Source organism: Serratia sp. MYb239, assembly GCF_002966855.1.
Taxonomy (GTDB): domain Bacteria; phylum Pseudomonadota; class Gammaproteobacteria; order Enterobacterales; family Enterobacteriaceae; genus Serratia_B; species Serratia_B rhizosphaerae.
In genome coordinates, this window is sequence record NZ_CP023268.1 from 573,255 (window position 1) to 803,940 (window position 230,686).

Annotated in this window: 203 protein-coding genes, 3 tRNA genes, 2 pseudogenes, 1 riboswitch and 1 other annotated feature (2 of these 210 only partly in view); of the genes and pseudogenes, 145 read left to right on the top strand and 63 right to left on the bottom strand. The window is 59.4% G+C overall.

What is annotated here, in order from left to right; genetic code table 11:
* Together CLM71_RS02685 and CLM71_RS02690 are read left to right on the top strand one after the other, a co-directional pair.
* Positions 1-3, top strand: the end of a protein-coding gene (locus tag CLM71_RS02685; RefSeq protein ID WP_105229632.1) for a helix-turn-helix domain-containing protein. The gene continues 867 nt to the left of window position 1, outside the view; the window shows 3 of its 870 coding nt (coding positions 868-870); the start codon falls outside the window, past its left edge; its stop codon occupies positions 1-3.
* 178 nt (positions 4-181) lie between these two features.
* Positions 182-1,102 carry a L,D-transpeptidase family protein gene (locus CLM71_RS02690; RefSeq protein WP_172606353.1) on the top strand — a complete coding sequence of 307 codons (921 nt, stop codon included), beginning with the start codon at positions 182-184 and terminating at the stop codon, positions 1,100-1,102.
* A gap of 82 nt (positions 1,103-1,184) precedes the next feature.
* On the opposite strand, the gene CLM71_RS02695 is transcribed toward CLM71_RS02690, so the two are convergent.
* The gene (locus tag CLM71_RS02695; protein ID WP_105229633.1) at positions 1,185-2,441 is read right to left on the bottom strand and encodes an aminotransferase class I/II-fold pyridoxal phosphate-dependent enzyme; all 1,257 of its coding nucleotides are present in this window, start codon (positions 2,439-2,441) and stop codon (positions 1,185-1,187) included.
* 302 nt (positions 2,442-2,743) lie between these two features.
* Here CLM71_RS02695 and CLM71_RS02700 point away from each other — a divergent pair, with 302 nt between their 5' ends.
* Positions 2,744-3,910, top strand: coding sequence for a phospholipase D-like domain-containing protein (locus CLM71_RS02700; protein WP_105233202.1), 1,167 nt, complete (start codon positions 2,744-2,746; stop codon positions 3,908-3,910).
* A gap of 188 nt (positions 3,911-4,098) precedes the next feature.
* On the opposite strand, the gene CLM71_RS02705 is transcribed toward CLM71_RS02700, so the two are convergent.
* Positions 4,099-5,220 carry an iron-containing alcohol dehydrogenase gene (locus tag CLM71_RS02705; RefSeq protein WP_105229634.1) on the bottom strand — a complete coding sequence of 374 codons (1,122 nt, stop codon included), beginning with the start codon at positions 5,218-5,220 and terminating at the stop codon, positions 4,099-4,101.
* Between the two features lie 525 nt (positions 5,221-5,745).
* On the opposite strand from CLM71_RS02705, the gene CLM71_RS02710 reads away from it, so the two are divergent.
* The 3 genes from CLM71_RS02710 (at position 5,746) to CLM71_RS02720 (ending at position 8,293) form a co-directional block, all read left to right on the top strand.
* Positions 5,746-6,501: a LuxR family transcriptional regulator gene (locus CLM71_RS02710; RefSeq protein WP_105229635.1), complete on the top strand. Its 756-nt coding sequence runs from the start codon at positions 5,746-5,748 to the stop codon at positions 6,499-6,501.
* 97 nt (positions 6,502-6,598) lie between these two features.
* A complete protein-coding gene (locus tag CLM71_RS02715; RefSeq protein WP_105233203.1) occupies positions 6,599-7,900 on the top strand; it encodes an FAD-binding oxidoreductase in 1,302 nt (433 codons plus the stop codon).
* Positions 7,901-7,927: 27 nt separating this feature from the next.
* Positions 7,928-8,293 (top strand): cupin domain-containing protein, encoded by a 366-nt coding sequence (locus tag CLM71_RS02720; protein ID WP_105229636.1) that lies wholly within the window; start codon positions 7,928-7,930, stop codon positions 8,291-8,293.
* 30 nt (positions 8,294-8,323) lie between these two features.
* Here the strand turns inward: CLM71_RS02720 and CLM71_RS02725 are convergent, their stop codons facing one another.
* The 4 genes from CLM71_RS02725 to CLM71_RS02740 form a co-directional block, all read right to left on the bottom strand.
* Complete coding sequence (locus CLM71_RS02725; RefSeq protein WP_105229637.1) at positions 8,324-9,130, bottom strand: alpha/beta hydrolase; 807 nt, start codon at positions 9,128-9,130, stop codon at positions 8,324-8,326.
* A 29-nt stretch (positions 9,131-9,159) separates the two neighbouring features.
* Positions 9,160-10,272 carry a class II histone deacetylase gene (locus CLM71_RS02730; protein WP_105229638.1) on the bottom strand — a complete coding sequence of 371 codons (1,113 nt, stop codon included), beginning with the start codon at positions 10,270-10,272 and terminating at the stop codon, positions 9,160-9,162.
* Entirely contained in the window at positions 10,269-11,462 is a 1,194-nt protein-coding gene (locus CLM71_RS02735) for an MFS transporter (protein ID WP_105229639.1), read from the bottom strand. Before CLM71_RS02735 ends, CLM71_RS02730 begins: the two co-directional genes overlap by 4 nt.
* Before the next feature lie 86 nt (positions 11,463-11,548).
* Positions 11,549-12,208: a LuxR family transcriptional regulator gene (locus CLM71_RS02740; RefSeq protein ID WP_105229640.1), complete on the bottom strand. Its 660-nt coding sequence runs from the start codon at positions 12,206-12,208 to the stop codon at positions 11,549-11,551.
* A gap of 495 nt (positions 12,209-12,703) precedes the next feature.
* Here CLM71_RS02740 and CLM71_RS02745 point away from each other — a divergent pair, with 495 nt between their 5' ends.
* From CLM71_RS02745 to CLM71_RS02775, 7 genes are all read left to right on the top strand, one after another.
* A complete protein-coding gene (locus CLM71_RS02745) occupies positions 12,704-14,410 on the top strand; it encodes an arylsulfatase (RefSeq protein ID WP_105233204.1) in 1,707 nt (568 codons plus the stop codon).
* Entirely contained in the window at positions 14,407-15,591 is a 1,185-nt protein-coding gene (locus CLM71_RS02750) for an anaerobic sulfatase maturase (RefSeq protein ID WP_105229641.1), read from the top strand. The genes CLM71_RS02745 and CLM71_RS02750 overlap by 4 nt, the downstream gene beginning before the upstream one ends.
* A 66-nt stretch (positions 15,592-15,657) precedes the next feature.
* Complete coding sequence (locus tag CLM71_RS02755) at positions 15,658-17,151, top strand: APC family permease (protein WP_105229642.1); 1,494 nt, start codon at positions 15,658-15,660, stop codon at positions 17,149-17,151.
* Positions 17,126-17,713, top strand: a complete 588-nt coding sequence (locus CLM71_RS02760) for a DUF3156 family protein (protein WP_105229643.1) — start codon at positions 17,126-17,128, stop codon at positions 17,711-17,713. Before CLM71_RS02755 ends, CLM71_RS02760 begins: the two co-directional genes overlap by 26 nt.
* On the top strand, positions 17,706-18,488 hold the full coding sequence (locus tag CLM71_RS02765) for an SDR family NAD(P)-dependent oxidoreductase (protein ID WP_105229644.1): 783 nt from the start codon (positions 17,706-17,708) through the stop codon (positions 18,486-18,488). Before CLM71_RS02760 ends, CLM71_RS02765 begins: the two co-directional genes overlap by 8 nt.
* A 10-nt stretch (positions 18,489-18,498) precedes the next feature.
* Positions 18,499-19,314, top strand: coding sequence for a molybdenum cofactor biosynthesis F family protein (locus tag CLM71_RS02770; protein ID WP_105229645.1), 816 nt, complete (start codon positions 18,499-18,501; stop codon positions 19,312-19,314).
* The gene (locus CLM71_RS02775; RefSeq protein ID WP_234008610.1) at positions 19,253-19,966 is read left to right on the top strand and encodes an SDR family oxidoreductase; all 714 of its coding nucleotides are present in this window, start codon (positions 19,253-19,255) and stop codon (positions 19,964-19,966) included. Before CLM71_RS02770 ends, CLM71_RS02775 begins: the two co-directional genes overlap by 62 nt.
* 6 nt (positions 19,967-19,972) lie before the next feature.
* Here the strand turns inward: CLM71_RS02775 and hpaR are convergent, their stop codons facing one another.
* The gene (hpaR, locus tag CLM71_RS02780; RefSeq protein ID WP_105229646.1) at positions 19,973-20,425 is read right to left on the bottom strand and encodes a homoprotocatechuate degradation operon regulator HpaR; all 453 of its coding nucleotides are present in this window, start codon (positions 20,423-20,425) and stop codon (positions 19,973-19,975) included.
* Between the two features lie 314 nt (positions 20,426-20,739).
* Between hpaR and CLM71_RS02785 the strand changes: the two genes are divergently transcribed.
* The 13 genes from CLM71_RS02785 (at position 20,740) to CLM71_RS02845 (ending at position 32,129) form a co-directional block, all read left to right on the top strand.
* On the top strand, positions 20,740-21,372 hold the full coding sequence (locus CLM71_RS02785; RefSeq protein ID WP_105229647.1) for a fumarylacetoacetate hydrolase family protein: 633 nt from the start codon (positions 20,740-20,742) through the stop codon (positions 21,370-21,372).
* Positions 21,369-22,133 (top strand): fumarylacetoacetate hydrolase family protein, encoded by a 765-nt coding sequence (locus CLM71_RS02790; RefSeq protein WP_105229648.1) that lies wholly within the window; start codon positions 21,369-21,371, stop codon positions 22,131-22,133. Before CLM71_RS02785 ends, CLM71_RS02790 begins: the two co-directional genes overlap by 4 nt.
* The gene (gene hpaE, locus CLM71_RS02795) at positions 22,130-23,584 is read left to right on the top strand and encodes a 5-carboxymethyl-2-hydroxymuconate semialdehyde dehydrogenase (protein ID WP_105229649.1); all 1,455 of its coding nucleotides are present in this window, start codon (positions 22,130-22,132) and stop codon (positions 23,582-23,584) included. The genes CLM71_RS02790 and hpaE overlap by 4 nt, the downstream gene beginning before the upstream one ends.
* Before the next feature lie 138 nt (positions 23,585-23,722).
* A complete protein-coding gene (gene hpaD / locus CLM71_RS02800; protein WP_105229650.1) occupies positions 23,723-24,580 on the top strand; it encodes a 3,4-dihydroxyphenylacetate 2,3-dioxygenase in 858 nt (285 codons plus the stop codon).
* Positions 24,581-24,589: 9 nt separating this feature from the next.
* Positions 24,590-24,976 carry a 5-carboxymethyl-2-hydroxymuconate Delta-isomerase gene (locus CLM71_RS02805; protein ID WP_105229651.1) on the top strand — a complete coding sequence of 129 codons (387 nt, stop codon included), beginning with the start codon at positions 24,590-24,592 and terminating at the stop codon, positions 24,974-24,976.
* Positions 24,977-24,986: 10 nt separating this feature from the next.
* Positions 24,987-25,790 carry a 2-oxo-hept-4-ene-1,7-dioate hydratase gene (gene hpaH, locus CLM71_RS02810; protein ID WP_105229652.1) on the top strand — a complete coding sequence of 268 codons (804 nt, stop codon included), beginning with the start codon at positions 24,987-24,989 and terminating at the stop codon, positions 25,788-25,790.
* A gap of 21 nt (positions 25,791-25,811) precedes the next feature.
* Positions 25,812-26,606 carry a 4-hydroxy-2-oxoheptanedioate aldolase gene (hpaI, locus tag CLM71_RS02815; protein ID WP_105229653.1) on the top strand — a complete coding sequence of 265 codons (795 nt, stop codon included), beginning with the start codon at positions 25,812-25,814 and terminating at the stop codon, positions 26,604-26,606.
* An 11-nt stretch (positions 26,607-26,617) separates the two neighbouring features.
* The gene (gene hpaX / locus CLM71_RS02820; protein WP_105229654.1) at positions 26,618-27,994 is read left to right on the top strand and encodes a 4-hydroxyphenylacetate permease; all 1,377 of its coding nucleotides are present in this window, start codon (positions 26,618-26,620) and stop codon (positions 27,992-27,994) included.
* Between the two features lie 17 nt (positions 27,995-28,011).
* Positions 28,012-28,908, top strand: a complete 897-nt coding sequence (gene hpaA, locus CLM71_RS02825) for a 4-hydroxyphenylacetate catabolism regulatory protein HpaA (protein WP_105229655.1) — start codon at positions 28,012-28,014, stop codon at positions 28,906-28,908.
* A 190-nt stretch (positions 28,909-29,098) separates the two neighbouring features.
* On the top strand, positions 29,099-30,661 hold the full coding sequence (gene hpaB, locus CLM71_RS02830; protein WP_105233205.1) for a 4-hydroxyphenylacetate 3-monooxygenase, oxygenase component: 1,563 nt from the start codon (positions 29,099-29,101) through the stop codon (positions 30,659-30,661).
* Between the two features lie 18 nt (positions 30,662-30,679).
* Complete coding sequence (gene hpaC / locus CLM71_RS02835; RefSeq protein ID WP_105229656.1) at positions 30,680-31,195, top strand: 4-hydroxyphenylacetate 3-monooxygenase, reductase component; 516 nt, start codon at positions 30,680-30,682, stop codon at positions 31,193-31,195.
* A 138-nt stretch (positions 31,196-31,333) separates the two neighbouring features.
* Entirely contained in the window at positions 31,334-31,675 is a 342-nt protein-coding gene (locus tag CLM71_RS02840) for a DUF4258 domain-containing protein (protein ID WP_105229657.1), read from the top strand.
* Between the two features lie 13 nt (positions 31,676-31,688).
* Positions 31,689-32,129: a helix-turn-helix domain-containing protein gene (locus CLM71_RS02845; protein WP_105229658.1), complete on the top strand. Its 441-nt coding sequence runs from the start codon at positions 31,689-31,691 to the stop codon at positions 32,127-32,129.
* 29 nt (positions 32,130-32,158) lie between these two features.
* Here CLM71_RS02845 and ampH read toward each other — a convergent pair whose 3' ends face one another.
* Together ampH and CLM71_RS02855 are read right to left on the bottom strand one after the other, a co-directional pair.
* Entirely contained in the window at positions 32,159-33,298 is a 1,140-nt protein-coding gene (ampH, locus tag CLM71_RS02850) for a D-alanyl-D-alanine-carboxypeptidase/endopeptidase AmpH (RefSeq protein ID WP_105229659.1), read from the bottom strand.
* Positions 33,299-33,448: 150 nt separating this feature from the next.
* Entirely contained in the window at positions 33,449-34,207 is a 759-nt protein-coding gene (locus CLM71_RS02855) for a FadR/GntR family transcriptional regulator (RefSeq protein ID WP_105229660.1), read from the bottom strand.
* A 361-nt stretch (positions 34,208-34,568) separates the two neighbouring features.
* On the opposite strand from CLM71_RS02855, the gene CLM71_RS02860 reads away from it, so the two are divergent.
* From CLM71_RS02860 to CLM71_RS02890, 7 genes are read left to right on the top strand one after another with little or no spacing between them, the layout of a single operon-like run.
* Positions 34,569-35,309, top strand: a complete 741-nt coding sequence (locus CLM71_RS02860; RefSeq protein ID WP_105229661.1) for an SDR family oxidoreductase — start codon at positions 34,569-34,571, stop codon at positions 35,307-35,309.
* A 51-nt stretch (positions 35,310-35,360) separates the two neighbouring features.
* Positions 35,361-36,206: a fumarylacetoacetate hydrolase family protein gene (locus CLM71_RS02865; RefSeq protein ID WP_105229662.1), complete on the top strand. Its 846-nt coding sequence runs from the start codon at positions 35,361-35,363 to the stop codon at positions 36,204-36,206.
* 12 nt (positions 36,207-36,218) lie between these two features.
* The gene (locus CLM71_RS02870; RefSeq protein WP_105229663.1) at positions 36,219-37,496 is read left to right on the top strand and encodes an L-fuconate dehydratase; all 1,278 of its coding nucleotides are present in this window, start codon (positions 36,219-36,221) and stop codon (positions 37,494-37,496) included.
* Between the two features lie 11 nt (positions 37,497-37,507).
* Complete coding sequence (locus tag CLM71_RS02875; RefSeq protein WP_105229664.1) at positions 37,508-38,359, top strand: amidohydrolase; 852 nt, start codon at positions 37,508-37,510, stop codon at positions 38,357-38,359.
* Positions 38,343-39,119: an SDR family oxidoreductase gene (locus CLM71_RS02880; RefSeq protein ID WP_105229665.1), complete on the top strand. Its 777-nt coding sequence runs from the start codon at positions 38,343-38,345 to the stop codon at positions 39,117-39,119. The genes CLM71_RS02875 and CLM71_RS02880 overlap by 17 nt, the downstream gene beginning before the upstream one ends.
* Positions 39,116-39,472: an L-rhamnose mutarotase gene (locus tag CLM71_RS02885; protein WP_105229666.1), complete on the top strand. Its 357-nt coding sequence runs from the start codon at positions 39,116-39,118 to the stop codon at positions 39,470-39,472. Before CLM71_RS02880 ends, CLM71_RS02885 begins: the two co-directional genes overlap by 4 nt.
* Before the next feature lie 59 nt (positions 39,473-39,531).
* Entirely contained in the window at positions 39,532-40,761 is a 1,230-nt protein-coding gene (locus tag CLM71_RS02890) for a sugar MFS transporter (RefSeq protein ID WP_105229667.1), read from the top strand.
* A 1-nt stretch (position 40,762) separates the two neighbouring features.
* Here the strand turns inward: CLM71_RS02890 and CLM71_RS02895 are convergent, their stop codons facing one another.
* Positions 40,763-41,824, bottom strand: a complete 1,062-nt coding sequence (locus CLM71_RS02895) for a diguanylate cyclase (protein WP_105229668.1) — start codon at positions 41,822-41,824, stop codon at positions 40,763-40,765.
* Between the two features lie 371 nt (positions 41,825-42,195).
* Here CLM71_RS02895 and CLM71_RS02900 point away from each other — a divergent pair, with 371 nt between their 5' ends.
* Entirely contained in the window at positions 42,196-42,483 is a 288-nt protein-coding gene (locus CLM71_RS02900; RefSeq protein ID WP_105229669.1) for a DUF1435 family protein, read from the top strand.
* A 102-nt stretch (positions 42,484-42,585) separates the two neighbouring features.
* On the opposite strand, the gene CLM71_RS02905 is transcribed toward CLM71_RS02900, so the two are convergent.
* From CLM71_RS02905 to CLM71_RS02920, 4 genes are all read right to left on the bottom strand, one after another.
* A tRNA-Leu gene (locus CLM71_RS02905) sits at positions 42,586-42,672 on the bottom strand.
* Between the two features lie 42 nt (positions 42,673-42,714).
* Positions 42,715-42,801: transfer RNA gene (locus CLM71_RS02910), tRNA-Leu, on the bottom strand.
* A gap of 34 nt (positions 42,802-42,835) precedes the next feature.
* Positions 42,836-42,922, bottom strand: a tRNA-Leu gene (locus CLM71_RS02915).
* A gap of 140 nt (positions 42,923-43,062) precedes the next feature.
* The gene (locus CLM71_RS02920; RefSeq protein ID WP_105229670.1) at positions 43,063-43,971 is read right to left on the bottom strand and encodes a LysR family transcriptional regulator; all 909 of its coding nucleotides are present in this window, start codon (positions 43,969-43,971) and stop codon (positions 43,063-43,065) included.
* A 121-nt stretch (positions 43,972-44,092) separates the two neighbouring features.
* On the opposite strand from CLM71_RS02920, the gene CLM71_RS02925 reads away from it, so the two are divergent.
* Positions 44,093-45,088, top strand: coding sequence for an aldo/keto reductase (locus CLM71_RS02925; protein WP_105229671.1), 996 nt, complete (start codon positions 44,093-44,095; stop codon positions 45,086-45,088).
* A gap of 47 nt (positions 45,089-45,135) precedes the next feature.
* On the opposite strand, the gene rsmC is transcribed toward CLM71_RS02925, so the two are convergent.
* Entirely contained in the window at positions 45,136-46,176 is a 1,041-nt protein-coding gene (gene rsmC, locus CLM71_RS02930; RefSeq protein ID WP_105229672.1) for a 16S rRNA (guanine(1207)-N(2))-methyltransferase RsmC, read from the bottom strand.
* A 650-nt stretch (positions 46,177-46,826) separates the two neighbouring features.
* Between rsmC and CLM71_RS02940 the strand changes: the two genes are divergently transcribed.
* The 15 genes from CLM71_RS02940 (at position 46,827) to deoD (ending at position 60,768) form a co-directional block, all read left to right on the top strand.
* Positions 46,827-47,264 carry a DNA polymerase III subunit psi gene (locus tag CLM71_RS02940; protein ID WP_105229674.1) on the top strand — a complete coding sequence of 146 codons (438 nt, stop codon included), beginning with the start codon at positions 46,827-46,829 and terminating at the stop codon, positions 47,262-47,264.
* On the top strand, positions 47,209-47,652 hold the full coding sequence (gene rimI / locus CLM71_RS02945) for a ribosomal protein S18-alanine N-acetyltransferase (RefSeq protein WP_105229675.1): 444 nt from the start codon (positions 47,209-47,211) through the stop codon (positions 47,650-47,652). The genes CLM71_RS02940 and rimI overlap by 56 nt, the downstream gene beginning before the upstream one ends.
* A 157-nt stretch (positions 47,653-47,809) precedes the next feature.
* The gene (locus tag CLM71_RS02950; RefSeq protein ID WP_105229676.1) at positions 47,810-48,115 is read left to right on the top strand and encodes a helix-turn-helix domain-containing protein; all 306 of its coding nucleotides are present in this window, start codon (positions 47,810-47,812) and stop codon (positions 48,113-48,115) included.
* A 3-nt stretch (positions 48,116-48,118) separates the two neighbouring features.
* Positions 48,119-49,381: a type II toxin-antitoxin system HipA family toxin gene (locus tag CLM71_RS02955; protein ID WP_105229677.1), complete on the top strand. Its 1,263-nt coding sequence runs from the start codon at positions 48,119-48,121 to the stop codon at positions 49,379-49,381.
* A 160-nt stretch (positions 49,382-49,541) separates the two neighbouring features.
* Entirely contained in the window at positions 49,542-51,131 is a 1,590-nt protein-coding gene (gene prfC, locus CLM71_RS02960; protein ID WP_105229678.1) for a peptide chain release factor 3, read from the top strand.
* Between the two features lie 500 nt (positions 51,132-51,631).
* Positions 51,632-52,270: a molecular chaperone OsmY gene (gene osmY, locus CLM71_RS02965; protein ID WP_105229679.1), complete on the top strand. Its 639-nt coding sequence runs from the start codon at positions 51,632-51,634 to the stop codon at positions 52,268-52,270.
* A 105-nt stretch (positions 52,271-52,375) separates the two neighbouring features.
* Positions 52,376-52,537, top strand: a complete 162-nt coding sequence (locus tag CLM71_RS02970; protein ID WP_015670813.1) for a DUF1328 domain-containing protein — start codon at positions 52,376-52,378, stop codon at positions 52,535-52,537.
* A 57-nt stretch (positions 52,538-52,594) separates the two neighbouring features.
* Positions 52,595-52,780 carry a stress-response protein gene (locus CLM71_RS02975; RefSeq protein ID WP_105229680.1) on the top strand — a complete coding sequence of 62 codons (186 nt, stop codon included), beginning with the start codon at positions 52,595-52,597 and terminating at the stop codon, positions 52,778-52,780.
* 10 nt (positions 52,781-52,790) lie between these two features.
* Positions 52,791-53,891 carry a patatin family protein gene (locus tag CLM71_RS02980; protein ID WP_105229681.1) on the top strand — a complete coding sequence of 367 codons (1,101 nt, stop codon included), beginning with the start codon at positions 52,791-52,793 and terminating at the stop codon, positions 53,889-53,891.
* Complete coding sequence (locus tag CLM71_RS02985; RefSeq protein WP_105229682.1) at positions 53,888-54,664, top strand: TatD family hydrolase; 777 nt, start codon at positions 53,888-53,890, stop codon at positions 54,662-54,664. The genes CLM71_RS02980 and CLM71_RS02985 overlap by 4 nt, the downstream gene beginning before the upstream one ends.
* Before the next feature lie 204 nt (positions 54,665-54,868).
* Complete coding sequence (locus tag CLM71_RS02990; protein WP_172606352.1) at positions 54,869-56,134, top strand: NupC/NupG family nucleoside CNT transporter; 1,266 nt, start codon at positions 54,869-54,871, stop codon at positions 56,132-56,134.
* A 369-nt stretch (positions 56,135-56,503) separates the two neighbouring features.
* Positions 56,504-57,283: a deoxyribose-phosphate aldolase gene (deoC, locus tag CLM71_RS02995; RefSeq protein WP_105229684.1), complete on the top strand. Its 780-nt coding sequence runs from the start codon at positions 56,504-56,506 to the stop codon at positions 57,281-57,283.
* Between the two features lie 71 nt (positions 57,284-57,354).
* On the top strand, positions 57,355-58,677 hold the full coding sequence (gene deoA / locus CLM71_RS03000; RefSeq protein WP_105229685.1) for a thymidine phosphorylase: 1,323 nt from the start codon (positions 57,355-57,357) through the stop codon (positions 58,675-58,677).
* 66 nt (positions 58,678-58,743) lie between these two features.
* Positions 58,744-59,967, top strand: coding sequence for a phosphopentomutase (deoB, locus tag CLM71_RS03005; RefSeq protein ID WP_105229686.1), 1,224 nt, complete (start codon positions 58,744-58,746; stop codon positions 59,965-59,967).
* 69 nt (positions 59,968-60,036) lie between these two features.
* A complete protein-coding gene (gene deoD, locus CLM71_RS03010) occupies positions 60,037-60,768 on the top strand; it encodes a purine-nucleoside phosphorylase (protein ID WP_105229687.1) in 732 nt (243 codons plus the stop codon).
* An 89-nt stretch (positions 60,769-60,857) separates the two neighbouring features.
* On the opposite strand, the gene CLM71_RS03015 is transcribed toward deoD, so the two are convergent.
* A complete protein-coding gene (locus CLM71_RS03015) occupies positions 60,858-61,544 on the bottom strand; it encodes a YtjB family periplasmic protein (protein ID WP_105229688.1) in 687 nt (228 codons plus the stop codon).
* A 306-nt stretch (positions 61,545-61,850) separates the two neighbouring features.
* Between CLM71_RS03015 and serB the strand changes: the two genes are divergently transcribed.
* From serB to CLM71_RS03035, 4 genes are all read left to right on the top strand, one after another.
* Entirely contained in the window at positions 61,851-62,828 is a 978-nt protein-coding gene (gene serB / locus CLM71_RS03020; RefSeq protein WP_105229689.1) for a phosphoserine phosphatase, read from the top strand.
* 60 nt (positions 62,829-62,888) lie between these two features.
* Positions 62,889-64,268 carry a DNA repair protein RadA gene (gene radA, locus CLM71_RS03025; protein WP_105229690.1) on the top strand — a complete coding sequence of 460 codons (1,380 nt, stop codon included), beginning with the start codon at positions 62,889-62,891 and terminating at the stop codon, positions 64,266-64,268.
* 58 nt (positions 64,269-64,326) lie between these two features.
* A complete protein-coding gene (gene nadR / locus CLM71_RS03030) occupies positions 64,327-65,589 on the top strand; it encodes a multifunctional transcriptional regulator/nicotinamide-nucleotide adenylyltransferase/ribosylnicotinamide kinase NadR (RefSeq protein WP_105229691.1) in 1,263 nt (420 codons plus the stop codon).
* 116 nt (positions 65,590-65,705) lie between these two features.
* Positions 65,706-67,142, top strand: a complete 1,437-nt coding sequence (locus CLM71_RS03035; protein ID WP_105229692.1) for a glycosyltransferase family 39 protein — start codon at positions 65,706-65,708, stop codon at positions 67,140-67,142.
* 56 nt (positions 67,143-67,198) lie between these two features.
* On the opposite strand, the gene ettA is transcribed toward CLM71_RS03035, so the two are convergent.
* From ettA to CLM71_RS03055, 4 genes are all read right to left on the bottom strand, one after another.
* Entirely contained in the window at positions 67,199-68,866 is a 1,668-nt protein-coding gene (ettA, locus tag CLM71_RS03040) for an energy-dependent translational throttle protein EttA (protein ID WP_105229693.1), read from the bottom strand.
* A 322-nt stretch (positions 68,867-69,188) separates the two neighbouring features.
* On the bottom strand, positions 69,189-69,683 hold the full coding sequence (locus CLM71_RS03045) for an OmpA family protein (RefSeq protein ID WP_105229694.1): 495 nt from the start codon (positions 69,681-69,683) through the stop codon (positions 69,189-69,191).
* Positions 69,684-69,720: 37 nt separating this feature from the next.
* Positions 69,721-70,971 carry a diguanylate cyclase domain-containing protein gene (locus CLM71_RS03050; RefSeq protein ID WP_105229695.1) on the bottom strand — a complete coding sequence of 417 codons (1,251 nt, stop codon included), beginning with the start codon at positions 70,969-70,971 and terminating at the stop codon, positions 69,721-69,723.
* On the bottom strand, positions 70,968-71,564 hold the full coding sequence (locus CLM71_RS03055; RefSeq protein ID WP_105229696.1) for a YfiR family protein: 597 nt from the start codon (positions 71,562-71,564) through the stop codon (positions 70,968-70,970). The genes CLM71_RS03050 and CLM71_RS03055 overlap by 4 nt, the downstream gene beginning before the upstream one ends.
* A gap of 476 nt (positions 71,565-72,040) precedes the next feature.
* Between CLM71_RS03055 and sltY the strand changes: the two genes are divergently transcribed.
* Both sltY and trpR read left to right on the top strand, forming a co-directional pair.
* Entirely contained in the window at positions 72,041-73,960 is a 1,920-nt protein-coding gene (gene sltY / locus CLM71_RS03060; protein WP_105233206.1) for a murein transglycosylase, read from the top strand.
* A 54-nt stretch (positions 73,961-74,014) separates the two neighbouring features.
* Positions 74,015-74,344: a trp operon repressor gene (gene trpR, locus CLM71_RS03065; protein ID WP_105233207.1), complete on the top strand. Its 330-nt coding sequence runs from the start codon at positions 74,015-74,017 to the stop codon at positions 74,342-74,344.
* Between the two features lie 17 nt (positions 74,345-74,361).
* Here trpR and yjjX read toward each other — a convergent pair whose 3' ends face one another.
* Positions 74,362-74,892, bottom strand: a complete 531-nt coding sequence (gene yjjX, locus CLM71_RS03070; protein WP_105229697.1) for an inosine/xanthosine triphosphatase — start codon at positions 74,890-74,892, stop codon at positions 74,362-74,364.
* Positions 74,893-74,995: 103 nt separating this feature from the next.
* Here yjjX and gpmB point away from each other — a divergent pair, with 103 nt between their 5' ends.
* Positions 74,996-75,643 carry a 2,3-diphosphoglycerate-dependent phosphoglycerate mutase GpmB gene (gene gpmB, locus CLM71_RS03075; protein WP_105229698.1) on the top strand — a complete coding sequence of 216 codons (648 nt, stop codon included), beginning with the start codon at positions 74,996-74,998 and terminating at the stop codon, positions 75,641-75,643.
* Here gpmB and robA read toward each other — a convergent pair.
* Positions 75,640-76,509 carry an MDR efflux pump AcrAB transcriptional activator RobA gene (gene robA / locus CLM71_RS03080; RefSeq protein ID WP_105229699.1) on the bottom strand — a complete coding sequence of 290 codons (870 nt, stop codon included), beginning with the start codon at positions 76,507-76,509 and terminating at the stop codon, positions 75,640-75,642. The genes gpmB and robA overlap by 4 nt on opposite strands.
* A 458-nt stretch (positions 76,510-76,967) precedes the next feature.
* Between robA and creA the strand changes: the two genes are divergently transcribed.
* Positions 76,968-77,447 (top strand): protein CreA, encoded by a 480-nt coding sequence (creA, locus tag CLM71_RS03085; RefSeq protein ID WP_105229700.1) that lies wholly within the window; start codon positions 76,968-76,970, stop codon positions 77,445-77,447.
* Between the two features lie 54 nt (positions 77,448-77,501).
* On the opposite strand, the gene arcA is transcribed toward creA, so the two are convergent.
* Entirely contained in the window at positions 77,502-78,218 is a 717-nt protein-coding gene (arcA, locus tag CLM71_RS03090) for a two-component system response regulator ArcA (protein ID WP_105229701.1), read from the bottom strand.
* Between the two features lie 629 nt (positions 78,219-78,847).
* Here arcA and CLM71_RS03095 point away from each other — a divergent pair.
* The 5 genes from CLM71_RS03095 (at position 78,848) to thrC (ending at position 84,585) form a co-directional block, all read left to right on the top strand.
* The gene (locus CLM71_RS03095; RefSeq protein WP_105229702.1) at positions 78,848-79,537 is read left to right on the top strand and encodes a tRNA/rRNA methyltransferase; all 690 of its coding nucleotides are present in this window, start codon (positions 78,848-78,850) and stop codon (positions 79,535-79,537) included.
* Between the two features lie 213 nt (positions 79,538-79,750).
* Positions 79,751-79,819: a thr operon leader peptide gene (thrL, locus tag CLM71_RS03100; RefSeq protein WP_101815025.1), complete on the top strand. Its 69-nt coding sequence runs from the start codon at positions 79,751-79,753 to the stop codon at positions 79,817-79,819.
* Positions 79,758-79,877 (top strand) — a sequence feature (Thr leader region). Its footprint overlaps the gene before it by 62 nt.
* Before the next feature lie 24 nt (positions 79,878-79,901).
* Positions 79,902-82,361, top strand: a complete 2,460-nt coding sequence (gene thrA / locus CLM71_RS03105) for a bifunctional aspartate kinase/homoserine dehydrogenase I (RefSeq protein WP_105229703.1) — start codon at positions 79,902-79,904, stop codon at positions 82,359-82,361.
* A 1-nt stretch (position 82,362) separates the two neighbouring features.
* Complete coding sequence (gene thrB, locus CLM71_RS03110) at positions 82,363-83,292, top strand: homoserine kinase (RefSeq protein ID WP_105229704.1); 930 nt, start codon at positions 82,363-82,365, stop codon at positions 83,290-83,292.
* Positions 83,293-83,295: 3 nt separating this feature from the next.
* A complete protein-coding gene (thrC, locus tag CLM71_RS03115; RefSeq protein ID WP_105229705.1) occupies positions 83,296-84,585 on the top strand; it encodes a threonine synthase in 1,290 nt (429 codons plus the stop codon).
* Between the two features lie 48 nt (positions 84,586-84,633).
* Here thrC and yaaA read toward each other — a convergent pair whose 3' ends face one another.
* A complete protein-coding gene (yaaA, locus tag CLM71_RS03120; protein WP_105229706.1) occupies positions 84,634-85,407 on the bottom strand; it encodes a peroxide stress protein YaaA in 774 nt (257 codons plus the stop codon).
* Between the two features lie 129 nt (positions 85,408-85,536).
* Positions 85,537-86,973, bottom strand: a complete 1,437-nt coding sequence (locus CLM71_RS03125; protein WP_105229707.1) for a sodium:alanine symporter family protein — start codon at positions 86,971-86,973, stop codon at positions 85,537-85,539.
* Between the two features lie 381 nt (positions 86,974-87,354).
* Here CLM71_RS03125 and tal point away from each other — a divergent pair, with 381 nt between their 5' ends.
* The 7 genes from tal to nhaR all read left to right on the top strand — a co-directional run bounded on the left by tal (position 87,355) and on the right by nhaR (position 96,504).
* Positions 87,355-88,308, top strand: a complete 954-nt coding sequence (tal, locus tag CLM71_RS03130) for a transaldolase (RefSeq protein ID WP_105229708.1) — start codon at positions 87,355-87,357, stop codon at positions 88,306-88,308.
* Between the two features lie 153 nt (positions 88,309-88,461).
* Positions 88,462-89,049, top strand: a complete 588-nt coding sequence (gene mog, locus CLM71_RS03135) for a molybdopterin adenylyltransferase (protein ID WP_105229709.1) — start codon at positions 88,462-88,464, stop codon at positions 89,047-89,049.
* Between the two features lie 241 nt (positions 89,050-89,290).
* The gene (locus CLM71_RS03140) at positions 89,291-90,604 is read left to right on the top strand and encodes an MFS transporter (protein WP_105229710.1); all 1,314 of its coding nucleotides are present in this window, start codon (positions 89,291-89,293) and stop codon (positions 90,602-90,604) included.
* A gap of 281 nt (positions 90,605-90,885) precedes the next feature.
* Entirely contained in the window at positions 90,886-92,802 is a 1,917-nt protein-coding gene (gene dnaK, locus CLM71_RS03145) for a molecular chaperone DnaK (RefSeq protein WP_105229711.1), read from the top strand.
* A gap of 106 nt (positions 92,803-92,908) precedes the next feature.
* Positions 92,909-94,036: a molecular chaperone DnaJ gene (dnaJ, locus tag CLM71_RS03150; RefSeq protein WP_105229712.1), complete on the top strand. Its 1,128-nt coding sequence runs from the start codon at positions 92,909-92,911 to the stop codon at positions 94,034-94,036.
* Between the two features lie 232 nt (positions 94,037-94,268).
* Entirely contained in the window at positions 94,269-95,438 is a 1,170-nt protein-coding gene (gene nhaA / locus CLM71_RS03155; RefSeq protein ID WP_105229713.1) for a Na+/H+ antiporter NhaA, read from the top strand.
* 169 nt (positions 95,439-95,607) lie between these two features.
* A complete protein-coding gene (gene nhaR / locus CLM71_RS03160) occupies positions 95,608-96,504 on the top strand; it encodes a transcriptional activator NhaR (protein WP_105229714.1) in 897 nt (298 codons plus the stop codon).
* Positions 96,505-96,569: 65 nt separating this feature from the next.
* Here nhaR and rpsT read toward each other — a convergent pair whose 3' ends face one another.
* A complete protein-coding gene (rpsT, locus tag CLM71_RS03165; RefSeq protein WP_015670851.1) occupies positions 96,570-96,833 on the bottom strand; it encodes a 30S ribosomal protein S20 in 264 nt (87 codons plus the stop codon).
* A 392-nt stretch (positions 96,834-97,225) separates the two neighbouring features.
* On the opposite strand from rpsT, the gene ribF reads away from it, so the two are divergent.
* The 5 genes from ribF to ispH are packed head-to-tail and all read left to right on the top strand — an operon-like array spanning position 97,226 to position 102,933.
* Positions 97,226-98,164, top strand: coding sequence for a bifunctional riboflavin kinase/FAD synthetase (gene ribF / locus CLM71_RS03170; protein WP_105229715.1), 939 nt, complete (start codon positions 97,226-97,228; stop codon positions 98,162-98,164).
* Positions 98,165-98,204: 40 nt separating this feature from the next.
* Positions 98,205-101,021: an isoleucine--tRNA ligase gene (ileS, locus tag CLM71_RS03175; RefSeq protein WP_105229716.1), complete on the top strand. Its 2,817-nt coding sequence runs from the start codon at positions 98,205-98,207 to the stop codon at positions 101,019-101,021.
* Positions 101,021-101,527 (top strand): signal peptidase II, encoded by a 507-nt coding sequence (gene lspA / locus CLM71_RS03180; protein WP_054305905.1) that lies wholly within the window; start codon positions 101,021-101,023, stop codon positions 101,525-101,527. Before ileS ends, lspA begins: the two co-directional genes overlap by 1 nt.
* 1 nt (position 101,528) lies before the next feature.
* Complete coding sequence (gene fkpB, locus CLM71_RS03185) at positions 101,529-101,999, top strand: FKBP-type peptidyl-prolyl cis-trans isomerase (protein WP_105229717.1); 471 nt, start codon at positions 101,529-101,531, stop codon at positions 101,997-101,999.
* Positions 101,980-102,933, top strand: a complete 954-nt coding sequence (ispH, locus tag CLM71_RS03190) for a 4-hydroxy-3-methylbut-2-enyl diphosphate reductase (RefSeq protein ID WP_105229718.1) — start codon at positions 101,980-101,982, stop codon at positions 102,931-102,933. Before fkpB ends, ispH begins: the two co-directional genes overlap by 20 nt.
* Before the next feature lie 48 nt (positions 102,934-102,981).
* Here ispH and CLM71_RS03195 read toward each other — a convergent pair whose 3' ends face one another.
* Positions 102,982-103,878, bottom strand: coding sequence for an AraC family transcriptional regulator (locus tag CLM71_RS03195; RefSeq protein ID WP_105229719.1), 897 nt, complete (start codon positions 103,876-103,878; stop codon positions 102,982-102,984).
* A 222-nt stretch (positions 103,879-104,100) separates the two neighbouring features.
* On the opposite strand from CLM71_RS03195, the gene CLM71_RS03200 reads away from it, so the two are divergent.
* The 16 genes and pseudogenes from CLM71_RS03200 (at position 104,101) to CLM71_RS03270 (ending at position 123,429) form a co-directional block, all read left to right on the top strand.
* Entirely contained in the window at positions 104,101-105,408 is a 1,308-nt protein-coding gene (locus tag CLM71_RS03200) for an alpha-glucosidase/alpha-galactosidase (protein WP_105229720.1), read from the top strand.
* Between the two features lie 76 nt (positions 105,409-105,484).
* A complete protein-coding gene (locus CLM71_RS03205) occupies positions 105,485-106,747 on the top strand; it encodes an MFS transporter (protein WP_105229721.1) in 1,263 nt (420 codons plus the stop codon).
* Positions 106,748-106,900: 153 nt separating this feature from the next.
* Positions 106,901-107,722, top strand: coding sequence for a 4-hydroxy-tetrahydrodipicolinate reductase (dapB, locus tag CLM71_RS03210; protein ID WP_105229722.1), 822 nt, complete (start codon positions 106,901-106,903; stop codon positions 107,720-107,722).
* 469 nt (positions 107,723-108,191) lie between these two features.
* Complete coding sequence (gene carA / locus CLM71_RS03215) at positions 108,192-109,340, top strand: glutamine-hydrolyzing carbamoyl-phosphate synthase small subunit (RefSeq protein ID WP_105229723.1); 1,149 nt, start codon at positions 108,192-108,194, stop codon at positions 109,338-109,340.
* An 18-nt stretch (positions 109,341-109,358) separates the two neighbouring features.
* Positions 109,359-112,583, top strand: a complete 3,225-nt coding sequence (gene carB / locus CLM71_RS03220) for a carbamoyl-phosphate synthase large subunit (RefSeq protein WP_105229724.1) — start codon at positions 109,359-109,361, stop codon at positions 112,581-112,583.
* A 188-nt stretch (positions 112,584-112,771) separates the two neighbouring features.
* Entirely contained in the window at positions 112,772-113,326 is a 555-nt protein-coding gene (kefF, locus tag CLM71_RS03225; RefSeq protein WP_105229725.1) for a glutathione-regulated potassium-efflux system oxidoreductase KefF, read from the top strand.
* On the top strand, positions 113,319-115,172 hold the full coding sequence (gene kefC / locus CLM71_RS03230) for a glutathione-regulated potassium-efflux system protein KefC (protein ID WP_105229726.1): 1,854 nt from the start codon (positions 113,319-113,321) through the stop codon (positions 115,170-115,172). Before kefF ends, kefC begins: the two co-directional genes overlap by 8 nt.
* A gap of 404 nt (positions 115,173-115,576) precedes the next feature.
* Entirely contained in the window at positions 115,577-117,001 is a 1,425-nt protein-coding gene (locus CLM71_RS03235; protein WP_105229727.1) for a lipase, read from the top strand.
* 71 nt (positions 117,002-117,072) lie between these two features.
* The gene (locus CLM71_RS03240; RefSeq protein ID WP_105233208.1) at positions 117,073-117,762 is read left to right on the top strand and encodes an ankyrin repeat domain-containing protein; all 690 of its coding nucleotides are present in this window, start codon (positions 117,073-117,075) and stop codon (positions 117,760-117,762) included.
* A 110-nt stretch (positions 117,763-117,872) separates the two neighbouring features.
* Positions 117,873-118,556 (top strand): ankyrin repeat domain-containing protein, encoded by a 684-nt coding sequence (locus CLM71_RS03245; RefSeq protein ID WP_232251625.1) that lies wholly within the window; start codon positions 117,873-117,875, stop codon positions 118,554-118,556.
* Between the two features lie 110 nt (positions 118,557-118,666).
* Complete coding sequence (locus CLM71_RS03250; protein ID WP_105233210.1) at positions 118,667-119,356, top strand: ankyrin repeat domain-containing protein; 690 nt, start codon at positions 118,667-118,669, stop codon at positions 119,354-119,356.
* Between the two features lie 43 nt (positions 119,357-119,399).
* Positions 119,400-119,489, top strand: a pseudogene (locus tag CLM71_RS23850) (threonine/serine exporter); the annotation flags it as partial.
* A 273-nt stretch (positions 119,490-119,762) separates the two neighbouring features.
* The gene (locus CLM71_RS03255; protein WP_234008611.1) at positions 119,763-121,070 is read left to right on the top strand and encodes a lipase; all 1,308 of its coding nucleotides are present in this window, start codon (positions 119,763-119,765) and stop codon (positions 121,068-121,070) included.
* A gap of 77 nt (positions 121,071-121,147) precedes the next feature.
* Positions 121,148-121,828, top strand: a complete 681-nt coding sequence (locus tag CLM71_RS03260; protein ID WP_232251627.1) for an ankyrin repeat domain-containing protein — start codon at positions 121,148-121,150, stop codon at positions 121,826-121,828.
* Positions 121,829-121,943: 115 nt separating this feature from the next.
* Complete coding sequence (locus CLM71_RS03265; protein ID WP_234008612.1) at positions 121,944-122,624, top strand: ankyrin repeat domain-containing protein; 681 nt, start codon at positions 121,944-121,946, stop codon at positions 122,622-122,624.
* A 115-nt stretch (positions 122,625-122,739) separates the two neighbouring features.
* Positions 122,740-123,429 carry an ankyrin repeat domain-containing protein gene (locus CLM71_RS03270; RefSeq protein ID WP_105229730.1) on the top strand — a complete coding sequence of 230 codons (690 nt, stop codon included), beginning with the start codon at positions 122,740-122,742 and terminating at the stop codon, positions 123,427-123,429.
* Between the two features lie 56 nt (positions 123,430-123,485).
* On the opposite strand, the gene CLM71_RS03275 is transcribed toward CLM71_RS03270, so the two are convergent.
* Positions 123,486-124,100 (bottom strand): LysE family translocator, encoded by a 615-nt coding sequence (locus tag CLM71_RS03275; protein ID WP_105233212.1) that lies wholly within the window; start codon positions 124,098-124,100, stop codon positions 123,486-123,488.
* Positions 124,101-124,246: 146 nt separating this feature from the next.
* On the opposite strand from CLM71_RS03275, the gene CLM71_RS03280 reads away from it, so the two are divergent.
* From CLM71_RS03280 to CLM71_RS03295, 4 genes are all read left to right on the top strand, one after another.
* Positions 124,247-125,017 (top strand): threonine/serine exporter ThrE family protein, encoded by a 771-nt coding sequence (locus CLM71_RS03280; RefSeq protein ID WP_232251629.1) that lies wholly within the window; start codon positions 124,247-124,249, stop codon positions 125,015-125,017.
* Positions 125,008-125,478, top strand: coding sequence for a threonine/serine exporter (locus tag CLM71_RS03285; RefSeq protein WP_105229732.1), 471 nt, complete (start codon positions 125,008-125,010; stop codon positions 125,476-125,478). The genes CLM71_RS03280 and CLM71_RS03285 overlap by 10 nt, the downstream gene beginning before the upstream one ends.
* A 232-nt stretch (positions 125,479-125,710) precedes the next feature.
* Positions 125,711-126,190, top strand: a complete 480-nt coding sequence (gene folA, locus CLM71_RS03290; RefSeq protein WP_172606351.1) for a type 3 dihydrofolate reductase — start codon at positions 125,711-125,713, stop codon at positions 126,188-126,190.
* Positions 126,191-126,386: 196 nt separating this feature from the next.
* Positions 126,387-128,276 carry a PhoX family phosphatase gene (locus CLM71_RS03295; RefSeq protein WP_105229734.1) on the top strand — a complete coding sequence of 630 codons (1,890 nt, stop codon included), beginning with the start codon at positions 126,387-126,389 and terminating at the stop codon, positions 128,274-128,276.
* A gap of 93 nt (positions 128,277-128,369) precedes the next feature.
* Here the strand turns inward: CLM71_RS03295 and apaH are convergent.
* The 6 genes and pseudogenes from apaH to lptD form a co-directional block, all read right to left on the bottom strand.
* Positions 128,370-129,167 (bottom strand): annotated as a pseudogene (gene apaH, locus CLM71_RS03300) (bis(5'-nucleosyl)-tetraphosphatase (symmetrical) ApaH); the annotation flags it as partial.
* Position 129,168: 1 nt separating this feature from the next.
* Positions 129,169-129,546 carry a Co2+/Mg2+ efflux protein ApaG gene (gene apaG / locus CLM71_RS03305; protein WP_105229736.1) on the bottom strand — a complete coding sequence of 126 codons (378 nt, stop codon included), beginning with the start codon at positions 129,544-129,546 and terminating at the stop codon, positions 129,169-129,171.
* A 13-nt stretch (positions 129,547-129,559) separates the two neighbouring features.
* A complete protein-coding gene (gene rsmA / locus CLM71_RS03310; RefSeq protein WP_105229737.1) occupies positions 129,560-130,378 on the bottom strand; it encodes a 16S rRNA (adenine(1518)-N(6)/adenine(1519)-N(6))-dimethyltransferase RsmA in 819 nt (272 codons plus the stop codon).
* The gene (pdxA, locus tag CLM71_RS03315) at positions 130,368-131,360 is read right to left on the bottom strand and encodes a 4-hydroxythreonine-4-phosphate dehydrogenase PdxA (RefSeq protein ID WP_105229738.1); all 993 of its coding nucleotides are present in this window, start codon (positions 131,358-131,360) and stop codon (positions 130,368-130,370) included. Before pdxA ends, rsmA begins: the two co-directional genes overlap by 11 nt.
* Complete coding sequence (gene surA / locus CLM71_RS03320) at positions 131,350-132,648, bottom strand: peptidylprolyl isomerase SurA (protein WP_105229739.1); 1,299 nt, start codon at positions 132,646-132,648, stop codon at positions 131,350-131,352. The genes pdxA and surA overlap by 11 nt, the downstream gene beginning before the upstream one ends.
* Before the next feature lie 66 nt (positions 132,649-132,714).
* Positions 132,715-135,078 carry an LPS assembly protein LptD gene (gene lptD, locus CLM71_RS03325; RefSeq protein WP_105229740.1) on the bottom strand — a complete coding sequence of 788 codons (2,364 nt, stop codon included), beginning with the start codon at positions 135,076-135,078 and terminating at the stop codon, positions 132,715-132,717.
* Between the two features lie 228 nt (positions 135,079-135,306).
* On the opposite strand from lptD, the gene djlA reads away from it, so the two are divergent.
* Positions 135,307-136,134 carry a co-chaperone DjlA gene (djlA, locus tag CLM71_RS03330; RefSeq protein ID WP_105229741.1) on the top strand — a complete coding sequence of 276 codons (828 nt, stop codon included), beginning with the start codon at positions 135,307-135,309 and terminating at the stop codon, positions 136,132-136,134.
* A 63-nt stretch (positions 136,135-136,197) separates the two neighbouring features.
* Here djlA and rluA read toward each other — a convergent pair whose 3' ends face one another.
* The 3 genes from rluA to CLM71_RS03350 form a co-directional block, all read right to left on the bottom strand.
* Positions 136,198-136,848, bottom strand: a complete 651-nt coding sequence (gene rluA / locus CLM71_RS03335; protein WP_105229742.1) for a bifunctional tRNA pseudouridine(32) synthase/23S rRNA pseudouridine(746) synthase RluA — start codon at positions 136,846-136,848, stop codon at positions 136,198-136,200.
* Positions 136,849-136,904: 56 nt separating this feature from the next.
* Positions 136,905-139,811: an RNA polymerase-associated protein RapA gene (gene rapA, locus CLM71_RS03340; protein WP_105229743.1), complete on the bottom strand. Its 2,907-nt coding sequence runs from the start codon at positions 139,809-139,811 to the stop codon at positions 136,905-136,907.
* A 265-nt stretch (positions 139,812-140,076) separates the two neighbouring features.
* Positions 140,077-142,431 (bottom strand): DNA polymerase II, encoded by a 2,355-nt coding sequence (locus CLM71_RS03350; RefSeq protein WP_105233213.1) that lies wholly within the window; start codon positions 142,429-142,431, stop codon positions 140,077-140,079.
* A gap of 234 nt (positions 142,432-142,665) precedes the next feature.
* Here CLM71_RS03350 and CLM71_RS03355 point away from each other — a divergent pair, with 234 nt between their 5' ends.
* Positions 142,666-143,433: a DedA family protein gene (locus CLM71_RS03355; protein WP_105229744.1), complete on the top strand. Its 768-nt coding sequence runs from the start codon at positions 142,666-142,668 to the stop codon at positions 143,431-143,433.
* 31 nt (positions 143,434-143,464) lie between these two features.
* Here the strand turns inward: CLM71_RS03355 and ilvN (CLM71_RS03360) are convergent, their stop codons facing one another.
* The 7 genes from ilvN (CLM71_RS03360) to sgrR all read right to left on the bottom strand — a co-directional run bounded on the left by ilvN (CLM71_RS03360) (position 143,465) and on the right by sgrR (position 150,882).
* Positions 143,465-143,758 carry an acetolactate synthase small subunit gene (ilvN, locus tag CLM71_RS03360; RefSeq protein ID WP_105229745.1) on the bottom strand — a complete coding sequence of 98 codons (294 nt, stop codon included), beginning with the start codon at positions 143,756-143,758 and terminating at the stop codon, positions 143,465-143,467.
* A 3-nt stretch (positions 143,759-143,761) separates the two neighbouring features.
* Complete coding sequence (ilvB, locus tag CLM71_RS03365) at positions 143,762-145,456, bottom strand: acetolactate synthase large subunit (RefSeq protein WP_105229746.1); 1,695 nt, start codon at positions 145,454-145,456, stop codon at positions 143,762-143,764.
* Positions 145,457-145,567: 111 nt separating this feature from the next.
* Positions 145,568-145,681: an ilvB operon leader peptide IvbL gene (gene ivbL, locus CLM71_RS03370; protein ID WP_154747116.1), complete on the bottom strand. Its 114-nt coding sequence runs from the start codon at positions 145,679-145,681 to the stop codon at positions 145,568-145,570.
* An 87-nt stretch (positions 145,682-145,768) separates the two neighbouring features.
* Positions 145,769-146,473 carry a thiamine ABC transporter ATP-binding protein ThiQ gene (gene thiQ, locus CLM71_RS03375; protein WP_105229747.1) on the bottom strand — a complete coding sequence of 235 codons (705 nt, stop codon included), beginning with the start codon at positions 146,471-146,473 and terminating at the stop codon, positions 145,769-145,771.
* Positions 146,460-148,067 carry a thiamine/thiamine pyrophosphate ABC transporter permease ThiP gene (gene thiP / locus CLM71_RS03380; protein WP_105229748.1) on the bottom strand — a complete coding sequence of 536 codons (1,608 nt, stop codon included), beginning with the start codon at positions 148,065-148,067 and terminating at the stop codon, positions 146,460-146,462. Before thiP ends, thiQ begins: the two co-directional genes overlap by 14 nt.
* A complete protein-coding gene (gene thiB / locus CLM71_RS03385; protein ID WP_105229749.1) occupies positions 148,043-149,029 on the bottom strand; it encodes a thiamine ABC transporter substrate binding subunit in 987 nt (328 codons plus the stop codon). The genes thiP and thiB overlap by 25 nt, the downstream gene beginning before the upstream one ends.
* Before the next feature lie 55 nt (positions 149,030-149,084).
* Positions 149,085-149,183, bottom strand: a riboswitch (TPP riboswitch).
* Positions 149,184-149,220: 37 nt separating this feature from the next.
* Positions 149,221-150,882, bottom strand: coding sequence for an HTH-type transcriptional regulator SgrR (gene sgrR, locus CLM71_RS03390; RefSeq protein WP_105229750.1), 1,662 nt, complete (start codon positions 150,880-150,882; stop codon positions 149,221-149,223).
* A 92-nt stretch (positions 150,883-150,974) separates the two neighbouring features.
* Here sgrR and sgrT point away from each other — a divergent pair, with 92 nt between their 5' ends.
* The 3 genes from sgrT to CLM71_RS03405 all read left to right on the top strand — a co-directional run bounded on the left by sgrT (position 150,975) and on the right by CLM71_RS03405 (position 154,170).
* Positions 150,975-151,151, top strand: a complete 177-nt coding sequence (sgrT, locus tag CLM71_RS03395; RefSeq protein ID WP_105229751.1) for a glucose uptake inhibitor SgrT — start codon at positions 150,975-150,977, stop codon at positions 151,149-151,151.
* A gap of 221 nt (positions 151,152-151,372) precedes the next feature.
* Entirely contained in the window at positions 151,373-152,557 is a 1,185-nt protein-coding gene (locus CLM71_RS03400; RefSeq protein ID WP_105229752.1) for a sugar efflux transporter, read from the top strand.
* Positions 152,558-152,697: 140 nt separating this feature from the next.
* Positions 152,698-154,170 carry a DASS family sodium-coupled anion symporter gene (locus tag CLM71_RS03405; RefSeq protein ID WP_105229753.1) on the top strand — a complete coding sequence of 491 codons (1,473 nt, stop codon included), beginning with the start codon at positions 152,698-152,700 and terminating at the stop codon, positions 154,168-154,170.
* 69 nt (positions 154,171-154,239) lie between these two features.
* Here the strand turns inward: CLM71_RS03405 and leuD are convergent, their stop codons facing one another.
* From leuD to leuL, 5 genes are all read right to left on the bottom strand, one after another.
* A complete protein-coding gene (gene leuD / locus CLM71_RS03410) occupies positions 154,240-154,842 on the bottom strand; it encodes a 3-isopropylmalate dehydratase small subunit (protein ID WP_105229754.1) in 603 nt (200 codons plus the stop codon).
* A gap of 11 nt (positions 154,843-154,853) precedes the next feature.
* Positions 154,854-156,254, bottom strand: a complete 1,401-nt coding sequence (leuC, locus tag CLM71_RS03415; RefSeq protein WP_105229755.1) for a 3-isopropylmalate dehydratase large subunit — start codon at positions 156,252-156,254, stop codon at positions 154,854-154,856.
* Between the two features lies 1 nt (position 156,255).
* Positions 156,256-157,347: a 3-isopropylmalate dehydrogenase gene (gene leuB / locus CLM71_RS03420; protein WP_105229756.1), complete on the bottom strand. Its 1,092-nt coding sequence runs from the start codon at positions 157,345-157,347 to the stop codon at positions 156,256-156,258.
* Positions 157,348-157,349: 2 nt separating this feature from the next.
* Positions 157,350-158,924, bottom strand: coding sequence for a 2-isopropylmalate synthase (gene leuA / locus CLM71_RS03425; protein ID WP_105229757.1), 1,575 nt, complete (start codon positions 158,922-158,924; stop codon positions 157,350-157,352).
* An 88-nt stretch (positions 158,925-159,012) separates the two neighbouring features.
* Positions 159,013-159,096, bottom strand: a complete 84-nt coding sequence (leuL, locus tag CLM71_RS24425) for a leu operon leader peptide (protein ID WP_111737729.1) — start codon at positions 159,094-159,096, stop codon at positions 159,013-159,015.
* A gap of 698 nt (positions 159,097-159,794) precedes the next feature.
* Between leuL and leuO the strand changes: the two genes are divergently transcribed.
* From leuO to lpxC, 21 genes are all read left to right on the top strand, one after another.
* Positions 159,795-160,742, top strand: a complete 948-nt coding sequence (gene leuO, locus CLM71_RS03430) for a transcriptional regulator LeuO (RefSeq protein ID WP_105229758.1) — start codon at positions 159,795-159,797, stop codon at positions 160,740-160,742.
* Between the two features lie 442 nt (positions 160,743-161,184).
* Positions 161,185-162,984 carry a long-chain fatty acid--CoA ligase gene (locus CLM71_RS03435; RefSeq protein WP_105229759.1) on the top strand — a complete coding sequence of 600 codons (1,800 nt, stop codon included), beginning with the start codon at positions 161,185-161,187 and terminating at the stop codon, positions 162,982-162,984.
* 402 nt (positions 162,985-163,386) lie between these two features.
* Entirely contained in the window at positions 163,387-165,105 is a 1,719-nt protein-coding gene (gene ilvI / locus CLM71_RS03440; protein WP_105229760.1) for an acetolactate synthase 3 large subunit, read from the top strand.
* Between the two features lie 2 nt (positions 165,106-165,107).
* On the top strand, positions 165,108-165,599 hold the full coding sequence (gene ilvN / locus CLM71_RS03445; RefSeq protein ID WP_015670906.1) for an acetolactate synthase small subunit: 492 nt from the start codon (positions 165,108-165,110) through the stop codon (positions 165,597-165,599).
* 206 nt (positions 165,600-165,805) lie between these two features.
* Positions 165,806-166,810, top strand: a complete 1,005-nt coding sequence (gene cra / locus CLM71_RS03450) for a catabolite repressor/activator (protein ID WP_105229761.1) — start codon at positions 165,806-165,808, stop codon at positions 166,808-166,810.
* A gap of 719 nt (positions 166,811-167,529) precedes the next feature.
* Positions 167,530-167,988, top strand: coding sequence for a division/cell wall cluster transcriptional repressor MraZ (mraZ, locus tag CLM71_RS03455; RefSeq protein ID WP_105229762.1), 459 nt, complete (start codon positions 167,530-167,532; stop codon positions 167,986-167,988).
* A 2-nt stretch (positions 167,989-167,990) separates the two neighbouring features.
* The gene (rsmH, locus tag CLM71_RS03460) at positions 167,991-168,932 is read left to right on the top strand and encodes a 16S rRNA (cytosine(1402)-N(4))-methyltransferase RsmH (RefSeq protein ID WP_105229763.1); all 942 of its coding nucleotides are present in this window, start codon (positions 167,991-167,993) and stop codon (positions 168,930-168,932) included.
* Positions 168,929-169,249, top strand: coding sequence for a cell division protein FtsL (gene ftsL, locus CLM71_RS03465; RefSeq protein WP_105229764.1), 321 nt, complete (start codon positions 168,929-168,931; stop codon positions 169,247-169,249). Before rsmH ends, ftsL begins: the two co-directional genes overlap by 4 nt.
* Positions 169,250-169,291: 42 nt before the next feature.
* Positions 169,292-171,055, top strand: a complete 1,764-nt coding sequence (locus CLM71_RS03470) for a peptidoglycan glycosyltransferase FtsI (RefSeq protein ID WP_105229765.1) — start codon at positions 169,292-169,294, stop codon at positions 171,053-171,055.
* On the top strand, positions 171,042-172,529 hold the full coding sequence (murE, locus tag CLM71_RS03475; protein WP_105229766.1) for a UDP-N-acetylmuramoyl-L-alanyl-D-glutamate--2,6-diaminopimelate ligase: 1,488 nt from the start codon (positions 171,042-171,044) through the stop codon (positions 172,527-172,529). Before CLM71_RS03470 ends, murE begins: the two co-directional genes overlap by 14 nt.
* Positions 172,526-173,887, top strand: coding sequence for a UDP-N-acetylmuramoyl-tripeptide--D-alanyl-D-alanine ligase (murF, locus tag CLM71_RS03480; RefSeq protein WP_105229767.1), 1,362 nt, complete (start codon positions 172,526-172,528; stop codon positions 173,885-173,887). Before murE ends, murF begins: the two co-directional genes overlap by 4 nt.
* The gene (gene mraY / locus CLM71_RS03485; RefSeq protein ID WP_015670914.1) at positions 173,881-174,963 is read left to right on the top strand and encodes a phospho-N-acetylmuramoyl-pentapeptide-transferase; all 1,083 of its coding nucleotides are present in this window, start codon (positions 173,881-173,883) and stop codon (positions 174,961-174,963) included. Before murF ends, mraY begins: the two co-directional genes overlap by 7 nt.
* A gap of 2 nt (positions 174,964-174,965) precedes the next feature.
* Entirely contained in the window at positions 174,966-176,285 is a 1,320-nt protein-coding gene (murD, locus tag CLM71_RS03490) for a UDP-N-acetylmuramoyl-L-alanine--D-glutamate ligase (RefSeq protein ID WP_105229768.1), read from the top strand.
* Positions 176,282-177,484 (top strand): cell division protein FtsW, encoded by a 1,203-nt coding sequence (gene ftsW, locus CLM71_RS03495; protein WP_105229769.1) that lies wholly within the window; start codon positions 176,282-176,284, stop codon positions 177,482-177,484. Before murD ends, ftsW begins: the two co-directional genes overlap by 4 nt.
* A gap of 3 nt (positions 177,485-177,487) precedes the next feature.
* A complete protein-coding gene (murG, locus tag CLM71_RS03500; protein ID WP_105229770.1) occupies positions 177,488-178,552 on the top strand; it encodes an undecaprenyldiphospho-muramoylpentapeptide beta-N-acetylglucosaminyltransferase in 1,065 nt (354 codons plus the stop codon).
* Between the two features lie 85 nt (positions 178,553-178,637).
* Positions 178,638-180,113, top strand: a complete 1,476-nt coding sequence (murC, locus tag CLM71_RS03505) for a UDP-N-acetylmuramate--L-alanine ligase (protein ID WP_105229771.1) — start codon at positions 178,638-178,640, stop codon at positions 180,111-180,113.
* A complete protein-coding gene (locus CLM71_RS03510) occupies positions 180,106-181,026 on the top strand; it encodes a D-alanine--D-alanine ligase (protein WP_105229772.1) in 921 nt (306 codons plus the stop codon). The genes murC and CLM71_RS03510 overlap by 8 nt, the downstream gene beginning before the upstream one ends.
* Position 181,027: 1 nt before the next feature.
* Complete coding sequence (gene ftsQ / locus CLM71_RS03515; RefSeq protein WP_105229773.1) at positions 181,028-181,882, top strand: cell division protein FtsQ; 855 nt, start codon at positions 181,028-181,030, stop codon at positions 181,880-181,882.
* On the top strand, positions 181,879-183,135 hold the full coding sequence (gene ftsA, locus CLM71_RS03520; RefSeq protein WP_015670921.1) for a cell division protein FtsA: 1,257 nt from the start codon (positions 181,879-181,881) through the stop codon (positions 183,133-183,135). The genes ftsQ and ftsA overlap by 4 nt, the downstream gene beginning before the upstream one ends.
* Positions 183,136-183,208: 73 nt before the next feature.
* Entirely contained in the window at positions 183,209-184,369 is a 1,161-nt protein-coding gene (gene ftsZ / locus CLM71_RS03525; protein WP_015670922.1) for a cell division protein FtsZ, read from the top strand.
* A gap of 103 nt (positions 184,370-184,472) precedes the next feature.
* Positions 184,473-185,390: a UDP-3-O-acyl-N-acetylglucosamine deacetylase gene (gene lpxC / locus CLM71_RS03530; RefSeq protein ID WP_105229774.1), complete on the top strand. Its 918-nt coding sequence runs from the start codon at positions 184,473-184,475 to the stop codon at positions 185,388-185,390.
* Between the two features lie 21 nt (positions 185,391-185,411).
* On the opposite strand, the gene CLM71_RS03535 is transcribed toward lpxC, so the two are convergent.
* Positions 185,412-185,936, bottom strand: coding sequence for a DUF721 domain-containing protein (locus CLM71_RS03535; RefSeq protein WP_105229775.1), 525 nt, complete (start codon positions 185,934-185,936; stop codon positions 185,412-185,414).
* 26 nt (positions 185,937-185,962) lie between these two features.
* Between CLM71_RS03535 and secM the strand changes: the two genes are divergently transcribed.
* The 3 genes from secM to mutT all read left to right on the top strand — a co-directional run bounded on the left by secM (position 185,963) and on the right by mutT (position 189,809).
* A complete protein-coding gene (gene secM, locus CLM71_RS03540; RefSeq protein ID WP_105229776.1) occupies positions 185,963-186,496 on the top strand; it encodes a secA translation cis-regulator SecM in 534 nt (177 codons plus the stop codon).
* An 82-nt stretch (positions 186,497-186,578) separates the two neighbouring features.
* The gene (gene secA, locus CLM71_RS03545; RefSeq protein WP_105229777.1) at positions 186,579-189,290 is read left to right on the top strand and encodes a preprotein translocase subunit SecA; all 2,712 of its coding nucleotides are present in this window, start codon (positions 186,579-186,581) and stop codon (positions 189,288-189,290) included.
* A 114-nt stretch (positions 189,291-189,404) separates the two neighbouring features.
* On the top strand, positions 189,405-189,809 hold the full coding sequence (gene mutT, locus CLM71_RS03550; protein ID WP_105229778.1) for an 8-oxo-dGTP diphosphatase MutT: 405 nt from the start codon (positions 189,405-189,407) through the stop codon (positions 189,807-189,809).
* Positions 189,810-189,853: 44 nt separating this feature from the next.
* Here the strand turns inward: mutT and yacG are convergent, their stop codons facing one another.
* The 3 genes from yacG to coaE are packed head-to-tail and all read right to left on the bottom strand — an operon-like array spanning position 189,854 to position 191,462.
* Complete coding sequence (gene yacG, locus CLM71_RS03555) at positions 189,854-190,045, bottom strand: DNA gyrase inhibitor YacG (protein WP_105229779.1); 192 nt, start codon at positions 190,043-190,045, stop codon at positions 189,854-189,856.
* Between the two features lie 44 nt (positions 190,046-190,089).
* Entirely contained in the window at positions 190,090-190,842 is a 753-nt protein-coding gene (zapD, locus tag CLM71_RS03560) for a cell division protein ZapD (RefSeq protein ID WP_105229780.1), read from the bottom strand.
* A 5-nt stretch (positions 190,843-190,847) separates the two neighbouring features.
* Positions 190,848-191,462, bottom strand: coding sequence for a dephospho-CoA kinase (gene coaE / locus CLM71_RS03565; protein ID WP_105229781.1), 615 nt, complete (start codon positions 191,460-191,462; stop codon positions 190,848-190,850).
* 340 nt (positions 191,463-191,802) lie between these two features.
* On the opposite strand from coaE, the gene CLM71_RS03570 reads away from it, so the two are divergent.
* On the top strand, positions 191,803-192,846 hold the full coding sequence (locus tag CLM71_RS03570; RefSeq protein ID WP_105229782.1) for a GMP reductase: 1,044 nt from the start codon (positions 191,803-191,805) through the stop codon (positions 192,844-192,846).
* 44 nt (positions 192,847-192,890) lie between these two features.
* On the opposite strand, the gene hofC is transcribed toward CLM71_RS03570, so the two are convergent.
* The 4 genes from hofC to nadC all read right to left on the bottom strand — a co-directional run bounded on the left by hofC (position 192,891) and on the right by nadC (position 197,052).
* Positions 192,891-194,090: a protein transport protein HofC gene (gene hofC / locus CLM71_RS03575; RefSeq protein WP_105229783.1), complete on the bottom strand. Its 1,200-nt coding sequence runs from the start codon at positions 194,088-194,090 to the stop codon at positions 192,891-192,893.
* On the bottom strand, positions 194,087-195,517 hold the full coding sequence (gene gspE / locus CLM71_RS03580) for a type II secretion system protein GspE (RefSeq protein WP_105229784.1): 1,431 nt from the start codon (positions 195,515-195,517) through the stop codon (positions 194,087-194,089). The genes hofC and gspE overlap by 4 nt, the downstream gene beginning before the upstream one ends.
* Positions 195,517-195,963, bottom strand: a complete 447-nt coding sequence (gene ppdD, locus CLM71_RS03585; RefSeq protein ID WP_105229785.1) for a prepilin peptidase-dependent pilin — start codon at positions 195,961-195,963, stop codon at positions 195,517-195,519. The genes gspE and ppdD overlap by 1 nt, the downstream gene beginning before the upstream one ends.
* Positions 195,964-196,161: 198 nt before the next feature.
* Complete coding sequence (gene nadC, locus CLM71_RS03590; RefSeq protein WP_105229786.1) at positions 196,162-197,052, bottom strand: carboxylating nicotinate-nucleotide diphosphorylase; 891 nt, start codon at positions 197,050-197,052, stop codon at positions 196,162-196,164.
* Between the two features lie 215 nt (positions 197,053-197,267).
* Between nadC and ampE the strand changes: the two genes are divergently transcribed.
* Positions 197,268-198,122 (top strand): beta-lactamase regulator AmpE, encoded by an 855-nt coding sequence (ampE, locus tag CLM71_RS03595; protein ID WP_105229787.1) that lies wholly within the window; start codon positions 197,268-197,270, stop codon positions 198,120-198,122.
* Positions 198,123-198,191: 69 nt separating this feature from the next.
* Here the strand turns inward: ampE and hemL are convergent, their stop codons facing one another.
* Positions 198,192-199,481: a glutamate-1-semialdehyde 2,1-aminomutase gene (hemL, locus tag CLM71_RS03600; RefSeq protein WP_105229788.1), complete on the bottom strand. Its 1,290-nt coding sequence runs from the start codon at positions 199,479-199,481 to the stop codon at positions 198,192-198,194.
* A 210-nt stretch (positions 199,482-199,691) separates the two neighbouring features.
* On the opposite strand from hemL, the gene clcA reads away from it, so the two are divergent.
* Positions 199,692-201,113 carry a H(+)/Cl(-) exchange transporter ClcA gene (clcA, locus tag CLM71_RS03605; protein ID WP_105229789.1) on the top strand — a complete coding sequence of 474 codons (1,422 nt, stop codon included), beginning with the start codon at positions 199,692-199,694 and terminating at the stop codon, positions 201,111-201,113.
* A 103-nt stretch (positions 201,114-201,216) separates the two neighbouring features.
* Positions 201,217-201,561, top strand: a complete 345-nt coding sequence (gene erpA / locus CLM71_RS03610) for an iron-sulfur cluster insertion protein ErpA (RefSeq protein WP_015670939.1) — start codon at positions 201,217-201,219, stop codon at positions 201,559-201,561.
* Positions 201,562-201,604: 43 nt separating this feature from the next.
* Here erpA and CLM71_RS03615 read toward each other — a convergent pair whose 3' ends face one another.
* Genes CLM71_RS03615 through mtnN form a run of 3 tightly spaced genes read right to left on the bottom strand, consistent with a single transcriptional unit; the run spans position 201,605 to position 203,728 of the window.
* Positions 201,605-202,219 carry a TRIC cation channel family protein gene (locus tag CLM71_RS03615; protein ID WP_105229790.1) on the bottom strand — a complete coding sequence of 205 codons (615 nt, stop codon included), beginning with the start codon at positions 202,217-202,219 and terminating at the stop codon, positions 201,605-201,607.
* Positions 202,219-203,025 (bottom strand): vitamin B12 ABC transporter substrate-binding protein BtuF, encoded by an 807-nt coding sequence (gene btuF, locus CLM71_RS03620; RefSeq protein WP_105229791.1) that lies wholly within the window; start codon positions 203,023-203,025, stop codon positions 202,219-202,221. Before btuF ends, CLM71_RS03615 begins: the two co-directional genes overlap by 1 nt.
* Before the next feature lies 1 nt (position 203,026).
* Entirely contained in the window at positions 203,027-203,728 is a 702-nt protein-coding gene (gene mtnN, locus CLM71_RS03625; protein ID WP_105229792.1) for a 5'-methylthioadenosine/S-adenosylhomocysteine nucleosidase, read from the bottom strand.
* Between the two features lie 138 nt (positions 203,729-203,866).
* Between mtnN and dgt the strand changes: the two genes are divergently transcribed.
* The 3 genes from dgt (at position 203,867) to CLM71_RS03640 (ending at position 208,365) form a co-directional block, all read left to right on the top strand.
* The gene (gene dgt / locus CLM71_RS03630) at positions 203,867-205,384 is read left to right on the top strand and encodes a dGTPase (RefSeq protein ID WP_105229793.1); all 1,518 of its coding nucleotides are present in this window, start codon (positions 203,867-203,869) and stop codon (positions 205,382-205,384) included.
* 222 nt (positions 205,385-205,606) lie between these two features.
* On the top strand, positions 205,607-207,034 hold the full coding sequence (degP, locus tag CLM71_RS03635) for a serine endoprotease DegP (protein WP_105229794.1): 1,428 nt from the start codon (positions 205,607-205,609) through the stop codon (positions 207,032-207,034).
* A 179-nt stretch (positions 207,035-207,213) separates the two neighbouring features.
* A complete protein-coding gene (locus CLM71_RS03640) occupies positions 207,214-208,365 on the top strand; it encodes a CdaR family transcriptional regulator (protein WP_054305125.1) in 1,152 nt (383 codons plus the stop codon).
* 1 nt (position 208,366) lies between these two features.
* On the opposite strand, the gene garD is transcribed toward CLM71_RS03640, so the two are convergent.
* Positions 208,367-209,932: a galactarate dehydratase gene (gene garD / locus CLM71_RS03645; RefSeq protein ID WP_105229795.1), complete on the bottom strand. Its 1,566-nt coding sequence runs from the start codon at positions 209,930-209,932 to the stop codon at positions 208,367-208,369.
* 451 nt (positions 209,933-210,383) lie between these two features.
* Between garD and CLM71_RS03650 the strand changes: the two genes are divergently transcribed.
* From CLM71_RS03650 to CLM71_RS03675, 6 genes are read left to right on the top strand one after another with little or no spacing between them, the layout of a single operon-like run.
* Positions 210,384-211,736 (top strand): MFS transporter, encoded by a 1,353-nt coding sequence (locus tag CLM71_RS03650; RefSeq protein WP_105229796.1) that lies wholly within the window; start codon positions 210,384-210,386, stop codon positions 211,734-211,736.
* Complete coding sequence (locus CLM71_RS03655) at positions 211,736-213,073, top strand: enolase C-terminal domain-like protein (protein WP_105229797.1); 1,338 nt, start codon at positions 211,736-211,738, stop codon at positions 213,071-213,073. Before CLM71_RS03650 ends, CLM71_RS03655 begins: the two co-directional genes overlap by 1 nt.
* 24 nt (positions 213,074-213,097) lie before the next feature.
* Positions 213,098-214,438, top strand: coding sequence for a glucarate dehydratase (gene gudD / locus CLM71_RS03660; protein ID WP_105229798.1), 1,341 nt, complete (start codon positions 213,098-213,100; stop codon positions 214,436-214,438).
* A gap of 44 nt (positions 214,439-214,482) precedes the next feature.
* Positions 214,483-215,256 carry a 2-dehydro-3-deoxyglucarate aldolase gene (gene garL / locus CLM71_RS03665; RefSeq protein ID WP_105229799.1) on the top strand — a complete coding sequence of 258 codons (774 nt, stop codon included), beginning with the start codon at positions 214,483-214,485 and terminating at the stop codon, positions 215,254-215,256.
* 10 nt (positions 215,257-215,266) lie between these two features.
* On the top strand, positions 215,267-216,151 hold the full coding sequence (gene garR, locus CLM71_RS03670) for a 2-hydroxy-3-oxopropionate reductase (RefSeq protein WP_105229800.1): 885 nt from the start codon (positions 215,267-215,269) through the stop codon (positions 216,149-216,151).
* 18 nt (positions 216,152-216,169) lie between these two features.
* Entirely contained in the window at positions 216,170-217,309 is a 1,140-nt protein-coding gene (locus tag CLM71_RS03675) for a glycerate kinase (RefSeq protein WP_105229801.1), read from the top strand.
* A gap of 42 nt (positions 217,310-217,351) precedes the next feature.
* Here the strand turns inward: CLM71_RS03675 and barA are convergent, their stop codons facing one another.
* A complete protein-coding gene (barA, locus tag CLM71_RS03680) occupies positions 217,352-220,081 on the bottom strand; it encodes a two-component sensor histidine kinase BarA (RefSeq protein WP_105229802.1) in 2,730 nt (909 codons plus the stop codon).
* Between the two features lie 62 nt (positions 220,082-220,143).
* On the opposite strand from barA, the gene rlmD reads away from it, so the two are divergent.
* The 8 genes from rlmD to CLM71_RS03720 form a co-directional block, all read left to right on the top strand.
* Complete coding sequence (gene rlmD / locus CLM71_RS03685; RefSeq protein WP_105229803.1) at positions 220,144-221,472, top strand: 23S rRNA (uracil(1939)-C(5))-methyltransferase RlmD; 1,329 nt, start codon at positions 220,144-220,146, stop codon at positions 221,470-221,472.
* Positions 221,473-221,508: 36 nt separating this feature from the next.
* Positions 221,509-223,740, top strand: coding sequence for a GTP diphosphokinase (gene relA / locus CLM71_RS03690; protein ID WP_105229804.1), 2,232 nt, complete (start codon positions 221,509-221,511; stop codon positions 223,738-223,740).
* A gap of 181 nt (positions 223,741-223,921) precedes the next feature.
* A complete protein-coding gene (mazG, locus tag CLM71_RS03695) occupies positions 223,922-224,716 on the top strand; it encodes a nucleoside triphosphate pyrophosphohydrolase (protein ID WP_105229805.1) in 795 nt (264 codons plus the stop codon).
* Positions 224,717-225,096: 380 nt separating this feature from the next.
* Positions 225,097-226,734, top strand: a complete 1,638-nt coding sequence (gene pyrG / locus CLM71_RS03700) for a glutamine hydrolyzing CTP synthase (RefSeq protein ID WP_105229806.1) — start codon at positions 225,097-225,099, stop codon at positions 226,732-226,734.
* A gap of 82 nt (positions 226,735-226,816) precedes the next feature.
* Positions 226,817-228,112 carry a phosphopyruvate hydratase gene (gene eno, locus CLM71_RS03705; RefSeq protein ID WP_105229807.1) on the top strand — a complete coding sequence of 432 codons (1,296 nt, stop codon included), beginning with the start codon at positions 226,817-226,819 and terminating at the stop codon, positions 228,110-228,112.
* 261 nt (positions 228,113-228,373) lie between these two features.
* The gene (locus CLM71_RS03710) at positions 228,374-229,564 is read left to right on the top strand and encodes an NAD(P)/FAD-dependent oxidoreductase (RefSeq protein WP_105229808.1); all 1,191 of its coding nucleotides are present in this window, start codon (positions 228,374-228,376) and stop codon (positions 229,562-229,564) included.
* Positions 229,565-229,575: 11 nt separating this feature from the next.
* Positions 229,576-229,956 (top strand): hypothetical protein, encoded by a 381-nt coding sequence (locus CLM71_RS03715; RefSeq protein WP_105229809.1) that lies wholly within the window; start codon positions 229,576-229,578, stop codon positions 229,954-229,956.
* Positions 229,957-229,984: 28 nt separating this feature from the next.
* Positions 229,985-230,686, top strand: the 5' portion of a protein-coding gene (locus CLM71_RS03720) for a methionine gamma-lyase (RefSeq protein WP_105229810.1). 489 nt of this gene lie beyond the right edge of the window; the window shows 702 of its 1,191 coding nt (coding positions 1-702); its start codon is at positions 229,985-229,987; the stop codon falls past the right edge of the window.

Sequence of the window (230,686 nt, forward strand, 5' to 3'; positions counted from 1 at the left end):
TAGGCATCTTTCCACTAAAATTTATCGTCTTCCGGCCGTCTGCGGTAAAAAAAACTCCATCCAGAGGTCGGGAAAATTTCACACTTTTGCTTAAGTGAACATATAATGCGCATCCGGCCGTTACAGGCCGGAGAGAATTTTGACCGATATTGCCAGTGCGGCCCACCAAACCAACACGAAGATAAACATGAGCATTCGCGCGTTATTAACCCTGTTTACGGCCCTGGTGGCGTTCAGCCAGACCGCCCTCGCCGTTGTTTACCCTCTGCCGGCCAAAGACAGCCGTCTGGTGGGGGAGAATATCCAGATCCAGGTCCCTGAGGACAGCAAGCTGCCGCTGGAAAGTTTTGCCGCGCAGTACCAGATGGGGCTGAGCAATATGCTGGAAGCCAACCCGGGCGTCGATCCCTTCCTGCCGAAGGCCGGCAGCACGCTGACCATCCCGCAGCAGCTGATTCTGCCGGATACGCCGCGTCAGGGCATTATTATCAACAGCGCAGAAATGCGTCTGTACTACTACCCGAAGGGCACCAACACCGTAGTGGTGCTGCCGATCGGCATCGGTCAGTTGGGTAAAGACACGCCGATGAACTGGGTCACCAGCGTGCATCGCAAGAAAGACGGCCCGACCTGGACGCCAACCGCCAAGATGCGTGAAGAGTATGCGGCGCAAGGGGAAATCCTGCCGGCGGTGTTCCCGGCCGGCCCGGATAACCCGATGGGGCTGTATGCGCTGTATATCGGCCGCCTGTACGCCATTCACGGCACTAATGCCAACTTTGGCATCGGCCTGCGCGTCAGCCACGGCTGCGTGCGTCTGCGCGCCGACGATATCAAATACCTGTTCGATAACGTGCCGGTCGGCACGCGCGTACAGTTTATCAATGAGCCGGTGAAAGCCTCGGTCGAGCCGGACGGCAGCCGCTATCTGGAAGTGCACAACCCGCTTTCCGCCAACGAAGAGCAGCTGAAGTCGAAAGATCCGGTGCCGGTGATGCTGTCGCCGGCGGTTGGCAAGGTGCTGATGGACAGCGGCGTCAACCAGAGCGAAGTCGACGCGGCGATCAAAGCGCGTTCCGGCATGCCGGTGAAAGTGAACTGAGCCACGTTCGCTGAGTCATAAACGATAGAATGCCGGTCGGTGCGAACTGACCGGCATTTTTTTGCGGGCAAGACGCCTGGCTTTACGGCGCCACCGCCTCTCTTGCCGCGCACAGCACCTGCAGCGCCAGGTCGAGATCGTCTTTGCTGTGGTGGTATGTGACGTTCATCCGTAAGCGTTCAAGGCCTTTGGACACTGCCGGATACCCCACCGGCATCACGTAAATATCCCGCTGGTGGCAGTATTGCGCCATCGCAAAGGCCTGGCTTTCGCTGTAGATCATAATCGGTACGATCGCCGCCTGCTCCGCCCTGACTTCAAACCCTTCTCTGCGCAACGCTGCGACAAAATAGGTGATGTTTTCCATCAGCTTTTTCCGCCGCTGCGGGCCTTCCTGCTCCAGCACGTCAAACGCCGCCAGCATGGCTGCGGTGGTGATTGGCGAGAGCGCGGCGCTGAAGATAAAGCCGCGGGCGGTCATGCGCAGGTAGTGGATAACCGCCTGCGTGGCGGCGATAAAACCGCCTTGGCCGGGCAGCGTTTTGCTCAGCGTACCCATCAGAATGTCGATCTGGCCGCGGCAGGCGAAGTGCTCTTCAATACCTTTGCCGTTGGCACCCAGCACGCCGAGGCTGTGCGCTTCGTCAACCATCAGCAGGGTATTCGGATGCCGGTCGCGCAGGGCGATCAGTGTATCCAGCGGTGCCAGATCGCCCTCCATGCTGTAGACGGCATCGATAATAATCAGCTTGCGCGCCTGCGGCGGCGCGGCCGCCAGCTGTTGGTCGAGGGTCTGCATGTCGTTATGGGGAAACCTCACGACCTGCGCGTTACCGATTCTGCAGCCGTCGATAATGCTGGCGTGGTTAAGTTCGTCGCAAAAAATCACGTCGCCCTTACCGAGCAGGCTGTCGATCACCGTCAGGTTGGTCATAAATCCGGAGCTGAAGGTTAATGCGGCTTCACGGCCAAAGAAGCCGGCGATGCGCTGTTCCAGCCGCTCGTGAATATCCAGGTTGCCGCCGAGCAGGCGTACGCCGTGGGTGCCGGTGCCGTATTGTTTGAGTGCGCTCAGCGCCGCTGCTTCGATAGCGGGATGTTTTAACAGACCCAGATAGGAGTAAGTGCAGAAATTAAGTTTGCGCTTGCCTTCACTGTAGATCCAGGCTTTGTTGTTATCGTCATAGCCGCTTATTTTGCTGAAGAAGAATGAATAGTCACTATTGAGCTTATGGTAGCGGGCAGCGCCTCTGGCTATTTTCTTGTCAAACGCAGACGGTTTATTTATTTGCCGATCGCTGCGGGTATCTGGCGTAGCGTCAGGGTTATGTTCTTTCATCCTTTATCCTTATTTCTCATCGTTTCTTTATTGATGTTCTATTTTTGTCCGGCGGATACGTTCCAGAATGTATCAAAATGACTAATCAATTACTCTAGGATGAAATATTGGAATGCCTCAGTATTTCATTAATTTCCTGGGGGCGATGTTAATAATCCGCATGTTTATTAATAATTATGATTGTTTGATAGTTAATAAAGAAAATATTTGCTCCATAAATATTCAGCCCGACTTGACAGAATAAGATGAGGTTATGCCTAATGGCCGTCAGTTTTACGCCGCTATGGAGTTACCCGTTGATTATGAGTCACGATGCCGCCAATGCGCGTTTTGACGTGCCCGGCTATGAGCTGGTGTACAGCGCACCGGTAGAAACCTGCCTGCAGAATGATGACCTGCGCGACAGCGCCGAAGTCTGGCGGCAGATGTTCGCCCAGGCGCGGCAGCGCATCGATATCGCCCAGTTTTATGTGATGAACCAGCCCGGCAGCCGGCTGGATGCGGTGCTGGCGGAGCTGCGCCGCGCCGGCGAGCGCGGGGTGAAAATCCGCCTGCTGCTGGAGCGCAAGGGGCTGCGTAATTCGGCGGCGGATACGCTGGAACAGTTGGCGGCGATCCCGCAGCTGGCGCTGCGCGTGCTGGACTATCAGCCGCTGAGCGGCGGCATTATGCACGCCAAATACCTGCTGGTGGACGGCGAACAGGCGTTTGTCGGCAGCCAGAATTTTGACTGGCGGGCGCTGGAGCATATTCATGAGGTCGGGCTGCGCGTCAGCGATGCCGGCGTGGTGCGCCAGATACAGGCGGTGTTTGAGCAGGACTGGCAGGCGCAGGCATTGCAGGCGCAGCAGCAGCCGGTGCCGCCGTTGACCTATCAGCCGGCGCCGCCGGCGGACAGTTATTTGCTCGCCAGCCCGCGCGCGTATGTGCCGCCGGGGGTGACCGATACGCAGAGCGAGCTGCCGCGGCTGCTGGCGGCGGCGCAGCGGCGGGTGCGGGTACAGGTGATGGAGTATGCGCCGCTCTCCTTCGGGCCGGGGCGCAGCCGCCCCTATTATGCGGTTATCGACAACGCCCTGCGCGGCGCGGCGGCGCGTGGCGTCCAGGTGGAGCTGATGGTGGCGGACTGGAACACCAAAAAGCCGGAGATCGCTTATCTGAAGAGTCTGGCGCTGCTGCCGAACGTACAGCTGAAAGTGGTGACCATTCCCGCCGCCAGCAGCGGGTTTATTCCCTATGCCCGGGTGATCCACAGCAAAATCATGACCATTGATGAGCAGCTTGCCTGGGTCGGCACCAGCAACTGGAGCGGCGGTTATCTGGATAATTCGCGAAATCTGGAGCTGGTGCTGCATAACGATGCGCTGACCACGCGGCTGGACCAGCTGTATCAGCAACTGTGGGACAGCCCGTATGCGGCGGCGCTGCGTATTGAGGAAGACTACCCGACGCCTCGGCCGGGCGGCTGAGGCATCTGCGGGGAAACAAAGGCCGATGTATCAAGCCGTTGCTCCCCCGCTTTAAGGTTTACCGATCTTTCTTCTTGCCGAAGAGTTTGATCAGCGCGCCGACAATCAGGCCTACGGCGATGCCGGTCAAAATCCAGTCGATAATGCTCATGTTACTTCTCCGCTATTTCCTTGATCGAATTATATATTCATTCGATATGGAATGCCGCCTCTATCATCTGTTGCCGCTGCCGGGCGGAGTAGTCGATCAGCGAGTTTTTACTGTTGGACTTCTCCACGCTGATGCGCAGCTCGTCCGCCGTCAGAGCCAGCGGTTCCTGCCAGAACGGCGCGATGGCGTGTTCGGTGATGAAGTCGCTCAGGTAATGCTCGGGGCTGCCCGGATGTTGCGGGAACAGCCGCCCGGCCAGTTCTTGCATCAGCCGGCGCTGCTGCGGCTGCTGGCTCTCTGCCAGCAACTGCAGGAACGGCAGCAGCAGGCGGCCGCACACCTGGCCGTGATGGTAGTCGCGCAGTGCGCCTACCTCGCCGGCGATGCCGTGGATCACGCCCAAACCGGCGCTGCTCAGCGTCAGGCCGCCGAGATAGGATGCCTGCATAATGGCTTCGCGCGCATCGTCGCTGCGGTTCAGCGCCGGCCAGGCGTCGAGGAACAGGCGTATGCCGCTCAGCGACTGCTCGCGCGTCAGGCTGCTGGCGGTTTTTGACAGGTAGGCCTCGAACAGATGGGTGAAAGCGTCAATCGCGCAGTAGGCCAGCACGTGGTCGGGCGCGCCCCGCAGCAGCTGCGGATCGAGGATCGCCGTCTGCGGCACAAAATTGGCGTGGCGCAGCGAGGCTTTAACCTGTTTGACGCGGGTATCGGTGATTACCGCGTTTTGGGTGACTTCGCTGCCGGTGCCGGCGGTGGTGGGAATGGCGATCAGCGGCAGGGTGGCGCCGCTGATGGGCGTGTCGCCCACCTTTTCCATATAGCGCAGCGTCGGCAGCGGGTGTTCCACCAGCGCTGAGAATGCCTTGGCGGCGTCGATCACGCTGCCGCCGCCGATGGCCACCACCCGCGCCGCCTGGCCGCGCCAGCGTGCGACCCAATGGTCCAGCTCCTGCGGCGAGGCCTCATGGCTGACGATCTCCCGGCCGATCAGCAGCGGATCGAGCTGCGGCGCCAGCGAGGCGTATATCGGGCCATTGAGAAACGAGCGGCAGCTGAACAGCAGCGTGGGCTGCGGATCCTGCTCCAGCTGCGGGATCAACTGTCCGATGGCGCCCTGGCCGAACCAGGTGTGGCGGTTGGCAATGGTGAGGGTCATGCATGGCTCCTTGGCGAACGGCAAAACGCCAGCATAATTCAGCCCGGCGGCGTGAACCACGATTTCTTGCCATGCAACAGCTTTATAGATTTAGTTTTTTAACGTCAAAGCTCATAGTTAATTGGCCCGGTACCTGCGAAGCAGGCTGAACGTGCCTAAGCGCGGGCGCGGGCGCGGGTGCGGGTGCAGGGGGCGCGCCTACGGCCCCTGCAATTGCCGTTTATCTCAGTGACAGAGAAATACTGTACGTTTACGGCAATTCTGATTACACATTGCTGACATAGGCCACGTATAAAAATACCTATCCGGCATACATAACTATTTCTGCCTTCAATCGTCATAGCATTAATATATTAATGAATGCGCCTTTCAGCCGGGCGGGCAAGTTGTGACTGATTTAACACGCCTGCTTTTACCGGCTTGCATTTCAAGCAGTGAGATGCTTTTTATTACTTTCCGGCCGCCCGCTGATTTTCGGGCCGCGCCAGGCGCAGATTGTTAACCTGTTAATACTCGGAGGCGCGGATGGATATTCAGCTTGCCAGACTGACGACGGTGATTGACGCCGTGGCGACCCGCCATTTCTATCCGCACCTGCTGGCCTACCTGGAACGCTTCTTCGCGTTCGATAATGCGCTGGTGTACGCCTTTGAGCAGGATCGGCCGCCGTGCTGCCTGCTGAAGGCGGAAAAAGAGAACAGCGACCGGGTGAACGCGCTCTATCAGCAGGGCGCCTATCTGCAGGATCCGTTTTATCACGCACTGAACGACGGGCGGCAGGGGGATATCTTCACGCTGCGCCAGTTGGCTCCGCGCGGTTTCTACCACAGCGATTACTACCGCAATTTTTACCGTAAAACCGGCTGGCGCGACGAAGCGGGCATTGTGCTGCAGCTGACGCCGCAGCGCCGGCTGGGGGTGTTTTTCGGTTCTTCACGGCGCACGGTGGCGCTGCGTCAGCCACGGCAGCAAGAGCTGCGCGAAGCGCTGATGTTGGTGCGCAGTGTGGCGCGTCTGCACGGCGATGTGGCGCCGGATGCCGCGCCGGCCACGCCGTGCGATCGCGGCGCGACGGCGCGCGCAACGCTGACCCCGCGCGAGCGTGAAATCGTTGATTTAATTCTGGCCGGGCAAGGCTCGCCGCAGATTGCCGAGCGGCTGTTTATCAGCCTGGGCACGGTGAAAAATCACCGTAAAAACATCTACGGTAAACTGGGCATCGGTTCGCAGGCCGAACTGTTCAGCCTGCTGCTCGGCCCCACGCTGCCGCACAGCGCATGATGTTACGAAATAGTTAAAATATCCCTAAAGGGACATGGCCGCGCCGCCGCCGCCCGCTGATAATCGCCGTCAGGGTCTGGATCAGGGGAGTGCGGCAGTGAACAACAATATCGAATCGTTAACCTACTACGCGGCGACCAAAAAATACGATCTGCGTTTTCCGGTGCTGGAAGAGGATCTGGACGTTGACGTGGTGATCGTCGGCGGCGGTTTTTCCGGCATCAATACCGCGCTGGAGCTGGCGGAAAAAGGCATTACCAATATCGCCATTCTGGAAGGACGCCACCTCGGCTACGGCGGCACCGGTCGTAACGGCGGGCAGGTGATGGCCGGCATCGGCCACGATCTGGAGAAGATCAAACGTCACGTCGGCCCGCAGGGGCTGGAAACCATTTTCCGCATCAGCAATCTGGGCGCCGGCATTATCCGCGATCGCATCAGTAAATACGCCATCGACGCCGACTTCTGCTTTGGCTACGGCTACCTGGGCAGCAATGCGCGCCAGGAGAAAACGCTACGCGCCTGGCTGAAGGAGTTTCAGGCGGTGGCGCCGGACGAAGAGATTGAACTGTACACCGGCGCGGAGGTGAAGCAGGTGGTCGGCTCCGACAGCTACACCTGCGCGCTGAAACATATGGGTGGCGGCCATGTGCACTCGCTGAACCTGCTGCTGGGGGAAGCCAAAGCGCTGGGCGACTACGGCGTAAAGATCTTTGAAAACAGCAGCGTGCTGGCGGTAGAGTACGGCCCGCGCATTCGGGTGCGTACCGCGATGGGCTCGGTACGCGCCAATAAAATGCTGTGGGCCTGCAACGGCTTTCTCAACGGCCTGGAGCCGGCCATCCACCGCAAAACCATTAATACCTACGCGTTTCAGCTGGCGACCGAGCCGCTGCCGGAGGCGCTGATCCGCCGGATCAGCCCGATCCGCGGTGCCTACAGCGATATTCGTCCGGTGATCGACTACTACCGGGTGACCAATGAGAACCGTCTGCTGTTCGGCAGCGCCACGCGGCTGCTGGAGTATATTCCCGCCGATCTGAAAGCCTGGAACCGCAACCTGATGCTGAAGGTGTTCCCGTACCTGCATGACGTGAAGATTGATATGGCCTGGGGCGGGCCGCTGTGCTGCAGCGCCAATCTGTTCCCGCAAATCGGCACGCTGCCGGCGCACGACAATGTGTTTTACGTGCAGGGCTATTCCGGCTTCGGCGTCACCCCCAGCCATATCGTCTGCAAGGTGCTGGCAGAGGGCATGGCGGAAGGCTCCGAGCGCTACGCACTGATGAGTTCAATCCCGCATGTGGATATCTTCGGCAAGGACCAGCTGCGCCGGGTGATAACCTCCGCCGGCAAAATGTGGCACCAGACGTCCGGTTACTGGAAGGGACGCCGTTAACCGTTATTACAACCAGAGGAAACCAAAATGAAACCACTTCTGCTTAAACAACCCTTGCCGGCGCTGACGGAGATCGGCAGCGTCAGCAACCTGGGGGCGACGGTGATTGCCGGCGAACCGACGGTCAGCGTGGCGATGATCGACGGCGCGCCCGACGACAACCTGAGCTGCGGCGTGTTCAGCTGCACCCGCGGCAGCTTTGTGATGGAGTATCCGTTTGCCGAGCATGCGACGGTGTGGGAAGGCACGGTGACGCTGACCGATGAAGCCAGCGGTGAAGCGGTGCAGTATCAGGCCGGCGACGCCTGGTTTGCGCCCAAGGGCGCCAGAGTGCGCTGGGACATCACCTCCGATCGCTTTGTAAAGCACTACCTGGCGGTAGTGAACGGCTGACAGACCGGCCCCGCGGGGCCGGCTTTTCCTCTAGCGCAGCGTGCGTTGGATAAACGCGCTGACAAGCTGCAGCGTCCGATCTTTGTCGATCTCATGGAAAATTTCATGGCGGGCGCCGGGCAGGATCTCGGCGTGGAAATCGCTGCCGCGCAGCCGTTCGAGGGTGGTGCGGCTCTCCTCGCTTAACACCAGACGATCGTCGCCGCCGTGCAGCCACAGCGTAGGCAGCGCGCCGAAGCCCGGCCCGGCGTCGATGGTCGCCAGAAACCGCCGTATCGCCTGCAGCGTCGGGCGTTTGAACGGCCCGTGCCACACCAGCGGATCGGCCTGATAGGCGACGCCGACCGCCGGATCGCGCGACAGGGTGCTGACGTCCAGCGGCGTATCGGGGATGGTCTCCATGTCCTGCAGATCGCCGATGGCGGTATGTTCGCCCAGCAGCGGGCCGGACAGCACCAGCGCCCGGACGTCGTCGCCGAAGCGTTGTACGTAGCGCGTGGCGATCATGCCGCCCATCGAGTGGCCGATGACCACCAGCGGCAGATCGGGATGCTGACGGCGAATCTGCCCGACGGCCTGCCGCACATCGTCGACCACCGCCTCATAATCCTCAATCAGCACCCGCTCGCCCTGCGACAGCCCGTGGCCGAGATGGTCCGGGCCGAAGACGCGTGCGCCCAGATCCTGCAGCGTGCGCGCCACATAGTGGTAACGGCCCAGATGCTCGCCGTAGCCGTGTACCAGCAGCGCCAGAAAACGCGGCGCGTCATGCTGCCAGTCATGCAGCGCGATATCACCGCGCTGCCCCTTGATAAAGCTGACCTGTTGTTGCGACATACCGTCCCCTTGTGAGTGTTCCTCTTTGATTATAGGTCGAATTGTCGCGCCAGTTGGTCGAGGGCTTCACGCTGGAAGCGGTTGAAGTCCGCGCGCGGCTGCTGCTGCTGAATAAAGGCCAGCAGCGGGTCCTGCACCTCGGTGCGGACGCCGCTCAACTGCTCCATTACCGCCAGCCCGCAAAACGGCACGTAGGACTCGGCATAGCCGCCCTCATGCACCAGCAGCAGTTTGCCGTCGCACAGCTGGTCGGCGGCCTCCTGCACCAGTGCGGTCATGGCGCGGAAGCTGTCGCTGTGCAGCTGCATGCGCGCCAGCGGATCCATCGCGTTGGCGTCGTAGCCGCAGGCGATAATTATCGCCTGCGGACGGAACTGCGCCAGCGCCGGCAGCACGATGCGCTGCATGGCGTACAGGTAGCTGTCGTCGCCGGCGCCGGCCAGCAGCGGAATATTGAGGTTATAACCCAGGCCGGCGTCGGCGCCGCGATCCTGCTCGCCGGCATAGCCGGCCGGGAAGCAGCCGTCCTGATGCAGCGAAATGGTCAGCACGTCGTCGCGCCGCCAGTAGATGTGCTGGGTGCCGTTACCGTGGTGCACGTCCCAGTCAATCACCGCCACCCGGTCAAGGCCGCAGCTCTGTTTGGCGCGTTCGATGGCGATGGGAATATTGGCCAGAAAGCAGAAGCCCATCGACTGTTCCGGCAGGCAGTGGTGGCCCGGCGGCCGCGACAGCGAATAGGCGTTGTCGAGCTCACCGCGCAGCACCGCCTCCAGCGCGCTGCAGGCCAGCCCGGCGGACAGCCTGGCGATTTCGTAGCTGCCGGGGCCGAGCGGCGCTTCCTCACCCAGCAGGCCGCCGCCGTTGTCGCTCAGCTGCTTGAAGCGTTGCAGATAGTGGGGCGGGTGAATACGCTGCAGGTCCTGTTCGTCCGCCAGTTCGGCGCTGCGCAGCTGCAGCTGACGCGACAGGCCGGAGACGTCCATCAGGTTTTTCATCCGCCGTTTGGTTTCCGGCGATTCGGCATGGCTGGCGCCGGCGGGGGGCTGCACCCAGCCGCCGACCGGCAGCGTGGTGGCGTGCAGCCCGGTGCTGTGCCAGAAGCAGCGTTCATCGAAGAAAAAGCCGGTGTTTCTTTTCACGTTGCAGACTCCTTGTTAAAGGGCGCGCGCGGCGCGCGGGATGCCAGCGAGATCAGCAGCAGCGACAGCAGGGCGCAGCTCAGTGCGCCGCCGAGCAGCGCGCCGAAGCCGCCGAAAAATTGCAGCAGATAGCCGGCCAGCAGCGGACCGATGGCCATGCCGCCGCCGATGACCAGGTTGATGCCGTTCATCAGTTTGCCGTTGTTATCCAGCCCGGCGACGGCCGCCAGCATAAACGGCAGTACGAAGGTCCAGGTGAATTTGAACAGCACCGCCGCGGCGGCAAAGCGCGCCAGCTGCGGGGTGGCGAACAGCAGCATGATACTGGTCAGCAGCAGCAGGTAGCCGAAGACCATCAGCCGCTGTCGCTGACGATGGTCACCGGTCAGCGCGGCTATGCCGGCGCCGGCTATGCCGAACAGCGTGGCGATGGCCAGCACCTGGCCGCCGTGCACCGCCGACAGCCCGGCGGCGGCGCCGATATTGCCGATAAACGTCCAGACCGCGCTCAGGCTGATATAAAAGCACAGCACTGCCGCCACCGCGCACAGCTTGCGCGCGACCGGGGCGGGGCGGCGGGACGTTGTCGTCTGCGGCGCCGGTCGGTAGCCGTCGGGAAAGGCGGCGATCAGCGGCAGGCAGCACAGCATCAGCGCCGCCAGTAGCAGGTAGACCGCCATCAGGCCGAACTGGGCAAACAGCGGCGGCAGCGCCAGCAGGCCGATCGCCCCCAGCGCCAGCTGGCCCAGCACCCAGCAGGCATAAACCCGGCTGGCGTTGCTGACGCCGGCGGCGCAGGTAATACAAAGAATCATCAGCGTGCCGCCCGCCAGCGAGGCGATAAAGCGCAGCGCCAGCAGCGGGCCGAAGCCGCTGACCAGCGCCGAGGCCAGATTGCCGAGCAGAAAGACGCCGGCCGCCAGCCAGGCGACCCGACGCCAGTTGATGCGGCTCATCCACCACCAGGCCGGCAGCGTGGCGAGGCTCATCGCCCCCAGCTCGCAGGCGAACAGCCGGCCGATCTGCGTAGGCGTCAGACGCCATTCAGCGGCCAGCTGCGCGGCGATCGCCGGCGCGGTCATCAGCACGCCGGGTGCGATGGCGGCGAAGGCGATAATGGCGATCAGCAGCTTTGGCGGGCAGGGCAGCGCCGCCCGCTGGGCAGGCGCGGAAAAGGCATCGCTGGACATAAATATATCCTTATGGCTGGCTATGATTTTATTGCGGCTGACGATAATAACGGCAATGTATTTCGCCAGGCTGGCGGCGGAACCTATTATCCCTGGGCGATAAATCCGCTGGACACCAATTCGGTGCGGTTTACCACTGCGGTTTTAGAAAATATATTGCGCATATGAGTTTTCACCGTGGAGAGCGAAATACCCAGCTTTAAGGCAATGCGTTTATTGCTGGCGCCTTCGCGCACCAGGTTGACAATTTCCTGCTCTTTGGCGGTCAGCAGCTGCGCTTCGCCCTCGGGCAGCAGGTCGCGCGTCGCCAGCTCAATCAGCGGCAGCACCGCGTGCAGCCGGCCGCGTTCCAGCGCGGTAAACGGCGTATCACGGATTAATGACACCCCGGCGACAATGCGCTTGCGTTGGCGAATAAAGATTTCGGTCATATCGCGCATATTATTCGGCAACATAAAATCATGGTAATACTGGCGGTTATTGGCGATGGCCGCCGGCGTCATATTTACCATGGTAATATCGTGCCGATGAAAGTTGGCCGGTTTCATCGGATCAATATGCTGGAAATCTGCCAAATATTGCCGATGCGTATTGGCGGAAATGCCCTGCAAAATATAATGCTCGGGTTTTAACTGGCTGTTGACCAAATAAAACACGCCGGCGGAAACGGGAATAAGATGCGCGATGGTGTTCAGGCAACTGGCAATAAAGGCATCGTTCGCCGCGGGCGCTGATGGTGTCTGCATAATGTCCTGCCCTCCCTTTATCGCCCTTAGCTCGCCGGCGCGACCGCCGGGATCCGGGCACTATTGTGCGTAGTGGGAATCGGTTAATATGTGAACGATAACAGCATAGTTGTCGCAATTATGCAACACAATAAAAACATATTAACAACGTGAGGTGGCTTGCAATAAACTACATAAATAACAATGAGCCAGAGCGGTAATTGTCACGTTTCTAATGCGTGAATCCTGCCTTTTTATTAAAACATTAATAAAGTTTTTCGCCGCTTGTTCTCTGAATTTTCACCCGATTTTCTGCCCTGCGGGCGATCGCATGCGGCGCTGCGCGTGACGCTACCGCCGCTGACGATGCCATTTTTCCCTCGTCCTTAAGAACGATAGTCAAAAATTTCTTTTGCTTTCTACACTCGAAAATTACGGCTGATGAAAAAGTATACCGGCAATTTTCCGCAGGCCGTTAAGAAGAAAAAATGATGATGCTTCAGGAGCGAAATGGCGATGAAAAGAAAAGTGGTGGCAGTGGCGTTGAGCAGCGTGGTGTCAGGCCTGGCGCATAGCGCGCCGGGCGAACGGCCCAACGTATTGATTATTGTGGCGGACGATATGGGCTATTCCGACATCACGCCGTTTGGCGGCGAAATCCCGACGCCCAATCTGCAGGCGCTGGCAGAGCAGGGCGTACGCATGAGCCAGTTTTATACCTCGCCGATGTCGGCGCCGGCGCGGTCGATGCTGATGACCGGCAACACCAACCAGCAGGCGGGAATGGGCGCTATGTGGTGGTATCAGAACACCATTGCGCGTCCGGGCTATGAAATGCGCCTGACGGATCGGGTTGTTACGCTGCCGGAGCGCTTTCGCGACGCCGGCTACGCCACCATGATGGCGGGGAAATGGCACCTGGGCTACACCGACGGCGCGCGGCCGACCGATCGCGGTTTTGAACGGGCTTTCGCCTTTATGGGCGGCGGAACCAGTCATTTTAACGATGCGAAACCGCTCGGCACCGTCGAGGCGTTTCACACCTTCTATACCCTGAACGGCAAGCGGGTGTCGCTGCCGCAGGATTTCTACTCCAGCGAGGCCTATGCCCGCCAGCTGACGCAGTGGATCGATGACACGCCGCAGGATAAACCGATTTTCGCCTATCTGGCGTTTACCGCGCCGCACGATCCGCTGCAGGCGCCGGATGACTGGATCGCCAGGTTTGACGGCCAATACGACGCCGGCTACCAGGCGATTTATCAGCAGCGCATCAAGCGGCTGAAGGCGCTGGGTATCATTAACGACAATACGCCGCTGCCGTCGCTGGCGCTGGATAAGGCATGGCAGGCGATGACGCCGCAGCAGCAAAAGTATGCGGCGAAAACCATGCAGGTGTATGCGGCGATGATCGCCAATATGGACGCGCAGATCGGCAAGGTGATGCAGACCCTGAAACAGACCGGGCGCGATAAGAACACCATCGTGCTGTTCCTGACCGACAACGGCGCCAACCCGGCGCAGGGCTTCTATTACGGCTCGCAGCCGGACTACTGGCGTCAGTTTGACAACAGTTACGCCAATATCGGCCGCAAGGGGTCGTTTGTGGCTTACGGCCCGCACTGGGCTAACGTCAGCAACGCGCCGTACGCCAATTACCATAAGACCACCAGCGGACAGGGCGGCATCAATACCGACTTTATTATTGCCGCCCCGCAGCTGCAGCAGCATGGCACCATCGACCGTACGCCGATGGCGATCTATGACATTGCGCCGACGCTGTATGAATTTGCCGGCATCGACGCCGCCAAGCCGCTGAAAAAACAGGCGCCGCTGCCGATGGTCGGCGTCAGTTTCAAACGCTATTTCAGCGGCGAGGCCCAGGCGGCGCCGCGGCTCAACTACGCCGTGGAGCTGCACAATCAGGCGGCCTATGTCGACGGCGACTGGAAGCTGCGCCGGCTGGTGAAAAACGGCCCGCAGGCCGCCAGCGCGCCCTGGGGACTGTTCAATCTGCACGACGATCCGCTGGAAACCCGCGATCTGGCCGCCGAGCACCCGGAGATGGTCAAACGTCTCAGCGCGGCCTATCAGCGCTATGCCCGGCAGGGGATGGTGATTGAAGCAACAGGCAAGATGGTGGACTACCTCGGGGTGGATGCCGACGGCCATTATATCGGTATCGATCCGGCGACCCGCCAGCCGCTGGCGGAGGCGCCATGAATATCGATGCGCTGCGGGCGCGACAAATCCCGGTCAGCGGCGTAGCCCGCGCCGCCGCGCCGTTCCACCTGCTGGTGAAACCGGTCGGCGCCGGCTGCAATCTGGCCTGCCGCTACTGCTACTATCCGCAGCGCGGCGACAGGCCTAGGCGGATGGACGATGCGCTGCTGGCGCAGTTTATCCGCCAGTACATCGCCGCCCAGCCGCGTTACAGCCGGGAGATCAACTTTGTCTGGCAGGGGGGCGAACCGCTGCTGGCGGGCATCGGCTTCTATAAACGGGCGCTGGCGCTGCAGCGCCGCTATGCGCCGCCGGGCGTGATGGTCAGCAACAGTCTGCAGACCAACGGCACGCTGCTGACCGACGCCTGGTGCCGGCTGTTCAGAGAGCATAATTTTATTATCGGCGTCAGCCTGGACGGCGATCGTCAGACGCAGGACGCCCATCGTCCGGACCGGCGCGGCAACAGCAGCTATGACGCTGCGTTGCGCGGTATTGCGCTGCTGCAGCAGCACGGCGTGGCGTTTAACCTGCTGGTGGTGGTGCACGACGGCGTCGCCGACGCCGCCGCGGCGCTGTATGACCAGGTGACGGCGCTGGGGGCGCGTTTTCTGCAGTTTCAACCGCTGATGCTGGAGGGCGACGCGCCGGCGGGCGGCTATAGCCTCAGCGCGGCCAACTGGGGGCGCTTTATGCGCGATATCTACCGCCGCTGGCGGCAGCGCGGCGACGTGGGGCGGGTGTTTGTGATGAATATTGAGCACGTCTACGCGCAGTATTTCACCCAGGTCAGCCCCGACTGCGTGCATGCGGCGCGCTGCGGCGGCAACCTGGTGATGGAGCAGGACGGCGGCGTCTACGCCTGCGATCACCTGATTGACGAGGCCCACCGGCTGGGGCGCTTTAACGCCGGCGATGAGCTGGCGACGCTGGCGGATGCCGCCCGCGCGCTGCCTTTCGGCCGGCGCAAGAGCGTACGGCGCGAGTGCCAGCGCTGCAGCGTGAAGATGGTGTGCCAGGGCGGCTGCCCGGCGCATCTGGGGCCGGACGGCTATAACCGGCTGTGCGCCGGCTACTACGCCTTTTTCTCCGAGGTGCTGGCCCCGCTGCGGCGCTACCCGCGCGACGCCGGCGGGCTGGCGCTGTGGCGCAGCGCACAGCCTGAGGCATCTCGTCCATAAGGACGATAGTCAGCGTTTTCCTTTCCTCTCTATAGTGCGTTAAGCCAACCTGCAGAGGATATTCCGATGAACCTGTCGTCGCGCCTTTCCGCCCACCTTGAACGAGGCAAGGTGGGCTTTCCCACCACGCTGGCCAGCTCGGTCGGCGTGATTATGGCCAGCCCGGTGATCCTGACCGTAACCAGCGGTTTCGGCATCGGCGGCGATACCTTTGCGCTGGCGATGCTGATCGCTTTTGTGATGATGCAGGCGCAGCTCACCACCTTTGCCGAAGCGGCGGCGATCCTGCCGACCACCGGTTCGGTCTACGACTACATTTCCTGCGGCATGGGGCGCTTCTTCGCCATTACCGGCGCGTTGTCCGCCTATCTGATCGTGCATATCTTCGCCGGTACGGCGGAAACCATTCTGGCCGGCATCATGGCGCTGGTGAATTTTGAACATCTCAACACCCTGGCGACCAGCCATAACGCCTCATGGATGGTCGGCGTCGGGCTGGTGGTGATTTTCGGCCTGCTGAACGCGTTCGGCATTGAGGCGTTCGGCAAGGCGGAAATCGTACTGACCTTCGGCATGTGGAGCACGCTGGTGATTTTCGGCATCGCCGGCCTGCTGTCGCCGCCGGCGGTGGCGCTGCCCGGCTGGTTCGGCAGCGCGCTGGACGTCAGCGATCCCTTTGCGGTGTTCAGCCTGGTGGGGATGGCGATGTTTATGTTCGTCGGCTGCGAACTGGTGACGCCGATGGCGCCGGAGATCAAACGCTCGGCCTGGGTGATCCCGCGCGCCATGGCGCTGGGACTGTGCGGCGTCGCCGCCTGTATGGCGCTGTACGGCGCGGCGCTCAGCCATCAGGTGGAGAACGTGGTGGTCGACGCCGAGCATCATGTGCGCCTGCTGGATACGCCGATGGCGATCCCGGCGTTCGCCGGCCAGGTGATGGGCGAGTTCGGCAAATACTGGCTGGGCGTCGGCCTGCTGCTGGCCGGCGCGGCGACCATCAATACGCTGATGGCCGCGGTGCCGCGCATTCTGTACGGCATGGTGCTGGACGGCGCGCTGCCGAAGGCGTTCGCTTACCTGCATCCGCGTTTTAAAACGCCGGTGGTCGGCATTGCCGTGGCGGTGCTGATCCCCTGCGTGCACGCCTTCGCCATTCAGGGCGATCTGGAGCGCATTATCCCGATGGTGCTGGCGGCGGTGTGCGCCTGGGGCGTGGCCTACCTGCTGGTGACGCTGTCGGTGGTGCTACTGCGCATCCGCCGGCCGGATCTGCCGCGCGCCTATAAATCGCCGCTGTTTCCGCTACCGCAGATTGTGTCCAGCATCGGCATCGTGCTGGCGATTATCTATATCGCGCCGCCGGGCATGCCGCGCAGCGCGGTGTATATCCCGTTCGGCATCATGATCGGCCTGACCGCCGTGTACGCCCTGTTCTGGACGCTGTGCGTGCAGCGGGTCAACCCGTTCAAGCCGGTGCCGGTGGAGCAGGTGCTGATGCAGGCGTTGGATAAGTCGGAACGCGAGGAGGTGCAGTTTGATCGCCTTACGTCCCTCGGTTAACCGCGTCTGGCAGCGTGAACCGGCCGGCTACCGCGCCGGCAGCGCGCTCGACCGGCTGCAGGCGGATCTGCGTCCCTATGCCTGCGAGCGGCTGTCCGCCGGCCGTCTATGCCTGACGCTGCCGCAGGGGCCGCAGCTTGAGATCAGCGAACGGCCGCAGGCGCTGTTTCTGGCGCATATCGTCAGCCACCGTTTTTCCCTGAGCGGCCGCACTGCGCTGACGGGCAGCGCCCGGCTGACGGTGCGCGGCACCGGCTGGTGGCGGCAACGCGGCGTACGCTATTGCACGGCGGGCGATGAGGCCGCCGCCCGGCAGCTTACGGGCTGGCTGGCGCGCTATCCGCAAATCGGCGCGACGCTGGCGCAGCTGGATTTCCGCCATGCCCAGCTGACGCTGGCGGCGGGGCGCTGGCAGTTCAGCATCGAACATTTTGCCGCCTGCGAGGTGGTCAGCCGCCTGCCGCCGGGCCGGCGCTATTTACGCCTGACCGCGGCGCAGCGCTGTCTGCTGCTCAGCGCGTGTCTGATGGTGGCGCAACTGATGGAGAAAATCGATGACTAGAACGGTGGTGATTACCGGCGGCGGTACCGGCATCGGCGCCGCCTGCGCCCGGCAACTGGCCGGGCAGGGCGATCGGGTTTTTATTGTCGGCCGCCGCGCCGCACCTCTGCAGGCGCTGGCGGCGGAGATTGGCGCCACGGCGTTGGTGGGCGACGCCGCCTGCGGCGACAGCTGGCGCGACACGCTGCTGCCGCAGATTATGCGCCAGGGCGGGCGTATCGACTGCCTGATCGGCAGCGCCGGCGGCATGGGATTAGGCGCGCTGGGCGAGATGACGGACGCCGCATGGCGGCAGGCGCTGGACAGCAACCTCAACAGCGCCTTCGCCAGCGCGCGCGCCTGCCTGCCGGAGCTGGTGAAAAGCGGCGGCAGCCTGCTGCTGGTGGCGTCGATTGCCTCGCTGGCCGCCGGGCCGGAGGCGTGCGGCTACGTGACCGCCAAGCATGCGCTGATCGGCCTGATGCGCTCCGTGGCGCGCGATTACGGCCCGCTCGGGGTGCGCGCCAACGCAATTTGCCCCGGCTGGGTGACCACGCCGATGGCCGATGAAGAGATGCGGCCGCTGATGGCGGCGCACGGCTGGACGCTGGATCAGGCTTACCGTCAGGTATGCCGCGACGTGCCGCTGCGGCGGCCGGCCAGCGCCGAAGAGATCGCCGAAGCGTGCTGTTTTCTCTGCTCGCCGCAGGCGTCGATCATTACCGGCGCCACGCTGGTGGCCGACGGCGGCGCCGGCGTGGTGGATGTGCCTACTCTGGCTTTTACTTCCCTATAAGGAGCGACAAATGCATTCAGAAGCGGTGTTTATTCAGGTTGGCGCACTGGCGGAGGGCTTTGCCCCCGACAGTCATACCCTGCAGGCGCAGGACGATTTGGCCGGGCAGACGCTGAGCCTGTACTTTGCCGACGGCGAGCGTCTCGACGTCTGCTTTGTCGACGGACAGACGCTGCACTGGCGCGGGCAGCCGGCGGACTATCGCGCCACCGCGCTGCGCCCCGGCGTGCTGTTTATCGACTTCCTCGACCCGCAGCGCGCCAACGCCAGCATTACGCTGGTATGTAATCGGGCGCTGGGCAATTTCACCGCGGTGTACGGCCAACTGCCGGATGAGGCGCAGACGCGCCTGGACGCTTTCAGCCGGGTGGAGCAGGGGCTGCCGCTGACCGCGGTGGCGGCCGAGTTTCGCTTCGGCCGGCTGGCGGATGACGATGCGCCGCTGCCGGCGTTTACCGACGAACTGATCGGCATGCGCAATATGTATACCTACAGCCCCACCGAGCGCTATGAGCATATCTACCTGAACGACAATTTCTACGCCTGGCAATGTCTGGACGGGGTGGAGAAAGGGCTGGCGGACGTTGACCGCTGCCACTACGTCAAGGTGGCAGAGCAGCTGTATCTGTTTGTCTGGCGCGAAAAGATCATTCCGACCCTCGGCGTGGTGATGATCGATCTGCAGGGGCTGCGTACCGACGGCAAGATCCTCGGCTATCAGGGCAGCGACTTCAGCGCGCTGAGTAATTTTGCCGTCGGCGCGCATGCGCAGGTGCTCATTTGCCCGGCTGGGGGCCACGCTGGTGGTGGCCGATCTCCAGTATGATAAGGCGCGGCAGGCGGCGGAACAGCTGACAGAGCAGGGTGGGTCGGCGCAGGCGCTGGCGTGCGATCTGGGCGACGCGGCGCAGACCGCCGCGCTGGTGGCGCAGGTAACGCAGCGCTGCCGCCGGCTGGACGTGGTGGTGCATAACGCCGCTTATTTCCCGCTGACGCCGTTTGCCGAGATTGACCGCGCGCTGCTGCAGCGCACCCTCAGCGTCAACCTGATGGCGCCGTTCCATCTGGCGCAGGCGGCGCTGCCGTGGATGCGCCGCCAGGGCGGCGGGCGCATTCTGGTGACCTCATCGGTGACCGGGCCGAAGGTGGCCTATCCCGGGCTGGCGCACTATGCCGCCTCCAAAGCCGGGGTGAACGGCTTTATCCGCGCCGCCGCGCTGGAGCTGGCGCCTTACGGCATTACGGTCAACGGCGTGGAGCCGGGCATGATCCGCACGCCGGCGATGGCGAACCTGGGGGATGACGCCTTCAATCAGGCGATTGGCGGCGCGGTGCCGCTTGGCCGGCTGGGGGAGCCGGAAGATATCGCTGCGGCGATGGTGTTTCTGGCCTCTGCGGCGGCGGGGTATATCACCGGCCAGACGCTGGTGGTGGACGGCGGCGCGCTGCTGCCGGAGGCCCGGCCCGCCGCGTCCTGAGGGCCGTCACTTTTTGGCGGGATGCGCGACCAGGTTGGCGGGCTGCTGCTCGCCCAAGGTGATCAGCTCATCCAGCAGCGCCATCAACTGCTGCATTTTCTCCGGCGAGAACGCCGCCTCAATCTCACGGTAGCCCTGTTCAACCTGATGGCGCGCCACCTCATACAGCTCCTGGCCCTGCTGGGTCAGCGAGACATACAGCTTGCGCTGATCGTTAACCGGTTTCAGGCGGAAAATCAGCTTATCCCGCTCCATGCGCGACAGAATGCCGGTCAGGCTGGGGCGCAGAATGCAGGTCTGCGCTGCCAGCTCATGGAATTCGATCGAACGCTGGTCGGCCAGCACGCGGATGATGCGCCACTGCTGTTCGGTCAGGTTGTGGCTTTTCAGGATCGGGCGGAAAAAGCCCATCGCGGTTTCGCGCGCCTGCAACAGGGCAATGGTGAGGGATTCATGCATATGTCGGGCCTTTGCTATCAAAGTGTTGGCGCATCCGGCGTTCAGGCGCCGGCCGTTCGATTTTTATTAATAACTTAATAGTAGCCATATTTGGCGTCGTGGATAAAGGGAAAATGTGTCTCAGCGTGAAAAATAGGGCTTAAAAAGGCTAATTCTTTGAAATATCACCAATATGTTTTGGGGTTGTGAATATTTTGTTATCACGATCACAAATCAAATTAACGGCGTTGCGTAAATGCTGAGCAGCGGTTAAAAGTAATCATTAATATATTAACGAATGCCGGATGTCCTGATTTGTGACAATAGGAGTTTGCATGAAAGGAACCGTATTTTCGGTGGCGCTTAACCACCGCAGCCAGATGGACGCCTGGGACCGCGCGTTCCATGACGCGCCCTACAAGACCCCGCCGAAGACCCCAGTATGGTTTATCAAACCGCGTAACACCTACCTGAGCCACGGCGGTCAGATCCCGCTGCCGGCGGCAGAAAAAGTTTACAGCGGCGGCACGCTGGCGCTGGTGATCGGCGATACCGCCCGCCAGGTGCCGGCGGCGCAGGCGGCGGCGTATATCGCCGGCTATGCGCTGGCCAACGACGTCAGCCTGGCGGAGAGCAGCTTTTACCGCCCGGCGATCAAGGCCAAGTGTCGCGACGGTTTCTGCCCGCTGGGCGAGATGGCGCAGCTGGATAACATCGACCGGCTGCAGATTGTCACCGAGATCAACGGCGTGGAGCAGGATCGCTGGTCAACGGCGGATCTGGTGCGTTCCGGCGGCGAGCTGCTGGCCGCCATCAGCGAGTTTATTACGCTGCAGCCGGGGGATGTGCTGCTGATCGGCACGCCGCATCAGCGGGTGGCGATTAACCCGGGCGACGAGGTGACGATCCGCGCCGCCGGCTTGCCGGCACTCAGCAACGTTGCGGTTTTGGAAGGAGAGCAAGCATGAAGCACGCGCGCATTCGCCATCACGGCCAGATGTTTAACGTCAGCGTTGACGAGCAACTACGGGTCACGCTGCCGGACGGCACGCAACTGAATGAAACCGACGTCGAATGGCTGCCGCCGGCACAGGGCACGGTGTTCGCGCTGGGGCTGAACTACGCCGACCACGCCAGCGAACTGGAATTTAAAGCGCCGGAAGAGCCGCTGGTGTTTCTGAAGGCGGCCAATACCCTGACCGGCCACCGCCAGGTGTCGGTGCGTCCGGCCGGGGTGGAGTACATGCACTATGAGGCCGAGCTGGTGGCGGTGATCGGCAAAACCGCCCGTCACGTCAGCCGCGAGCAGGCGATGGAGTACGTCGCCGGCTACACCCTGTGCAACGACTACGCCATCCGCGACTACCTGGAAAACTACTACCGGCCGAACCTGCGGGTGAAAAGCCGTGACGGCCTGACGCCGATCGGCCCGTATATCGTCGACCGCGACGATATCGGCGATCCGCACCGCCTGCAGCTCAGCACCTATATCAACGGCGAGCTGCGCCAGCGCGGCACCACCGCCGACATGATTTTCGATATTCCGTATCTCATCAGCTATCTCAGTGAATTTATGACGCTGCAGCCGGGCGACATGATCGCCACCGGCACGCCGAAAGGGCTGGCCGACGTGCAGCCGGGGGACGAAGTGGTGGTGGAGATTGAAGGCATCGGCCGCCTGGTCAACCACATTATCAGCGAACACGATTATCAGGAGAGCCTGCGATGAAAACCATCAACCACTGGATCGACGGCAAAAACGTGACCAGCAGCGAGTACTTCACCACCACCAATCCGGCCAACGGCGAGGTGCTGGCGGAGGTGGCCTCCGGCGGGCAGGCGGAAATCGATATGGCGGTGGCGGCGGCCAAGGCGGCGTTCCCGAAATGGGCCAATACGCCGATGAAGGAGCGTGCGCGCCTGATGCGCCGGCTGGGCGAGCTGATCGATGAAAACGTGCCGCAGATCGCCGAGATGGAAACCGCCGATACCGGCCTGCCGATCCACCAGACCAAAAACGTGCTGATCCCGCGCGCCTCGCACAACTTCGAGTTCTTTGCCGAGGTGTGCCAGCAGATGAACGGCAAAACCTACCCGGTGGACGACAAGATGCTCAACTACACCCTGGTGCAGCCGGTCGGGGTGTGCGCGCTGGTGTCGCCGTGGAACGTGCCGTTTATGACCGCCACCTGGAAGACCGCCCCTTGCCTGGCGCTGGGCAATACCGCGGTGCTGAAAATGTCCGAACTGTCGCCGCTGTCCGCCGACCGTCTGGGGGAGCTGGCGCTGGAGGCCGGCATTCCGGCCGGGGTGCTGAACGTGGTGCAGGGCTACGGCGCCACCGCCGGCGATGCGCTGGTGCGCCATCCGGACGTGCGTGCGGTCTCCTTTACCGGCGGCACTGCCACCGGCCGCCGCATTATGCAGAGCGCCGGGCTGAAGAAATATTCGATGGAACTGGGCGGCAAATCGCCGGTGCTGGTGTTTGAGGATGCCGATATCGAACGCGCGCTGGACGCCGCGCTGTTCACCATCTTCTCGATCAACGGCGAACGCTGCACCGCCGGCTCGCGTATTTTCATTCAGGAAAGCATTTACCCGGAATTCGTCAAACGTTTCGCCGAGCGCGCCAACCGCCTGCGGGTGGGCGACCCGACCGATCCGCAGACCCAGGTCGGCGCGTTAATCAGCCAGCAGCACTGGGAGAAGGTGTCAGGCTATATCCGTCTGGGCGTGGAAGAGGGCGCCTCGCTGCTGGCCGGCGGGCCGGATAAGCCGCAGGGGCTGGAGTACGGCAACTTCCTGCGGCCGACGGTGCTGGCGGATGTCGACAACCGCATGCGCGTGGCGCAGGAGGAGATTTTCGGACCGGTGGCCTGCCTGCTGCCGTTCAAGTCAGAAGAAGACGGCCTGCGGATGGCCAACGATGTGGAATACGGTTTGGCGTCCTATATCTGGACCCAGGATGTGAGCAAGGTGATGCGCCTGGCGCGCAATATCGAAGCCGGCATGGTGTTCGTCAATACGCAGAACGTGCGCGATCTGCGCCAGCCGTTCGGCGGGGTGAAGGCCTCCGGCACCGGCCGCGAAGGCGGTGAGTACAGCTTTGAAGTGTTCGCCGAGATGAAGAACGTCTGCATCTCAATGGGCGACCATCCGATCCCACGCTGGGGCGTTTAAGCCTCATGTTTTTGAATTAAAAACAGGACTATACCCAATCGCTTTCGGATTGCCGCGGCCCCGTGAGGGGGAAGCCCATGGATGGGCCGCACAGCCAACAACGCGGCAATTCGAAAGATGAAGGGGATAGGAGGACTTATGGGTAAGTTAGCGTTAGCCGCAAAGATTACGCATGTGCCGTCGATGTATCTGTCTGAACTACCGGGAAAAAACCACGGCTGCCGCCAGGGGGCGATCGACGGCCACAGGGAGATCGGCGCGCGCTGCCGAGAAATGGGCGTCGACACCATTATCGTGTTCGATACCCACTGGCTGGTGAACAGCGCCTACCACATCAACTGCAGCGACCATTTCGCCGGCGTCTACACCAGTAACGAACTGCCGCACTTTATCCGCGATATGAGCTATGAGTACGACGGCAATCCGCAGTTGGGGCAGATGATCGCCGATGAGGCCTGCAAGCTCGGCGTACGCGCCAAGGCGCACGATATTCCCAGCCTGAAGCTGGAGTACGGCACGCTGGTGCCGATGCGCTATATGAACAGCGATCGCCACTTTAAAGTGGTGTCGATCTCCGCCTTCTGCACCGTGCACGACTTCGCCGACAGCCGCCGGCTGGGGGAAGCGATCAAAACCGCGATCGAAAACTATGACGGCACCGTGGCGGTGCTCGCCAGCGGCTCGCTGTCGCACCGTTTTATCGACGACCAGCGCGCCGAAGAGGGCATGAACAGCTACACCCGCCAGTTTGACCAGCAGATGGACGAGCGGGTGGTGAAACTGTGGGCCGAGGGGCGCTTCCGCGAGTTCTGCGAAATGCTGCCGGAGTACGCCGATTACTGCTACGGCGAGGGCAATATGCACGACACCGTGATGCTGCTGGGGCTGCTCGGCTGGGACAAGTATGACGGCAAGGTGGAGTTTATCACCCCGCTGTTCGCCAGTTCCGGCACCGGGCAGGTCAACGCCGTGTTCCCGCTTCCCGCTGAAGCCTGAGGTAAAGCCATGCCCCATTTTTACGCTGAATGTACCGACAATATCCGCGAGCAGGCGCAGCTGCCCGCGCTGTTCGCCAAGGTGAATCAGGCGCTGGCGGACACCGGCATCTTTCCGCTCGGCGGCGTGCGCAGCCGCGCCATCTGGCTGGACACCTGGCAGATGGCCGACGGCAAGCAGGATTACGCCTTTGTGCATATGACGCTGAAAATCGGCCACGGCCGCAGCCTGGAGAGCCGGCAGCAGGTGGGCGAGATGCTGTTTGCGCTGATTAAAGAACACTTTGCCGCGCTGACGGCCAGCCGCTACCTGGCGCTCTCTTTCACCATGGAAGAGCTGGACCCGGTGCTGAATTACAAACAGAACAATGTTCACGCGCTGTTCAGTCAATCCTGAGAGGTGGTAAATGCTGGATAAAAACCTGTTGAGCCGTGCGGTACAACGCTTGCATCAGGCGGAGCAAAACCGGGAGCAGATCCGCGCGCTGTCGATCGATCATCCGGAGATCACCATTGAGGACGCCTACGCCATTCAGCGCCAGTGGGTGGAACTGAAGATCGCCGAAGGGCGGACGCTGAAAGGGCACAAGATTGGCCTGACCTCGCGCGCCATGCAGGTCAGCTCGCAGATCACCGAGCCGGACTACGGCGCATTGCTGGACGATATGTTCTTCAACGAAGGCAGCGATATTCCCATTGACCGCTTTATCGTGCCGCGGGTCGAGGTGGAGCTGGCGTTTGTACTGGCTAAACCGCTGCGCGGGCCGAACTGCACGCTGTTTGACGTGTATAACGCTACCGACTACGTGATTCCGGCGCTGGAGATTATCGACGCGCGCTGCCACAACGTCGACCCGGAAACCCAGCGCCCGCGGAAGGTGTTCGACACCATTTCCGATAACGCCGCCAACGCCGGCGTAGTGATGGGCGGCCGGCCGATCAAGCCGGACGCGCTGGATCTGCGCTGGATAAGCGCACTGCTGTATCGCAACGGGGTGATTGAAGAGTCCGGCGTCGCCGCCGCGGTGCTGAACCACCCGGCCAACGGCGTGGCCTGGCTGGCGAATAAACTGTTTCCGCACGACGTCGAACTGGAGGCCGGGCAGATTATTCTCGGCGGCTCGTTTACCCGCCCGGTGGCGGCGCGACGCGGCGATACCTTCCACGTGGATTACGGCCCGATGGGCTGCATCAGCTGCCGCTTTGTGTAACGACGGCCAGGGGAGAACGCGATGCTTATCAATACCTTCAAACAGGCGCTGCAGGAAAAGCGCCCGCAGATCGGCCTGTGGCTCGGCCTGTGCAGCAGCTACAGCGCCGAGCTGCTGGCCGGCGCCGGTTTCGACTGGCTGCTGATCGACGGCGAACATGCGCCCAACAACGTGCAGACGGTGCTCGGCCAGCTGCAGGCGACGGCGCCGTACCCGAGTCATCCGGTGGTGCGCCCGCCGTGGAACGATCCGGTGGTGATCAAACAGCTGCTGGACGTGGGGGCGCAGACGCTGCTGATCCCGATGATCCAGAACGCCGAACAGGCGCGCGCGGCGGTGCGCGCCACGCGCTATCCGCCGCACGGCATACGCGGCGTCGGCAGCGCGCTGGCGCGGGCCTCGCGCTGGAACCGGGTGCCGAACTACCTGCATGACGCCGACGCGCAAATGTGCGTGCTGGTGCAGATTGAAACCCGCGAGGCGGTCAGTAACCTGGACGATATTTTGCAGGTCGACGGGGTGGACGGGGTGTTTATCGGCCCGGCTGATCTGAGCGCCGATATGGGCTTTGCCGGCAACCCGCAGCACCCGGAGGTGCAGCAGACCATCGATGACGCCATCGCGCGCATCCGCGCCGCCGGCAAAGCGCCGGGTATTCTGATGGCGCAGGCGGATCTGGCGCGCCACTATCTGGCGTGCGGCGCGCTGTTTGTGGCGGTGGGCGTCGATACCACCCTGCTGGCGCGGGCGGCGGAGAAACTGGCCGCCGAGTTTAAAGCGGGAACGGCGCAGGGCGATGCCCCGGGCGTCTATTAATCGGAGCCATCATGAACCAGGTCGATTCGCAGCCGCATAAAGCGCAGAGCGCCGCCGAGCAGTCGGTGATTAACAAGCTGTTTCGGCGTCTGATCGTGTTTCTGTTTATTCTGTTTGTCTTCTCGTTTCTCGACCGTATCAACATCGGCTTCGCCGGCCTGACCATGGGGCAGGATCTGGGCCTCAGTTCCACCATGTTCGGCCTGGCGGCGACGCTGTTTTACGTCACCTATGTGATTTTCGGCATTCCCAGCAACATCATGCTGAGCATCGTCGGCGCGCGGCGCTGGATCGCCACCATTATGGTGCTGTGGGGCATTGCCTCCACCTGTACGCTGTTCGCTACCGGGCCGACCAGCCTGTATGTGCTGCGCATGATCGTCGGCATTACCGAAGCCGGCTTTCTGCCGGGGATCCTGGTGTACCTCACCTACTGGTTCCCGGCCTATTACCGCGCCCGCGCCAATGCGCTGTTTATGATCGCCATGCCGGTCACCATGGCGATCGGCTCGCTGGTGTCCGGCTATATTCTGGCGCTGGACGGCGTGCTGAACCTGAAGGGCTGGCAGTGGCTGTTCCTGCTGGAAGGCATTCCGTCGGTGCTGCTGGGCGTGGTGGTGTGGTTCTATCTGGACGATACCCCGGCCAAGGCCAAGTGGCTGAGCGCCGAGGAGAAAAGCAGCCTGCAGGCGATGATGGAGGCCGACAAACGGCAGCAGACGGCCGTCGCCGCGCCGCGGCAGACATCGTCGCGCAGCCTGTGGCGCGAGGTGTTCACGCCGATCGTGCTGATGTATACGCTGGCCTACTTCTGCCTGACCAACACCCTGAGCGCGATCAATATCTGGACGCCGCAGATCCTGCAAAGCTTTAACCAGAACAGCAGCAATATCGTCATCGGTATTCTGGCGGCGATCCCGCAGATCTGCACCATCGCCGGCATGGTGTGGTGGAGTAAACGATCGGATCGGCTGCAGGAGCGCAAGCGGCATACCGCCTTGCCGTATCTGTTTGCCGCCGCCGGCTGGCTGCTGGCGTCGGCCACGCATCATAGCCTGATCCAGCTGCTGGGGATCATTATGGCGTCGGTCGGTTCGTTTACCGCGATGGCCATTTTCTGGACCACGCCGGATCGCGCCATCAGTCTGGAAGCGCGCGCGGTGGGGATCGCGCTGATCAACGCCACCGGCAATATCGGCTCGGCGGTCAGCCCGCTGCTGATCGGCTGGCTGAAGGATCTGACCGGCAGCTTCAACTCCGGGCTGTATTTCGTCGCCGGGCTGTTGGTGATAGGCGCGCTGCTGGTGTGGCGCATTCCGATGAACGCCGCGCAGCGGCGCAGCACCGTCAATCATGACAAGATCACCGGGGATGAGCTTGCCCCCTGACGACACAGGAGAAGGACGTGCAGAAAAGTACCGGCTTTATCGCCAACATCGATATCTGTAAAGAGTACGATGCGCGTTACGCCGCGGACGATGTGCATTATGAAACCTTTGCCGGGCTGGCGGCGTTTTTCGGCCGCGATATGCAGGTGCACTGGCATGACTGCTTTTTTCAGCTGCACTTTCTGGAGACCGGCAAGATCGAGCTGCAGCTGGACGACCAGCACTATTCGGTGCAGGCGCCGCTGTTTATCCTGACGCCGCCGTCGGTGCCCCACGCCTTTTTCACCGAGCCGGACAGCGACGGCCACGTGCTGACGGTGCGTCAGGAGCTGATCTGGCCGCTGCTGGAGCGGCTGTACCCCGGCAGCAATCTGGCGCTGGATATGCCCGGTATTTGCATGTCGCTGGCGAGCGCGCCGCAGGAGCTGGCGGCGCTCAGCCACTACTGGGCGCTGATCCGCCGCGAGTTTTCCGCCGGGCTGGCGGGGCGCGAACAAACGCTGACGCTGCTGGCGCAGGCGGTGTTCACCCTGCTGTTGCGCAATACCGCGCTGGAGGATTCGGCGGCCACCGGCGTGCGCGGCGAGCTGAAGCTGTTCCAGCGTTTTAACAAGATGGTGGACGAACGCTTCCGCGAGCATCTGCCGGTACCGGAATATGCCCAGGCGCTGGGGGTGACTGAATCGCGACTCAATGATTTGTGCCGGCGCTTCGCCAACCGCTCGCCGAAACGGCTGATTTTCGACCGGCTGCTGCGCGAGGCCAAGCGCCTGCTGCTGTTCAGCGCCTGCACGGTGCATGAGACCGCCTACAGCCTGGGATTCAAGGACCCGGCCTACTTCGCCCGCTTTTTTAACCGGCTGGAAGGCTGCTCGCCGAGCCGCTATCGCGCCGCGCAACACGCCCTGTCATAACGGCGGAATACCGCTTGGATCACAGTTTGCCGCGAAAGCGGCGCTCCCCTCTGAAAAGTACCGACGATTGCCGCAAAAGTCTCTTCTCGAAACCGGCGTTGGGGTCTTCAATTAAGCAACCAAAAGAAAACATTATTTTAACAATATGCCGCACTGCGGCCGTGAAAATACCGATTACGAGGGGCACCCGATGAAACCAGAAGACTTCCGCACTGACAATAAACGCCCGTTCACCGGCGCTGAATACCTGAAAAGCCTGCAGGATGGCCGTGAAATTTATATTTACGGCGAGCGGGTCAAGGATATCACCACCCATCCGGCGTTCCGCAACGCCGCCGCGTCCGTCGGCCAGCTGTATGACGCGCTGCACGATCCGGCCAGCCATGACCGCCTGTGCTGGGGCACCGACACCGGCAACGGCGGCTATACCCATAAGTTTTTCCGCTATGCCCGCAGCCCGGAAGAGATGCGCCAGCAGCGCGATGCCATCGCCGACTGGTCGCGTCAGAGCTACGGCTGGATGGGACGCACCCCGGACTATAAGGCGGCGTTCGGCTGTGCGCTGGGGGCCTATCCCGAGTTTTACGGCCAGTTCGCCGACAATGCCCGCAACTGGTATCAGCGGATTCAGGAAACCGGCCTGTACTTCAACCACGCCATCGTCAACCCGCCGATCGACCGTCATAAGCCGGTCAACGAGGTGAAAGACGTGTTTATCAAGGTAGAGAAAGAGACCGACGCCGGTATCATCGTCAGCGGCGCCAAGGTGGTTGCCACCAACTCGGCGCTGACCCACTACAACTTTATCGGCTTCGGTTCGGCGCAGGTGATGGGCGATAACCCGGACTTCGCGCTGATGTTCGTTGCGCCGATGGACGCCGAAGGGGTGAAGCTGATTTCCCGCGCCTCGTATGAGCTGGCCGCCGGCGCCACCGGATCGCCGTTCGATTACCCGCTCTCCAGTCGCTTTGACGAAAACGATGCTATTCTGGTGATGGACCATGTGCTGATCCCGTGGGAGAACGTACTGATTTACCGCGATTTCGACCGCTGTCGCCGCTGGAGCACCCAGGGCGGGTTTGCCCGCCTGTTCCCGCTGCAGGCCTGCGTGCGTCTGGCGGTGAAGATGGACTTTATCACCGCGCTGCTGCAAAAGAGCCTGGGCTGCACCGGCGTGTTGGAGTTCCGCGGCGTGCAGGCCGATCTGGGAGAAGTGGTGGCCTGGCGCAACCTGTTCTGGTCGCTGAGCGACGCGATGTGCGCCGAAGCCACCCAGTGGGAGAACGGCGCCTATCTGCCGGATTCCGCCGCGCTGCAGACTTACCGCGTGATGGCGCCGATGGCCTACACCAAGGTGAAGCATATTATCGAAAAGAACGTGACCAGCGGCCTGATTTACCTGCCGTCCAGCGTGCGTGATATGAACAACCCGGCGATCGACAAGTACCTGGCGCAGTACGTGCGCGGATCCAACGGCATGGATCATGTGGAACGCATCAAGATCCTGAAGCTGATGTGGGATGCGATCGGCAGCGAATTCGGCGGCCGCCACGAGCTGTATGAGATCAACTATGCCGGCAGCCAGGATGAGATCCGCCTGCAGTGCCTGCGCCACGCACAGGGATCCGGCACCATGGATCAGATGATGCAGATGGTCGACAAATGTCTGTCCGACTACGATCAGAACGGCTGGACGGTGCCGCACCTGCATAACAATGATGATATTAATCAGCTGAATAACTTGCTGAAATGATTTTTGGAGGAGGTTGCTATGTCTCAGGAAAATGAACACCGGCTGCGCTTTCGCGATGCGATGGCCAGCCTGTCGGCGGCGGTGAATATCGTCACCACTAACGGCCCGGCGGGGCGCTGCGGCATTACCGCCACCGCGGTCTGTTCGGTGACCGATACGCCGCCGTCGCTGATGGTGTGTATCAACCGCAACAGCGCGATGAACCCGGTATTTCAGGAAAACGGCCGGCTGTGCGTCAACGTGCTGAACCATGAGCAGGAGATGATGGCGCGCCACTTTGCCGGCATGACCGACGTCTGTATGGAAGACCGCTTCCGGCTGGAAGAGTGGCAGACCGGCGCGCTCGGCCAGCCGATGCTGCGCCACACGCTGGCGAGCCTGGAAGGGGAGATCACCCAGGTGCAGAGCGTTGGCACCCATCAGGTGTATCTGGTGGAGATCAAGCAGATTGCGCTCAGCGACGGCGGACACGGCCTGATCTACTTTAAACGCAACTTCCACCCGGTGATGCACCAGATGGCGGCGCTGGCGTAAACCATCCTGCGCCGATGCCTGCAGAGGGCGGAGCGTGTTCCGCCCTCTGGCTTTTCTCTCCGCGTTAATCGTGTAACACGCTTGTCCACGCCTGATTAACCTGTCAAAATGATAGCTATCAAATTGACAGGTGATAAAATGGATTTTATACCCCCTGACAACATCAGCGAATTTCCTCTGCGTCCGGCGGCGGCCAAAAGGCTGTTGCAGCAGCTGGCGACATCGCATACCGAGCGTATTCTGTTAAGCGCCCATGCCCGGCAGCGGATGGCGGAGCGGCGGATATCGCTGCGGCAAATTCTGGCGGTACTCAGCAGCCGCCACAGCCGCTTTACCGAGCTGCCCCATCTGACGCCGGCGGGCGACTGGAAGCTGAATATGCTCGGCGTGGCTGCCGGCGAGCGGATAGAGGTAGTCGTGGTGTTGAAACGGGTGGTAAGCGATCCCGCCGCCTTGGTGGTGACGGTGATGATCCATTAGCGAGGAAACAACGGTGTATCACTATATCGAAAGCGGTTTGAATACGATTTGGCTGGCGAATGGCGTTCATCAGTCAGAGATCGAGGGTGAAATCTACATCAGCATTGAGGACGTCGCGGGGTTGCATCGCTCCATTGCCCGGGCGCTGGTGGCGTGCGAGCGCCCGTTGCAGGCGGATGAAATCCGCTTCTTGCGGGTGGAAATGAATATGTCGCAGAAGGCGCTGGCGGAACTGCTGGGGGTCGATGTGCAAACGGTCGCCCGCTGGGAAAAGGCGCAGAGCAGCTTACCGCGTATGACAGACGTGATGTTGCGCATGCTGTATCTGGAATCCGTCAACGAAAGCAGCCGGGTTGGCGCCTGCTTGCGGATGCTGGCGCAGGCGGGCGTTGCCAACTCGATGGATAAACTGGTGTTTGAAGAACGCAACCACGCCTGGCGGCGGAGCAGCTAACCGGGCGCAGGTTCCTGCGCCCGATGCCATCAGCCCTTGTTGGCCACCAGATCGGCCACCAGCCGGTTGACCGGGTCGCTCATATTGGTGAAGCGGGTCAGATCCGAACGGGTCACCACCACAAACACGCCGATATTATTCTGCGGCGACATCGCCATATAGGTGATAAAGCCGCCGCCGCCGCCGGTTTTCTGAATAATGCCCGGCAGGCCGTCTTTCGGCGCCATATAGATCCAGCCGAGGCCTAACGCATCCGCATCGCCGGGGACGTCCATCCCTTTCAGCGACACCAGTTCACGGCGCTGGAAGTACATGGTCTGCTCGCGGGCGGCGGTGGTTTTGCGCGGGCTGGCCTGCGAATCGAGGAACTGCTGCATCCAGCGCTGGATATCGCGCGGCGTAGAGTAAATGCCGCCGCTGCCGGCCGCCGCCACGGTATTGCCGCAGGCGCTGGGGCCGACGGAGGCCACCATCAGGCGCGAGCACTGCTCGGCGCTCGGCGTCAGCGTGGTGTCGACCATGCCGAGCGGCCCGGTGATCTTTTCACGCAGCAGCCTGGTATAGGGTTTGCCCGCCGCCCGCGACAGCGCGTCGGCCAGCAGATCGTAAGCCAGGTTGGAGTAGGAGGCATGCACCCCCGGCGGCACGGTGATGTGCGCATGGGCCAGCCACTGCCAGCGCTGCGCCTTGGTCGGCCAGGTGAACACCGGCGTCTTCGGCGGTTTTTTGCCCGGCTGCTCGCGCGGCAGGCCGCTGGTATGGGTCGCCAGATTCAGCAGCGTAATCGGCTGGCGTGAATTATAGCCGGGCACGTAGGCGCCGGACGGGGAATATTTGCGCAGCGGGTCGGTCAGCTTGAGCCTGCCTTCCGCCGCCAGCTTCACCATCACCTCGCTGGTCATCAGCTTGGTGATGGAGGCGATGCGGATCAATGAGTCCGGACGCGGACGCTGGTTGTTGCCCGGGCGGGTGTCGCCAAAACTGCGGTTGACCACCTGATTGCCGTCGATCGCCACCAGCGCCATGCCGGTGGCGCCGCTGTTGTAGAAAATATGCTCGGCGTACTGGTCGACGATCTGCGACGTCAGCCGCGGCGTCTCGGCCTGCGCCGACAGCGACAGGCTGCCCAGGCCGAGGGTTACTAAAACGGCAGAGAAAATAGTCTTCAACGGTCCATATCCATTTCAAAATACAGCATCAAGAGCGAAATCAGCGCCTGGCGGCCTGACGGAACAGGCTTTAGTGTAATGCGCCCGCGCCCTCGCCGCATGGGGAAAATGCGCGCAGATGCGTAAAGTTTGCGCTGTGTCCGCTACGGCTTACTGTGCCCGTGCAAAAATCGCGATCACCTGGTCCAGATGGGCCTTCATCGCCCTGCGCGCGCCGCGCACGTCGCGCGCCTCAATGGCGGTCAGTATCGCCTGGTGCTCCTGCTCGGAGCGGTGCGGCATATCCTCCGGCGTGTAGTGGCGCTGCAACACCCGGAACATGCTGCCGTAACGGTGGCCGAGCAGGTGGGCGATGATAAAGGCGTAGGCCGGGTTGCCGCTGGCCTGGGCGATGCGGATATGGAACAGCCGGTCGCCGGGATGGGTGGCGGAACCGGCGCGGTTGTCGCGGCAGTTCTGCTGGTAGGCGGCGCGGATGCCCGCCAGCTCTTCGTCGCTGGCGTGTCGGGCAGCCAGCGCGGCGGTTTCCGGCTCAATCAGCAGGCGGGTCTGCAGCAGCGAAAAGGGCGGCAACTCGGCGTTGAAATCCAGCGAGATATTCAGTTCGTCGTCGACATCGGCCCACTGATCGCGGCCGGCCTGCTGCATTACCGGTTCCTGCGACGTCAGCGTCGCCGACGGCGCTTTGACGATCACGCCGTTGCCCACCTTCACATCCACCAGACCGATCACCTCCAGCGCGATCAGCGCTTCGCGCACCGAAGCGCGGCTGACCTGCAGCTGCTGCGCCAAATCGCGTTCGGAAGGCAGGCGGCTGCCGGGGGGAAACTCATTGTTTTCGATCAGACGCTTCAGCTGGTCGGCTATCTGTCTGTAAATTCTTGGATTTTCCAGTCGGGTAATCGGCATGTTCAACCTTCGGCACGTTGGCATTAAGTGATTCAGCGCACAAATATTGCTCAATTCGCTTGAGTGTTGGTTAATCAGGTGTAAAAAATTAGTTAATTGAAATGTTGTTTTAAAACGTTGTTATACCCTAAATAATTCGAGTCGCAGGAAGGCGGCCAGGGAAGGAATCCCTGATGAGCTTACACCGGTCAGTGATCCGGGTGACTGAACGCAGCCAACACACCTGCAGCTTGAAGTATGACGGGTATATTTACTTTCTCACCAAACGATAACGCGTAAAGCGTCTTTTGTCATGGTAAAGGCCTGACCTTTAACCGCCTTTAGTGGCCTGACCATTAGACCTTTAGGCCAAGGAGTTGCTATGGATCTCACCGGGAAACGTGCGCTGATTACCGCCGCCGGGCAGGGCATCGGCCTCAGTACCGCCAAACTGTTCGCCGCGGCGGGGGCGGAGGTGATTGCCAGCGATATCAATACCGATGCGCTGCAGGGGCTGGCGGGCATTACTCCGCTGCGGCTGGACGTGACCGACACCGCGGCGATTGCGGCGGCGGCGGAAACGCTGGGCACGGTCGACGTGCTGTTTAACTGCGCCGGGGTGGTGCACAGCGGCACGATTTTGCAGTGCAGCGAGCAGCAGTGGCGCTTCGCCCTCGACCTGAACGTCAGCGCCATGTTCCACACCATCCGCGCGTTTCTGCCGGCGATGCTGGCGCAGCGCCGGGGGACGATTATCAATATGTCGTCGGTGGCCTCCAGCGTGAAAGGCGTGCCGAACCGCTTTGCCTATGGCGCCACCAAGGCGGCGGTGATTGGCCTGACGCGGTCGGTGGCGGCGGACTACGTCGCCGACGGCATCCGCTGCAACGCCATCTGTCCCGGCACGGTGGAGTCACCGTCGCTGCGTCAGCGCATTGCCGAGCAGGCGCGCGAGCAGGGGCGCGGCGAAGACGAAGTGTACCAGGCGTTTGTGGCGCGCCAGCCGATCGGGCGCATCGGTAAAACCGACGAAATTGCCCAGCTGGCGCTGTATCTGGCCTCTGATGCCAGCGCCTATACCACCGGCACCGTGCAGATTATTGACGGCGGCTGGAGCAACTGATCCGTTGCGCGCCGCTGTGGCGCGTGATTTCTCTCTGACATTGGGGACTGTATGAAACTGTTACGTTATGGCGCCGTGGGGCAGGAACGTCCGGGCGTGTTGGATGAACACGGAGACATTCGCGATCTTTCTCAGCATATCGCCGACGTTGGCGGCGCGGCGCTGCTGCCGGACAGCATCGATCGGCTGCGGCAGCTGGATATCGCCAGTCTGCCGCGGGTAGAGGGGCAGCCGCGTCTCGGCGCCTGCGTCGGCGGCATCGGTAAATTTATCTGTATCGGCCTGAATTACGCCGATCACGCGGCGGAAACCGGCGCGACGATTCCCGAAGAGCCGGTGGTGTTCAGCAAATGGACCAGCGCGGTGGTCGGGCCGAACGACGACGTGGAGATCCCGCGCGGCTCGCAGAAAACCGACTGGGAAGTGGAACTGGGGGTGGTGATCGGCCAGGGTGGGCGCTATATCGCCGAGCAGGATGCGCTGCGCCACGTCGCCGGTTACTGCGTGATTAACGACGTGTCCGAACGCGAATTCCAGATTGAGCGCGGCGGCACCTGGGACAAAGGCAAAGGCTGCGACACTTTCGGCCCGACCGGCCCGTGGCTGGTGACCGCCGACGAGGTGCCGGATCCGCAGAACCTCAGGCTGTGGCTGGAGGTGGACGGCCGGCGCTATCAGGACGGCAGCACCCGCACCATGATTTTTTCCGTCGCGCATATCATCAGCTACCTGAGCCGTTTTATGAGCCTGCAGCCGGGAGACGTGATCTCCACCGGCACGCCGCCGGGCGTTGGCATGGGGCAGCGGCCGCAGCCGGTTTACCTGCGCGCCGGCCAGACGATGCGGCTGGGGATCGACGGGTTGGGCGAGCAGCGACAAACCACGGTACAGGCCTGACGGGAGTATGCCATGACGACGATTACCGCGCTGCGGGTGGAGGATATCCGCTTCCCGACCTCGCAGCAGTTGGACGGTTCCGATGCGATGAATCCCGATCCGGATTATTCGGCGGCCTATGTGATTCTGGACACCGATCGGCCGGATCTGAGCGGCCACGGGCTGACGTTTACCATCGGCCGCGGCAATGAGATCTGCTGCGCGGCGATCCGTGCGCTGGAGCCGCAGATCGTCGGTCGGCGGCTGGCGGATATCACCGCCGATATGGGGACGTTCTGGCGTCAGTTTACCGGCGACAGTCAGCTGCGCTGGATCGGGCCGGACAAAGGGGCGATCCACCTGGCGACCGGGGCGGTGGTCAACGCCGTCTGGGATCTGTGGGCCAAGGCGGAGGGCAAGCCGCTGTGGCAGCTGGTGGCGGATATGACGCCGGAAGAGCTGGTGCGCTGCATCGACTTTCGTTACATCACCGACTGCATCACGCCGCAGGAGGCGCTGGCGCTGCTGCGCGAACGGGCGGAAGGCCAGGCGCAGCGGCGGGAAAATCTGCTGCAGAACGGCTACCCCTGCTACACCACCTCGGCCGGCTGGCTGGGCTACCCGGACGACAAACTGCGGCGGCTGTGCCAGCAGGCGGTGGACGCCGGTTTCTCCCATATCAAGCTGAAGGTCGGGCGCGATCTGCAGGATGATATTCGCCGGGTGCGCATTGCCCGTGAAACGATCGGCCCGGATCGTCAGTTGATGATCGACGCCAATCAGGTGTGGGAAGTGGAAGAGGCGATCGCCTGGGTCAATCAGCTGGCGTTCGCCAACCCCTGGTTTATTGAGGAGCCGACCAGCCCGGACGATGTGGAGGGGCACCGGCGCATCCGCGAGGGCGTGCGGCCGGTGAAGGTGGCCGGCGGCGAGATGTGTCAGAACCGTATTCTGTTCAAACAGTTCATTATGCGCGGCGCGCTGGACGTGGTGCAGATTGACGCCTGCCGCCTGGGCGGGGTGAACGAGGTGCTGGCGGTGATGCTGATGGCGGCGAAGTACCGGCTGCCGGTCTGCCCGCACGCCGGCGGCGTCGGCCTGTGCGAGTACGTGCAGCACCTGTCGATGATTGACTATCTGTGCATCGCCGGCAGCCATGAGGGGCGGGTCATTGAATATGTCGATCATCTGCATCAGCACTTTGTCACGCCGTGCGAGATTCGCGGCGCGGCCTATATGCCGCCGCGTGCGCCGGGCTATTCGATCGAGATGAAGTCAGCCTCGATCGAACGGTTCCGCTTTCGCGGTTAGGGGCGGCCAAGATGTTACGCATCGACGCCCATCAGCATTACTGGCGCTACCTGCCCGCCGACTATCCGTGGATTGACGACGACATGGCGGTGCTGCAACACGACTACGGCCCGGCGCAGCTGCGGCCGTGGCTGCAGCAGCACCGGCTGGACGGTGCGCTGGTGGTGCAGGCGCGGCACAGCGAGCAGGAAACCGCATGGCTGCTGACGCAGGCGCCGCAGCTCGGCGGGGTGTGCGGCGTGGTCGGCTGGCTGGATATTGCCTCGCCGCACCTGGCGCAGCGGCTGGAACGGCGGCATCCGCTGCTGCGCGGCGTACGTCATCTGGTGCAGGACGAGGCGGACCCGGCCGGCTGGCTGGAACGGCCGGCGGTGCATCAGGGCATGCGTCAGCTGCAGCGGCAGGGCTATGCCTATGACCTGCTGGTGACGCACCGCCACCTGGCCGATGCGGCGCGCTTTGCCGCCCGCCATGATGACCACTGGCTGGTGCTGGACCATCTGGGCAAGCCGGATATTGCCGCCGGCGCGCGGCACTGGGCGCGGCAGATCGCGCCGCTGGCGGCGATGCCGCACGTGGCGTGCAAGCTGTCCGGCCTGATTACCGAAGCGCCGGGCGGCTGCTGGCAGGCGGCGCAGCTGCTGCCGTTTTTCGAAGAGGCGCTGGCGGCGTTCGGCCCGCAGCGGCTGATGTTCGGTTCCGACTGGCCGGTATGCCTGCTGGCGGGCGACTACCCGCAGGTTTACCGGCTGTGTGAGCAGGCGCTGGCCGCCCTGAGTCCGTCGCAGCAGGCGGCGATCTGGGGCGGCAGCGCCTGCCGGGTTTACGGTTTAACGGAGTCTGACGATGGATCTGTATCTTGAAGATAAGGTGGTGATTGTCACCGGCGGCGGCTCCGGCATCGGCGCGGCGATTTCGCTGACGCTGGCGCAGGAGGGCGCGGTGCCGGCTATCGTCACCAACGCAGCGCCGGATGAGGCGTTTCTCGCCCGGCTGACGGCGTTGCAGTCGCGCAGCAGCGTGGTGATGGCCGATCTGTGCCGGGAGAGCGACTGCCAGCAGGCGGTGGCGCAGGTGCTTGAACGCTATGGTCGGCTGGACGGGCTGGTGAATAACGCCGGCGTGAATGACGGCGTGGGGCTGGAGGCCGGGCGCGCGGCGTTCCTCGGCTCGCTGGAGAAAAACCTGCTGCACTATTACCAGATGGCGCATCTTTGTCAGGCGGCGCTGCAGGACAGCCAGGGGGCGATCGTCAATATCGCTTCGAAGACCGCACTGAGCGGGCAGGGCGGCACCAGCGGTTATACCGCCGCCAAAGGCGCGGTGCTGGCGCTGACGCGCGAGTGGGCGGTGTCGCTGCGGGAGAGCAAGGTGCGCGTCAATGCGGTGGTGCCGGCGGAGGTGATGACGCCGCAGTATCAGCGCTGGATAGACACCTTCGACCAGCCGCAGCAGCAGCTGGCGAAGATCAGCGCCCACATCCCGCTGGGACAGCGGATGACCACGCCGCAGGAAATCGCCGATACCGTGGTATTCCTGCTCTCCGGCCGTTCGTCCCACACCACCGGGCAGTGGCTGTCGGTGGACGGCGGCTATCTGCACCTTGACCGGGCGATTACATGAGCGGCGCAGCGCAGCGGCGGCGCTTCTGTCAGGCGCTCGACCTGGTCGACTCACCGGCGCTGATTGCCGAGTATCAGCGTCATCATCAGCGTATCTGGCCGCAGATTGCCGGGCATTTGCGCGACCACGGCATTCTGGAGATGGAGATTTATCGCCTCGGCACCCGGCTGTTTATGGTCGTCGAGGTCAGCGCCGCGTTCGACGCCGGACGTTTTGAGCGCGACAGCCGGCTTAACCCCGATGTTCAGCGCTGGGAAGCGTTGATGTGGAAATATCAGGTTGCAACGCCCTGGACGCCGCCGGGCGAAAAATGGGTGGTGATGGAGCAAATCTTCTCATTAACCGAACAATGAATCGGCCGCGCCGCGCGTGGTTGCTGCGGCGTGTCATTTAACACAACGGGGATACGATTATGCTTGCTGATAAAACCGCTGCGCCTGCGCAGACGGGCGCCAGCGCACGTAGCAATTTGCGCTGGGCTTTTATTCTGGTGACCAGCCTGTTTTTCATGTGGGGATTGTCTTACGGATTATTGGACGTGCTGAATAAGCATTTTCAGGAAACGCTGCACGTGACCAAAGCGCAGTCGGGATTATTGCAGGCGGCCTATTTCGGCGCTTATTTTCTGGTGGCGCTGCCCGCCGGCTATTTTATGGATAAACACGGTTACAAGGCGGGAATATTAGTCGGATTATGTTTATATGCCGTCGGCGCGTTGTTATTTGTGCCGGCCGCCTCGGCCAATAGTTTCGCGCTATTTTTATTCGCACTGTTTGTTATCGCCTGCGGGCTGGGCTGTTTGGAAACGGCGGCCAATCCTTACGCCACGGTATTGGGTGATGCCGGCGGCGCGGAGCGGCGGCTGAATCTGGCGCAGTCTTTCAACGGTCTCGGTCAGTTTATCGGGCCGATGATCGGCGGCACGCTGTTTTTCTCAGCGATGCACAACGACGGCGGCGGCGATCAGGGGACGGTAAAAATGACCTACGTGGTGATTGCCGTGCTGGTGCTGGCGATCGCCCTGCTGTTCCGCCGCACCCGGCTGCCGGATATTCGTGAAGAGGCGCCCGCAGCGCACGGTGCGGCGGCGCAGGGATTGTGGCGGCAGCGTCACTTTACCGGCGGCGTGATCGCGCAGTTTTTCTATGTGGCGGCTCAGGTCGGCGTCGGCGCGTTCTTTATCAACTACGCCACCGAACACTGGGCGGATGTCTCTAACCAGCGGGCATCTTATCTGCTGTCGGTCGCCATGATCTGTTTTATGCTCGGCCGCTTCTTCAGCACCTGGCTGATGGGGCGGGTGAAGCCCGCCACGCTGCTGATGGTTTATGCGCTGATTAATATCGTGCTGTGCGGCGTGGTGATGCTGAGCATCGACGGCGTGTCCGTGGTGGCGCTGATTGCGGTGTTCTTCTTTATGTCGATTATGTTCCCGACCATTTTCGCCCTCGGGGTGAAAAATATGGGGCAACATACCAAGCGCGCCAGCTCGTTTATGATTATGGCTATCGTCGGCGGTGCGGTGATGCCGTACTTCATGGGCACCATTGCCGACCGTTACAGCACCGCGCTGGCCTACGGGCTGCCGCTGCTGTGCTTTGTCGTGGTGCTGGCGTACGGCCTGCGCCAGCGCCGCGCCTGACTTACGGGCGCGCCGTCGCCAGTCGTACGCTGTTGCGACCGTTGTTTTTCGCCTGGTACAGCGCGCTGTCGGCGGCGCGGATGGCCGAGTCCACGTCCAGTTGCTCCAGCGGTGAAATGCCGGCGCTGAGGGTAACGTAGGTGGCGGCCAGCTGATTGAAACCGTGCGGGATCGCCAGCGCCTGTACCCGCAGGCGGATCTGTTCTGCCTGCTGGGCGGCGTATTCTTTACTGACGTTGGTCAGCAGTACCAGAAATTCTTCGCCGCCGTAGCGCACCACGATATCGCGTGAGCGTACCGCGTCGCGGATGGCGCAGGCGACCTTCACCAGCGCCTGATCGCCCATGGTATGGCCATAGTGGTCGTTATAGGCTTTGAAACGGTCGATATCCAGCAGCAGTACAAAGTGCAGGCCGCTTTGCGGCGTGGTCAGCAGCGTCAGCTTGTTTTCCAGCCCGCGCCGGTTATACAGGCCGGTCAGCGGGTCGAGCATGCTGAGGTTGCTGAGTTTGTCACGCTCTTCATACAGGCGGGCGACCAGCGCATAGGTGAAGGATTCGCTGCGTTTCAGCATCAGATGGTGGATGGAAAAGGCGATAATCGGCAGCACGCTGATAAACAGGATGCGCAGGGTATTATGCTGGTTGTCGAGCAGCAGGATAATCAGCGCGGAGGGCACGGCGTGCAGGCAGAAGGCGATGACGTTGTCGGTCAGGGTAATCGCGCTGATAAAAAAGATGCTGAACAGGCTAATAATCAGATAGTTTTGTACATTCGGCAGCAGATATTGGCTTTTCATATAAATATGTCCGGCCCACAGCAGACCTAATACGCCGGAAAAATACTCCAGCCGTTTTATATAATTCCCCGGCGAGCGTAAGGTAAATAATAGCGCCGCCAGACAAAACAAGGGGATACCGAACAGCGGCGGGGTGATGGCTGGGGTATTTCTCAACGGCATTAATAAGGTGAAAAGGGAAGAGGCTATATTCATCAGCAAGAACAGTAATATCGCTAACCGATGCTTGCTATTTAGCAGTTCCTGATAAGAACGTGCATTCATTATTAGTGTGTCCGTGCAGTCGACATTGAGCAGTAGGTCATTATATCCGTCATACTTCAAGCTGCAGGTGTGTTGGCTGCGTTCAGTCACCCGAATCACTTACCTGATTAAGCTCATCGGGATTCCTTCCCGCCTTCCTGCAACTCGAATTATTTAGGGTATATATCCCGATCGATAATAAGGAATATCGGCGGTATAATTTCCCAACGTTATTATTAAAAAATTATTATAATAGGATTATTCTTAAGTCAAATTATCACTTTTTCACCGGGTTGTCATCCGCGTTTCACCCGGCGCTCGCGAAAGAGGTGCAGGGTGAAAAGAAGTGTTATATGATATTGGTTATCATTATCACTTGAGGGTGAGCCGTCATGATTGCCGCCATGATTACCGCATGTGGGTTGTGGAGTGTGACCTGGTGTTTGGGGGAGCGTTTATCCAGCGCCTGGGGCGTGCTGCTGCCCTGCGCCCTGTTGCCGCTGCTGGCTATGGTCAACCTGGACATGATGCAGCTGCGCTGCCTGATCGTTATCGCCATGCTGGCGACGTTAGTGATGCTGTTCAACAGCCGCTGGCGCCACTATCTGCTGCTGCCTTCCTGCATGGCGCTGGCCGGCGGGCTGGCCGCCATCAGTCTGCATTTCGATCTGACGCCGTAAGCCGGCGCACGGCAAATCGCAGATATGACAAAACCACGCCTGGGCGTGTTGGTTGCTTTTTGGTGTTTTTTATTCGGGGAAACAATAAGAAAGGACATCAATTGGTGCGAAGAGAGGGACTTGAACCCTCACGTCCGTAAGGACACTAACACCTGAAGCTAGCGCGTCTACCAATTCCGCCACCTTCGCACAGTCGATGTTACTGCTTGATTTTGATTTATATCACCAGCGTGGTGCGAAGAGAGGGACTTGAACCCTCACGTCCGTAAGAACACTAACACCTGAAGCTAGCGCGTCTACCAATTCCGCCACCTTCGCACAGATGCTGTGCAATATAAATCTTGTGGTTATTTGGTGCGAAGAGAGGGACTTGAACCCTCACGTCCGTAAGGACACTAACACCTGAAGCTAGCGCGTCTACCAATTCCGCCACCTTCGCATACCAGAAACATTGATTTCAGCAATGTCACCACGGGGCCGAATTCTAGAGATTTTGGCGAACACGTCAATAGTTATTTCGGTGTTTTGGGGCGATCGCTGTAAAAAGCGTCATATTTCTTTCATCTGGCCGCCATTCGCTTATTTCTCATGCAGCGGACGCCCGGCAAACAGTTCGATCAGCCAGTCAATCAGCACCCGCACGCGCGGCGCCAGAAAGCGGCCGGGCGGATACATAATGTGCAGCGGCATCGGCGGCGGCGGGGTATCGGCCAGCACTTCCACCAGTTCGCCGCGCTTCAGACGCGGAGCCAGCGAGTAGCGCGGCGCCTGGATCAGCCCCAGGCCGGTCAGACAGGCGCTGGCGTAGGCGTCGGCGCCGCTGACGCTCAGCCGTGCGGGCAGCGTACGCAGTTCCACCTGGCCGCCTCGGCAGAATTCCAGCGGGTAGTCCTGATTGTTGCTGAGCGAGAAGTAGCCTACCGCCTGATGGCCGGTCAGATCGTCCAGCGAGCGCGGCGTGCCGAAGCGCTGCAGATAGTCCGGTGAGGCGCAGGTGATCTGCGGCAGTTGCGCAATGCTGCGCGCCACCAGCGTGTCGTCCTCGCTGCTCCAGGCGCGCAGCACGCAGTCGACGCCGTCGCGCAGCAGATCGACCTGCGTGTCGTTGGCCCCCAGCGCCAGCGTGATATCGGGGTAGCGCCGGTAGAAATCCTCCAGCGCCGGGATCACCACTTCGCGTGCCAGCGAATGCGGCATATCGATGCGCACCCGGCCGGACGGCTGCAGCTTTTGCTGGCGGAACAGCGTGTTGGCTTCTTCCAGCGCGCCGAGCAGTTGGATGCAGCGCTGGTAATACAGCGTGCCTTCATGGGTGACCTGCACCTGGCGGGTGGTGCGGATCAGCAGGCGTACGCCAAGCTGCTGCTCCAGCCGCTTTAACACGTTGCTGACCGTAGCGCGCGGCAGCTGCAGGCGTTCCGCCGTGCGGCTGAAGCTGCCCAGCTCGACGATACGGGTGAAAACACGCATGGCCTGAATCTGATCCATTTCGATCCCCGTCCGCGATTGTTAGCGATTTTTGAACAGTGATGAACAATATGCATGATTTATCTTCCCAGCGCTAACAACCAAACTCAGTGGCGAAACATTCAACCGCGAGGCAGACACGATGAAACAGCGCACACTAGGTTCCAACGGCCCGAGCGTTTCCGCTCTGGGGTTAGGCTGCATGGGCATGAGCGATTTCTACTCCACCGCCTATGATGAAAAAGAGGCCATCGCCACGCTGCACCGGGCGCTGGAACTGGGGGTAACCCTGCTGGACACCGCCGATATGTACGGGCCGCACACCAATGAACAGCTGGTGGGCAAGGCGATCAAAGGTAAGCGGGAGCAGGTATTTCTGGCCACCAAGTTCGGCATTGTGCGCGACCCGGCGGATCCGCAGGCGCGCGGCGTCTGCAGCCGGCCGGAGTATATCCGTCGTGCGGTGGAAGGCAGCCTGCAGCGGCTGGGGGTGGAGACGATCGATCTTTACTACCAACACCGGGTGGATCCTGAGGTGCCGATCGAAGAAGTGGTCGGCACGCTGGCGGATCTGATTAAACAGGGCAAGATCCGCCATATCGGCCTGAGCGAAGCCTCGGCGGCGACGCTGGAGCGGGCGCATCAGGTGCATCCGATTACCGCGCTGCAGAGCGAATACTCGTTGTGGACGCGCGATGTGGAGCTGCAGGGACAACTGGCGGCCTGCGAGCGGCTGGGCATCGGCTTTGTTGCCTACAGCCCGCTGGGACGCGGCTTCCTGACCGGCGCTATCCAGCGGCCTGACGATCTGGCCGAAGATGATTTCCGCCGCAGCAATCCGCGTTTTCAGGGGGATAATTTCGCCCGTAACCTGGCGCTGGTGGAGAAGGTTAGTGAACTGGCGCAGGCTAAAGGCGTCACGCCGTCGCAGCTGGCATTAGCCTGGGTGATGGCGCAGGGCGAACATATTGTGCCGATTCCCGGCACCAAGCGCCGGCGCTATCTGGAGGAGAACGTGGCGGCAGCGTCGCTGGCGCTGAGCGCGCAGGAGCTGGCGGCGATTGAGGCGGTATTCCCGCAGCAGGCAGCGGCCGGGGCGCGTTACGGGCAGGAATCGATGGGCTACGTTAACCGTTGATGCGTGTTATCCCTGACGCCGTGGCGTCAGGGATATCGGTTGAAGACTTATTTCTTCTTCGGCGCGCGCGGCGGACGACCGACGGTAGCCTGATACACCTTGAAGCGGCCGTTTTGCGCCAGCACTTCGTGGCTGCCGAAGACGGCGTCGAGAATGTCCGGATACGGCAGGAAGGCGTTGGCGACAATGCGCAGCTTACCGCCGATCGGCAGGTGCTTCACCGCGCCGCGGATCAGCGTTTCCGCCGCGGTGAGGCTGGTGGCCAGCCCGTCGTGGAACGGCGGGTTGGAGATGATCATATCGAAACGGCCGCTGATATCGGAGTAGACGTTGCTGACCAGCACCTCGCCCTCGATGCCGTTGGCCGCCAGCGTCGCCCGGCTGGCGGCGACCGCCGCCGCGTTGACGTCGCTCAGCGTCAGTTTCACCTTCGGTGACATCTTCGACATCACGCTGGCGAGTACGCCGGCGCCGCAGCCGATATCCAGCACCTTGCCTTTCATATGCGGTTCCAGCGTGGACAGCAGCAGCGAACTGCCGACGTCCAGACCGTCGCGGCTGAATACGCCCGGCAGCGTTTTCACTTCCAGATCGTGCAGCGCGTAGCTCTGCCACCAGTCGTCGAGGTTAAAGGCCGGCCGGCTGTCGATACGGCCGTGGTACAGACCACAGCGGCGTGCGCTGTCGATTTTAACCAGCTGCACGTGATCGGCGACGGTTTGCTCCGCGCTGCGCACGCCGCTGCGGTTTTCACCGACCACAAACACTTCTGCGCCCACCGGCAGCAGCGCCAGCAGATTGCACAGCTGGAACTGCGCTTCCTGTTTGCTCTTCGGCCAGTAATAAACCAGCGTATCGCAGTCGGCCACGAACCCGGCGTCGACCGTCAGGCCGAACTGCACATTGTCGCCCATCGCCCGGTTTAATAACTGCCAATGATGATATTGCTGGGTATGCACCCGTACGTCTGCGGCCTCGAACTGGGCAGGCAGGCTATCTTGCAGATCGCCGGCAAACAGTACGCGGCGTTCGGTAAATTCATCACTGTGGCGCAGCATTACTTCGCTGGCGGGGGTTAATGCAGACATCAGGTTTCGGCTCCTCAAGATTAAGCGGGGGATTATAGAGCGTTGTGCAGCGATGTTCGATGAATTTATACCCGTTACCCGTCATACTTCGAGCTGCAGATGCGTTGGCTGCGCTCAGTCACCCGAATCACTGACCAGAGTCAGCTCATCGGGATTCCTTTCCTTGCCGCCTTCCTGCAACTCGAATTATTTAGGGTATCTACCCGTCATACTTTAAACAGCAGATGCGTTGGCTGCGCTCAGTCACCCGAATCACTGACCAGAGTCAGCTCATCGGGATTCCTTTCCTTGCCGCCTTCCTGCAACTCGAATTATTTAGGGTATCTACCCGTCATACTTTAAACAGCAGATGCGTTGGCTGCGCTCAGTCACCCGAATCACTGACCAGAGTCAGCTCATCGGGATTCCTTTCCTTGCCGCCTTCCTGCAACTCGAATTATTTAGGGTATCTACCCGTCATACTTTAAACAGCAGAGGCGTTGGCTGCGCTCAGTCACCCGAATCACTGACCAGAGTCAGCTCATCGGGATTCCTTCCCTTGCCGCCTTCCCGCAACTTGAATTTACCCGTCATGCTGCAAGCTGCAGGTGCGTTGGCCGCGTGGGTTTGTTAGCATAACGCGCTTACGGTAGCTCCTGACAGGAATCGGCATGGCATCTCAACGCGACTGGCTGTTACAACAACTGGGTATTACGCAGTGGACATTGCGCCGCCCGGCCGTGTTGCAGGGCGAAGTGGCGATCGGTCTGCCGGCGGAAACGCGCCTGTTGGTGGTGGCTGCGGCGTTGCCCGCGCCGGATGATGCGCTGTTTTGCGACGTGCTGCGCAGCCTGGGGCTGACGCCGGCGCAAACCTATGGTCTGACGCCGGAACAGGCGGCGATGCTGCCGGAAGACACGGAATGCAACAGTTGGCGGCTGGGCGTCACGGAGCCGCTTGCGGTGGCCGGCGCGCAGCTATACAGCCCGGCGCTGGCCGAGCTTTCTCTCGATGCGGGTGCGAAACGCGCACTCTGGCAGCAGATTTGTCATCATGAACAACATTTCCACCCTGACGGCGGCCGACCTGGCCACCGCCTTCAAGATTGAACAGGCCAGCCACGCCTTTCCCTGGACGCAGGCCACCTTTGCAAGCAACCAGGGCGAACGCTACCTCAACCTGAAACTGGACGCCGACGGTCAGATGGCCGGCTTTGCCATTACCCAGATCGTGCTGGATGAGGCGACGCTGTTCAATATCGCCATCGATCCGCAGCAGCAGCGCCGTGGTTACGGCCGCGCGCTGCTGAGTGCGCTGATCGCCGAGCTGGAAACGCGCGGCGTGGTTACGCTGTGGCTGGAGGTGCGCGCCTCGAACCGCAGCGCGCTGGCGCTGTATAACGATCTGGGCTTCAATGAAGTCACGGTGCGCCGCAACTATTACCCTGCCGCCGGCGGGCGTGAGGATGCGATCGTGATGGCGCTGCCGCTGGGCTGAGCCGTAAATAACTTATTTATTGTTCCCCTCCCTATTTACAACCAATTGATTGTTTTTTGTGACATATACAATAAATAGGTTGTTTTTAACCAGCATTACAACTAATTTGTTGTTTATAGATGAGAAATACAATTAATTCGTTGTTTTGAGGTGAGGGATGCGACAATTATCAGATATATCAAGGATTCTGAAAGAAAAGCGCACCGAGTTGGGCTGGAGTCAAAAAGACTTTTTGATGAAGATTGGTATGACGCAGCAGCAATATCAGCGTATTGAATCCGGCAGTGATATTAGGATGAGCACTCTGCTACGGATATTGGCGGCGATGGATTTGGAATATGTTATCGTGCCGAAAAGGCATGCCGGTGACGTAGAGACGTTACTGCAACAGGAAATGGGTATAACGTCGAAAGCGGATGTGTTGCAGGGGTTTGAAAAAAAGCTGAAAGATCTCGAGGACTAGCGGATGAAGGGGCAACGGCAGGTTGAATCGGTGCAGGCATTAGCTTTGATTTTGCATGGCGTGCGTGTTGGCGTGCTGGCGCATTATAGCGGAGGAAGAAATATCCTCACCTTCGATCCGCAATATATTGCTTTGCCGGAGGATAGTCGTCCGTTGTTTACCCTGAGGCAGCGGGCGCACCCGGGGTATCTTGAACAGGTTTTGCAGTCATCTCAGCGTCTTCCTCCCGTTTTATCCAATTTGTTACCCGAAGGGGCACTGCGCAGTTGGTTGGCGCAATCGTTGAAAGTGCATGTTGATGAAGAATTTCCTTTGCTGGCATGGGCCGGCGACAACTTGCCGGGCGCGTTGGAAGCACGCGCGCTTGCCGCTAATGCGATCCCTGCCTGGGCGCTGGCGTCGCGCGGCGAGCTGGAAGCGGTACACATTGAAGTGGGACCGGATGCGCAAAAATTTTCTCTGGCAGGCGTGCAGATGAAATTTTCCTCTGTGCGTCAGGATGGTCGCTTCAATATCTCTTCTCAGGTGGGCGCAGACAGCTGGATCATCAAAACGCCCTCTACCGTTCACCGTAACGTTCCGGAAAACGAATATACGGCGATGCGGCTAGCGCAGGCGATAGGCGTGGATATTCCTGATATTGAGCTGGTTGCGTTGGGACAGTTGGATAATTTACCTGATATCCGCCTGGCTGATGAATCTTATGCTTATGCTATCCGTCGTTTCGATCGTAGTGAAAGCGGACGGGTGCATACGGAGGATTTTGCCCAAATCTTCGACCTTTATGCGCACGATAAATATCGTGGAAAAAATTACGAGCAGATAGCGGCCTATCTCTATGCGTGGAGTAGTGAACCCTTACCTGATGTGCAGCAGATGGCGCGACGACTGTTGGCAAACGTTATGCTCGCTAATGGCGATGCCCACCTCAAAAACTGGTCAATTTTTTATCCTCACCAAACCGACGTGCGGCTTTCCCCGGCTTATGACATTGTCAGCACGCGGGTTTATCTCCCGGATGAGTCAGCATCTGCGCTTAATATGGCGAGGGAAAAGCGTTGGCCAATGATTTCAATGCAAACTTTTGAGCGTTGGGCCGAGCGTATCGGTATTCCCTGGCCGGCGATACGGGTGCATCTGGTGGATGCCACCGACAAGGCGCGCACTTTATGGCCGGCGTTATTGAAAGACTTACCGATGGCGGACGGTCACAAAGCGGTGTTGCGCCAGCATTGGGCCACGTTGTCGCCAGATTTCCGGCTATAGGTAGAAGGTTTAATCTTGCCGCGTCGTATCCATTGATTGTCACCGGTTGGCAAATCAGCGAAAATAACCCGCTATTATATTCATTTCACCGCTTTGCTTTGACGCCCTCAACGGCGTATGACGATGACGCAGGGCGGACTAACCGTAGAAACGTGAAAACATGTCTCCTAGTGAATTTGCCCGCGAAGTGTCGAAAAGAAGAACCTTCGCCATCATCTCGCACCCCGATGCCGGTAAAACCACCATCACCGAAAAGGTGCTGCTGTTCGGACAGGCGATCCAGACCGCCGGTACGGTAAAAGGCCGCGGCTCCAGCCAGCATGCCAAATCCGACTGGATGGAAATGGAAAAGCAGCGCGGCATCTCCATCACCACCTCGGTGATGCAGTTCCCGTACCGCGACAGCCTGGTCAATCTGCTGGATACCCCGGGGCACGAAGACTTCTCCGAGGATACCTACCGCACCCTGACCGCGGTGGACTGCTGCCTGATGGTGATCGACGCCGCGAAAGGCGTTGAGGATCGTACCCGCAAGCTGATGGAAGTCACCCGTCTGCGCGATACGCCGATCCTGACCTTTATGAACAAACTGGACCGCGATATCCGCGATCCGATGGAAGTGATGGATGAAGTCGAGCGCGAACTGAAAATCGCCTGCTCGCCAATCACTTGGCCAATCGGCTGCGGCAAGCTGTTTAAAGGGGTTTACCATCTGTACAAGGATGAAACCTACCTCTATCAGAGCGGCATGGGCCACACCATTCAGGACGTGCGGGTGGTAAAAGGGCTGGATAACCCGGAGCTGGACGAAGCGGTGGGCGAAGAGCTGGCCGCGCAGCTGCGTGAAGAGCTGGAGCTGGTGCAGGGCGCGTCGCACGAGTTTGAGCAGGAAGCGTTCCTGGCCGGCGAACTGACCCCGGTGTTCTTCGGTACCGCGCTGGGCAACTTCGGCGTCGACCATATGCTCGACGGGCTGGTGTCCTGGGCGCCGACGCCGATGCCGCGTCAGTCCGACAGCCGCGAAGTGAAGGCAACGGAAGAGAAGTTCAGCGGTTTTGTGTTCAAGATTCAGGCCAATATGGACCCGAAACACCGCGACCGCGTGGCGTTTATGCGCGTGGTGTCCGGCCGCTATGAAAAAGGCATGAAGCTGCGTCAGGTGCGCACCGGCAAGGACGTGGTGATTTCGGACGCGCTGACCTTTATGGCCGGCGACCGCTCCCACGTGGAAGAAGCCTACCCGGGCGATATCATCGGCCTGCATAACCACGGCACCATTCAGATCGGCGACACCTTTACTCAGGGTGAAAGCATGAAGTTCACCGGTATTCCGAACTTTGCGCCGGAGCTGTTCCGCCGTATCCGCCTGCGCGATCCGCTGAAGCAAAAGCAACTGCTGAAGGGGTTGGTGCAGCTGTCGGAAGAGGGCGCGGTGCAGGTGTTCCGACCGATCGCCAATAACGATCTGATCGTCGGCGCGGTCGGTGTGCTGCAGTTCGATGTGGTGGTGGCGCGTCTGAAGACCGAATACAACGTGGAAGCGGTGTATGAATCGGTCAACGTTTCTACCGCCCGCTGGGTGGAGTGCGACGACGTGAAGAAGTTCGAAGAGTTCAAGCGTAAGAATGAGCAGAACCTGGCGCTGGACGGCGGCGATAACCTGTCGTATATCGCGCCGACCATGGTAAACCTCAACCTGACGCAGGAGCGTTACCCGGACGTCACCTTCCGCAAAACCCGCGAGCACTGATGTTCGTCGCGGCCCGGCATCCCATCGGTGCCGGGCCGTTGCTATTTATTAACGTCCTTCATCCTTTCCCGTTTTCTCTGTCCCTCAGATTGCTCCGTTTCGTCCGCCGAATTTTATGCGATGCGCTATATTTAGCAGGGCGTAATTGCGCAATGAATAGTCCAAATCTCTGTGATTAGTTAAAAAACCAGCGCCTTATGCGGCAGTGTTGCCAATCGGAGACAATCTGTATTATTTAAAATCAATGGGTTAGCAAGGGTGTCTCTGATGCGTATGGATGATGTCGTTGATTAGCGACAGTATTTAGCCTGTTTTTTCAGCGATAAATCATATCTTATTGATTTTTAATGGTTGTTTAAAGTTGGCATGGCGGTTGCAATATTCCTGGCGTGGATGGCCGAACGAACAGATATCGTGAAGTATCCCTGAATCAAAGCCGCGCGAATCGCGGCGACAGAATCCGCAGGTATTCGGGATTCACCAACAAAAGGAAGAGATCGATGAAAAAGACCAAGTTTGCACAATCAATGATGGCTGTCGTATTGGGTTCCGTTCTGGTGAGCGGTAGCGCTCTGGCCGAAGGTTCGTTGCTCGATAAGGCATCCAGCGTGGCTGATAGCACTGGCAGCAAAATCGATAGCTCTATGCAAAAAGTCGACAGCTCAATGAAGAAAGTCGACGGCTATATGGATGACAGCGCGATCACCGCAAAAGTGAAAAGCGCGCTGGTGCAGGACAAGACTATTTCTTCCAGCAACGACATTTCGGTGAAAACGGAAAAAGGCGTTGTGACGCTGAGCGGCTTTGTCGCCAGCCAGGCGCTGGCTGAGCAGGCGGTCGCCGTGGCAGGCAAAGTGGAAGGCGTGAAATCCGTCAGCGATAAGCTGCACGTGAAAGATGAAGCCAAGCAGTCGGTGAAATCCTATGCCGGTGATGCCGCTGCCACCACGGAGCTGAAAGCCAAGCTGCTGGCCGATGACATCGTGCCTTCGCGCAATGTGAAAGTGGAAACCACCGACGGCGTGGTGCAGCTGTCTGGTGAAGTGAAGTCGCAGGAACAGTCTGAGCGTGCGGAAAGCATCGCCAAGGCGATTGACGGCGTGAAGAGCGTGAAGAACGATCTGACCGTTAAGCCATAATCAGCCCATCGCGGCGAACTCTGTCAGCAGGGGGCCGGTATCCGGCCCCCTTGATGCGTTTCATCACGGGCGCGCAGGCTGCGCCTCTACGGTAAGGAGAGGCTTATGTTTCGTTGGGGCATTATCTTTTTGGTGGTTGCGCTGATTGCCGCGGCATTGGGCTTTGGCAGTTTGGCGGGCACCGCCGCCTGGGCGGCAAAAGTGGTGTTTGTGGTCGGGATTATTCTGTTCCTGATCAGTCTGTTTACCGGCCGCCGTCGTCCTTAGCCGGTGGGCAAAGTGTAACAAATCTTGAGTCTTTTTCCGGCAGCAGGGGGGCAGATCATGAACAGCGACATTATCCTCGGACGCTGGAAACAGCTCAGAGGCCAGCTGTGGCAGGCCTGGGCTGAACTTTCCGGCAGCGACTGTGCATGGCTGACCGGCAGTAATGACTGCCTCTCCGGCATACTGCAAGAAGATTACGGAAGAGAGCAAGAAGAGGTATCCTCAGAAAAAACACCTTACTGAGGATCCCGGGTTGGGCTACAGAATACCCATCACGCTCGGCAATATTGAGCCGCTGGCGTATAAACCATACCGGCCTGGCAAACTGGCGCTGGTGTGCGAAGGGGGCGGGCAGCGCGGTATTTTCACTGCCGGCGTACTGGATGAGTTCCAGCGTGCCCGCTTCAACCCTTTTGAACTGATGATTGGCACCTCCGCCGGTGCGCAGAACCTTTCCGCCTTTATCTGCGGACAGATGGGTTACGCGCGTCGGGTGATCACCCGCTATACCACTACCGCCGATTTCTTTAATCCCCTGCGCTTTGTGCGCGGCGGCCACCTGATCGACCTCGACTGGCTGGTGAATATCACCTCGCAGCAGCTGCCGCTGGCGATGGACACGGCGGAACAACAGTTCCATGACGGGCGTGAGTTTCTGATGTGCGCCTGCCGCAGCGACGACTTCGAACCGACCTATTTCCCCGCCCGGCGCGCCAGCTGGCTGCCGACGATTAAAGCCTCCAGCGCCATTCCGGGTTTTTACCGTATGGGCGTCGATCTGGACGGCGTCAGCTATCAGGACGGCGGCATCAGCGACGCGATTCCGGTGGAGGAAGCCTACCGTCGCGGCGCGGATACCATCGTGGTGATCCGCACCGTGCCGTCACAGATGTACTATACGCCGCAGTGGATGAAGCGGATGGAGCAGTGGCTGAGCGAAAGCAGCCTGCAGCAGATGGTGCGCATCATGCGTCAGCATGAGCAGAGCTACCACCGTATTCAGCAGTTTATTGAGAAGCCGCCGGGCGACCTGCGTATCTTTGAAATCTTCCCGCCGAAGCCGCTGGCGAGCAATGCGCTTGGCAGTCGCCTGTCGTCGCTTAATCGCGACTATCACCTGGGCCGGCGCTGCGGCCGCTATTTTCTGGCGACCGTCGGCCACTGGCTGCAGGCGGCGGAAGAGGGCGACGGCGTTATGGTGAAACGGCCGCTGTCGCGGCGTTTGCTGCAGCCGGAAAGCCTGAATATGCCGTCGCCGATCGTCAGTGAAGTGACACAGCCGGCCGCGGCGGCGCCCGCCGAGATGCGTCTGCCGCCGGACGAACTGCCGGGCGGCAAGGGAGAGGCGCTATGAGTCTGCGTTTTACCGATACCCACTGCCACTTTGATTTCCCGCCCTTCAGCGGCCACGAGGCGGAGAGCCTGCGGCGCGCGGCGGCGGCCGGCGTGGAGCGAATTATTGTGCCGTCGGTCACTGCCGATCGCTTTGCGGGCGTGGCGGGACTGGCGGAGAAGTACCCACCGTTGTACGCCGCGCTGGGGCTGCACCCGCTGTATATCGCACAGCACCATGACGCGCAGCTGGAGCAACTGGCCGACTGGCTGGCCGCACGGCCGCCCAAACTGGCGGCGGTGGGGGAAATCGGCCTGGATCTGTATATGGACGAACCGCAGTTTGCGCGTCAGCAGACGCTGCTGCGCGCCCAGCTGCAGCTGGCGAAACGCCATGACTTGCCGGTGATTCTGCATTCACGCCGCAGCCACGATCCGCTGGCCGCCATACTGCGGCGCGCCGACCTGCCGCGTCGCGGCGTGGTGCACGGCTTTGCCGGCAGTCTGTCGCAGGCGCAGGCGTTTGTACGTCTGGGCTATTTTATCGGCGTCGGCGGCACCATCAGCTATCAGCGGGCGCAGAAAACCCGCGCGGTGATGGCGCAGCTGCCGCTCAGCGCGCTGCTGCTGGAAACCGATGCGCCGGATATGCCGCTGGCCGGCCATCAGGGCGAGCCTAACAGGCCGGAACGCGCTGCCGAGGTGTTTCAGGTGCTGTGTCAGCTGCGTTCAGAACCGCCCGAGCAAATTGCCGCTCAACTTCAGCAAAATACCCAATCCCTGTTTGCGCTATAGCCGCCGTTCTGACGGCTAAAGTGTGATTTGAGTCACGTTATAAGATTTTCGTTTGCGCCTGTTTGTATACATTTGTGATGTAAGACGAGTCTGGCGCAATATTGCTCAGTATAATCCCGCCCCGTTACCAATAGTTAGCCCACAATAATGCCGGGCAGAATCTGTTTATTTTTCACCACAGGGATACTTTGCATGCAACTCATCATGAGCCTGATTGGGATGGCGGTGTTAATTGCGATCGCGGTGCTGCTTTCCAGCAACCGGCGGGCGATCAACCTGCGCACCGTGCTCGGCGCCTTTATTATTCAAATCGCGATCGGGGCGCTGGTGCTGTACGTACCGCTGGGCCAGCGCATTCTGGGCGGGATGTCGGAAGGGGTGGCTAATGTGATCGCCTACGGCAACCAGGGTATTTCGTTTATTTTCGGCGGGCTGGTATCCGACAAAATGTTCGAACTGTTCGGCGGCGGCGGCTTTATCTTTGCGCTGCGTGTGCTGCCGGTGATTGTGTTCTTCTCGTCGCTGATCGCCGTATTGTATTACCTCGGCATTATGCAGCTGGTGATTCGCGTGCTGGGCGGCGGCCTGCAGAAAGTGCTGGGCACTTCGCGCACCGAGTCGCTGTCGGCGACCGCGAATATTTTCGTCGGGCAGACCGAAGCGCCGCTGGTGGTGCGGCCGTATATCGCCACCATGACGCAGTCCGAGCTGTTTGCCGTGATGTGCGGCGGCCTGGCGTCGGTGGCGGGTTCGGTGCTGGCCGGCTACGCGCAGATGGGCGTGCCGCTGGAATACCTGATCGCCGCTTCCTTTATGGCCGCGCCGGGCGGTTTGCTGTTCGCCAAGCTGATGGTGCCGGAAACGGAAAAAACCCATGATACGGACGATGCGACCAAACTGATCGCCGAGGAAGAGCGCCCGGCAAACGTGATTGACGCGGCGGCGTCCGGCGCGGCGTCCGGTATGCAGCTGGCGCTGAACGTCGGCGCGATGCTGCTGGCGTTTATCGCCCTGATCGCGCTGCTGAACGGCATGTTGGGCGGCATCGGCGGCTGGTTCAACTATCCGCAGCTGTCGCTGGAGCTGCTGCTGGGCTGGATCTTCTCGCCAATTGCCTTCCTGATCGGCGTGCCGTGGAGCGAGGCAATGACCGCCGGCTCCTTTATCGGCCAGAAGATTATCGTCAATGAGTTTGTCGCCTTTATGAACTTCGGCGCCTATCTGCGCCCGGATGAGGCGGTGACGGCCGACGGCTTGCAGGTGCTGTCCGCCCACACTAAGGCGATTATTTCGTTTGCGCTGTGTGGTTTCGCTAACCTTTCTTCGGTGGCGATTCTGCTGGGCGGTTTGGGCAGTATGGCGCCGAACCGTCGTCATGATATTGCGCGTCTGGGTCTGAAGGCGGTGGTGGCCGGCACCCTGTCAAACCTGATGAGTGCGACCATCGCCGGGTTCTTCCTGGCGCTGTAAACTATACTTGCGGGGCGCTGTTCTGCTTCTCCGTCGCCACGTTGGCGGCGGGGAAGCAAGCCCGTTAGACAAGGCCAGGAACGCCGCGCTGTGAGGCCTTTGTTATTCTGTGAACAATATCGCGTTATTTTGTGATTATTTTCACATATAATCTCTGACTGTTAGAGCGTTACCCCATTGGATTTTTACACCTGAACGCGGTCGGCGTATTACCGGCGTGTTCTAATCGTTACTACAGGCTGTTTGCACGTCTAGCCTAATGTGCGGTGAGAAGGACCTCAGTTGCCCTCGGGGAAGTGATTACCCCGCGCTATCTTCACGGAACCAAGTCCGCTCGCCAACAGCAAGCAGCTCAAGTTGGAGAGTTTTATGACCGAATTAACCGCCGCAGCGCAACGCGCGCTGAGCCTGATGGATTTAACCACCCTGAACGACGACGACACCGACGAGAAGGTGATCGCCTTGTGCCGTCAGGCGAACAGCCCGGCGGGCCATACCGCCGCCATCTGCATTTATCCGCGCTTTATCCCCATCGCCCGCAAAACGCTGCGCGAGCAGGGCACGCCGGATATCCGCATCGCCACCGTCACCAACTTCCCGCACGGTAACGATGATATCGACATTGCGCTGGCGGAAACCCGCGCGGCGATCGCCTACGGTGCCGACGAAGTCGACGTGGTGTTTCCATACCGCGCGCTGATGGCCGGCAATGAGCAGGTCGGTTTTGAGCTGGTGAAGCAGTGCAAGCAGGCCTGCGCCGAAGCGGATGTGTTGCTGAAAGTGATTATCGAAACCGGCGAACTGAAAGACGCGGCGCTGATCCGCAAGGCGTCTGAAATCTCCATCAACGCCGGGGCGGACTTTATTAAAACCTCCACCGGCAAAGTACCGGTGAACGCCACGTTGGAAAGCGCCGAGCTGATGATGTCGGTGATCCGCGATATGGGCGTCGGCGAGAAGGTGGGCTTCAAGCCGGCCGGCGGCGTGCGCACCGCGGAAGAGGCGCAGCATTATCTGCAACTTGCCGCGCGTATCATGGGCGCAGACTGGGCGGATGCACGGCATTTCCGCTTCGGGGCTTCCAGCCTGTTGGCCAGCCTGCTGACCACGCTGGGTTACAGCGCGCAGACGTCCGGCAGCGGCTACTGATTCTCGCTTTCGTCCCGGCGCGTCCGGGGCGTCTTTGATAACTCTACACACGCAGATTGCAGGAGGATATTTTGTTCCTGGCACAAGAAATTATTCGTAAGAAACGCGACGGTCAGCCGCTGAGCGAAGAAGAGATTCGCTTCTTTATTAACGGTATCCGCGATAACGTCGTCTCCGAAGGGCAGATTGCCGCGCTGGCGATGACCATCTATTTTCATGATATGACCATGCCTGAGCGCGTGGCGCTGACCATGGCGATGCGCGATTCCGGCACGGTGCTGGATTGGAAGAGCCTCGATCTCAACGGCCCGGTGGTGGACAAGCACTCCACCGGCGGCGTGGGCGACGTGACGTCGCTGATGCTCGGCCCGATGGTGGCGGCCTGCGGCGGCTACGTGCCGATGATCTCCGGCCGCGGCCTGGGCCATACCGGCGGCACCCTGGATAAACTGGAGGCCATTCCCGGCTTTAATATCTTCCCGGATGACAGCGCTTTCCGTAAAATCATCAAAGAGGTCGGCGTTGCGATTATCGGCCAGACCAGCTCGCTGGCGCCGGCGGACAAACGCTTCTATGCCACACGCGATATTACCGCCACCGTGGACTCTATTCCGCTGATTACCGGTTCGATCCTGGCCAAGAAACTGGCGGAAGGGCTGGATGCGTTGGTGATGGACGTCAAGGTGGGTTCCGGCGCCTTTATGCCGACCTATGCGCTGTCGGAAGATTTGGCGCAGGCTATCGTCGGCGTCGCCAACGGCGCCGGCTGCAAAACCACGGCGCTGCTGACCGACATGAACCAGGTGCTGGCTTCCAGCGCCGGCAATGCGGTGGAAGTGCGCGAAGCGGTGCGCTTCCTGACCGGCGAATACCGCAACCCGCGCCTGCTGGAAGTCACCATGGCGCTGTGCGTGGAGATGCTGCTTTCCGGCGGCCTGGCGCAGGATGACGCTGATGCACGCGCCAAACTGCAGGCGGTGCTGGATAACGGCAAAGCGGCGGAAATCTTCGGCCGTATGGTGGCGGCGCAGCAGGGGCCGAGCGACTTTGTCGAGCGTTATGACAGCTATCTGCCGACGGCGACGCTGAGCAAGCCGGTGTACGCTGAGCGTGAAGGTATCGTCAGCGCCATGGATACCCGTGAACTGGGCATGGCGGTGGTGACCCTCGGCGGCGGCCGTCGCCGCGCCACCGACAGCATCGACTACAGCGTTGGCCTGACCGATATGGCGCGTCTGGGCGACCGCATTGACGCCAAACAGCCGCTGGCGGTGATCCATGCCAACGATGAAGAGAGCTGGCAGCAGGCGGCCGAAGCGGTACGCGGTGCGATGACGCTGAGCGACCAGGCGCCGGAAGCTACGCCGGTGGTGTATAAACGCATCACCCAGTAAGGCCATTTATTAATCGAGGCGGCGCGCATTGCGCCGTCAGAGCGTGGAATCACGCGGGAGAAGACAATGAAACGTACATTTATCATGGTTCTGGACTCATTCGGCATCGGCGCCAGCGCCGACGCTGAACGTTTTGGCGACAAAGGCTCGGATACCCTGGGCCACATTGCCGAAATGTGCGCGCGTGGCGAAGCAGACACCGGCCGTAGCGGCCCGTTGACCCTGCCGAACCTCAGCCGCCTTGGTCTGGGCAAAGCGGCGCAGGAGTCCACCGGCACCTTCCCGCCGGGGCTGGACGAAAATGCCGACATCATTGGCGCTTACGGCTATGCCAGCGAACTTTCTTCCGGTAAGGACACGCCATCGGGCCACTGGGAGATCGCCGGGGTGCCGGTACTGTTCGACTGGGGCTACTTTAAAGACGAACACAACAGCTTCCCGCAAGCACTGCTGGACAAGCTGGTGGAGCGCGCCAAGCTGCCGGGCTACCTCGGCAACTGCCACTCCTCCGGTACGGTGATCCTCGATCAGCTCGGCGAAGAACACATGAAGACCGGCAAGCCGATTTTCTACACCTCGGCGGACTCGGTGTTCCAGATTGCCTGTCATGAAGAAACCTTCGGCCTGGAGCGTCTGTATGAGCTGTGCGAAATCGCCCGCGAAGAACTGACCGAAGGCGGCTACAACATCGGCCGCGTGATCGCCCGTCCGTTCGTCGGCGATAAGCCGGGCAACTTCCAGCGCACCGGCAACCGCCACGATCTGGCGGTCGAGCCGCCGGCGCCGACGGTACTGAAAAAACTGGTGGATGAGAAGGGCGGCGACGTGGTGTCCATCGGCAAGATTGCCGATATCTACGCCAACGTCGGCATTACCAAAAAGGTTAAGGCGACCGGGATTGACGCGCTGTTTGACGCCACCGTCAAAGAGATGGCGCAGGCCGGCGACAATACCATCGTGTTCACCAACTTTGTCGATTTCGACTCCTCTTACGGCCACCGCCGCGACGTGGCGGGCTACGCCGCCGCGCTGGAGCTGTTTGACCGCCGTCTGCCGGAGCTGCTGAAGCTGGTGAAAGACGACGATATGATCATCTTCACCGCCGACCACGGCTGCGACCCGACCTGGGGCGGCACCGACCATACGCGCGAGCACATTCCGGTGCTGGTCTACGGCCCGAATGTGAAACCGGGCTCGTTGGGCCACCGCGAAACCTTTGCCGATATTGGCCAGACCGTCGCGAATTATTTTGGTCTGTCGCCAATGGAATATGGCAAGACTATGTTCTAATACGCAGTTGGCGCCGGGGGAATACCCCGGCGCATTTTTATTCATGACGATAGTATAAGGAAAATAATTATGGCAACTCCGCACATTAACGCCGAAATGGGTGATTTCGCAGACGTCGTTCTGATGCCGGGCGACCCGTTACGCGCGAAATATATCGCGGAAACCTTCCTGGAAGATGCGGTGGAAGTGAACAACGTGCGCGGCATGTTGGGCTTCACCGGCACTTACAAAGGCCGCAAAATTTCCGTTATGGGTCATGGCATGGGCATCCCGTCCTGCTCCATCTACGCGCGTGAACTGATTGCGGAGTTCGGCGTGAAGAAACTGATCCGCGTGGGTTCCTGCGGCGCGGTGCGCGACGATATTAAACTGCGCGACGTGGTGATCGGTATGGGCGCCTGCACCGACTCCAAAGTGAACCGTCTGCGTTTTAAAGATCACGACTACGCGGCGATCGCGGATTTCGACATGGTGCGCAACGCGGTTGACGCTGCCGCTGCTCAGAACATCCCGGCGCGCGTCGGCAACATCTTCTCCGCCGATCTGTTCTATACGCCGGATCCGGACATGTTCCAGGTGATGAAAAAGTACGGCATTCTGGGTGTGGAAATGGAAGCGGCCGGCATTTACGGCGTGGTGGCGGAACTGCAGGAAGAGTACGGCTGTAAAGCGCTGACCATCTGCACCGTATCCGACCATATTCTGCGTCATGAGCAGACTACTTCCGCAGAGCGCCAGACCACCTTTAACGAAATGATCGTTATCGCGCTGGAATCTGTGCTGCTGGGCGACAAAGAGTAAGGCGGCCCGTCGGCGGCGTTATTGCCGCCGTGGTGACAATCACGCTGGCGGGTGCGAACCTGGCCGGCGTTTTTTATGCGCGGCAGACGCTATGGCTTGCGCGTCTCGTCGTCGCCGGATGCCGGCGCGGCGCTTTCCTGTTTTTCGTCGTCGTTTTCCGCCAGCGGCGTGTTGGCGGTCAGCAGATAGGGCGACTGCTGCCAGCGGCTGCGGCGGCCCTGCAGCAGGCAGCGCGCCAGAATAATGCCGATAGCCAGCGACAGCAGCATCATCAGCCGCAGCAGGTTGGTGGTGTTATCCACCTGTTTGGCCTCGGTCGCCAGCACGTGGGTGTCCAGGGTGATGCGGATAAAGCCGCACGGGCCGTCTTTACCTTTAATGGCTTCAACCAGCTGATTGTTGAAGTAGCCGCCGGCGCGTTTGCCGTCGAGGGACAGGCGGTCGCGTACGCTGATGGTTTCCCCGGCGTGGGCGATCAGCGTACCGTCCAGTTGGTAGACGCTGGCGTCCAGAATACGGCTGTGGTCGGTCATCTGTGTGAGGATGGCGTCGATGCGCTGATTATCAATATCGCTGTCGTCGTCAAGCAGCGGCGCCAGGCTGAAGGCGACCTGTTTCGTCAGGGTTTGCGCCAGATCCTCCACCTGCTCGGAGCGCGCCAGCTGATGGCTCAGGCTAAAATAGGAGGCGCCCTGCATCAACAGCACCAATAACGCCAGGCAAATCAGAATGATGGCGGTGCGGTGCAGACGAAATTTCAGTTTGGCTGTAGCCATACGGCTTCCTTAATCTCAGAGAGAGTTTATGTTGCCAGAAGCCGGCCCGATAGGATAGCTTGAAGGGTTGTTTTGTACCCGTCATATTTCACGTTGCAGGCGTGTTGGCTACGCGCAGCCACCCGAATCACTTACCTGGGTAAGCCCAGCGGGATTCCTTCCCTTGCCGCCTTCCTGCAACGCGAACTATTTAGGGTATATCACGTGTGTTGCCTGTCTTTGCCCGCCGTTGCCGCTTTGGTTTCACGCTGCCGCAACGTAGAATCAGGCGGGTATACCTTATAGCTGCCCCTTCAGGAGTTAATGATGTCGAATAGTCTGACCTATTGTGACCTCCCGGCCGAGATCTCCCAATGGCCGGGTCTTCCCCTTTCACTGAGCGGTGACGAAGTGATGCCGCTGGATTATTGGGCGGGCCACACCGGTTGGCTACTCTACGGCAGAAAACTGGATAAAGAGCGTATCACGCAGTTCCAGCGTCGGCTCGGCGCGGCGATGGTGATCGTCACCGCCTGGCGCGTGGAGGATTACCAGGTGGTGCGTCTGGCCGGTTCGCTGACGGCGCGCGCCAAAACGCTGGCGGCGGAGAGCGGGCTGGACGTGGCGCCGCTCGGCAAGATCCCGCATCTGCGTACGCCGGGCCTGCTGGTGATGGATATGGACTCCACCGCGATTGAGATTGAGTGCATTGATGAAATCGCCAAGCTGGCGGGCGTGGGCGAGCAGGTGTCCGAAGTGACCGAGCGGGCGATGCGCGGCGAGCTGGATTTTTCCGCCAGCCTGCGGCAGCGGGTCGGTACGCTGAAGGGCGCCGACGCCAATATCCTCAAACAGGTGCGCGATAACCTGCCGCTGATGCCGGGGCTGGTCAATCTGGTGCGGAAGCTGCAGGCGCTGGACTGGCACGTTGCCATCGCGTCCGGCGGCTTCACCTATTATGCCGAGCACCTGCGCGATACGCTGAAGCTGGTGGCGGTGGCCGCCAATGAGCTGGAAATCCGCGACGGTAAGCTGACCGGCGAAGTGGTGGGACCGATTGTCGATGCTCAGTACAAGGCCGATACGCTGACGCAGCTGGCAGAAAAGTTGGGCATTGAGCCGCAGCAGACCGTGGCGATCGGCGACGGCGCCAACGATGTGAAAATGATGCAGGCGGCGGGGCTGGGCATTGCCTATCACGCCAAGCCGACGGTGTATGACAAGGCTCAGGTGGCGATTCGTCATGCCGATCTGATCGGCGTATTATGCGTGCTGAGCGGCAGCCTGAAACACGAAGTGCGCTAATCGTTGCCCGCCGGCGCGGGCCGAATCATCAGCAAATCAGTATTCTCCAAGAGGTAACACGTGGCAAAAGCAGCGAAACGGGCGTTTGTATGTAATGAGTGCGGGGCGGATTATCCGCGCTGGCAGGGGCAGTGCAGCGCGTGCCAGGCCTGGAATACCATTACCGAGGTCCGTCTGGCCGCCTCGCCTGCGGCGGCGCGCAACGAGCGTTTCAGCGGCTATGCCGGCGAGAACGGCGTCAGCAAGGTGCAGCGGCTGTCGGAGATCAGCCTGGAAGAGCTGCCGCGTTTTTCTACCGGCTTTCTGGAGTTTGACCGCGTGCTCGGCGGCGGCGTGGTGCCGGGCAGCGCGATCCTTATCGGCGGCAGCCCCGGCGCCGGCAAGAGTACCCTGCTGCTGCAAACGCTGTGCAAGCTGTCGGAGCAGATGAAAACGCTGTACGTCACCGGCGAAGAGTCGCTGCAGCAGGTGGCGATGCGCGCGCACCGCCTGGGGCTGCCGACCGGCAACCTGAATATGCTGTCGGAAACCAGCATTGAGCAAATCTGCCTGATCGCTGAGCAGGAACAGCCGAAACTGATGGTGATCGACTCGATTCAGGTGATGCATATGGCGGATATCCAGTCCTCGCCGGGCAGCGTAGCGCAGGTGCGTGAAACCGCCGCTTACCTGACGCGCTTTGCCAAAACCCGCGGCGTGGCGATCGTGATGGTCGGCCACGTCACCAAAGACGGCTCGCTGGCCGGGCCGAAGGTGCTGGAGCACTGCATCGACTGCTCGATTCTGCTCGACGGCGACGCCGATTCCCGCTTCCGCACCCTGCGTAGCCACAAGAACCGCTTCGGCGCGGTCAATGAACTGGGCGTATTCGCCATGACCGAGCAGGGCCTGCGCGAGGTCAGCAACCCGTCGGCGATTTTCCTCAGCCGCGGTGAGGTGACCTCCGGCAGCTCGGTGATGGTGGTGTGGGAAGGTACGCGGCCGCTGCTGGTGGAGATTCAGGCGCTGGTGGATCACTCGATGATGTCCAACCCGCGTCGCGTGGCGGTGGGGCTGGAGCAGAACCGTCTGGCGATTCTGCTGGCGGTGCTGCACCGTCACGGCGGGTTGCAGATGGCGGATCAGGACGTGTTCGTCAACGTAGTCGGCGGTGTGAAGGTGGCGGAAACCAGCGCCGATCTGGCGCTGCTGCTGTCGCTGGTCTCCAGCCTGCGTGACCGCCCGCTGCCGCAGGATTTGGTGGTGTTCGGCGAAGTGGGGCTCGCCGGCGAGATCCGCCCGGTGCCGAGCGGCCAGGAGCGCATTTCGGAGGCGGCCAAACACGGTTTTAAACGCGCCATCGTGCCGCACGCCAACGTGCCGAAAAAAATGCCGGCCAATATGCAGGTGTTCGGCGTGAAAAAGCTGGCGGATGCGCTGGCGGTGCTGGATGAGTTTTAATGGCCGTCAGCGGAAGGAATCTGTGCTAACGTGTTTAGCATATTGAACAGGAGGCGTGATGCGGCAATTTGATTATCTGAAGGTGGCGATTAAGCAGCAGGGGTGCACCCTGCAACAGGTGGCGGACGCCAGCGGCATGACCAAAGGCTATCTCAGCCAGCTGCTTAATGACAAAATCAAGAGTCCCAGCGCGCAGAAACTGGAGGCGCTGCACCGCTTTCTTGGTCTGGAATTTCCGCGTCGGGAGAAAAAGGTCGGCGTGGTGTTTGGTAAATTTTACCCGTTGCACACCGGCCATATTTATCTGATCCAGCGCGCCTGCAGCCAGGTGGATGAGCTGCATGTGATTTTGTGTTACGACGAACCGCGCGATCGCGAGCTGTTCGATAACAGTTCGATGTCGCAGCAGCCGACGGTCAGCGACCGCCTGCGCTGGCTGCTGCAAACCTTCAAATACCAGAAGAATATCCATATCCATGCGTTCGACGAACAGGGCATCGAGCCGTATCCGCACGGCTGGGGCGTGTGGAGCAACGGCATGAAGCAGTTTATGGAACAGCAGGGCATTATGCCGAGCGTGATTTATTCCAGTGAAACGCAGGATGCGCCGCGCTACCGCGAATATCTGGCGACGGAAACCATCCTGATCGATCCTGAACGTTCGTTTATGAAGATCAGCGGCCGGCAGATCCGCCAGGACCCGTTCCGCTACTGGGAATATATTCCCACCGAAGTGAAGCCGTTCTTTGTGCGCACCGTGGCGATACTGGGCGGCGAGTCCAGCGGCAAGTCGACGCTGGTCAACAAGCTGGCCAATATCTTCAATACCACCAGCGCCTGGGAGTACGGCCGCGACTATGTGTTCTCCCATCTGGGCGGCGACGAAATGGCGCTGCAATATTCCGACTACGACAAGATTGCCCTGGGCCAGGCGCAGTACGTGGATTTTGCGGTGAAGTACGCCAACAAGGTGGCGTTTATCGATACCGATTTTGTAACCACGCAGGCGTTCTGCAAAAAGTACGAAGGGCGGGAACACCCCTTTGTGCAGGCGCTGATCGATGAGTATCGCTTCGATCTGGTGATCCTGCTGGAGAACAACACGCCGTGGGTGGCGGACGGTTTGCGCAGCCTGGGCAGCCCCGGCGAGCGCAAGGCGTTCCAGAACCTGCTTGAAGAGATGCTGCACGCCAATAACATTGAGTATGTACGTGTCGAGTCCAGCGACTACGATGAGCGCTTCCTGCGCTGTGTGGAGCTGGTGCAGCAACTGATGGCGGCGGACGTCGGCCGGGTGAAAGACGTGCCGCAGGCGGGCTGATTAGCTGATTGTGCGCTCGCCGCAACGCCGGGCCGCGATATGCGCCGCTGTTTACGTAATGTTCACGCTGTGCTGATTACGTTAGGTTTTTTGTCACGATAAAGACAGTAAAAACCATGACGTATCGTTTACTTATTCTGTGGTTACTGGGCTATGCGGCGGCGTGGACGCTGCTCAGCGTTCAGCTCGATCCTACACTGCCCTACGACGCCGTCGAGGCGCTGAACTGGGGCCTGAATGCCGAATGGGGCTCGCCGAAAAATCCCTGGCTGGTGGGCGCGGCCATGCGTCCGGCGATCTGGCTGCCGGGCATACCGTTGAACGTTTACTGGTACGCCGGGCACTTTGCGGCGATCGCTATCGGTATGCTGGGCGTGTGGCTGCTGGCGCGGCGGCTGAGCGGCAGCAGGCGTCTGGCCTGGCTGGCGATGCTGACGCTCAACCTGTCCGGCATTATCAATTTCGACATTATCCCCTATAACGACAACTATCTGCTGGTGATGCTGTGGCCGTGGATGCTGCTGTTTTTCCACCTGGCGATTAGCCGCTCCGCCAACTGGTGGCCGGCCTTTGGCGTCGCAGCCGGTCTGGCGATGATGGCGAAATACTCCACCTTCGCCTTTGTTTATTTCATTGTGTTGTCGACGCTGATGGTGCCGCAGATTCGCCGCTGCTATCGCCAGCCGCAGTTTTATCTGGCGGTGGCGATCTGGCTGGCGCTGGTGCTGCCGAATGTGCTCTGGCTCTGGCACCATGATTTTGCCGCGTTCCGATGGGTGGGCTCGCAGACCCGTATGCAGCTTAACGTCGGTGTTCTGCGTTCGTTGTTGCTGGTGTTTTACCCGCTGTTGGTGCTGTGGTGGATCCTGCGGCGCGCCGGCGCGGAGTTGGGCTGTCCGGACACTCGGCCGACGCGGGTGCTGCTGTGGGTGTACCTTTTGCCGCTGGGGATTATCGCCTTCTGGTTCTTCTTCCGCGTCGGCGGCCGACTGACCGAATGGCTGCAGCCGTTCTTTATCGTGGCGCCGGCGCTGCTGGCCGGTTGCGTACGTCAGCTGCCGACGCGTTCGCTGCGGGCGGCGACGATCGGGCTGCTGTGTGCCGCGCTGGCGGTATACCTGGGCTACGCGGCGGTGATGCTGGGCAATGTGCGCAACGCCGGGCAGAAGATGGTGGGTATCAAGGCGTTCAGCGCCGCGGTGGAGCAGCACTGGCGGCAGCGCTACGGCACCGGACTGCGCTATGTCGGCGGCGCCTATTTATCTCAGTGGATGACGCTATATGCCGATTCTCGCCCGCAGGTCATTACCCGCTGGTCCAATGATCTCCAGCCGAATATCTATAATGCTCACCTTGATGCCGCACAGCTGGCGCGGCACGGCGTGGCGCTGTTCGGGCGGCTGGGGGAGACGTGCGCGCAGAACGATTTTGACGGTGCGCTGGTGCAGTGGCCGTCGCTGCATATCGACTGGCGGCAGGAGATGTCGTTCCGGGCCGATCCGCAGGAGGAGGCCCAGACGCTGTGCGTGGCGTTTGTCCGGCCGAACGGCTGAACGGCAGCACCAATAAAAAGGCCCGCGAGCGCGGGCCTTGGCAAAGAGAAGCGCGCTTATTTGGCGATCTTCTTGTACTTGATGCGATGCGGCTCCAGCGCGTCGGCGCCCAGCGTACGCTTCTTGTACTCTTCGTATTCGGTAAAGTTGCCTTCGAAGAACTCCACCTTACCCTCATCCTGATAGTCGATGATGTGGGTGGCGATGCGGTCGAGGAACCAACGGTCGTGCGAGATAACCAGCGCACAGCCCGGGAACTCCAGCAGGGCGTTTTCCAGCGCGCGCAGGGTTTCGATATCCAGGTCGTTGGTCGGTTCATCGAGCAGCAGCACGTTGCCGCCAACCTGCAGCAGCTTGGCCAGGTGCAGACGGCCGCGTTCGCCGCCGGACAGTTCGCCGACGCGCTTGCCCTGATCGACGCCTTTGAAGTTAAAGCGGCCGACGTAGGCGCGGCTTGGCATTTCGGTGTTGCCGATGCGCATGATGTCCTGACCGCCGGAGACTTCTTCCCACACGGTTTTCTTGTCGTCCATGCTGTCGCGGAACTGATCGACCGAGGCCAGCTTGACGGTGTCGCCCAGCGTGATGCTGCCGCCGTCCGGCTGTTCCGCGCCGGAAAGCATGCGGAACAGTGTGGATTTACCGGCGCCGTTCGGGCCGATAATGCCGACGATGGCGCCCTTCGGCAGTGAGAACGACAGATCGTCGATCAGCACGCGGTCGCCGTAGGATTTATGCAGATTGCTGACTTCGACCACTTTGTCGCCCAGTCGCGCGCCAGGCGGAATGAACAGTTCGTTGGTCTCGTTGCGTTTCTGGTATTCGGTGCTGTTCAGCTCTTCAAAGCGTGCCAGACGGGCCTTGCCTTTTGACTGACGGCCTTTGGCGCCCTGACGCACCCACTCCAGCTCTTTCTCGATCGATTTGCGGCGTGCGGCTTCGGCAGAGGCTTCCTGCGCCAGACGCGCGTCTTTCTGCTCCAGCCAGGAAGAGTAGTTGCCTTCCCACGGGATGCCTTCGCCACGGTCCAGCTCGAGGATCCAGCCGGCGACGTTGTCGAGGAAGTAACGGTCGTGGGTAATCGCCACTACGGTGCCTTCGAAGTCGTGCAGGAAGCGCTCCAGCCAGGCGACGGATTCGGCGTCCAGGTGGTTGGTCGGTTCGTCCAGCAGCAGCATGTCCGGCTTTTCCAGCAGCAGACGGCACAGCGCCACGCGGCGGCGTTCACCACCGGACAGGTGCTCAATCTTGGCGTCCCACTCCGGCAGGCGCAGCGCATCGGCGGCGCGCTCCAGCTGGGCGTTGAGGTTGTGACCGTCATGCGCCTGGATGATCTCTTCCAGCCGGCCCTGTTCGGCGGCCAGTTTGTCGAAGTCGGCGTCTTCTTCCGCGTACAGCGCGTATACTTCGTCCAGGCGCTTCAGCGCGCCGACCACTTCCGCCAGCGCCTCTTCCACCGACTCGCGCACGGTGTGCTGCAGATTAAGCTGCGGCTCCTGCGGCAGATAGCCGATTTTGATGCCTGGCTGCGGGCGCGCTTCGCCTTCGATGTCTTTATCGATGCCGGCCATAATGCGCAGCAGGGTAGACTTACCGGCGCCGTTCAGGCCCAGTACGCCGATTTTTGCCCCAGGGAAGAAGCTGAGGGAGATGTTTTTCAGTATATGACGCTTCGGCGGTACTACTTTGCCGACGCGGTGCATGGTATAGACGTATTGAGCCACGTTGCTCGAGCCTCGCTATATCGGTTTACCGTTGAGGGCTTTCAATGTGCGCGCCGATGGCCGCCGTTTGAAAGCCGCGGGAATTAATCAGGATGTCTGAGGCGGGAGTGTAGCCCGTTTTTGCGTTCGATCCCAGCTATCGTATGACGATCGCCAAGTATACCCGTCATACTTCAAGCTGCAGGTGCGTTGGCGGCGCTCAGTCACCCGAATCACTTACTTGAATAAGCTCATCGGGATTCTCTCCCTTGCCGCCTGCCTGCAACTCGAATTATTTAGGTATATCATGCAAATGCGCCAGGAAAGGCGCATTTTACGGCGGTTATGGCGTAACTATGATCGACACGCGGCGGTTTTCGGCGCGGCCTTTGGACGTGCGGTTATCGGCGACCGGGTCGCGTTTGCCCATGCCGCGGGTCTCGATATCGGCGCGCGGAATGCCGACGCTGGCCAACTGATCGGCGACGGTGTTGGCGCGGCGCAGCGACAGCCGATCGTTGTAGCTGTCTTCGCCATAGTTGTCGGTATGACCGTCAAGACGGAATTTAACGATGTTGACGCTCAGCAGCGCCTGCCCCATTTTTTTGACCGTTTCTGCGCTTTCCGGGCTGAGTTTGCCGACGTTATTACCGAACAGCACTTTATCGGACATGCCGAACTCCCAGCCTTTATTGGTCAGCTTGAACCCTTGCGCCTGCAGCAGCGCTATCTGCTCTGCCGTGAGTCCCTGCTTGCTCTGGCAGCCGGCCAGCGCCAATACGGCGATAAACATCATCGCCAGCAGTGAAAAAGGTCGTGTGAAGCGTTGCTTGATCATAATGATTCCCTGTTTTCCTCTTGATCGGTTGGGGGGGCTATTTTTGAATCGCCAGCCGCCAACCTCCGTGATAACGATGCTTCGCCTGGTACATGGCGTCATCGGCTTCGTGCAGCAATCCCTGAGGCGTTGCCGCATGATCGGGGTAGAAGGCAATGCCGATACTGAGTGAGGCTATAACCTGTTGCTGGTTCGGCAATTCCACCGGCTGCGCCATACAGCCGATAATTTTATCGGCGATGTGCGTGACGTCTGACTGCCGGCGCACCGGCGACAGCAGCACGGCGAACTCATCGCCGCCCATACGCGCCACCACGTCGCCGTCGCGCAGCTGCGAGCGGATGCGGCCGGCGATGGTGGTCAGCACCGCGTCGCCCGCGGCGTGGCCGTGGCTGTCGTTGACCTCTTTGAAACGGTCTCCGTCGATAAACAGCACCGCCAGTTTTTCTTCGGGGGAAATATGACTCAGAGCATGGCTGAGCTGGCCTTCAAAAAAGGCGCGGTTCGGCAGACCGGTCAGGCTATCGTGCGTGGCGCGGTGGGTCAGCGAATCATTTTCCTGCTTAAGATGCGCCTGCCAGGCCTCAAGTTCTTCCAGCAGGCCGTTAAAATCTTTGCTCAGCGTGTGCAGCTCGGCTATCGGCGCCGACGGTACGCGCTGGCCGAAGCTGCGATCGCTGCGCACCACGTGGGCGACGTTGGCGATATCATTCAGCGAGCGTACGATGCCGTGTAGCATACGCCGCGACAGAATCAGGGCGCACAGGGTGCTGAGCGCCAGGCAGGCGATAATGCCGGCCAGTCCGCGTAATAAAAAGCGCAGCAGGGTGCCGCCGTGGCCTCTCAGCCAGACTTTACCGACCTGTTTTCCTTCGTGATTGATCGGCAGCTCGATGGCCTCCGGCATCACCCAGCGCGCAACCAACTGCTCCAGCCCGTGCAGCGGGCCGTCTTTGGGGTGGTGCCAGTAGGCCAGCAGTTTGCCGTCCTTGTTCAGTATTTTGGCTTCCGAGACCTCTTCATTGGAGGCGATCAGCATCAGCACTTCGCGCGCGGCGCTGCGATCGTCGAACACCACCGCAGCCTCCACCGTGTAGCTGATGGAGCGGGCAATCAGATGCAGGTTGTGGTTGGCATAGGCGCGCAGCGCAAACAGAGCGACCAGCGTCAGGAAAATGCCGGCGGTGCCGACGGCGATCAGCGCCAAGCTCAGGTTCATGCGCTGCAGCACCTGGCCCAGCGTCGGCCGCGAATGAGCGGCGCGCTTTCTGCGAAACAGCCCGATCATGACGACCCCAGCTTACGCGCCAGTTGCAGGACGTTGGGGTGTACGCGCACGCCGCTGCGCGCCAGCGCATCCAGATTGACTTTAAAACCGATCTGCTCGCCCCGGGGCTGCAGGCAGAAGGCGCTGCCCGCACTGCATTCCGTATCATTTTCGCTGATGACGAGGATTGAATGGCCGGCGATGCGCGGGATCAGCGCCCGGCGCTGTGTATTGCTGACGTCTCCGAGATAGATCACGTCGCACTGCTGCGACAGTTTGCCGCTATCAAGCGGCAGTCGCTGCGTTTTAATCGGATGCGGGGCTTCCAGCAGCAGCGGGCTAAACAGGCCGTCGGCATAGCGCGTTTGCGCGGTAACGCACAGGCGAACAGGGTTAGGCGGCGTAGACCAGCGGGTATAGCTGATAATACCCAGCACCACGGTGGTGACGGCCTGAGTACGCGACTGCGTCAGTTCGCTGCTTTCGGTTGCGGCCTGCGAGCAAAACGGCATCAGCAGGAGCAGCCCGAGGAATAAGGGGCGAGAGAAAAATAAGCTCCGGAAGGAACCCTTGGCGGTGTTGGTTGAGCTGCTGGCGTATTCAGATCTCTTCATGGCTCATTTCGCCTGTTCCTGCAGCTTTACCTGAAAAAATTAATAAAAATCATTGCGAAAAGCGAACAATCGTCAAGCCCTGCGGACATTATCTAACCTATAATTTGCGCGGATTGTATTATAATCAGCCGCCGTTGTGCGGTTTATATGACAGTTTATAAGAATTATCTTACTTGTTTTTGCAAGAAGAAAAAATGCAGCCTGCCGCGCAGGTGCTTTTTCCCGATATGAAAGCTGTACACCGGGCGTGACGGTGGGCAGGAAGCGGGGAGATTCAGAATAATCAGGTGGTTTCCGGTGCCGTGAACGGACAGGGTAGGAGAATGTTTTGGTTGCGGCGCATCGGCAATTTTTGGTGAATGGATAGCGTTTTATGCTGTCTATGATGAGACAACAGCGCTCGGCGCAGCGCCATTCGCCCGCGGTAAGCGGCTTAAGACAAGACAACCAGCGAGGAAAGAATCAGTATGGTCAAGGTGGACAAGTGGCGGCTTCTGGCAATTGGCGTGTGTCTGACGGCTTTCTCGGGCGCGGCGTTGGCTGATTCGCTGGATGCCCAGCGCGAGCGTTATCAGCAGATCAAACAGGCATGGGACAATAAGCAAATGGATGTGGTGGCTCAGCTGATGCCGACGCTGCGCGACTACCCGCTTTACCCCTACCTGGAATACCGTCAGCTGACGCAGGATCTCGGCAGCCTCAGCTATCAGCAGGTCGGCGAATTTATTCGCCAGCATCCGACGCTGCCGCCGGCGAAATCGCTGTCGTCGCGTTTCGTTAATGAGCTGGCGCGTCGTGAAGACTGGCGTGGCCTGCTGGCCTTCAGTCCGCAGCCGCCGAAACCTGTTGCCGCGCGTTGCAACTACTATTACGCCGAGTGGGCGACCGGCGAGCGACAGGCCGCCTGGCGTGGGGTGAAAGAGATTTGGCGGTCGGGGAAATCGCTGCCGAACGCCTGCGATAAACTGTTCAGCGTCTGGCAGTCGTCCGGCGAGCAAACGCCGCTGGCGACGCTGGAACGGATGAAGCTGGCGCTGAAAGAGGGCAACGGCGGGCTGGTGACGCACCTGTCACGGCAGCTGCCGGCGGACTATCAGACCATGGGCGATGCGCTGGTAAGCCTGCAAAACGATCCGACCAGTGTGGAAGGGTTTGCGCGCAGTGTCGGCCCGACCGATTTTACCCGCTCGGTCACCCAGATTGCCTTCACCCGCCTGGCGCGTCAGGATGCGGAGAACGCGCGCGCGATGATCCCGACGCTGGCGCGCCTGCAAAAAATGAGTGAAAGCGACCGTCTTGAGCTGGAAGAAACGGTGGCGTGGCGCCTGATGGGCAATGACGCAACCAGCGAGCAGGCGCAGTGGCGCGATAGCGTGATCCTACGCAGCCAGTCGCCGTCGCTGCTGGAGCGGCGGGTGCGCATGGCGCTCGGCACCGGCGACCGCGCCGGGCTGAAAACCTGGCTGGCGCGCCTGCCGGAAGAGTCGCGCAATAAAGACGAATGGCGCTACTGGCGCGCCAGTATGCTGATGGATGAAGGCAACCGTCAGGAAGGCGAAGAGATGCTGCGCCGACTGATGAATGAACGTGGCTTCTATCCGATGGTGGCCGCGCAGAAGCTGAATGAAACTTACCCTATCATGGTGGCGGTGGCCGCCAAGCCGCGCACTTCGCTGGTGAGCGGGCCGGAAGTCGCGCGGGTGCGCGAGCTGATGTACTGGAATATGGACAACCTGGCGCGCGGCGAGTGGAACGCCTATGTGGCCAGCCGCAGCCAGCCGGAACAGGAAGCGCTGGCGCGTTACGCGTTCGAACAGAAATGGGCCGATCTGAGCGTGCAGGCAACCATCGTCGGTAAAATGTGGAACCACCTGGAGGAGCGTTTCCCTATTGCCTGGCCGGATGAATACCGCCGCGCCACCGAGGGGAAAGGCATCACGCAGAGCTATGCGATGGCGATTTCCCGTCAGGAGAGCGCCTGGAATCCGAAGGCGCAGTCGCCGGTCGGGGCGGCGGGGCTGATGCAGGTGATGCCGCGCACCGCGCAGCATACGGTGCAGAAGTTCGGCATTCCGGGTTACAGCAGCGCCAGCCAGCTGTTCGATCCGCAGACCAATATCACCATCGGCACCAGCTATCTGGAGTCGGTGTATCAGCAGTTTGACCGCAACCGCATTCTGTCGTCGGCGGCTTACAACGCCGGCCCGTCGCGGGTGAACACCTGGCTGAACAACAGCGGCGGCCGGATTGATGCGGTGGCGTTTATCGAGAGCATTCCGTTCTCGGAAACGCGCGGTTATGTGAAGAACGTGCTGGCTTATGACGCGTTTTACCGTCATTTCATGCATCAACCGGAAAAAGTGCTGACCGATGCGGAATGGCAGCGGCGTTATTGATTTGTGGAGCGTTATGGTATGCTGCTGTACTAGTTAAATAGTATGGTGGCCGCCATGACGCAATTATCACTGCACGATCCTGCTCTTTCAGAACAAGGCAATGAAGACTGGCAGCGTTTTGTCGCGCTGCTGCAGGGTTCCTTCGATCGGGATCTGCATCAGCCGCTGATGCAGCTGCTGTTGACGCCGGACGAGCGAGCGGCCCTTGGCACGCGCGTTCGGATTATCCAGGAGCTGATGCGTGGCGAGATGAGCCAGCGCGAGCTGAAGAATGAATTGGGCGCCGGGATTGCGACCATTACCCGCGGCTCCAACAGCCTTAAGGCGGCGCCGCCGGCGCTGAAGCAGTGGCTGGAGCAACAGCTGCTGAACGGCGCGCCATAGCGCCGTCCGCAGACGGTTCAGCGTGGCTGATGATGCTGATAAATCGGGTTGAGGAACGGCGCCAGCGCCAGTATCAGCGCCTGATGGTAAACGCTGGTGCGGCTCAGCCGCCCGTTGGTGAAGATAGCGATGGCGCCGCCCTGGCGCTTGATATCGGCGTTGCCGGTAATGGCCGCCATCTCACTGCCCAGCTCACGCCCGGCGTGAACTCCCTGCAGTACGGCTTCCGGCAGCATCAGGCTGGCGGAGCGCGATTCGCCGCGGATGTGCGGATTTTCGATAGTCATCCAGGCGAAGGTCATATTGTCTTCGATTCCCGCTTCCACGCCGACCCAAAAGTCGGCTTCCGGCCGTGCCTGACGCGCTTCCGTCACGCGTTGGCGCGCGCCGGTGCGGGTTTCAGCATTGCCGATGGGTTGCGGAGAAACGCCGCTGGCGACGTCGACGGGTTCGACATGGCACCGGCCGGCGCCGTAGGTCTCGTCAAAGGCCAGCTGAATAGCCTTGATCTTTGCCGGGTTGGTAGTTGCAGCAACAACATGGTACATAAACGGGTCTGGCATCCTTATGCTAAGAGCCTATCCAACGTATGGGCGGGCGTCCGCCCTGAAAGATAAACTCAAGTTTCACGCAGTATAACGGAAAAGAAAAATGTTACAGGTATACCTTGTTCGCCACGGCGAAACGGAATGGAATGCGGAACGCCGCATTCAGGGTCAGTCCGACAGCCCGTTAACCGCCATGGGTGAACACCAGGCGCAGCTGGTCGCCAGGCGCGTCAGCCGCGAAGGCATCACGCATGTGATTACCAGTGATTTGGGCCGGACACGCCGCACCGCACAGATTATCGCTGACGCCTGCGGCTGCGAAGTGATTGCTGAGCCGCGCCTGCGCGAGCTGCATATGGGCGTGTTGGAAGAGCGTCTTATCGACGGTCTGACGCCGCAGGAAGAGCAGTGGCGCAAACAGATGGTTGATGGTACGCCCGACGCCCGTATCCCTCAAGGCGAATCAATGAGCGAACTGGCGGAGCGGATGCGCGCGGCGCTGGAGAGCTGTCTGATGCTGCCGGAAGGCAGTAAGCCGCTGATCGTCAGCCACGGTATCGCGCTTGGCTGCCTGATGGGCACCATTCTGGGGCTGCCGGCACATGCCGAGCGTCGTCTACGGCTGCGCAACTGTTCGCTGTCGCGCGTCGATCACCAGCAGAGCCCATGGCTGGCCTCCGGCTGGATCGTCGAAACGGCGGGCGATGTATCGCACCTCGACATGCCCGCGTTGGATGAACTGCAGCGTTAACGGCGAATCGGGATCAGGTATTCGCAGCTGATCTCGGTCGGCGGCTGTGGCGGCAGGCGGCTGCCTTTCGGGTGGAAACGCTCAATGTCGTAGCCTCTGCGGCGCGTCAGCTCCAGCAATGGCAGGCAGGTGCCGTACAGCGTCAGGATAAAATCCTGCAGGCCGGCGCCCGGGCCTTCATAGCGGAACAGCGCGTATTCGCCGCCTTGCAGCGTGATCGGCTGCCCTTCGCTGACGGTATCGGGCACGTGGTGCGGCTCCAGCGCGGTGGTGTACAGCACCTCCTGCTCGTCGTCCTTTTCCTGGCTCGGTCGGGAGTGGTGCAGGCCGTACAACACCGGCGGCAGCGTGGTTGCTTCGCCCAGATAGTGACGCCAGAACTGTGAGCGCAGTTCGGTACGGAAGTTGGAAATCTGCTCCAGCGTGCAGGAGTAGCTCTGTGTCAGGCCGATCATCTGCTGCTCCGGCAGGGTGACAAACTCCGGCTGCGGCAGGGTGAAGGCGCCCAGGCGGATCGGCGGACAGATGCCGAACGCGTTCCAGTCCTCGGCCCGGCGGTACAGCGCAGGCGTCTGGGCAAACTGTTTTTTGAATGCTCGGGTGAAGGTCTGTTGCGAGTCAAAGCGGTATTGCAGGGCGATATCCAGTATTGGGCGGCTGGTCAAACGCAGCGCGACCGCCGCTTTAGACAGTCTCCTTGCCCGGATATAAGCGCCGATGGCGTTACCGGTAATATCTTTGAACATCCGTTGCAGATGCCATTTCGAATATCCCGCCTTGGCCGCCACGTTATCCAGCGCCAAAGGTTGGTCCAAATGGCTTTCCAGCCAGCTAAGCAGATCACGAATGATACCGGCTTGATCCATAGATCGTCCTCGTAGAGCTTTGGGGTCGGAACCCGACTATGTTAATTCATTACGCGGGTGCTGGTGATCAACGGCGAGTTCCCTGCCGTTTAATCCCGGTCTACTTCAAGCTGCATCATGACGGCGTTTGGTCACGCATTCTCACTCGTTTGGCGCTGTGCCGGCGAGCGGGGCGCTGCCTGATACAAGTCGAATTATTTCGGCATGCGTTGCGCGCCTGGCCTCTGGAATAGCGTATTACATGAAACGTTGAGGCTGAGGGCGTCTTTGCAGGCGCAAAGGAATAACGCCGCCGCATAATAACAATTTTTTTCCTCCGAGACTCTCAAAGATTTTTTTCACGCTCTGTGCTACAAAGGCGAAGCGTGACGGAAGGGGCTTATTTTTTTCTTCCAAATCATAAATAAAACTAATAATAATAGTTGGTTTATCGTTCGGGATTTGTTGGAGTTAACTAGATGAAAAAATTATGGATATTATTGTTCTGTCTGGCCGGCGCAACGGCCAATAGCGTACAGGCTGAGCAGATTGGTTCGGTGGATACCGTGTTTAAACTGTTTGGTCCGGACCATAAGATTGTGGTCGAAGCGTTCGACGATCCGGACGTTAAAAATGTAACTTGTTATATCAGCCGCGCCAAAACCGGCGGTATCAAAGGCGGGTTGGGGCTGGCGGAAGATACCGCAGACGCGGCGATTTCCTGCTCCCAGGTCGGGCCGATTGAGCTGAGCGAGAAGATTAAAAACGGCAAGAACAAAGGCAGCGTGGTGTTTCAGAAACGCACGTCGCTGGTGTTCAAAAAACTGCAGGTGGTGCGCTTTTACGACGCTACACGCAACGCGCTGGTCTACCTGACCTATTCAGACAAAGTGGTGGATGGTTCACCGAAGAATGCGCTGAGCGCCGTGCCGATTATTCCCTGGAATACCGCGCGCTAATCATGTGAAAAAGGGGACAGCTTGCTGTCCCCTTTCATTTGCGTCCGGTAAGAATTACTCTTCCAGCTCGCCGCAGAAGCGGTAGCCTTCGCCGTGGATGGTGGCGATGATTTCCGGCGTATCCGGCGTCGATTCAAAGTGCTTGCGGATGCGGCGGATGGTCACATCGACGGTGCGGTCATGCGGCTTCAGCTCGCGGCCGGTCATTTTCTTCAGCAGTTCGCCGCGCGACTGGATCTTGCCCGGGTTTTCGCAGAAGTGCAGCATGGCGCGGAATTCGCTGCGCGGCAGCTTGTACTGTTCGCCGTTCGGGCCGATCAGCGAGCGGCTGTTGATATCCAGCTCCCAGCCGTTGAATTTGTAGCTTTCAACCTGCTTGCGTTCTTCGCCGACGCTGCCCAGGTTCATGGTGCGTGACAGCAGATTACGTGCACGAATGGTCAGTTCGCGTGGGTTGAACGGCTTGGTGATATAGTCGTCAGCGCCGATTTCGAGGCCAAGGATCTTGTCCACTTCGTTATCGCGCCCGGTCAGGAACATCAACGCGACGCTGACCTGTTCGCGCAATTCGCGCGCCAGCAGCAGGCCGTTTTTACCCGGCAGGTTGATATCCATAATGACCAGATTAATGTCGTTTTCGGACAGGATGTTGTGCATCTCTGCACCATCATTGGCTTCATGCACGATGTAGCCTTCCGCCTCGAAGATGCTCTTCAGGGTGTTACGAGTGACTAACTCGTCTTCGACAATCAGAATTTGCGGGGTCTGCATATTTGCTACCTAAAATTGCCAACAAAATAGAAAACAGGAAGTACAGAAGCCTTTGTTTTCTCAGAGGAGGGCGGAGATATCGCCACGTTCCCTCATGCCAAATGACTAAAGTACGGAAACTCGTTCTTGATGCACTTTCCATCTTAATGTCAACAAGATCGCTAGCTTGGTGGGGATGCTATTCCCTTTAACCCCAAGGGTGCCAAAACGGCGCATATCCTAACCCTATTAACAGCAATATAACAGTACATGCCGAATTCATCACCCAACAAAACTACGCTTTGTTGACATATATCAAATTCAATTGTAGCACGTTAACAGATTTGTGAAAAACACTTACAGAACTGCCAGCTTAAGTCTCAGCAGGGGAAATTCTGTGAACGATTCAGCATTGCTAACCTCAATAGGTTACAATTTCCGAATGACTGGCAGTGAGACGGCAATAACGCCTTGATAATTAAGTTCGCCAAGAAATAAATTATATTTATATAGATTACATTAAATTTATTTACTCAATCGTCCGTTTTGTTATCTCACAATTAAATGTTGGCGTTTTTGTTACTGGATTGTAAACATTTTAGTGGTGAGCAAAACAAAACGCGTGATGCAGTTTAACGCCGTGGAGTACTATGCAGTTACATATCATTTTAGTAGCGCCAGCGCGGCCGGAAAACGTCGGCGCCGCAGCGCGTGCAATGAAAACCATGGGCTTTAGCTCGCTGCGCATCGTCGACAGCGATGCGCACTTACAGCCGGCGGCACGCTGGGTGGCGCACGGCGCCGGCGAGATCCTGGACGCGGCGCAGCACTTTGCCACGCTGGAGCAGGCGCTGGCGGATGTCGATTTCACCGTGGCCACCACCGCGCGCAGCCGCGCGCGTTTTCACTATTACAGCACGCCGCAGGAGCTGCTCGGTCAGTTAGAGGAGCGCCGGCAGTGGGCCTCGCAGGCGGCGCTGGTGTTTGGCCGGGAAGATTCCGGGCTGACTAACGAAGAACTGGCGCTGGCCGATCTGCTGACGGGCGTGCCGATGCAGGCCGATTACCCTTCGTTAAACCTGGGGCAGGCGGTGATGGTGTACTGCTATCAGCTCTCCGCTTTGATGAACGTAGCGGCACCGGCGCCGGAAGCGGCCGCCGATACAGGCCAGCTGCAGGCGTTGCGTCAACGCGCCGAGCGGTTGTTGCACCATCTGGAGGTTGAGGACGATCAAAAGCTGCGCGACTGGCTGCAGCAGCGGCTGGGGTCGCTGCCGCGGCGCGACACGATGATGCTGCATACGTTGTTACACGATATTGAAAAAAAATTAACGAAGTGAAGGCCGGCTTATGGCCGGTATATTCAGCGCGATCGTCTGCAATATTGCCGTATGACTGTTTTTTTATGCTGCAGTTTTGCCTTTTTGTCCGTTTCATCCCCCAATTCGCTGCTTGAACGGAAAATGAGCAAAAACAAGAAATAATTTGACTTGGGGTAGGGATTGCTTTAACCAATAGAGGGGACAGAGGATTAAATGAGACAGACAGACGTTATGCGACACATCAGCCTGAACACCACAATTATTACCACCACCGATACCACAGGTAACGGGGCGGGCTGACGCGTACAGGAAACAAGAAGAAAAAAGCCCGCACCTTAGCAGTGCGGGCTTTTTTTTGGCTTAAATTCGGGAGATAACAGAGATGCGAGTGCTGAAATTTGGCGGAACCTCGGTAGCGAATGCGGAACGTTTTCTGCGCGTTGCCGATATTATGGAAAGCAATGCCCGTCAGGGACAGGTAGCGGCGGTATTGTCCGCGCCGGCGAAGATCACCAACCACTTGGTGGCGATGGTTGAAAAAACGCTGGCCGGGCAAGACATTCTGCCAAATATGAGCGACGCGGAGCGTATTTTCGCCGAGCTGCTGCACGGCCTGGCGCAGGCGCTGCCGGGCTTTGCCCACGAACGCCTCAAGGCGCGCGTCGAGCATGAGTTTGCGCAGCTCAAGCAGGTGCTGCACGGCGTGGCGCTGCTGGGTAAATGCCCGGACAGCGTGAACGCCGGCATTATCTGCCGCGGTGAAAAACTGTCGATAGCCATTATGGAAGCGGTATTCCAGGCGAAAGGTTTCCCGGTGACCGTGATCAATCCGGTGGAGAAGCTGCTGGCGCAGGGGCACTATCTGGAATCCACCGTCGATATCGCCGAATCCACACTGCGCATCGCCGCAATGGGCATTCCGGCTGACCATATCGTGCTGATGGCCGGCTTCACCGCCGGGAATGACAAGGGCGAGCTGGTAGTGCTGGGACGCAACGGTTCCGACTACTCCGCCGCGGTGCTGGCGGCCTGCCTGCGCGCCGACTGCTGTGAGATCTGGACCGATGTTGACGGGGTATATACCTGCGATCCGCGCACCGTGCCGGACGCCAGGCTGCTGAAGTCGATGTCGTATCAGGAGGCAATGGAGCTGTCCTACTTCGGCGCCAAAGTTCTCCACCCCCGCACCATTACCCCCATCGCCCAGTTCCAGATCCCCTGCCTGATTAAAAATACCTCCAACCCGCAGGCGCCCGGTACGCTGATCGGCGCCGAGTGCGCGGATGAAGATTCACCGGTGAAAGGTATCACCAACCTGAATAATATGGCGATGATCAACGTCTCCGGCCCGGGCATGAAAGGCATGGTCGGCATGGCGGCGCGGGTGTTTGCCGTGATGTCACGCGCCGGTATCTCGGTGGTGCTGATCACCCAGTCCTCCTCTGAATACAGCATCAGCTTCTGCGTGCCGCAGGGCGAGCTGCTGCGTGCGCGCCGCGCGCTGGGCGACGAGTTTTATCTGGAGCTGAAAGACGGCCTGCTGGAGCCGCTGGATGTGACGGAAAATCTGGCGATTATCTCGGTGGTTGGCGACGGCATGCGCACCCTGCGCGGTATTTCGGCGCGTTTCTTCTCCGCGCTGGCCCGCGCCAATATCAATATCGTCGCTATCGCCCAGGGATCGTCCGAACGCTCCATCTCGGTGGTGGTCAGCAACGATGATGCCACCACCGGCGTACGCGTCAGTCATCAGATGCTGTTCAACACCGACCAGGTGCTGGAAGTCTTTGTTATCGGCACCGGCGGCGTCGGCGGCGCGCTGATCGAGCAGATTCACCGCCAGCAGCAGTGGCTGAAGCAAAAGCATATCGATCTGCGGGTGTGCGGCATTGCCAACTCGCGCGCCATGCTGACCAATGTGCACGGCATTGCGCTGGACAGCTGGCGTGAAGGGCTGGCGGAAGCACAGGAGACCTTCAACCTTGGGCGACTGATTCGTCTGGTGAAGGAGTATCACCTGCTGAACCCGGTGATTGTCGACTGTACTTCCAGCCAGGCGGTGGCCGATCAGTATGTCGACTTCCTGGCCGACGGCTTCCACGTGGTGACGCCGAACAAGAAGGCCAACACCTCGTCGATGAATTTCTATCATCAGCTGCGCGCCGCCGCCGCGGGCTCGCGCCGCAAATTCCTCTATGACACCAACGTTGGCGCCGGGCTGCCGGTGATTGAAAACCTGCAGAACCTGCTGAACGCCGGCGATGAACTGACGCGTTTCTCCGGTATTTTGTCTGGTTCACTGTCGTTTATCTTCGGCAAGCTGGATGAGGGCATGTCGCTGTCGGCGGCGACGCTGCAGGCGAAGAGCAACGGCTATACCGAACCGGACCCGCGCGACGATCTGTCCGGGATGGATGTCGCCCGTAAATTGTTGATTCTGGCGCGTGAAGCGGGGTACAACCTGGAGCTGAGCGATATCGAGGTGCAATCGGTGCTGCCGCCGGAGTTTGATGCCAGCGGCGATACCGACAGCTTCCTGGCGCGTCTGCCGGAGCTGGACGCGGCGTTTAGCCGTCGGGTGGCCGATGCGGCGGAGCAGGGTAAAGTATTGCGCTATGTCGGGGTGATTGAAGAGGGGCGTTGCCAGGTGCGTATTGACGCTGTTGATGGCAACGATCCATTGTATAAAGTGAAAAACGGCGAGAACGCGCTGGCGTTCTACAGCCGCTATTATCAGCCGCTGCCGCTGGTGCTGCGCGGCTATGGCGCCGGTAATGATGTGACGGCAGCGGGGGTATTCGCCGATCTGCTGCGCACGCTGTCATGGAAGTTGGGAGTTTAATATGGTTAAGGTGTATGCGCCGGCTTCGATCGGCAACGTCAGCGTCGGTTTCGACGTGCTGGGCGCCGCCGTTTCGCCGGTTGATGGCACGCTGCTGGGTGATTGCGTCAGCGTCGAGGCCGCGAAGCAATTCAGCCTGGAAAACGCCGGCCGTTTTGTCGGCAAACTGCCGGCCGATCCTAAGGACAATATCGTCTATCAGTGCTGGCAGCGCTTTTGTCAGGCGATCGGCCGCGAGGTGCCGGTGGCGATGCGGCTGGAAAAAAATATGCCTATCGGCTCGGGTCTCGGTTCCAGCGCCTGTTCGGTGGTTGCCGGCCTGATGGCGATGAATGAATTTTGCGAGCGTCCGCTGGATGACATGCAGCTGCTGGCGCTGATGGGCGAGCTGGAAGGACGCATTTCCGGCAGCGTGCATTATGACAACGTCGCGCCGTGCTACCTCGGCGGCCTGCAGCTGATGCTGGAGGAAGAGGGGAGCATCAGCCAGCAAGTCCCCTGCTTTGACGAGTGGCTGTGGGTGATGGCGTATCCGGGAATCAAGGTTTCCACCGCTGAAGCGCGCGCCATTCTGCCGGCGCAGTACCGCCGTCAGGACTGCATCAGCCACGGACGCTATCTGGCCGGCTTTATTCATGCCTGCCACACCCAGCAGCCGAAGCTGGCCGCCAAGCTGATGCAGGACGTGATTGCCGAGCCGTACCGCACCCGCCTGCTGCCGGGCTTTGCCGAAGCGCGTAAGGCGGCGCAGGATATCGGCGCCCTGGCCTGCGGCATTTCCGGCTCCGGCCCGACGCTGTTCGCCGTGTGCGACGACGGCGACACCGCCCGGCGGATGGCCGACTGGCTGAAGAATCACTATCTGCAAAACGATGAAGGTTTTGTTCATATTTGCCGTCTGGATACCGCAGGCGCTCGACAACTGGGATAACGCATGAAACTGTACAACCTTAAAGATCACAATGAGCAGGTTAGCTTTGCACAGGCGATCAAGCAGGGGCTGGGTAAACAGCAGGGGCTGTTTTTCCCGCTGGATCTGCCGGAATTTGAACTGACCGAGATTGACCAACTGCTGAAGCTGGATTTCGTGACCCGCAGCGCGCGTATTCTGTCGGCGTTTATTGGTGAGGAAATCAACGAAGAGGCGCTGTACAAGCGCGTGAAGGCGGCGTTTGAGTTCCCGGCGCCGGTAGCGAAGGTTGAGGACGACATCGCCTGCCTGGAGCTGTTCCACGGCCCGACGCTGGCGTTCAAAGACTTCGGCGGCCGCTTTATGGCGCAGATGCTGGCGGAAGTGGCCGGCGATCAGCCGGTCACCATTCTGACGGCGACCTCCGGCGATACCGGCGCGGCGGTGGCGCACGCGTTCTACGGCCTGAAAAACGTGCGCGTGGTGATCCTCTATCCGCAGGGGAAAATCAGCCCGCTGCAGGAAAAACTGTTCTGCACGCTGGGCGGCAATATCCATACCGTGGCGGTAGACGGCGATTTTGACGCCTGCCAGGCGCTGGTGAAGCAGGCGTTTGACGATCGCGAGCTGAAAGAGGCGCTGCATCTGAACTCGGCCAACTCGATCAATATCAGCCGCCTGCTGGCGCAGATCTGCTACTACTTCGAGGCGGTGGCGCAGCTGCCGCAGGAAGCACGCAATCAGCTGGTGATTTCGGTGCCGAGCGGCAACTTCGGCGATCTGACCGCCGGCCTGCTGGCCAAGTCGCTGGGACTGCCGGTGAAACGCTTTATTGCCGCCACCAACGCCAACGATACGGTGCCGCGTTTCCTCGACGACGGTAAATGGCAGCCGCACGCAACGGTGGCGACGCTCTCCAACGCGATGGACGTCAGTCAGCCGAATAACTGGCCGCGGGTGGAAGAGCTGTTCCGCCGCAAAATTTGGCAGTTGAAAGAGTTGGGGCACGGGGCGGTCAGCGATGAAACCACCAAAGAGACGATGAAGGAGCTGGCGGCGTTAGGCTACCTCTCCGAGCCGCATGCGGCTATCGCCTACCGCTTGCTGCGCGATCAGCTGCAGGACGGCGAGTTTGGTCTGTTCCTCGGCACCGCGCATCCGGCGAAGTTTAAAGAGAGCGTGGAGGAGATTTTACAGCAGGAGCTGCCGTTGCCGAAAGCGCTGGCGGTGCGTGCCGAGCTGCCGTTGCTGTCGCACTCGCTGCCGGCTGACTTCGCGCAGCTGCGTCAGTTTATGATGGCGCTGCCCGCCTGATTAACGTGATGTGATGGTTAGGGGCCGGTTATCACCGGCCCTTTTTTCTTACTGTTCGGGACGCTTGAATACCAGTTCGCCCGCCTTGGACGCCGCCTCATCAAAGGCATAACCTTCCAGATTGAAATCAGCCAACTGTTCTGCTTTGGTCAGGCGATTTTTGATAATAAAGCGGCTCATCAGGCCACGCGCTTTTTTCGCGTAGAAGCTGATGACCTTATATTTACCGTTTTTCTCATCCAGGAACACCGGCTTGATCAGCTGCCCGTGCAGCCCGGCCGGCTTCACCGCTTTGAAGTATTCATCCGATGCCAGATTGACCACCACATCGTCCGTCTGTTGCTTCAGCACTTCATTGAGTTTGTCGGTGATGCGATCGCCCCAGAAGCTGTACAAATCTTTGCCGCGCGGGTTGGCCAGCTTGATGCCCATTTCCAGACGGTAAGGCATCATCAGGTCGAGCGGACGCAACACGCCGTATAAGCCGGACAGCATACGCAAATGCTGCTGGGCAAAGTCAAAATCCGCTTCGCTGAAGTCCTGCGCCTGCAGGCCGGTATACACGTCGCCCTTAAAGGCCAGCAGGGCCTGGCGCGCATTATCCGGGGTAAATTGCGGGGTCCATTCGGCAAAGCGGGCGGCGTTCAGTCCGGCCAGCTTGTCGCTGATCTTCATCAGACTGGCGATTTGCGCCGGCGTCAGCTGGCGGCTGATGTTGATAAGTTCTGCAGATTGCTCCAGCAGCTCAGGCTGCGTAAAGCGAGCCGTCGCCAGAGGACTTTCGTAATCAAGCGTTTTGGCAGGTGAGATAATAACGAGCATGGCGCGACATCCTGTTGATCAAAGTGGAGATACTTTAGCAAAAAACGTGAGAAAAAGCGGCGATGGGTCTGATAGGTGCGGGGTAAAAGGCCAAGGCGCGTAGGGATGCGCCTTGGCGGGGAGTGCGGGTCAGTCTGGCTTTTGCGGGTTATCCCACACGCCGGGCTCCAGCTGGGATTTCAGCTCAGGGTACTGACTGGCGTCGAAGGTCGGCAGTTTGCCGAGCGCCCGTTGCCGGTTGTAGTCGCGGGCCAGTTTAAAGGCGACGCGTGACAGCAGCAGGATGGCCGTCAGGTTGGTGATCGCCATCAGCGCCATGGCGGTGTCGGCCATTTTCCATACCAGCGGCAGCTCCGCCAGCGCGCCGAACATCACCATGCCCAGCGCAACACAGCGGAAGATTGCCAGCCGCGCCGGATGATTGTGCTCCAGGAAGATCAGGTTGTTTTCGGCGTAGGCGTAGTTGGCGATGATGGAGGTAAAGGCGAAGAAGAAAATCGCCAGCGCCACAAACGGCGAACCCCAGCTGCCGACGGCGCTGGACAGCGCGCGCTGGGTCAGCTCAATGCCGCTGATCTCGCCGGTGGGGTTATCCATCACGCCGGAGGCCAGAATAATCGCGGCGGTGGCGCTGCAGATCACCAGCGTATCGACAAATACGCCGAGCATCTGTACGTAGCCCTGCGACGCCGGGTGCGGCGGATACGGCGAGGCGGAGGCTGCGGCGTTCGGCGCCGAACCCATGCCGGCCTCATTGGAGAACAGCCCGCGCTGGACGCCCTGGGTCATCGCCTGCGAGATGCCGTAGCCGACTGCGCCGGCGGCCGCTTCTTGTAAACCGAACGCGCTTTTGACAATCAGCAGCAAAATGGCCGGCAACTGCTCAATATTCATCGCCAGCACCCAGAAGGCCAGCAGCAGGTAGGCCGCCGCCATGACCGGCACCACCCATTCCGCCACGCGGGCGATGGAGCGGATGCCGCCGAAGATTACGGTGCCGCTCAGCAGCACCAGGCCGATGCCGACGTACAGCGGGTTGAAGTTGAACGCCGCAGCGCTGGCCTGGGCGATGGAGTTGGCCTGCACCGCGTTGAACACCAGGCCGAAGGCGAGGATCAGGAACATGGAGAACAGTACGCCCATCCAGCGCATGCCGAGGCCCTTTTCCATGTAGTAGGCCGGGCCGCCGCGGTAGTTACCCTGATCGTCTTTGGTTTTATACAGCTGGGCTAGGGTGCTTTCGATAAATGACGTGGCCATGCCGATAAATGCCACCACCCACATCCAGAAGATGGCGCCGGGGCCGCCGGCGGTCAGCGCGATGGCGACGCCGGTCAGGTTGCCGGTGCCGACCCGCGCCGCCAGCGTTGTGCATAAAGCCTGAAATGAGGAGATGCCGGAACTGTCGCTTTTATTGCTGTTTTTCAGCACCGAAAACATATGGGTGAAGTGGCGTAACTGGATAAAGCGGGTGCGGATAGTGAAGTAGATGCCGGCACCGATCAGTAAATAAATGAGTACCGATCCCCACAGGATATTGTTAATGAAATTAATCAGATCCGTCACGGATCCCTCCTTGTCAAACAGGCGTAAATACCCGGAGCGATCCTCCGCCCGGAAAATGATTTTGCTCTAATTATTACCAGCGCTTAACGAAAGTCATACGGGGTGAATAAATTAAGATTTTTCGCATTTTATGGCGTTGCCAGCGCTTGGCGTGCTGGGAAGTTAGCACAATTACTTGTTGTTAACTTTCGTTAATGTCTCATTTTCATTTCGGAAATATCGATTGATATGGCGGAAGTGAGGGAAAATTACGCCGAAAAATCGGCGGCGACTTAGGGCCATTTTCGTGCCTTGCGCCGCGCCTTGCGCGTGTTATTATCAAGGCAAGGCAAGATCGAACGATGCCAAAAGTTCATGCACAAACGATGAGACAATGCCAACATGACCGACAAATTAACTTCCCTGCGCCAGCTGACCACGGTGGTTGCGGATACCGGTGATATTGCTGCCATGAAGCTGTATCAGCCGCAAGATGCGACAACCAACCCTTCGCTGATCCTCAATGCAGCCCAGATCCCTGAATATCGCAAGCTGATTGACGAAGCTATCGCATGGGCGCGCGAGCAGAGCGGCGATCGCGAGCAGCAGATCGCCGATGCGGCGGACAAACTGGCGGTGAACATTGGTCTGGAAATTCTGAAGCTGGTGCCGGGCCGCATCTCCACCGAAGTCGATGCGCGCCTCTCTTACGACACCGAAGCCAGCGTCGCCAAGGCCAAGCGTCTGATCAAGCTGTACAACGAGGCTGGCATCAGCAACGATCGTATCCTGATCAAACTGGCCTCTACCTGGCAAGGCATCCGCGCGGCGGAACGCCTGGAGAAAGAGGGCATCAACTGTAACCTGACCCTGCTGTTTTCCTTCGCTCAGGCACGCGCCTGCGCCGAAGCCGGCGTGTACCTGATTTCTCCTTTCGTCGGCCGTATCCTTGACTGGTACAAAGCCAATGGCGACAAGAAAGAGTTCGCGCCGCACGAAGATCCGGGCGTGGTTTCCGTAAGCGAAATCTACCAGTACTACAAACAGCACGGCTATGAAACCGTGGTGATGGGCGCCAGCTTCCGCAACGTCGGCGAGATCATCGAACTGGCGGGCTGTGACCGTCTGACCATCGCGCCGGCGCTGCTGAAAGAGCTGGCGGAAAGCGAAGGCGCGGTTGAGCGTAAGCTCGCCTACAGCGGCGAAGTGAAAGCACGCCCTGCGGCGCTGACCGAACCTGAATTCTACTGGCAGCACAACCAGGATCCGATGGCGGTGGAAAAACTGACCGACGGTATCCGCAAGTTTGCCGTTGACCAGGGCAAGCTGGAAAAAATGATCGCCGATCTGCTGTAAGTTACACAGGTGCAGGATGACAAAAAGGTGGCTCAGGCCACCTTTTTTTATGCCTGTTGCTTCCTGCGACGGGCGGAGGCCGTATACTCTCGGCATTGATAACGGGGCGGGAGATGACGCCGCCCGCATTTCGTCAGGTTGTAGAGGTTAAGCATGGACACATTACGTATTGGTTTGGTTTCGATTTCCGATCGCGCTTCCGGCGGCGTTTACCAGGACAAGGGCATTCCGGCGCTGGAAGCGTGGCTGAGCAGCGCCCTGACGACGCCGTACAAGCTGGAGACGCGCCTGATCCCGGATGAACAAACTCTGATCGAACATACCCTGTGCGAACTGGTGGATGAAACGGGCTGCCACCTGGTGCTGACCACCGGCGGCACCGGCCCGTCACGCCGCGATGTGACGCCGGACGCAACGCTGGCGATTGCCGACCGCGTGATGCCGGGCTTCGGCGAGCAAATGCGCCAAATCAGCCTACACTATGTGCCAACGGCGATTCTTTCACGTCAGATCGGGGCGATTCGCAAGCAGGCGCTGATTATCAACCTGCCGGGCCAGCCGAAGTCGATCAAGGAGACGCTGGAAGGGGTGAAGGACGAGCAGGGTAAGGTGGTGGTGCACGGCATTTTCGCCAGCGTACCGTACTGTATCCAGTTGCTTGAAGGGCCGTATGTGGAAACGGACGATGCGGTGGTCACCGCCTTCCGGCCGAAAAGCGCGCGTCGTGACGCGAACGATTAACGCCAGGCGGCCTCTTGTCAGGCTGGTGTGAAATAAAATTGCCGTTATATACCCTAAATAATTCGAGTTGCAGGAAGGCGGCAAGGGAGGGAATCCCGATGAGCTTACTCAGGTCAGTGATTCGGGTGACTGAGCGTAGCCAACACACCTGCAGCTTGAAGTATGACGGGTATAGTAAGGATTCATTTACAGCGCGCCACCGAGCGCGCGTGATTTTATCTGCTTCCTCTGACGGTAACCTATGCATCATGACACGCAACGCCGGCTGAACCGGCAAGACTATAAGACTCTGACGCTGGCAGCGCTGGGCGGGGCATTGGAGTTTTATGACTTCATCATTTTCGTCTTCTTCGCCGCCGTAGTCGGCGAGCTGTTCTTCCCGGCTGAGATGCCGGAATGGCTGCGTTTGGTGCAGACCTTCGGCATTTTCGCTGCCGGCTATCTGGCCCGTCCGCTGGGTGGGATCGTGATGGCGCACTTCGGCGACCGGGTCGGGCGCAAGAAAATGTTCAGCCTGAGTATTCTGCTGATGGCTCTGCCCACGCTGGGCATGGGCCTGCTGCCGACTTACGCCAGCATCGGTATCGCCGCACCGCTGTTGCTGTTGCTGATGCGTCTGCTGCAGGGCGCCGCTATCGGCGGCGAAGTGCCGGGCGCCTGGGTATTTGTGGCGGAGCATGTGCCGCGTAAACGCGTCGGCCTGGCCTGCGGCACGCTGACCGCCGGCCTTACCGTCGGCATCTTGCTGGGTTCTCTGGTCGCTACCGTCATCAACACCACGCTGAGTGCGCAAAGTATTGCAGACGGCGGCTGGCGCGTGCCCTTCCTGCTGGGCGGCATTTTCGGGTTGATCGCCATGTATCTGCGCCGCTGGCTGCAGGAAACGCCGGTGTTTGTAGAAATGCAGGCGCGTAAGGCGCTGGCGGAGGAGCTGCCGCTGAAAACGGTGGTGAAGCAGTATAAGAAAGAGGTGGTGGTTTCGATGCTGCTGACCTGGCTGCTGTCCGCCGGCGTGGTGGTGGTGATCCTGATGACGCCGACCTACCTGCAAAAGCAGTTCGGCATTGCGCCGGCGTTGACGCTGCAGGCCAACAGCATCGCCACCATTATGCTGATTTTCGGCTGTCTGGCCGCCGGGCTGGCGGCCGATCGCTTTGGCGCCAGCAAAACCTTTATCGTCGGCAGCCTGCTGCTGGCCGGCTGCAGCTGGCTGTTTTATCAGACCGTGGCGCAGCATGCGGAAATGCTGTTCGCCTGTTATGCGCTGGTGGGATTCAGCGTCGGCGTTGTGGGGGCGGTACCGTTTGTGATGGTGCGCGCATTTCCACCGGCGGTGCGCTTCAGCGGCATTTCGTTCTCTTATAACCTGTCATACGCCATTTTCGGCGGCCTGACGCCGATTTTCGTCACCTTGATGATGAAGGTGACGCCGCTGGCGCCCGCCTACTATGTGCTGGCGCTGTCGGCGCTCGGGCTGGTGCTGGGGATCTATCTGCACCGCGATCTGGACGGCGACCGTGTGGCGCCGCACGCCGATTCGCTGGCCGATCTGTAACGTACCGCCGGCCAGGGACGGCCGGCCGAACGCGCGATCGCCACGCCGCAAAGAAATTTTTTTACTTTACCCCTTGATGCCGGGCCAGATGCCCCCATCTTATTCTCAACCGCAGTTGCTGATCGTGGTATCACCTTCGCCTTTCACCCGCAACCTCGTGGTTTGAGCGTTGAAACGCGTGGGATACAAGGCGGAAAAATCGGGCAGTTGAAAAGTAAAAAAATGTCCGCATATAGGTTAGCAACTTGACCGAAATCGAATTTATTAGTGGAGATGTTTAGATGGGCAAAATTATTGGTATCGACCTGGGTACTACCAACTCTTGTGTAGCTATTATGGATGGCAATAAGGCACGCGTGCTGGAAAACGCCGAAGGCGACCGCACCACGCCGTCAATCATTGCCTATACCCAGGATGGTGAAACTCTGGTTGGCCAGCCGGCTAAACGTCAGGCTGTCACTAACCCACAAAACACCCTGTTTGCGATCAAGCGCCTGATCGGCCGTCGCTTCCAGGACGAAGAAGCACAGCGTGATAAAGACATCATGCCGTACAAAATCATCGGCGCTGATAACGGCGACGCATGGCTGGAAGTGAAAGGCCAGAAAATGGCACCGCCGCAGATCTCTGCCGAAGTGCTGAAGAAAATGAAGAAAACGGCTGAAGATTACCTGGGCGAACCGGTAACTGAAGCGGTTATCACCGTACCGGCTTACTTCAACGATGCGCAGCGTCAGGCGACCAAAGACGCCGGCCGTATCGCCGGTCTGGAAGTAAAACGTATCATCAACGAACCAACAGCTGCGGCCCTGGCTTACGGCCTGGACAAAGAAGTCGGCAACCGCACCATCGCGGTTTATGACCTGGGCGGCGGTACTTTCGATATCTCCATCATCGAAATCGACGAAGTTGACGGCGAAAAAACCTTCGAAGTTCTGGCGACCAACGGTGACACCCACCTGGGCGGCGAAGACTTCGACAGCCGTCTGATCAACTACCTGGTGGAAGAGTTCAAGAAAGAGCAGGGCATTGACCTGCGTAACGATCCGCTGGCGATGCAGCGTCTGAAAGAAGCCGCTGAGAAAGCGAAGATCGAGCTGTCTTCCGCACAGCAGACCGACGTCAACCTGCCGTACATCACTGCAGATGCGACCGGTCCGAAACACATGAACATCAAAGTGACCCGTGCGAAACTCGAGTCGCTGGTTGAAGATCTGGTGGCGCGTTCCATCGAGCCGCTGAAAGTGGCGCTGACCGATGCAGGCCTGTCCGTATCCGACATCCAGGACGTAATCCTGGTTGGTGGCCAGACCCGTATGCCAATGGTTCAGAAGAAAGTTGCTGACTTCTTCGGTAAAGAACCGCGTAAAGACGTGAACCCGGACGAAGCGGTTGCCATCGGCGCTGCGGTTCAGGGCGGCGTATTGGCCGGTGATGTGAAAGACGTGCTGCTGCTGGACGTTACCCCACTGTCTCTGGGTATCGAAACCATGGGCGGCGTGATGACTTCGCTGATCAGCAAAAACACCACGATCCCGACCAAGCACAGCCAGGTGTTCTCTACCGCTGAAGACAACCAGTCTGCGGTAACCATCCACGTGCTGCAGGGCGAGCGTAAGCGTTCCAGCGATAACAAGTCTCTGGGCCAGTTCAACCTGGACGGCATCCAGCCGGCACCGCGCGGTATGGCGCAGATCGAAGTGACCTTCGATATCGATGCCGACGGCATCCTGCACGTGTCTGCCAAAGACAAGAATACCGGTAAAGAGCAGAAAATCACCATTAAGGCCTCTTCTGGCCTGGACGAAGATGAAATCCAGAAAATGGTGAACGACGCGGAAGCCAACGCTGAAGCTGACCGTAAGTTCGAAGAGCTGGTGCAGACGCGCAACCAGGCGGATCACCTGATCCACGGCACGCGTAAGCAACTGGAAGAAGCCGGCGAGCAGCTGCCAGCGGAAGATAAAACCGCTATCGAAAGCGCGCTGAGCGAGCTGGAAACCGCGGCGAAAGGCGAAGACAAAGCCGAGATCGACGCGAAGACCCAGGCGCTGGTGCAGGTTTCCGGCAAGCTGATGGAAATGGCGCAGGCTCAGGCGCAGGCACAGGGTGCTGACGCGGGTGCGGCAGACAACGCGGCGAAGAAAGAAGACGACGTTGTCGACGCTGAGTTCGAAGAAGTGAAAGACAAAAAATAATCGCCCTTAAGCGGGCACGGTAACGCCGCTAACGCGTTACTGGAAACCAGCACGGGCGTCGAGGCAACTCTGCGCCCGTGCACGCATGTTAGGGCTAATAAAGACAATGGCGAAGAAAGACTATTACGAGGTTCTCGGCGTCGCCAAAACGGCGGATGAGCGCGAAATCAAAAAGGCGTATAAGCGCCTGGCGATGAAGTTCCACCCGGACCGTAACCAGGAACAAGATGCCGAAAGCCGCTTTAAAGAGATCAAGGAAGCTTACGAAATCCTGGGCGACGAGCAGAAGCGCGCCGCTTACGATCAGTACGGCCATGCCGCGTTTGAGCAGGGCGGTATGGGCGGCGGCGGCTTTGGCGGCGGCGGTGCCGACTTTAGCGATATCTTTGGCGACGTCTTCGGCGATATTTTCGGCGGTGGCCGTCGTCAGCGCGCCAGCCGTGGCTCCGATCTGCGTTACAACATGGAGCTGACGCTGGAAGAAGCGGTACGCGGCGTCACCAAAGAGATTCGTATCCCGACGCTGGAAGAGTGTGACGTTTGCCATGGCAGCGGCGCCAAACCGGGCAGCTCGCCGGTCACCTGTCCAACTTGTCACGGTCAGGGCCAGGTGCAGATGCGTCAGGGCTTCTTCACCGTGCAGCAGGCATGTCCGCACTGCCACGGCCGCGGTCAGATTATCAAAGATCCGTGCAACAGCTGCCACGGCCATGGCCGGGTAGAAAAATCCAAAACGCTGTCGGTGAAAATTCCTGCCGGCGTGGATACCGGCGACCGCATCCGCCTGGCGGGTGAAGGTGAAGCCGGCGAGCACGGTGCACCGGCCGGCGATCTGTACGTGCAGGTGCAGGTAAAAGCTCACCCGATCTTTGAACGTGAAGGCAATAACCTGTATTGCGAAGTGCCGATTAACTTTGCCATGGCGGCGCTGGGCGGCGAGATTGAAGTTCCGACGCTCGACGGCCGCGTGAAGCTGAAGGTGCCTTCAGAAACGCAAACCGGCAAGCTGTTCCGCATGCGCGGCAAAGGCGTGAAATCCGTGCGCGGCGGCAGCCAGGGCGACCTGCTGTGCCGTGTGGTGGTGGAAACGCCGGTCAAGCTCAACGAAAAACAGAAGCAGCTGTTGAAAGAGCTGGAAGAGAGCCTTGGCGGTCCTTCCGGCGATAAAAACAGCCCGCGCTCGAAGAGCTTCTTCGACGGGGTGAAAAAGTTCTTTGATGACTTGACCCGTTAACGCGAACGCTGCATTAACTGTCTTAAAACCCCGGCCCTGGCGCCGGGGTTTTCTTTTGGGGACGGCGGCGGCGTGTTGGTTTGCGTGATTAATCTCTCAGTTGAATCGGTTTTTACGAATAATTTCGCACTAATAATCTTGTTTTTACGAATCATCGTGCAAGCTATACTCACTCTATACGTGGTTGATGCAAGGCGGAGACGTTTTGTATTTTTGTCGGGAGTGACAGTGCATGACCAATATTATTCGTCAGTTTTTACGTCAGGAAGCGGCAGGCGGCATCATTTTGATTGTGGCGGCAGTGATCGCCCTGATGATGGCCAACTCGCCGCTGCAGGGCGTGTATCAGGGATTCCTTAACCTGCCGGTGATGGTGAAGATTGCCTCACTGGAAATTGCCAAGCCGCTGCTGCTGTGGATTAACGATGGCCTGATGGCGATCTTCTTCCTGGTGGTCGGGTTGGAAGTAAAACGCGAGCTGATGCAGGGCTCGCTGGCCGGGCGCGATAAAGCGGTGTTCCCGGCGATTGCCGCGCTGGGCGGCATGTTGGCGCCGGCGCTGATTTACCTGCTGTTCAACGGCGCCGATGACATTGCACGGCAGGGGTGGGCGATTCCGGCTGCGACCGATATTGCCTTTGCCTTGGGGGTGATGGCGCTGCTGGGCAACCGCGTGCCGACCAGCCTGAAAGTGTTCCTGCTGGCGCTGGCGATTATCGATGACCTTGGGGTTATCGTAATTATTGCCCTGTTCTATACCCATGAAGTGTCGCTGGCGGCGCTGGGGGTTGCGGCGGCGGCCGTTGCGGTACTGGCGCTGATGAACTGGCGCGGGGTGAGCAAAACCTCTATCTATATGATCGTCGGTTTGGTGCTGTGGGTGGCGATCCTCAAATCCGGCGTGCATGCGACGTTGGCCGGGGTGATTGTCGGCTTTATGATTCCGCTGAAGGTCAAAAAGGGGCCGTCACCGTCCGAAACGCTGGAGCATGAGATGCACCCTTGGGTTGCGTTCCTGATTCTGCCGCTGTTCGCCTTTGCCAACGCCGGGGTGTCGCTGGAGGGCGTTTCCCTCAACGGTCTGGCTTCCTTGCTGCCGATGGGCATTGCCGCCGGTCTGTTTATCGGCAAGCCGCTGGGGATCTTTATCTTCAGCTGGCTGGCGGTGAAGTCCGGCATTGCCCGTCTGCCGGAGGATATCGGCTTCAAACAGGTGTTTGCCGTTTCGGTTCTGTGTGGTATTGGTTTTACCATGTCGATCTTTATCGCATCGCTGGCCTTCAGCGGGGCGGATGAAGCGTTCAGCACCTACTCGCGTCTGGGGATTCTGTTAGGCTCCACCGCGGCGGCGCTGGTGGGTTATGCGCTGCTGCGCCTGTCGCTGGCGCACAGAGGCAAATAGGCAATAACCTTGCCGCAAGATGGGCTACAATTGTGGTCGGAGCTGTGTATCGTGATGGCGGCTCCGGCCTTGAATCAGAGGTAGGAAATATGTCGCCAGGAAGAAAAGGGAGTTTGTCGCTCAATACGGCAGACCGTTTGCCGCAGCGAAGCGTAAGGAGAACAACGTCGTGAGAATGTCGCATATCAACTTTAATCATCTGTATTACTTCTGGCAGGTCTGCAAGGAAGGCTCGGTCGTGGGCGCGGCGGAAGCGCTGTTCCTGACCCCGCAGACGATTACCGGCCAGATCAAGGCGCTGGAAGAGCGTTTGAACGGCAAACTGTTCAAGCGTCAGGGGCGCGGTCTGGTGCCCTCCGAGCTGGGGCAACTGGTATTTCGCTACGCCGACAAGATGTTTATGCTCAGCCAGGAAATGCTGGATATCGTCAATTATCGCAAAGAGTCCAACCTGCTGTTTGACGTCGGCGTGGCGGACGCATTGTCCAAACGTCTGGTCAGCCAGGTGCTGGAAACGGCAGTGGTGGAAAACGAGCAAATTCATCTTCGCTGCTTCGAGTCGACGCATGAGATGCTGCTGGAGCAGCTCAGCCAGCATAAGCTGGATATGATCCTGTCGGACTGCCCGGTGGACTCCAGCCAGCAGGAAGGGCTGTTTTCGCTGAAGCTGGGTGAGTGCGGCATCAGTTTTTTCTGCCGTCAGCCGGCGCCGGAGCTGCCGTTTCCCGCCTGCCTGCAGCAGCGTAAACTGCTGATCCCTGGCCGGCGCTCGATGCTGGGCCGCAAACTGCTTAACTGGTTCAACAGCCAGGGCATTCAGGTTGAAGTGCTGGGGGAGTTTGACGACGCGGCGCTGATGAAGGCGTTCGGCATGTACCACAACGCCATTTTTGTCGCCCCGACGTTGTATGCGCAGGATACCTACAATGATGATGACGTGGTGGAGATCGGCCGTATCGATAACGTGCAGGAAGAATACTACGTGATTTTTGCCGAACGTATGATTCAGCATCCGGCGGTGCAGCGGGTGTGCAACAAGGATTTTTCAGCGCTATTTTCCATCTGAGGCTGAACGCAGACGTAAAAAAACCGGCCAAAGCCGGTTTTTTTAACAAGCAGACAACGTAATGCTTACTGCATTGCGTTGATTTGCGCAGTCAGGTTTGACTTATGACGCGCTGCTTTGTTTTTGTGGATCAGGCCTTTAGCAGCCTGGCGATCCACAAGTGGTTGCATTTCGTTGAATGCGTTTTGTGCTGCAGTTTTGTCGCCGGCTGCGATAGCGGCATATACCTTCTTGATGAAGGTACGCACCATTGAGCGACGGCTAGCATTGTGCTTGCGGCGTTTCTCAGACTGTACGGCGCGTTTCTTAGCTGATTTGATATTAGCCAAGGTCCAACTCCCAAATATATTCTATTGAGGACAATTCAAAGGCCGAGGAATATGCCCTTTTAGCCTTCGTTTGTCAATGGATTTGTGCAAATAAGCGCCGTTTGTACGGTCGGCACTCGCTACGTTGTGATGGCGCAGGATTTTACCAGCTTCGGTCATGGGAATACAGTGTTTCGCGATAAAATTCGCCCGCTTTTACGCCATGGCGACGACAAGGCGACGCGTGCCCGGCTGTGGGCGCTTCTCTTTGCCGGATAAACTGCGCTTTAGGCGTTTCTCCCGCCGACGATCTTCGGTATGGTGTGACTATTACATCCAAGGAAGCAATCGCGGGTTAACCTTAACCGCTGTACAAGGTATAATCCGCCGATTTCCACTGTTTTGAGCCAGCTATGGAGCTAATTCGCGGCATTCACAACATTCGGGCGCGCCACCATGGTTGCGTGCTCACCATCGGCAATTTTGACGGCGTGCATCGCGGTCACAAGGCGCTGTTGGAGCAGCTAAAGCAAGAAGGCAAACGCCTTGGGCTGCCGGTGATCGTCATGATTTTTGAGCCGCAGCCGCTGGAGCTGTTTGCGGCGGACAAGGCACCGGCCCGCCTGACGCGCTTGCGCGACAAGGCGAAGTATCTGGCGCAGGCCGGGGTTGATTACCTGCTGTGCGTCAAGTTCGATCCGCGTTTTGCCGCCAATACCGCACAGTCCTTTGTTGCCGAGCTGCTGGTGCAAAAACTGGGGGTGAAGTTCCTGATGGTAGGGGACGATTTTCGCTTTGGCGCCAACCGCCTCGGCGATTTCCCACTATTGCAGAAAGCCGGTGCGGAATACGGTTTTGAGGTGGTCAGCACCCCGACCTTCCGTGAAAGCGGGCAGCGCATCAGCAGCACGGCGATCCGCAATGCGCTGCGTGATGATGACCTGCCGCTGGCGGAAACGCTGCTGGGCCATCCTTACAGCATTTCCGGGCGCGTGGTGCACGGCGATGAGCTGGGGCGCACCATCGGCTTCCCGACCGCCAATCTGCCGCTGAAGCGGCTGGTTGCGCCGGTGAAAGGCGTGTATGCCGTCGAGGTATACGGCCTTGGCCCGCAACCGTTGCCGGGCGTCGCCAATATCGGCACGCGCCCGACCGTCGCCGGCGTGCGCCAGCAGCTGGAAGTCCATCTGCTGGACGTCACAATGGATCTTTATGGGCGCCATATTGACGTGGTGCTCCGCGCAAAACTGCGCAATGAACAGCGTTTTGCTTCGCTCGACGCGCTGAAGCAGCAAATCGCCAATGATGTGGTGAGCGCCCGGGAATTCTTCGGGCCAAAGACACTGGTTTAATCGCTCTACCTAAATAGCCGAAAACGGAAACGAGAATCTCATGAGTGACTATAAGAACACCCTGAACCTGCCGGAAACAGGGTTCCCGATGCGCGGCGATCTCGCCAAGCGCGAACCTGGCATGCTGCAACGTTGGTATGAACAGGATCTGTACGGGATTATTCGTGCTGCCAAAAAGGGCAAAAAAACCTTTATTCTGCATGACGGCCCTCCGTATGCGAACGGCAACATTCACATTGGTCACTCGGTTAACAAGATTCTCAAAGACATTATTATCAAGTCGAAAGGGATGGCCGGTTACGACTCGCCGTATGTGCCGGGCTGGGACTGCCACGGTCTGCCGATCGAACTGAAAGTCGAGCAGCTGTACGGCAAGCCGGGCGAAAAGCTGAGCGCCGCCGAGTTCCGTCAGAAGTGCCGTGAATACGCCAAAGAGCAGGTTGAAGGCCAGAAGAAGGACTTTATCCGCCTGGGCGTGCTGGGCGACTGGGATCGTCCGTACCTGACGATGGACTTTAAAACCGAAGCCAACATCATTCGCGCGCTGGGTAAAATCATCGACAACGGCCACCTGCTGAAGGGCGCCAAGCCGGTTCACTGGTGTACCGACTGCGGCTCTTCCCTGGCGGAAGCGGAAGTCGAGTATTACGACAAAACGTCGCCGTCGATCGACGTGGCCTTCCACGCCAGCGATGCGGCGGCGGTGGCGGCCAAGTTCGGCGTCAGCAACTTCAGCGGCGCGATTTCGCTGGTGATCTGGACCACCACGCCGTGGACTCTGCCGGCCAACCGGGCGATCTCGCTGAACCCGGAATTCACCTACCAATTGGTGCAGGTTGACGGCCAGAGCCTGATTCTGGCCGAAGATCTGGTGAGCAGCGTGATGAAACGCGCCGGCATCACCGACTGGACGGTGCTGGGCAGTTGCCAGGGCGCCGATCTGGAGCTGCTGCGTTTCCAGCATCCGTTTATGGGCTTCGACGTGCCGGCGATCATGGGCGACCATGTGACGTTGGACGCCGGTACCGGCGCGGTGCATACCGCCGGCGGCCACGGCCCGGACGACTTCGTTATCAGCCAGAAATACGGTCTGGAGATCGCCAACCCGGTCGGCCCGAACGGCTGCTACCTGACCGGCACCCATCCGCAACTGGACGGCAAATTTGTCTTCAAGGCCAACGATCTGATCGTGGAAATGCTGCGCGAGCAAGGCGCGCTGCTGCATGTGGAAAAACTGCAGCACAGCTATCCGTGCTGCTGGCGTCACAAAACGCCGATCATCTTCCGCGCCACGCCGCAGTGGTTTATCAGCATGGATCAGAAAGGTCTGCGTCAGCAGTCGCTGGAAGAGATCAAAGGCGTGAAGTGGATCCCGGACTGGGGCCAGGCGCGTATCGAAACTATGGTCGCCAACCGTCCTGACTGGTGTATTTCGCGTCAGCGCACCTGGGGCGTACCGATGTCGCTGTTCGTGCATAAAGAGACCGAGCAGCTGCACCCGCGCAGCGTTGAGCTGATGGAAGAGGTCGCCAAGCGCGTGGAGCAGGACGGCATCCAGGCGTGGTGGGATCTGAACCCGGCGGACATCCTCGGCGCAGATGCCGACAACTACATGAAAGTGCCGGACACGCTGGACGTCTGGTTCGACTCCGGCTCGACCCATGCGTCAGTGGTTGACGTGCGTCCTGAATTCCAGGGCCACGGCGCGGATATGTATCTGGAAGGTTCCGACCAACACCGCGGCTGGTTTATGTCATCGTTGATGATCTCCACCGCGATGAAGGGCAAGGCGCCGTACAAAGAGGTGCTGACCCACGGCTTCACCGTTGACGGTCAAGGCCGCAAGATGTCCAAGTCGATCGGCAACACCGTCAGTCCGCAGGACGTGATGAACAAGCTGGGCGGCGATATTCTGCGCCTGTGGGTGGCTTCCACCGACTACACCGGCGAGATTGCGGTGTCTGATGAAATCCTCAAGCGCGCCGCCGACTCTTATCGTCGTATTCGTAACACCGCACGCTTCCTGCTGGCGAACCTGAGCGGTTTCGACCCGAGCACCGACTGTCTGGATCCGGAAGACATGGTGGTGCTGGATCGCTGGGCGGTCGGCCGCGCGATGGCGGCGCAAAAAGACATTGAGCACGCCTACGCCAACTACGACTTCCACGAAGTGGTGCAGCGTCTGATGCAGTTCTGCTCGGTTGAGATGGGTTCCTTCTATCTGGACATCATCAAAGACCGCCAGTACACCGCCAAGAGCGACAGCAACGCACGCCGCAGCTGCCAGACCGCGCTGTTCCACATTGCGGAAGCGCTGGTGCGCTGGATGGCGCCGATCATGTCGTTCACCGCTGATGAAATCTGGGGCTTCCTGCCGGGCGATCGCGCGCAGTTCGTCTTTACCGAAGAGTGGTACGACGGCCTGTTCCGTCTGGCCGAAGGCGAAAGCATGAACGACGAGTTCTGGGCCGAGCTGCTGAAAGTGCGCGGCGAAGTCAACAAGGTGCTGGAGCAGGCGCGTGCCGACAAACGTCTGGGCGGTTCGCTGGAAGCGTCCGTCACGCTGTACGCCGACGATGCGCTGGCCGCACACCTGAACAACCTGCAGGATGAGCTGCGTTTCGTACTGCTGACCTCCGGCGCGCGCGTCGCGTCGCTGGCGGATGCGCCGGCGGATGCGCAGCAGAGCGAACAGCTGAAGGGGCTGAAAATCGCCTTTGAAAGCGCTGAAGGTGAAAAATGTCCGCGCTGCTGGCATTACACCACGGATATCGGCAAGGTGGCGGAGCACGCAGATCTTTGCGGCCGCTGTGTGAGCAACGTAGCCGGCGACGGCGAAAAACGTAAATTTGCCTGATGAGTAAACCGATCTGTTCGACCGGCCTGCGTTGGCTGTGGTTAGTGGTTGTGGTGCTGGCGTTGGATTTTGTCAGCAAACAGTGGATTCTGAGCCATTTCGCGCTGGGCCAGTCCCAGCCGTTGGTGCCGTTCTTCAACCTGTACTACGCGCGTAACTATGGCGCGGCGTTCAGCTTCCTGGCCGACCACGGCGGTTGGCAGCGCTGGTTCTTCGCCGGCATTGCTGTCGCCATCGTGGCGGTGCTGCTGGTGATGATGTACCGCAGCCAGGCGCAGCAAAAGCTGAACAACATTGCCTATGCGTTTATTATCGGCGGCGCGCTGGGCAACCTGTTTGACCGCCTGTGGCACGGCTTTGTGGTCGACTTTATCGATTTCTACGTCGGCAACTGGCATTACCCGACCTTCAATCTCGCAGACAGCTTTATCTGCGTGGGGGCGGCGATGATCGTACTGGAAGGCTTCTTGCCTTCCGGCAAGCGTGCAACGAGTAAAGGTGAGTAACATGACGGTCCAGGTACAACCCAACAGCGCAGTGCTGGTGCATTTCACGCTGAAACTGGAAGATGGTTCAACGGCGGAATCCACCCGCGGCAACGGCAAACCGGCGCTGTTCCGCCTTGGCGACGGCAGCCTGTCTGCGCCGCTGGAGCAGCAGCTGCTCGGCCTGGCTGCCGGCGACAAGTGCGCCTTTACGCTGCAGCCGGAAGACGCGTTCGGCGCCAACAACCCGGATCTTATCCAGTTCTTCCTGCGTCGTGACTTTGCCGAAACCGGCGTGCCTGAAGTCGGCACCATCATGCTGTTCACCTCGATGGACGGCAAAGAGATGCCGGGCGTGGTGCGCGAAGTGGCTGAAGAGTCGGTCACCGTTGATTTTAACCATCCACTGGCGGGACACCCGATCACCTTCGACATTGAGGTGCTGGAGATCGATCCGCAGCAGGAGGAGACGCATGCAAATACTGCTGGCTAACCCGCGCGGTTTCTGTGCCGGAGTCGATCGCGCAATCAGCATCGTTGAACGTGCGCTTGAGATTTACGGCGCGCCGATCTACGTGCGTCACGAAGTGGTGCATAACCGCTATGTGGTCGACAGCCTGCGCGCGCGCGGCGCGGTGTTTATCGAAGAGATTGCGGAAGTGCCGGACGGTTCGATCCTGATCTTCTCGGCGCACGGCGTTTCTCAGGCGGTGCGCGCCGAAGCCAAGGCGCGCGATCTGACCATGCTGTTTGACGCCACCTGTCCGCTGGTGACCAAGGTGCATATGGAAGTGGCGCGCGCCAGCCGCAAAGGCGTTGAAGCGATTCTGATCGGCCACGCGGGCCACCCGGAAGTGGAAGGCACCATGGGCCAGTACAGCAACCCGGAAGGGGGAATGTATCTGGTCGAATCGCCGGACGATGTGTGGCAGCTACAGGTCAAGAACGAAGAAAACCTGTGCTTTATGACGCAGACCACGCTGTCGGTGGATGATACCTCGGACGTGATCGACGCTCTGCGTCAGCGCTTCCCGAAAATCATCGGGCCGCGTAAGGACGATATTTGCTACGCCACCACCAACCGTCAGGAAGCGGTGCGTAATCTGGCCGGCGATGCGGACGTGGTGCTGGTGGTGGGGTCGAAAAACTCCTCTAACTCCAACCGTCTGGCGGAGCTGGCGCAGCGCGTCGGTAAGCCGGCTTACCTGATTGATTCAGCGATGGATATTCAGGAGCAGTGGCTGAAGGACGCCAGCAATATCGGCGTAACCGCCGGCGCCTCGGCGCCGGACGTGCTGGTGCAGGAAGTGATCGGCCGGCTGAAGGCCCTGGGCGGAAAGAACGTGCAGGAAATCAGCGGCCGTGAAGAAAATATCGTGTTCGAAGTGCCGAAAGAGCTGCGGGTCGATATCAAGCAGGTCGATTAAGACAGAGAAATGCAGTAACAGCGGGGAGCCATGGCTCCCCGTTTTTTTTCAGCGCCGCTGCTGCGCGATGTCGGTATCGACACTGGCCGTTGCCATCAGGCGTGGCTCAATGCTGGATGTGAGGTCGCCTTCACCGCTGCGCCAGGCGCTGGGGGAGACGCCGTAAAACTGGCGGAACGCCTTGCAGAAGTGCAGCTGATTGTCATACCCCACCGACAGCGCCACTACCTTAATCGCCGCGCTGCCGTGACGCAGCAGGCTGGCGGCGACGTTCATGCGCACCTGCAGCAGATACTCTTTCGGCCCCAGGCCAAACTCCGCTTTAAACAGACGGCTCAGATAGCTGCGGTTAAGGTTGCAGTAAGCCGCCAGCTGGCCGATAGAGAGCGGTTCGTGGTAGCGGCTTTCCAGGTATTTCACCGCCTTGCTGAGGTGGCGGGTTTTTTCCGCCGGCGCGGCCGGCTGTTCCCGCTGTGCATTGGCGATCAGCGCAGCGAAGAACTGGTAGCTTAAGCCAATGATTTTCAGCCAGGCGTCGTTTTGCTCATGGGCGACGATCTCCGCCAGACAGCGCCGTTCTTCGGCTTCCGGCCGGTAGTGCTGGGGCCGATAGACCGGCATCTGGCGGCTGAGACGGCACTGTTGGAAAATGGTTGCGGCCATCAGGCCGTCGACCTCAATCCACATGTAATGCCAGGGATCCTGCCGGTCCGCGCAATAGGTGGTGACATCGTGGGGGTAGATCAGAAAGCCTTCGCCGGGGCGAATCGTAAACTCGCCGCTGTCGGTGTACAGCGTCCCGCTGCCGGATATCACATAATGAAATAGGTAATGCTGACGCACCGCCGGGCCGAAACGATGGCCGGGCGCGCAATCCTCATGGCCGAACTGAAACACGTTCAGTTCGATACTGGAGGTGTTGGTCAGGGTAAAGCTCTTGTGCATCGCTGCCTACCGCCATTTTTCGCACCGTTTGGCCATAAGATAGCAGCCGAGCTGAATCTGCAACGCCAGCGGAGGCGTGGAGTAGGAGCCAGCTCACACTTTTTTTTTACCGTCGTTTTTACCCATAATGAGGTCACATTTCTACATATACAGTCCGGCGCGCAGCCACTACTTTCACTACAGACCTATCGTTAACCCAGTTCAGGCATGTGGAGAAACAGTATGATCAAAGTGACGTTTATGGGCGCAGGCAGCACAATTTTCGCGAAGAATGTGTTGGGCGACATTATGTGTACGCCGGCGCTGCGGGAAGTGGATATCGCGCTGTACGATATTGACAGCAACCGTCTGAACGAGTCGCTGGCGATGCTGAATAATATCAATCAGAACGTCAACGACGGCAAGGCGATCATTACCCCGTATCTGGGGGAGGAGAACCGGCGCGCGGCGCTGCAGGGCGCTAACTATGTGGTGAACGCCATTCAGGTTGGCGGCTACGATCCGTGCACCATCACCGACTTTGAAATCGCGAAAAAATTCGGCCTGCGGCAGACCATCGCTGATACGCTGGGGATTGGCGGCATCTTCCGCGCGCTGCGCACCATTCCGGTACTGTTCTCTTTCGCCCGCGATATGGAAGAGGTGTGCCCGGACGCCTGGCTGCTGAACTACACCAACCCGATGGCCTCGCTGACCGGCGCCATGCTGCGCCATACCGGCGTGAAAACCGTCGGCCTGTGCCACAGCGTGCAGGTGTGCGCCGACACATTGCTGAAAAGCGTCGATATGCCGACCGACGACGTGCAGTTCCATATCGCCGGCATCAACCATATGGCTTGGCTGCTGGATATCCGTCGTCACGGGCAGGATCTCTACCCGGAAATCAAACGGCGCGCTGCGGCGCTGCAGGGCAAACATGACGATATGGTGCGCCATGAAATCATGAAAACCTTCGGCTATTACGTCACCGAGTCTTCGGAGCATAACGCCGAATATATGCCGTACTGGATCAAGCGCAACTACCCGGAGCTGATCGAACGGTTCAATATTCCGCTGGATGAGTATCCGCGCCGTTGTGTTGAACAGATTGCCCAGTGGGAACAGCAGAAGCAGGAACTGACCCACGACGCGCATCTTACCCATACGCGTACGCACGAATACGCCTCTTACATTATCGAAGCCATGGAGACCGACCGTCCGTACAAAATCGGCGGCAACGTGCTCAACACGGGTCTTATCACCAACCTGCCGAACGAAGCCTGCGTCGAGGTGCCTTGTCTGGTAGACGGTCAGGGCATTACGCCGTGCTACGTGGGGAACCTGCCGGAGCAGCTGGCGGCGCTCAACCGTACCAACATCAATACGCAGCTGCTGACCATTGAGGCGGCGGTGACTCACAAACGCGAGGCGATCTACCATGCTGCGCTGCTCGATCCGCATACCTCGGCGGAACTGTCGATCGACGATATCCGCCAGCTGTGCGACGCCCTGATCGAGGCGCACGGAAACTGGCTGCCGGCCTACCACTAATTTATCCCGAGCATCACTTCCACCAATAACATCCCGGGCGCGCGCGTCACGCCCGGGTACAAAGGGATGGCGAGCTATGTTTTATCTAAAAAACAAGAATTTCTGGATATTCAGCGGCTTTTGCTTCTTCTACTTTTTTATTTTGGGTTCTATCCTGCCTTTTTTCCCGCTCTGGCTGCATGACGTCAACCAGCTCGATCAGCGACAGACCGGCATTGTGTTCTCCTTTATGGCGTTCTTTGCGCTGGTGTGCCAGCCGGTGTTCGGCTTTATTACCGACCGCTTCGGCCTGAAGAAACATCTGTTGTGGTTGATCATCGTACTGCTGATGTTTTTGGCGCCGCTGTTTATCTACGTGATCTCGCCGCTGCTGCAGAGCCATTTTATCGTCGGCGCGCTGCTGTGCGGCCTCTATCTGGGGCTGGTGGCCAGCGGCGGCTCGCCGGCGATCGAAGCCTATGTGGAAAAGGTCAGCCGGCGCAGCCAGTTTGAATACGGGCGGGTGCGGCTGTTCGGCTGTATCGGCTGGGCGATTTGCGCCTCAATCGTCGGCTACACCTTCACCATTAATAATCAGTTTTCGCTGTGGCTGGCTTCCGGCTGCACGCTGATTCTGGCGCTGCTGCTGTGCCTGTTCCGGCCGGAAAAAAGCGGCACGGTCGCGGTGGCGGAAGGGTTGGCGCTGAACAAGAACCCGGTCAGCCTGCGTTCGGCGTTGCGGCTGCTGCGGATGCGCAAGTTCTGGTTCCTGGTGATGTATATCGTCGGCGTCGCCTGCGTGTATGACGTGTTCGATCAGCAGTTCGCCAACTTCTTCACCTCTTTCTTCCGCGACCGCCACAGTGGTACGCAGGCATTTGGCTATGTCACCACGCTGGGCGAATTCCTCAATGCCTTCATTATGTTTTTTGCACCGCTGATCATTAACCGTATCGGCGGCAAGAATGCGCTGTTGATCGCCGGGGCAATCATGTCGCTGCGCATTATCGGCTCTTCATTTGCCGATTCGGTGACGGCGGTGATCGTGCTCAAGACGCTGCATATGTTTGAAGTGCCGTTCCTGCTGGTGGGCATTTTCAAATACATCACCACCCAGTTTGACGTGAAGCTGTCCGCGTCGATCTACCTGTTCGGCTTCTGCTTTTTCAAACAGTTTTCCGCCATCGGTATGTCCTATGCGGCGGGGATGATGTATGTGGCGTACGGCTTTAAAACCGCCTACCTGATGCTCGGCTGCATTGCGCTGCTGTTTACCGTGATTGCCGCCTTCACCCTGAGCGGCAGCCCGCTAACGGCGCGGGCGGGTAAACCTCTGGTGGCGCCGTCGCAAACTGCATGATTATGTAGCCGTGGGGATATAGCGTTACTGATAACCCCCCGGCGATATCATAAATTTCTTATCATGATGGAAATCCTCTGGCGATGAACCGGCGGGGCGGTTAACCTGATCCGATAGCCTGGGATAGGCATTTCATTGATAAGAGAGCGAAGTATGACTGATTCACAGATCCGCATGGCGGTTGTGGGCGCCGGCGGCCGTATGGGGCGTCAATTGATTCAGGCGGTGCAGCAGGCGCAGGGCGTGGTGCTCGGGGCGGCGCTGGAACGCGCCGGCTCCTCGTTAGTCGGGGCGGATGCGGGCGAACTGGCCGGCGTCGGCGCGCTTGGCGTTATCGTTAACGACGATCTGGCCAAGGTGGCGGATGACTTTGATGTGCTGATCGACTTTACCCGTCCGGAAGGCACGTTGGCGCATCTGGCGTTTTGCGTTTCCCACCATAAGGCGATGGTGATTGGCACCACCGGTTTTGACGATGCCGGCAAGGCGGCCATCAACGCCGCTGCGCAGCAGATTGGTATTGTGTTCGCCGCCAACTTCAGCGTCGGGGTCAACGTGGTGCTGAAGCTGCTGGAAAAAGCCGCCAAAGTGATGGGCGACTATACCGATATTGAAATTGTTGAAGCTCACCACCGCCACAAGGTGGATGCGCCGTCCGGCACCGCGCTGGCGATGGGCGAAGCGATTGCCGATGCGCTGGGGCGCGACCTGAAGCAGTGCGCCGTCTATGCGCGCGAAGGCCACACCGGCGAGCGCGATCCGCAGAGTATTGGCTTCGCCACCATTCGTGCCGGCGATATCGTCGGTGAACATACCGCGATGTTTGCCGATATCGGCGAGCGGGTTGAGATCACCCATAAGGCCTCCAGTCGGATGACCTTTGCCAATGGCGCCGTTCGCGCGGCAGTTTGGCTGTCTGAGCGTGATAATGGGCTGTTTGATATGCGAGATGTGCTGGGATTAGACCAGTTGTAATGGTTTTTATATCCGTGTGATGTGGTTATATTGATCGTATGGCTATGATACTGGGACAATATTTTTATTGTCCTTTTTTTTAACATGATAAATATGGTGTTGGTTGTATTTTTGCATCATCATTACTGTTTCTGTGAGTTTGTGCCTTTAAAACCTCCCTTTTCTTCACTGTTAAACGATTAAAGCCTGTTTTTAGCGTATTAAATCGCCCGTTTTACCACATCCTATCTGGCAACCGTTTACTCGCTCGGGTTTAGCTGTATTTTTGTGGCTGTGAAGCCTATTAAACCGCGTAGTCAGTAAAAATAAGTGAAAAAATGGCGCTTTAAGTAGACAAACGGGGTGCCCATCATTAAAATGCGCCCAATTTGCCAAAAATTAGCCTTGAGGGCGGTTTTTGCATTGATTTAGATCGCGATATCTGAATTAATATGCAAATATTGTGATTTATTATTCCTCGGAGGGTGTTTTGATTAAGTCAGCGCTATTGGTTCTGGAAGACGGAACCCAATTCCACGGTCGGGCCATTGGGGCAGAGGGTACGGCAGTGGGGGAAGTGGTCTTCAATACGTCGATGACCGGTTATCAAGAAATCCTCACTGATCCTTCCTATTCCCGCCAGATCGTTACTCTTACTTATCCTCATATCGGCAATGTCGGCACCAATGCTTCCGACGCAGAATCCTCCGCTATTCACGCTCAAGGCCTGGTCATTCGCGACCTTCCGCTGATTGCCAGCAACTACCGCAGTGAAGAAAACCTGTCCGACTACCTCAAGCGCAACAATATTGTGGCGATTGCCGATATCGATACCCGCAAGCTGACGCGTCTGCTGCGTGAGAAAGGCGCGCAGAACGGCTGCATCATCGCCGGCGACGCGCCGGATGCCGCGCTGGCGCTGGAGAAGGCCAAAGCCTTCCCGGGCCTGAAAGGCATGGACCTGGCAAAAGAAGTGACTACGCAGGAAGCCTACGGCTGGCGTCAGGGCAGCTGGACGCTGGCCGGCGAGCTGCCGGAAGCCAAAGCGGAATCCGAGCTGCCGTTCCACGTGGTGGCCTATGATTTCGGCGCGAAGCGCAACATCCTGCGCATGCTGGTCGATCGCGGCTGCCGCCTGACGGTGGTGCCGGCGCAGACCCCGGCGGATGAGGTGCTGAAAATGAATCCGGACGGCATCTTCCTGTCCAACGGCCCGGGTGACCCGGAGCCGTGCGACTACGCGATCGCCGCCATTCAGCGGTTCCTGACCACCGACATCCCGCTGTTCGGCATCTGCCTGGGCCACCAACTGCTGGCGCTGGCCAGCGGCGCGCAGACGGTGAAAATGAAGCTCGGCCACCACGGCGGCAACCATCCGGTGAAGGATCTGGACAACAATACGGTGATGATCACCGCGCAGAACCACGGTTTTGCGGTGGATGAGAACAACCTGCCGGCCAACCTGCGCGTGACGCACAAGTCGCTGTTCGACCACACGGTGCAGGGCATTCACCGCACCGACAAAGCGGCGTTCAGCTTCCAGGGCCACCCGGAAGCCAGCCCTGGCCCGCACGATGCCGCGCCGCTGTTCGATCACTTTATCGAACTGATTGAGTCTCACCGTTCCAACGCTAAATAATCAGGAGCCATAACAACCATGCCAAAACGTACTGATATAAAAAGCATCCTGATCCTCGGCGCTGGCCCGATCGTTATCGGCCAGGCCTGTGAATTTGACTACTCCGGCGCGCAGGCGTGTAAGGCGCTGCGCGAAGAGGGTTACCGCGTTATTCTGGTGAACTCCAACCCGGCGACCATCATGACCGACCCGGAAATGGCCGATGCGACCTACATTGAGCCGATCCACTGGGAAGTGGTGCGTAAAATCATCGAAAAAGAGCGCCCGGATGCGGTGCTGCCGACCATGGGCGGCCAGACTGCACTGAACTGCGCGCTTGAGCTGGAGCGTCAGGGCGTGCTGGAAGAGTTCGGCGTGACGATGATCGGCGCGACCGCCGATGCGATCGACAAGGCTGAAGACCGCCGCCGTTTTGACGTGGCGATGAAGAAAATCGGCCTGGACACCGCACGTTCCGGCATTGCGCACACCATGGAAGAAGCGCTGGCGGTGGCCGCCGATGTCGGCTTCCCGTGCATTATCCGTCCGTCCTTCACCATGGGCGGCACCGGTGGCGGCATCGCCTATAACCGCGAAGAGTTTGAAGAAATCTGCGAGCGCGGCCTGGATCTGTCGCCAACCAACGAGCTGCTGATTGATGAATCGCTGATCGGTTGGAAAGAGTACGAGATGGAAGTGGTGCGTGATAAGAACGACAACTGCATCATCGTCTGCTCGATTGAAAACTTCGACGCTATGGGCATCCACACCGGCGACTCGATTACCGTCGCGCCGGCGCAGACCCTGACCGACAAAGAGTATCAAATCATGCGTAACGCCTCGATGGCGGTACTGCGTGAAATCGGCGTGGAAACCGGCGGTTCTAACGTGCAGTTTGCGGTGAACCCGAAAACCGGTCGCCTGATCGTCATCGAAATGAACCCGCGCGTATCGCGCTCCTCGGCGCTGGCGTCGAAGGCCACCGGCTTCCCGATCGCCAAGATCGCCGCCAAGCTGGCGGTGGGTTATACGCTGGATGAGCTGATGAACGACATCACCGGCGGCCGTACTCCGGCGTCGTTTGAGCCGTCCATCGACTACGTGGTGACCAAAATCCCTCGCTTCAACTTTGAGAAATTCGCCGGCGCCAATGACCGCCTGACGACGCAGATGAAGTCGGTCGGCGAAGTGATGGCGATTGGCCGCACCCAGCAGGAGTCGATGCAGAAAGCGCTGCGCGGCCTGGAAGTGGGCGCCACCGGGTTTGACCCGAAAGTGAGCCTGGACGACCCGGAAGCGCTGACCAAGATCCGCCGCGAGCTGAAAGACGCCGGCCCGGATCGCATCTGGTATATCGCCGACGCGTTCCGCGCCGGCCTGTCGGTGGACGGGGTGTTCAACCTGACCAATATCGACCGCTGGTTCCTGGTGCAGATTGAAGAGCTGGTGCGCCTGGAAGAAGAGGTGGCGACGAGCGGCATCAACGGCCTGACGGCGGAATTCCTGCGCACCCTGAAGCGCAAAGGCTTTGCCGACGCGCGCCTGGCAAAACTGGCCGGCGTGACCGAAGGCGCGGTGCGCAAACTGCGTCAGGGCTATGGCCTGCATCCGGTGTACAAACGCGTGGATACCTGCGCGGCGGAATTCTCCACCGATACCGCCTATATGTACTCCACCTATGAAGAAGAGTGCGAATCCAACCCGAACAGCGACCGGCCGAAGGTGATGGTGCTGGGCGGCGGGCCGAACCGTATCGGTCAGGGCATTGAATTTGACTACTGCTGCGTACACGCCTCGCTGGCGCTGCGCGAAGACGGCTACGAGACCATTATGGTCAACTGTAACCCGGAAACCGTGTCGACCGACTACGACACCTCCGACCGTCTGTACTTCGAACCGGTGACGCTGGAAGACGTGCTGGAAATCGTGCGTATCGAACAGCCGAAAGGGGTGATTGTTCAGTACGGCGGCCAGACGCCGCTGAAACTGGCGCGCGATCTGGAAGCGGCCGGCGTGCCGATTATCGGCACCAGCCCGGACGCCATCGACCGCGCGGAAGACCGCGAGCGCTTCCAGCAGGCGGTTAACCGTCTGAGCCTGAAGCAGCCGGCCAACGCTACGGTCACGGCGATTGAGCAGGCGGTAGAGAAAGCGGCGGGCATCGGTTATCCGCTGGTGGTGCGTCCGTCTTACGTGCTGGGCGGCCGTGCGATGGAAATCGTCTATGACGAAACCGACCTGCGCCGCTACTTCCAGACCGCGGTCAGCGTGTCCAACGATGCGCCGGTGCTGCTGGATCGCTTCCTGGACGACGCGGTTGAAGTCGACGTCGACGCGATTTGCGACGGCGAGCGCGTGCTGATTGGCGGCATCATGGAGCATATCGAACAGGCCGGCGTACACTCCGGCGACTCCGCCTGTTCACTGCCGGCCTACACCCTGAGCAAAGACATTCAGGACGTGATGCGTCAGCAGGTGGAAAAACTGGCGTTTGAGCTGCAGGTGCGCGGCCTGATGAACGTCCAGTTTGCGGTGAAGGACAACGAGGTCTACCTGATTGAAGTCAACCCGCGCGCCGCGCGTACCGTGCCGTTTGTCTCCAAAGCCACCGGCGTGCCGCTGGCGAAAGTGGCGGCGCGCGTGATGGCGGGCAAAACGCTGGCCGAACAGGGCGTGACGGAAGAGGTGATTCCACCGTACTACTCGGTGAAAGAAGTTGTGCTGCCGTTCAACAAATTCCCGGGCGTCGACCCGATTCTGGGGCCGGAAATGCGCTCCACCGGGGAAGTGATGGGCGTTGGCCGCACCTTTGCCGAAGCCTTCTCCAAGGCGATGCTGGGCAGCAACTCCGGCATGCGCAAGCAGGGCCGGGCGCTGCTGTCGGTACGTGAAGGCGACAAGGCGCGGGTGGTCGATCTGGCCGCCAGCCTGCTGAAGCAGGGCTTCGAGCTGGATGCGACCCACGGCACCGCGGTGGTGCTGGGCGAAGCGGGCATCAACCCGCGCCTGGTCAACAAGGTGCACGAAGGCCGTCCGCACATTCAGGACCGTATCAAGAATGGCGAGTACACCTACATCGTGAACACCACCGCCGGCCGCCAGGCGATTGAGGACTCCAAGCTGATTCGACGCAGCGCGCTGCAGTATAAAGTGCATTACGACACCACGCTGAACGGCGGCTTTGCCACCGCGATGGCGCTGAAGGCCGATCCGACCGAACAGGTCACCTCGGTTCAGGAGATGCACGCGCGCATCGGCAAATAAGCCCCGCGCCCGTACCGTTGTTCAAGGCCCTGCATGCAGGGCCTTTTTTTATACCTTACCCCCGCGCAAAGTCATTCAGCTTGCTTGTTGATGCAGGTTAAAAATTTCCGCTATCAATCAATTTGCCCGCTGTCATGCTAGACGGCTGGTATATGCTTGATGTATTGGCAAGGAACGACGAGATAAACATGATTCTAATAATCTACGCACACCCTTATCCCCGGCACTCGCACGCCAACCAACGGCTGCTGCAGGCGGTGAAAGATATTCCCGAGGTGGAAGTCCGCTCGCTGTATGAGCTATATCCCGATTTCAGCATCGATATCCATGCGGAACAGCAGGCGCTGGAACGCGCCGATATGGTGGTGCTGCAGCATCCGATGCAGTGGTACGGCCTGCCGCCGCTGCTGAAGCTGTGGATCGACAAGGTGCTGGAGCACGGCTGGGCCTACGGCCACGACGGCAACGCGCTGGTAGGGAAAGACTGCCTGTGGGCGGTGACCAGCGGCGGCGACCGCCACCACTTCGAGTTGGGCGACTACCCGGAGTTTGCCGTGCTGGCGCAGCCGCTGCAGGCGACGGCGCTGTACTGCGGCATGCGCTGGCAGCCCTACTTTGCGCTGCATAATACCTTCACCTGTAACGAAACGGCGCTGCTGGCGGCGGGAGAGGCCTACCGGCAGCGGCTGATTGATTACCTACTGGCGCAGCAACAGCAAACGCAGGAGAACCAACATGGATAATCACGGCATGATGATCGAAGGGCTGATCTATCTGGGATCGGCCGGTCTGCTGGTGCCGATTGCGGTGCGTCTGGGGCTGGGATCGGTGCTGGGCTACCTGATCGCCGGCTGTATCATCGGGCCGTGGGGGCTGAAACTGGTGTCCGACGCTGAATCGATCCTGACCTTTGCGGAAATCGGCGTGGTGCTGATGCTGTTCGTTATCGGTCTGGAACTGGACCCGAAACGGCTGTGGACGCTGCGCGCTTCGGTATTCGGCGGCGGCGGCATGCAGATGGCCGGCTGTGGCCTGGTGCTTAGCGCCTTTTGCTATTTCCTCGGGCTGAACTGGCAGGTGGCGCTGCTGATTGGCCTGACGCTGGCGCTCTCTTCCACCGCTATCGCCATGCAGGCGATGAATGAACGTAATCTGACTTCGTCACCGACCGGACGCAGCGCGTTCGCGGTGCTGCTGTTTCAGGATATCGCCGCGATTCCGCTGGTGGCGATGATCCCGCTGCTGGCCAACAGCGGCGCCTCGACGTCGCTCGGCGCCTTTGCCATTTCCGCCGCCAAGGTGGTGGGCGCGCTGACGCTGGTGGTGCTGCTCGGCCGCTATGTGACGCGGCCGCTGCTGCACTTTGTCGCCCGCTCCGGCATGCGCGAAGTCTTCAGCGCCGTCGCGCTGTTTCTGGTATTCGGTTTCGGCATTCTGCTGGAAATGGCCGGCCTGTCGATGGCGATGGGCGCGTTTCTGGCCGGCGTGCTGCTGGCCAGCTCGGAATACCGTCATGCGCTGGAAAGCGATATTCAGCCGTTTAAGGGGCTGCTGCTGGGGCTGTTCTTTATCGGCGTCGGCATGTCGATCGATTTTGGTACGCTGTTCAGCCACCCGCTGCTGATCGCCACGCTGCTGCTCGGTTTTATGCTGCTGAAGGCGGCCATGCTGTGGCTGCTGGCGCCGCTGCTGGGGGTGCCAAAGCGCCAGCGCGGGCTGTTTGCCATTTTGCTGGGGCAGGGCAGTGAGTTTGCCTTTGTGGTGTTTGGCGCGGCGCAGACGGCCGGCGTCTTGCCGCAGGAATGGGCCAAATCGCTGACGCTGGCGGTGGCGCTGTCCATGGCCGTGACGCCGCTGCTGCTGGTGCTGGCGTCCCGGCTGGAGAAGCGTGCGCCGCAGGATGATCGTCCGGCGGATGTGATCGACGAAGAGAACGCCAGCGTGATCGTCGCCGGTTTCGGCCGCTTCGGCCAGATCGCCGGCCGTATGCTGCTGGCCAACGGCGTGCGCACCGTGGTGCTGGATCACGATCCGGATCATATCGAAACCTTGCGCAAGTTTGGCACCAAAGTGTTTTATGGCGACGCTACTCGCGCCGACTTGCTGGAGGCCGCCGGTGCGGAAAAGGCGCAGGTGCTGATTAACGCCATTGACGACGTTGAGGCCAACCTGCAACTGACCGAACTGGCCAGACGCCACTTCCCGCACCTGAAGGTGGTGGCGCGCGCCCGCGACGTTGACCACTGGTATCAGCTGCGGCGCCTCGGGGTGGAGAAACCGGAGCGCGAAACCTTTGAAAGCTCGCTGCGTATCGGCCGTGAAGCGCTGGAGCTGCTGGGGATGGACGCCTACGAGGCACGGGAAAAGGCGGATATCTTCCGTTGCTATAACCATAAGATGCTGGAAAGCACGGTGGAGCATTACGAGGATACCGAGTTCCGTATCGCCAGCCTGCAGCGCGCGAAAGAGATGCTCAGCAACGCCATTGAGCAGGACCGCTCACGCCTGTCGCGGGAACAGGAGACCGGCTGGCGCGGCAGTATTGACGGTAAAGCACCGGAAGATGAGGTTGTGGAAGCCAAAGGATAATGATTATGCCCCTCTCTTATTCGGAGAGGGGCTATGCGTATAAATAAAGCCGAGCGCTAATGCTTTATTATTAACGGAACGATTAACGAATAATAACCACGCTGGAAATAGAAAAGATATTTTATTAACGGTTTTATTTAATTGCCCCATTAATTAATTGGCTTTTGGGGTGGTTTATTTGGGTGTTCGAGTAACGTGTTCTAGTAATTAATCCGGTTTTTTTTGTCTTTTGTAGATAAAAATGTATGGCAATACCTTTCGGGTGGTGTAATATCGTAAAAAAATGAGTGGCGGACGGTCTGTAAGGTTATTTCCCTCAGGGAATAATCGCGTCGCCGCTTATTTTTAACTTAATAAATTAAATCTACATGTCAATTTTATATATTTAGCACAGGATGGCGCTAATGAGATTGATTACTCTATCAACGGAAGATCTCGAACCTTACCAGTTTTCCCGCATTTTTAACCCTAACTCGGCGCGTTATGCGCTGGAGGCTAAATACCTGTTCGGGGCGTCAGCGCTGCCTTCGATCTGCCGTCGCTACCCGGTCTCCCGCTGTGAGATTTCCGGCGTGGGCGTGTCGCAGTACCGGGAAGACCGACAGGTTAAGCAGCAGGTGCTGGCCGAGTTGAACAGCGGTCAGCTGCTTGCCATCGATGACGACTGCTTTGGCTGGTCGCCGGTGCGCCACCTGTTCTTTATCGATCAGGCTGGCCGGCTGACGCTCTATCCTGCCATTCTGCCGCCGCTCTATCCGACGCAGCAGATAATCCGCCGCTATGAGGCGATGGTTGCCCGCTATTGCACCCGTCCGGCGCCAACGGTGCTGCCGCCCAGCTACCGGCCGCAGCAGAAAGCGCCGGTTGCCGTAGCGGCGGCCACGGCGGTGGCGGTACGCCGGGATCCGCTGGCCGCAATGCGTGCGATGAGCAAGCGCGAACGCTGGCAGGCCCGGCAAAACCTGATTGGCCGTGGCCAGCGCAGCATCTACCCCGATGCGCGCATCGCCGCGACGCGTCTGGGCGAGAACAATATTGCCGTTGAAAAGGCCAGGCTGGCGCAAAATGTGTATGGCATTGATGGACGGCCGATTAACGCGTTGGAAACGATGCCGAACGTGCCCGAAGGGTGGCGCGATATTAGTAATGATGACAAAGCGCTACAAAATCTGGGTTTAAAATCCACTATGTTATATAGCAGTGTAAATGATCCTGATTTTTTCTCCCGAGTATATGCCCCAGATAAATCGGTATTTGGTAATGAGATGGCACCGACCGTGGTATTCAGAGGTACACGGATGGAGAATATAACGGACTGGCTGAACAATGGTCAGCAAGGAATGGGTGTTCATTCAAGCTATTATGAAAAATCGGTTTTTATCGGTAGTAAGTTAGAGGATTTCTCTGGTCAGGTAGATATTGCCGGACATTCACTAGGCGGCGGCCTTGCTTCTGCGGCGGCGATTGCCAGCGGTAAACCTGCCTGGACGTTTAATGCCGCAGGACTCAATGCCGGCACGGTGGGAAAGTATGGCGGGGCTGCGATCGGCGACGGCTCAAAAATTGCTGCCTACCGGGTGCGGGGCGAGGTGCTGACGCGCTTGCAGGAGTTCCACCTGTTAGAGGATTTAAAGAGCGTTTATTACAACATTCCGCTGCTGATGGTGAAACATCAGCTCTCTGCGCTATTGCCCAGCGCGGCGGGCAACGCGAAGTGGCTGCCGGGCGGGGAGGGCGGCACCGTTGATAAACACGGTATGCAGCAGGTGATCGACAGCCTGGAGCTACAGAAAGAGGCAGATATGACCACCATTACCAGCAGGTTATAGCCGTGCGAATACGATGGATCGGTGTTGTCATGATGGTGTTTGGCATGATTTGGCTGGCAGGATGCAATGGCATGAAAAAAATTGAACCTGAAGACTACTTTACCGGCCAACAGCTGATATTGGCCAAGGCTATTGAGGCGGGGGACCTGGGCAGGGTAAAACAACTGGCGCCGGAAACAGATTTAAACACCCCGGGTGAACAGGATTTAACCTTATTATTCTTCGCCTTGAATGAGACGTACTACAATAATAATCCCAAACCACGTTTGCAAATTGTGACCGCGCTGGTCAAAGCAGGGGCTGATCCTTTGCAACCACTCCCCAGAGGGATGGCCAGCCCGGCGGAAATGGTCTCAATGGGGGATAAGGATATCTGGCTAAAGGCATTGCTAGATGGTGGCTTGGATCCGGATGCCAGAGACCGAAATCATAATGAAGCGATTATCTATAGCGCACTGAAAGCCAGGAATACGGATACGCTAGCATTATTGACCATGCGCGGTGCTGATGTTGATGCCAATGACATTTTAGGCCAGACGCCGTTAGTGGAAGCTTTTTTCAGCAACCGTTTTGAACACGCTATTTATTTGCTGGATCACGGTGCCAACCCGAATCCGGTAGACAAAAAAGGACGAGGATTTACTGCATTGGTACAAAGACGCCTCAATAGTACCCGGCCGGAAACTGAATACCACCAGAACTGTCTGCGGCTGCGCGACAAGCTGATCGCGTTGGGCGTAAAGTGGCCGCCGGAGGCGTAACGGTGGCGATGGACTGGCCAGCATTAGGCAAAGGGACGATCATGCGTAACCGATGGATAAGTATCGCCGTTGTTTTTTGGGGACTAATCTTGCTGGCAGGATGCAACGGCATGAAGAAAATTGAACCGGAAGACTACTTTACCGGCCAACAGCTGATATTGGCCAAGGCCATTGAGGCGGGTGACCTGGAGAGGGTAAAACAGCTGGCGCCGGAAACGGATCTGAATACCCCCGGCGAGCAGAAATTAACCCCGCTGTTTTTCGCCATCAACGAGGCAATGTATAACGATAATCCGGGCAATCGACTAGAAATTATTACGGTGCTGGTCAGTGCTGGTGCGGATCCTTTACCGAGGGGGATGGGGGACAAACCGGCTTTATGGATGGCTAAGGCCAGTAAGGATATCTGGCTTAAGGCAATGCTGGACGGTGGCCTATCTCCGAACGCCAGAGATAAGGACACTGACTATCCCATGATCTATGAAACTATGTATGCCAAGACTACCGATACGTTAGCATTATTAATTATGCGCGGGGCTGATGTTGATACCCGTAATTCTTTAGGTGAAACGCCATTAACGGTAGCTTTTTTCAGCAGTAAATTTGAGCACGCCAATTATTTACTGGACCACGGCGCTGATCCAAATCCGGTAACTAAGAAGGGATGGGTATTCGCTTCGCTGGTGCAAGACGGCATCAAAGACAGCCGGCCGGAAACTGAATACCACCAGAACTGTTTGCGGCTGCGCGACAAGATGATCGCGCTGGGGGTGAAGTGGCCGCCGGAGGCGTAACGGTGGCGATGGACTGGCCAGCATTAGGCAAAGGGACGATCATGCGTAACCGATGGGTAAGTATCGCCGTTGTTTTTTGGGGACTAATCTTGCTGGCAGGATGCAACGGCATGAAGGAAATTGAACCGGAAGACTATTTTACGGGCCAACAGCTGGCCTTAGCCAAGGCCATTGAGGCGGGGGACCTGGGCAGAGTAAAACAACTGGCGCCGGAAACAGATTTAAACACCCCGGGCGAGCAGGATTTAACCTTATTATTCTTCGCCTTGAATGAGACGTACTACAATAATAATCCCAAACCACGTTTGCAAATTGTGACCGCGCTGGTTAAAGCGGGAGCTGATCCCCTGCAACCGCAGTCTGATGGGATGGCCAGTCCTGCTGAAATGGTTGCTATGGGGGATAAGGATCTCTGGCTACAGGCGCTATTGGATGGTGGGTTATCAGCAAATGCAAAAAATAAACATTGGGGAACCGCTATTATCTTTGACACGCTAAGAGCAAAGAACACGGCAACTCTGGCTCTATTAATAGAACGTGGAGTAAATATAGATTCCCGTAACTCATTAGAAGAAACACCGTTAATGGCAGCCTTTCTTCGCAACCGCTTTGAACACGTAAACTATCTTCTGGATCATGGTACTGACCCAAACCCGGTAAATAAACAGGGCTGGGTATTTGCTTCGCTGGTGCAAAGCAGCATCAATGACAGCCGGCCGGAAACTGAATACCACCAGAACTGTCTGCGGCTGCGCGACAAGATGATCGCGCGGGGGGTGAAGTGGCCACCGGAGGCGTAACGTGCGCGATGAGCATGACGGAGGCCATCCGGCGGCTTAGCTGAAAAACATCGATCGCGGCATCAATATGCAGATGGTGACCGAGGTGCAGCATATTGTGATATTGGCCGAACACCGGCTGGCGGTAGCGCGCCCGGATCCGGATTGCTAACTATCCTAAATGACTGGCAGGTTCTGCCCGAATGCTGGCAGGGCCTGCCTGATAGTGTAATATCGTCGCTACGTCAGGGGCTAATCTGGCCGCTGCTTATCAAGTTTATATACTTAGCACAAGCACAGGACTGCGCTAATGAGATTGATTTCACTATCAACGGAAGAGCTCGAACCTTTCCAATTTTCCCGTATTTTTCATCCCAGTTCGGCACGTTATGAGTTGGAGTCAAAATATCTGTTCGGGGCGTCATCGATGCCCTCGATCAATCGTCGCTATCCGGTCAGCCGCCGTGAGATTTCCGGCGTGGGTGTGTCGCAGTTCCGGGAAGACCGGCAGATAAAAAATCAGGTGCTGGCCGAGTTGGATTCAGGGCAGCTGCTTGCCATTGATGACAACTGTTTTGGCTGGTCGCCGGCGCGGCACCTGTTCTTTATCGACCAAACCGGCCGGCTGGTGCAGTACCCGGCCATTTTGCCGCCGCTCTACCCGACGCAGCGGATAATTCAGCGCTATGAGGCGATGGTTGCCCGCTATCGCGTCCGTCCGCCGGCGACGGTGCTGCCCCCCAGCTACCGGCCGCAGCAGAAAGCGCCGGCAGTCGTCGCGGCGGCCACCGCGATGGCGGTGCGCCGGGATCCGCTGGCCGCTATGCGCGATATGAGCAAGCGCGAACGTTGGCAGACCCGGCAAAATCTGATCGGCCGCGGGCAGCGCAGCATTTACCCCGATGCGCGCATTGCCGCGACGCGCCTGGGTGAGAACAATATCGCCGTTGAGTATGCCAAACTGGCGCAAAATGTTTACGGCGTTGACGGGCAACCGATTGACGCGTTGGGTACGGTGCCGAACGTACCCGAAGGGTGGCGTGATATCAGTAATAATAAAAATGCTTTAGACCGGCTGGGGTTAAAGCCAGAGATGTTGTATGACAATCCTGACATGCCAGACTTTTTTTCTAGAGTTTATGCGCCAGATCCGACGGTGTTCGGTAACGCTATGAAGCCAACCGTAGTATTCCGGGGGACCAGGATGGAGAAAATGGTTGATTGGGAAAACAACCTGGGGCAAGGCGCTAGTCTCAATTCAGTTTATTATGAGAAATCGGTCACTATTGGCAATAAGTTGATAGATTTCCCAGGCCAGGTAGCTATTGCTGGGCATTCTCTGGGGGGCGGCCTTGCCTCTGCGGCGGCCGTTGCCAGTGGTAAGCCCGCCTGGACGTTTAATGCCGCAGGCCTTAATGCCGGCACGGTGGAAAAGTATGGCGGCACGGCCATCGGCGACGGTTCAAAAATTGCCGCCTATCGGGTGCATGGCGAGGTATTAACGAAGCTGCAGGAATTCCACTTACTGGATGATTTAAAGAGTGTGAACTACGATATTCCGCTGCTGATGATAAAACGGCAGCTCTCTGCGCTATTACCGAGCGCGGCGGGCGCCGCGAAATGGCTGCCGGGCGGTGAGGGTAGCGCCATTGATAAGCACGGTATGCAGCAGGTGATCGACAGCCTGGAGGAGCAGAAAGAGGCGGATATGACCACCATTACTAACAGGTTATAACTATGCGTATGCGTACACGATGGTTAGGTATTGCCATAATGATGTTTGGCATAATTTGGTTGGCAGGATGCAACGACATGAAAAAAATTGTACCGGAAGAATACTTTACGGGCCAACAGCTGGTTTTGGCCAAGGCCATTGAGGCGGGTGACCTGGAGAGGGTAAAACAACTGGCGCCGGAAACGGATCTGAATACTCCGGGCGAGCAGAGATTAACCCCGCTGTTTTTCGCCATCAACGAGGCGATGTATAACGATAATCCGGCCAACCGCTTGGCAATTATTACGGCGCTGGTCAGTGCTGGTGCGGATCCTTTACCGCAGGGTAAAAATAGTCCAGCTCTGTGGATGGTTAGGGCCGATAAGGACATCTGGCTGAAGGCAATGCTGGACGGTGGTTTATCTACAAACGCCAGAGATAAGGACAATGACGAGCCCATAATCCATGAAACTATGTATGCCAAGACTACCGATACGTTAGCATTATTAGTTATGCGCGGGGCTGATGTTGATGCGCGAGATTCTTTAGGTGAAACCCCATTAATGGCAGCTTTTTACAGTAATAGCTTTGAGCACGCCAATTATTTGTTGGACCACGGTGCTGATCCTAATCCGGTAAATAAGAAGGGGTGGGTATTTGCTTCACTAGTGCAAAAGCGCCTTAATAAAAGCCAGCCAGATACTGAATACCACCAGAAGTGTCTGCAGCTGCGCGACAAGATGATCGCGCGGGGGGTGAAGTGGCCGTCGAAGGCATAACAGGGGCTGTGGCGATGGACTGCCTGCGTTCGTCTAAGGGATAATCATGCGTAACCGGTGGATAGGTATCGCCGTTGTTTTTTTGGGACTAATCTTGCTGGCAGGATGCAACGGCATGAAGAAAATTGAACCGGAAGACTACTTTACCGGCCAACAGCTGATATTGGCCAAGGCCATTGAGGCGGGGGACCTGGGCAGGGTAAAACAGCTGGCGCCGGAAACGGATCTGAATACTCCAGGCGAACAGGATTTAACCCCGCTGTTTTTCGCCCTCAATGAGGCGATGTATAACGATAATCCGGCCAACTGCTTGGCAATTATTACGGCGCTGGTCAGTGCTGGTGCGGATCCTTTGCCGAAGGGAAGAGACAAACCTGCTTTATGGATGGCCAAGGGCGATAAGGATATCTGGCTGAAGGCTATGCTGGACGGTGGTCTATCTCCGGATGCCAGAGATAAGGACAATGATGATCCCATAATCTATGAAACTATTAATGCCAAGACTACCGACACGTTAGCATTATTAATTATGCGCGGGGCTGATGTTGATGTGCGAGATTCTTTAGGTGAAACGCCGCTAATGGCAGCTTTTTTCAGCAATAGCTTTGAGCACGCCAATTATTTGCTGGACCACGGCGCTGATCCAAATCCGGTAAATAAACAGGGCTGGGTATTTGCTTCGCTGGTGCAAGGCGAGATCAAGGACAGCCGGCCGGAAACTGAATACCACCAGAACTGTCTGCGGCTGCGCGACAAGCTGATCGCGTTGGGCGTAAAGTGGCCGCCGGAGGCATAACAGGGGCTGTGGCGATGGACTGCCTGCACTCATCAAAGGGATAATCATGCGTAACCGATGGATAGGTATCGCCGTTGTTTTTTGGGGACTAATCTTGCTGGCAGGATGCAACGGCATGAAAAAAATTGAACCGGAAGAATACTTTACCGGCCAACAGCTGGTTTTGGCCAAGGCCATTGAGGCGGGCGACCTGAACAGGGTAAAACAACTGGCGCCGGAAACGGATCTGAATACTCCGGGCGAACAGGACTTAACCATACTGTACTTTGCCCTGAATGAAACTTACTACAACAATAACCCCAAGCCACGTTTGCAAATTGTGACCGCGCTGGTTAAAGCAGGGGCTGATCCTTTGCAACCACTCCCCAGAGGGATGGCCAGCCCGGCGGAAATGGTCTCAATGGGGGATAAGGATATCTGGTTAAAGGCACTATTGGATGGTGGTTTGGATCCGAATGCCAGAGACCGAAATCATAATGAAGCGATTATTTATAATACGTTACAAGCCAAGAATACGGATACGCTAGCATTATTGATCATGCGCGGGGTTGATGTCGATGCGCGAGACTCTTTAGGTGAAACACCGTTAATGGCAGCCTTTCTCAGCAATAGCTTTGAACATGTAAATTACCTGCTGGATCACGGTGCGGATCCTAATCCGGTAAATAAACTGGGCTGGGTATTTGCGTCGCTGGTGCAAGACGGCATCAAGGACAGCCGGCCGGAAACTGAATACCACCAGAACTGTCTGCAGCTGCGCGACAAGATGATTGCGCTGGGGGTGAAGTGGCCGCCGGAGGCGTAACGCGCGCGATGAGCATGACGGAGGCTAGCCGGCAGCCCCCGTCTTTCCAAGGCGGTTTAGCTGAGCGCCACCTTGATGCCGAGGGCAATCAGCATGCCGCCGAGCAGTTTATCCACCACCTTCTGGGCTTTCTCCAGCCCGCGTCGTACCGGGCCGCTTTGAATCAGAAACACCAGCAGCGGCCACCACAGGACGGACAGCCCTAAAATAATCCCCGCGTACCACAGTTTCTCGCCGATCCCGGAATCTATCTGCAGTACTTGGGTAAACACCGCCAGGAAAAACAGCGTCGCCTTGGGGTTGAGCAGGTTGCACAGGTAGCCCTGTACGAAAGCGCTCTTCAGGCTGACCTGCTGCTGTGGCAGGTTGCCGACGTTCATCTTGCCGCCGCCGCGCGACAGCAGTGCCTGCACGCCGACCCAAATCAGATACGCCGCCCCGGCGTACTTCAGCAGATTGAACAGCCAGGGAGTGGTGGTAATCACCACCGCCAGCCCGGCGACGCAGTAGGACATATGGGTGGCGACGCCGCAGATAACGCCCAGCGCGGTGATCAGCGCGGGCAGCCGCTTATAGCGCGCCGCATTTTTAATCACCAGAAAGAAATCCGGCCCCGGCGACAGCATGCCCAGCGTGGCGATGCCGGCGACAAATAACGAGGTTTCAAGCATGTTCACAATCTCGGGAAAAAATGAGGACGGCATCGATAATAACGCCGCCGACCCTGATGCGCATCAATCCACCACCGCTATCTTCAGCAATATGATGAATATTCATGGAGCGGAGAGAGCGGGGCGGTATGGGGCAGGATCATAACATGAGCAGGCAGCAGCAACGTGAAGTGACGCGCCTGTGCATCCAGTGCGGGCTGCTGCTGTTGCAGCACGGCGCGGAAAGCATGCTGGTGGAGCAGCTGTCCGGCCGTTTGGGCCTGGCGCTGGGGATGGAGCGGGTAGAAAGCTCGATCTCGGCGAATGCCATCGTCCTGACCACCATCAGCCACGGTGAGTGCCTGACCAGCACGCGTAAAAACGTCGACCGTGGCATCAATATGCAGATGGTGACCGAGGTGCAGCATATCGTTATTTTGGCCGAGCACCGGCTGGCGGATGCGCAGGACGTCGCCAGACGCTTTGAAAAACTGCGGCCGCTGCGCTATCCGCGCCCGCTGGTGGTGCTGATGGTGGCGCTGTCCTGCGGCTGCTTCAGCATGCTGAACGGCGGCGGCCGGGACGCCTTTGCCGTGACTTTTGTCGCCAGCGGTCTGGCGATGTGGGTGCGGCAGTGGCTGACGCAGCGGCAGATGAATCCGCTGATTAACTTTTGCCTGACGGCGTTTGTTGCCACCTCGGTATCCGGCCTATTGCTGCGCCTGCCGCTGTTTAGCCAGACGGCGGGCGTGGCGATGGCCGCCAGCGTGCTGTTGCTGGTGCCGGGTTTTCCGCTGATCAATGCGGTAGCAGATATGTTTAAAGGCCATGTGAACACCGGGCTGGCGCGCTGGGCGATGGCCAGCCTGCTGACGTTGGCGACCTGTATTGGCGTGGTGATGGCGATGTCGCTGTGGGGGCTGCGGGGATGGGCATAAGTTTGCTGTGGGCGCTGATGCAGGACATGCTGCTGGCCGCCGTACCGGCGCTGGGGTTCGCGATGGTGTTTAACGTGCCGCGCCGCGCGCTGCGCTATTGTGCGCTGCTGGGGGGCGTCGGGCACGGCACACGCATGTTGCTGATGTGGCTGGGGATGAATATTGAGTGGGCCTCTTTTTTGGCGGCGGTGCTGATCGGCATGCTCGGCATCTCCTGGTCGCGTTGGCTGCTGGCGCATCCCAAAGTCTTTACCGTGGCGGCGGTTATTCCGATGTTCCCCGGCATTCCGGCCTATACCGCGATGATCTCGGTGGTGGAGCTGTCCCATCAGGGCTACAGCGAGGTGCTGATGGGGGTAGTTGTCAGCCATTTTCTCAAGGCCTGCTTTATCGTCGGGGCGCTGTCGATTGGCCTGTCGCTACCGGGGCTGTGGTTATATCGTAAACGGCCCGGCGTTTAGTTTATTGTTCGGTGTCATTAGCGATTCTGATAAGAGCTGTCTTATATATTCATATTGCTTGTTTACCCTATCGACGGCCGATGGGGCTTTACGTATAGTGTGTCCAATTTGAGCGGCTGGCGCTTTTAAGCTTGAGCGACAGGGAATATAACTGGCCGATTGGCGGTGGTGTACCGCGTTGTTCTCAGCCTGCTACAGCATATCCATTAGGTTTATACAGGGTTAAATAATGATCATTAGCCTGATCGCTGCGTTGGCGGCGGATCGCGTAATCGGCATGGAAAACGCCATGCCGTGGCACCTGCCGGCGGATTTAGCGTGGTTTAAACGTAACACGCTGAATAAACCGGTCATTATGGGTCGTAAGACCTTTGAGTCGATTGGTCGTCCGCTGCCGGGCCGTCACAATATCGTGCTGAGCAGCCGGCCGGGCAGCGAAACCGGCGTCACCTGGGCGACCTCGCTGGACGAGGCCCTGGCGGCGGCCGGCAATGTGGAAGAAGTGATGATCATGGGCGGCGGGCATATCTATACCCAATTTCTGCCGCGCGCCGACCGCCTGTATCTGACGCATATTGATGCGGAGATCGGCGGCGATACCCACTTCCCCGATTATGAGCCTGACGAGTGGGAAACCTCGTTCAGCGAATTTCATGATGCGGATGCGCAAAACTCCCACAGCTACTGCTTTGAGATTTTAGAGCGCCGTTAATTCCCCGCCATCCGATGACTTCAGCAGCCAGGGCGCAATGTATTTGCGCCCTGGCTGGTTTTGGCGCGTAAATTTTTTGCCGCCCGTTGCTTGTAACATTTTCGTCACACTTCCTGATTAGTATGAAGCCCAACTTTGAGCGCCCGGCCACTCTGGTGACTTTGAACCGTGGCGTCAGCTAACAGGAAGCGAAATCATGACGAATAACATTGAGCAATTAAACGCCGACCGCCTGATCGATCCGACCCGTCGTAAACTGTTATTGGGCAGCGCCGGCGCGGTGGGGCTGGCGGGCTTTCTCGGCGGCGGGATTTGGTCGGTATCCGGCGATGCGCTGGCGGCGGACCTGCCGGTCAACAAGCTGTTGGGCTTCAAAGGCATTGCCGCTTCGACCGCGGACGATATTGCTATTGCCGAAGGCTATAACGCCGAGGTACTGATTTCCTGGGGCGAACCGCTGGTCGACGGCGCGGCGGCGTTCGATCCGAACGGCGGCAACAGCGCGGCCGAGCAGGAGAAACAGTTCGGCGACAATAATGACGGCATGAGCTTCTTCCCGATTGACGATAACCACGGCGTGATGGCGATTAATAACGAATACGTCAACGAGCAGTATCTGTTCGCCCACGGCGGCGACAAGGCCACCAGTCTGGAAGACGTGCGTAAGTCGCAGGCGGCGCATGGCGTGTCGATCGTGGCGGTCAAACGCGTCGGCGATACGCCGCGTTGGGAAGTGGAGCGCCCGTCGCGCTATAACCGCCGTATTACCGCCAATACGCAGATGCAGTTCAGCGGCCCGGCCGCCGGCCATCTGCTGCTGCAAACCGCCGCCGATCCGAGCGGCCGCAAGGTGCTGGGCACTTTTGGCAACTGCGCCAACGGCAAAACGCCGTGGGGCACTTACCTGACCTGTGAAGAAAACTTCGATACCTACTTCGGCACCCAACAGGCGGATTACCAGACCACGCCGGAGCAAAAGCGTTATACGCTGAAGGCTAACGAGCCGGAACGCAACTGGCCGGACTTTGACGAGCGCTTCGACGTGGCGAAAAACCCGAATGAATTTAACCGCCACGGCTGGATTGTGGAAATCGATCCGATGAACCCGACCTCTACGCCGATCAAACACACCGCGCTGGGGCGCTTCAAGCACGAGAACGCGGCGGTCACGGTGGCGAAAAACGGCCGCCTGGTGGTGTATATGGGGGATGACGAGCGCGGTGAGCATATCTATAAATATGTCTCCAAAGGTAAAGTGGACAACGCCAATCCGGCCAATAACCGCAGCCTGTTGGATGAGGGCACGCTGTTTGTGGCGCAGTTCGACGGCGATGCCAGCGGCACGCCGCTGAAGGGAAAAGGGCGCTGGATCGCGCTGGAGTTCGGTAAAAACGGTCTGACGCCGGAAAACGGCTTCCGTGACGCTGCCGAAGTGCTGATTTTTGCCCGCAAGGCGGCGGCGCAGGTCGGCGCCACCAAGATGGACCGTCCTGAGTGGATCGCGGTGAACCCGCACGACGGGCGGGCTTACTGCACCCTGACCAACAACAGCAAACGCGGTGACGAAGGCATGCCGCTGAACCCAGCCAACCCGCGGCCGAAAAACATCTACGGCCAGATTATCCGCTGGGATGAGGGCGGCGACGCCACTGCGGAGCACTTTTCCTGGGATATGTTTGCGCTGTGCGGCAACCCGATTGCCCACCCGGAAGGCATGTATCGCGGCACGCCGAATATTACCGCCGAGAATACCTTTAACAGTCCGGACGGGTTGGGGTTCGACAGCGCGGGACGGCTGTGGATCCTGACCGACGGGAAGTACAGCAATAAGGGCGACTATCAGGGGCAGGGGAACAACCAGATGCTGGTGGGGGATCCGCAGAGCGGTGAAATCCGCCGCTTTATGGTCGGGCCGAAATCCTGTGAACTGACCGGCGTCACCTTCGCCCAGGATTACAAAACGCTGTTCGTTAACGTTCAGCATCCGGGGGAAGAGGGGGATTCTCACTTCCCGCACAACAGCCCGCGGCCGCGTTCGTCGGTGATTATGATTACCCGTAAAGACGGCGGCGTGATCGGCGCCTGACAGCGGGCAAAAGAAAAGGGCGGAATATTTTCCGCCCTCTCTTCAGGATGCCGCCAGCGTATCGCCGCCTTTCTCACTGCGCCGCGTCGACGGTTGAGTGAAGTAGCGTTTATCCTCCCAGCGCAGCATGGTCAGATCGCCCCCCCAGCAGCAGCCGGTATCCAGCGCGATGACGCCGTCCGGCGTGCCTTTGCCTTCCAGCGACGCCCAGTGGCCGAAAATAATGGTGTATTGTTCGTCCAGCAGTCGCGGCAGCTCAAACCAGGGCTTGAGCGGCGCAGGCGCGGTGCCGGGTGCGTCTTTGCTGATCATATCCAACTGGCCGTGCGGGAAACAGTAACGCATCCGCGTCAGCGCGTTGGTGCTAAAGCGCAGGCGGGCCAGACCGCTCAGCTGCGGCGTCCAGTTATTCGGCATATCGCCGTACATGGCGTCAAGGAACAGCGGATAGCTGTCGCTGCTGAGGACGGCTTCCACTTCGCGCGCGCACATTTTGGCGGTATCGAGATCCCACTGCGGCGTGATGCCGGCGTGAGCCATCACCAGTTTTTGCCGTTCATCAACCTGCAGCACCGGCTGACGGCGCAGCCAGTTGATCAGCTCATCCGCATCCGGCGCCTCCAGCAGGGGCGAAATGCGGTCTTTGGGCTTGTTGCGGCTGATGCCGGCATATACCGCCAGCAGATGCAGGTCATGATTGCCCAGCACCATGCGTACCGCCGGCCCGAGCGAGCGTACGTAGCGCAGCACCTCCAGCGAATCCGGGCCGCGGGCCACCAGATCGCCGGTTAACCACAGCGTGTCCTGCTGCGGGTCGAAAGAAACCTGGGCTAATAGCGACTGCAGTTCATCGAAACAGCCATGAACGTCGCCGATAAGATATGTCGACATGTTAGTGAATCAGCGTTGGGATGGCTAAGCGAAAGACCGGAATCGCAGTGCGGAACGGCTGACCCAAGTGGTCAACCATTTCATAGTGGCCTTCCATGGTGCCCAGCGGCGTTTCAAGCACCGCGCCGCTGGTATATTGGAATTCACCGCCGGGCAGGATCAGCGGCTGTTCGCCGACGACGCCTTCGCCCTGAACTTCGGTTTGGCGGCCGTTGGCGTTGGTGATCAGCCAGTAACGGCCCAGCAGCTGCACGTTGAAACGCCCCAGGTTGCGAATGGTAATGGTATAGGCAAAGACATAGCGTTCCTCCTCAGGCAGAGACTGGGATTCCACATACAGACTTTGCACCTGAATACATACGCGGGGTGAATCAATCATGACCACTTACTCCTTACTGCTGCGGCGCCGGATTGGCCGATAGCCAGTTTGCCAGCTTACAGTACTGCGCCACAGAAATATTTTCTGCTCTCAGTGCCGGATCGACCCCCAGCTCGCTCAGCTGCTCCGGGGTAAACAAATCGCCCAGGCTGTTGCGGATGGTTTTGCGGCGTTGGTTGAAGGCCTGGGTGGTAATGCGGCTCAGCATGCGCACATCGTCGACCGGGTGCGGCATCTCGCGGTGCGGCACCAGACGCACCACGGCGGAGTCGACCTTCGGCGGCGGCGCGAAGGCGGTCGGCGGGACTTCCAGCACCGGGATGACGTTGCAGTAGTATTGCGCCATCACCGATAAACGGCCGTACGCCTTGCTGTTCGGGCCGGCAACCAGGCGGTTGACCACCTCTTTTTGCAACATAAAATGCATGTCGCGGATAGCCTGAGTATAGCTGAAAAGGTGGAACATCAGCGGGGTGGAGATGTTGTACGGCAGGTTGCCGAACACCCGCAGCGGCTGGCCCGCCTGCTCGGCCATTTCGGCGAAATCCACCGTCATGGCGTCCTGCTGACGAATGGTCAGTTTGTCTTTCAGCTGCGGGTGGCTTTCCAGGCGTGCCGCCAGATCGCGGTCCAGCTCCACTACCGTCATGCGGTCCATACGCGCGCCGACCGGTTCGGTCAGGGCGCCAAGGCCGGGGCCGATTTCTACCACGGCTTCGCCCGGCTGGGGATGAATGGCCGAGACGATGCTATCGATGACAAACTGATCGGTTAAAAAGTTTTGTCCAAAGCGTTTGCGGGCAAAATGCCCTTGGTGGACTCTATTGTTCATTACAGTTATTTATCATTTTAATGGCGAGATTTAAGGCGGTTTTAAAACTGCCCACATCGGCGGTACCGGTGCCGGCCAGTTCCAGCGCGGTGCCGTGATCCACCGAGGTACGAATAAACGGCAGGCCGAGGGTGATATTCACCGCGCGGCCAAACCCTTGGTATTTTAGCACCGGCAGCCCCTGGTCGTGATACATCGCCAGCACCGTATCGGCATGTTGCAGATATTTGGGCTGGAACAGCGTATCGGCCGGTAACGGCCCGATCAGGTTAATGCCGCGTTCGCGCAGCGTTTCAAGCGCCGGAATAATGACGTCCAGCTCTTCACGGCCCATATGGCCGCCTTCTCCCGCGTGCGGGTTCAGCCCGCAGACGTAGATGTGCGGCTGCGCGATGCCGAATTTGGTTTTTAAATCATGGTCGAGAATGGTGATGACTTCGTGCAGGCTCTGCTCGCTGATGGCGCCCGGCACCGCCAGCAGCGGCAGGTGGGTGGTCGCCAGCGCGACGCGCAGCTCTTCGGTCGCCAGCATCATCACCACACGATCGCAGTGGCTGCGATCGGCAAAAAATTCTGTGTGGCCGCTGAACGGCACGCCGGCGTCGTTGATGACGCCCTTGTGTACCGGCCCGGTAATCAGCGCGGCGAATTCGCCGTTCAGGCAGCCGTCGCAGGCGCGCGCCAGGGTATCCACCACATAAGCGCTGTTGGCGACGTTGAGCTGGCCGCAGACCGTCGTCTCTGCCAGCGTAACCGGCAGCACCGTCAGCGTCGCGGCAGCCTGCGGCTGCGCCGGCGCGTCCGGCTGATAGTCGCGTAACGTCAGCGGCAGCCGTAGCTGCCGCGCGCGTTCAATCAACAGGGCCGGATCGGCGCAGACAACCAGTTCAACGGGCCACGCCTGTTGCGCCAGTGCTACGACCAAATCCGGCCCCACCCCGGCAGGTTCGCCGGGGGTTATCACGATACGTTTATTGTGCATTGCTGCCATCAAGAATTTTGACATAGGCGGCGGCGCGCTGTTCCTGCATCCAGGTCTGCGCTTCTTCAGCAAACTTGCGGTTGAACAGCATGCGGTAGGCGCGCTCTTTTTGCGCCGCGTCGGTTTTGTCCACCTTGCGGGTATCCACCAGCTGAATCAGGTGCCAGCCGAAGGAGGAGTGCACCGGCTTGCTGATTTCGCCTTTTTTCAGCTTCAGCAGCGCATCGCGGAACGCCGGATCGTAGATATCCGGTGATGCCCAGCCCAGATCGCCGCCCTGCAGGGCAGAGCCAGGATCCTGCGACAGCTGTTTGGCCTCGTCGGAGAATTTTGCTTTACCGCTGGCGATCGCCGCAGCGACTTCCTGCAGTTTGGTGCGAGCCTGATCGTCGGTCATTACCACGGACGGCTTCAGCAGAATATGGCGTGCGTGCACTTCGGTCACGGAAATAGACTGGTTGGCGCCGCGGACATCATTCACTTTCAGGATGTGGAAACCCACGCCGGAGCGGATCGGGCCGACGATATCGCCTTTTTTGGCGGTGACCAGACGCTCTGCGAACAGCGTCGGGATCTCCTGCAGTTTACCCCAGCCCATATTGCCGCCTTTCAGCGCCTGCGAGTCGGCGGAGTAGGTGATCGCCAGTTTGCCGAAGTCGGCGCCGCTGTTGATTTCGCCCACCAGGCGTTTCGCCAGCGTTTCCGCTTCATCAACCTGCTGCTGCGACGGGTTCTCCGGCAGCGGGATCAGGATGTGGCTGATGTTCATTTCGGTATCGCTGCCGTTCTGCGCGCCGACCTGTTTGGCCAGAGAATCCACTTCCTGCGGCAGAATAGTGACGCGGCGGCGAACTTCGTTGTTACGCACTTCGGTGATCAGCATCTCTTTGCGGATCTGCGAACGGTAGGTGTTGTAGTTCAGGCCTTCGTACGCCAGACGGCTGCGCAGCTGATCCGGCGTCATACGGTTTTGCGCCGCGATATTGGCGATAGCCTTGTCCAGATCGGCATCGTTGACGTTGATGCCCATCTTTTGCGCCATCTGCAGCTGGATGTTATCCATGATCAGGCGTTCAACGATCTGATGGCGCAGCGTTTTATCATCCGGCAGCTGTTGCCCGGCCTGTTGGGCATTGAGTTTGACCGACTGCAGTAAACCATTGACGTCGCTTTCAAGTACTACGCCGTTATCCACGACGGCGGCGACTTTATCAACTTCTTGGGGTGCAGCGAACGCGGTATTGGCGCAGACCACCAATCCGAGAATAAGCGTTCTCCAGTTATTCATACATTTCCCATTATGTAATCCGCAAGTGCGGGTTAAAGTTCTCGTTTTTCAAAGCATTACAAAGCATCAGAACGCACGCTGGTAAGGCAGAATGCCTGAGCGCAGCATTTCGCTGGTGCCAAGGCTGTGGTCGCTGCTCAGACCGCGAAGTTCGATGTTGAATGAAACTTTGTTGTCATATTTGCTGGTCTGGTTGCCGCGATCCCAGTCGGTGATCTTGCGCTCATAACCGATGTTAACCGCCCAGCAGCAGGTGTTATAACGCAGGCCGACCAACTGATCGGCGGACTGTTGCGCACGGGTATCATAGTAATACGCGCCAACCACGGCCCAACGGTCGGCAATCGGCCAGCTGGCGGTGACGCCCACCTGCGAGATACCGTCCTGATAGCCAGGGCTGGTGACCTGCGGCAGAGTGGCCTGAATATATTCCGGGCTGGCGTAGCGGTAGTTCAGCTGCACCATGCGTTCGCCGTCCTGACGGTACTCCAGCACCGCGTCGCCCAGGGCTACGCTGTCGAGGCGCGTATCGTACTGTACGCCGCCGCGCAGGCCCCAGCGATCGTCGATCTTCCAATAGGTGTCGCCGGCCCATACCACGCTGCCGGTGTCATCATTCTTGTCGTAATCGGAGTTGCTGTCTCCGGTACGCGAACGGCTGAAGTAATAGATTTGACCCACGGAAACGTTGAAACGTTCAACCAGCGCGTCATCATAAATGCGCGAGGTCAAACCGGTCGCCAGACGGTTCTGCGAAGCGATACGGTCCAGGCCGCTGTAGCTACGGTCGCGGAACAGGCCGGAGTAGTCGGTCTGCAGCAGCGTTGAGTCGTAGGAATAGATGTTGCTCTGGTCGCGGTATGGCACATACAGGTACTGCATGCGCGGCTCCAGCGTCTGGGTATAGCCTTGCGCCCAGTCCATATTGCGGTCGAACACCATTTTACCGTCGACCTTGAACTGCGGCATTACGCGGTTGACGGAGTCGTCCAGTTCCGGCGCGTCGCGGCCGTTACGGCTTTTATAGTTGGCCTTGAAGCCGTCCGGGATATCCTGCTGATAGTGGGTCGCCAGCAGTTTGACTTCGCTGTTCAGCGAGCCCCAGCCGTTGGTCATCGGCAGGCTCAGCGTCGGCTCCAGGTGCAGACGGGTGGCGTCCGGGCTGTACGGGTTGATATTGACGAACTTCGCCGCCTGACCGTACACGCGCAGATCGAACGGCCCCAGATCGTTTTTGTAGTAGTTCAGATCGATCTGCGGCAGCACCTTGTAGGACTCGGTGCTGGTGCGGTTGACGTCGTCATAGATCTGGAACTGCTTGGAAGCGATGGTGGCGTCGAAGTTTTCATCGGCATAACCGGCGCTGAATTTCTGCGTGGCGTAGCCGTCGGTGGTGGAACCGTATTGGGAGTCCAGATCGTTGAAATACTGCGAGTCGCTGACTTTGGTGTAGTCAACGTTGAAACGCCACACCTGATCCATCACGCCGTTGTGGTTCCAGTAGAACAGCCAACGGGTGTCGTCATCCTGCGGATGATCCTTGTTGTACTCGTTATCGCTCGGCAGCCAGTCCAGTTCGATGGTGCCCATGCCCGGCTGGGTCAGGTAGCGGAATTCGTTCTGCCACTGCAGGCCGCGTTTGGTCATATAGTGCGGCGTGATGGTGGCGTCAAAGTTAGGCGCAATATTCCAGTAATACGGCAGCATAAATTCGAAGCCGTTGTTACTGCCGTATTTCGCATTCGGGATCAGGAAGCCGGAGCGGCGCTTGTCGCCCACCGGCAGCTGCAGATACGGGCTGTAGAACACCGGAACGCCGGCGATTTTAAAGCGCGCGTTCCAGATTTCCGCCACCTGTTCTTCGCGGTCGTGAATGACTTCGGAACCGACCACGCTCCAGCTGTTGTCGCCCGGCAGACAGGAGGTGAAAGAGCCGTTTTCCAGAATGGTGTAACGGTTCTGGCCGCGCATCTTCATTTTGTCTGCGTCGCCGCGCCCCTGACGGCCGACCATCTGATAGTCGCCCTGATAGACGTCGGTGTCTTTGGTATTCAGGTTTGACCAGGCCTTCGGCCCTTTCAGTTTGATCTGGTTATCGTCATAGTGCACGTCGCCGGTGGCGGTGACGGTGCGTACCGGATCGTTCTTACCGGCGGCCTGCACCTGGTTAAGTTCTACCTGTTTGGCGGTCAGCGTGCTGTTGCCCTGTTCGATCTTGACGTTGCCGCTGAAGACGGCGTTGCCTTGATCGGCACGGGAATCATCAGAGTTGATGGTGACCGGCAGGGAATTGGGATCGCCGCTGACAAGCGGTTTATCATAAGTCGGTACGCCGAGCATGCACTGCTCGGCGAGATCGGCCAGCGCGTGCTGACTGTAAAGTGCCGTCCAAATCATTGTGGCCAGCAGTGTTGGGAAACTTTTTTTCATACGCGGTTTTGGTGTTCCGTCATCAGAGGCGTCATGTCCGGCAAACGGTCAGAGACTATATCACTCATCTACGTTGCGCTACTGTTAAATCCTGCCGTTTCACTGCTCTGTTGTTAGGTGCTGCAGTAAATGACAGGTATGATAATCGAAATCTTGGGAAAAATCGCCTAACCCTTAGCTGATTACGGCGACGGGCAGCGTGCTGAAAGTAATATAATTGAGGAGTATATGCAGTATTGGGGAAAACTGCTCGGAGTCATTGTCGCCGTTTGGGCTGGCGCGGGCTTCTGGGGCGTAGTTTTGGGGCTGATTATCGGCCATATGATCGATACTGCGCGCAACAATAAGCGCAGCCGGGGCTTTTTCGCCGGTCAGCAAACGCGGCAAACGCTGTTTTTCCGCACCACTTTTCAGGTCATGGGGCACCTTACCAAATCAAAAGGGCGCGTGACCGAAGCCGATATTCAGGTCGCCAGCCTGTTTATGGATCGCATGCAGCTGCATGGCGAATCGCGCACCGCGGCGCAGCAGGCGTTCCGCGAGGGCAAGGAGAGCCATTTCCCGCTGCGTGAGTCGCTGCAGCAGTTCCGCAGCATCTGTTTCGGTCGTTTCGATCTGATTCGGATGTTTCTGGAAATTCAGATCCAGGCGGCCTTTGCCGACGGCTCATTGCACCCTAATGAACGCCAGGTGCTGTATGTGATCGCCGAAGAGCTGGGGATTTCGCGCGCGCAGTTTGACCAGTTCCTGCGCATGATGGAAGGCGGCCAGCAGTTTGGCGGCGGTTATCAGCAACAGGGCGGTTATTCGCACGGCGGCTACCAGCAGGCGCAGCGTGGCCCGACGCTGGAAGACGCTTGTAAGGTGCTGGGGGTCAACAGCAGCGACGACGCGGCAACCATTAAGCGCGCCTACCGTAAGCTGATGAGCGAGCACCATCCGGATAAGCTGGTGGCGAAGGGGCTGCCGCCGGAAATGATGGAAATGGCCAAGCAGAAGGCGCAGGAAATTCAGTCGGCGTACGATCTGATCAAGCGCGAGAAAGGCTTCAAGTAAGGCATGCCTGCAGGTTTCCCGGCAAGGGCGTCATTGGGCCGTTGCCGTGGAAGCCGTACAGCGTCAGAAATCTGCTTCGGCGCGAAAGTGCATCGGCGTCTGAAATACCGGATGGGTGATGCGCAACTCCTGTGCGTGCAGCTGCAGACGCGACGCCATGGCTTTGGCCGCCGGCGGCGCGTAAAAGCCGTCGCCGAGGATCGGATGGCCGAGCGCCAGCATATGCACCCGTAGCTGGTGCGAACGCCCGGTGATCGGCGTCAGCAGCACCCGGGTGCTGCCGTCGGCGTCGCGCGACAGCACCCGGTATTCCGTTTGCGCCGCCTTGCCGGTTTCAAAACACACCTTTTGCAGCGGGCGATTCGGCCAGTCGCAAATCAGCGGTAAATCCACCAATCCTTCATCCTGCGCCAGATGCCCCCATACGCGGGCAATGTAGGATTTTTTCGGCTCGCGTTCGCGGAACTGACGTTTGAGTTCGCGCTCCGCCGCTTTGTTCAACGCCACGACGATCACGCCGCTGGTGGCCATATCCAGCCGGTGCACCGATTCGGCCTCGGGAAAATCGGCCTGAATGCGTGTCATCAGGCTGTCTTTGTTTTCCGGCGCCCGCCCCGGCACCGACAGCAGGCCGCTGGGTTTGTTGACCACGATAATATGCGCATCCTGATACAGGATGTGCAGCGGGTCGGTAGGGGGATTGTAGGGTTCCATGTTGGCTCCGCGGAGAAAGGCCGAACGGGGAGCTTGTGCTCCCCGTGCATCGCCGGTTATTGGTGAGTGACAACCACCAGACGAATGGCGTCCAGACGCCAGCTGGCGTCGTTAAGGTTTGCCAGCACCTGCTTACGGTTGAACTCCAGCGTTTCGACTTCGTCGTCGCGGATATTCGGGTTGACCGCCTTCAGCGCTTCCAGACGCGCCAATTCGTTGCTCAGCTTATCGTCGGCCTCTTGTTTGGCCTGCTCGATCAGCGTACGCGCCTCGGCTTCCACCAGGCTTTCCGCCTGCTGCAGCATGGCGTGTACGTCCTGCTGGACGGCGTTGACCAGCTTGCTGGAGGTATGGCGGTTAACGGCGTTCAGCTGGCGGTTAAAGCTTTCAAATTCCACCTGCCCCGCCAGATTGGTGCCTTTGCGGTCCAGCAGCATGCGGATCGGCGTTGGCGGCAGGAAGCGCGTCAGCTGCAGATGCTTCGGCGCCTGCGCTTCGACCACGTACACCAGCTCCGCCAGCAGCGTACCGACCGGCAGCGCCTTGTTCTTCAGCAGCGACAGCGCGCAGCTGCCGGTATCGCCGGAGACGATCAGGTCCAGTCCGTTGCGGATAATCGGATGTTCCCAGCTGACGAACTGCGCGTCTTCACGCGACAGCGCCTGCTCACGATCGAAAGTCACGGTGCAGCCGTCCTGCGGCAGGCCCGGGAAATCCGGCACCAGCATATGGTCGGACGGCGTCAGCACGATCAGGTTATCGCTGCGGTCTTCCTGATTGATACCGACAATATCAAACAGGTTCAGCGCGAAGCTCACCAGATTGACGTCGTTGTCTTGTTCGGCGATGGCGTCCGCCAGCGCCTGCGCTTTGTCGCCGCCGTTGGAGTGCATCTCCAGCAGACGGTCGCGTCCCTGTTCCAACTGGGCTTTCAGCTGGTCATGCTGCTGGCGGCACTCGTGGATAAACTCGTCCAGCCCGGCCTGCTCGGTCGGTGCGGCGAGGTAGCCGATCAGGCGCTCGTAGCTGCTGTCATAGATGGTGCGGCCGGTCGGGCAGGTGTGTTCAAAGGCGTCCAGGCCTTCATGGAACCAGCGTCCCAGCACCGCCTGCGCGGTGTTTTCCAGATACGGCACCATGATCTGAATATCGTGCTGCTGGCCGATACGGTCCAGACGGCCGATGCGCTGCTCCAGCAGATCCGGGTTGAACGGCAGATCGAACATCACCAGCTGGCTGGCGAACTGGAAGTTGCGTCCTTCAGAGCCGATTTCAGAGCACAGCAGCACCTGGGCGCCGTCCTCTTCGGAAGCGAAGTAGGCGGCCGCCCGATCGCGTTCGATGATGCTCAGCCCTTCGTGGAACACCGCGGCGCGGATGGCTTCCCGCTCGCGCAGCACCTGTTCCAGCTGCAGGGCGGTGGTCGCCTTGGCGCAGATCACCAGCACTTTTTCATGGCGGTTGGCGATCAGGTAGTTCAGCAGCCACTCAACGCGCGGGTCAAAGTTCCACCAGGTGGCGTTTTCGCCCTCAAACTCCTGATAGATCTGCTCCGGGTACAGCATGTCGCGCGCGCGGGCTTCCAGGCTCTTTTTCGCGCCCATGATGCCGGACACTTTGATCGCCGTCTGGTACTGGTCAGGCAGCGGCAGCTTGATCTGGTGCAGGTTACGGTGTGGGAAGCCTTTGACGCCATGGCGGGTGTTGCGGAACAGCACGCGGCTGGTGCCGTGGCGGTCCATCAGCATGGTCACCAGCTCCTGACGAGCGGACTCGCTGTTTTCGCCGTCGCCGTTGGCCGCTTTCAGCAGCGGTTCGATATCCTGCTCTTCGATCAGCTCGCCCAGCAGGTTCAGTTTGTCGTTGGCCAGATGCTCACCGCTCAGCAGCAGGGTGACGGCGTCGGCCACCGGACGGTATTTTTGCTGTTCGGTGACGAACTCCTGATAGTCGTGGAAACGGTTCGGATCCAGCAGGCGCAGGCGGGCGAAGTGGCTCTGTTGCCCCAGCTGTTCCGGCGTTGCCGTCAGCAGCAGTACGCCGGGGGTATGTTCCGCCAGCTGCTCGATGACCTGGTATTCGCGGCTCGGGGCGTCCTCGCTCCAGGCCAGGTGGTGGGCTTCATCGACCACCAGCAGGTCCCACTGGGCGTCGGACAGCTCTTCCAGGCGCTGTTTGTTGCGGCGCACAAAGTCCAGCGAGCAGATCACCAGCTGTTCGGTTTCGAACGGGTTGCTGCTGTCGAGCTTGGCTTCGGCGTAGCGGCTGTCGTCGAACAGCGAGAAGTACAGATTGAAGCGGCGCATCATCTCCACCAGCCACTGATGCTGCAGCGTTTCCGGCACCACGATCAGCACGCGCTCGGCGCGGCCGGCCAGCAGCTGCTGGTGGATAATCATGCCGGCTTCGATGGTTTTGCCCAGGCCGACTTCGTCCGCCAGCAATACGCGCGGCGCATGGCGCTGGCCCACTTCATAGGCGATGTGCAGCTGGTGCGGGATCAGGCTGGCGCGCATGCCGCGCAGGCCGGCGAACGGCAGACGATACTGCTCGCTGAGGTATTTGCGCGCGCGGAAGCGCAGCGCGAAACGATCCATACGGTCAATCTGACCGGCGAACAGGCGGTCCTGCGGTTTGCTGAAGGTGAGCTTGCTGTCCAGCAGCACTTCACGCATCGCCACGCCGCTTTCCTGCGTGTCCGTGCGGGTGCCGATATAGGTCAGCAGCCCGTTGTCCTCTTTCACTTCCTCTACCTGAAGCTGCCAGCCTTCATGGCTGGTGATGGTATCGCCCGGGTTAAACATCACGCGGGTGATGGGTGAATCATTTCTGGCGTAGAGACGGTTTTCACCGGTGGCGGGGAAAAGCAGGGTAATCATGCGCGCATCCAGCGCCACGACGGTTCCCAGACCTAATTCGCTTTCCGTGTCGCTGATCCAGCGTTGACCAAGAGTAAAAGGCATATATTATCGGCTCGATTCTTTTAAGTAAGTCTTCTCGCTGCGGCGCAGCGCCTGTTCATACCCGTTTATTCTGATTGGGCGGGCAATAGCTGTTCACTCCATGCGGACGTCGCAAGACGGCATGGTCAGTGGTTAAGAATTTGGGAAGGGCGCTATGGTAATGGAAGGCGGCGCGTTCGTCACCTGCAAAACCGGAGGAATTTTATCTTCCCGCATTCTGTCCTAACACGCCCGTTCCGTGGGGTTTTCCCGATCCGTGCTGGTATCAAAACAATCCCATCTGCCCGGTAACCAGGGTGGTAAAATCATCGTGCAGGAAGGGAAGTATAGCGTCTGCCACCGGTTGCAGCTGGCGCTCCAGGTAATGTTGGTAGTCGAGCGGCGAACTTTGCGTTTCCAGCGGCTCCGGCCCGGCCAGGGTGATCACATAGCTGATCCAGCCGCCGTTTTGGTACTGCAGCGGGCGACCCTGCCGGCGGTTATAGTCGTCGGCGATGCGCGCCGCCCGGACGTGCGGCGGCACGTTGCGCTGATAGTCGTCCAACTGGCGCCGCAGGCGTTTGCGGTATACCAGCTGATCGTCAAATTCGCCGGCCAGCGTTTTGGCGACGTAGTCGCGCACAAAGTCCTGATACGGCTGGCGCAGGAAAATACGCTGATATAGCTGCTGCTGGAACTGCTGCGCCAGTGGCGTCCAGTCGGTGCGCACCGTTTCCAGCCCTTTATACACCATCTGCGGTTCGGCGCCGGGCCTGGCGATCAGGCCGGCATAGCGTTTTTTACTGCCCTGTTCCGCGCCGCGGATGGTGGGCATCAGAAAGCGGCTGTAGTGGGTTTCAAACTCCAGCTCCAGCGCGCTGGTCAGCCGGTAGTTCTGCTGCAGATGCTGTTGCCACCACTGATTGACATATTGCACCAGCTCGCGGCCGATCTGCGTCGCCTGCTGTTCGTCGTGCGCCTGTTTCAGCCAGACGAAGGTGGAGTCGGTATCGCCGTAAATTACCTGATAGCCGCGGGCTTCGATCAGTTCCCGGGTTTGCCGCATGATCTCATGGCCGCGCAGGGTGATCGATGACGCCAGCCGGGGATCGAAGAAGCGGCAGCCGCTGGCGCCAAGCACGCCGTAGAAGGCGTTCATAATGATTTTCAACGCCTGCGACAGCGGCTTGTTGTGCTGTTGTTTCGCCTGTTCGCGCCCCTGCCAGATCTGGCTGACGATCGCCGGCAGGCTGTGTTTGCTACGTGAGAAGCGCGCGTTGCGAAAGCCGGGCACCGAATCGGCATCGTCCGGGTGCTGCATGCCCTCCACCAGCCCGACCGGATCAATCAGGAAAGTACGGATGATCGAGGGGTACAGGCTTTTGTAATCCAGCACCAGCACCGAGTCATACAGGCCGGGCTGTGAATCCATCACGAAGCCGCCGGGGCTGTGCTCTTCCGGCAGTTCGCCGAGGTTGGGCGCCACGTAGCCCTGACGATGCATGCGCGGCATATACAGATGGCTGAAGGCCGCTACCGAACCGCCGCTGCGGTCCGCCGCCAGCCCGGTGACGGTGGCGCGCTCCAGTAAGAAGGGCAGCAGTTCGGTGGCGGCGAAAATCCGCGTCACCAGCTCGCAGTCTTTCAGGTTATAGCGCGCCAGCGCCGGTTTATCTTCGGCAAACTGCCGGTCGATTTCCGCCATGCGCTGGTAGGGGTTATCGATGGACTTGCCTTCTCCCAGCAGGGTCTGCGCCACGTATTCCAGGCTGAAGGAGGGGAAGTTCCAGGTGGCGGACTTCAGCGCTTCAATACCGTCGATAATCAGCCGGCCGGCGGCGGAGCAAAAGAAGTGGTTTTGTTTAAAGCCGTGTTCGCGCCACTCCAGCGGGCTGCCGCCGCGGCCGAAAAGCAGCGGGATCTGGTAGCGTTCGGCGTGTTTTTGCAGCACGCGCAAATCAAACTGGATCAGGTTCCAGCCGATGATGGCATCCGGGTCGTGGCGCTCCAGCCACTGGTTCAGGCGCTCCAGCAGCTGCGGCCGGCTGGTGCAGTACTCCAGCGCGAAATCCAGCGGCTCGCTGCCGCCGTTGGGCGGCCCGAGCATATATACCTGCCGCTGGCCGCAGCCTTCCAGCGCAATGGAGTACAGTTCGCCGTGGGCGGTGGTCTCAATATCCAGCGATGCCAGTTTCAGCTGCGGACGGTAGTCCGGCGCCGGCTTCATCTGGCCGTTAAGCCATACGCCGTCGCCGCCGGAGCGCCCGCTGAACCAGACCGGCGCGGTGATAAAGCGCTCCATCAGATAGCGCTCCGGCGGACGGATATCGGCCTCATAGACGCTGACGCCGTTCTCCTTCAGCACTTTTTCCAGCTTGATCAGCTGACGATGCTGGCGGCAATACAGCCCCAGCACCGGTCGGGCGTGAAAATCCTGCAGCGGCAACGCTTTCAGCTCCCAGTGCCGTTCGCCGCGCAGCAGCAGTTCCGCCCGCTGGCGCTGCTCTGCGGGAATAAACGCTACCGAGGTCTGCGGCGGCAGGCGCAGCCGTTGCGGGCCGCGATCCGTCGCCAGCCAGAATTCGACTTCGGTACCGGCTGGCGTATCGCGCCAGTGGCGGGTGAGCAGGAAACCCTGCATCGGGGATGCGGCGTTATCGTTCAAGGCGGTATTTATCTGCGTAGCCGAATAGGAAGGCATCGCGCGGGCGGCGCCGATGCGTTGTCAGACGTAAAGTATAACATGGTTTTTTATACAGTATTGCATCCCCTGTGGCCGCGCTGCCAAAAACGCATACAATTCAGGAGTTGACTCACTCTGGCCTGCACCGGACAATCCTTCGCCCAGGCGCTTTAGATAACGAACAGAGGTTTGATGGAAGCCTATTTACAACATTTGCTCGCTCAATCATTGGCTTTCACTCTGATGGTCATTTTTTTGGTGACCTTCCTGGAATCGCTGGCGCTGGTGGGGTTGCTGCTGCCGGGCACCGTGATGATGGCCAGCGTTGGCGCACTGATCGGCAGCGGCCAGGTGGATCTGTATCTGGCCTGGGCGGCCGGCGGCATCGGCTGTTTCCTCGGCGACTGGATCTCCTATTTTATCGGCCGGGCGTTTAAAGAGCCGCTGCACCGCTGGTCGTTCCTGCAGAAGCATAAGGCGATGCTTGACCGCACCGAACATGCGCTGCATCAGCACAGCATCTTTACCGTGCTGCTGGGGCGTTTCGTCGGGCCGACGCGGCCGCTGGTGCCGATGGTGGCCGGCATGCTCGATTTACCGCCGTATAAATTTGCGTTGCCGAATATTATCGGCTGCATTACCTGGCCGCCGGTCTACTTCTTCCCCGGCATTCTGGCGGGGGTGGCGATTGATATTCCGTCCTCGGACAACAGCGCGCTGTTTAAGTGGCTGCTGTTTGGTTCGATAGTCCTGCTGTGGCTGGCCGCCTGGCTCAGCTGGCGCTGGTGGCGGGAAGACAAACGCGGCAGCGACCGACTGAGCCGCTGGCTGACGCCGCTGCGGCTGCGTATGGCCTGCGTGGTCGGCTGGATCGCCGCCGCTGTCTGCTGTTACCTGATGAGCCAGCAGCCGCTGATGCCGGTATACCGCCATCTGTTGTGGCAGGTGCTGGCCGGGTAATCTGGGGGGCGGAGTGTTCCGCCCCGTTTCATTACTGGAAAAACGCTTCCAGCTGTTCAAACACCCGCAGGTCTTCGCTGTGGCGTTTTACCTGCAGCACATCCTCCAGCTTTTCCACCTGACTGATCATCTGAACCAGCCGCTGGTCATCGGCCACCAGCAGCCAGATGCGGCTCTGCCTGCCGTCTTTCAGCGGCATACACAAAATGCCTTCCACGTTAAACGCACGGCGGGCGAACAGGCCGCAGACGTGCGACATCACGCCGGGATGGTTGCGGACCGCCAGTTCGAGAATGACCTGTGATTTCTGTTGGGGTTGTAGCATGGCTTATTCTCCAATCATGTCGATGTTGGCGGCGCCCGGCGGCACCATCGGGAAGACTTTTTCGTTAGTGTCGATCAGCGCGTGGATCAGGCACGGGCCGGGACGCGCAATGGCCTCCGCCAATGCGGCCTGCGGATCGGCGGCGGCGTTCAGGTCGCAGGTGTCCAGCCCGAAGCCGGCGGCAATGGTCAGGAAATCGGTACGCTGCGGATAAGCGGCGGCAAAGATGCGCTGCTGATAGAACAGGGTTTGCTGCTGATGCACCAGTCCCAATGCCTGGTTGTTCATCAGGATGATTTTGACGTCCAGATGGTGCTCGGCCGCGGTGGCCATCTCCTGAATGTTCATCATCAGGCTGCCGTCGCCGGAAAAACACAGCACTTTACGCTGCGGTTCGGCCAGCGCCGCGCCGATCGCCGCCGGCAGACCGAAGCCCATGGTGCCCAGCCCGCCGGAGGTCAGCCACTGGCGCGGACGGCGCAGCGGATAGGCCTGCGCCACCCACATCTGATGCTGGCCGACGTCGGTGGTGACGATGGCGTTTTCATCCACGCAGCGCGCGGCGGCCAGCACCAGTCCGTAATGGCTGAGCGGTTTGTCGGCGTGCGGCATGCTGAACGGAAATTCGCGCTTGAGGTCGTTGACGGTATTCAGCCAGGCGCTGCGCGGCTGGGCGTCGATCTGCGACAGCAGCTGTTGCAGCACCTGCCCGACATCGCCGTGGATCGCCACCTGCGGCTGTTTTACCTTGCCCAGCTCCGCCCGGTCGATATCTACGTGGATGATTTTGGCGTTCGGGCAGAACTGCTCGGTTTTGCCGATAGCGCGGTCGTCAAAGCGCGCGCCCAGCACCACCAGCAGATCGGCCTCCTGCAGGATAAAGTTGGTGCTGCGCGCGGCGTGCATGCCCAGCATCCCCAGCGATAACGGATGGTCGACCGGCATGGCGCCCAGCGCCATCAGCGTCATGGTGGTCGGCAGGCTGGCGCGCTCGGCCAGCTGCAGCGCGGCGCGGTGCGCGTCGGCGCAGATAATGCCGCCGCCCAGATAGAGAATCGGCCGCTGGGCTTGATTGATCATCGCCGCCGCCCGGGCCACGTCGGCGGGGTTGAAGGCCGGCGCGGCGTCTGGCTGCGCCAGCGGCGGCAACTGGTCCAGCTCAATCTCGGCGGTTTGAATATCCTTCGGCACGTCGATCCACACCGGGCCGGGGCGGCCGGATTCGGCAATGCGGAACGCATCGCAGATTACCTGCGGCAGCTCACGGATGTCGCGTACCAGATGGTTGTGTTTGGTGATCGGGATGGACATGCCGTAGGTGTCCACTTCCTGAAAGGCGTCGGTGCCGATCATTGAGGAGGGCACCTGGCCGGTAATGCACACCAGCGGAATGGAGTCGAGCTTGGCGTCGGCGATGGCGGTGACCAGGTTGGTGGCGCCCGGGCCGCTGGAGGCGATGCAGACCGCCGCTTTACCGTTGGCGCGCGCCATGCCCTGCGCCATAAAACCGGCGCCCTGTTCGTGACGCGCCAGCACGTGACGGATGGTGGCGCTTTGGCTTAACGCGTCATACAGCGGCAGCGCAGCGCCGCCGGGAATGCCGGCGACGGTGGTGATGCCCTGACGCTCCAGCAGATGAACGATCAGCTGCGCGCCGGTAAAGCGTTTGCCTGCGTGAGGCGTGCCCGTAATTGCCATGTTCCTGTCCTTTCTCAAGGCCGGTGAGCTTTGGCGGGCAGGGTGCTAAAACAAGAAACCCCGCCCGGTTTGCGCCGGCGGGGTTTGGGAATCGATGCGTTGATTCGGACCCTACGGCGCATTGCCGACGACCACCACCACACGCACGACGACCACCGCGGCTGGTAGCGCGGTAACTAGTAGGGTCGAAGTCAGCGAGGATGCGATCACAGGGAACCTTATCATCAGTAAAAAACTCAGGATTTTATAAAAGCACAGGTGCAAAATTCGCACAACCGCTTTATTGCCGCAGCATAAAAAACGCGCGTCAGATCACGCTTTTCCGTTGATGCCCAAGATATGCGCTGCGGGGGCGCTGCCGTCCAGCAGCGGCTGCGTCGGGCCGTCATAATAGATGCGGCCGTCCACCACCAGCAGCGTGCGCGGGGCGATGCGCGCGGCGTCGTCCAGGTTGTGCGACACCATCAGCAGCGTCAGTTCGCGCTGTCGGCACACCGTATCCAGCAATTGCAGCATCTCGCCGCGCAGCGCCGGGTCGAGCGCAGAGAAAGGTTCGTCCAGCAGCAGAATCGGCCGCTGGCGGATCAGACAGCGGGCCAGCGCGGCGCGCTGGCGCTGGCCGCCGGAGAGCTGCGACGGCAGGCGCGGCAGGTGTTCCGTCAGGCCGACCTGATCGGCTATCTGCGCCAGCTGCCGTTTTTGCCCGGCGTTCAGCCTGAGACCGGGATCCAGCCCCAGCCCGATGTTTTGTTCCACCGTCAGGTGGGCGAACAGATTGTTTTCCTGAAACAGCATCGACACCGGCCGCTGCGCCGGCGGCGTGCGGGTATGGTCGTCGCCGTCAAGACGCAGGCTGCCGCCGTCCGCGCTCAGAAAGCCGGCAATCAGGCTGAGCAGGGTGCTTTTCCCCGCGCCGCTCGGCCCGAGCACCGCCACGCGTTCGCCCGGGCGGATGCGGAGATCAAAGCGTATCGGCAGGTGCTCATACAGGTAGGTCAGTTGGTTAAGTTCTATCATCGCGGCCCGGTAAACGTTCAATCAGGGTAAAGAGCAGGAAGCACAGTAGCAACAATAACAGGGCGGTGACCGCGCCGTCATTGCTGCGATAGGCGCCGATTTGCTGGTAAAGATAGAACGGCAGGGTGCGGAACTGCTCGTTGCCGAACAGCGCCACCACGCCGAAATCGCCGATCGACAGCACGCAGGCGAAGGCCAGCGCCTGTGCCAGCGGGCGACGCAGGGCGCGCAGTTCGATCCAGCGCAGCCGCCGCCAGCCCTGCATGCCCAGCGACAGGCACAGCGGGTTGTAGCGCTCCGCCACGTCGCGCATCGGGTTTTCCAGCACTTTCAGCGCATAGGGCACCGCCATCAGCGCGTTGGTCAGGATCACCAGCGCATAGGGCGACTGCGGCAGCCCGACGGTGTCGTTCAGCAGCAGGAAAAAGCCGGTAGCCAGCACGATGCCGGGCATCGCCAGAATCAGCATGCCGCTCAGTTCCAGCGCCTGGCCCCAGCGTCGCTGTTGGCGCAGTTTCAGCTCGCGACTGCTCCACAACAGCATCATGGTCAGCAGCAGGCATAGCAGGCCGGCGCCGACGGCGATGCGCAACGAGGTGAACAGCGCCTGCCACAGCGCCGGCTGCTGCAGCACGCTGGCGATTGCCTGATTGGCGCCGTCGACCACCACCGCCAGCAGCGGCGGCAGCAGTAATAGCAGAGCGGCGACGATCAGCAGCGCATCGGTCAGACGCCGGCGGCGGCTGTCCTGCGGGTTGCGCCATTGAATCGCCTGCGTTGCGCCCACCGGCAGCGCCTGGCTGAGACGCTGGCTGAGCATCACCAGCCCCAGACAGCAGGCCAGCTGGATCAGTGCCAGCAGCGCGGCGTGGCTAAGGTCATAGTCGTAGCTCAGCGCCTGGTAGATGGCCAGCTCGATGGTGGTGGCCTGCGGCCCGCCGCCCAGCGAGAGTACGGTGGCGAAACTGGCGAAGCAGAGCATGAAGATCAGCGCGCCGCCCGGCAGTATCTGCCGGCGCAGCGCCGGCCATTCGACAAAGCGGAACTGCTGCCAGCCGTTCATGCCCAGCTGTGCGGCAAGCTGGCGCTGTTCAACCGGCACGTTTTCCAGCGCCTGCAGCAGCAGGCGGGTCGCCAGCGGCAGGTTGAAGAACATATGCGCCAGCAGAATCCCCTGCAGGCCGTAAGGCGAGAACTGATAGTCGAGCCCCAGCCAGGCGCACAGCGCCGCCAGCCAGCCCTGCCGGCCGTAGACGCTGAGCAGGCCGAACACCGCCACCAGCACCGGCAGCACCAGCGTCATGGCGCATAAACGCAGCAGCAACGCGCGGCCGGGGAAGCGGCGGCGGTACAGCGCCCGCGCCAGCAGGATGGCGGGCAGCACCGAGATCAGCGCCGACAGCAGCGCCTGCCAGAAGGTGAAGCGCACCACGTGCCACAGGTAGTCATCCTGCCATATCGACAGGGCGTCGCTGTGCGGCGCATGGTTCAGCAGCGAACCGAAGGCCAGCGCGGCCACCAGCAGAATCAGGCCGGAGGCCAGCAGCCCCGGCCACAGCCAGTGGGGGATTAACGGCTGACGGCGCTTTGCCATGAACGGATCCAGTTGCCTCGCTGTTTTGCCACCTCATCCGCGCCATATTGCAGCGCGGTCTGCGGCACCGGCAGTTGCGCAAAGCCGGCCGGCAGAGGGGTTTTGATCGCCGGATACATCCAGTTGCCGGTCGGGATGGCGTTCTGGAACGCCGGCGTCAGCATAAACTGCATAAAGCGCTCCGCCAGCTGCGGATGGCGGCTGGCCTGCAATTTAGCGGCGACCTCGACCTGCAGGTAGTGCCCTTCGCTGAAGTTGGCGGCGGCGTAAGCGTCTTTTTTCTCTTCAAGCAGATGGTAGGCCGGCGAAGTGGTATAGCTCAGCACCAGATCGCCTTCTCCTTTCAGGAACAGACCGTAGGCTTCGCTCCAGCCTTTGGTGACGGTGACGGTTTTCTTCGCCAGCTTCTGCCAGGCCTGCGGCGCGGCGTCGCCATAGACTTTCTGCATCCACAGCAGCAGGCCGAGACCCGGGGTGCTGGTGCGCGGATCCTGATAGATCACTTTCCATGGTTGGTCGCTTTCCACCAGCTCTTTCAGGCTCTTCGGCGGGTTTTTCAGCCGGTCTTTGTTGTAGACAAAGGCGAAGTAGCCGTAGTCATAGGGGATAAAGGTGCTGTCCTGCCAGCCGCCGGGCACGTTCAGCCGCGAGTGGTCCACCGTGCTGGCGGCGAACAGTCTGGTCTGGCGCGCCGCCTGCAGCAGGTTGTTATCCAGCCCCAGCACCACGTCCGCCTTGCTGTTTTTGCCTTCCATCCGCAGACGATTAAGCAGTGAGACGCCGTCTTCCAGCGCCACGAATTTCAGTTCGCAGTTGCAGTCGGCCTCAAAGGCTTTTTTGATTGCCGGGCCAGGGCCCCAGTCGGCGGCGAAGGAGTCGTAGGTGTAAACCGTCAGCGTGTCTTTCGCCAGCGCCGGCGCGGCGGCCAGCAGCAACAGGCAAGGCAGGAATTTCTTGATCACTTTGCACTCCTGATAGTTAGGGCAGCAAAGGCATCTGAGGGGCTCCTGGGGAGCCGGTTGGCTGGCACTCAAATCCCTCCGCCGGTATTAGCCGGTTCAGGTTCGACGGGTTTGCTCTCAGCGAAAACCTTGTTCCGCACCCCGTTGAGACGGCGCTATTGTAAAGAGTTAGCGCCGCCGGCGAAAGATGCTTATGTCTCCGGCGGCGCGAACCAGGCGGATTTGAAGTCGAACCAGCCCAGCGTATTCATCCGTACGCCGCGCATGCTGCGCTGGCCGTGCAGCTGCAGCCAGTGATGGAACAGCGGATGCAACTGATGCTGGCTGACCAGCCGGCGACAGAACTCCGCCAGCGGCAGGCGGTTGTCGCGCCACAGCGCGGCGTCCTGCGCCAGATCTTCGCTCATGCAGTGTTGCAGCAGCGGCAGCTCATACAGGGTGGCGAACAGTGAGAATTCCAGCGGCAGGGTGAAATTGGCGCTGCCGAGCCACAGATCGCTCTGCGCCTCTCCCCGGTGCCAGACGTCGTAATCGACGATATTGACCGTCAGTTCTACACCGTGCTGCGCCAGCAGCGGCTGCAGGGCGTCGCCGATGGCGTTGAACTCCGAGTGTTCGCCGTAGTAGGTCAGCGTCAGCCGGCGCAGAGCGGCGGGTTTCAGCCTCTGGGTCAGTTCGCGGTTATGGTGCCAGCGCGGCAAAATGCCGTAGGCCGGCGACCAGTAACGCTGGCTGACCGGCCCGGAGAGGTTCAGCAGGGCAATAGGATTGAGCAGTTCGCACAGCCAGCTGCGGATGGCCGGATCGTCGCCGACGGGCGAACGCCGGTCGAACAGCAGAAAGTAGCAGCCTTCCTCCAGCCGGCTTTCCAGCTCATTTTTGCCGGTATCGTCGGCCTGCAGCTGCACGCCGGAGTGCATCAGCTCTTCGGTAATATCCGGCAGGACCCAGATATTCACTTCATCGATCAGGGCGCGATAGCCGAAGTAATCGTCAAACGCCTGGATCTTCAGTTGGCTCTGCTGGTTATGCACCACGCTGTACGGGCCGGTGCCGATCGGATGGCGGGCAAAATCCGGCAGAGTGCGCCATTCCTGCGGCAGAATCATGGCCGGCACGCTGCCAAGCAGCCAAGGCAGCCAGTAATCGGGGCTGTGCAGATGCACATCGATCACATGGGGCGTCGGCGAGTCGACGCGTGCGATATGGGCGAACAGCGGCTGCGACGTCAGGCGCGTCAGCGTCTGGATAACGTCTTCCATCTCCAGCTCGCGTCCATGATGAAAGTGGATAGCGGGGCGCAGATAGAAGCGCCAGTGCAGCGGGGTCAGCGCCTGCCAGTGGTGGGAAAGGTCGGACTCCAGTTCCCCGTTTTCCTCATTTATCCGCGTCAGGCCGCTGTAAATCTGCCGGGCCAGGTGCGTCTCCGAACGGCGCAGTGCCGAACCGGGCAGCAGATTGGACAGCGGCCGGTAGTAGAGCACGCGCAGGATATGTTTACCCTGGCGGAAACTGCGTCCCAGTTGGGACAGGAGCATCTGTCGCACCACTTTTTTATCGCCGACCAGCTGCACCAGCTGGTCGATGCGATCCTGTTCCAGCAGCGTTTCCGCCCGCTGTTGCTGCAGCGCCAGGCCGGTGTAGTGAAACTCCAGCCGCGAACGCTTGCCGCGCCCGGCCTCTGCCTGCCAGGTCAGCCACCCCTGTTGCTGCATGGCGCCAAGCAGCGAGCGTACATGACGGCGCGAACAGCTGAGCGCGTCGGCCAGCTCCTGCAGCGTGGTATCGCGGGCTTCGCCCTGGCAGCGTTGCCAGAGACGAATAAACTGCTGTTGCAGGCGTGGCGTGGACATAAAAGAGGAACTCCCCGACAGTAATCCGACAATTTATCTTTCCCTATATTACGCCGATAATTTGCTCAGACGAAAGAGAGGAGGGCGGGCTTATGAACGTTTTATTGTCGAAACAGTTTTATCAGCGCTATTTCGCCGCCGTTCGCCGCCAGCACGCCGACTGGCTGACCCGGCTGGTGCCGGAGCAGGCCAGGCTGGAAATATTGTCCCATTTAACCCAGTGGGATATGCCGACGCTGAGCGATGAAGCCTATCGCAAGCGCCTCTGATCTTTCCCCGCTATCCGTGGGTTTTCAGGCGACGCCTGAAAACCTGGGGAGACCAAGTGTTTCTGAGTAATGGTGCTTTTCACCAGCCAGTGGGGCGACCCACTGGCATTTTTATTTGCGGCGGGTGATTGCCGTTGTCGGGCGGTGCTTTTACTATTCGCTGACTTCTTCTACGCTGATTTTTTTATTGCGCCGTTTTCGCCTTGTTCAGGAATGCCGCTATGAATAACCGTTGGTCGCTACGCCGTTTTAACCCCGTTTTCGCCGCATTCCTTGCCGTCGCTTTTCTGGCCGGTATCGCCGGGGCGTTGCAGACGCCGACGCTCAGCCTGTTTCTGACTTCGGAAGTCAAAGTGCGGCCGCTGTGGGTCGGGCTGTTTTATACCGTCAACGCGGTGGCCGGCATCGTGGTGAGCTTCCTGCTGGCCAAACGCTCGGACACCCGCGGCGACAGGCGTAAGCTGATTTTAGGCTGCTGTCTGATGGCGGTAGGCAACTGCCTGCTGTTCGCCTTTAACCGCGACTATCTGACGCTGATTACTGCCGGCGTGCTGATGGCGGCGCTGGCCAATACCGCGATGCCGCAGATTTTCGCCTTGGCGCGGGAATATGCCGACAGCAGCGGCCGTGAAGTGGTGATGTTCAGCTCGGTGATGCGTGCCCAGCTGTCGCTGGCCTGGGTCATCGGCCCGCCGCTGTCGTTTATGCTGGCGCTCAATTACGGTTTTACCACCATGTTCCTGATCGCCGCGGGGATCTTCGTTGTCAGCGCGCTGCTGGTGGGGTTTTGCCTGCCTTCGGTGCCGCGCGAGGCGCAAACCGGCAGCCTGAATGTGACGCCGGTCGCGCCGCCCAGCGCCTGGCGCAACCGCGACGTGCGCCGGCTGTTTGTCGCCTCGATGCTGATGTGGACCTGCAACACCATGTATATCATCGATATGCCGCTGTATATCACCCGCGATCTCGGGCTGCCGGAGCGGCTGGCCGGCATTCTGATGGGCATCGCCGCCGGGCTGGAAATCCCGGCTATGCTGCTGGCGGGCTATGTGGTCAAGCGTTTCGGCAAGCGCCGGATGATGCTGTTCGCCGTGGCGGCGGGCCTGCTGTTTTATCTTGGACTGACGCTGTTCACCGCTAAACTGGCGCTGATTGGCCTGCAGTTGTTCAACGCGATCTTTATCGGCATTATTGCCGGCATCGGCATGCTCTATTTTCAGGATTTGATGCCGGGGCGTCCCGGCGCGGCGACCACCATGTTTACCAACAGTATTTCCACCGGCGTCATTTTAGCCGGGGTGCTGCAGGGGGCGCTGGTGGAGAATCTGGGACACTACGCGGTGTATTGGCTGGCGGTGGCGTTGGCGGCGCTCTCCTGGTGGCTGTGCGCCCGCGTGCGGGAGGTTTAACCGCTATTTTCGTTAACATTGATGTAAATCATTGAGAACATTAGCCCATAGTCGCAAGCTAAACGGACATAAGGCGTCGGCGTCGTTGATTTTGCTCCACGTCGCCGCCGCGCCTCTCCGTTGAATCTCGTGGGTATGTTATGGATAAACTAACGCCGCTCAAGCCTGTTCCCTCCCTGATTGCCGTTGCCGCCACGCTGCTTATCTGGTTTGTCATCCCGGTTCCTGAGGGCGTTGAACCCAACGCCTGGCAACTGCTGGCGCTGTTTATCGGCACCATTATCGCCATTATCGGCAAGGCGATGCCGATTGGCGCGGTATCGGTGATCGCCATCGCGCTGGTGGCGGTGACCGGCGTCACCAACCCCGGCAAGCCGGGGGCGGCGCTCGGCGATGCATTGAGCGGCTTTTCCAATCCGCTGATCTGGCTGATCGGCTTCTCTATCATGATCTCGCTCAGCCTGAATAAAACCGGGCTGGGCGGGCGTATCGGCTATTACTTTATTTCGCTGTTCGGCAAAAAGACGCTGGGCATCGCCTATGCGCTGACGCTGGCGGAGACCACGCTGGCGCCGGTGACGCCGAGCAACACCGCGCGCGGCGGCGGGATTATCCACCCGATTATGAAATCGATCGCCGACAGCTTCGGCTCCAGCCCCGGCTTGAACACCAGCGGCAAGATCGGCCGCTATCTGGCGCTGGTGAACTACAACATCAACCCGATCACCTCGGCGATGTTTATCACCGCCACCGCGCCGAACCCGCTGGTGGTCAGCCTGATCGCCAAAGGCACGCACAACAGCGTGGAGCTGAGCTGGGGCATGTGGGCGCTGGCGGCGCTGTTGCCGGGCCTCTGTTCGCTGATCGTAATGCCGCTGGTGGTGTATTTCCTCTATCCGCCGGAAATTAAAAGCACCCCGGATGCGCCGAACTTCGCCAAACGGCAGTTGCAGGCGCTGGGGCCGGTGACGCTGCCGGAGAAGATTACGCTGGCGGTGTTTGCGCTGCTGCTGGTGCTGTGGGCCGGTATTCCGGCGATGATTTTTGGTCCGGCGCTGGCGGTGAACCCGACCACCGCCGCCCTGATCGGCCTGGCGATTTTGCTGGCCAGCGGCGTACTGAGCTGGGATGACATCCTGAGGCAGAAGGGCGCCTGGGATACCGTGGTCTGGTTCTCCGCGCTGGTGATGATGGCGACCTATCTGGGCAAACTGGGGCTGATTAACTGGCTGTCGCAGACGGTCGGCGCCGGTATTGCGCATATGGGGATGAGTTGGGTGGGCGGCACGCTGCTGCTGACGCTGGTGTATCTCTATTCTCACTACTTCTTCGCCAGCACCACGGCGCACGTGACCGCCATGTTTGCCGCCTTCTTCGCCGCAGGCGTGGCGCTTGGCGCGCCGCCGGCGCTGCTTGGCCTGATTCTGGCGTTCTCCTCTTCGCTGATGATGTCGCTGACCCACTATGCGACCGGCACCGCGCCGATTATTTTCGGCTCCGGTTACAGCACGCTGGGCGAGTGGTGGAAAACCGGTCTGGTGATGAGCGTGGTAAACCTGCTGATTTGGCTGACGATTGGCACCGCCTGGTGGAAGTGGCTGGGATATTGGTAAGGGCGGCGAGGGGCCGGTGATGAAGCAGGGGCGGAATATCCGCCCCTGCTGTGCGTCAGCGTGGCCGAATCAGTTGAGAAACGCCGGCTGATTGGCTTCGTAACGGGCGATATCCGCGTCGTGCTGCAGCGTCAGGCCGATGCTGTCCAGGCCGTTGATCATGCAGTGGCGGCGGAAGCTGTCGATCTCAAACGGGTAGCTGTGGCCGCCGGCGTTCACCGTCTGCTGTTCCAGGTCGACGGTAAACTCGATGCCTTCGTTGGCTTCCACCAGCTTGAACAGCGTATCCACGTCTTGCTCGCTCAGCGTGACCGGCAGCAGCTGGTTGTTGAACGAGTTACCGTAGAAAATATCGGCAAAGCTTGGTGCAATCACCACTTTGAAACCGTAGTCGGTCAGCGCCCACGGCGCATGTTCGCGCGAGGAGCCGCAGCCAAAGTTCTCCCGTGCCAGCAGGATACTGGCGCCCTTGTAACGCGCTTTATTCAGCACGAAGTCCGGGTTGGGCTGCTGGCCGGCATCGTCCAGAAAGCGCCAGTCGTTAAACAGGTGCTGGCCGAAGCCGGTGCGCGTCACCTTCTGCAGAAACTGTTTCGGGATAATGGCGTCGGTATCGACGTTGGCCGCATCCAAAGGCACCACTAAGCCGGTATGTTGAGTAAATTTAGCCATGGTGATGCTCCTTAGTGCAGTTCACGAATATCGGCAAAGTGGCCGCTGACGGCGGCGGCGGCGGCCATGGCCGGGCTGACCAGGTGGGTGCGCCCGCCGCGTCCCTGACGCCCTTCAAAGTTACGGTTGCTGGTGGAGGCGCAGCGCTCGCCCGGGTTCAGGCGGTCATTGTTCATCGCCAGACACATGGAGCAGCCGGGCAGACGCCATTCAAAACCGGCTTCGATAAAGATTTTATCCAGCCCTTCGGCCTCCGCCTGCGCTTTCACCGGGCCGGAGCCGGGCACTACAATCGCCTGGACGCCGCTGGCGACTTTGCGCCCTTTGGCAATGGCCGCAGCGGCGCGCAGATCCTCAATGCGTGAGTTGGTGCAGGAGCCGATAAACACTTTGTCGATCGCCACTTCGGTCAGTTTGATGCCCGGTTGCAGATCCATATAGGCCAGCGCTTTTTCGGCGGAAGCACGTTCGACCGGATCGCTGAACGACTCCGGCGCCGGGATGATCTGGTTGACGGCGATCACCTGCCCCGGGTTGGTGCCCCAGGTAACCTGCGGAGCGATATCTTCGGCGCGCAGCGTCACCACGCTGTCAAACTGTGCGTCGTCATCGGACTTCAGCGTGCGCCAGTAGGCGACCGCCTGTTCCCAGTTATCGCCGGTCGGCGCGAACTGGCGGCCTTTCAGGTAGGCGAAGGTGGTGTCGTCCGGCGCGACCAGCCCGGCTTTGGCGCCCATTTCAATCGCCATGTTGCACAGCGTCATACGGCCTTCCATGCTCAGCGCTTCGATAGCCTTGCCGCAGAACTCGACCACATGGGCGGTGCCGCCGGCGCTGCCGGTTTTGCCGATAACCGCCAGCACGATGTCTTTGGCGGTGATGCCCGCCGCCGCGTCGCCGGTGACCTCGATTTTCATGGTCTTGGCGCGCCCCTGTTTCAGCGTCTGGGTCGCCAGCACGTGTTCTACTTCTGACGTGCCGATGCCGAACGCCAGCGAGCCGAAGGCGCCGTGGGTGGCGGTGTGGGAGTCGCCACAGACGATGGTCATCCCCGGCAGCGTCATGCCCTGCTCCGGGCCGATCACGTGAACGATGCCCTGGAACGGGTGGTTCAGGTCATACAGCGATACGCCGAACTCCGCGCAGTTCTTGATCAGTTCCTGCATCTGAATGCGCGCCATCTCGCCGCTGGCGTTGATGTCTTTGGTCTGCGTCGACACGTTGTGATCCATGGTGGCGAAGGTTTTGCCCGGCTGGCGCACCTTGCGGCCCATGGCGCGCAGGCCGTCGAAGGCCTGCGGCGACGTGACTTCATGCACCAGGTGGCGGTCAATATACAGCAGCGGCGTTTCGTTCGGCGCTTCGTACACCACGTGGGCATCATACAATTTCTGATATAACGTCTTAGCCATGTTATGCCCCCTGTGCCACAAAGCGGGCGATGATATCGCCCATTTCATCGGTGCTGACCGCCTTGCCGTCGCCGGCCAGATCGGCGGTGCGGTAACCCTGTTCCAGCGCCTGGTTGATGGCGCGCTCAATCGCATCGGCGGCTTCACCGGCCTCCAGGCTGTAGCGCAGCAGCAGGGTGAGCGACAGGATCTGGGCTACCGGGTTGGCAATACCTTTACCCGCGATATCCGGCGCGGAGCCGCCCGCCGGTTCGTACAGGCCGAAGCCCGCTTCGTTCAGGCTGGCGGAAGGCAGCATGCCCATTGAACCGGTGATCATTGCGCACTCGTCCGACAAAATATCGCCGAACAGGTTGGAGCACAGCAGCACGTCGAACTGCGCCGGATCTTTGATCAACTGCATGGTGGCGTTGTCGATGTACATGTGCGACAGCGCCACGTCCGGGTAATCTTTGGCAACCTCGTTCACCACTTCGCGCCACAGGATCGAGCTTTGCAGCACGTTGGCCTTATCGATGGAGGTGACCTTATTGCGGCGTTTGCGCGCCGATTCAAAGGCGATGCGCGCGATGCGTTCGATCTCGAAGCGGTGATACACCTCGGTATCATAGGCGCGCTCCTGCATGCCTTGGCCTTCGCGCCCTTTCGGCTGGCCGAAGTAAATGCCGCCGGTCAGCTCGCGGACGCACAGGATATCGAAGCCGGCGGCGGCGATGTCGGCGCGCAGCGGACAGAAGTTTTCCAGCCCCTGGTACAGGCGGGCTGGACGCAGGTTGCTGAACAGTTTGAAGTGTTTACGCAGCGGCAGCAGCGCGCCGCGCTCCGGCTGTTCCGCCGGCGGCAGATGTTCCCACTTGGGGCCGCCCACCGAGCCGAACAAAATGGCGTCCGCCTGCTCGCAGCCGCTCAGCGTCGCCGCCGGCAGCGGGCTGCCGTGGCGGTCGATGGCGATGCCGCCGACGTCGTATTCGCTGGTGGTGATGCGGATATCAAAACGCTGGCGTACCGCCTCCAACACTTTCTTTGCCTGCGCCATTACTTCCGGGCCGATTCCGTCTCCGGGTAAGACGGCAATATGGTAATTCTTCGTCATGTTCACACCGTTTCCTGATTATTTTGATGTTTGGTTTGCTGCAGACGCTGTTTTTCTTTTTCTACCTGTTGGGAGCGCCAAATATTATTTAATGCGTGGATCATCGCCTTGGCGGAGGATTCGACGATATCGGTCGCCAGGCCGACGCCGTGGAAGCGGCGGCCGTTGTAGGAAACCACAATATCCACCTGGCCCAGCGCGTCGCGACCCTGGCCTTTCGCCGTCAGCTGATATTTCACCAGTTCGATCGGGAAGTCGGTGATGCGGTTGATGGCCTGATAGACCGCATCGACCGGGCCGTTGCCGGTGGCCGCTTCGGCTTTTTCTTCGTCGCCGCACATCAGTTTGACCGAGGCGGTGGCCATAATGCTGCTGCCGGACTGCACGCTGAAGTAACCCAGATTGAAGTGTTCCGGTTCTTCCTGCTGCTTATTGATAAACGCCAGCGCTTCCAGATCGTAGTCGAACACCTGGCCTTTCTTGTCCGCCAGTTTCAGGAAGGCGGCGTACAGATCGTCCAGGTTGTAGTCCTGATCTTTGTAGCCCATTTCTTCCATGCGGTGCTTCACCGCCGCGCGGCCGGAGCGCGAGGTCAGGTTCAACTGAACGTCTTTCAGACCGATGGTCTGCGGCGACATGATTTCGTAGTTTTCACGGTTTTTCAGCACGCCATCCTGGTGAATGCCGGAGGAGTGGGCGAAGGCGTTAGAGCCGACGATCGCTTTGTTGCCGGGAATCGGCATATTGCACAGCTGGCTGACCAACTGGCTGGTGCGGTAGATTTCCTGGTGGTTGATATTGGTGTGCACGTTCATGATGTCCTGGCGCACTTTAATCGCCATGATCACCTCTTCCAATGAGGTATTGCCCGCGCGCTCGCCGATGCCGTTGATCGTGCCTTCCACCTGACGGGCGCCGGCCTGCACTGCCGCGATTGAGTTGCCGACCGCCATGCCTAAATCGTCATGGCAGTGTACGGAGATAATCGCCTTGTCGATGTTCGGCACCCGATCGTACAGCGTGCTGATAATGCCGCCAAACTGGTTCGGCGTGGTGTAGCCGACGGTATCGGGGATATTGATGGTGGTGGCGCCGGCGTTGATGGCTGCTTCAACCACGCGGCACAGATTGTCGATCGGCGTGCGTCCGGCGTCTTCACAGGAGAATTCGACGTCGTCGGTATAGTTGCGTGCGCGTTTCACCGAGCGTACGGCCATCTCCAGCACTTCATCGAACGAACGCTTTAATTTTGACTCGATATGCAGCGTTGAGGTGGCCAGGAAGACGTGGATACGGAACGCTTCGGCGACGCGCAGCGCCTCGGCGGCGACATCGATATCGTTGTCGACGCAGCGCGCCAGGCCGCAGACGCGACTGTTTTTGATTTGGCGTGCAATAGTTTGCACCGATTCAAAGTCACCCGGTGAAGAAACCGGGAAGCCAACCTCCATTACGTCGACGCCCATTCTCTCCAGCGCCATCGCGATCTGAATCTTTTCTTTTACGCTCAGGCTGGCCTGCAGCGCCTGTTCACCGTCGCGCAATGTGGTATCGAAGATAATGACTTGTTGGCTCATCGCTTGGTTCCTTATCGTGTTTTTCACGCTAAGCGGGCAAAAAAAAACCCGCGCAGTAGCGCGGGTTTGTTATAGCTGAGTGGCTGAATCAGGACCGATCGCCGCCCACTGGCATACCGCGCAAAGAAGATGCGTTTAGTAGTAGGCCTAGTAGACGAGTAATACGGATCATGTGATTCCACTTCTCTAAAATGTTTGCGTTGCCTAATTTGATACGTTATCGCTCAGGCGATGTCAACACCTGATTTTAAAACCCATGCTGAATTAAGCCTGATGCGTTCCCGCGCTATTCAACAGCAGATAATGTTGAAAAAAAATCGGTTGTTAGTTTAAAAGAGTATTGGAATTGGGACGGCCTTAGCATAAATGAATTGAATAGTGAGATATGGCGTTGATTCTGGAGTGGGGTGGGGTAATATTTAACCACTTCGCGATGGTTGGCGCATATCCCGGAGGTGAACCATTCATAATTTTAATTCATTATTATAATAAATAGAGTGAGGGAATGGCTAAGCGTATATAATCGACAGGTATGGAATATAACTGTCCTAAAAATCACTGCTTTTAATATTGTGTGATTGTCCATTGCCTATTTTTATGTTCTGATTCATCTTGTGTGGGGCGTTTTTTTAATCACCGTTTCGGCTTATTCCTATTGAGATTTATGACGTTTTTTCAATGGGGCCGATAAAGTAGTTGGCATAAATTTTAGTGTTGTATTTATATTGGATGATTCTTGGGTTTTATCTTTTATGGATAATTCCCCAAGAGGACTAACTTTACCGATAGGGAAAATGGAATGCTATTTCTGACACCATTCTTAGTGGTGCGTCGGTGAAGTTATCTACATAGGACTTAGTGGAGTTGGATATGTCTGGATATGAATCGGGAAATGTCTTAGGGAAGGGGGGCGGCGATATTCATCTGCGCAGCGTCGATCTTAATCTGCTCACCGTGTTTGATGCTGTGATGCAAATGCAAAATATTACGCGTGCGGCGAATGTACTTGGTATGTCACAGCCTGCGGTAAGCAATGCGGTCGCCCGGTTGAAAGTGATGTTTAACGATGAGCTGTTCGTGCGTTTTGGGCGCGGCATCCAGCCGACAATGCGTGCCAGACAGCTGTTCGGGCCGATTCGCCAGGCGCTACAGCTGGTGCAAAATGAACTGCCGGGGGCCGGGTTTGATGCCTTGACCAGCGAGCGTATTTTCCCAATCTCCATTTGTAGCCCGCTGGATTTGCGCCTGACGGCGAAAGTCATCAACAGCGTTAAGGAAATGGCGCCTCATGTCCGCCTGCAAATAAAATCGTACCTCAATAATAATATTGAGCATCAGTTGCGTTATCAGGAGATGGAGTTTGTTATTGGCTATACGTATTTTGAGCATGGCGAGTTTAAGCGTTATGCGCTGTTTGACGATGAGCTGGTGATTGTTGCCGCGGAAACCCATCCGCGGATAATGAACGGCATTACGCGTGAACAGCTGATGCAGGAGCAGCATGCGGTGGTTTCTCTGGAAAGATTCTGTTCTTTCAGCCGTCCGTATTATATCGACGACACAATGCAACGTGTTGTCTCTCAGCAGTGTACGGATTTATATAGCGTGATGAATCTGGTTTCCCGTACCGACATGCTGGCCATTGCTCCCCGTTGGTTTGCCCAGCAGTATGCGGCGAACCTGCAGCTGAAATTACTCCCTTTACCGCTGGATAAAAAACAGGTGACTTGCTATCTCTCTTGGCACGAGTCTGCCGAACGGGATAAAGGACATCAGTGGATGAAGTCTGTACTTAGCGAATCTGAAGCGCTGCGTTAACAGGTGGGAAATTAACCCGAGGGATCGCTCTCGGGTTAATTTTTTTATTATCCTCAGCGGTTTTATAAGTTAATCGAGTTTTTTATTTAGAATTTTCCTGTTTCAGTACGGCAGTGATTCATTTTTATCCCTTCAAAGCTAAAAACTACAATCTAATAAAATAATGGAATTTTGTACTATCTGTGGGGCAGGGCGTTTCGGTATCGTGAGGGCGCTGTAGCGGAATGCTTTTAGACTGTCGTTCTCCTTGTCGCGTGCTTTGCATCACGTTCAACGGATTTACCCGGCGTTTGAGCTCACAGAACGACGCTGAAATTTCTTCCCCCTCAATCAGAGAGTCGGTAGACTGCGCGGAAAAAAGTAAACACGTGTAAGCTGAGATTTTGGGGCGTCGACGCCCGGCTACCGCTAACCGATTGATCCGTTTCAGGCTTAAGGCTTTATGACCAGACATTTACAGCACTACCATCTGATCCAGCGTATCCAGCAGCAACGCAGCCAGCGCGCCGAATGCATTGCTTTTCGCCAATGGACGCCAGAAGGGGAAACCCGCCTGAGCTGGCGGCAGGTCGGCACGCATATGGATCATATCGCCAGCGCTTTGCTGGCGTTAGGCGTTGAAGTGCAGGAGCGCGTGGCAATTTTTGCCAACAACAGCATGGCCTGGTCATTAACCGATTTGGCTATTTTGCAGCTGCGTGCGGTCAGCGTGCCGCTGTATGCGACGCATACCGCCGCGCAGGCGGCGTTTATTTTGAATGATGCTGATATCCGCATTCTGTTTGTCGGCGATCAGGCGCAAATGGATGCCGCCATTGCGCTGCGTGGGGTTTGCCCGCAGCTGACGCAGATTATTGCCTTTAACGACGCGGTGGAGCTGCACGGCTGCGAGATTGCCTGTTACCTGAACCAACTGGAGCGAGACGCGGACGTCGAGCGTTATCAGGCGCAGCTGGATGAGCGCATCAACGGTCGTGAACTGCAGGATCTATTCACGCTGATTTACACCTCGGGCACTACCGGCGAACCAAAAGGCGTGATGCTGGACTATCGCAATATGGCGGCTCAGCTGTATCAGCATGATGAGCGCCTGACGGTGGGCGAGGCAGATGTTTCCCTCAGTTTCCTGCCGCTGTCGCATGTGTTTGAACGTGCCTGGAGCTTCTTTATCATGCATTCCGACGCACAGAATGTTTTTCTGCCGAATACCGACTGGGTGCGTGAGGCAATGACGGCGGTGCAGCCAACCGTAATGTGCGCCGTGCCGCGCTTCTATGAGAAGATCTTTAGCGCGGTGCATGAGAAAGTCGCCCGCGCGCCGTGGTGGCGTCGTCTGTTGTTCCGCTGGGCGATTGGCTGCGGTGAGCGTAAATTCTTGCAGGAGCGTGCCGGTACGTCTGGCGGCCGGCTGTTTGCTCAGACGCATCGCTGGGCCGATAAGCTGGTACTCAGCAAACTGCGCGGTCTGCTGGGAGGACGGGTGCGCTTTCTGCCGGCGGCCGGGGCCAAGCTGGACGATAATGTGATCCTGTTCTTCCAGGCGCTGGGCGTAAATATCAAGTATGGCTACGGTATGACGGAAACCTGCGCCACCGTTTCTTGCTGGGAAGAACACGACTTCCGCTTCGGCTCTATCGGCAAACCGCTGTCTGACGTTGAGGTACGCATCGCCGAAGAGAACGAGATTCAGGTGCGCGGCCCGATTGTCATGCGCGGTTACTTCAATAAACCGCTGGAAACCGCGCAGGCGTTTACCGCCGACGGCTGGCTGAAGACCGGTGACGCCGGGGCGGTAGACGATCACGGCAATCTGTTTATCACCGAGCGGCTGAAGGATCTGATGAAGACCTCCGGCGGTAAATATATTGCGCCACAGATGCTGGAAGGCACGCTGGCGCAGGATCGTTTTATCGAACAGGTGGCGGTGATCGCCGATGCGCGCAAGTTTGTTTCCGCGCTGATCGTGCCGTGCTTCGAATCGCTTGAAGAGTATGCCAAATCGCTCAATATCAAATATCACGACCGTCTGGAACTGCTGCGCCATAGCCAGATTATCGAGATGTTTGAGACGCGTCTGCGCGAGATGCAAAGAGAGCTGGCCCGTTTCGAGCAGGTAAAGAAATTCACTCTGTTGCCGGCGGCATTCTCGATGGAACTGGGGGAGCTTACGCCGACGCTGAAGCTGCGGCGTAAGGTGATCTCTCAGCGTTATCAGAATGAAATTGAGGCCATGTATCAGTAAATCTTCTGACCGAGGACGGTTTACTATTCGCCGCTGCTGAAAAAAACGGCATAAAGTCAGCCTGATTTAGTTCTGTAATTACCGCCATTCATGAAACAATGCCTAGCCGCATCCGCTGTTGGCTAGTGCATTGTTTTAACCTGTCGCCAAATGCCAGATCGATAGCCATTTCCGCGTTTTCCTGCCGACGTTTTGCCGTTTGCCTGCCTCATATACTGACGTTATGTTAAGGGATTCTATACCCGTCATTTTCCGGATTAAGCGCCGGTTGGCCGCCTTCATTCATGACCTTATTCAGCGCGGCGATGGGTAGGCCAAAAACGCATCACGTCGGGGTATACCCGACGAGCAGGCGCCACGTTCCGGCGCCAGACAAGTATAAGTAAGCCTGGAGGCAAACCCATGGAGATGTTGTCAGGAGCCGAAATGGTCGTGCGATCGCTGATCGACCAGGGCGTTAAACATGTATTCGGTTATCCGGGCGGGGCGGTGCTTGATATTTATGACGCCCTGCACACGGTGGGCGGAATCGATCACGTACTGGTGCGCCATGAGCAGGGGGCGGTGCATATGGCCGATGGCTACGCACGCGCCACCGGCGAAGTCGGCGTAGTGCTGGTCACCTCCGGCCCGGGCGCGACCAATGCGATTACCGGTATTGCCACCGCCTATATGGACTCCATTCCGATGGTGGTGCTTTCCGGCCAGGTGCCGAGCTCGCTGATTGGCTACGACGCCTTCCAGGAGTGCGATATGGTGGGGATTTCGCGTCCGGTGGTGAAGCACAGTTTTCTGGTCAAGCGCACCGAGGATATTCCCGGCGTACTGAAAAAAGCGTTTTATCTGGCCGCCAGCGGCCGTCCCGGCCCGGTGGTAATCGATCTGCCGAAAGACATTGTCGGCCCGGCGGTGCGCATGCCGTATGCCTATCCGCAGGAGGTCAGCCTGCGTTCTTACAACCCGACGGTGCAGGGCCACCGCGGCCAGATCAAACGTGCCCTGCATACTCTGATGGCGGCGAAAAAGCCGGTGATGTATGTCGGCGGCGGCGCGATCAATGCCGAATGCCATACGGAGGTGGCGGCGTTGGCGGAACGGCTCAACCTGCCGGTCACCTGTACGTTGATGGGGTTGGGGGCTTTCCCGGGCACGCACCGCCAAAGCGTCGGTATGTTGGGGATGCACGGTACCTATGAAGCTAACAAGACCATGCACCACGCCGATGTGATTTTTGCCGTCGGCGTGCGTTTTGACGACCGTACCACCAACAATCTGGCGAAATACTGTCCGGACGCCACCGTGCTGCATATTGATATCGACCCGACTTCAATTTCCAAAACCGTGGATGCGGATATCCCGATCGTCGGCGACGCGAAGCAGGTGCTGGCTCAGATGCTGGAGCTGCTGGCGCAGAGTGACAGGCAGCAGGACTTTGATGCGCTGCGCGACTGGTGGCAGTCGATTGAGCAGTGGCGCGCGCGCGACTGTCTGGGGTATGACAAAAATGGCGATACCATCAAACCGCAGGCGGTGATTGAAGCTCTGCACCGGCTGACCAAAGGCGACGCTTATGTGACGTCTGACGTCGGCCAGCATCAGATGTTCGCTGCGCTGTATTATCCGTTCGACAAGCCGCGCCGCTGGATCAATTCCGGCGGACTAGGCACGATGGGCTTCGGCCTGCCGGCGGCACTCGGGGTGAAGCTGGCGCTGCCGGAGGAAACCGTGGTGTGCGTGACCGGCGACGGCAGTATCCAGATGAACATTCAGGAACTGTCCACCGCGCTGCAATACAATCTGCCGGTGGTGGTGGTGAATCTGAACAACCGCTATCTCGGCATGGTGAAGCAGTGGCAGGACATGATCTATTCCGGCCGTCATTCGCAGTCCTATATGGAGTCGCTGCCCGATTTCGTCGCACTGGCCGAGGCTTACGGGCATGTCGGTATCGCCATCCGCACCCCGGATGAACTGGAAAGTAAGCTGGCGCAGGCGCTGGCGGAGAAGGAACGACTGGTGTTTGTCGATGTGACCGTTGATGAAACGGAACATGTGTACCCCATGCAGATCCGCGGTGGCGGCATGGACGAAATGTGGCTGAGCAAAACGGAGAGGACCTGATCATGCGGCGTATTTTATCTGTATTACTGGAGAATGAATCCGGTGCGTTGTCGCGCGTGGTCGGGCTGTTTTCCCAGCGCGGCTACAACATTGAAAGCCTGACGGTCGCGCCGACCGACGATCCGACGCTGTCGCGTATGACCATCCAGACCGTGGGCGACGAGAAGGTGCTGGAACAGATTGAGAAGCAGCTGCATAAGCTGGTGGATGTGCTGCGCGTCAGCGAATTGGCGCAGGGGGCGCACGTCGAGCGTGAGATCATGCTGGTCAAGCTGCAGGCCAGCGGCTACGGCCGTGAAGAGGTGAAGCGCTGCGCCGATATTTTCCGCGGGCAGATTGTTGATGTCACCGCGACGCTGTACACCGTGCAGCTGGCGGGCACCAGCGATAAACTGGATGCTTTCCTGGGAACGGTGCGTGAAGTGGCGGAAATCGTCGAAGTGGCACGCTCCGGCGTCGTTGGCGTCTCGCGTGGCGATAAGATCATGCGCTGAAAAGAGGGAGGGCAGGGCGCGCTGGCGCCCCTGTCTCAGGCATTCGCGGTAAAATTTTCCCGTTTGCCGGCACCTTGCGGCAAAATCGGTTGCCCGGTAGAGGTTTCTGCTGTTAGATCGTTAAGCCGGCTTGAAGCATTGCATGGCTGCGATGCTTGCTGAGGGCTGCCTTCACTCTCTATTTTCAGCATCAGTAAGGGGTTAACGTGAAACTGGATGAAATCGCGCGTCTCGCAGGTGTTTCGCGCACTACGGCCAGTTATGTCATCAACGGTAAGGCGAAACAGTATCGCGTCAGCGATAAAACCGTCGAAAAAGTGATGGCCGTGGTCAGGGAGCATAATTATCATCCGAACGCCGTGGCGGCAGGGCTGCGCGCCGGTCGGACACGTTCTATCGGATTGGTGATTCCCGACCTGGAAAACACCAGCTACACACGCATCGCCAACTATCTGGAACGGCAGGCGCGCCAGCGTGGCTACCAGCTGCTGATTGCCTGCTCTGAGGATCAGCCGGATAACGAAATGCGCTGTATCGAGCACCTGCTGCAGCGTCAGGTCGACGCGATTATCGTTTCGACCGCTTTGCCGCCGGAACACCCTTTCTACCAGCGCTGGGCGAATGGCTCACTGCCGATCATCGCGCTGGATCGCGCGCTGGATCGCGAGCATTTCATCAGCGTCGTAGGCGCCGATCAGGAAGACGCCTTCACCTTGGCGCAGGAGCTGCGCACTTTCCCGGCGGAGTCGGTGCTGTATTTAGGCGCGCTGCCGGAACTGTCGGTCAGTTTCCTGCGCGAGCAGGGGTTCCGTCAGGCCTGGCAGGATGATGAACGCCAGGTGGATTATCTGTACGCCAATAGCTATGAGCGCGAAGCCGCAGGGACGTTGTTCGCCCAGTGGCTGCAAACCCACCCGATGCCGCAGGCGCTGTTCACCACTTCGTTTTCATTGCTGCAGGGCGTGATGGATGTGACCTTGAAGCAACAAGGGCGTCTGCCGACCGATTTGGCGATCGCCACGTTTGGCGATCATGAACTGCTGGATTTCCTGCAGTGTCCGGTGTTGGCGGTGGCGCAGCGCCACCGCGACGTGGCGGAGCGCGTATTGGAACTGGTGCTGGCCAGTCTGGACGAACCGCGCAAGCCGAAGCCGGGCCTGACGCGCATTCGCCGTAATCTGTTCCGCCGCGGTAGCCTGAGCAGAAAGTAAGCGGCAAGACGGGGGAGCAGCGCGCTGTTCCCTTGCCGCAAGACACACCTGCCTGATGTTTTTAATAAACCGATATAAAACAGTGGGTTGTGTTTTTCATGCGTTTTTCTAATTGAAATGTCAAAAACGATAGGAATAAACATGTAAGGAAATGCGGCCGCATTGTAAAGTTTTTTGGGAATAATCTTAGTAATATGATTTAAATCGCAATTAGCCCGCCTGGTAATCGTAAAAATATTTATTTTATTTCCCCCTCTCGGCATTCGCCGTTTAATTGCAGTAAAATAACGCCCCCGTTATCGGACTGCCGACATCAGCCTTAATTAATATAGGGCATTATCGTCAGCCCTTTCGGGGAGGCACCGTGCCGCAGGCCTGCGCCGTCGCGGGTTTGGCCGTCATGCCGTGGGGCAAAAGAACAATTGAAAAATGAGACTTCGATTACAGAAGAAAGTATTGAGCTAATTAATCGCCAATTTGTCAGATTGTTAACCGCCTACTTTCCTTTCAAAAAATTCTCCTCGTTTATCATGGTGTTAATTTTTAATTGCCGAATAAAAAGAGTTCCTTTCGCGAGTCAGCTCCCAAAACGAACAGAGAAATATTGCCAAAGCACCGCCGCTCTGGCTTGACAAGGTTTTAATACCCTCCGTAAACTCCTTTATGTGGGAATTTGTGGGGTAAAGTGGTGAAAAAGGTCACGAAGGGGTAGCTCAGGAATGTTTCGAGGGGCGACGATGGTCAACCTCGACAGCAAGGGGCGGCTTGCCGTACCAACCCGTTACCGGGACTCGCTGAACGAGGAATCGCAAGGCCAAATGGTCTGTACCATTGACCTCCATCAGCCCTGCCTGCTGCTTTACCCGTTGCCCGAATGGGAAGTGATTGAACAAAAGTTATCCCGTCTGTCGAGCATGAACCCTGCGGAGCGCCGCGTACAGCGCTTGCTGCTGGGACATGCCAGTGAGTGTCAGATGGATAACGCCGGCCGGTTGTTGATAGCCAGTACGCTGCGCCAACACGCCGGATTAACGAAAGAAGTGATGCTGGTCGGTCAGTTCAACAAGTTTGAACTGTGGGATGAACAGACCTGGTATCAACAAGTCAAGGATGATATTGACGCTGAACAGTCGTCTCAGGAACCGTTGTCTGAGCGGCTACAGGACTTGTCGCTATAAGCATGTTGGAAAATTATAAACACACTACCGTACTGTTGGATGAGGCGGTTAACGGCCTCAACATCCGCAGTAACGGCATATATATCGACGGTACTTTTGGTCGCGGTGGCCATTCTCGTCTGATTCTGTCCCAGCTCGGGCCGGAAGGACGCTTGTTGGCGATTGACCGCGATCCGCAGGCGATTGCAGCCGCCAAATCTATTGAAGATCCTCGTTTTAACATCGTACATGGCCCGTTTTCCGAGTTGTCGCATTATGTGCGGGAGCGCGGACTGGAAGGGCAGATCGACGGCGTTCTGCTGGATCTGGGCGTATCTTCACCGCAGCTCGACGACCCGGAGCGCGGTTTCTCCTTTATGCGCGACGGACCGTTGGATATGCGCATGGACCCTTCGCGCGGCCAGTCCGCCGCCGAATGGTTACTGAAAGCCGAAGCAGAAGATATCGCCTGGGTGCTGAAAACCTTCGGCGAAGAGCGTTTTGCCAAGCGTATTGCACGCGCCATCGTCGAGCGTAATAAAACCGAGCCGATGACGCGCACCAAAGAACTGGCCGAGCTGATTGCCGCTGCCAGTCCGTTCAAAGAAAAGCATAAACACCCGGCGACCCGCAGCTTCCAGGCCATCCGTATTTACATCAACAGCGAACTGGAAGAGATCGAACGTGCGCTGGAAGGCGCACTGGACGTGCTGGCGCCGCAGGGGCGTTTGTCGATTATCAGCTTCCACTCGTTGGAAGACAGGATTGTAAAACGCTTTATGCGTCACCACAGCCGCGGCGCGCAGGTGCCGGCGGGACTGCCGCTGACCGAAGCGCAGTTGCGCGAACTGGGCGGTCGCAGCCTGAAAGCGCTGGGCAAGATGATGCCGCCGGCTGAAGAAGTCGCCGAAAATCCACGTGCGCGCAGTTCAGTGTTGCGCATTGCCGAGAGGGTATCCGAGTGATTGGGAATGAGCGCCATGGGTTGGTTGGGGTTATCGGCGGCGATTTGCTGCGCAACGCCAAGATCCCGCTGATTTTACTGATAGCCGTGCTGGTTTCCGCCATTTTGGTGGTAACCACCGCGCACCGTACCCGCCTGTTGACCGCCGAGCGCGAGCAGCTGGTGCTGGAGCGCGATGCGCTGGATATCGAGTGGCGCAACCTGATCCTCGAAGAGAATGCGCTGGGCGACCACAGTCGCGTGGAGCGTACGGCGACTGAGAAGCTGCAGATGCAGCATGTCGATCCATCGCAAGAAAATATCATCGTTAAACAATGAGTGGTTTAACCGACGTAATGAAACGGAGCAAAAAGGGAACGCATGAAAGCAGCACGCCCCGGTAAGTTGAAACGCCAGGAAGATCAAGCCAGCTTTGTCAGCTGGCGTTTTGCGTTGCTGTGCGGCTGTATTTTGCTGGCGCTGGTCGGGTTGATGCTGCGGGTGGCGTATCTGCAGGTGATTAACCCGGATCGGCTGGTGAAAGAAGGCGATATGCGTTCGCTGCGTGTACAGCAGGTGCCGACATCGCGTGGAATGATCAGCGATCGCGCCGGGCGGCCGCTGGCGGTCAGCGTACCGGTGAACGCCATCTGGGCGGATCCGAAAGAGCTGAACGAGCGCGGCGGCATTACGCTGGACAACCGTTGGAAAGCGCTGTCGGACGCGCTGGGCATCCCGCTCGATCAGCTCTCCAAGCGCGTTAACGCCAACCCGCGCGGACGTTTTGTCTATCTGGCGCGCCAGGTTAATCCGGCAATCGGCGAGTATATTCACAAGCTGAAGCTACCGGGCATTTACCTGCGTCAGGAGTCGCGCCGCTATTACCCTGCCGGGCAGGTCACCTCGCACATTATCGGCGTGACCAACATCGACGGTCAGGGTATTGAAGGCATTGAGAAAAGCTTTGATCACTGGCTGACCGGACAACCGGGCGAGCGTACTGTGCGTAAAGACCGCTATGGCCGCGTGATTGAGGATATCTCTTCGGTCGACAGCCAGGCGGCGCATAACCTGGCGCTGAGCATTGATGAACGTCTGCAGGCGCTGGTCTACCGCGAGCTGAACAACGCGGTGGCGTTCAACAAGGCGGAATCCGGTACGGCTGTGCTGATCGACGTCAACACCGGCGAAGTGCTGGCGATGGCCAACAGCCCGTCTTATAACCCGAACAATATGGCCGGCACGCCGAAAGAGACCATGCGTAACCGCGCCATTACCGATATTTTTGAGCCTGGTTCTACCGTCAAACCGATGGTGGTGATGACGGCGCTGCAGCACGGCGTAGTGAGAGAAAACAGCGTGCTGAACACCGTGCCTTACCGCATTAACGGCCATGAGATTAAAGACGTGGCGCGTTATCCGGAACTGTCGGTGACCGGGATCTTGCAGAAGTCGAGTAACGTCGGTGTTTCCAAGCTGGCGTTAGCGATGCCGTCCTCAGCGTTAGTAGATACTTACTCACGTTTTGGGCTGGGAAAAGCGACCAATTTGGGGTTGGTCGGAGAAAGCAGTGGCATATATCCAAAAAAACAACGGTGGTCTGACATAGAGAGGGCCACCTTCTCTTTCGGCTACGGGCTAATGGTAACACCGTTACAGTTGGCGCGAGTCTATGCAACGATCGGCAGCCTGGGCGTGTATCGCCCGCTGTCGATTACCAAGGTTGACCCGCCGGTTGCCGGCAAACGCATATTCCCTGAACCGCTGGTGCGTACCGTGGTGCACATGATGGAAAGCGTGGCCCTGCCGGGCGGCGGCGGCGTGAAAGCCGCCATCAAGGGTTACCGTATCGCCATTAAAACCGGTACCGCGAAGAAAGTGGGGCCGGACGGTAAATACGTCAACCGTTATATCGCTTATACCGCCGGCGTTGCGCCGGCGAGTCAGCCCCGTTTTGCCCTGGTGGTGGTCATCAACGACCCGCAGGGCGGGAAATACTATGGTGGCGCAATCTCCGCGCCGGTGTTTGGCGCCATCATGGGCGGCGTACTGCGCACCATGAACGTTGAGCCGGACGCGTTGCCCACCGGTGATAAAAGCGAATTAGTGATTAATAAAAAAGAGGGTTCAGGTGGCAGATCGTAATTTGCGCGACCTACTCGCTCCGTGGGTGCCTTCGGCCCCCGAGCGCGCGCTGCGGGAAATGATATTAGACAGCCGGATTGCGGCTGCCGGGGATCTGTTTGTCGCCGTAAACGGCCACCAGACGGATGGTCGCCGCTATATTCCGCAAGCCATCGCCCAGGGCGTCGCCGCAGTGATCGCAGAAGCTGAAGGCGCCGCCGAAGACGGTGAAATTCGTACGATGCACGGTGTGCCGGTGATTTACCTCGGCCAGTTGAATCAGCGCCTGTCTGCGCTGGCCGGGCGTTTTTACCATCAGCCGGCAGAACGCCTGCGTCTGGTCGGCGTGACCGGTACCAACGGTAAAACCACCACCACCCAGCTGCTGGCGCAGTGGGGGCAGCTGCTGGGCGAAACCAGCGCGGTGATGGGCACCGTCGGCAACGGCCTGCTGGGCCAGGTGTGCCCGACAGAAAATACCACCGGTTCGGCGGTGGATGTGCAACATGTATTAAATGACCTGGCGGATCGCGGCGCGACGCTGGCGGCGATGGAAGTCTCTTCCCATGGTCTGGTGCAAAGCCGCGTTGCGGCGCTGCCGTTTGCCGCGGCGGTGTTCACCAACCTGAGCCGCGACCACCTGGATTACCACGGCGACATGGCCAGCTATGAAGCGGCGAAATGGTCGCTGTTCGCCGAGCACCAGGTCGGCCAGGCGATTATCAATGCTGATGATGAAGTCGGTCAGCGCTGGCTGGCGCAGCTGCCGGATGCGGTGGCTGTCACCATGCAGGATAACCTGCAGCCGGGCTGCCACGGCCGCTGGCTGAAGGCCACCTCGGTGGACTATCACGATAACGGCGCCACTATCCGTTTCAGCTCCAGCTGGGGGGATGGCGAGATTGAAAGCCGTCTGATGGGGGCATTTAACGTCAGCAACCTGCTGCTGGCGCTGGCGACGCTGCTGTCGCTGGGCTATCCGCTGGCGGCGCTGGTGGCCAGCGCGCAGCAACTGCAGCCGGTCTGTGGCCGCATGGAAGTGTTCAATGCGCCGGGCAAGCCGACGGTCGTGGTCGATTACGCCCACACGCCGGACGCGCTGGAAAAAGCGCTGGAAGCCGCGCGTCTGCACTGCCGCGGGCAGCTGTGGTGCGTCTTTGGCTGCGGCGGTGACCGCGACAAAGGCAAGCGCCCGCTGATGGGCGCGATTGCCGAGCAGTTTGCCGACCGGGTGGTGATCACCGATGACAACCCGCGTACCGAAGAGCCGCAGGCGATTATCGCCGATATCCTGAGCGGTCTGCTGGACGCCGGCCGGGCGCAGGTGATTCACGGGCGTGCCGAGGCGGTAACCAGCTCGGTGATGCAGGCGAAAGAACAAGACGTGGTGCTGGTGGCCGGTAAAGGTCATGAGGATTATCAACTGGTGGGCAATCGCCGTCTGGATTATTCCGACCGCACCACCGTCGCGCGTTTGCTGGGGGTGCTGGCATGATTCCCGTTTCCCTTCAGGCCCTGTCCGATGTATTGCGCGCCGAGTTAATCGGCGTCGATTGCCAAATTGATGAAGTGACGACGGATACCCGCCAAGTGACCGCAGGCTGTCTGTTTGTGGCGCTGAAAGGCGAGCGTTTTGACGCACATGATTTTGCCGCAGATGCGGTTGCCGCCGGCGCAGGTGCTTTGCTGGTAAGCAAGCGCTTACCGGTGGAGGTGCCGCAGTTGGTGGTGGCGGATACCCGGCTGGCGCTGGGCGCGCTGGCGGGCTGGGTTCGTCAGCAGGTGCCGGCCAAAGTGGTGGCGCTGACCGGCTCATCGGGTAAAACCTCGGTGAAAGAGATGACCGCCACGATCCTGCGCGAGTGCGGGGACGTGCTGTATACCGCCGGCAACTTTAACAACGATATCGGCGTGCCGTTGACGCTGCTGCGTCTGCAGCCGCAGCATGATTTTGCGGTGATTGAGCTGGGCGCTAACCACATTGGTGAAATTGCCTACACCACCGCGCTGACGCGCCCGCAAAGCGCGCTGGTCAACAACCTGGCGGCGGCGCACCTGGAAGGGTTCGGTTCGCTGGCAGGGGTGGCGCAGGCGAAAGGTGAAATTTTTCAAGGTTTGCCAGCGGATGGCGTCGCCATTATCAACGCGGACAACAACGACTGGCCGCGCTGGCAAAACCTGCTGACGGATCAAACCGTCTGGCGCTTCTCGCCGCAGGCGGCGGAAGGCGTGGACTTCTTCGCCAGCGATATCACGGTTAACGGCAACGGCACGCAGTTTACCCTGCATACCCCGTTTGGCCGCACGGATATCGCACTGCCGCTGCCTGGGCGCCATAACGTAGCCAACGCGCTGGCGGCCACCGCCCTGGCGATGTCGGTAGGCGCGTCGCTGGAAGCGGTGCGCTGCGGTTTGCAGCAGCTGCAGGCGGTGCCGGGGCGTCTGTTCCCGATTGCGCTGGCGGAAGGCAAGCTGCTGCTGGACGACAGCTATAACGCCAACGTCGGTTCAATGACCGCCGCCGCACAGGTGCTGGCGGAGATGCCGGGTTACCGGGTGATGGTGGCGGGCGATATGGCGGAACTGGGCGATGACGCGGAAGAGTGCCATCGTCAGGTCGGCGAAGCGGCCCGGCAGGCGGGCGTAGATAAAGTGCTGAGCGTGGGGGTTCTGAGTCAGGCGCTCAGCGACGCGGCCGGCAACGGCGAGCATTTTCAGGATCAAGCGGCAGCAATCGCGCGCGTAGCGGAATTACTGCAGGAACATGCGGTCATTACCGTGTTAATCAAAGGGTCACGTAGTGCCGCGATGGAGCAGGTAGTACGCGCGTTACAGGAGAAAGCAGCATGTTAGTTTGGCTGGCCGAGCATTTGGTCAAATATTATTCCGGCTTTAACGTCTTTTCCTATCTGACGTTTCGCGCCATTGTCAGCCTGCTGACCGCGCTGTTTATTTCTCTGTGGATGGGGCCGCGGCTGATCAGCCGCCTGCAGCAGATGTCCTTCGGGCAGGTTGTACGTAACGATGGCCCGGAGTCGCACTTCAGCAAGCGCGGCACGCCGACCATGGGCGGCATTATGATTCTGACCTCCATCACCATTTCGGTGCTGATGTGGGCCTATCCGTCTAACCCGTACGTCTGGTGCGTGCTGTTTGTGCTGGTAGGTTACGGCATTGTCGGGTTCGTCGACGACTACCGCAAGGTGGTGCGCAAGGACACTAAAGGGCTGATAGCCCGCTGGAAGTATTTCTGGATGTCGGTGATTGCGCTGGCGGTGGCGTTCAGCATGTACATGGTCGGTAAAGATACCCCCGCCACCGAACTGGTGGTGCCGTTCTTTAAAGACGTGATGCCGCAGCTGGGGCTGCTGTATGTACTGCTGGCCTACTTTGTGATTGTCGGCACCGGCAATGCGGTCAACCTGACCGACGGCCTGGACGGCCTGGCGATTATGCCGACGGTGTTGGTGGCGGCCGGTTTTGCGCTGGTGGCCTGGGCGACCGGTAACATGAACTTTGCCAACTACCTGCATATTCCGTACCTGCGGCATGCCGGCGAGCTGGTGATTGTCTGCACCGCGATTGTCGGCGCAGGGCTGGGTTTCCTGTGGTTCAACACCTACCCGGCGCAGGTGTTTATGGGCGACGTCGGTTCGCTGGCGCTGGGCGGCGCGCTGGGCACCATTGCGGTGCTGCTGCGTCAGGAGTTTTTACTGGTGATTATGGGCGGCGTGTTTGTGGTTGAAACGCTGTCGGTGATCCTGCAGGTGGGATCGTTCAAGCTGCGCGGTCAGCGTATTTTCCGCATGGCACCGATTCACCACCACTATGAATTGAAAGGCTGGCCGGAGCCGCGCGTTATTGTGCGCTTCTGGATTGTTTCGCTGATGCTGGTGCTGATTGGCCTGGCAACGCTGAAGGTACGTTAATCATGGCGGATTATCAGGGTAAAAAAGTGGTCATCATCGGACTGGGCCTGACCGGCCTGTCCTGTGTTGATTTCTTTATAACGCACGGCGTGACGCCGCGCGTTATGGATACCCGCATGTCTCCGCCAGGGCTGGAGCAACTGCCGGAGAGCGTGGAACGTCATCTGGGCAATCTGCGTGAAGACTGGCTGCTGTCGGCGGACCTGATCGTCGCCAGCCCGGGCGTGGCGCTGTCTACACCGGCCCTCCTCAGCGCGGCGGAAGCCGGCGTGGAAATCGTCGGCGACATCGAACTGTTCTGCCGTGAGGCACAGGCGCCGATTGTGGCGATTACCGGCTCCAACGGCAAAAGCACCGTCACCACCCTGGTGGGTGAGATGGCGAAGGCTGCCGGCTGGGCGGTCGGCGTCGGCGGCAATATCGGGTTACCGGCGCTGAGCCTGCTGCGCCAGGCGTGCGATCTGTACGTGCTGGAGCTGTCGAGCTTCCAGTTGGAAACCACCAGCAGCCTGCGCGCCGCTGCCGCCACCGTGCTCAATATCAGCGAAGATCATATGGATCGCTATCCGCTGGGGTTGCAGCAGTACCGGGCGGCGAAATTGCGCATTTACGAACAGGCCAAGACCTGCGTGGTGAACGCGGATGATGGGCTGACCATGCCGGTGCGCGGCGCCGACGAGCGCTGCATTAGTTTCGGCGTCGACGTGGGGGATTACCACCTCAACCGTCAGCAGGGAGAGACCTGGCTGCGGGTGCGCGGCGAAAAAGTGCTGAACACCCGCGAGATGAAACTGAGCGGCCAGCACAACCTGACCAATGCGCTGGCGGCGCTGGCGCTGGCCGACGCGGTGAAAATTCCGCGCTCCTCCAGTCTGAAGGCGCTGACCACCTACGCCGGGCTGGCGCACCGCTTCCAACTGGTGTTAGAGCATAACGGCGTGCGCTGGATTAATGACTCCAAAGCAACCAACGTCGGCAGCACCGAAGCGGCGCTGAACGGCCTGCAGGTCGACGGCACGCTGCATCTGCTGCTGGGTGGTGACGGTAAATCGGCCGACTTCTCGCCGCTGGCGCGTTATCTGCAGGGCGACAATATCCGTCTGTACTGCTTTGGCCGCGACGGCGCCCAGCTGGCGCAGCTGCGTCCCGATGTGGCGCTGCAGACTGAAACCATGGAACAGGGAATGCGGGCGATAGCCGGCGTGGTGCGCTCCGGCGATATGGTGCTGCTGTCACCCGCCTGCGCCAGCCTGGACCAGTTCCGTAATTTTGAAGTACGCGGCGATGAGTTCGCCCGTCTGGCACAGGAGCTTGGCGGATGAAACTACAACTGCCGTCATTCGGCTTAGCGGAAAAACTGAAAGACTGGGTGATGGGCTCGCGTGAAAACGAGAACGCCACGCTGGTGCTGTATGACCGTACGCTGCTGTGGCTGACGTTCGGTCTGGCGATTATCGGTTTTGTGATGGTGACCTCGGCGTCGATGCCGATCGGCCAGCGTCTGGCGGACGATCCGTTCCTGTTCGCCAAGCGTGACGCGCTGTATCTGGGGCTGGCGTTCGGCCTGTCGCTGGTGACGCTGCGCGTCCCGATGGATGTCTGGCAGCGTTACAGCACCGCGATGCTGCTGGTGTCGATCGTCTTGCTGCTCATCGTACTGGTGGTCGGCAGCTCGGTAAACGGCGCATCGCGCTGGATTGCCCTGGGGCCGCTGCGTATCCAGCCGGCGGAGCTGTCGAAGCTGTCGCTGTTCTGCTACCTGGCGAGCTATCTGGTGCGCAAGGTGGACGAGGTGCGCAGCAACTTCTGGGGCTTCTGTAAGCCGATGGGCGTGATGGTGGTGCTGGCGGTGCTGCTGCTGGCGCAGCCGGATCTGGGCACCGTGGTGGTGCTGTTTATCACCACGCTGGCGATGCTGTTCCTGGCCGGCGCCAAAATGTGGCAGTTCCTGGCGATTATCGGCTCCGGCGTGTTCGCCGTGGTGCTGTTGATTATCGCCGAACCGTACCGTATGCGCCGCGTGACCTCATTCTGGAACCCGTGGGCCGACCCGTTCGGCAGCGGCTACCAGCTGACCCAATCGCTGATGGCGTTCGGCCGCGGCGAATTCTGGGGGCAGGGGCTCGGCAACTCGGTGCAGAAACTGGAATATTTGCCGGAGGCGCACACCGACTTTATCTTCTCGATTTTAGGTGAAGAACTCGGCTATATCGGTGTGGTTTTCGCGCTGTTAATGGTATTCTTCGTCGCTTTTCGCGCGATGTCGATCGGCCGCAGGGCGCTGGAAATCGATCAGCGTTTTTCCGGTTTTCTCGCCTGCTCGGTCGGCGTGTGGTTCAGCTTCCAGGCGCTGGTTAACGTCGGCGCGGCGGCGGGCATGCTGCCAACCAAAGGCCTGACCCTGCCGCTGATCAGTTATGGCGGTTCGAGCCTGCTGATTATGTCGACGGCGATCGTGCTGTTATTGCGTATTGATTATGAAACGCGTCTGGCGAAAGCCCAGGCGTTTGTTAAGAGGTAAGGGATGAGCGGGAAAGCGAAGCGTTTAATGGTGATGGCAGGCGGTACCGGCGGGCATGTGTTCCCCGGGCTGGCGGTCGCTCATCATCTGATGGCGCAGGGCTGGCAGGTGCGCTGGCTCGGAACCGCAGACAGAATGGAAGCCGATCTGGTGCCAAAGCACGGGATCGAAATTGATTTTATTCGTATTTCCGGCTTGCGCGGCAAAGGCGTGATGGCGCAGCTGAGCGCGCCGCTACGCATCTGGCGCGCGGTGCGTCAGGCGAAGGCGATTATGCGCAGCTACCAGCCGGACGTGGTGCTGGGCATGGGCGGTTACGTTTCCGGCCCGGGCGGCCTGGCGGCCTGGCAGTGCGGCGTTCCGGTCGTGCTGCACGAACAGAACGGCATCGCCGGCCTGACCAACCGCTGGCTGGCGCGCATCGCCACCACGGTGCTGCAGGCTTTCCCCGGCGCCTTCCCGAAAGCGGCGGTGGTGGGCAACCCGGTACGTACCGACGTGCTGGCGCTGCCGTTGCCGGCGGAACGCCTGGCCGGGCGTGAAGGCCCTGTCCGCGTGCTGGTGGTTGGCGGCAGTCAGGGCGCGCGCGTGCTGAATCAGACTGTTCCTGAAGTCGCGGCGCGTTTGGGCGATAAAATTACGCTCTGGCATCAGGTAGGCAAAGGCGCGTTGGACACGGTTCAGCGCGAATATGCCCGCGTCGGGCAGACGCAGCATAAGGTCGCCGAGTTTATCGATGATATGGCGGCCGCCTATGCCTGGGCTGACGTGGTGGTGTGCCGTTCCGGCGCGCTGACCGTCAGCGAGATTGCCGCGGCGGGACTGCCGGCGATTTTTGTGCCGTTCCAGCATAAGGACCGTCAGCAGTACTGGAACGCCCGCCCGCTGGAAGAAGCCGGCGCGGCGAAGATTATTGAACAGCCGCAGTTCAACGCCGATACGGTGGCCGAACTGCTGGCGAGCTGGGATCGTCCGACCCTGCTGGCCATGGCGGAGAAAGCGCGTTCGGTGGCGATCACCGATGCCACCGAACGGGTGGCGGCGGAGCTGATCCGCGTCGCGAAATAGAGATTGCAGGGGTTCGGTTCGCCGGGCCTGTAAATAAAGAAATATCATGTGGTGGGCGCTACGCGGGCCCTGGATTAGAGAGAGTATGAATACACAACAACTGGCGAAACTACGTACAATCGTGCCCGAGATGCGTCGCGTCCGGCACATTCACTTTGTCGGCATCGGTGGTGCCGGCATGGGTGGTATCGCCGAAGTGTTGGCTAATGAAGGGTATCAAATCAGCGGTTCGGATCTGGCGCCGAATCCGGTGACCCAGCAGCTGAGCGCGCTGGGGGCGACGATCTATTTCAACCATCGTCCGGAGAATGTGCTGGATGCGAGCGTAGTGGTGGTCTCCACCGCCATTGCTTCTGACAACCCTGAGATCGTCGCGGCGCGTGAAGCACGCATTCCGGTGATTCGCCGTGCCGAAATGCTGGCCGAACTGATGCGCTTTCGTCACGGCATCGCCGTGGCCGGTACGCACGGCAAAACTACCACCACCGCGATGGTGTCCAGTATTTATGCGGAAGCCGGTCTGGATCCGACCTTCGTCAACGGCGGTCTGGTGAAGGCGGCGGGCACGCACGCGCGCCTCGGCTGCAGCCGTTATCTGATTGCAGAGGCTGACGAAAGCGACGCGTCGTTCCTGCACCTGCAGCCGATGGTGGCGATTGTCACCAATATCGAAGCCGACCACATGGACACTTACCATGGCGACTTTGAAAACCTGAAGCAGACGTTTATCAACTTCCTGCACAACCTGCCGTTCTACGGCCGTGCGGTGATGTGCATTGATGACCCGGTGGTGCGTGAACTGTTGCCGCGCGTCGGGCGTCATATTACTACGTACGGTTTTAGCGAAGATGCCGACGTGCGTATTGAGAGCTACAGCCAGATTGGCCCGCAGGGGCACTTTACCCTGAGCCGTCAGGATAAGCCGCAGATGACGGTTACCCTGAACGCGCCGGGACGTCACAATGCGCTGAACGCGGCGGCGGCGGTGGCCGTGGCTACCGAAGAGGGCATTGACGACGAGGACATTTTACGTGCGCTGGCCGGCTTCCAGGGTACCGGACGCCGTTTCGACTTCCTGGGCGAGTTCGCGCTGGATGCGGTGAACGGCAGCGCAGGCAGCGCGATGCTGGTGGACGACTACGGCCACCATCCGACTGAGGTGGACGCCACGATCAAAGCGGCACGCGCCGGCTGGCCGGATAAACGCCTGGTGATGGTGTTCCAGCCGCATCGCTATACCCGCACCCGCGACCTGTACGATGACTTTGCCAACGTGCTGTCTCAGGTGGACGTGCTGCTGATGCTGGAGGTCTATCCGGCGGGTGAAGCGCCGATTCCGGGCGCGGACAGCCGTTCGCTGTGCCGCACCATCCGTAACCGCGGCAAGCTGGACCCGATTTTAGTGTCCGACGCGGATACCGTGCCGGAAACGCTGGCCCAGCTGCTGCAGGCGGATGACCTGGTGCTGGTGCAGGGTGCGGGCAACGTCGGCAAAATTGCCCGTAATCTGGCGGAGCTGAAGCTGCAGCCGCAGAACAAAGAGGAGCAGCCGCATGACTGAGAAAGTCGCCGTCCTGCTGGGTGGCACCTCTGCTGAACGTGATGTTTCCCTGCAGTCCGGCGCGGCGGTGCTGGCCGGTCTGCGCGAAGCCGGCATTGACGCTCACGGCGTCGATACCCGCGACTTCCCGGTGTCGCAGCTCAAGGCGCAGGGCTTTAGCAAAGTATTTATCGCGCTGCACGGGCGCGGCGGCGAGGACGGCACCCTGCAGGGGATGCTGGAGTTCCTGGAATTGCCGTATACCGGTAGCGGCGTGATGGCCTCGGCGCTGACCATGGACAAATGGCGCACCAAGCTGGTATGGCAGTCGCTGGGCCTGCCGATCGCCCCTTACGTGGCGCTGCATCGTGCGGGTTTTAGCGGCGATGACAAGCATCAGGCGCTGGCGAACATCGAAGCTCTGGGGCTGCCGCTGATCGTCAAGCCAAGCCGCGAAGGCTCCAGCGTCGGCATGAGCAAGGTTGAGTCATTCGGTGCGCTTGAAGCGGCGCTGGAAGAGGCCTTCCGCCACGATGACGACGTGCTGGTGGAGAAATGGCTGAGCGGCCCGGAGTACACCGTGGCGTTTATCGGCGACAGCGTGATGCCGTCGATTCGCATTCAGCCGGCCGGTGTGTTTTACGACTACCAGGCGAAATACATTGCGGACGATACGCAGTATTTCTGCCCGAGCGGTTTGTCGGCCGAGCAGGAGGCTGAACTGGCCGCGCTGGCGGTACGCGCCTACCGTGCGCTGGACTGCAGCGGCTGGGGCCGCGTTGATGTAATGCAGGATAACGATGGCAGCTTCTATCTGCTCGAGGTGAACACCTCGCCGGGCATGACCAGTCATAGCCTGGTGCCGATGGCAGCACGCCAGTTTGGATTAAGCTTCTCGCAACTGGTGGCGAGAATTTTGGAATTGGCCGACTGATATGTCGCAAGCTGCCCTGAATGCACGCGACCGCGAGGTGGAGAACAACAGCCCGCGGCGCAGCAATGGAACCCAACTGGCGGGAATACTTTTCCTGCTGATGGTGCTGGGGACCGTGTTATGGAGTGGTTGGGCGGTGATTGGCTGGATGAAAGACGCCAGCCGTTTGCCGCTCTCCCGCCTGGTGGTGACCGGCGAACGCCATTACACCACCAACGATGATATTCGCCAGGCTATCCTGGCGCTGGGATCGCCGGGCACGTTTATGACGCAGGATGTGAATGTCATCCAGCAGCAGATTGAACGCTTGCCGTGGATTAAGCAGGCCAGCGTGCGCAAGCAATGGCCGGATGAGCTGAAAATCCATCTGGTGGAGTATGTCCCGGTGGCGCGCTGGAATGATTTGCATATGGTCGATGCCGAAGGCAAATCATTCAGCGTTCCGGCGGAGCGCGTCGGCAAGCAGAAATTGCCACTGCTTTATGGTCCGGAAGGGAGCGAGCAGGACGTGCTGGACGGCTATCGCACCATGAGCAGCGCGCTGGCCGCCGGCAAGTTTACCTTGAAGATGGCGGCGATGACGGCGCGCCACTCCTGGCAACTGGCTTTGGACAACGATGTTCGGTTGGAACTGGGGCGTGACGATCGCATGGGACGCCTGCAACGCTTTATCGAGCTGTATCCGGTGCTGGTGCAACAGGGCCAGGCGGAAAACAAACGTGTCAGCTACGTCGACCTGCGCTATGACGCCGGTGCCTCGGTAGGATGGAGTCCGGTGTTAATCGACCCGCAGGCGGCACGTGAACAGCAAAACAGTAATCAGCAACAGAATCAGGCACAGGCAAAACAACGATGATCAAGTCGACGGACAGAAAACTGGTAGTTGGACTGGAGATCGGTACGGCGAAAGTCGCCGCACTGGTAGGGGAAGTTCTGCCCGATGGCATGGTCAACATTATCGGGGTGGGCAGCTGTCCGTCCCGGGGCATGGATAAGGGCGGCGTTAATGACCTGGAATCGGTGGTGAAGTGCGTGCAGCGCGCCATCGATCAGGCGGAACTGATGGCGGATTGCCAGATTTCTTCGGTCTACCTCTCATTATCGGGCAAACACATCAGTTGCCAGAATGAAATCGGGATGGTTCCTATTTCCGAAGAGGAAGTGACCATGGAGGATGTGGAAAACGTTGTGCATACCGCCAAATCGGTGCGTGTGCGTGATGAACACCGCGTGCTGCATGTGATTCCTCAGGAATACGCCATCGACTATCAGGAAGGCATCAAAAACCCGGTAGGGTTGTCCGGCGTGCGTATGCAGGCCAAGGTGCACCTGATCACCTGCCATAACGATATGGCAAAAAACATTGTTAAAGCGGTTGAACGTTGTGGTCTGAAAGTTGACCAACTTATTTTCGCCGGTCTTGCCGCCAGCTATGCGGTGTTAACCGAAGATGAACGCGAGCTCGGCGTCTGTGTGGTGGATATCGGCGGCGGTACCATGGATATGGCGGTGTATACCGGTGGCGCGCTGCGTCACACCAAGGTTATCCCGTATGCCGGTAACGTGGTCACCAGCGATATTGCTTACGCCTTCGGCACACCGCCGACGGATGCGGAAGCGATTAAAGTTCGACACGGTTGTGCGCTTGGATCGATTGTTAGCAAGGATGAGAGTGTAGAGGTGCCTAGCGTCGGGGGACGTCCTCCGCGCAGTCTGCAAAGACAGACGCTGGCTGAAGTTATTGAGCCACGCTACACCGAACTGCTGAATCTGGTTAACGATGAGATTTTGCAATTACAGGAGCAACTGCGTCAGCAAGGGGTGAAGCATCATCTGGCAGCGGGTATCGTGCTGACCGGTGGCGCCGCCCAGATTGATGGCCTGGCAGCCTGTGCGCAACGGGTGTTCCACACCCAGGTACGCATCGGCCAACCCTTGAACATCACGGGTCTGACGGATTATGCGCAGGAGCCTTACTACTCGACGGCGGTAGGTCTGCTGCACTATGGAAAAGAGTCTCACCTGAGTGGTGAGGCAGAAGTAGAAAAAGGCGCCTCAGTGGGCAGTTGGTTTAAACGTATCAACAGCTGGCTGAGAAAAGAGTTTTAATGTTTTAACAAAGAGACCATGCATCGGTATTTTTTATGGTCTCGCAGCGACAGGCACAAAACGGAGAGAAACTATGTTTGAACCAATGGAACTAACCAATGACGCGGTGATTAAAGTCATCGGCGTCGGCGGTGGCGGTGGCAACGCCGTTGAACACATGGTGCGCGAGCGCATCGAAGGTGTTGAATTCTTCGCCGTAAATACCGACGCCCAGGCGCTCCGTAAAACGGCAGTTGGCCAAACCATCCAGATTGGTAATTGCATTACCAAAGGTCTGGGTGCGGGCGCGAACCCGGAAGTGGGTCGTAATTCAGCGGAAGAAGACCGTGAAGCCCTGCGTACTGCGCTGGAAGGCGCGGATATGGTCTTCATCGCGGCCGGCATGGGCGGGGGCACCGGTACCGGCGCCGCGCCAGTGGTGGCTGAAGTAGCAAAAGATCTGGGTATTCTGACAGTGGCCGTGGTTACCAAGCCTTTCAATTTCGAAGGCAAGAAGCGCATGGCGTTCGCTGAGCAGGGTATTGCAGAGCTGTCCAAGCATGTGGACTCCTTGATCACCATCCCGAACGACAAACTGCTGAAAGTTCTGGGACGCGGTATTTCTCTGCTGGACGCGTTCGGCGCGGCCAACGACGTGCTGAAAGGCGCGGTGCAGGGCATTGCCGAGCTGATCACCCGTCCGGGCCTGATGAACGTCGACTTCGCCGACGTGCGCACCGTGATGTCTGAAATGGGCTACGCGATGATGGGCTCCGGCATCGCCTGTGGTGAAGACCGTGCGGAAGAAGCGGCCGAAATGGCGATCTCCAGCCCGCTGCTGGAAGATATCGACCTGTCCGGCGCGCGTGGCGTACTGGTTAACATCACCGCCGGCTTTGACCTGCGTCTGGACGAGTTTGAAACCGTGGGTAACACCATCCGCGCGTTTGCATCCGACAACGCCACCGTGGTGATCGGTACCTCTCTGGATCCGGAGATGAACGACGAACTGCGCGTGACCGTGGTTGCGACCGGTATCGGTATGGACAAGCGTCCGGAAATCACTCTGGTGACCAACAAGCAGCAGCAGGTCAGCCAGCCGGTGATGGATCATCGTTACCAGCAGCACGGTATGTCGCCGCTGCCGCAGGAAGTTAAGCCTGCCGCCAAGGTAGTGAACGATCAGAACGCGCAACCAAACAAAGAGCCTGACTATCTGGATATTCCAGCCTTCTTGCGTAAGCAAGCTGACTAAGAATTTCCTGAGAATTTGGCATCTCCGCTCTTTGTGCTAAACTGTCCCGCCGGCCATGCTGTATGCTTGGCCGGTAGGATGGATAACATTGCGAGATAAAACGATGATCAAACAAAGGACATTAAAACGTATCGTTCAGGCGACTGGCGTCGGTTTGCATACCGGCAAGAAAGTCACGCTGACGATGCGCCCAGCGCCGGCCAATACCGGGGTCATCTATCGTCGCACTGACTTGAATCCACCGGTTGATTTTCCGGCTGATGCAAAATCCGTGCGTGATACCATGCTCTGTACTTGCCTGGTGAATGAGCATGACGTGCGTATTTCTACCGTTGAGCATCTAAATGCCGCACTGGCTGGCCTTGGCATCGACAACATCATTATTGAAGTTGACGCGGCCGAGATCCCAATCATGGACGGTAGCGCCAGTCCGTTTGTGTTCCTGCTGCTGGACGCCGGCATTGAGGAACTGAACTCAGCGAAGAAATTCCTGCGTCTGAAAGACACCGTTCGCGTTGAAGATGGTGATAAATGGGCCGAGCTGTCCCCGCATAACGGGTTCCGCCTGGACTTTACCATTGACTTCAACCACCCGGCGATTGACGCCAGCGCGCAGCGCTACCGCTTAGATTTTTCTGCCGACTCGTTCGTGCGTCAAATCAGCCGTGCGCGTACCTTCGGGTTTATGCGCGATATCGAATACCTGCAATCCCGTGGCCTGGCCCTGGGCGGCAGCTTCGATTGTGCCATCGTGGTGGACGACTACCGCGTCCTGAACGAAGACGGCCTGCGTTTTGAAGATGAATTCGTTCGTCACAAAATGCTGGACGCCATCGGCGACCTGTTTATGTGCGGCCATAATATCATTGGCGCATTTACTGCCTATAAGTCCGGCCATGCACTGAACAACAAGTTGCTGCAGGCGGTACTGGCAAAACAGGAAGCGTGGGAATTCGTCACGTTCCAGGACGAAGCTGAAATGCCGTTGGCATTCAAAGCGCCGTCCACCGTATTGGCATAAGCATAGGCCTGAATTCGCTGGTTATTTCTCACGACTGGTAGTGTTGGCACCCTCTCCGGCCAGGGCTGCCAGTCGTTCTAATGTCTTGCGCAGTTTTTCCGGACTGCGGCTGGCTATTCCCCGTAATTGTTCCGCACTTTCCTCGCTCAGACGACGCATCGGCGCCGCGGCGGGTTCATCTGTTGTTTTTTGCAGCGAATTCTGCTGCTGATTGCCGCCTTTTGCCATCAACGCCGGATTAATCCTGATGTCGATCGATGACAATGATGGTAGAATTTGCGCTCGTAGTGCGGATAATAAGCTCGGCTGTTCGTAGCGCAGGCGCATCATCCAGCTGGCATTGGCCGTTTCCAGCACTAATACACCCTGTCTGAAGTTTGCGACACGGCACCAGGGATGCAGTTGAGCCGGCAATAGGCCCTTGACTGCGCGGTTGAGTTTCAGCAGGGCGGCAGCGCGTTGTTGAACGTTGTGCAACGGCCCTTTGTCTGCGGATGACGACTCAGAAAACAGGACATCTAATAATTGTGGACGGCTATCGCGCATAATGGCTCCGGCGGATTAACAAACTCGTGATCGGTATTCTAAATCGTTGGCGACAATTTGGCAGACGTTATTTCTGGCCGCATCTCCTGTTGGGGATGGTAGCGGCTACGCTTGGCGTACCGCAAAATCTGACGGGCGGCCCCGATCAAGCCGCGTTGCCGAGCACCTCGTCCAGCCTTAATCGGCAAAATTCCATCAGCCATGCCTTCAGCGGCCTGGCTTTGCTGCAAGAGGTTCACCGCCGGCCGAACTTCAGCGTCGACTATTGGCAGCAGCATGCGCTGCGCACCGTCATCCGTCACCTCTCTTTCGCCCTGGCGCCGCAGGTTGTTTATGCGCGCGTGCAGGAAAGCGACGCTGAACCGGTCGAGCCGCCGCTAAAAGCGGCGCAGCTGGCGCTGCTGTTTACGCTCAATACGCTGTTGACCCATGAGCCTAAGCCGCCGACCATCATCCGCGACACGCACCATTCCGTTCATCCGCCGCTGGCGCAGCATCAGGTCGGGCTGTGGCTGGCGCAGGTGCAGGGCATTCGAGCCGGCCCTGCGGCTGCAGTCTGATTTAGCCCTCTTGGCAACGATAACCAACAAATAACAGCAAGATGACAGCCTGTTTGGCGGTCATGAACGAGATATTAAACACATGTTAGTTAAATTATTGACCAAAGTCTTTGGTAGCCGTAACGATCGTACGCTGCGCCGCATGCGCAAAGTGGTTGAGCAGATCAACCGCATGGAACCGGACATGGAAAAACTGTCCGATGATGAGCTGAAAGCCAAAACCAACGAATTCCGCGAACGCCTGAAAAAAGGCGAGACGGTAGAGAGCCTGATTCCGGAAGCCTTTGCGGTGGTGCGGGAAGCCAGTAAGCGCGTATTCGGCATGCGTCACTTTGATGTGCAGCTGCTGGGCGGCATGGTGCTGAACGACCGCTGTATCGCCGAGATGCGTACCGGTGAAGGTAAAACCCTGACGGCGACCCTGCCGGCGTATCTGAATGCCCTGAGCGGCCGCGGCGTGCACGTGGTGACCGTCAACGATTATCTGGCGCAGCGCGATGCCGAGAACAACCGCCCGCTGTTTGAATTCCTGGGCCTCAGCGTCGGCATCAACCTGCCGGGCATGCCGGCACCGGCCAAACGTGAAGCCTATGCCGCCGACATCACTTACGGCACCAACAACGAATACGGCTTCGACTACCTGCGCGACAACATGGCGTTCAGCCCTGAAGAGCGCGTGCAGCGTAAACTGCACTATGCGCTGGTGGATGAGGTTGACTCCATCCTGATCGATGAAGCGCGTACCCCGCTGATTATCTCCGGTCCGGCTGAAGACAGCTCCGAGATGTATATCAAGGTCGACAAGCTGATCCCTAAACTGATCCGCCAGGAAAAAGAAGACTCCGACACCTTCCAGGGTGAAGGCCACTTCTCGGTGGATGAGAAGGCGCGTCAGGTGCACCTGACCGAGCGCGGCCTGATCCTGATCGAAGAGATGCTGGTGGAAGCGGGCATTATGGAAGAGGGCGAATCGCTCTATTCACCGACCAACATCATGCTGATGCACCACGTTACCGCTGCGCTGCGTGCGCACGTGCTGTTTACCCGTGACGTCGATTACATTGTGAAAGATGGCGAAGTGATCATCGTTGATGAGCACACCGGTCGTACCATGCAGGGGCGCCGCTGGTCTGATGGCCTACATCAGGCGGTGGAAGCCAAAGAAGGCGTGGAAATCCAGAACGAAAACCAGACGCTGGCGTCGATCACCTTCCAGAACTACTTCCGTCTGTATGAGAAGCTGGCGGGGATGACCGGTACCGCCGATACCGAAGCGTTTGAATTCAGCTCCATCTACAAGTTGGACACCATCGTCGTGCCGACCAACCGTCCGATGATCCGTAAGGATATGCCGGATCTGGTTTACATGACCGAGCAAGAGAAAATTGCGGCGATCATTGAAGATATTCGTGAACGTACCGCCAACGGCCAGCCGGTGCTGGTCGGGACCATCTCGATTGAGAAATCGGAAGTGGTATCCCGCGAGCTGACCAAGGCCGGCGTTGAGCACAAGGTACTGAACGCCAAATTCCACGCCATGGAAGCGGATATCGTTGCCCAGGCTGGTCAGGCCGGCGCGGTGACCATCGCCACCAACATGGCCGGTCGTGGTACCGACATCGTGCTGGGCGGCAGCTGGCAGACGGAAGTCGCACAGCTGGAAGAACCGACCGAAGAGCAAATCGCCGCGATTAAAGACGCCTGGAAAGTGCGCCACGACGCCGTGCTGGCCGCTGGCGGTCTGCATATTATCGGCACCGAGCGCCATGAATCCCGCCGTATCGATAACCAGCTGCGCGGCCGTTCCGGTCGTCAGGGCGATGCCGGTTCTTCCCGCTTCTACCTGTCGATGGAAGATGCGCTGATGCGTATCTTCGCTTCCGACCGCGTCTCCAACATGATGCGCAAGCTGGGGATGAAAGAAGGCGAGGCGATTGAGCACCCGTGGGTCACCAAGGCGATCGCCAACGCGCAGCGTAAAGTGGAAAGCCGTAACTTCGATATTCGTAAGCAGCTGCTGGAATATGATGACGTGGCGAACGATCAGCGCCGTGCCATTTACACCCAGCGTAACGAACTGTTGGACGTTTCCGACATCAGCGAAACCATCGCCAGCATCCGTGAGGACGTGTTCAAGGCCACTATCGACAACTACATTCCGCCACAGTCTCTGGAAGAAATGTGGGATGTGCAGGGGCTGGAAGAGCGTCTGAAAAACGACTTCGATCTGGAGATGCCGATTGCCGAGTGGCTGGACAAAGAGCCGGAGCTGCACGAAGAAACGCTGCGCGAGCGCATTCTGGAAAAGGCCAAAGAAGAGTATCTGCTGAAAGAAGACGTCGTCGGCAGCGAAATGATGCGCAACTTCGAGAAGGGCGTGATGCTGCAAACGCTGGATTCGCTGTGGAAAGAGCACCTGGCGGCAATGGATTACCTGCGTCAGGGCATCCACCTGCGTGGCTATGCACAGAAGGATCCGAAGCAGGAGTACAAGCGTGAATCCTTCGCTATGTTCGCCGCGATGCTGGAATCACTGAAGTATGAAGTGATCAGCGTACTGAGCAAGGTTCAGGTGCGGATGCCGGAAGAGGTGGAAGCGCTGGAGCAGCAACGCCGTGAAGAAGCGGAACGTCTGGCGCAGCAGCAGCAGCTGAGCCACCAGGATGAAAATGCGCTGGCAACGAGCGATCCGAATGCGCCGGCGGTGGCCGAACGTAAAGTGGGCCGCAACGATCCTTGCCCTTGCGGTTCCGGCAAAAAATATAAGCAGTGCCACGGCCGTCTGCAAAAGTAAGCCGTCGTGAAACAGGCGATTAATGCCTTGTGGGGCCGGACATGTCCGGCCCCAGTTATATCTGGCGTTACCCGTAAGCGGTGGCGCAGTTCAAGAATGATTTAGGAGTTAGCGATGAAACATCTGAACATCGCCGTGGGCATTATTCGTAATTCCCGGCAGGAGATCTTTCTTACCCGCCGCGGTGCGGATTCCCATATGGCAGGTTTTTGGGAGTTTCCTGGCGGCAAGATTGAAGCGGGTGAAACGGCGGAGCAGGCGCTGTACCGTGAGCTGCAGGAAGAAACCGGCATTGAGGCCGGGCAGGCCGTGCTGTTGGAGGTGCTGGAGCACCGTTTTACCGACCGTATTGTGACGTTGAATTTCTATCTGGTGGAGCACTGGCAGGGCGAACCGTTTGGCCGTGAAGGCCAGCCGATGCGCTGGGTAAAACAGGCGGAGCTGCGTGAAGATGAATTCCCGCCGGCCAACGCCGCGATTGTCCGGCAACTGGTTGCGCAGGCCGGCGCGGCGCAGTGAATATCAGTTAACGAACGGCCTGGCAAGCCAGGCCGTATTGAGCGCTAGTAGTCTTCCTTTTCACTCCACTCGTCGCTGTCGGATAAGTCGCCATTGCTTGGGATGCGCTTTTCTTCGGCCGCCCATTCACCCAGATCGATCATCTGGCAGCGCTTGCTGCAGAACGGACGATACGGGCTGACTTCCCCCCAAACAACGTCTTTGCCACAGGTCGGGCAATTTACTACGGTAGTCATCACTCTTCCTTAGCCGGCTTTTCAACGGGCCATTTTATTGTTTACTAACAGCAGGCCAGATCGAACGTCAGGCGTTCCGGCACCTGAGTATGGTCGCCGTCCAGCGACAAGAAGCGAATGGCGTAACGCGTCTTGTGACCGGAAATTTGCGGATACAGCTGATGCGACAGGTCGATACGCAGGCGCAGCAGATCGGCATCTTCCGCATTATCCTGATAAAACCCGTTCAGACTGATTTGATTGCGGAACGGTCCGGACTGGCGGATCAGGCTCAGGATCATCGTCAGCGCCTGATGCAACGGATCCAGGGTTTCCAGCCACTGGGCGACGTCGGCATCGCGCTCTGATTGAGGCACGTGCATCCACATGTGCAGCGTCGGCAGATCGAAACTGCAGCAGCCACCGGGAATGCCCAAACGTTGGCGCACCAGGCTGATGAGTTTATCTTCACGCAGTGGTTGGCCCATACGCGGCGCGGCGATAAGACGTGAAGAAAGGTCTTTCAACTGGCTGCGTAACTGTTCGACCAGCGACATATCAACGCCGGGCACGTCGGCCCACTGCAGCAGTTTTTGCTGCTGGCGTTCCAGTTCTTTCGCCAGTTCGGTGCGGACTTCACCGCGTTCCAGCACGTCCAGCAGATCGGAAACGGTACGGAAAAAGGTCAGGGCGATGGCGGTATCGCTCAATGCCCGGTGGCCATGTAACTGTTGCAGCAAAAATTCAATTCGCAGCCAGGTACGCATTTTTTCATTCAACGGGTGTTCAAAGAGAACGGTTGGAGAAGCGTCACTCATTCAGTTTAATCCTGTCGTTTTGCTGATGCCGCAAGGTCCAGATAGCGGCGATGCAAGGCGGCTACGTGTGATTCTATCTCTTGTGCGGCGCCGCAGTTGTCGATCACGTCGTCCGCCACTGCCAGTCGCTGCTCGCGCGTTGCCTGGGCAGATAAAATATTGAGTGCCTGCTGGCGGCTGACGCCGTCGCGGGCGATGGTTCTGAGCAACTGGGTATCGCTGTCGACGTCGACCACCACGACCCGGTCGGCACGTGACTGTAGCTGGTTTTCCACCAGCAGCGGCACCACCCAGAGCGCATAGGGGCTGTCGGCCAGCGCCAGCTGGCGCTGTGTTTCCTGCTGTATCACCGGGTGCAGCAGCTGATTCAGCCAGCGTTTTTCATCCGGCTGGCTGAAGATACGCTGACGCAGCGCCGCCCGATCCAAAGCGCCATCCGGCTGGAGTATCCCATGGCCAAAATGCGCGGTGATGGCCGCCAATGATGGCGTGCCGGGCTCTACAACCTGGCGGGCGATGATGTCGGCATCGACAATCACGATGCCATGACGCGCAAAAGCATTGGCGACGGTTGATTTACCGCTGCCGATGCCGCCGGTCAACGCAACAATGTAAGTCATGGCGTGAGGGGACACCCTAAGATTTATCCAGAAACAATAGACGAATCATAAAGCGATCGTGCAGAAGTGCAAGTCGACGCCGTCAGGCTGGCGTTTCTGTCGCCAGAATGGCAAAAATGGGCGCAATATCACATCGGAATGGCGCAGGTAAATTTCTGGGATTGTAGCGTAAATAAAGACGAAATCGCAGTCTTGCCGCGTGATTATTCCGGCGTATGATAACGTCACTGGAACTGGCATCAAGCTGTTCTGCGCAGGTGGCGGCATTAGCTGAAACCCGCGGGATAGAAGATTCGATCACCCTTGCGATCCGTCGCCATAAACCAGGAAATCCGTTGTCATGCGTATTGAAGAAGATTTGAAGTTAGGTTTTAAAGATGTGCTGATCCGCCCGAAGCGCTCCACGCTGAAAAGCCGCTCCGAAGTAGAACTGGAGCGCCAGTTTACCTTCAAACATTCGGGATGGAACTGGTCCGGCGTACCTATCATTGCCGCCAATATGGATACGGTCGGCACCTTCCGCATGGCAGAGGCTCTGGCGTCTTTCGATGTGCTTACCGCGGTACACAAACACTATTCGGTTGAACAATGGGCCGAATTCGTTCAGCGCGTACCGGCAGAGACGCTGCGTCACGTGATGGTTTCCACCGGTACCTCCGATGCCGACTTCGTAAAGATGAAGCAAATTCTGGCGCTGTCGCCGGCGCTGAAGTTTATCTGCATCGATGTGGCTAACGGCTACTCGGAGCACTTTGTCGCCTTCCTGCAGAAAGCGCGCGAAGCCTGCCCGCAACACGTGATCTGCGCCGGCAATGTGGTCACCGGCGAAATGGTCGAGGAGCTGATCCTGTCCGGCGCCGATATCGTTAAGGTCGGCATTGGCCCGGGTTCAGTGTGCACCACGCGGGTGAAAACCGGCGTCGGCTACCCGCAGCTGTCCGCGGTGATTGAATGCGCGGACGCGGCGCACGGGCTGGGCGGGCAGATTGTCAGCGACGGCGGCTGCTCGGTGCCGGGCGATGTGGCGAAAGCCTTCGGCGGCGGCGCGGACTTTGTCATGCTGGGCGGCATGCTGGCCGGCCACGACGAGTGCGAAGGCACGGTGGTGGAAGAGAACGGCGAGAAATTTATGCTGTTCTACGGCATGAGTTCCGAATCCGCGATGAAGCGCCACGTGGGCGGCGTCGCGGAGTACCGCGCGGCAGAAGGCAAAACCGTGAAGCTGCCGCTGCGCGGCGAAGTGGAATTCACCGTACGCGATATCCTCGGCGGCCTGCGTTCGGCCTGCACCTACGTGGGGGCAGAGCGTCTGAAAGAGCTGACCAAACGCACCACCTTTATCCGCGTTGCGGAGCAGGAAAACCGCGTATTCGGCAGCAAGTAATCTCCTGTCGCCCCCGCACCGTGGGGGCGTTTCTCCCGTCTGTTTTATCCCAGCACCGTTCCCAATTGGAAAATCGGTAAATACATGGCGATCACCAGGCCGCCGACGATGATGCCGATGGTCAGCATCAGCAACGGTTCCAGCGTTTGCGCCAAAGCGTCCGCCAGCTCATGCGTCTGCTGTTCATGCCATAACGCCAGTTTGCCCAGCAGAGTGTCCAGAGTGCCGGACTCTTCCCCGACGCGCGCCAACTGCTGGCACAACGGTGGAAACAGCGGCTGTTCCGCCAGCGCCTGATACAGCGGCAGCCCCTGGTTCAGCCGCTGCCGAATATTCTCCAGTGCCTGATGGAAAAACAGATTCTCCATCGACAGCAGCGCCGCATCCAACCCTTCGAGCAGCGTCAGCCCCGCCTGTTGGGTCATATGCAGCGTACGGAAGATCTGGCTCAGGCAGGCGCCTTTAATCAGCTGAGCAATCAGCGGCAGACGCAGGCAGAGCCGCTGCTCCCGCCGCCGCCAGCGGGAATGCGGATGGCAGTAGCGCCAGTAGCCGCCCGCCAGCAGGGCGCCGGCCAGCAACACATAGGGGCCGGCACTGACCAACAGCGCCGACAGATTCATTAACCCCTGAGTAAACCAGGGCAGCGGAGCGTCGAACGACTGATACACTTTGGCGAATTCCGGCAGCACCATCAACAGCATCAGTAGGCTGACCAGTATGGCCACCGCGCAGATAAACAGCGGATAGCGGATGGCCTTCAGCACTTTTTTGCGCAGCTTCTGCTGCTCTTCCTGCTGTTGCGCCAGCTGCTGGCAACAGCGATCGAGGTTGCCGGTCAGTTCGCCTAAGGTGATTAGCTGGCGATAAATAGGCGGAAACACGTAGTGGTAGCCGGCCGTCACTTCAGACAGCGGCTGGCCTTGAGCCACCCGCTCGCCGATCTCCTGTAGCAGACAGCGCCAGGGAGCGGACTGATGCTGCTGCGCCAGCAGCTGCAGTGCGTTCATCAGCGGCAGCCCGGCCTGCAGCAGCGTAGCCAACTGGCGGGTGAACAGGATCAATGCCTCGCCACGCCATTGCCGCCGGCCAACCGGCTTGCCGCGTGCGACCTGATAGGGCTGCAGGTTCTGTTCAATCAACAGTTGATAAACCTGCTCTTTGCGTTCAGCCAGCGACTCTCCTGGAACTATTTCACCCTGACTATTAATGGCCTGCCAGAGAAAAAGCCGCCGCGACGTCATGGCTGCAGCTCCGTGTGGCCTATCACGCGATACACTTCCTGCAGCGACGTGATACCTTCCGCCACCAGCGCCAGCCCGGCCTGCAGCAGCGAAGTCTGCCCCTGCCGCTGTGCGATCTCGTTTAACTGCTCCGCCGTTAACTGGTGCAGTAACCCGTGCTGTATCTCACTGGTGATGTGCAGTAATTCGTAGATGCCGATGCGGCCGTAATAGCCGCCGAAACAGTGTTCGCAGCCTTCGGCGCGCCATGGCGTCAACGGGCGGGGCCACAGCGCGGCGGGAAAGTGCAGCGCTTCCGTTTGCGGGCGGCGGCAGTGCAGGCACAGTCGACGCACCAGCCGCTGGGCGATCACCAGCTTGAGGCTGGCCGCCAGCAGATAACCGGGGATGCCCATATTGGTCAGGCGGGTCAGGGTTTCGCTGGTGGAGTTGGTATGCAGGGTCGATAGCACCAGGTGGCCGGTCTGGGCGGCCTTCACCGCAATTTCGGCGGTTTCCCCGTCGCGGATCTCGCCGATCATGATCACGTCCGGATCCTGGCGCAGCAGTGCCCGCAGCACGCGGGAAAAACTCAGGTCGATTTTTCCGTTGACCTGCGTCTGGTTGACGCCAAACAGCGGGATCTCGACGGGATCCTCGACGCTGCACAGATTGCGCTGCCGATCGTTCAACTGGTGCAGGCCGCTGTACAGCGTGACGGTTTTTCCACTGCCGGTGGGGCCGGTGACCAGAATCATGCCCTGTGGGCCGGCGAGGGCGGCGGCAAACTGCGCGCGATCCGCCTCCGTCATGCCCAACTGCTCCAGCGGCAGATCCTGCCGGTCGGTTTGCAGGATCCGCAGCACCACCTTTTCGCCGTATAGCGTCGGCAGGGTGGAGATGCGCATCGAGTAGCGGCTGCGATCCAGCTGAACGCCGAGCTGGCCGTCCTGCGGTAGCCGCCGTTCGGCAATGTCCAACTGAGCCATGATCTTCAACCGGGCGATAATGCGCTGGCCCAGGGCCAGCGGCGGCGGAGAGATCGTCTGCAGTACGCCATCGATGCGCAGGCGGATGCTGAGCTGTTGCTGGTAAGGCTCAAAGTGAATGTCGGAGGCGCGTCGCTGGATCGCGCTGCGCAGCGTTTGGTTGATAAAGTTGACCGCTGGCGTATCGGCATCGTCATCCAGCGTGGAGCTGTGTGCCTCGGCGGTCTCTGTCTGAGCCGGCTGAAGCGCCGGCGACTGAAACAGCGCCTGCTCCAGCCGCGCCAGCGGCCACTGTTCCAGCGCGATCTGTTTCCCGCTGGCGAAGCGCAGCGCATTGAGCAGCGGCGCCGGCGGTTCGCCGTGCAGGGCGATAGTCAGGCATTGCTCATCTTCGCTCAGCGCCAGCGCCTGGTAGCGCCGGCACAGGGTCTGTATTTCAGCGTTGATAGCCTGGCTCATCAGGATGGTTCCGCCGCATCGTCAAAGCGGAACACTTCCTGGCAGGTATCCTGCAGCGCGCTGCTTTCTGCGGCGCTGCAACTGCGCGCCCAGCGCATCAGGCCGTTGCTGTCCGGCGTCGGCGTCATTGTGACCGTTAACCCCTGTAGCGTCTGGGCGCCTGTGAGTGTGATAACTCCCCGGCTGACGCTGACGGCGCTGACATAGCGCGAGGCGGCGCCTGTCGGGATGCCTTTGCTGCCGGCGTTGCATTCGTCGGCGGTGCCGCTGTCCAGCACGCACAGCTCCACCGCCATTTTATAGGGGGTCATCGCCTGCAGCATGTCGGTCATTGCGGCTTTCTGGATATAGCGCTGATAGGCGGGCACGCCGATGGCGCTCAGGGTGGCGATGATGGCGATCACCACCATCAGTTCGATCAGGGTAAATCCACGTTGTGTTTCCATGCGTTGCTTCCTCCTGGTTGTGGAGTGGCAACGGTAGCGTCAGGAGGCCGGGCGTGCGAGTGCATGCTGACAGGACTGCGTATGGCTTCCAGCACTATCTGGATGGTTACCGTTTTTCGCAGCGCGCAATGCGGCGCGGATCGCAGTGTAAAGCCGCTCGCGCCGCCGGGCTGGCGACGTGAGCGCGAAAGGGGGGATTTATTTAAAGCGCATGGATAAATCGAGGGCGGTAACGTGCTTGGTGAGCGCGCCGACCGAAATATAATCCACGCCGGTTTCAGCGTATTGGCGCAAGGTGTCGCTGGTGACATTACCGGAGACTTCCAGCTGTGCGCGATGCTGGGTCAGTTCTACAGCCTGCTTCATCATCGGCACGCTGAAGTTATCCAGCATGATGATATCCGCGCCGGCGTCCAGCGCCTGCTGCAGTTCGTCCAGCGATTCCACTTCCACTTCGACCGGCACGTCGGCGTGTAGCCAGAAGGCTTTCTCCACCGCGTTCTTGATTGAGCCGGAGGCGATAATATGGTTTTCCTTGATCAGGAAGGCGTCGGACAGCCCCAGCCGGTGGTTATTGCCGCCGCCGCACAGCACGGCGTACTTCAGCGCGGTGCGCAGCCCCGGCAGCGTTTTACGCGTGTCCAGCAGCCGCGTCTGCGTGCCTTCCAGCAGTGCGACATAGCGGCTGACGGCGGTCGCCACGCCTGACAGGGTCTGTACAAAGTTAAGCGCGGTGCGCTCGCCGGTCAGCATAATGCGCGCCGGGCCGCTCAGACGGCACAGCGGCTGGTTCGGCGTGACCGTTTCGCCGTCGGCCGCCAGCCATTCCACGCGCACCTGATTACCCAGCTGAATAAAGACTTCATTTAACCAGCGTTGGCCGCAAAACACGCCGGCTTCACGGGTGATGATCGTGGCTTCGGCCTGCTTGTCCGCCGGCAGCAGTTGGGCGGTAATATCCCGTTCAGGATTGACTTCACCACCCAGATCTTCCCGTAACGCCTGGGCGACGGCAAAAGGGATATCATGTTCAATTCGTTCAAGAAGTTCAGCACGACGGCTGTCGGCGCTGTAGCGGCGTGTCGGCATAGAAGGCTCCGAAAAGGGAACTAAGAATGTGGAGGAAACATGCTACTCTGTTGTGCAGGCAAGTACCACTGGCAGTGATAGCCAGCATGCGCTGTCGCTAAACAAGGAATCAGGTATTATCCGATACCGGTGGCGAGCAATATCTGGCATCTGTGGAACAACGTGGTTGGCCCCGGCGAGCGCTCGGGCGCAATGACAAGGGAGAGGCATAACAAATGACGCTGTTTTCGCTGTTACTGGTTCTGGCGTGGGAACGTTTATTCAAGCTGGGCGAGCATTGGCAGCTGGATCACCGGCTTGAAGTGGTTTTCCGGCGTCTGCGCCGTTTTTCGCTGCTGCAGACGCTGGCGCTGGCCTGCGGCTGGATGGTGGTGGTCTGGGGCATTTTATGGCTGGCGCAGGGGCTGTTTTTCGGTCTTCTGACGCTGCTGCTGTGGATTGTCGTGGCGCTGCTGTGCGTCGGGGCGGGCATTAAGCGCAAGCATTACCGCGCCTACCTGAAGGCGGCGCGTCAGGGCGACAGCCATGCGGTTGATGCCATGGCGGAAGAGCTGGCGCTGATCCACGGCCTGCCGGTGGACTGCAGCGAAGAAGAGCGTCTGCGCGAACTGCAAAATGCGCTGCTGTGGATTAACTACCGCTATTATCTGGCGCCGCTGTTCTGGTTTGTGGCGTGCGGTCCTTATGGGCCGATAGCGTTGGCCGGCTATGCTTTCCTGCGTGCTTACCAAACCTGGCTGGCGCGGCACAATACGCCGCTGGAGCGTTCGCAATCGGGGATTGATGCATTGCTGCACTGGCTGGACTGGATCCCGGTGCGGCTGGCGGGCGTGGCCTACGCGCTGATCGGCCACGGAGAAAGGGCGTTGCCGGCCTGGTTCGCCTCGCTGGGCGATCGCCGTACTTCACAGTACCAGGTGCTGACGCGTCTGGCGCAGTTTGCGCTGGCTCGGGACCCGCATGACGATCCGGTACAAACGCCGCGTGCCGCGGTGGTGTTGGCGCGTAAGGTGACGATGATTCTGGTGGTGGTGGTGGCGGTGCTGACGATTTACGGCACCTTGCTGTAATCCGCCATCGTGCGATAAAAAAGGGCTGAACGCAGGTTCAGCCCTTGTTGTTTGCGGTAACGTCCGCTGTTACAGCTTAGCGAAGCAGCGACGCGCGGCGTCGATGGTGCGCTGAATGTCTTCTTTGCTGTGGGCGACGGACATAAAACCTGCTTCAAAGGCGGACGGCGCCAGATATACGCCTTCGTCCAGCATCAGGTGGAAGAAGCGCTTAAAGCGTTCGGCGTCGCACTGCATCACGTCCTGATAGCAGGTGACTGCGTCGGCATCGGTAAAGAACAGGCCGAACATGCCGCCGACGTTGTTGATCACCAGCGGGATGTTCTCCGCCTGTGCGGCATGGCGCAGGCCGTCCGCCAGCATTTCAGTCAGTTCGTTCAGCGTCTGGTGAACGCCCGGCTGCGCCACTTCGCTCAGGCAGGCAAAGCCCGCCGCCATGGCGATCGGGTTGCCGGACAGCGTCCCGGCCTGATACACCGGGCCGGTCGGCGCCAGCGCTTCCATCACGTCGCGACGGCCGCCGAATGCACCTACCGGCATACCGCCGCCGATAATTTTACCCAGACAGGTCAGGTCCGGCTCAACGCCGTAGTGCGCCTGCGCGCCGGCCAGCGCCACGCGGAAGCCGGTCATCACTTCGTCGATAATCAACAGTGCGCCGTACTGGTCGCACAGCGCGCGCAGCCCCGGCAGGAAGTCCGGCTGCGGCGGTACGCAGTTCATATTGCCCGCCACCGGCTCGACGATAATACAGGCAATCTCTGACGGGAACTGTTCAAAGGCGCTGCGTACCGAGTCCAGATCGTTATAGGTGCAGGTCAGGGTATGTTTGGCGAAGTCCGCCGGTACGCCCGGTGAGTTCGGTTGGCCGAGGGTCAGCGCGCCGGAACCGGCTTTGACCAGCAGGCAGTCGGCGTGGCCATGGTAACAGCCTTCAAACTTGATGATTTTATCGCGCTGGGTGTAGCCGCGCGCCAGACGGATGGCGCTCATGGTGGCTTCGGTGCCGGAGTTCACCATGCGCACCATATCCATCGTCGGCACCAGTTCGGTCACCAGCGCGGCCATTTTCACTTCCATTTCGGTCGGTGCGCCAAAGCTTAGGCCGCGTTCGGCGGCGGCAATGACGGCGTTGCGAATGGCAGGATGGTTATGGCCCAGCACCATCGGGCCCCAGGAGCCGACGTAATCGATATAGGCTTTGCCGTCGGCGTCAAAAAGGTAGGCGCCGTCGGCACGTTCGATAAACAGCGGCACCCCGCCGACGCCGGTAAATGCCCGCACCGGGGAGTTCACCCCGCCGGGGATCAGCTGCTGCGCTTCGGCGTACAGACTTTCGGACTTGCTGTGTAAGCTCATAAATCGGCTCCAGGAATGTATATTGAATGTGTTTTACCGGGCTATTCTAGTGGAGTGCGCGCCGTTATGAAACGATCGCCGCAGCGTGATACGGGTAAACGGTGAGTTTCGCTGTTTGCCAAGAGAGGTGTGCCGTACGCTTTTTTGAGTATAGAATGGACGGCTCTGCGATTTATATGACTTATTCTTACCGGCGGTAACCAACCCCTTATGAGTGAGCAGCAACCACAACCCTCGTTAGTATTTACTCCGCGTGTGAAGCGCGTTGACAGTGTGCGTCAGTTTATTCGCCGTGATAAAACGCCGGTGGCGATCTTGTTGATGGCGGCCCTGGTGGGCGCGCTGGCCGGGCTATTGGGCGTGGCGTTTGAAAAGTCGGTGGACTGGGTGCAGCAACAGCGTTTTTCCGCGCTGTCGTACGTCGCCGATGCTTGGTATCTGGTGTGGCCGCTGGCTTTTCTGTTGTCCGCCGGGTTGGCGATGCTGGGCTATTATCTGGTGCGGCGTTTTGCGCCGGAGGCTGGCGGGTCGGGCATTCCGGAGATAGAAGGCGCGTTGGAAGAGCTGCGTCCGGTGCGCTGGTGGCGGGTTCTGCCGGTAAAATTTGTCGGCGGCATGGGCACGCTGGGCGCCGGCATGGTGCTGGGGCGCGAAGGGCCGACGGTGCAGATGGGGGGCAATGTCGGGCGCATGGTGCTGGATATCTTCCGTATCCGCGGCGCCGAGGCGCGCCACTCGCTGCTGGCGACCGGGGCGGCGGCGGGGCTGTCCGCCGCGTTTAACGCGCCGCTGGCGGGGATTTTGTTTATTATCGAAGAGATGCGCCCGCAGTTTCGCTACAACCTGATCTCGATTAAAGCGGTATTTATCGGCGTGATTATGTCGACCGTGGTCTACCAGCTGTGCAATGGTCAGCATGCGGTGATCGAGGTGGGTAAACTCTCATCGGCACCGACCAACACTCTGTGGCTGTATCTGGTGCTGGGCGCGGTGTTCGGCGGCGTCGGCGTGATGTTTAACCGGCTGATCTTCCGTACCCAGGATATGTTTGCCCGCCTGCACGGCGGCGAAATGCGCAAAATTGTGCTGATGGGCGGCGGGCTGGGCGGCCTGTGCGGCGTACTGGCGCTGATTCAGCCGGAGGCCGCCGGCGGCGGTTTCGGCCTGATTCCGATTGCGGCGGCGGGCAACTATACCGTCGGCATGCTGATGTTTATCTTTATCGCCCGGATTGTCACCACGCTGCTGTGCTTTGGCTCCGGCGCGCCGGGCGGGATCTTTGCGCCGATGCTGGCATTGGGTACGCTGTTCGGCACCGCATTTGGCCTGGCGAGCAGCCACCTTTTCCCGCAGTATGGCATCGAGCCGGGGACGTTCGCCATTGCCGGCATGGGGGCGCTGTTTGCCGCGACGGTGCGCGCGCCGCTGACCGGCATCGTGCTGGTGTTGGAAATGACGGACAATTATCAGCTGATTTTGCCGATGATCATTACGTGCCTTGGCGCGACGCTGGTGGCCCAGTTCCTCGGTGGTCAGCCGCTGTATTCGTCGCTGCTGGCGCGCACGCTGGAGAAGCAGCGGGCGGCGGAGAAAACAAGCAAAGAAAATGCAACAAATGCGGTGAATACTTGAACGCAACACTCAGGTATTGGATAATCACAGTATTAATCAGGTTGCCGGCACCCACCCGACGTATAAGGGAGCCTGATGCTGAATCATGTTGGGAGTTAAGAGTATGAGTGAAGAAACAGCACTGCCCCTGCAATTTACCGAGGCAGCAGCGAACAAGGTGAAATTCCTGATCGCTGATGAAGAAAATCCGAACCTGAAGTTGCGGGTTTACATCACCGGCGGCGGCTGCAGCGGATTCCAATACGGCTTCACTTTTGACGATAAGGTCAACGAAGGCGATATGACCATCGAAAAACAGGGCGTGGCTCTGGTGGTCGATCCGATGAGCCTGCAATATCTGGTGGGCGGTTCGGTGGATTATACCGAAGGTCTGGAAGGGTCGCGCTTTGTGGTGACCAACCCGAATGCCAAAACCACCTGCGGCTGCGGCTCGTCGTTCAGCATCTAATCTGACGTCCGATCTTAAGAAAACCCGCCGTAAGGCGGGTTTTTTATTGTTCGAGAATAAACGCCGGCAGCTTCAGGTGCCAGCGAATGGCCGCCAGCCGGATCAGCAGCGTAATGGTCATGCCGAGCATCATCGCCTGCTGCAGCGGCATGCCGAAGCTGGAATACGCCGTGGCGTGCACGATGCCGCCGATAATGCAGGCGGTGGCGTAGATTTCCGTGCGCAGGATCATCGGGATTTCGCGCGCCAGCACGTCGCGGATAATGCCGCCGCCGACGCCGGTAATCACGCCCATACATACCGCCACCAGCGCGCCGCTGCCGGCGGCAAAGGCCTTATTGACGCCGATGCCGACGAACACCGCCAGCCCGACCGCATCCAGCACCGGCAACACCCACTTCGGCAGGCGGCGCGGCTGGCGCACCAGCATCAGCGTCAGCACACAGGTGATCATCGCCACCACCAAATCGGTGGGATCCTGCACCCAGAACACTGGGCCATTGGCCAGCGCCATGTCGCGGATGGTGCCGCCGCCCACGGCGGTCACCACCCCGAGCACCAGCACGCCGAAAGGATCCATCCGCAGCTTGCCGGCCAGCAATACGCCGGAGATGGCGAACACCGCCGTGCCGAGGATATCCAGCCAGAACACCAGCATCAGCGAATCTCCGCCAGCTGGCTGCACAGCTGCTGCGCCGCCAGCATAATGCGCGGCCCTGCGCGGTTGAACCAGTCTTCATTCAGCGCGATGATCGGCACCTGCAGCTGAGGCGACCAGAATGCTTTGACGTTGGCAACCTCTTTGGCGCCGCCGCTGATGACGATCGCCTGCGGCTGACGAGCCAGCACCTGCTCGCGGCCGATTTGCGGCCAGGGTACGCGGCTGTCGGCAAAGATGTTTTCGCCGCCGCACAGGCTCAGCAGTCGGCTTTGCAGCGTCGCGGCGGAGCTGGTGAACAGCGGCTGGGTGCCGAACTGCAGCAGCACGCGGCGCTGTGGGTTATCGGCATAGCGGGCCTTCAGATGGGCGAGCTGCTGGCGTACCTGCGCTGCTGACTGATGCGCCTGCTCCGGGTGCGGACTGTAAGCGGCCAGATCGTCCAGCAAACGGGCGATCTCTTCCGGCGTTTTGGCGTCGGCGTAAAAGATCGGAATGCCGAATGCGGCGAGCTGATCCAGGACCCGCTGCGGATTGCCGCCGCGCCAGGCCAGGATCAGATCCGGCTTTAACGCCAGGATCCGCTCCAGATTAACCCCTTGCCACGACGCCACCTGTTCGAGCTTCTTGGCCTGCGGCGGGTAATCGGAAAAGGCGCTGGCCGCCAGCAGGGTATCCCCCATGCCGGCGGCGTAGGCCAGTTCGGTGGTATTGGGCGCCAGGCTGATCACCCGCTGTGCAGCAGCTGCGGGCAGGGAGACCGCCAGCGCCAGCAGCCACAACAGGCAGCAAAAGCGTCGTTTCACCTTAGTCGCGCTTTGCCAACATCTGCAGCATTGCGTTGACCATCAGCGAGGACTGTTTGGCGGCTACGGTCAGGAACTCGTCAAAGCTCATATGCGACTCGCTATCGGCCACGTCGGAGATGGCGCGCACCACCACAAACGGCGTACCGAACTGGTGGCAGACGTGGGCGATCGCCGCCGCTTCCATTTCCACCGCTGCGACGCTCGGGAAGGTGGCGCGAATGCGTGCCAGCGGTTCTGCGCCGTTGATAAAGGCGTCACCGCTGCAGATCAGGCCGCGTACCGCGTTAAGATCCAACTGGCGGATGCAGTGTTCCGCCAGGGCGATCAGCGCGTCGTTGGCGACGAACGCCGCCGGGCAGCCCGCCATCTGGCCCGGCTCATAGCCGAATGCGGTGACGTCGGCATCGTGGTAGCGGACTTCTTCGGACACCACGATATCCCCGACTTTCAGCGTGGCGGCCAGACCGCCGGCGGAACCGGTGTTGATCACCATATCCGGCTGGCAGTGCTCCAGCAGCAGGGTGGTGCCCATCGCCGCCGAGACTTTACCGATGCCGGATTTCAGCAGCGCAATCTCTACTCCGTTGATCTGGCCGGTGTAAATTTCACAGCCTGCGCGCTGGATGGTCTGACGGTTTTCGATTTGATCGCGCAGCAGGGTAACTTCCTGCTCCATGGCGCCGATAATGCCTACTTTCATAAATAATACTCGCTGATAGGGGGAAGAAGTGCCGCATAGTCTATCATGGCTGTTAAACAGAGATAATCCGTTGCATCCGCCGTGTGGAATTGTTATCACGGAGGCAGACGCGCCAGGGCCAAAACAGGGGAGCCGCAGATGTCCGGGATCGACTTTAAACAGAAAATCAGCTTTCAGCGCCCGTTCAGCAATCCGATCGCGGCGGAGCAGGAATATGACATTGTCCGCCAGTTTGAAAGCGACCGCGGGCGGATCGTCAACTCGGCGGCGATTCGCCGGCTGCAGCAGAAAACCCAGGTCTTCCCGCTGGAGCGCAACGCGGCGGTGCGCAGCCGGTTAACCCACTCGATGGAAGTACAGCAGGTGGGGAGGCACATTGCCAAAGAGATCCTCAACCGCTTTAAGCAAGAGCAGCGTATTGATGAACTCGGCCTGACCAATCTGCTGGATCCGTTTGAAAGCATCGTTGAAATGGCCTGCCTGATGCATGATATCGGCAATCCGCCGTTTGGCCACTTCGGCGAGTCGGCGATTAACGACTGGTTCAGCCAGCGGCTCGATCCGGCCAGCAGCGGCAGCGAGCCGAACAGCCAGGACGGCTGCCAGGTCGAGGTGCTGCGCCTGCGTGAAGGGGATGGCGATCTGAACCGGCTGCGCAGCCGCATCCGCCACGATCTGAGCCAGTTTGAAGGCAACGCACAGGCGATCCGGCTGGTGTATACGCTGCTGAAACTGAATCTGACCTATGCCCAGGTGGGCTGCATCCTGAAATATACCCGCCCGGCGTATTGGGCGCAGGATATCCCCGCCAGCCACAGCTATCTGATGAAAAAGCCGGGTTTCTATCTGGCGGAGGAAGCGTTTGTTGACCGCCTGCGGCGTGAATTGCAGATGGGGGAATTCGACCGTTTCCCGCTGACTTATATCATGGAAGCTGCCGATGATATTTCTTATTGCATTGCCGATTTGGAAGACGCGGTGGAAAAAAACATTTTCACCGTCGATCAGCTTTATCACTATTTGAGCCAGGAATGGGGCGCGGTGACGCCGGGCGATCTGTTTGATAAAACGGTGGCCGGCGCGTTTGGCAAAATAGCGCAGGGCGGCGCGCGACGCAGTTCGGAAGATCAGTTCTTTATGTACCTGCGGGTATTTACCGTTGCTAAACTGGTGCCTCATGCCGCCGGGCGTTTTATTGATAATCTGGACGCGATTTATCAGGGCAGCTTTAATCAGGCGCTGCTGGAGGATTCCAGTCCGGCATTCCGGCTGCTGAAAGTCTTCAAGAAGGTGGCGTTTAAATACGTGTTCAACCATCCGGAAGTGGAACAGCTGGAGCTGCAGGGCTACCGGGTCATCAGCGGTCTGCTGGATATTTACAGCCCGCTGCTGGCGATGTCGCTGGCGGATTTCAGCCAACTGGTGCAGGAAGACAGCCACCGTGGTTTCCCGATTGAGACGCGGCTGTTTCATAAATTGTCCACCAAGCATCGGCTGGCTTATATCGAAGCCGTCGAGGGGATACAGTATTTATCCCCGGAGCAGCGGGAGATTCGAGAATATTATTTCCGCGCGCGGCTGTTACAGGATTATATCAGCGGTATGACCGATCTTTATGCCTATGATGAATACCGACGTTTAATGGCAGCAGAATAATCCCGGCGCGTAAACATCTCTTATCCCACCGCGTCATTCAGGGCGCGGTTTATTATTTAGAGAAGTGTAAAGACGAAGAATATTTTTTTACGCTTCTCAATACTCCACGGCTGAACTTCAGGTTATTAATAGGTTCTCATTGAGTACAACAAGCGCAATACCCTGCGGCGCCCGCTGAACGGGGTATGTCCCTGCATTGACTGACTTTATAGAGACACACAGATGAAAAAAACCGCATTAGTTCTGAGCGCCCTGGCTTTCAGCATGGGTATGGCCCTTGGCCCGGCAAGCGCCGCCGCCGCAGAAACGGCTTCCGCCAGCACGCCGTCGTCACAGTTGCCGAGCCTGGCGCCGATGCTGGAAAAGGTGATGCCGTCGGTGGTCAGCATCAACGTTGAAGGCAGCGCCGCCGTCAATACGCCGCGTATGCCGCAGCAGTTCCAGCAATTTTTCGGCGAGGACTCGCCGTTCTGTCAGGACGGTTCGCCGTTCCAGGGCTCGCCGATGTGTCAGGGCGGGCCGGGTGGCCAGGGCGCCAAAGAGAGCTTTAAGGCGCTGGGCGCCGGGGTGGTGATCGATGCGGCGAAGGGCTACGTGGTGACCAATAATCATGTGGTGGACAACGCCAGCAAGATCCAGGTGCAGTTGAGCGACGGCCGCCGCTTTGACGCCAAGATCATCGGCAAGGATCCGCGCTCTGATATTGCGCTGATCCAGCTGAAAAACTTCAAGAACCTCACCGCGATCAAAATGGCGGATTCCGATCGGCTGCGGGTCGGCGACTACACGGTGGCGATCGGCAACCCTTATGGCCTGGGTGAAACCGCCACCTCCGGTATAGTTTCGGCGCTGGGGCGCAGTGGCCTGAACCTGGAAAACTACGAAAACTTTATCCAGACCGATGCGGCGATCAACCGCGGCAACTCCGGCGGCGCGCTGGTTAATCTGAACGGCGAGCTGATCGGTATCAACACCGCGATCCTGGCGCCGGACGGCGGCAATATCGGTATCGGCTTCGCCATTCCGAGCAATATGGTGAAAAGCCTGACGGCGCAGATGGTGCAATATGGCCAGGTCAAACGCGGTGAACTGGGCATTATGGGCACCGAGCTGAATTCCGAGCTGGCGCAGGCGATGAAGGTCGACGCCCAGCGCGGCGCCTTCGTCAGCCAGGTGATGCCGAAATCCTCCGCCGCCAAAGCGGGCATCAAGGCGGGCGATGTGATCGTCACCATGAACGGCAAAGCCATTTCCAGCTTCGCCTCGTTCCGCGCGCAGATCGGCACGCTGCCGGCCGGCAGCAAAATGTCGCTGGGGATTATCCGCGAGGGCAAACCGGTCACCGTGGATGTGACGCTGGAGCAAAGCAAGCAGACGCAGGTTGATTCCGGCAATATCAATGCCGGCATCGAGGGGGCCGAACTGAGCAACGCGCAGGCCGGCAACCATAAAGGGGTCAGGGTCGACAGCGTGAAGGCCGGCAGCGCCGCCGCCAGCATTGGCCTGAAGAAAGGCGACGTGATCCTGGGGGTCAACCAACAGCCGGTGCAGAACCTGAGCGAACTGCGCAAAATTCTCGACAGCAAGCCGCCGGTACTGGCGCTGAACATCCTGCGCGGCGACAGCACGCTGTACCTGCTGATGCAGTAATCTGCTTGCGCTCTCTCATCCGACAGGCACGCTACGGCGTGCCTTTTTCATGTTGCTAAATTGTGAAGCCTGCCACAACTCCCGGCGCTGCCGAAACGCTTTGGGCATCTGCACAATGTGCCGCTCTCAGCGCGTCGGTATGCTGGGCGATTATCTAAAATCGGGTTGGGGCGAATTGAATGGCGGAATACCATCTTGACGGCAAGCTGGCGCAGGAAATCGTGGCGCGCACCATGCAAATCATTGACGGCAATGTCAATGTGATGGACGCGCGCGGCAGGATCATCGGCAGCGGCGACCGTGAGCGGGTCGGTGAACTGCACGAAGGGGCTCTGCTGGTGCTGTCGCAGGCCCGCGTGGTGGATATTGATGAAGCCGTCGCCCGCCATCTGCACGGCGTGCGGCCGGGCATCAATCTGCCGCTGCGCATCGACGGCAGCATCGTCGGGGTGATCGGCCTGACCGGCAATCCGGCGCAGCTGCGCCAATACGGCGAGCTGGTGTGCATGGCGGCTGAAATGATGCTGGAGCAGGCGCGGCTGATGCACCTGCTGGCGCAGGACAGCCGTTTTCGTGAAGAGCTGGTGCTGAACCTGATCCGTGCGGAGGCGCTGTCGCCGGCGCTGATGGAGTGGGCGCAGCGGCTGGGTATCGACCCTGAAGAGCCGCGCGTGGCGGCGGTGGTCGAGGTGGACAGCGGACAGCTCGGCGTCGACAGCGCAATGGCGGAACTGCAGCAGCTGCAGGCGCTGCTGACGCTGCCGGAGCGCGACAATCTGATTGCCATCGTCTCGCTCAGCGAAATGGTGGTGCTGAAGCCGGCGCTCAACGGCCACGGTCGCTGGGACGCCGAAGATCATCGTCGCCGGGTAGAGAACCTGCTGTCGCGCATGAAAGAGAGCAGCCGGCTGCGGGTGCGGGTCGCGCTGGGCAATTACTTTACCGGACCGGGCAGCATCGCCCGCTCCTACCGCACCGCGCGCACCACCATGGCGGTGGGCAAGCAGCGGATGTTCGAGCAGCGCGCCTACTACTACCAGGACCTGATGCTGCCGGTGCTGCTGGACAGCCTGCGCGGCGGCTGGCAGGCGGACGAGCTGGTCAGGCCGCTGGCGCGCCTGAAGGCGATGGACGGCAACGGCCTGCTGCGGCGTACTCTCAGCGCCTGGTTTTTGAATAACGTACAGCCGAGCGCCACCGCCAAGGCGCTGTATATTCACCGCAACACCCTGGAATACCGCCTGAACCGCATCTCCGAACTGACCGGCCTGAACCTGTCCAGCTTCGACGCACGTTTACTGCTGTATATCGGCCTGCAGCTGGACGAATAGCTCAGGTGACCGGCGCCGGGTTGAACACCGCCAGCGCATTGTGCAGTCCCCATTGATCCGACCAGGTTTTCTTGCGCCCGCTGGCGATGGCCAAAATCAGTTCAAACAGTTGCCAGCCCACCTGCTCGATGGTGGCTTCGCCGCTGGCGATGCTGCCGGCGTCGATATCCATCAGATCGTGCCAGCGTTCGGCCAGCGCGCTGTGCGTCGCCATTTTGATCACCGGAACGGCGGTCAGGCCGTAAGGCGTGCCGCGTCCGGTGGTGAACACCTGCAGGGTAATGCCGGAGGCCAGCTGCTGCGTACCGCAGACGAAGTCGCTGGCGGGCGTGGCGGCGAAGATCAGGCCGCGTTTACTCGGGCGCTGGCCGGGGGAGAGCACTTCGACAATCGCGCTGGCGCCGGACTTGGCGATCGATCCCAGCGCCTTTTCCACCACGTTGGCCAGCCCGCCTTTTTTATTGCCGGGCGACGGGTTGGCGCTGCGGTCGGTCTGCCCCTGGCTGAGATAATCGTCGTACCAGCGCATCTCCTCCAGCAGGCGCCGGCCTACTTCCTGGTCGGCGACGCGCGGCGTCAGCAGATGAATGGCGTCGCGCACTTCCGTCACTTCCGAGAACATCACCGTAGCGCCGCAGCGCACCAGCAGATCGGAGGCATAGCCCACCGCCGGGTTGGCGGTCACGCCGGAGAAAGCGTCGCTGCCGCCGCACTGCATGCCGACCACCAACTCTGACGCCGGGCAGGGTTCGCGCCGGCGTTGATTGAGTTTGCGCAGATGCCGTTCCGCCAGCGCCAGAATATCGTCCACCATTGATTTAAACCCGATATGCTTCTCATCCTGCAGACGCACGATCTGCCCGGCGTCCAGCGAGATCGGCTGCACATCGGGGGTGCCCTGCAGCAGCCGTTCCGGCTGCAGTTTCTCGCAGCCAAGGCCGACCACCATCACTTCGCCGCCGAAATTGGGGTTAAGCGCCAGATTATGGATAGTGCGGATCGGCACCACGGCGGCCGGCGCGTTGATGGCGACGCCGCAGCCGTAGAGATGGTTCAGCGCCACCACGCCGTCTACGTTGGGGTAGTTCGGCAGCAGATCGCGCTCGATGATTTTCACCACGAAGTCGACCACGCCGGCGACGCAGTGCACGCTGGTGGTAATCCCCAGCAGGTTTTTAGTGCCGACGCTGCCGTCGGCGTTGCGGTAGCCCTCGAAGGTGTAGCCCTCCAGCGGCGGCAACGGCGGCGGCACGCGATTGGCCAGCGGCAGGCTGTCCAGCGCCGGCGCTTCCGGCAGCGTCACCAGCGACTCATCAATCCAGCCGCCGCGTAAGATATCGCGCTGTGCATAGCCGATGGTTTCCCCGTAGCGAATAATCGCTTCGCCGGCGGCGATATGATTCAACGCCACCTTATGCCCCTGCGGCACATGTTCAATTAGCTGTAAACCGCAGGGAAACAGCGTGCCTTTGGCTAATCCCTGCTTATTGACCACGATAGCGACATTATCATCGGCGTGCACCTTAATATATAGCGGCGCGTCGTGGCGGGTATTTATTTCAGACATTACAACCTCACTTGCCTTAATTATTATTTTTGCTGCGAGATTAATCGGCAGATGTGCTCACCTGATTAAGTATAGGTTTACCAGTCAGAGGGCGACATTATGCAAATGACCGGTATTACGCGGCGGCAGCGGTAAATTATTTGGCATTGCGCCAACGGTACGTGAGGCCGATCACGGCCTGACGGGGTTTCGTGAGCCGTCCGGCGTTATCTTGGGCAGATGCCCCAAACTAACGCGCATATTGGGCTGATACTTGGAATATTGCCCGATGAGCTTCGTTTGCGGGCTACATATACTTTTCGCAGAGCAAAATTATTGGGCTTTGATATTAACCGCAACGGAATTAATCGCACTGCTCACAGGTGAGGTTTATTTAATTCAACCCATTTCGTTCTGAGATATTCATGCAGTTCAGGATGAAGATAGCAATGGCTAGATTCAGGAGAACACCATGTCAACAATCAGTTCCGCAACCGGCGCAATAAAAAGAACCAATACGCGCTACTGGATTGTGGTGATGCTGTTTATCGTCACGTCATTTAACTACGGCGACCGCGCCACGCTGTCGATCGCCGGTTCGTCAATGGCTCAGGATATCGGGCTGGATCCGGTCGGGATGGGCTACATCTTCTCCGCCTTTTCCTGGGCGTACGTCATCGGCCAGATCCCCGGCGGCTGGCTGCTGGACCGTTTTGGATCGAAGCGCGTCTATTTCTGGAGCATCTTTATCTGGTCGCTGTTCACCCTGCTGCAGGGGTTTGTCGATATCTTCAGCGGCTTCGGCATTGTGGTGGCGCTGTTTGCCCTGCGTTTTCTGGTCGGACTGGCGGAAGCGCCTTCGTTCCCGGGCAACAGCCGCATCGTCGCCGCCTGGTTCCCCGCTCATGAGCGCGGCACGGCGGTGTCGATTTTCAACTCGGCGCAGTATTTCGCCACGGTGATCTTCGCGCCGATCATGGGCTGGCTGACGCACGCCGTCGGCTGGTCGCACGTGTTCTTCTTTATGGGCGGCCTGGGGATTGTGCTGAGCTTTATCTGGCTGAAGGTGGTGCATAACCCGAAAGATCACCCGCGCATTAACCAGGCCGAAATGGACTATATCGAAGCCGGCGGCGCGCTGACCAATATGGATCAGAAGCAGCCGCAGGCGCAGCCGGTGAAAGGTGAGAAATGGCGGCAGATCAAACAGCTGCTGCAGTCGCGCATGATGGTCGGCGTTTATATCGGCCAGTACTGCATCAACGCGCTGACCTACTTCTTTATTACCTGGTTTCCGGTCTATCTGGTGCAGGCGCGCGGCATGTCGATTCTGAAAGCCGGCTTTGTCGCCTCGGTGCCGGCCATCTGCGGCTTCGTCGGCGGCGTGCTGGGCGGGGTGATCTCTGACTATCTGATGCGCCGCACCAACTCGCTGACCTTCTCGCGCAAGGCGCCGATCGTGATCGGCATGCTGCTGTCGATGTCGATGATCTTCTGTAACTACGTAGACACCGAGTGGATGGTGGTCGGCATTATGGCGATGGCGTTCTTCGGCAAGGGGCTGGGGGCGTTGGGCTGGGCGGTGATGGCCGATACCGCGCCGAAAGAGATCAGCGGCCTGAGCGGCGGGCTGTTCAATATGTTCGGCAATATCTCCGGCATCGTGACGCCGATCGCCATCGGCTACATCATCGGCACCACCGGCTCATTCAACGGCGCGCTGCTGTACGTCGGCATCCATGCTCTGCTGGCGGTGGTCAGCTATCTGTTTATCGTCGGTGAAATCAAACGCATCGAACTGAAACCTGTCGCACGGGGGGCATGATGAGCGATACGCAGAGCACGCCAACCATCACCGCCATGCGCGTGATCCCGGTCGCCGGCTACGACAGCATGCTGCTGAATATCGGCGGCGCCCACGGCGCCTGTTTCACCCGCAATATCGTGGTGCTGACCGACAGCGCCGGCCATACCGGCGTGGGCGAAGCGCCGGGCGGCGAGGTGATTTACCAGACTCTGACGGCGGCGATGCCGCAGGTGGTGGGGCAGCAGGTTGCGCGGATGAACAGTCTGGTGCACGCGCTGCACGGCGGCAGCCAGCCGGCAGATTTCGACGCCTTCGCCAGCGGCGCCTGGACGTTTGAACTGCGGGTCAACGCGGTGGCGGCGCTGGAGGCCGCGCTGCTGGATCTGCTGGGGCAGTGTCTTGGCGTACCGGTGGCGGAGCTGCTTGGCCCCGGCAAACAGCGCGATGCGGTGACGGTGCTGGGCTATCTGTTTTACATCGGCGACCGCCGGCGCACCGATTTGCCGTATCAGGCCGGTGAGCAGGGCGGCCACCCGTGGTATCACCTGCGCCATCAGGAAGCGATGGATACGGCAGCCATTGTTGAGCTGGCGGCGGCGGCGCAGGATCGCTACGGCTTTAAGGATTTTAAACTCAAGGGCGGCGTGCTGCCGGGCGAGCAGGAGATCGAGGCGGTGTGCGCCCTGGCGCAGCGCTTCCCGCAGGCGCGCATCACCGTCGATCCCAACGGCGCCTGGCGGCTGGATGAGGCTATCGCGCTGTGCCGCGGCATGAACGGCATCCTGACCTATGCGGAAGACCCGTGCGGCGCAGAGCAGGGCTTTTCCGGCCGTGAAGTGATGGCCGAGTTCCGCCGGGCAACCGGCTTGCCGGTGGCGACCAATATGATTGCCACCAACTGGCGGGAAATGCGCCACGCCACACAGCTGCAGGCGGTGGATATTCCGCTGGCGGATCCGCACTTCTGGACGATGTCCGGTGCGGTGCGGGTGGCGCAGCTGTGCGACGCGTGGGGGCTGACCTGGGGCTGCCACTCCAATAACCACTTCGATATTTCTCTGGCGATGTTTACCCACGTCGGCGCGGCGGCGCCGGGGAAACCGACCGCCATCGATACCCACTGGATCTGGCAGGAAGGCCAGCATCTGACGAAAAACCCATTGCAAATCGTCGACGGAAAAATTGCGCTGCCTGACGCGCCGGGTCTCGGCATCGAGCTGGACTGGCAGGCGCTGGAACAGGCGCACCGGTTGCATCAGACGCTGCCGAGCGGGGCGCGCAACGATGCCCAGGCGATGCAGTATCTGGTGCCCGGTTGGCGTTTTGACCGCCGGCGCCCGGCGTTCGGCCGTTGATTTCACTCTGAAAAGGACAGACTTATGACCACGTTTCACAGTGCTCCAAAAATTATCGCCATGCAGGTGGTGCCGGTCGCCGGCCATGACAGCATGCTGCTGAACCTGAGCGGTGCCCACGCGCCGTTTTTCACCCGCAATATTGTGATTCTGCAGGATAACGCCGGCAATACCGGCGTCGGAGAAGTGCCAGGCGGCGAAAAGATCCGCCAGACGCTGGAGGATGCGCAGCCGCTGGTGGTGGGGAAAACGCTCGGCGAATATAAAAACGTGATGACGGCGGTGCGCCAGCGCTTCGCCGATCGCGATGCGGCGGGACGCGGCCAGCAGACGTTCGATCTGCGCACCACCATCCACGTGGTGACCGGCATTGAAGCGGCGATGCTCGATCTGCTGGGGCAGTTCCTGGAGGTGCCGGTGGCGGCGCTGCTGGGGGACGGGCAGCAGCGTGAGTCGGTGGAGATGCTCGGCTATCTGTTCTATATCGGCGACCGCAATAAAACCCCGCTGCCGTATCAGAGCCAGCCGGACGATGCCTGCGACTGGTACCGGCTGCGCCATGAGGAGGCGCTGACGCCGCAGGCGGTGGTGCGCCTGGCGGAAGCCGCCTATGAGAAATACGGTTTTAACGACTTCAAGCTGAAAGGCGGGGTGCTGGCCGGCGAAGAAGAAGCCGATGCGGTCACCGCGCTGGCGGAGCGTTTCCCGCAGGCGCGCATCACGCTCGATCCGAACGGCGCCTGGTCGCTGGAAGAAGCGATCCGTCTGGGCAGGCGGCTGCGCAACGTGCTGGCTTACGCCGAGGATCCGTGCGGCGCCGAGCAGGGCTTCTCCGGTCGCGAAGTGATGGCGGAGTTCCGCCGCGCCACCGGCTTGCCGACCGCCACCAATATGATCGCTACCGACTGGCGCCAGATGCACCATACGCTGCAGCTGCAGTCGGTGGATATCCCGCTGGCGGACCCGCACTTCTGGACGATGCAGGGATCGGTGCGGGTGGCGCAGCTGTGCCACGAATTCGGTCTGACCTGGGGATCGCACTCCAATAACCATTTCGATATCTCGCTGGCGATGTTCACCCACGTGGCCGCCGCCGCGCCGGGCAACATCGCCGCCATTGATACCCACTGGATCTGGCAGGAAGGCAACCAGCGCCTGACGCGCGAACCGCTGACCATCGCCGGCGGCCGCGTGGCGGTGCCGCAGAAGCCGGGGCTGGGGATCGAGCTGGATCGCGATCGCCTGATGAAGGCGCATGAGCTGTATAAAACCCACGGCCTCGGCGCGCGCGATGACGCGATGGGTATGCAGTTCCTGGTGCCGGATTGGGCCTTCGATAATAAACGCCCTTGCCTGGTGCGCTAATCCGCCTTGTTCGTCTTTTCACCCTTCAACGTAAAGGATACGCCATGAACAGTTGTCACAACCGCTTTCGTCAGTCTCTGCAGCAGGGGGAAACCCTTATCGGCTGTTGGTCGGCGCTGGGCAACCCGATCTCGACCGAAGTGCTGGGGCTGGCCGGTTTCGACTGGCTGGTGCTGGACGGCGAGCATGCGCCGAATGATATCACCACCTTTGTGCCGCAACTGATGGCGCTGAAGGGCAGCAGCAGTGCGGCGGTGGTGCGGCCGCCCTGTAACGAGCCGGTGATTATCAAACGCCTGCTGGATATCGGTTTTTTTAACTTCCTGATCCCGTTTGTGGAGAGTGAAGAGCAGGCGCTGCAGGCGGTGGCGGCCACGCGCTATCCGCCGGCCGGCATTCGCGGCGTGTCGGTCTCCCACCGCAGCAACGGCTACGGCACGGTCAGCGATTACTTCAGCAGCGTTAACGACAATATCAGCGTGCTGGTGCAGATCGAAACGCAGGCGGGCATCGACCATCTGGATGCCATTGCCGCGGTGGAGGGCGTTGACGGTATCTTCGTCGGCCCCGGGGATCTGTCCGCCGCGCTGGGGTATCTCGGCCAGCCGAATCATCCGCAGGTGCAGGCGGCTATTCGACACATCTTTGAGCGTGCGGCGGCGGCGGGGAAACCGAGCGGCATTCTGGCGCCGGCCGAAGCCGATGCGCGCCGCTATCTGGAGTGGGGGGCGAAATTTGTCGCCGTCGGCAGTGATTTAGGCGTGCTGCGCGGTGCGACGCAGGCGCTGTGCGACCGTTTTAAACCTGGTGTGAAATAAGGAGCAGAAGATGAAAATTGGATTTATCGGCCTGGGCATTATGGGCAAACCGATGAGCAAAAACCTGTTGAAAGCCGGCTATGCGCTGGTGGTGCTGAATCATCGGGCGGAAACCACCGCCGAGCTGAGCGAGCTGGGTGCGGAGAGCGCCGATACGCCTAAAGCGGTGGCGGCGCAGTGCGACATCGTGATCACCATGCTGCCCAACTCACCGCAGGTGCAGGAGGTGGTGCTGGGGGAGAACGGCGTTATTGAGGGGGCGAAGCCGGGCACGGTGGTGATTGATATGAGTTCGATCGCACCGTTGGCCAGTCGGGAAATCAGCGCCAGACTGGCGGAAAAGCAGGTTGCCATGCTGGATGCGCCGGTCAGCGGCGGCGAGCCGAAGGCGATTGACGGCACGCTGTCGGTGATGGTCGGCGGCGAGAAGGCGGTGTTCGACCGCTGCTATGAGGTGATGAAGGCGATGGCCGGATCGGTGGTGCATACCGGCGAGATCGGCGCCGGCAACGTGACGAAATTGGCGAACCAGGTGATCGTCGCGCTGAATATCGCCGCGATGTCGGAAGCGCTGGTGTTGGCCACCAAGGCCGGCGTCGATCCTGAGCGGGTCTATCAGGCGATTCGCGGCGGGCTGGCGGGCAGCACGGTGCTGGATGCCAAAGCGCCGATGGTGCTGGCGCGTAATTTCAAACCGGGGTTCCGCATCGAATTGCACATCAAGGATCTGGCTAACGCGCTGGACACTTCGCACGGTATCGGTGCGCAGCTACCGCTGACCTCGGCGGTGATGGAGATGATGCAGGCGCTGCGGGTCGACGATCTGGGCGGTGCGGACCACAGCGCTTTGGCCTGTTATTACGAGAAGTTGGCCAAAGTCCAAGTCACGAGTTAGGGATTGTGCAGGCAGCTTATGAAAATAGTGATCGCGCCGGATTCATATAAAGAGAGTTTATCCGCGCTGGCGGTGGCCACCTGCATTGAGGACGGGTTCCGCGAGGTTTTCCCCGCTGCGGAGTTCGTCAAACTGCCGCTGGCCGACGGCGGAGAAGGAACGGTGGAAGCCATGGTGGCGGCGACCGGCGGGCGGATTATCAAGGTGGACGTTACCGGGCCGTTAGGCGAGACGACGCCGGCGTTTTTCGGCCTGTCCGGAGACGGGCGCAGCGCGTTTATCGAGATGGCGGCGGCCAGCGGGTTGGAGCGACTGCCCACCGGGCGGCGCAACCCGCTGAAAACCACCTCCTACGGTACCGGAGAGCTGATCCGCTGCGCGCTGGAGCACGGCGTCAGGCACTGCATTATCGGCATTGGCGGCAGCGCGACCAATGACGGCGGTGCCGGCATGGTACAGGCGCTGGGCGCGCGGCTGCTGGACGAGCGCGGCGAGGAGATCGGTTTTGGCGGCGCCGCGCTGGCGACGCTGGCGCAGATTGACCTCAGCCGGCTGGATGCGCGTATCGGCCAGTGCCGGTTTGAGGTGGCCTGCGATGTGACCAACCCGCTGACCGGGCCGGAGGGCGCTTCCGCCATTTTCGGCCCGCAGAAAGGGGCGACGCCGCAGATGGTGGCGGAATTGGACGGCGCGCTGGGCCACTATGCGCAGGTGATCAAGCGTACGCTGGGCGTGGATGTCCAGCAGGTGCCCGGCGCCGGCGCGGCCGGCGGCATGGGCGCCGGACTGCTGGCGTTTTGTCGGGCAGAACTGCGCCAGGGGATTGAGATCGTCACCGAGGCGTTGGGGCTGGACGCGCTGGTGCGTGACGCGACGCTGGTGATCACCGGCGAAGGACGCATCGATAGCCAGAGCATCAAAGGCAAGGTGCCGATTGGCGTGGCGCGGGTCGCCAAACGTTACGGCAAACCGGTGATCGGCATTGCCGGCAGCCTGAGCGACGATGTCGGCGTGGTGCATCAGCACGGAGTGGATGCGGTGTTCAGCGTGCTGTATCGCGTCTGTACGCTGGAAGAGGCGTTGCACGACGCTGCTGAAAACGTGCGGGCGACGGCGCGCAATATTGCGGCGACGCTGAAGGTGGCGCAGGGGCAGTAACGGCGGCCTCTTCCTGACGGGGAAGAGGCCGTATTCTGACGGTTAACCCAGGTGTTTTCTGGCCGCCTGGCTGACCAGCTCGATTTCATCGAGCAGCTCCAGCCACTCCGGCTCCAGATCCTCGATGGCGACGCCCTGACGCAGCTGTTGTTCAATATAGAAGCAGGTCTGCTTCAGCCGCGGCACGCCGCTGTAGCTGCAGCTGCCGTGCAGTTTGTGGATCAGATCCAGCAGCGTGTCGTCCTGCGCGCCGTCCAGTACCGCCTGCACCCGCTCCCTCACCTGCGGCAGGAAGTCGAGCAGCATTTGCAGCAGGTCGCGCGCCAGATCCTGTTTATTGGCCGCCTGACGCAACGCCAGCGGCCAGTCCAGCGACGCCAGCGGTTCTGTGCCAGGCGGCGGTGTGGCCTCCGCCTCTTGTACGCCGCTGTGGTAGCGCGACAGAACGCGTGTCAGCATCGCTTCGTCAATCGGTTTCGCCAGATAATCGTCCATGCCGGCCTGCAGCAGGTGCTCCCGCTCGCCGCTGACCGCGTGGGCGGTGACTGCAACGATCGGCGTGGAGTTATGGTGCGGCAGCTGGCGGATCAGCTCGCTGGTGCGGATGCCGTCGATATTCGGCATCTGGATATCCATCAGAATCAGGTCCAGCACGTTGTCACGCGCCAGCGCAATGGCTTCTTCGCCGCTTTCGCACAGCAGCGTTTTTTCCACCTGTTCCGCCAGCAGGGTGCCGATCAGTTTCAGGTTGGCCGGGTTGTCGTCCACCGCCATCACGGTCAGCGGCAGGCGTTTACGCGCCGGCGCGGCGTGTTCCTGACGCGGCGTTTCCATGCGCAGCAGCGGGAACAGGCGGGTGCTGGTGACCGGCTTGACCAGGCAGCCTATAGCGCCCTGTTCTTTCAGCAGTTCGGCATCGATCTGTGACTGATACGGCAGGGCCAGAATTACCCGTCTGGCATAGTTGAGCGCTTTCAGCAGTTTGTCCTGATGCTGCGCCATCTTGTCGCGGAACGGGATCGGTACGCCCACCAGCATAAAGTCATAATCGCCGACGGGCAGCTGGCCGAGGGTCGGCGAATGGGTGACGACCAGCGGCGTGGCGTTGAGCATATTCAGCGTCGCCTGCGCCGCCGTCGGATTGGATTCTATATAGGCCAGCGTCTTACCGCTCAGCTCCGGCAGGCACGGCTGGCGCGTCATCAGATCTTCATTCAGGTCCAGCGTAATATGGAACCAGAAGGTGGAGCCGCGGTTAAGCTGGCTGTGGAAACAGATATCGCCGTTCATCTCTTTCACCAGCTTCTGGGTGATCACCAGCCCGAGGCCGGTGCCGCCGTGGCGGCGCGAGATGCTGGCGTCCGCCTGACGGAACGCCTGGAACAGCTGCGACTGCTGGCGTTCGGAGATGCCGATGCCGGTGTCGTGGATTTGCACCTCCAGCTCGACCTGATGTTCCAGCTGGTTGCGCAACTCCACCCGGATATCGATATTGCCGGTTTCGGTAAATTTGACCGCGTTGCCCAGCAGGTTGGTGATCACCTGCTGCAGGCGCAGCGAGTCACCGACCACCTGCTCCGGCACGTCGTTGTGGACGTCGAGCGTCAGCTCCAGCCCTTTTTCATGGGCGGAAGGCGCCAGCAGCACGATCACTTCGTCCAGCGTTTCGCGCAGCGCGAACGGAATATGCTCCAGCACCAGCTTGCCGGCTTCCAGCTTGGAGAAGTCCAGCACGTCGTTGATGATGGTCAGCAGGTTGTTCGCCGAACGCTCGATGGTTTGCAGGTAGTCGTTCTGGGTGGCGCTCAGTTCGGTTTTCAGCATCTGGCGGGTAAAGCCGATCACGCCGTTCAGCGGGGTGCGCAGCTCGTGCGACATATTAGCCAGGAACTCGGATTTGATGCGCGCGGCTTCCTGCGCGCGCTTTTTGGCCAGATCCAGCTCGACGTTCTGGATCTCCATCTGCTCCAGCGTTTCACGCAGGTCGAAGGTTGCCTGATCGATATTCTGCTGCATCTCTTCGTGATAGGCGGTCAGCGACATCGCCATGGAGTTGATGCCGTTTTTCAGCATGTGCAGTTCGCCGAGCATAAAGCCTTCCACCCGGCTGTCGAGCTGGCCGCGGCGGATGCGGTCGACGGTGTTGACCATATTGCGGATCGGCCCGGTGACGTCGCGCATCAGCCGGTAGGCGAACAGGATGGCGATACACATACACAGCAGCAACAGCAGCGTGGAGACAAACACCTCTTTGTACTGCTGCAGGCGCACCGACTGCAGATCCAGCTCGATGGCCACATAGCCGAGGTTATTGTCGCCGTGCGCGCCGCTTTCGGCAGCCTCGTCGGGGTATTGGTTCTCCGACATGATCGGCGTGCGCAGAATCAGCGAGTCGCCGCGGCGCGTCAGCATCAGATCGGTGGGCAATGGCACACCTTTCGGGATCTGCAACTGGGCGAAATTATGGTGATAATTGGAAGTGACAAACAGGTTGTTCTGCGCGTCGAACACGGTGATGGAGCGCACGATATCGGAGTGGCGGCGGTGCAGCAGGCTGACCAATTGGCGCACCGACTCACGGCTGCGGAAGGTCATGCCGTATTCGCTGGCGACGGCGAGCGGTTCGATAATGCTGGCGCCGGCGTCCACCAGCTGCTCCTGCAGCTCATTATAACGGTGCACGACGAAGAAGGTACTGAGCAACAGGCCGATCAATAATGTAGGGGCCAGAATCAATATCATCATGCGCGCGCGCAGGCTGTATTTGGTCATGAGATTCCAATGTGGGAGAATTGCGCTAATCCTAGCTTAATGAACCAGCAACCGACAATTTTATGGCGCAATTCTACTCTCCCAAACGCCGCGTGACGACCCGGCAGAACACACAAATCTTCACCGTGACGGTGAGCGACCTCGATCCCTTCGGTCAGGGTGTGGCGCGCCACAACGGTAAAGCGGTGTTTATCCCGGACGTACTGCCGGGCGAACAGGCGGAAATTCAGCTGACGGAAGACAAGCGTCAGTTCGCCAAAGGCAAGCTGAAACGCCTGCTGAGCCGCAGCCCGCAGCGGGTGGAGCCGCGCTGTCCGCACTTTGGCGTCTGCGGCGGCTGTCAGCAGCAGCATGCGGATGAAAGCCTGCAGCAGCAGAGCAAGGCAGCGGCGCTGGAACGGATGATCGCCCGCGAAACCGGCGTCAGCGTGCCGCAGGAGGCGGTGATCGCCGGGCCGCAATACGGCTATCGCCGGCGCGCGCGTCTGGGGCTGATGTGGCAGCCGAAGCGGCAAACCCTGCAGATGGGCTTTCGTCAGGCTGGCTCCAGCGAGCTGGTGTCGGTGACTCAGTGCCCGGTGCTGGCGCCGGAGCTGGAGCGACTGCTGACGCCGCTGCGCGCCTGCCTGAGCGGGCTGCAGGCGGTGAAGCGCCTGGGGCATGCCGAACTGGTGCTGGCGGACAACGGGCCGCTGCTGGTGTTGCGGCACCTGGATGCGCTCAGGCCGGCCGACCGCGAGGCGCTGCTGACCTTCGCCCGGCAAAATGCCGTAACGATTTATTTGGCGTCGGACAGCGAACAACTGGAGAAACTGTGCGGTGATACGCCGTATTATCAGGTTGACGGGCTACGCTTAGACTTCAGTCCGCGCGACTTTATTCAGGTGAACGATGCGGTCAACCAGCAGATGGTGGCGCAGGCGCTGGAGTGGCTGGAGATTCAGCCCGACGATCGGGTGCTGGATCTGTTCTGCGGTATGGGCAATTTCACCCTGCCGCTGGCTCGGCGGGCGAAAGCGGTGGTCGGCATCGAAGGTGTTGCCACGCTGGTAGCGAATGGGCAATATAATGCACATAAGAATTTACTGAGTAATGCGTCGTTTTTTCATCAGAACCTGGAAGAAGACGTGGAGCGGCAGCCTTGGGCGCAACAGGGATTTGATAAGGTTATGTTGGATCCTGCCCGGGCGGGCGCGGCTGGAGTGATGTCACATATTGTAAAACTGGCGCCGGAGCGGGTGGTGTACGTTTCCTGTAACCCCACCACGCTGGCGCGCGACAGCAAAACGTTGCTGTCCGCCGGTTATCGTCTTGCGCGTGTGCGTATGCTGGATATGTTCCCGCACACGGGGCATCTTGAATCAATGGCGCTGTTTATCCGTCAGGAATAGCGGTTGCCTGTGGTCGCTGCAAAGTAGGGAGAAGGTATGGTTGCGGTAAGAAGTGCACATTTGAACACGGCGGGTGAATTCGCTCTCGACGAGTGGCTTGCCGGTCTTGGGCTACCCAACCCACAGTCCGTTGAACGGCTGGCCGATACCTGGCGCTATTGCGAGCAACAGACCAAAGACCATCCGGACGCGCCGAAACTGCTGGGGCGCGGTCTGGAGATGGTGGAAATTCTCTCGACCCTCAGCATGGACAACGACAGCATGCGCGCCGCGCTGCTGTTCCCGCTGGCCGACGCCGGTCTGGTGCAGGAAGAGACCCTGAACGAGGCGTTCGGCAACAATATCGTCGCGCTGGTACACGGCGTGCGCGATATGGATGCGATTCGCCAGCTGAAGGCGACCCACAACGACTCGATGGGCTCCGAGCAGGTCGATAACGTGCGCCGCATGCTGTTGGCGATGGTGGAAGATTTCCGCTGCGTGGTGATCAAACTGGCGGAACGTATTGCCCACCTGCGTGAAGTGAAAGACGCGCCGGAAGATGAACGGGTGCTGGCGGCCAAGGAGTGCTCCAATATCTATGCGCCGCTGGCCAACCGCCTGGGTATCGGCCAGCTGAAGTGGGAGCTGGAGGATTTCTGCTTCCGCTACCTGCATCCGGAAGAATACAAGCGCATCGCCAAGCTGCTGCATGAACGCCGTATCGACCGCGAACAGTTTATTGATGATTTTGTTGCTTCGCTGCGCAAGGCGATGGCGGACGAAGATATTCGGGTGGAAATCTACGGCCGTCCCAAGCATATCTACAGCATCTGGCGCAAAATGCAGAAAAAGGCGCTGGCGTTCGACGAGCTGTTCGACGTGCGTGCGGTGCGCATCGTGGCCGAACGGCTGCAGGACTGCTATGCGGCGCTTGGCATTGTGCATACCCATTTCCGTCATCTGCCGGACGAGTTCGACGACTATGTCGCCAACCCGAAACCCAACGGCTATCAGTCGATCCACACCGTGGTGCTCGGCCCGCGCGGCAAAACGGTCGAGATCCAGATCCGTACCCGCCAGATGCACGAGGACGCCGAGCTGGGCGTCGCCGCGCACTGGAAATACAAAGAGGGCGCCGGTGTTACGGTGCGTTCCGGTTACGAAGAGCGCATCGCCTGGCTGCGTAAGCTGATCGCCTGGCAGGAAGAGATGGCCGACTCCGGCGAAATGCTCGACGAAGTGCGCAGCCAGGTGTTCGACGACCGGGTGTATGTGTTTACGCCGAAGGGCGACGTGGTCGACCTGCCGGCCGGCTCAACGCCGCTGGACTTTGCCTACCACATCCACAGCGACGTCGGCCACCGCTGCATCGGCGCCAAGATCGGCGGGCGCATCGTGCCGTTCACCTATCAGCTGCAGATGGGCGACCAGATTGAAATTATCACTCAGAAGCAGCCGAACCCGAGCCGCGACTGGCTGAACCCGAACCTTGGCTACGTCACCACCAGCCGCGGACGTTCGAAGATTCATAACTGGTTCCGTAAGCAGGATCGCGATAAAAACATCCTGGCCGGCCGCCAGATGCTGGACAACGAACTGGAACACCTCGGCATCAGCCTGAAAGAGGCGGAAAAACTGCTGATCCCGCGCTACAACATGAACTCGCTGGACGAAGTGCTGGCGGCGATTGGCGGCGGGGATATTCGCCTCAATCAGATGGTGAACTTCCTGCAGAGCAAGTTCAATAAGCCGAGCGCCGAAGAGCAGGATCGCGAAGCGCTGCGCCAACTGGTGCAGCACAAGGCGCCGCCGGCGACCCGCAAGAAAGACGATGGCCGGGTGGTGGTGGAGGGCGTCGGCAATCTGATGCACCACATCGCCCGCTGCTGCCAGCCGATTCCGGGCGACGATATCATCGGCTTTATCACTCAGGGACGCGGTATCTCCATCCACCGCGCCGATTGCGACCAGCTGACCGAACTGCAATCCCACGCGCCGGAGCGCATCGTCGACGCCGTGTGGGGGGAAAGCTATTCCAGCGGTTATTCGCTGGTGGTGAGGGTGATGGCCAACGATCGCAGCGGCCTGCTGCGTGATATCACCACCATCCTCGCCAACGAAAAGGTGAACGTGCTGGGCGTCGCCAGCCGGAGCGATACCAAAAAGCAGATGGCCACCATCGATATGGATATCGAAATCTACAACCAGCAGGTGCTGGGCCGGGTGCTGGCGAAGCTGAACCAACTGCCGGATGTGATAGATGCCAAGCGTCTGCACGGCAGCTGAATCTCCGGCGTCTTTCACACCGCCTCGTTGTTGCCGCCTAGATGTGGCGCGAAATCCATTGGGGATTCAGGTGCCTGACGTTTGGATGCGGCGCAGCTGTTGAAATACAACGCAAAACTTATTGAGCCATCAAGGAGACGGACGCCATAATGAGCGTCCGTTCTTTTTCAGAGATTTTGCCATGACCCCATCTACTCCGCTGCAGCGTCTGCTCAATATCATGAAAACGCTGCGCGACCCGCAGGCGGGCTGCCCGTGGGACCGCAAGCAGACCTTCGCCACCATCGCGCCGTATACGCTGGAAGAAACCTATGAGGTGCTGGATGCCATTGAGCGCCAGGACTACGCCGACCTGCGCGATGAGCTGGGCGATCTGCTGTTTCAGGTGGTGTTCTACGCCCAGATGGGGCAGGAGCAGGGGCTGTTTGATTTTGACGAGGTGTGCACCGCCATCAGCGACAAGCTGGAGCGCCGCCACCCGCACATCTTCGGCGACGCTGACGCTGCGGACAACGCGACGATTGCGGCGCGCTGGGAGCAGCTGAAGGCCGGTGAGCGGGCGGAAAAGGCGCTGCACTCAGCGCTGGACGATATCCCCAACGCGCTGCCGGCGCTGATGAAGGCGCACAAAATCCAGAAGCGCTGCGCTGCGGTAGGCTTTGACTGGCATACGCTCGGCCCGGTGCTCGACAAGGTGCATGAAGAGATTGACGAAGTGATGCACGAAGCGCAGCAGGCGGTGGTGGACCAACAGAAGCTGGAAGAGGAAATCGGCGACCTGCTGTTCGCCACGGTGAATCTGTCGCGCCATCTGGGCCACAAGGCGGAAAACGCACTGCAGGCCGCCAACCGCAAGTTCGAGCGGCGCTTCCGTCAGGTGGAAAGCATCATCGCGCAGCAGGGGCTGACGATGGCGGAGGCGACGCTGGAGCAGATGGAAGAGGCCTGGCAGCAGGTTAAGCAGCAGGAAAACTAAATGCGTTTTGCGCTGTCTGATTTAGCGTAACGGCATCCGGCAGCTTGTTTGATCGATCACAATGTTCGCTCAGGCTGAAACGGTTAAGCTTATCGTCAGTTGCGGATACGGCGCAGCGGCGCCTGCTAAAAAAGCCAACAAACTGAAATGTAAGGCGTTTTAGTGGCCCTGACATGCGTTAATCGACGGTTTTTATCGCTAACCCTTTGTTTTAAAAGCCTACCCGGATGGCGGTAAACGGCAAAAACCTGAGGAACTCGCGGGGATGACAGAGATGATGGAGAGTAAAACGATCGTTTGTAGGTCAAGACAGGTTCGGGTATACTACTTTCCCGTCTTGGTTCTTCCATCGTCTTTAAACCTAAACTCTCAGGTTCAGCATGACAACTAATTATATTTTTGTGACCGGCGGGGTCGTATCCTCTCTGGGTAAAGGCATTGCCGCAGCCTCTCTGGCGGCTATTCTTGAAGCCCGTGGCCTCAACGTTACCATCATGAAACTGGACCCGTACATCAACGTGGATCCGGGCACCATGAGCCCGATTCAGCATGGGGAAGTTTTCGTCACCGAAGACGGCGCAGAAACCGATCTGGACTTGGGTCACTACGAGCGCTTCATCCGTACCAAAATGACGCGCCGCAACAACTTCACCACCGGCCGCATCTATTCCGACGTGCTGCGTAAAGAACGCCGCGGCGACTATCTGGGCGCGACCGTACAGGTTATTCCGCACATCACCAACGCGATCAAAGAGCGCATCATCGAAGGCGGCGAAGGCCACGACGTGGTGCTGGTGGAAATCGGCGGCACCGTCGGCGATATCGAATCACTGCCGTTCCTCGAAGCTATCCGCCAGATGGCGGTGGAAGTGGGTCGTGAGCACACGCTGTACATGCACCTGACGCTGGTGCCGTACATGGCCGCAGCCGGTGAAGTGAAAACCAAACCTACCCAGCATTCCGTTAAAGAGCTGCTTTCCATCGGTATTCAGCCGGACGTGCTGATTTGCCGTTCCGATCGCGCCGTTCCAGCCAATGAGCGGGCAAAAATTGCGCTGTTCTGCAACGTGCCGGAAAAAGCGGTTATCTCCCTGAAAGACGTTGATTCTATTTATAAAATCCCAGGCCTATTGAAATCTCAGGGGCTTGATGATTATATTTGTAAACGATTCAGCCTCAACGCGCCGGAAGCCAACCTGGCCGAGTGGGAGCAGGTGATTTACGAAGAAGCCAATCCGGGCGGCGAAGTGACCATCGGTATGGTCGGCAAATATATCGAACTGCCGGATGCCTATAAATCCGTGATTGAGGCGCTCAAGCACGGCGGCCTGAAAAACCGCGTTACCGTGAACATCAAGCTGATTGATTCGCAGGACGTGGAGACGCGCGGCGTGGAAGTGCTGAAAGGGCTGGATGCTATCCTTATCCCTGGCGGCTTCGGCTACCGCGGCGTGGAAGGCAAAGTGATGACCGCACGCTATGCGCGCGAGAACAATATTCCTTATCTGGGTATTTGCCTGGGTATGCAGGTGGCGCTGATGGAGTTTGCCCGTCACGTTGCGGGAATGGAAAACGCCAACTCCACCGAATTTGAGCCAGACTGTAAGTACCCGGTCGTGGCGTTGATCACCGAGTGGCGCGACGAAGACGGCAACGTCGAAATGCGCAGCGAAGAGAGCGACCTGGGCGGCACCATGCGCGTCGGCGGCCAGCAGTGTCATCTGAGCGACGACAGCCTGGTGCGTCAGCTGTACGGCGAGCCGACCATCGTCGAGCGTCACCGTCACCGTTATGAAGTTAACAATATGCTGTTGAAGCAGATTGAAGCCGCCGGGCTGCGCGTAGCCGGCCGCTCTGCGGACAACAAGTTGGTTGAAATTATCGAGCTGCCGGACCATCCATGGTTCGTCGCTTGTCAGTTCCACCCGGAATTCACTTCGACGCCGCGTGATGGGCATCCGCTGTTCGCCGGTTTTGTGAAGGCGGCGGCTGACCAGCAGAAGCGTCAGGAGAAGTAACGTTTTAGCGACAACGCGCGGTGAGAACCGCGCGTTGTTTGTCTGGAGTTTTAGTTAACTTGTGACTTGAGGAAAACCTACTATGTCCAAAATCGTTAAAGTCATCGGCCGTGAAATCATCGACTCACGCGGTAACCCAACTGTAGAAGCCGAAGTTCACCTGGAAGGCGGTTTCGTTGGTCTGGCTGCTGCGCCGTCAGGTGCTTCTACCGGTTCCCGTGAAGCGCTGGAACTGCGTGACGGTGACAAGTCTCGTTTCCTGGGTAAAGGCGTACTGAAAGCCGTTGCCGCAGTAAACGGTCCAATCGCTGAAGCCGTGGTGGGCAAAGATGCCAAAGACCAGGCTAACATCGATAAGATCATGATCGAACTGGACGGCACCGAGAACAAATCCAAGTTCGGCGCCAACGCCATTCTGGCGGTTTCCCTGGCTGCTGCTAAAGCTGCCGCTGCCTCCAAAGGCATGCCGCTGTTCGAGCACATTGCTGAACTGAACGGTACCCCAGGCAAATTCTCCATGCCTCTGCCAATGATGAACATCATCAACGGCGGTGAGCACGCTGACAACAACGTCGACATTCAGGAATTCATGATTCAGCCGGTTGGCGCGAAGACCCTGAAAGAAGCGGTGCGCATGGGCTCTGAAGTGTTCCACCACCTGGCGAAAGTGCTGAAATCCAAAGGCATGAACACCGCTGTCGGCGACGAAGGCGGCTACGCGCCAAACCTGGGTTCCAACGCTGAAGCGCTGGCGGTTATCGCGGAAGCGGTAAAAGCAGCGGGCTACGAACTGGGCAAAGACATCACCCTGGCGATGGACTGCGCAGCGTCCGAATTCTACAAAGACGGCAAGTACGTGCTGGCCGGCGAAGGCAACAAAGCCTTCACCTCTGAAGAGTTCACCCACTTCCTGGAAGAGCTGACCAAACAGTACCCGATCGTTTCCATCGAAGATGGTCTGGACGAGTCTGACTGGGACGGCTTCGCTTACCAGACCAAAGTACTGGGCGACAAAATCCAGCTGGTTGGCGACGACCTGTTCGTCACCAACACCAAGATCCTGAAAGAAGGTATCGAAAAAGGCATCGCCAACTCTATCCTGATCAAGTTCAACCAGATCGGTTCTCTGACCGAAACTCTGGCGGCGATCAAGATGGCGAAAGATGCCGGCTACACCGCGGTTATCTCTCACCGTTCCGGTGAAACCGAAGACGCGACCATCGCTGACCTGGCGGTAGGTACTGCAGCAGGCCAGATCAAAACCGGTTCTATGAGCCGTTCTGACCGCGTTGCCAAGTACAACCAGCTGATTCGTATCGAAGAAGCGCTGGGCGAGCGTGCGCCGTTCAATGGTCTGAAAGAAGTTAAAGGCCAGTAATAATCGCGAATTGTCGCGAATAATAAAAACCCGCTGCGGCGGGTTTTTTTATGCCAGTCCGCAGAGAAATTATATGCCGGTTATTTATTAATATCTCATCATTTACTTTTTCTTTTTTGTGATATTTATTGTTAATAACCATAGCGTTAATTATTTATTCTTTTTTTGCTGGCATTATAACTTTTCATCACTAGACTTATATTCCGTAAGGATATTCTTTATCACTTTCGCCGGCCTGGCGCCGGGTTGAATGGAGATATCATGCGGAAAAGAATCGTGATTGTCGGTGGCGGCACCGGCGGCACCATGCTGGCCAACATTCTGGCGCGCAAACTACATCGTGAAATTATTAATAATAAAGTTGAGTTATTAATGATTTCTCAAACGGCGGCGCATTATTTCAAACCGGCATTTATGTATGTCGCGTTTAACGCATTTTTTAAATATGAATTAATGCGTGCGCAGCAAAGTCTGTTACGTCCGGAAATTAAATTTATTGTCGATAAAGCGGAGGGCGTTGATTTTCAGCAGCGCCGGTTATTTACCGCCAGCGGCAATAATTATGACTATGACTTTCTGGTCTTTGCCACCGGATGCCTGCCCTGGACGGAAAAAATTCCCGGGCTGGCCGAAGGCGGCGACCACTTTTATCAGTATCAGGCGGCACGCCGGCTGGCGGATAAGCTGGCGACGATTGAAAAAGGGCGCATCTTTATCACCGTCTCTTTCCCGCAGACGCCCAACGTTCCGCATCAGTGCGGCATCGCGCCGATTGAAACCACTCTGATGCTGGATGAGTACCTGCGCCAGCGCGGCGTGCGTAATCAGATAGAGATAATTTATACCTACCCGACCATTTCCCAACTGCTGCGTAACTGCCTGTTTTTACAGCGTCCTACCGGCGAAGCGCTGCCGGAAATTTTTGCCGCGCGCGGCATTAAGCACCAGCGCGGCTTTACTCTGAATCAGGTGGATGCCGGGCGGCGCATCGCCTATTCCGCCGAGGGAGATGAACAACCGTTCGACATCCTGATGGCGACACCGCCGATTCGCGCGGTGGAAATGGTGCGCAATACCGGCCTGAGCGATATCGATAACGGCGAAGGATGGCTGCCGACCGACCCGCAGACGCTGCAGGTTTACGACCAGCGTGGGGTATATGTGATCGGCGATACGGTCGACCTGCCGATCAGCAAGGCGGGCGGCTCCTGTCACAATCAGGCGCCGGTGATCGCCGACAATATCGTGGCGGAGATGCAGCTGGGCCATCCGGTGCGCCATTACGACGGCAAGGTTCAGGCGGTGGCGCAGTTCAGCCTGAGCAGCGGTATGCCGCTGGTGTATGACTATCGTCATGACGTCGTGCCAACCCCGGCCACCAAACTGGGCGGTATGTTACGCAACGGCGTGAACCGCGGTCTGTACTGGGCTGCGGTGCGCGGTCTGATATAACGGAGTGGAGCATGGAAAACACTCAGACTGAGGCGCTGGCGGCGCTGATGGAAAAACTGTCCCCGTTGCTGGCGAGCGGCCGGCTGAATAACGTGGTCGACGCGCTCTCGCTTACCTCGGATTTGATCGACATGGCGGATAGCGCGCTGGTCGAGAAGCTGGCCGCAGTATTTGAAGACCTGACCAGCGCCGGCTGGGAAGGGGGAACGGCGCTGAAAATGGCCTATAGCGAACTGCAGCAGAATGAGCAGCCGGCGACTTTGCGCGGGCTGTACGCACTGTTGCGTCAGCCGGAAACGCTGCTCGGGCTGATGTTGGTATTGCGCACTCTGAATATTATCGGCGGACGCATGCGCGCCGCGAGCCTACCGGCGGATGTCACACCGGAATAATCGTCACCATCCATATCAAGGAGTCACTATGTCGTCAGCAAGCAAGCAGGCTTTCGCCACGCGGGCCATCCACCATGGTTATGACCCGCAGCAGTATCATGGCGCACTGTGCCCGCCGGTGTTTATGAGCTCCACCTTTACTTTCCCGTCGGCGGAATACGGCGGCGCCTGTTTTGCCGGCACCGAACCCGGCTATTTCTACTCGCGCATCGCCAATCCGACGCTTAACCTGCTGGAACAGCGTATCGCCAATCTGGAGGGCGGCGAAGCGGCGGTGGCGTTTTCATCCGGCATGGGGGCGGTGACGGCCTGCTGCTGGACTCTGCTCGGGCCGGGCGATGAGCTGATTGTGGATGAAACGCTGTACGGCTGCACCTTCAGCTACTTCCATCACGGGCTGGAGCGTTTCGGCGTCAAGGTGACCCACGTCGATATGACGCAGCCAGAGGCGCTGGCGGCGGCGATCGGGCCGCGCACCCGGCTGGTGTATTGTGAAACGCCGGCCAACCCCAATATGCGGTTGGTGGACATTGCGGCGGTGGCGGCGATTACCCACCGGCATGCGGCGCTGCTGCTGGTGGATAATACCTACTGTACGCCTTATCTGCAGCAGCCGCTGGCGCTGGGGGCGGATATCGTCCTGCACTCGGCGACCAAGTACCTTGGCGGGCACGGCGATTTGCTGGCCGGGGTGGTGGTGACCCGCGCCGAGCTGGCGCAGGATATCCGC

Bases quoted from the DNA above. Each gene is read 5' to 3' on its own strand.
- CLM71_RS03255 (WP_234008611.1), top strand. From the start codon at position 119,763: ATGCCCTCGATCAATCGTCGCTATCCGGTCAGCCGCCGTGAGATTTCC.
- rluA (WP_105229742.1), bottom strand. From the start codon at position 136,848: ATGGAACCCTACAATCCCCCTACCGACCCGCTGCACATCCTGTATCAG.
- rsmC (WP_105229672.1), bottom strand. From the start codon at position 46,176: ATGTCTGCATTAACCCCCGCCAGCGAAGTAATGCTGCGCCACAGTGAT.
- surA (WP_105229739.1), bottom strand. From the start codon at position 132,648: ATGAATAACTGGAGAACGCTTATTCTCGGATTGGTGGTCTGCGCCAAT.
- ribF (WP_105229715.1), top strand. From the start codon at position 97,226: ATGGAGCTAATTCGCGGCATTCACAACATTCGGGCGCGCCACCATGGT.
- degP (WP_105229794.1), top strand. From the start codon at position 205,607: ATGAAAAAAACCGCATTAGTTCTGAGCGCCCTGGCTTTCAGCATGGGT.
- CLM71_RS03250 (WP_105233210.1), top strand. From the start codon at position 118,667: ATGAAGGAAATTGAACCGGAAGACTATTTTACGGGCCAACAGCTGGCC.
- yaaA (WP_105229706.1), bottom strand. From the start codon at position 85,407: ATGCTCGTTATTATCTCACCTGCCAAAACGCTTGATTACGAAAGTCCT.
- secA (WP_105229777.1), top strand. From the start codon at position 186,579: ATGTTAGTTAAATTATTGACCAAAGTCTTTGGTAGCCGTAACGATCGT.
- CLM71_RS03035 (WP_105229692.1), top strand. From the start codon at position 65,706: ATGACGTATCGTTTACTTATTCTGTGGTTACTGGGCTATGCGGCGGCG.
- CLM71_RS02770 (WP_105229645.1), top strand. From the start codon at position 18,499: ATGCATTCAGAAGCGGTGTTTATTCAGGTTGGCGCACTGGCGGAGGGC.
- CLM71_RS03535 (WP_105229775.1), bottom strand. From the start codon at position 185,936: ATGCGCGATAGCCGTCCACAATTATTAGATGTCCTGTTTTCTGAGTCG.
- CLM71_RS02790 (WP_105229648.1), top strand. From the start codon at position 21,369: ATGAAGCACGCGCGCATTCGCCATCACGGCCAGATGTTTAACGTCAGC.
- CLM71_RS02875 (WP_105229664.1), top strand. From the start codon at position 37,508: ATGTTACGCATCGACGCCCATCAGCATTACTGGCGCTACCTGCCCGCC.
- ilvI (WP_105229760.1), top strand. From the start codon at position 163,387: ATGGAGATGTTGTCAGGAGCCGAAATGGTCGTGCGATCGCTGATCGAC.
- CLM71_RS02985 (WP_105229682.1), top strand. From the start codon at position 53,888: ATGAGTCTGCGTTTTACCGATACCCACTGCCACTTTGATTTCCCGCCC.
- coaE (WP_105229781.1), bottom strand. From the start codon at position 191,462: ATGACTTACATTGTTGCGTTGACCGGCGGCATCGGCAGCGGTAAATCA.
- CLM71_RS03715 (WP_105229809.1), top strand. From the start codon at position 229,576: ATGGAAAACACTCAGACTGAGGCGCTGGCGGCGCTGATGGAAAAACTG.
- CLM71_RS02720 (WP_105229636.1), top strand. From the start codon at position 7,928: ATGAAACCACTTCTGCTTAAACAACCCTTGCCGGCGCTGACGGAGATC.
- ivbL (WP_154747116.1), bottom strand. From the start codon at position 145,681: ATGATAAGGTTCCCTGTGATCGCATCCTCGCTGACTTCGACCCTACTA.
- garD (WP_105229795.1), bottom strand. From the start codon at position 209,932: ATGTCTGAAATAAATACCCGCCACGACGCGCCGCTATATATTAAGGTG.
- CLM71_RS03350 (WP_105233213.1), bottom strand. From the start codon at position 142,431: ATGCAGGGTTTCCTGCTCACCCGCCACTGGCGCGATACGCCAGCCGGT.
- CLM71_RS02950 (WP_105229676.1), top strand. From the start codon at position 47,810: ATGCGACAATTATCAGATATATCAAGGATTCTGAAAGAAAAGCGCACC.
- serB (WP_105229689.1), top strand. From the start codon at position 61,851: ATGTCGAATAGTCTGACCTATTGTGACCTCCCGGCCGAGATCTCCCAA.
- murD (WP_105229768.1), top strand. From the start codon at position 174,966: ATGGCGGATTATCAGGGTAAAAAAGTGGTCATCATCGGACTGGGCCTG.
- osmY (WP_105229679.1), top strand. From the start codon at position 51,632: ATGAAAAAGACCAAGTTTGCACAATCAATGATGGCTGTCGTATTGGGT.
- nadC (WP_105229786.1), bottom strand. From the start codon at position 197,052: ATGCCGACACGCCGCTACAGCGCCGACAGCCGTCGTGCTGAACTTCTT.
- mutT (WP_105229778.1), top strand. From the start codon at position 189,405: ATGAAACATCTGAACATCGCCGTGGGCATTATTCGTAATTCCCGGCAG.
- CLM71_RS02990 (WP_172606352.1), top strand. From the start codon at position 54,869: ATGAGCCTGATTGGGATGGCGGTGTTAATTGCGATCGCGGTGCTGCTT.
- hpaR (WP_105229646.1), bottom strand. From the start codon at position 20,425: ATGCATGAATCCCTCACCATTGCCCTGTTGCAGGCGCGCGAAACCGCG.
- sgrT (WP_105229751.1), top strand. From the start codon at position 150,975: ATGAACGTTTTATTGTCGAAACAGTTTTATCAGCGCTATTTCGCCGCC.
- CLM71_RS02785 (WP_105229647.1), top strand. From the start codon at position 20,740: ATGAAAGGAACCGTATTTTCGGTGGCGCTTAACCACCGCAGCCAGATG.
- CLM71_RS02880 (WP_105229665.1), top strand. From the start codon at position 38,343: ATGGATCTGTATCTTGAAGATAAGGTGGTGATTGTCACCGGCGGCGGC.
- hpaC (WP_105229656.1), top strand. From the start codon at position 30,680: ATGTCTCAGGAAAATGAACACCGGCTGCGCTTTCGCGATGCGATGGCC.
- CLM71_RS03235 (WP_105229727.1), top strand. From the start codon at position 115,577: ATGAGATTGATTACTCTATCAACGGAAGATCTCGAACCTTACCAGTTT.
- CLM71_RS03650 (WP_105229796.1), top strand. From the start codon at position 210,384: ATGTCAACAATCAGTTCCGCAACCGGCGCAATAAAAAGAACCAATACG.
- CLM71_RS02695 (WP_105229633.1), bottom strand. From the start codon at position 2,441: ATGAAAGAACATAACCCTGACGCTACGCCAGATACCCGCAGCGATCGG.
- CLM71_RS02745 (WP_105233204.1), top strand. From the start codon at position 12,704: ATGAAAAGAAAAGTGGTGGCAGTGGCGTTGAGCAGCGTGGTGTCAGGC.
- mog (WP_105229709.1), top strand. From the start codon at position 88,462: ATGGACACATTACGTATTGGTTTGGTTTCGATTTCCGATCGCGCTTCC.
- CLM71_RS02710 (WP_105229635.1), top strand. From the start codon at position 5,746: ATGGATATTCAGCTTGCCAGACTGACGACGGTGATTGACGCCGTGGCG.
- CLM71_RS03260 (WP_232251627.1), top strand. From the start codon at position 121,148: ATGAAAAAAATTGTACCGGAAGAATACTTTACGGGCCAACAGCTGGTT.
- ampE (WP_105229787.1), top strand. From the start codon at position 197,268: ATGACGCTGTTTTCGCTGTTACTGGTTCTGGCGTGGGAACGTTTATTC.
- ftsQ (WP_105229773.1), top strand. From the start codon at position 181,028: ATGTCGCAAGCTGCCCTGAATGCACGCGACCGCGAGGTGGAGAACAAC.
- ftsA (WP_015670921.1), top strand. From the start codon at position 181,879: ATGATCAAGTCGACGGACAGAAAACTGGTAGTTGGACTGGAGATCGGT.
- gpmB (WP_105229698.1), top strand. From the start codon at position 74,996: ATGTTACAGGTATACCTTGTTCGCCACGGCGAAACGGAATGGAATGCG.
- apaG (WP_105229736.1), bottom strand. From the start codon at position 129,546: ATGATTGATTCACCCCGCGTATGTATTCAGGTGCAAAGTCTGTATGTG.
- CLM71_RS02740 (WP_105229640.1), bottom strand. From the start codon at position 12,208: ATGCAGACACCATCAGCGCCCGCGGCGAACGATGCCTTTATTGCCAGT.
- clcA (WP_105229789.1), top strand. From the start codon at position 199,692: ATGAGTGAGCAGCAACCACAACCCTCGTTAGTATTTACTCCGCGTGTG.
- gudD (WP_105229798.1), top strand. From the start codon at position 213,098: ATGACCACGTTTCACAGTGCTCCAAAAATTATCGCCATGCAGGTGGTG.
- zapD (WP_105229780.1), bottom strand. From the start codon at position 190,842: ATGAGTGACGCTTCTCCAACCGTTCTCTTTGAACACCCGTTGAATGAA.
- CLM71_RS03675 (WP_105229801.1), top strand. From the start codon at position 216,170: ATGAAAATAGTGATCGCGCCGGATTCATATAAAGAGAGTTTATCCGCG.
- murG (WP_105229770.1), top strand. From the start codon at position 177,488: ATGAGCGGGAAAGCGAAGCGTTTAATGGTGATGGCAGGCGGTACCGGC.
- hofC (WP_105229783.1), bottom strand. From the start codon at position 194,090: ATGACGTCGCGGCGGCTTTTTCTCTGGCAGGCCATTAATAGTCAGGGT.
- CLM71_RS03470 (WP_105229765.1), top strand. From the start codon at position 169,292: ATGAAAGCAGCACGCCCCGGTAAGTTGAAACGCCAGGAAGATCAAGCC.
- CLM71_RS02900 (WP_105229669.1), top strand. From the start codon at position 42,196: ATGATTGCCGCCATGATTACCGCATGTGGGTTGTGGAGTGTGACCTGG.
- eno (WP_105229807.1), top strand. From the start codon at position 226,817: ATGTCCAAAATCGTTAAAGTCATCGGCCGTGAAATCATCGACTCACGC.
- CLM71_RS03015 (WP_105229688.1), bottom strand. From the start codon at position 61,544: ATGGCTACAGCCAAACTGAAATTTCGTCTGCACCGCACCGCCATCATT.
- CLM71_RS03510 (WP_105229772.1), top strand. From the start codon at position 180,106: ATGACTGAGAAAGTCGCCGTCCTGCTGGGTGGCACCTCTGCTGAACGT.
- CLM71_RS03655 (WP_105229797.1), top strand. From the start codon at position 211,736: ATGAGCGATACGCAGAGCACGCCAACCATCACCGCCATGCGCGTGATC.
- hpaI (WP_105229653.1), top strand. From the start codon at position 25,812: ATGCTTATCAATACCTTCAAACAGGCGCTGCAGGAAAAGCGCCCGCAG.
- tal (WP_105229708.1), top strand. From the start codon at position 87,355: ATGACCGACAAATTAACTTCCCTGCGCCAGCTGACCACGGTGGTTGCG.
- hpaB (WP_105233205.1), top strand. From the start codon at position 29,099: ATGAAACCAGAAGACTTCCGCACTGACAATAAACGCCCGTTCACCGGC.
- erpA (WP_015670939.1), top strand. From the start codon at position 201,217: ATGAGTGAAGAAACAGCACTGCCCCTGCAATTTACCGAGGCAGCAGCG.
- kefC (WP_105229726.1), top strand. From the start codon at position 113,319: ATGGATAATCACGGCATGATGATCGAAGGGCTGATCTATCTGGGATCG.
- rapA (WP_105229743.1), bottom strand. From the start codon at position 139,811: ATGCCTTTTACTCTTGGTCAACGCTGGATCAGCGACACGGAAAGCGAA.
- CLM71_RS03570 (WP_105229782.1), top strand. From the start codon at position 191,803: ATGCGTATTGAAGAAGATTTGAAGTTAGGTTTTAAAGATGTGCTGATC.
- CLM71_RS03355 (WP_105229744.1), top strand. From the start codon at position 142,666: ATGGAAGCCTATTTACAACATTTGCTCGCTCAATCATTGGCTTTCACT.
- kefF (WP_105229725.1), top strand. From the start codon at position 112,772: ATGATTCTAATAATCTACGCACACCCTTATCCCCGGCACTCGCACGCC.
- CLM71_RS03400 (WP_105229752.1), top strand. From the start codon at position 151,373: ATGAATAACCGTTGGTCGCTACGCCGTTTTAACCCCGTTTTCGCCGCA.
- dapB (WP_105229722.1), top strand. From the start codon at position 106,901: ATGACTGATTCACAGATCCGCATGGCGGTTGTGGGCGCCGGCGGCCGT.
- leuA (WP_105229757.1), bottom strand. From the start codon at position 158,924: ATGAGCCAACAAGTCATTATCTTCGATACCACATTGCGCGACGGTGAA.
- CLM71_RS03615 (WP_105229790.1), bottom strand. From the start codon at position 202,219: ATGCTGGTGTTCTGGCTGGATATCCTCGGCACGGCGGTGTTCGCCATC.
- CLM71_RS03295 (WP_105229734.1), top strand. From the start codon at position 126,387: ATGACGAATAACATTGAGCAATTAAACGCCGACCGCCTGATCGATCCG.
- dnaJ (WP_105229712.1), top strand. From the start codon at position 92,909: ATGGCGAAGAAAGACTATTACGAGGTTCTCGGCGTCGCCAAAACGGCG.
- CLM71_RS02840 (WP_105229657.1), top strand. From the start codon at position 31,334: ATGGATTTTATACCCCCTGACAACATCAGCGAATTTCCTCTGCGTCCG.
- CLM71_RS02975 (WP_105229680.1), top strand. From the start codon at position 52,595: ATGAACAGCGACATTATCCTCGGACGCTGGAAACAGCTCAGAGGCCAG.
- hpaE (WP_105229649.1), top strand. From the start codon at position 22,130: ATGAAAACCATCAACCACTGGATCGACGGCAAAAACGTGACCAGCAGC.
- thiP (WP_105229748.1), bottom strand. From the start codon at position 148,067: ATGGCAAAGCGCCGTCAGCCGTTAATCCCCCACTGGCTGTGGCCGGGG.
- ilvN (WP_105229745.1), bottom strand. From the start codon at position 143,758: ATGCTACAACCCCAACAGAAATCACAGGTCATTCTCGAACTGGCGGTC.
- ileS (WP_105229716.1), top strand. From the start codon at position 98,205: ATGAGTGACTATAAGAACACCCTGAACCTGCCGGAAACAGGGTTCCCG.
- CLM71_RS03140 (WP_105229710.1), top strand. From the start codon at position 89,291: ATGCATCATGACACGCAACGCCGGCTGAACCGGCAAGACTATAAGACT.
- CLM71_RS02775 (WP_234008610.1), top strand. From the start codon at position 19,253: ATGCGCAGGTGCTCATTTGCCCGGCTGGGGGCCACGCTGGTGGTGGCC.
- CLM71_RS03240 (WP_105233208.1), top strand. From the start codon at position 117,073: ATGAAAAAAATTGAACCTGAAGACTACTTTACCGGCCAACAGCTGATA.
- CLM71_RS03270 (WP_105229730.1), top strand. From the start codon at position 122,740: ATGAAAAAAATTGAACCGGAAGAATACTTTACCGGCCAACAGCTGGTT.
- rsmH (WP_105229763.1), top strand. From the start codon at position 167,991: ATGTTGGAAAATTATAAACACACTACCGTACTGTTGGATGAGGCGGTT.
- creA (WP_105229700.1), top strand. From the start codon at position 76,968: ATGAAAAAATTATGGATATTATTGTTCTGTCTGGCCGGCGCAACGGCC.
- hpaD (WP_105229650.1), top strand. From the start codon at position 23,723: ATGGGTAAGTTAGCGTTAGCCGCAAAGATTACGCATGTGCCGTCGATG.
- thiQ (WP_105229747.1), bottom strand. From the start codon at position 146,473: ATGATAGAACTTAACCAACTGACCTACCTGTATGAGCACCTGCCGATA.
- nhaA (WP_105229713.1), top strand. From the start codon at position 94,269: ATGACCAATATTATTCGTCAGTTTTTACGTCAGGAAGCGGCAGGCGGC.
- CLM71_RS02725 (WP_105229637.1), bottom strand. From the start codon at position 9,130: ATGTCGCAACAACAGGTCAGCTTTATCAAGGGGCAGCGCGGTGATATC.
- murC (WP_105229771.1), top strand. From the start codon at position 178,638: ATGAATACACAACAACTGGCGAAACTACGTACAATCGTGCCCGAGATG.
- CLM71_RS02700 (WP_105233202.1), top strand. From the start codon at position 2,744: ATGAGTCACGATGCCGCCAATGCGCGTTTTGACGTGCCCGGCTATGAG.
- CLM71_RS03280 (WP_232251629.1), top strand. From the start codon at position 124,247: ATGAGCAGGCAGCAGCAACGTGAAGTGACGCGCCTGTGCATCCAGTGC.
- mtnN (WP_105229792.1), bottom strand. From the start codon at position 203,728: ATGAAAGTAGGCATTATCGGCGCCATGGAGCAGGAAGTTACCCTGCTG.
- yjjX (WP_105229697.1), bottom strand. From the start codon at position 74,892: ATGTACCATGTTGTTGCTGCAACTACCAACCCGGCAAAGATCAAGGCT.
- leuL (WP_111737729.1), bottom strand. From the start codon at position 159,096: ATGATCCGTATTACTCGTCTACTAGGCCTACTACTAAACGCATCTTCT.
- CLM71_RS03195 (WP_105229719.1), bottom strand. From the start codon at position 103,878: ATGCACAAGAGCTTTACCCTGACCAACACCTCCAGTATCGAACTGAAC.
- ilvB (WP_105229746.1), bottom strand. From the start codon at position 145,456: ATGGCAATTACGGGCACGCCTCACGCAGGCAAACGCTTTACCGGCGCG.
- leuB (WP_105229756.1), bottom strand. From the start codon at position 157,347: ATGACGAAGAATTACCATATTGCCGTCTTACCCGGAGACGGAATCGGC.
- leuC (WP_105229755.1), bottom strand. From the start codon at position 156,254: ATGGCTAAGACGTTATATCAGAAATTGTATGATGCCCACGTGGTGTAC.
- CLM71_RS02925 (WP_105229671.1), top strand. From the start codon at position 44,093: ATGAAACAGCGCACACTAGGTTCCAACGGCCCGAGCGTTTCCGCTCTG.
- pdxA (WP_105229738.1), bottom strand. From the start codon at position 131,360: ATGCACAATAAACGTATCGTGATAACCCCCGGCGAACCTGCCGGGGTG.
- relA (WP_105229804.1), top strand. From the start codon at position 221,509: ATGGTTGCGGTAAGAAGTGCACATTTGAACACGGCGGGTGAATTCGCT.
- CLM71_RS03435 (WP_105229759.1), top strand. From the start codon at position 161,185: ATGACCAGACATTTACAGCACTACCATCTGATCCAGCGTATCCAGCAG.
- rimI (WP_105229675.1), top strand. From the start codon at position 47,209: ATGAACAACATTTCCACCCTGACGGCGGCCGACCTGGCCACCGCCTTC.
- lptD (WP_105229740.1), bottom strand. From the start codon at position 135,078: ATGAAAAAAAGTTTCCCAACACTGCTGGCCACAATGATTTGGACGGCA.
- CLM71_RS03285 (WP_105229732.1), top strand. From the start codon at position 125,008: ATGGGCATAAGTTTGCTGTGGGCGCTGATGCAGGACATGCTGCTGGCC.
- CLM71_RS03710 (WP_105229808.1), top strand. From the start codon at position 228,374: ATGCGGAAAAGAATCGTGATTGTCGGTGGCGGCACCGGCGGCACCATG.
- pyrG (WP_105229806.1), top strand. From the start codon at position 225,097: ATGACAACTAATTATATTTTTGTGACCGGCGGGGTCGTATCCTCTCTG.
- thrA (WP_105229703.1), top strand. From the start codon at position 79,902: ATGCGAGTGCTGAAATTTGGCGGAACCTCGGTAGCGAATGCGGAACGT.
- ispH (WP_105229718.1), top strand. From the start codon at position 101,980: ATGCAAATACTGCTGGCTAACCCGCGCGGTTTCTGTGCCGGAGTCGAT.
- lpxC (WP_105229774.1), top strand. From the start codon at position 184,473: ATGATCAAACAAAGGACATTAAAACGTATCGTTCAGGCGACTGGCGTC.
- deoD (WP_105229687.1), top strand. From the start codon at position 60,037: ATGGCAACTCCGCACATTAACGCCGAAATGGGTGATTTCGCAGACGTC.
- prfC (WP_105229678.1), top strand. From the start codon at position 49,542: ATGTCTCCTAGTGAATTTGCCCGCGAAGTGTCGAAAAGAAGAACCTTC.
- ilvN (WP_015670906.1), top strand. From the start codon at position 165,108: ATGCGGCGTATTTTATCTGTATTACTGGAGAATGAATCCGGTGCGTTG.
- rsmA (WP_105229737.1), bottom strand. From the start codon at position 130,378: ATGAACAATAGAGTCCACCAAGGGCATTTTGCCCGCAAACGCTTTGGA.
- hpaX (WP_105229654.1), top strand. From the start codon at position 26,618: ATGAACCAGGTCGATTCGCAGCCGCATAAAGCGCAGAGCGCCGCCGAG.
- murF (WP_105229767.1), top strand. From the start codon at position 172,526: ATGATTCCCGTTTCCCTTCAGGCCCTGTCCGATGTATTGCGCGCCGAG.
- ppdD (WP_105229785.1), bottom strand. From the start codon at position 195,963: ATGGAAACACAACGTGGATTTACCCTGATCGAACTGATGGTGGTGATC.
- lspA (WP_054305905.1), top strand. From the start codon at position 101,021: ATGAGTAAACCGATCTGTTCGACCGGCCTGCGTTGGCTGTGGTTAGTG.
- CLM71_RS03275 (WP_105233212.1), bottom strand. From the start codon at position 124,100: ATGCTTGAAACCTCGTTATTTGTCGCCGGCATCGCCACGCTGGGCATG.
- djlA (WP_105229741.1), top strand. From the start codon at position 135,307: ATGCAGTATTGGGGAAAACTGCTCGGAGTCATTGTCGCCGTTTGGGCT.
- ftsW (WP_105229769.1), top strand. From the start codon at position 176,282: ATGAAACTACAACTGCCGTCATTCGGCTTAGCGGAAAAACTGAAAGAC.
- nadR (WP_105229691.1), top strand. From the start codon at position 64,327: ATGCGGCAATTTGATTATCTGAAGGTGGCGATTAAGCAGCAGGGGTGC.
- mraZ (WP_105229762.1), top strand. From the start codon at position 167,530: ATGTTTCGAGGGGCGACGATGGTCAACCTCGACAGCAAGGGGCGGCTT.
- mazG (WP_105229805.1), top strand. From the start codon at position 223,922: ATGACCCCATCTACTCCGCTGCAGCGTCTGCTCAATATCATGAAAACG.
- dgt (WP_105229793.1), top strand. From the start codon at position 203,867: ATGTCCGGGATCGACTTTAAACAGAAAATCAGCTTTCAGCGCCCGTTC.
- CLM71_RS02885 (WP_105229666.1), top strand. From the start codon at position 39,116: ATGAGCGGCGCAGCGCAGCGGCGGCGCTTCTGTCAGGCGCTCGACCTG.
- CLM71_RS03640 (WP_054305125.1), top strand. From the start codon at position 207,214: ATGGCGGAATACCATCTTGACGGCAAGCTGGCGCAGGAAATCGTGGCG.
- deoB (WP_105229686.1), top strand. From the start codon at position 58,744: ATGAAACGTACATTTATCATGGTTCTGGACTCATTCGGCATCGGCGCC.
- CLM71_RS03045 (WP_105229694.1), bottom strand. From the start codon at position 69,683: ATGATCAAGCAACGCTTCACACGACCTTTTTCACTGCTGGCGATGATG.
- CLM71_RS02865 (WP_105229662.1), top strand. From the start codon at position 35,361: ATGAAACTGTTACGTTATGGCGCCGTGGGGCAGGAACGTCCGGGCGTG.
- ftsZ (WP_015670922.1), top strand. From the start codon at position 183,209: ATGTTTGAACCAATGGAACTAACCAATGACGCGGTGATTAAAGTCATC.
- sgrR (WP_105229750.1), bottom strand. From the start codon at position 150,882: ATGTCCACGCCACGCCTGCAACAGCAGTTTATTCGTCTCTGGCAACGC.
- garR (WP_105229800.1), top strand. From the start codon at position 215,267: ATGAAAATTGGATTTATCGGCCTGGGCATTATGGGCAAACCGATGAGC.
- CLM71_RS02860 (WP_105229661.1), top strand. From the start codon at position 34,569: ATGGATCTCACCGGGAAACGTGCGCTGATTACCGCCGCCGGGCAGGGC.
- CLM71_RS02870 (WP_105229663.1), top strand. From the start codon at position 36,219: ATGACGACGATTACCGCGCTGCGGGTGGAGGATATCCGCTTCCCGACC.
- gspE (WP_105229784.1), bottom strand. From the start codon at position 195,517: ATGAGCCAGGCTATCAACGCTGAAATACAGACCCTGTGCCGGCGCTAC.
- CLM71_RS03265 (WP_234008612.1), top strand. From the start codon at position 121,944: ATGAAGAAAATTGAACCGGAAGACTACTTTACCGGCCAACAGCTGATA.
- CLM71_RS02895 (WP_105229668.1), bottom strand. From the start codon at position 41,824: ATGAATGCACGTTCTTATCAGGAACTGCTAAATAGCAAGCATCGGTTA.
- CLM71_RS02705 (WP_105229634.1), bottom strand. From the start codon at position 5,220: ATGACCCTCACCATTGCCAACCGCCACACCTGGTTCGGCCAGGGCGCC.
- barA (WP_105229802.1), bottom strand. From the start codon at position 220,081: ATGACCAAATACAGCCTGCGCGCGCGCATGATGATATTGATTCTGGCC.
- garL (WP_105229799.1), top strand. From the start codon at position 214,483: ATGAACAGTTGTCACAACCGCTTTCGTCAGTCTCTGCAGCAGGGGGAA.
- thrC (WP_105229705.1), top strand. From the start codon at position 83,296: ATGAAACTGTACAACCTTAAAGATCACAATGAGCAGGTTAGCTTTGCA.
- hpaH (WP_105229652.1), top strand. From the start codon at position 24,987: ATGCTGGATAAAAACCTGTTGAGCCGTGCGGTACAACGCTTGCATCAG.
- CLM71_RS03245 (WP_232251625.1), top strand. From the start codon at position 117,873: ATGAAGAAAATTGAACCGGAAGACTACTTTACCGGCCAACAGCTGATA.
- CLM71_RS02920 (WP_105229670.1), bottom strand. From the start codon at position 43,971: ATGGATCAGATTCAGGCCATGCGTGTTTTCACCCGTATCGTCGAGCTG.
- CLM71_RS02765 (WP_105229644.1), top strand. From the start codon at position 17,706: ATGACTAGAACGGTGGTGATTACCGGCGGCGGTACCGGCATCGGCGCC.
- hemL (WP_105229788.1), bottom strand. From the start codon at position 199,481: ATGAGCTTACACAGCAAGTCCGAAAGTCTGTACGCCGAAGCGCAGCAG.
- CLM71_RS02970 (WP_015670813.1), top strand. From the start codon at position 52,376: ATGTTTCGTTGGGGCATTATCTTTTTGGTGGTTGCGCTGATTGCCGCG.
- fkpB (WP_105229717.1), top strand. From the start codon at position 101,529: ATGACGGTCCAGGTACAACCCAACAGCGCAGTGCTGGTGCATTTCACG.
- leuD (WP_105229754.1), bottom strand. From the start codon at position 154,842: ATGGCTAAATTTACTCAACATACCGGCTTAGTGGTGCCTTTGGATGCG.
- CLM71_RS02735 (WP_105229639.1), bottom strand. From the start codon at position 11,462: ATGTCCAGCGATGCCTTTTCCGCGCCTGCCCAGCGGGCGGCGCTGCCC.
- CLM71_RS02805 (WP_105229651.1), top strand. From the start codon at position 24,590: ATGCCCCATTTTTACGCTGAATGTACCGACAATATCCGCGAGCAGGCG.
- CLM71_RS03200 (WP_105229720.1), top strand. From the start codon at position 104,101: ATGATCAAAGTGACGTTTATGGGCGCAGGCAGCACAATTTTCGCGAAG.
- arcA (WP_105229701.1), bottom strand. From the start codon at position 78,218: ATGCAGACCCCGCAAATTCTGATTGTCGAAGACGAGTTAGTCACTCGT.
- robA (WP_105229699.1), bottom strand. From the start codon at position 76,509: ATGGATCAAGCCGGTATCATTCGTGATCTGCTTAGCTGGCTGGAAAGC.
- CLM71_RS03050 (WP_105229695.1), bottom strand. From the start codon at position 70,971: ATGATCGGGCTGTTTCGCAGAAAGCGCGCCGCTCATTCGCGGCCGACG.
- deoC (WP_105229684.1), top strand. From the start codon at position 56,504: ATGACCGAATTAACCGCCGCAGCGCAACGCGCGCTGAGCCTGATGGAT.
- CLM71_RS03405 (WP_105229753.1), top strand. From the start codon at position 152,698: ATGGATAAACTAACGCCGCTCAAGCCTGTTCCCTCCCTGATTGCCGTT.
- CLM71_RS03055 (WP_105229696.1), bottom strand. From the start codon at position 71,564: ATGAAGAGATCTGAATACGCCAGCAGCTCAACCAACACCGCCAAGGGT.
- CLM71_RS02890 (WP_105229667.1), top strand. From the start codon at position 39,532: ATGCTTGCTGATAAAACCGCTGCGCCTGCGCAGACGGGCGCCAGCGCA.
- CLM71_RS02755 (WP_105229642.1), top strand. From the start codon at position 15,658: ATGAACCTGTCGTCGCGCCTTTCCGCCCACCTTGAACGAGGCAAGGTG.
- CLM71_RS02855 (WP_105229660.1), bottom strand. From the start codon at position 34,207: ATGCCGATTACCCGACTGGAAAATCCAAGAATTTACAGACAGATAGCC.
- thrB (WP_105229704.1), top strand. From the start codon at position 82,363: ATGGTTAAGGTGTATGCGCCGGCTTCGATCGGCAACGTCAGCGTCGGT.
- CLM71_RS02750 (WP_105229641.1), top strand. From the start codon at position 14,407: ATGAATATCGATGCGCTGCGGGCGCGACAAATCCCGGTCAGCGGCGTA.
- CLM71_RS03205 (WP_105229721.1), top strand. From the start codon at position 105,485: ATGTTTTATCTAAAAAACAAGAATTTCTGGATATTCAGCGGCTTTTGC.
- CLM71_RS03095 (WP_105229702.1), top strand. From the start codon at position 78,848: ATGCAGTTACATATCATTTTAGTAGCGCCAGCGCGGCCGGAAAACGTC.
- yacG (WP_105229779.1), bottom strand. From the start codon at position 190,045: ATGACTACCGTAGTAAATTGCCCGACCTGTGGCAAAGACGTTGTTTGG.
- CLM71_RS02940 (WP_105229674.1), top strand. From the start codon at position 46,827: ATGGCATCTCAACGCGACTGGCTGTTACAACAACTGGGTATTACGCAG.
- leuO (WP_105229758.1), top strand. From the start codon at position 159,795: ATGTCTGGATATGAATCGGGAAATGTCTTAGGGAAGGGGGGCGGCGAT.
- trpR (WP_105233207.1), top strand. From the start codon at position 74,015: ATGACGCAATTATCACTGCACGATCCTGCTCTTTCAGAACAAGGCAAT.
- rlmD (WP_105229803.1), top strand. From the start codon at position 220,144: ATGGCGCAATTCTACTCTCCCAAACGCCGCGTGACGACCCGGCAGAAC.
- dnaK (WP_105229711.1), top strand. From the start codon at position 90,886: ATGGGCAAAATTATTGGTATCGACCTGGGTACTACCAACTCTTGTGTA.
- mraY (WP_015670914.1), top strand. From the start codon at position 173,881: ATGTTAGTTTGGCTGGCCGAGCATTTGGTCAAATATTATTCCGGCTTT.
- CLM71_RS02955 (WP_105229677.1), top strand. From the start codon at position 48,119: ATGAAGGGGCAACGGCAGGTTGAATCGGTGCAGGCATTAGCTTTGATT.
- carB (WP_105229724.1), top strand. From the start codon at position 109,359: ATGCCAAAACGTACTGATATAAAAAGCATCCTGATCCTCGGCGCTGGC.